Genomic DNA, 188,957 nt, shown 5'->3' with positions numbered 1-188,957 from the left:
GATAATGCGGCAAGGAAGCCACTGACCTATATATCGCCCGTAAATTAACAAATTACGCGGTTTTTAAAGAAATGTATAAGAAATAGGCTCGTTTTTTTCGAAATTTTCCTGTCGTTTCGTATATCAACAGCATGATAAACCTTGAAAATGGGAGTGCCGTATCGATTGACGATGTTTTCAGATACTTTGCTTCGCTTTCGCTTTTTCGAGTGCTTTTTCGTATTTTCTTTCGTCCGCTTTTTCTGCAGGGCGGTACAAAATCGCTTTGTTGCCGATGACGCGCACGAGGACGGAAGAGCAGGCTTCCGACAGGGATACGGCGAGGTCCCGTTTTTCGTCTTTGAATTCGTTGAAGCTGATTTTAACAAGTTCGTGAGCTGCGAGCGCGGAGTCGGTCATCTTTTCGACCGCTTCGGTAACGCCGTTTTGTCCGACGATGACGACGCTTTGCAGGGGCTGTGCATATTTTTCAAGAATTTTTCTCTGCTTGCTTGAAAGTTCAATCATGTTTGAAATACTAGCGGTATTCGCCCGATTGCGCAACTGCATAAACGTGATGTATAAACGCGATGCGGCTCTTATTAATTTTCAGCGAAAATCACCAACTCCGGCGCAGCCTCGCAGCGAAGCTTCAAGCGGCGTCGGGGTATTAAACCCTCCGCACGAATAACAATTTTTTATTTCAGAATAACGATTTGTTTTTGCAATCCGCTTGTAACCTTGTTATAGTTTAATTTATAATAAAGCTGTAGAGGATGGCGGTATGACTTTGAAAAAAACGGCAGCAGTGATTTTCTGTGCATCTCTTCTTGCCGGTGCTGTATCTGCCGAAGAGCTGACGGTGGACAGCGCGGTGCAATACGCGATTGAAAACAATATCTCCGTGAAAAAAGATAAAATCACGCTCGACGCACTCAAGCGCGCAAAAAATCATTCGTGGAACGGCGTGAGTCCGAGCGCGTCCGTCAGCGCCAATATGCTTTTTCCCGCTGCGGGTGATGCGCGTCAATACGATTACAGCCTATCGATTCAAGGCTCTCTCAACTTTGCGCTTTCCCCGTCGCTTTATTCGTCCGTAAAAACCGCCGCTCTCAATTACGAAAACGGACTGCTTACCTACGACGAAGCTCTGCGCTCGATCGAACTCAAAGTTCGCAGCGCGTTTTATCATCTCCTGTACGAGCTTGAATATATCGAACTGCAGAGGCGCAATCTCGAAACCGCCGGCCAGCAGTACGAGCAAAATACGAAAAAATACAAAAGCGGTCAGCTTTCGGAACTCGATATGCTGACGAGCCAAGTAAAATACGAACGGTTGAAGCCGATGCTCGAATCCGCCGAGATAACCTTTGCCAACGATTCGGCATCATTCAAACAGATGCTCGGTCTCGATCAGTCGGCCGAACTCGCGCTTTCCGGTTCTCTCGCCGCTGCTTGTTCTTTCGGCGATATAAGCGTCGAAGTCGATGCGGAAGATACGCCTGTGATCCGCGCCGGAAAAAACAGCGTAAAGATTGCGCAAGCGGCATTGCTCGCGCGGAGATTTGCCGCGTGGGGGCCGACGCTGAGTGCGGGATGGACGTACGGCAAATCGAAGACGAATATCGCGGATGATTTTTCGACGACGAATGCGTTTTCGGTCGGCGTTTCGATTCCGCTCGACGGATACCTTCCGTGGTCGAAGGGTGCCGATTCCGTTGCTTCGGCAGCGGACAGCCTGAAGACGGCGGAGCTTACACTCGAAAACAGCCGTACGACGCTTGCGGTGCAAATCGATAACTACGTCAAGCAGATACGGCAGATACAATCGCAGATCGCATCGCTTCAGGCAAATGTCGGCTTGGCGCAAAAGTCGTACAATATGACGAAAGACGCATACACTCACGGTTCGCGAGATTTGCTTACGCTGCAGACTGCGGCGGATTCGCTTTTGAACGCGCGTACGGATCTTGCACTGCAGGAGTATACGCTTATCACAAAGATGCTTGATCTGGAATACACGCTCGGCGTTCCGTTCGGCTCTTTAGGTCGATGAGGAGAATGATATTATGAAAAAATCGACGGTGATCGTAATCGTTGTGCTTGCTGCGGCTTTGGGTGTCGGCGGCTATGCTTTTTATAGTACGCGGCATACGGCGGCGATGCGCGGCAGGGCGCCGTCTCAAACGGTTTTGACGGTGCGTACGCAGGTTGCGGAAGTCGTAACGCTGCACGACTATATCAATACGAACGGCGACATAGAAGCGGTAAACTCGGTTACCGTGTATCCCGATATCGGCGGAAAAATCGTGAGTACGAACGTAACGCTCGGCTCTCCCGTCCGTCGCGGAGACGTGATCGCCCGGGTAGATCCGTCCGAGCCGGGCAGCAGTTATACGCTGAGTCCCGTGCTCGCTCCGATCAACGGCAGCATTATTAAAACGCCGCTCAAAGTCGGAACGAAGGTTACGACGTCGAGCGCAGTTACGACGATCGGCGATATTGCGAGTTTGCAGATCACCGCGAAGATTCCGGAGCGCTACGTCGCTTCTCTGCGCACGGGATTGAAAGCGGAGATATCGCTTGAAGCCTATCCCGACGCCGTGTTCGCCGCAACCGTGACACACGTGTCGCCGGTGCTCGATGTCAATGCGCGCACGAAAGAGATCGTTTTGACATTCGACGAAAACGATACGCGAATCAACGCCGGCATGTTCGGCAAAGTGAAATTGTATACGCTCGACTACGGAGGAGCCGTCGCCCTGCCGTCGGACGCGGTCGTTACGAAGGGCGACAAGCCGTATCTCTACGTCGTCAAAAGCGACGATACCGTCGAACAGCGGGAAATAACGCTCGGACAATCGGTTGACGGCATCGTGCAGGTTTTGTCGGGCATAGAAGAAGGAGAACGCGTCGTCGTCGAAGGCGGGCAAGTGCTTTCGAACGGTGCGAAAGTGCGCGACATATCGAGCGCGGTTCGAGGTAAAGAATGAGTTTATCGCGGAAAACGCTCGAACATCCCGTTCTCGTACTCATCGTATTTGTGCTGCTCGGTATCATCGGCATATCGAGTTTTAATAATATTGCAATCAGCCTCTTTCCCGATATCGACAGTCCCTATGTCATGGTGTTGACGACTTATTCGAACGCCGGCCCGGAGTCGGTGGAAAAATCGGTGACGAAAGTGCTTGAAAGCAGTCTCATCAGCGTCAACGGACTCAAAGAGCTCACGTCATCGTCATCGGAAGGTTCGAGCATGGTGTTTCTCGAATTCGATTACGGAACCGATTTGGAATCGGCTGTCAACGACGTGCGCGATAAACTCGACCGTGTCAAACGTTCATTGCCCGACGGTGCATCGACTCCGAGTATTTTTAAAATGGATGCGTCCGCCATGCCGATTATGCGCATCGCGATGCGGGGAAACCGTTCGACGGACGATCTTCGGCAGATAGCCGAAGACGACGTTATCGATATCCTCGAACAGACGGACGGCGTCGCCGAAGCGAGCGTTTCGGGCGGACGCTCAAAAATCGTCCGTGTCGAAATCTCGGAAAACAGGCTTGCCGCTTACGGTCTCAACATATCTGCCGTATCGTCCGCGCTCGCAAAGCAAAACTTCGAACTCGGCGGCGGAAAGATTACCGAAGGAAAAATGAATTACGTCGTGCGTACGACAGGCGAATATTCGTCCGTTGCTGAAATAGACGATACCGTTATCACAACGGTGAACGGATACGACGTAAAGCTCAGCGATATCGGAAACGCGTTTATGGGCTACGAAGACGCATCTTCGACGGTCTACATAAACGGGGAGCCGGGCGTTTACGTTTCGGTTACAAAGCAGTCCGGTACGAATTCGGTAACCGTTGCAAACGCGACGTATAAAAAAATCGAGCAAGTGCAGGCGCTCCTTCCGTCCGATATTACGCTTGAAATCATCTCGGACGATACGACTGCGATCCGCGATACGATCAGTACGCTCGTGACTTCCGCGTGGCAAGGCTTGCTGCTCGCGGTTATCATTCTGTTCTTTTTTTTGCAGAATTTTAAAAGCACGCTTATCATATCCATATCGATTCCGCTTTCCCTTGTCATTACGATCATGTGTATGTCCTTTGCAGGGATCACGATCAACATCATGACGTTGACCGGTCTCATCCTCGGCGTCGGTATGATCGTCGATGCGTCCATCGTTATGATAGAAAACATCTATGCGTACCGATCGCGCGGTGCGAAACCGAAAATCTCCGCTGCACTCGGTTCGCAGGAAATGCTCATGTCCGTCGTTTCCGGAAACCTCACGACGATCTGCGTATTCGTTCCGTTTTTGTTTTTTCTCAAAGACCTTGAAATGATGGGACAGATGTTCAAGGGGATAATATTTACCGTTGTCATCGCGCTCGTGTCGAGTTTGTTCGTCGCGATCTTTCTCGTGCCCGTACTGGCCGGCAAATTTTTACCGCTTTCAAACAGAACGGAAAAACCGGTACAAAACCGCGTTTTAAAAGCGATGTACGCTTCGTTTCAAAATATCATAGACGCTCTCACGAAAGTGTACCGCAGGGGATTGAAGAGCGCCCTCGATCACCGGGCGGTGACGATCGTCGTAAGCGTGAGCGTTCTCTTTATGGCGCTCGCCCTCTTCCCGACGCTCAAAATCAATATTATGGGGCGCGGCGGCGGAGACGACAGCGTGACGCTCAACGTGACGATGCCGACGGGAACCTCGCTTGCGGAAACGACGAAAGTCGTGCAAGCGTTTGAGACGATCACAAAGAATGAAATACAGGGCTATACGACGCTGATCATGAGTGTCGGAACGGGCGGCAGAATATCGAGTGCGTCGACGTATACGGGTTCGCTTTCGATACGCCTTCCCGAAACGAGCAAACGGATCGACACATCCGAAACGATTCAGCGGAAGCTTCGCGCGCACTTCGACGAATTTGCGGACGCGCAGCTTTCGTTCGGTGCCGGCTGGCGCGGTCAGATTTCGGGAAGCGATATCGTCATAAAGGTTCGTTCGGACGACCTTGAAACGGCGCTTTCGGTTTCCGACAAAATAAAAGACGTGATGGAAAAAATCGATGCCGTAGGGGAAGTGACGATCGACACGAAAAAAGGTTTGCCGCAAGTCGAAGTCGTCATCGATCGACAGCGGGCATACGCGTTCGGCGTCGACGTTACGACGGTTGCGCGCGAAATCAATTACGCAATGAACGGCGTTACATCGACGGTATACCGTTCGAACGGCAAAGAATACGATGTCGTCGTCATGTACCGGCCGGAAGACCGCGACAAAGTATCCGACCTCGAATCGATTTACGTGAGAGGCACGAACGGCATGGTGAGCGTTGCGAATTTCGCTTCGCTTAAAAAAGGACTCGGACCTGTCAGCATCAATCGGGAAAATCAAAGCCGCGTCATAGAAGTGTCGGCCGATATCATATCCGATGAAAATGCGAACGTCGTCGAAGATGAAATCAAGTCTCGTATCGCCGATACCTTTGTCATTCCCGAAAACGTCACCGTGAGCTACGAAGGTTCGTGGAGCGACGTACAAAAACAGGGACGCGTTTACGGTTTGATCGCGCTTATGGCGCTGCTCCTCGTGTTCGGCGTTATGGCCGCGACTTATGAATCGTTTAAAGCGCCGCTCATCAATATGATGACGATTCCGTTTTTAATAATCGGAGTCGTCTTTATCTACAAGCTTACCGGACAGACGCTGTTGATGACGTCGATGGTCGGCATCATCATGCTTGTCGGTATCGTCGTCAATAACGGCATAATCCTCGTCGACTATACGAACCTCCTCATTGACCGCGGCATGAAGATGAAAGAAGCGTGTTTGGAAGCGGGTGCGAGCAGGCTTCGTCCCGTGCTCATGACGACGTTTACGACGATCCTCGGTACGCTTCCGATGTGTTTCCAATTCGAAGGAACCGCTCAAATGGTACAGCCGATCGGCCTTTCGATCGTCGGCGGTTTGACGTCGAGCACTTTCGTCACGCTCTTTATCATTCCGGTACTTTATTCGCTTGTCATGAAAGAAAAGAAAGCCGTCGATACCGGTGCCGCGCAGGCTGTCGCGGACTTCGTTCAAAGCGGAGAAGCTGTCGATATCGAAACCGATAACGTGCAGGCCGGTATCGTCGCAAATCAATCCGTCGAAGACGATATCGTCGAAGCGCTCGAACAGCTTATACCGGATATCCGCTATACGATCATTCCGACGGTGAACGGTAAAGGCGGCGACAACTATAAGCTCGGAACTACGACGTGGCCCGAACAGAATTTTATGATGATCGCATATATGAAACGAAAAGATGTCGCGACGATATCGTCGGCCGTTCGAATGCTGAAGAAAAAATTTCCGAAAGAGGGGATAAAGCTCTTTCTTATGTGATTGTCCGCACGGACAGCGTATCAAAAGCGTCAGCGCACTTTAAAGAATATGCCGATCAGCGCTACCGTTATGAGCAGCTGCATGATGACGAATTTGATAAGCACCTGCGTCGGCGACCATCCGCGCTTTTTGCGCATTTCATCGTGCAGCGGAAAACGGATGTCGTTGAATATGCGTATGTGAAAAAATCGGAGCAGCGCTACTTTCAATAATCCCATGCCGCCGTTTACGGACATGATCGTCGATGTCGCCAAAATCAAAAACGGATTGCCGCCGACCATAACGCATACGCCGATAAAAAAACCGAGCGCGCGGCTGCCGGCGTCTCCCATGAGCACTTTGCTCGGATACGCGTTGTGCCATAAGTAACCCATGAGGGAACCCGCGAGCGCAAAATTTATAACCGCCCAGTTTGCACCTTTCGGCAAATGCGGTACGAGCAGGTATTCGGCTATATCGACGTGTCCGAGCACAAAGTAAAAAATCGTTCCCATCGTGATGAGTGCGATGAGTACGAGCGTACCCGAAAGTCCGTCTACGCCGTCGGTACAGTTCGTCGTATTGATCGATGCCCACAGCATAACCGTACACACGATGATATATACGGCGACGTTTACCGCAACCGGATGCGTGACGAAGGGCAGCCAAAAATAGACGCACCCGTCGGACGATACGCTTTTGAGACAATAAAAAAGCAAGAGCGCTTCGGCGAGGCTTACGATAAAGTCGAGCAGCGCTTTTCGGTATTCGCCCCAGCTTGCAAGGCTCTTATCGTCAAGAAATCCCGTGAGCATCATAATCCACGTCAGCATAAGCGTGCCGCCCTGCAGAATCGTAAGCGGCGTACACAAAAACGCGATGACGATGAATACCGAAATAAAGACGATGCCCGCGCCCGTCGGCTTTCCTTTCGAAACTTCTGCGCTGAGCGTAAACTCTCTGCCTCTGTCGTGCGGCAAACGCGCGTAAAAACGCGGCAAAAGGCGCATCGAAGCGATAAAGCCCGTATAGAGCGCGAGCGTTATGAGTACCGTGTACGATTGGAGGAGCCGCGCCGGCCCGAAAAATTGCTGCAGGTATGCACCCAAATAGTATATCATCATAACCTCGATTTAATTAATAAATTCTATTTCGAATATTATTAAAACGATTCATCGTCAGCGATCGATTTCAGCACCCGTAAAAACCATCGCGATATCGTGTTCGTCGCAAAAGGCAATCGATTCGGCGTCGGTGTCGGTTCCTCCGGGCTGTACTAGGAGGCGTATGCCGCTCTTTATGAAGCGGTCAAAACCGTCGTCAAAAGGCAGTGCGCTGCCGCTTACCAAAATTTCGGCAGATCGGGCGCCGTTTATTAATTCTGTCCGCATATTGTTCGCTGCCCGATTGAGCGCGGCAAAACACGCGTCCGCCGGTGCGAGCGCCGCACAGCACATGCCGATCGTCGTCATGTTTCCGATGACGGCCGCCGCATCGTGTTTTGCGCCGAGCATGACGAGCTGCCCGAACGCCGCTTCGTCGGCTTGGAGCTGTGTCGGGTGCGCCTTTGTGACGACGTTCCACGAATCGAAGAGCGTAAGCTTGTCTTCTTCGACGATGAGGCCGCCGTTGAGCGAACGGATAGTGTACGATATCGTTGCAGGAGTCGACATCGTAATCAGGCGGATATCTTTCCGCTCGGCAAGCAGCGCCTTTGCTCCCGCCGTAAAGTCCGGAGCGACAACCGCCGCCAAATTCGATTTTAATAATTCATGTGCGGCGTGTTCGTCGACGACCGCGCTGAATCCTGCGACGGCGCTGTCGAAAAACGCTTTTCTGCAGCCGGACATCTTTTGAAACGATTCGGCCGAGTTCGAGCCGAGGGCGGCGCTGATCGGAATGCCGTGCTTTGACGAACAGGTGAATACCGATTCTGCGGCGGGCGTAAAGCGCATTTCCGTTTCGTTTCCGTTGTCGCCGCGTTCGATCACCGTCGGAGGCTTTTTTAACAATGCGGAAAAATTGCTGAGGCTTTCCCACACCGCATCGATGTTGACGTAGAGGCTGTACAAAAGTTCTCCGCCCTGATTTTTCCGCAAGCTGTCGAGCGCACCGCCGTGCAAAAGCGTATAGAGGCATGCCGAACGGTGCGACTGCTCTTTGTTTATGAGCTCTTCGGATTTTTTATACGGCAGCATAAAATAGCGCGGATACGACTTGTCGCCCGTTTGCCGCAAAATCGCGTTTCCCGCCGCGGCGGTGCAGGCCGAAACCATATTGAACGCTTTTGCCGCGAGGTAGAGGCGGAACGCTTCGGAAACGCTTTGCGTCTCTATTTTGACGATTGCTTCTTCATAATCGGCAGAATCGGTGAGTACGAGTACGTTTTTATAATTTTTGCACGCCGCCTGAACGAACGACAAAGCGCGCATATCGATTTTGTCCGCAACGGAATCGGACGCTTTATAATTTTTGTGCGCGTGCGATGCGGGTTCCAAATTGATGCAAACGAGGCGGATCGTGTCCGTTTCGTCGGAATAACCGTATTCGTTTTGCCGGCCGCTTGCGACAAGCGATTGCAGCGTCGCCCCGTAGTCGCCGAAAGTGCGGGGCGAATCGTCGAAAACGGATACCGCCGTATAGGCGATACCGGCGTCCGTGAGCAGCTTTCCGGTTTGTCCCGCCGACAGAATTTCCCAGTCCCGTTTTACAAGGCATCGAGCAAGGGTCATGAGATTGTCGGTATCGTCGGTATACAAAAGCGCCCGATTTTTCATATTCGAAATAATAACATAAAAAGTACCGGTACACAACAACGGTGTCAACAATTGCCTTGTTCAGCGCCGCCAAATCATATATACTGAACACTCGATTTTACAGTGCAATTTCTTTGCACGCTTTTACGGAGGAATCATGTCACTCGATTGCGGAATCGTCGGGCTGCCGAATGTCGGCAAGTCTACGATATTTACGGCGCTGACGGCAGCTCCCGCCGCTGCGGAAAATTTTCCGTTTTGTACGATCGATCCGAACGTCGGCATTGTCGATTTACCGGACGAGCGTCTCGCTTTTCTCGCAAGCGTTTTTCAGCCGAAAAAGATTACGCCTACGTCGGTAAAGATCGTCGATATCGCAGGTCTTATTAAAGGCGCAGCTCAGGGAGAGGGGCTCGGCAATCAGTTTTTGGCGAATATTCGGGAGACGGCGTGCATCGCACACGTCGTTCGCTGTTTTGACGATGCCGATATCATGCACGTCCGCGAAAATGCGAATACCGTCGTGCCGATCGACCCGAAAGGCGATATCGAGACGATCGATATGGAGCTCGCGTTTGCCGACTTGGATACGATAAGAAAGCGGCAGGAAAAAGTGACGAAGGCGAGCCGCGCGCTCGGAAAAGAGGAAGAAAAAAAATACGTGCATTGGACGAGCGCGGTTGCAAAGATCAAGCCGTTGCTTGAAGCGGGAAAATGCGCGCGGCTCGCCCAGCTGACGCCGGAAGAAAAGGCGGCCGTGAGCGATATGTTTTTGCTTACGATGAAGCCGACGTTTTATGTCTGTAACGTTTCCGAAGACGCGATCGCTGCAGGTACGAACGATTACGTTGAAGCGGTAAAAAAAATCGCCGCCGAAGAAAACGCGGAGACCGTCGTCATCTGCGGAAAGTTTGAATCCGATTTGGCGGAAATCAAAGACGAAAACGACCGCAAGGAATTTATGGAAGCCGCCGGCCTCAAAGAATCGGCTCTTGCAAATCTTGCGCGGACGGCGTACAAGCTCATGGGGCTGCGTACTTTTTTTACTGCGGGAAGCGACGACTGTCATGCATGGACGATCCGCGCAGGAGACACCGCTCCGAAAGCGGCGGGCGTCATACATACGGATTTTGAAAAAGGTTTTATTAAAGCAGAAGCGTATTCGATCGACGACTTGCGTACTTACGGCTCGGAAGCGAAGATCAAAGAAGCGGGAAAATACCGTATTGAGGGAAAAGATTACGTCGTGCAGGACGGCGACGTATTGTTTATTAAATTCAATACCGCAGGAAAATAGCAATTGTTAATTAAAATCGAAATTAAATATTAATAATTTCTTGATTTAATAAAAAGCAACTGCAGACTTCGGTTTTTTGCAAAAGTTTTCTTTGGAGAAAATATGGCCGATAATACACTTGAAAAAATCGCGCATGAACTGTTTCACGCCTTCGATATCAGGATCGATGCCGAACGGCTGACCGATGAAACGGCGTCCCGTCTGTACAATGCGCAGGCGTGGTATTTCAGAGAATGTCTCGGCACCGACGAAATCGTTTTGTGCCGGGATACGCGCAAAAAAGGCGAACACTTTTTGCAGCTCGCGATCGACACTTTTTCCGCGATGGGATTTCGCGTGTATACGAACGTGCTGCCCGTTTCGACGTGTCAGTTTTATTACAGCTGTATGCAGCGCCCGAGCTGTGCGGGAATCATGTATACGGCGTCGCACAATCCGAAAAATTATACCGGACAAAAAACGGTCGGGCCGAACGTGAGACCCATCGCCGAAAACGTCGGGCCGAAAGGCGGGCTTGTCGCCGTCCGCGATGCGTTTTTAAAAGGAAAAACCGTTTCCGCAAAAGAGGGCGGCAGCGTTACGGTCATCGACGACGGCGACGCATACGTGCGCGCCTGTTTGGATTTGGCACGGATCGGAAAAGACGAACTTTCCGGTATATCCGTCGTCGCCGATTTTTTATCGGGCAGCGCGGGAAGCGAAGTGATGCGTGCGTTTCGCTATGCGGGTATTTCGTGCGTTGCGCGAAACGTGGTTCCAGACGGCAGTTTTCCGAGCGGTGCGCCGAACCCCATTATTAAAGATAATATCAAAGGTACGCTCGACTACATACACGCGCATCCCTCGTCGGTCGATTTTTGCTTTTTATTCGACGGCGACGGCGACCGCGTCGATACGAGAAGCGGCGACGGTACGGAGATTTCGCCTTCCGTGATTATGACTTTTTTGTCTTCCGTGCTCACGTCGATCGTGCCGCATACGGGAGAAGCGCGGATCGGAATCGACTCGAAAGCATCTCCCGTCGTTCACGCGGAACTGAAAAGCGGCGGCAACAATCCGCTGCTCGTTCCGAACGGGCATTCGCAGATAAAAGATATTTTGCTGCAAAAAAAAGCGATTGCCGCCGTCGAAGAGACCGCACATTATTATCTGAATTTTCCGAACGGGGAAAAAACGGTTCCGATGGAAAGCACGCTGCTCTTCTGTCTTTTGTTTTTGAAACGCTGGAAAAATAATAAGGCGGAATTCGATGTGCTCGTTGCCCGTCAAAACAGCGTGCTTCGCGAACGCGAATGGGGCTATACCTATGCGGATGAAAAAGACCGGGACGATGCGCTTTGTGCGACCGAAAATTTTTTTACGGCAAGAGGATACGTGCCGTTTAAAACGCTTGAAGACGGCTCTCCGCTCGGTACGACATTGTTAAAACGCGATTGGGACGGAGATAAGTGGTGCTGGATCGCACAGCGTGCGAGCCAAAGCGAAAAAGGTGTTGCCCGCTGGATGGTGACGTCTTCCGATGCCGATGAATTGCAGCTTGCCGTTGCGGCGATAAACGAAGCGGCGCAAAAAAAATTGTAGTATACTGTAAAAAAACAAAGAGGTGCTCGTATGTTTACCTTTTCGGTTATGGGAGATTCCATTTCTTCGTTCGAAGGAACATCGCCCGAAAATTATGCGGTCGCGTATCCGATGCCCGATTCCGGCGTTTATCGCAGGGACGATATGTGGTGGGCGCATTTTGAACGGCTGACGGGAAATACGATGATCTGCAACGATTCGTACAGCGGAAGCCGCGTTTCGGAAACCGGCTCGCGCCCCCTTTGGTCCGCCTTCGTTTCCGATTCGCGTATCGCGCGTTTGAAAGGAGACGCGGTGATCGTGTTCGGCGGCACGAACGATTTCGGTCAGCGCGCGGAAGGCGCTGCGCCGCTTGCGGTATTCGAAGCTGCCTATACGCTCCTTATTAAAAAAATACGAAAAGCGCTGCCGCACGCCGTCGCATATTTTTGCGTGCCGCCCGTACGTTTGGATTGGGAGTTGACGGAAAAAAACGACTGCGGCTGGACGCAGCTCGATCTGCAGCACAGCGTTCGTTCTATGGTCGCCTCTGCGCATGCTGCCGATCGGAATATCCGTGCGATCGATTTATCGGAAATCGCGGTAGAGGATATGCTCGCCGACCGGCTGCATCCGAATAAAAAAGGCATGGAAGCGATTGCATCCTGTATCGCCCGGCATATATGACGGATAAAACGCGCGCGCTCGATATCGCGATCCTCTGCAAAGTCGTTGACAATTACGGCGATGTCGGATTTGCATACCGCCTCGCGCGCGCTCTTTCGGCGCTTGACGACAGCGTGCACATTCGATTCGTCATCGATGATCTTGCATCTTTCGCTTTGCTTGCGCCCGGAATCGACTCTCATGCGGCGGTACAGCAGTACGGAAATTGGACGGTTTTCGATTGGAACGCGGCGGATGCGTGTAGCGCTTTTTTTTCAAAAGCGATGCCGAAAATCGTTTTGCAGTGCTTTCAATGCCCTTATCCCGAATGGCTTGAAGCGCTTTTATTCGATAAAAAAAATACCGCCGTCGTTCACGTCGTCAATATCGACTACCTTACGGCGGAAGATTACGCCGAAGAATTTCACTGCCTCAAGTCGCTCACGCGCTCGTCACGTATACAAAAAGTCAATTTTATGCCGGGCTTTACTTCAAAGACGGGAGGGCTCATCCTCGACCGGAAGCCCGCGTGCGTACCGGCAAAAAAAAATCCCGATGAATTTTCGGTTTTGATTTTCGGTTATGTCCGCGATTACGCTCCCGTCGTCCGCGCCCTTTGTGCATTTGAAACGGAAAAGCGAAAATCGGACGAGCGCTTTAAGCTTTGCGCCTGCGCCGCTGCGGGGCAGGGGCAGGATGCGTTTATGAAAGCGTACGCGGATTCGAGTGCGCATTTTGCTGTGGAACGGCTTCCGTTTTTAGTGCAAAACGAATGGGATGATCTGCTCTATGCTATGGACGCGCTTTTTATACGCGGGGAAGATTCGCTTTCGCGCGCGTGCCTTTCGGGCATTCCCTTTGTGTGGCAGGCCTACCCGCAGGAAGACGATTATCAGCGCGTAAAAGTCGAAGCGCTTTTGCAGCGCATAAAAGATTTTTTCCCGCGTGACGATTTTGCGATCGTCGAAAATGCGTGGACGTTGTACAATGCTTCCGGCACGGCTTTTTGCGATACGGAAAAAGCGCTCCTTGCTTTTTTGGAAGCTTCCTGTCGGATAAAAAAATATTTTGCAGCATTCGCATCCGCGCTTATTGCAAACGGCGACTTTGCCCGCCGCCTGCTTGATTATTTGCGGCGTTTTGCGTTATAATCATATACACTTTTCAATTTTGTCAAATCTTATTAATTTATAGAAGGTAGCACTATGGTTACAACATCGGAAATCAAAGTCGGTTCTGCGTTTATGTATGAAAACAATCCGCTTATGGTACAGCGTATGCTCGGTCAAAAATCGGGCCGCGGCGGTATGGTGACAAAGCTGCGCGTAAAAAATATCGTCACGGGACAGACGCAGGATCTCGGCCTCGACGCCGGAGAAAAATTCGATGAAGTCGATCTCGACGAAAAAACGATGAAGCTTTCCTACATCGAAGGCGATACGTACGTGTTTATGGATCAGGAAACCTACGAGCAGCTCGAAATGACAAAAGAAGATTTGGGCGACAACGCGGGTTACCTTTCCCCCGACGACGATATCGACATATCGATCACGTTTTATGAAGGAAAGCCGGTCGGCGTCAAACTTCCCGTCAACGTTACGCGCACGATCACGTACTGCGAGCCGGGCGTAAAAGGCAACACGAGCGGCAAAACGTTTAAGCCCGCGACGCTCGATACGGGCATTGAAGTGAACGTCCCGCTTTTTTGCAACGAAGGCGAACGCATCGTCATCGATACGCGCGACGGCTCTTTTGTCGAGCGCGCGAAAGACTGATTTGTGCGGCGCGTTCTCCGAGTTTTCTGCCGTTCACGGCCGATCCGTTTTGTAGAGACGCGCCTTCTTTTATTTCACTCGTTGTATGATAAAGACAGCGCTTCAAAAAAAATTATTCGAAATGCAGGATATGTCCTACCGGCGATTTCAACAAAAGCTTTTGCCGACGGTTTCGAGCGAAACGATCATCGGTATACGCACGCCGGTATTGCGTTCGTTTGCAAAAGAATTCGCAAAAACCCCCGATGCAAAAAAATTTATTAAAAAGCTTCCGCATGTTTATTACGAAGAAAACAATGTGCACGCGTTTATCATCGAAACGATCGCCGATTTCGATACAGCCGTCGCTGCTCTCGACGCGTTTTTACCGTACGTCGACAACTGGGCGACTTGCGATTCGATGAGTCCGAAAGCGCTCGAAAAAAATATTTCCGCATTGTACAAAAAAATACGGGAATGGATCGCGTCGGGTAAAACCTATACGGTGCGCTTCGGCATCGGTATGCTGATGCGCTTTTTCCTCGACGAACATTTTACGCTTTCATCCGCCTCTCTCGTTTCGAAAATACGTTCCGGCGAATACTATATCAATATGATGATCGCGTGGTATTTTGCGACGGCGCTCGCCAAACAGTACGATGCGGTGCTTCCGTTTATCGAAAAGAAAAAACTCGATACATGGACACACAATAAAACGATTCAAAAAGCGATCGAAAGCTACCGCATTTCCGACGAGTGTAAAAATTATCTGCGCGGTTTAAAACGAAAATCCTAATCACATTCCGATAAATCGGCTGCATAAAGCCGATAGCGGCATAGCATACCGCCGAGTTTTTGCACATACACGGCGGTACATACTTGCCTGTTTATTTCGAATGATCACGCACGAGCTCGCTTATTTTTGCCGCCATGCGGTCAAGCGGCACCTGTTCCTGCACCGCGCCCAATTCCCACGCGACTTTCGGCATACCGTATACGATCGACGACTCTTCGTCCTGGCCGAGCGTCCACGCACCCTGTTTGCGCATTTCGGCAAGCTGCGCCGCGCCGTCTCTACCCATGCCCGTCATGATGACACCGAGCGCACGGTTTTGATACATCTTTGCGACCGATTCGAACAGGTAGTCGGCGGAAGGACGATGTCCGTTGCGGGGCGGATCCTGCGAAAGCTTTATGACCAAACCTGCTCCCTGCCGAGCGACATAGACGTGGTAGTTGCCCGGTGCGATGTAGATATGCGCGGGTACGATGGGCTCTCCGTCTTTCGCTTCGGTAACGTCGAGCGGGCAGATGCGGTCGAGACTATTTGCGAACTCCGCCGTAAAGCCCGCCGGCATGTGCTGGACGACGATGATCGGCAGCGGAAATCGCACGTCGATATCTTTAAAAACATCGCGGAGCGCGTTCGGGCCGCCCGTGGAAATTCCGATCGCAACGACTTCGATGCGGCCTCCTTCGCGGAGCGGCACAACGACGGCGGGCTCTTTGTTTTTTTCGGCAGTTTGGTTCCACAGCGTCGGTGCGATTGCGGGATTTTTTGCGGGAGCGATACCCTTTTTTTCGGCGACAAAGCGCTCGGCTTCGCGCATCTTTATCTGATGTGAAAAATAATCGGAATCATGTGTCTGCTTTCCGTGTGCGCGCGCATAAGCACTGCCGTAAGAAGCGAGCAGTTCGACGAGATGTTCCGAAACCGCCGTCAAATCCGTCGAAATGGAACCGCCGGGCTTTGTGATAAAATCGCTTGCGCCGAGTTCGAGGCATTCCATCGTGACCGCCGCTCCTTCCGTAGCGACGCTCGATAAAATGATAACCGGAATATCCCAGCCGCGCTTTTTGCGCTCTTTTAAAAACTCGACGCCGTTCATCACCGGCATTTCAATATCGAGGACGATCACGTCAGGTTTTACGAGCGGAATCTTGTCCACTGCAAACTGTCCGTTCATCGCCGTCGCCGCGACGTGCAAACCTTCGGTTCCCTCAACGATGCGCGTCACCAAATTGCGCATCAACGCGGAGTCGTCACAAATAAGCACTTCTATGTTATCCATTTTGTCTTCCTGCCGTATGTATTTTGCTGTTTGGCGTTATTCCATTTTTTGATACAAGCACGCCCACTCCGTTTTTAAAAATTCAAACTTCGTTTTCATGCCGAACAGCGATTCCGAATGTCCGATAAACAGATACGAATGCGGCGCCATTGCGTCCCAAAACCGCTGAACGACGGCCGCCTGCGCCGCTTCATCGAAATAGATAAGCACATTGCGGCAAAATATGATATCGAAATCGTGTTTGCCGGAATCGTGACTGAGATTGTGATAATCGAAATTGATCGTGTCCATGATGTCGCGATTGACTTGGTATCCGCCCGACGACTTAGTAAAATACTTCGCAAGGTAATCGGCCGGAACTCCGTCCACACGGCTGTCCGCATAAAAACCGAGCCGTCCCACCATGAGCGATTTGAGGGAAATGTCGGATGCGGTGATTTTAAACGTAAACGACGGCGGCAAAATCGTTTTTAAAATCATCGCGATCGTATACGGCTCTTCACCGGTAGAACAACCCGCGCTCCACACGCGGATCACGTCGGAACGGTGCTGCTTTTTATAGTCGATGAGATGCGGAATGACATAATTGATGAGCGCATCGAAATGCGGCTGCGTTCGAAAAAAATGCGTCAGATTCGTCGTAACCGAATCGAGCATCTCTTTCATTTCTTCTTTGTCTTGCAAAATCATCGCATAATATTTCGCTACCGAATCGATTTTTTTTTGGCGCAGGAGTTCTCTAATGCGGCTGTCTAAAACGGAACGGTTCGTCCCTGAAAATGTAATACCGCTTTCGTCATAGATAACCTTACGGAACATTTCAAATTCCGCATCACTCAATAAATCCGACATATTTATTATTGTACAGTATTTTTCGGTTTATAGCTAGTAATGATTAAAGTCTTTTGTCACTTCGTCGGTGCGGACGGTTGTTGCGTCAATGGCGGACGCGGTACATCCGTTTTTCTGCGGATTTTTTTGATCCGCTTTCCGCGGCAGGCTGCCCGCCGGCGGCAACGGTTAAAATTACATTGGCGATCGATTCTCTCGTTCCGACGGGAAGTTTTTCAAGTGCGTCGATGATGTGTTCATATCTGCGGTACAGTTCGGCTTTGTCTTTCGGCAGCGAATTTTCAACCGACAGAACGTCGCGTTCGTTTTCGATTTTTATAGTATCGCGCATAAGCGATTCTATAGACACGTTGAGCGCCGACGCGATTTTATACGCCGTCCCGACCGACGGTTGGCCGTCTCCTTTATTTTTTCCGTTCGTGATCGTCGAATACGGTACACCCGCGAGTGTCGCAAGCGTTTTTAAATTGATTTCCCGATAGCCGATAATCCGATACACGTTTTTCCAAAACAGGTGCATAGTACAGGTGTACCACAAAAGCTGTTATCGCATGGATTTATTTACCGTAGCGCGTTATAATAACCTTATTCGGTTTTAAAATCCGCAGGAATTGTCTATGACTACGATCGTCGGATCGGCGACGCGCGCCGTCTTTGTCCGCGCAAACATTGTTCCGCTGTTTCCCGAAGCGCTGCCGCCTGCAAGAGGCGCTCCTCTTCAACGACAGGCGATCCGTTTTCCCGTGAGCGACCTCTGCGCTTCCGAATCGGATGCGCTCTATGAACCGTATAATCAGCTGGGCGGCAGCAGAAAAAGTTTCCATCTTTCCGAATACTTTTTTTCTTCGAATGTAAAAAAATTGTTTTTCGACATAAACCTCTTTTACGACGCATCGATCGCGCACATCTGGTACACGGGTATGCGGGCAAGCCGCTTGTCCGAAGCACCGAACGATGCCGTCTCGGATGAAACGTTGCGCGCTGCAGATAAAACGTCCCTTGCCGGCACGGAGGATTTTTTTGTTCCTTACCGCGACTTCGATACCCGCGCGATGTGCCTGTACCGTCCCGATTTCGTAATCGAAACAAAGGCGGCGCATTTTTATATCGTCGAAATTGCCGAAGAACGGACGGCAAACGAACGCATCGTGCGTGCGAAACGGGAATACGTCGAAGCGGCAAACGAGAACGCAGACGGAGCGTCTCTCGAATACGTGCGTATTTCGCCGCGGTATGCCGATATGCGATTTGAAAAATTTATCGCTTCACGCGGCCGGCATACGGGCTTTTCGTAAAAAAATATTCCCTTAACAAGATCGCCTGATTTATGTTATAATATAATAAGCGAGGGAGTCGTTATGACTGCGGTGAACCGGAAATACGAAGATTCGATTTTTGTTAACCTTTTCACCGTAAACACCGATCGACAGGTATTTTCGAAAGCCGTCAAAAATATCTGCGCTTGACTTTTACGTTTTTACATCGGACCGGACGCTCTCCCTGCAACTGCAATTCCGAAACCGGCGGATGCATTTATTGCATATTCCGACTTCCCGCCGCCGGAATTTGAGATAGAGATATGTATAGAACAAGGAAATGTGTAATGCGTAAAATCGGTACGGTACTTATCGGCGTTGCTTCGGCAGCGGCATTGTTGACTATAACCGCTTGCAAAGAGCTTTTTGCGGACATAGAAGAGGATTTTTCGTATTGGGCGGCGGAAGTTGTTACGACGGACTACAGCATCGATAAACAGACCCGGTTGATAGGCGGTGTGTCGTGCGTACCGTCCGCCGACCACGCAACGGTTACGATTAAACTGCGCAATCCCAAAAACTTTAGGCTCGTTACGCCTACGTCATCCGCAAATGCGCAAAACGTTATCAGCTTTCCCGACCTTTCGCCGCAGCCGACATACGGCACGGATTATACCCTGATTCAAACCGCAAACGATAAACTGGAACTCAAATACGATGCGGCTTTTTTGCAAACGCACGAGTGGAGTGACGGCGATATAGGTCCCGAAATTACCCTTGTTTCCACAGACGGCAGAAAGTTCAATAAAAAGTTTCGTCTAAACTTGAAAGTGAACACCGCCCCTGCTTTGGAGTACGCAGGAATCGGAAAAACGGTAACGGCTGATTCGGACGGTAACTATTTTTATGTGCTTTTATTCCGCGCAAAAGATATGGGCACAACGATAGGCGGTCAGAGTGTACATAAAGACATCAATGCAATGAACGTTACGGCGGGCGGCATATCGCTTCCCGCTATTACTTTGAGCGTAACAGGTACGGATTTTGCACCGGGCGGAGATCTTTTAGCGGCAGGCGCGGTACAAAAACTTAAACCTTCCGATCCTAATCTTCCTACGGGGAGCGGGTTTCTCCGCTTAAAAACCGATGTGAAAGTCGGCGGTCCTGAAAAAGTATACGATGTCAGCATAAAAGACGAACAAGGCTTAAGTTCCGAAGTGATACGGGCAAGTACCCAAAAAAACAAGCTGTCCGATGTGGAATTGCTTGACGGCTTAACCCCAATAGCGGGAACAACGGATCTCAATCCGAAAGTATTCGGGGGCATGAGCATAAAAACCTTAACGGCAAAGACCTCTTCCGCCGGCGCCGGCATAACGGGAAGCATCGCAAAGCGCAACAGCGGCGGCACTTGGACACAGATAAGCGGCGGGACGGTAAGCGGCACAACGCCTGTTACGATAAACTTACCGGCACTCGGCACAAGCGAAAACGAAGCGCTCTACAAAATTACCCTGAAAGCGCAGTTAAGCGGCTACGACGACAGCGACTCAAAAGACTTCTTTATTAAATCGGTACGGCAGGAGCTTCCCGTCCTTAAACTGAAGCAGGACTTTAACGACACCGGTAATACCTATTTGCACTGTATCAGTGCAGGTACTAAAGCCTATGTTAGCGAAGACATCATTCCCGATGCGGGATACTATAACAGCTCTTCAAATCCGCTGGTTATTTATGCCGCCGACAGCAGCTCACCTACACCTAAGCTTGTGCTTAGGGCGTCCGCAGGTACAATGGTGAACTATGATGAGAACGATACCGGTATAGACCACTTGTCGGCAGCACCGGCTGAAATACAATTATCCGGTACAGGTACATACAAAATCAAAGTATGGACTGTAAAGGACGGAATAGCAGGCCCCGGCACCACCGTGCATTTTGAGGTAAAAACCGCTGTGGATACCTATACCGAGCTTAAAAACGTTGTCCAAAACGCTCCCGAGCACGGTACGGGGTCAGGGCAGTATGATTATGCCGACCCCATAGATATTAGAATCGACACCGACCTGAACGCTTCCTCCGCCGATACCGAAATAGCGGTAACGGGCGGCAAAGATCTGATGCTGTCAGGTTCGCCATTCGGCACCGTCCGCACCGTCAACGCAGGCGGTCTTGGGCGCATCCTTAAAATAAGTGACAGCGACACGGAGCTTACGCTGAGTAATATAAAGCTTACAGGCGGCCATGCCGCCGACGGAAAAGGCGGGGCGGTTTGCGTCGAAACCGGATGCTCGCTTTGGCTGTACGGTAAGACCGTCATTATCCCGTCAACGGGAGGCGATACAAACACGAGGGGCAAAAACGACGTGTATCTTGCAGACGGCGCCAAAATCAAGCTGGACGACGCTTTGCAGAGTCCTGAGCCTATTGTTGCCCGCATTACGCCCGAACACTACAACGACGGGGATGAGGTGCTTGGCGGCGGCAGTATAGGGTCCGGTACACCGCCAAACTACACTAAGTTCACCGTAACGCAGACAGACGACGGCTTCTTATGGAAAATACAGAGTGACGGAAAGCTGAAAAAGGCACCCGGCGTTATAAACGGCACGGAGGGCGGCGCATGGAAAAAGTTGAAAGACGCGGTTGCCGCCGCTCAAGACGGAGATACCATCAAGATAAGCGGCACAATTACGGCAAAAAACGGCGGCAGCGATAACAGAGGCAAAATAGACATCAACAAAAACCTGACGATAGAAAAGGCCGACGGAGCGGCATCTGCCGGGCTGAACGCAAACCGTGATAATCTCGGCACGAATGCGCACCCCATCTTCCGCGTATCGGGCGGCAAAACGCTTACCCTTAAAAACCTGACGCTTACAGGCGGCAAAGGTATATCCGGAACATTCGGCGGCGCCATTAATGTTACCGGCGGCAGCAGCACGGCGGAACTTGAGGGCTGCACTATCGAAGACTGTCAAGCGGAAAAAGGCGGAGCTATCGGATGCGGCACGGACACCGAAATAAAGCTTACAAACACACGCATTAAAAACTGCACAGCGCACACGGCGGCCAATACCGGCACAGGCGGCGCAATCTATGCAGAAGGTGCAACCGTTACCATGACAGGCTGTACCCTTACGGGCAACAAAGCAGACAAACAAGGCGGTGCAATCTGCGCGGAAAAGACCGGCGCTCCGTCGTCCGCCCCCTCCACCGTAACCATCGAAGGCGGTACCATCGGCGGCATGGGTACAAATGACGCAAACACGGCAACCGGCACCGGAGCAAACGAAGGCCAAGGCGGCGGCATCTATATCAACGAGACCTGCACCTTGACGATGAAAGCTCCCGCGGGCAGCCCGGCGCAGGGCGTACAGCTTATCGGCAACAAAGCAGCCAAAGAAGGCGGCGGTATATACGCAAAAAACGCAACTGTCAACATAACAAGCTGCACCTTTACGGGCAACGAAGCGGCGAATGGCGGTGCGGTTTATGTCATTGCAGGAGATAGAAAACTTACGCTTACAGCTGTAAACATGAACAACAATCACGCTGAATTAAAAGGCGGTGCCGTTTATTTTGTAGGACGGAGCGGCAATCCGAATACGGAATTGACCGTACAAGGCGGCGAGTTTACCGGTAACAAAGCAACAGATACTTCTCCGGGAGAAGGCGGTGCCTTTGCCCTTATCACTGCAAACGCTCTGATGGAAGGTGTAAAAATAAAACAAAACTTTGCACGCCAGGGGGCAGGCATTTGTGTAGGAACAGACGGTTCGGGAACTACCAAACTTACCTTAACGGATTCCGGTACTTATGGCCTTACCGAAATCTCCAATAACGGAACCTTGGGTACTCTTACCGCTGAGAACGGAGGCGGCATCTATTTTATTGACGGTACTTTAGATATAAAGAACGGGGTACATATTAAGCAAAACAAGGCTCAAAACGGCGGCGGTATCTATGTGATAGATGCCTCTTGCAGTATGTTCACAAGTTCGTCTTCTTCCGTTCCCGAAATAAGCGGAAATACGGCTACAGCCTTCGGAGCCGGCATATATCTGCACAAAAGTTCGGATACTACACGTTTGACTATGAGCGGCGGTAAAATAAGCGGGAACCGCGTAGTTGATACAACCGGAAATCTAACAGGAGAGGGCGGCGGTATTTATACTGAATTGGCTGCCGAAATCAGACTTAACAAAGGCACCATAGAAAACAATCAGGCAGAAAAGGGTGGTGCCGTTTATGCCAATCCCCAATGCGATTTTTCGATGAAAAATTCCGCCCGCATTACGCCTTCAAGCGGTTCCGATAAAGACAAGCCGGGACAAAACGATGTGTATTTGGCGGAACATGCATCCGGCAATGAAAAAATAAAACTTGACGGTGCATTGACAGGAACTGCACCCGTCGCACGCATTACAGTAGCGGACAGCCAATACAACTCGAGTACGCAAGTGCTTGACGGTAGCGCAGTCGGCACGAACTATACCAAGTTCGCCGTAACGCCGAAAATCGTAGGCGGCACCCCGCAGCCGTGGACGGTCGGCGGAAACGGCTATCTCAAACAGGGTAGATATACGGAAGTACCGTATGGTCAGTTGGAAGCCTACCTTGCCAATGCTTCGGCAACCGAAGTAAATTATATCGAAGTAACCGGTATATCCGCAGCGGACTTAAAGGGTACATACGCGTCACCCCCGGATCCCGGACCACTCGGAGAACTGCTAAAAAAAGACCTCTCTAAAAAAGTTGCGCTTAAACTGCCATCCGGCCTTTCCGTTAACGATATGAGCGCTTGTTTTTCTCAGTGTACAAACCTTGTTTCTTTTGAAAACTTTCCTTCTAACGTTACGGATATGCGAGCTTGTTTTTACGACTGTGAAAATTTAACTACAGTTCCCGCTATTCCTGCAAGCGTTACGGATATTCAGGAGTGTTTTCGTTACTGTAAAAAATTAACTACAGGTCCCGATATTCCTTCAGGGGTTTTTAATATGACAAGCTGTTTTCAAGGCTGTGAAAAATTAGAAAGAGTAAAACTTAATTGCAATTATAACAGCTTTAATTTTGGCTCCGCTTTTAGATACTGCGACTCCTTGCCGAACGGGGGAATACAGGTGCCTTTGGCCCAGCTTGGAACCTATAAGGCTAATGCGGGCACTATGGGAACAACGGCGGATAAGTTTTCTGCAATACCTTAATTAAACGGATGGTTCACCCCTGTAGGGGTGAACGAGCTATCCCCATAGGGCAGAGGTGTGTGGTATAATGCAGGGGTATGATATGAGTACGGCAAACAGAAAATACAAGGATTCGGTATTTGTCGACCTTTTTGCAGAAGATGAAAAGGCGAAGGAAAACTTTTTGTCGTTGTATAATGCCCTGCACGGAACGAACCTGCAGCTTTCTTGTCCCGTAGAAAATATAAGGCTTGATAATGTTATGTACATGAACATAATCAATGATGTTTCCTGCCTTGTAGACAATAAAATCATCGTATTGGCTGAACACCAATCTACAATAAATGAAAATATGCCCCTGCGTTTTTTAGAATACATCGCAAGGCTGTATGAAAAACTGCAAGCACCGACAGATAGATATTTAAGAAAGCTGTCAAAAATACCTACTCCTGAATTCTATGTCTTTTACAACGGCAAGGAAGATTATCCTAAAACTGCGGTTCTGAAACTTTCCGATGCCTTTATAACAAAACCCGAACAGTTACCGCTGGAACTTGAAGTAAAAGTGCTTAATATCAATACGGACAAGGCAAATAAAATCCTAACAGCCTGTAAACCGCTTGAAGAATACAGCTTGTTTGTAGAGGAAGTGAGAAAGCAAACACAACTCGACAGCGAAAACGGCTTTACCAATGCGGTAAAGATATGCATAGAAAAAGGAATTTTAAAAGAATACTTACAGCGAAAATCGCGGGAGGTAATCAATATGTTAGTAGCGGAATATGACTATGATACGGACATCGCAGTACAGAGAGAAGAAAGTCTAAGGATTGGTATACAACAAGGCTTTTCCGATGGAGCATACCAAAAAGCTCTCGAAACGGCAAAGATATTAAAACAACTCGGTGATTCCGTAAAAAAAATAATGCAAGCAACCGGCCTTACCGAAGAAGAAGTGGAAAGCGTTTAGTCATCGTAAAGCTGAAACCACCGCCGTCCGTAGCGCAGGGTAAGTGCGGGAGTATGCTGCAGCATAATGCAGGGGTGTGCGGAACGATACGGCGCATAATTATTCGTAAACTTATGGAGGTAATATGAAAAAACGATTCGGAATGATTATCGCTGCGGCAGCCGCGGCGATCGCTCTCTTTGCAAGCAGTTGTGCAAGCACGCCTGCTCCCCGACGCAGCGACGGCAAAGCGCATGAGCTCGTCATCCTTCACGTAAACGATACGCACGGCGCCGTTTTGGCAACGAAAGACGGTGTCGGCGGGCTCGTATCCATGGCGACGTTTATCAAGCAGGTACGCGCACAAAACAAAAACGTGCTCGTGCTCCATGCGGGAGACGTAAACACGGGGTCTGCGCTTTCGAATATGTTCAACGCGGAACCGGACATCATGAGTTTCAATAAAATGGGATTCGATGCGATAGTGCTCGGAAACCACGAATTCGACGGAACGCTCGCAAAGCTCGAACGGCAGATAAAAATTGCCGAATTCCCGTGGCTGTCCGCGAACATCAAGCGCGGCGGACACTACCTCGTCAAACCGTATATCATTAAAGATTACGACGGCTTCCGCGTCGCGGTCATCGGATTGACGACGCTGCGCACGCTCGTCATCGCAAGCCCCGACAAGAGTCTCACCTTTATCGATGAAATCGAAGCGGCAAAGCAGATGGTAAAAAGAGTACGCGAAAAAGAAAAAGCCGATATCGTCATCATCGACGGACACCTCGGCGACGTTCCGGAAACGGAAACGCAGAATACGTCGGTAAAGCTCGCCGAACGGGTTTCGGGCATCGATTTGATCGTCGACGGTCACTCGCACTCCTATTTTGAAATGCCGAAAATCATCAACGGCGTACCGATCGTCACCGCAAACGAATACGGGAAATACGTCGGTGACGGAGTTATGACGATCAAAGACGGCAAAGTGACGAATTTTACGTGGAAAGCCGTTCCGATTACGCTCAAAGCCTTCCCGCCCGATCCCGACGTCGAAGCGCTTTTGAAACCCTATGTCGATAAAGCGAACGCGTCGCTGAAAGAAGTCGTCATGAAAACGACGGCTGCTTTCGAATTCGGAAAACGCCTCACGCGCTACCGAGAAATGGCGCTCGGCGATCTCGTGACGGATGCGATGGTCGACTATCTGAAAACGACCGGCGTAACCGTCGACGGTGCGATTACGAACGGCGGCGGCATCCGCGCTCCGCTTCCTGCGGGCAGCGTTACGCGGGAAAACATTCTCACCGTTTTGCCCTTTGAAAACTATGTGTACGTGCTCACGCTGAAAGGCGAAGACGTCGTTAAGCTCTTCGATTTTATCGGAAGCATCAAACAGGGAGCCGGTGCCTTTACGCAGGTTTCAAAAGAGATCCGCTACACGATCACCTATGACGCGGACGGCAACGGCAAAATCGGCGGTGTGACAATCGGCGGAAAACCGATCGACAAAAACCGAACCTATCGCTTTGCGACGAACGATTATATGGCAAAGGGCGGCGACGGCTATACGGTGTTGAAAACTTCGATCGACACCTACAACACGTCGATGCTCATCAGCACGGTCGTCATGGAATACGCGCAGAGGCTCGAGGGCGCGGTCACGCCTTCGACCGACGGACGCATTACGCTTGTAGGCGGAAAACTGCCCGAGTGACATACCGCGGAAAACGGTTGCGCGTTTTTTTATCAAAACATTCTCGATTTCTTGCAAAACCGCGTCCGGTGCTGTAAAATTAAAAAAACTCGTTACGGCATCGGCGTCGTTTTTCGGCATTGAAGCCGTATACTTTTATTACATACATCAGGAGGTTATGATGAAACGCATAACAAAATCGATTTCGGAAATTTTTATCGGCGCGATTTTTTTCGCATTGTGTACGACCGCTTTAGGGGCGGCGGAAAAACCGAAGCAGGCAGCTGCGGCGAAAAATGAAGCGGACGAAGTATTGCTCGCGGAACAGGGGATGCAGGCGTTCAACTGGATGCAGCAATCGGGCGAATACCGCGCGCTCGCATATCAAGCGTTCAATGCGGCAAAAGCGGCGTTCGATGCGGCCGCTCCGGCAAACGGCATGAAAAAAGCGGTCGTCGTCGATCTCGACGAAACGATGATCGATAATTCCGCCGAAGGCGCGAGCCGCCTGCTCGAACACAAGGGATTCGATCCCGCGTCTTGGACGACGTGGTGCAAAGCCGAACAGGCGCGCGCGATTCCCGGAGCCGTCGAATTTGCAAATTACGTTAATTCGCACGGCGGCAAAATGTTTTACGTTTCGAACCGTACGGCCGGTGCGGAATATCAGCCGACGGTTAATAATTTAAAAGCGCTCGGCTTTACCGGCGTCGATGAAACATCGATGCTCTTAAAAGACAAAGAGTCGAAAAAAACGGGACGCTTTGAACAGGTGGAAAAAGCCGGTTACGAAATCGTCGTCTTTATCGGCGACAATCTGGACGATTTCGCCTTTACGGGAGAAACATATCATCAGCTCAACGATGTACGCCGTGCGGCCGTCGACAAATACAAAGCCGACTTCGGCATAAAATACATCGTTTTGCCGAATCCCCTCTACGGAAATTGGGAAGGAGGACTGAACGTCGATTATTATAAAACCGATGCGGCCGGTAAGCTGAAGATCCGCAGAGATAATTTAAAAGTTTGGAAAAAATAATTCTACGGCCGGAAAAAGGGCAGTCTTAAAAGTCGGTTACTTTTTCGGCAGCCTGTCGATACGGGGTGCTGCGGTAAAACGTGCGCAATGTGTGTGCGGCGATACGCCGCCCCGTTTCGAAAAAGACAAAACCGTCTCTGCCGAAACGCACTGCATATCGATATTTATATAATAAACAGGGTACGCTGCTATTACAACTACACATAAACGCTTGCATTTTTTTTGCTTCTTTGCTATAATTTAGAGTAATTAGATACTTTAGAGTATTTTAATTAAAAATATTTTAGTACAGAATATGACAGAATTAACTGTTCGCCGTTTTGGGCAAATACTCTTCGGCCGCAATGTCCCGACGTAAAGATTTCGAAAGGGCGCGCCGATAATGGAGCGAATCGATGTTTTTATCGGCCGGTACCTACTTTGAACAGTCGTTTGAAAATCGTTTATCGGTTATACTTACTATAATTAAGGGAGTTTTATGAAACAACTTGCATGTATCATTTGCTTTTGCTGCACATTAGGCGGTATCTACGCATTCGGTTCCAGAGATATAACCGAAACCGAACTCAGGCCGTTGGAAAGCTGGCAGGAAACGGTAGATATTTCGGCGAAAAAAAAAGGAAAATACAATATCCTCATAACGGCTCGCGATATCGCCGGCAATGTCGGTTATGCGAGCCCTTTTAATATGTACATAGATCCCGCTTCGGATTTACCCGTTACGTCGATCGCTTTTCCCGGTTCGGGCGCGGCCGTAAGCGGCAATGTGGATATCGTCGGAACCTGTTATGACGACGATGAGGTTTCGAGCGTTTCGCTCCGCATCGACGGCGGCGAACAAATATATACGGCTAAGGGTACGGAGTTTTGGTCGTACGCGCTCGATACGGCGTCTTTAGCCGAAGGCGTGCACACCGTCGAAGTGTGGGGTGTCGATGTAAACGGTATTCAGGGAAAAAGCGTAAAGACTTCGTTTAATTTGAACAGACGACAGCCGGTCACGGACGTTACGAATACCGGAGCCGGTACTTTGGTGTCCGGTACCGTGCAGCTGGAAGGAACGGTTGAAGACGGAAACGGTATAGATCGCCTATTTTATTCGCTCGACAACGGGAACAAATTTGAAGAAGTACGCCTTTCACACAATAAAAAACTGAATCGTTCGTTTTTTAAACTCGACGTAAAAACGGGACTGCTCTCCGACGGCCCGAACGTATGCTGGTTTAAAGCGGTCGATAAACAGGGTTCGACGGGAATCTACACTTTTTTATTCTTTGTCGACAATGTTGCACCGACCCTTTCGTTTATCTATCCGGACGATGAAACCGAAACCGTTTCAAGCGTTTTTTCCGTTGCGGGTAAAGTCTCCGACGGTACGGGACTCGAATCGCTTTCGTGGATATGCGGAAAAGAAAGCGGAGACATCCCCGTAACGCCGGGCAACGATTATTGGGTTAAAGAATTCGATTTTACCCGTACAAGTGCAAAATCGGTTATCATCGAATTCGTTGCAAAAGACGTTGCGGGAAACGTCGTGAGAGAGAGAAAGAAGATTGAAATCGATAAAGCGAAAGACAAGCCCGATTTGGAAATCGCAAGTCCGAAAGGGAACGAAAAAATAGACGGCACGCTTTTTATCTCCGGTTTGGGATACGCAAACGCGTCGGAAATCCGTTATAGAATCGACAAGGGTGAAGAAAAAACCGTCGCTGTATCCGAATCGTCGGGCACCTTTGCCGCGACCGAAGACGAACTTTCCGCGGGAAACCATACGCTTATTGCGTACGCCGTACGCGCCGATGGAACGGCGGGAAACGCGCATACCGTTCAATTCTCTTCAATAGGAAAAGCGCCCGTCATCTCGTTTGAATCGGGCGGCACTGTCATTCCTTTGTACGGCGCGCAAAATAAAGTTTCGACTGCCGTCCGCATTAAAGCCGAAGCGGGCTTGCGCGAAGTACTTGTCGGTTTTAACGGCGAAGAAGAAAAAGCGTTCGCCCTTAAAGAAGGTCAAACCGAATTCACCGTGCGGCCGCCCGTAAACGAAAAAATGAGCGCAGGCATATACGAGATATCCGTGAGCGCAACGGATACGGCAGACCGTGTCGTACGGCAAAAACTGCTCATCGGCATTGCAGGTAGCGCCGCTTCAAGCGATTCCGCTGCGTTTGCGTGGGCGGGAAGACGGCTTGGAAACGCTACGGTTCTTGAAGCGGATGAGTTTTTAACCGGCTTGTATTATTCGGCCGAAGGTGCGCAGATCGAAAGCGTCGAATTGTCCGGCTCCGCGGAACTCGCTTGCGAAGTTGAAGGAAACGTTGTAAAAATCGCTGCGGCAAAAGACGGAACATATAACGGCGTCCGCGTGACGATACGCACAAGCGACGGCGAAGAAATGACGAGCGAAAGCGTCGATATACTGGTCGATACGGCTTTCCCCGTCATAACGCTCGAACAATCCGCATCATCGTCGTACGTAAAGGATTCGATCGCATTTTCAGGAAGCGTGAGCGGCACGTCGTTCCCGCTTGAATACAGCCTGACGTCTGCGTCTTCGGACGAAGTTTTAACGGGAACGCTCGAAAGCCGCTTTCAAAAAACACTTGATGTAAAAGGCTTTCCCGACGGAGCGCTCCTCCTCACCGTCGTCGCTTCGGACAGCGTCGGCAAAAAAACTTCGGAACACAGGATTTTCATAAAAGACACCGAAGCGCCGGACGTGCGTATGGTGATGCCCGCAAACGGCGATAAAGTAAACGGTTCGGTAACGGCGGCTTTTAAAATCAGCGAAAAATTCGGCGGCGTAAAAGCCGAATACAAAGCCGAAGATAAGAATTCCGCATGGAAGGAATTTCCGTATGCGTCGCTTTCGAATGTCGTTATCGGCACCGCATCGGAACCGATAAGCAAAAATATGAAGTTCCGCTTTACCGACGCCGCAGGAAACGCAAAGCTTATCGATACGTACGATTTCGATATCGATACTGCTGCAGACGCTCCGATTGTCGAAATACATCTGCCGTTTGAAAATCAGATTATCGTCGAAGACTTCGAGATTTCGGGTATCGTGTACGATGACGACGCTCCGGCAAAAATTCATTACAAGATCGACAATGCGCCGTATACGACGCTCGACGTCACGCATACGTTTTCTATTCCGGTCGCTCTCTCGTCTTTGACCGACAACGAACATACGATCAGCATATACGGTGAAGACATTTACGGCGTAAAAAGCGCGCCGGTCGAACGCAAAATCAGAGTGTCTCTCGAAAAACCTGTCGCGCACATGATTTCGCCCGATATCAACGAAACGGTAAAGGGTCTCATAACGATAGGCGGTACGGCTTCCGACGGAAACGGTATCGGAGAAGTATACATATCGGTGAATAACGGAAACAGTTTTCTGCGTACCGAAGGAGCGGAAAAATGGAGCTATTCGCTCAACACGCAGGTTATCGGCGACGGCACCCACGTCGTGCTCATCAAAACGATCGACAAGTACGGATTGGAATCGGTATCGTCGACTTTGATCAATACCGATAACACTCCGCCTTCATTGGAAATCGAATATCCTTTGGCGGGCTCGACGCTTGAAAAAGATTTGTTTGTATCCGGTCAGGCGTGGGACAATATTTCGCTTGAAGGCGTAACGCTGAAAATAAAGAGCCTTTCGAATACGACGGTTCCGGCATCTCTCGCACAGATAAAATTGAAAACGGAATTGCTTATCGCCGAAAGCATCGATATCGCCTCTTTACCGGAAGGCCGTTACAATTTGGAAATATCGGGCGTCGACAAAGCGGGCAATACGAACGAAGCGGCCGTAAACTTCGACGTCTCTCGAAAGGCGGATAAAAATAAAATAGAGTTACTGTACCCCTTAAACGGCGAAACCCTGTGCGGCGAATTCAACGTGTACGGCCGTGTAGATCCCTCTTCGAACATACAACAAGTATCGCTGTTTATAGACGGAACACAGATAACGACATCCGATGTATCCAAAACGTCTTACGTATCGTTTCAATTGAATTCCGATGTCATAAGCGAAGGTACGCATACGATTGAAATAAAGGGAATTCTTCCCGCAAACCAAACGGTGATTTCAAGCGGGGTTTCCATGCAGTACAACGAAGACGGCCCGTGGATCACGATCGACAACCTTGCGATGGGAGACTTTGCGATCGACCGTCCGTATCTAAAAGGCAGGGCGGGCTACGCCGTTTCGCAAGCGGAAAAAGACGCCGCCTTTGCCAAAGACGCATCGGCGGATGCGAAACACCTTTTTGCGTCGAAGCGCTTAAAGCAAGTTGAAGTGAGTTTCAACAACGGACGAACCTTCGCTCCCGCAAAACTCAAAAACGGTTGGCAGTACCGGATCGAAACGGAAGACTTGGTCGAAGGTAATCATTTTTTGCTTGTGCGTGCCGTCATGGAAAACAAAGAAGTCGCGATATGCAGGACGATTATACAAATAGACAAAACGGCTCCCGACATAACGCTGATTTCGCCCGGCAAAGGCGGACGCTATAACGGAAGCATATCGTTTACCGGTTTAACGCGGGATAATATTGCACTGCAAGAGGCAAGCGCCGCGCTGCGCAAAGGCGACAAAGCGACGTACGGAGTGCCCAAATTCATACAGGGCTTGCATTTCGAACTCGGCTTTTGGGGCGCGACGCTGTGGAACGCCGGTATCGGTTTAAGCTTTTTCGACGACAACGTAAAACTGCAGTTCCATTACGGGCAGTTTACGCAAAGTCAATTCGACTGGTTTTATAAAACGCAAGACCGCTCGCTGCGGCAGATCCGTTACGGCGGACACGTGGGCTCTATAAAACTTTTGGCGAACGTATTCGAACTGCCCTTCGGCTATTATTTCGGACCCGATTGGCAGTGGCTCTATTTGAACGTAGCGGTCGGCGCGCAGTTTTCGCTGTTCAGCGAAACGCAAAGCGGAAAGCCCCAAGTGCTTTCGGCCGGTTTGGTTCAAGTGGAATTTCCGCGCGTAAAGCTGCACAAGCGGCAACGCTTCAGCTCATTCTCGTTCTTTACCGAGGGGCAGCTGTGGTTTATTCCGACCGATGTCGACGGACCGTCGATAAAATCCGTTATGCCGCATATAGCAGGCGGTGTTCGTGTTAATGTATTTTAAGCGGTAAGAGATATATACAAAGGGGGTGTCGTAAAAGTGATTGCTTTTTCGACAGCCTCTTACTAGGAGGAAGGTTATGAAAAATACAATATTAAAAAATAAAAACAGGCGAACGGGGCGCGGATTTTTGTATGCTGCACTGCTGTTTGCGACGTTGATTGTATGCACGGCTTGTCCGCAGTACGTTTCGTTGGGCGGAGGCATAGATATTTTGCCTCCGAGCGGCGAAATCACTTATCCCGATGCGGGTGAAACTCCGATACGCGGAAGCTTTGTGTTAAAAGGCACGGCAAAAGACGACGAAGGCGTACAAGCGGTTTCGATTGTGTTTGAAAACATCGAAACGAAAGCGAAGACGCGTTCCTTTCCGGCCGAACTTTCATCCCCGAGTGCGTACAGTACATCGTGGACTGCAAACATAAACAACGAATCTACGGAAACGGAAGCCGCGCCTCATGAACTCGTAAAAATCTATCCCATACCCGACGGCGAATATACGGCCATCGTTACCGTTACCGACAGCGGCGGCAAAACGTCAAACTTTACGAAAAATTATAAAATCGACAATACGCCGCCGGTGTTTATCGTATCGAGGCCGTCGACGGTTGTAGAGGTAACCGATCCGACGACTCCGCAGGCGGACGGTTACGGAGCGATCTTTTCGGTCGTAGGGCAAGCAGGGGAAAAAAATACCGTTGAAAAGCTGAATGTGTATGTTCCGGGAACGCCGCCGATCGATATGACCAATATGTTTGTCGGCAACAATATAAACGCGCAAGTTGCCGTTTACACTCCTACAGATGCTTTATACGGTTTACAGGCACAGGATAAAACGAAGCCTATCAGAAGCGAATTGTATTTATACGACAATGCCCGCGAATATACAGGCGACAACGCTTCAGGCGAAGGCAATAAAGCCGATTGGTACTATTTGTGGGATGACATATATACCGCTGTTATCGCAAAGGGGTATACGCCCGAAGTGATCAGCGATTATTTTGCCGGTAAAAAAGGGTCGGATAAAGACGATCACGATAAAAAAATAAAAGCATTGCGCGGCGACACGGCTGCTTTGGCTGCGCTTAAAACGGCGATGATAAAAATGAGCGAAAAGCGCAGCACTTTTAAACTGGAACCGAGCAAATCGCCGGGATTTAAAGTTATCGGCATAAAGAATTTGCCCGGAAATTCGTTAAACGTTTCGCAAGCGTCTTCACTGCTGTTTAAGTCGGGAAACGAAACGGCATTTTCGGTAGAGCTTATCCGCAACAAAGACAATACTCCGCTGGTTGAAGGTTCCGGCCTTGCGGCATATAAAGCAAGCAATATCGAAATCGTTTTGTTAAAGTGGAACGGAACCGGTACGCCGGAAGCCAGCTTTAAAAACGGTACAAATCTTGAGGAAAAATCGCTTGTAAAATTTTCCGAGCTGACGGACACAAGCCGTATCACGATGGAAGACGGAAAATTGCGCGTAAAATGTACATTCGATACGTCTTGGGGTGAAGGTAAATATGCCGTAAAGGTGAAGGGTACCGATACTATCGGAGGCGATCCGCACCGCTTTGAAGCGTATGACGATTCCAATACGGCGAGCGGCGGATTTTATATTATAAACTTCCTTGCCGTCGGAACAGGTCCTAGAATACGACCGATCCGTCCGCAAGGGTTTAAAAAGGCAAATGCAAAATTCGTCCTTGCAGCTGATGTTACCGGAATCGATACAACAACCGGTCACGTCTATTGCAATATAGGTGCGAACGTTAACGATAGTGATATAGAACTTAAAAAAGCCTCTGCAGCAGCCAATGATCCGCGATATGAAGTAGAAGTTGAAATAGTTAAAGAATCGGGAAAGTACGTTATAAAATGGAAGGATCCTGCCGGAGTATCTAAACAAAAAGAACTTCCGGTCGGGTTTTCAGACGGAACTCATATAATTCACTTTTTAGGTAAAGCGGGTTCAGGTTCAACCGATACGGATAAAACAGACTTTACCTTTGATACAAAGGCACCGACGGTGGAGATAACAAGTCCCGATTTATCGAGAAGTCAGAGCGGTGATTTTACTATGCGCGGCTCGGTTATCGATACACCCAGCGGTGTAAAGAGCATAAAATATATCGTCGGTAAGCGAGATACCAACGATATAACGGTAAAACCGTCTGAAACCTCTACGGAATGGAAACCGCTTAGTTTGTCGGGAGATACGTGGGCTATCGGCTTTACCGGCACGGATAATATCACTCAAAAAGCCAAAGCTGAAACGCTTGGTAAAAAGGTTGAAGGGCTCGCAGCGGGAGTTGAACTGTATGATATTCCGATCTTCTTTTTAGTTGAGGATAAAGCAGGTGAAAGTACGCAAAAAGGCAATATCGATATTATCCTAAGAATAATAAGAGTAGACCCTAACGGAGATATCCCTGAAGTAACGGTGTTAACACCTGAGAAGGATAAAGTTTTAGGCGGTACGATCACTATTTCGGGTACCGTGAGTGTACCCAATCCTGCGGCGGGACAAGTCGGTTCCGTGTGGATTCAAATCACCGATAAAACAAAAACAGGGCATCCCGATCAACCTGATTTTGACCAGAGTGCCATGTTCGGCACAACCGACTGGTGTCCTTCCGGCGGAAAACAGTTAACCTCATATACGGCGGGAAGTCCGTATTGGTCTCAGGAAATAAATAGCGGTAAAGAATTTAATCCTCCGGGCGATACTCCGCGAACTATTTGGTTCAGATTGCGAGGTAAAAATACCGGTGGAGTCGAAGGGCAGTGGACATCACCCGTTAAAATCAAAATCGATAAAACCGCTCCGACCATTACCGGTATGAAGGTTGCGACGAGCGGTAATATCAATACGTCCGTCCCTTCAGGTCCGCTTAACCCTGAAAACCAAACCTATGTTTCAAATATGTGGATAAAAGGAGATGCGCTTTATCTATGTGCGGAATTGGCGCATAGTGCAGGTATAGAAATGATCTCTATAAGCGGTAACTACACTTCTCCGACTTCTTTGGTGGGCGATAGTCAAATAACCGGCTATAAGATCCATAATCAGCAATGCTTTGTACAAAACGGTAACAATTATAAAATGCAGATCCCGTTAAAAACTACGGCAAGCCCCGGAAGCAATAACGGCTTTACGATCAATATCACGATAAAAGCAAAGAAGTTGGATCCGACTGCAAGTGATCTGACGGCTTCAGATTCATTCTCTTTTAAATACGATAACAGTGCTCCTACAGCTGTGTTCGGTACAAAAATAGCTTCGTCGGGCACCGTACAGGTGAGCGAAACTTCGTTTACCGATCCTGCGTTGATAGGAAAAACAAATATCGACGCTTCAACAACGAAGTTTTTTGCTTCAGGCGAGGATATTGCAATTACCGGCTTCGACAGAAGCATCGGCAAGGTTACGCTTGCCTCCGCTCCGGCGCATCCCACAAAGGGTTATCTTATCTACAGCCCTATTGAATATCTGCGGCCTGATGGCACCGGCAAGGTCGGCGTGTTTGGTGCTGCATACGATGTAGGCGCGGGAGTTGAAAGGGTCAAAGTAAACTATAACAACGCTTCTGCAACCGAAATTACTTTAGAGGTACCGAGCGGCGTGCAAACGGATGTCGGCAGCGGAGATGTCAACTTTGTAACATGGAAAGGAGTGATCGATGTAGGCAGCTTTGCCGACGGTAAAGGAAAAATCGTTATTACTCCGATTGACCGTGCAAATAATGAGCATGCTCCGATTGAAGTACCGGTAAAACTGAAGAAAAATTCATTGAAGATAAGTTCTGTAGAGCTGGGAACGGATATTAACCGAAACGGCACTATTGCTAATGCCGGTGAAACCAAAACGTTGGCTCTGACCTATGATGCCGATAAGCCTAACGGTATCGACAGCGAAAAATACGATTGGCACGGTAAAGCCGATGGGGATGTCTTCAGGTTTAAAAATAATAAGTCGCAGATTAAAGTGGGTATATCCGGCGGGAACGGAACTAAAAAGTATACGTTGAAATGCTTAACAAACGGTCAGGATGTATACGGGTTAACTGCTTTACCCTCAGATGGTATCATTACGCTGAATGCGGCTGATTTTACTAAAATAGGTCAAAGCGACGATCTTAGTACGACTAATCCCAAAAAGCGTAAGCTGCTTTTGACACTCTGGGATTCCGCGTCAGGTTTAACCTGCGGTACCGATACTTGGATGGCAGAACTGGAACTGGAGGTTATCGTCGATACAAAGGACAGAATTGCGCCGACAAACGAGATAGATCCGTTTAAGTGGGTTTCCGAAACTGAAAACAGCTTGTACGGCAACAGCCGCGATAACGGACACATCGAAATAGGAACTGGTTTACCAAGCACGTTTAACCAAGTAAACGGTCTTATGGACAAAGACGATAAAGTTTCCGGCAAGATAAGCATTACGGGAACTGCACATGACGATCAGGTTATTACGGAAATTTGGGCAAAGATAGACGGCTTTACGTTTACCGGCGGAACACCTGGCACAGGTGCGGATGCAGGATATACGAAACTTGCGGCCTTTACGTTAGGTTCATTTTCAGATGTAGGGAACTTTAACGCACATGGCTGGCACTTCAGTGTCGTATCGAGTGACTTCAGTGTGGAAACCGGTCATACCGTTAAATGGCGGCTCGATTGGAATACCGCAAAGATAACAGGCGTTGTCGGAACCGATAAAACGATTACGATCAAGGTGAAAGATACAAACCAGGCTAATGAGGTTGCAAAAAATCGTAGAGTCGATATTGTACCGTATATTACCGCTGTCAGCAGAAATAGTACATACAATACAAACAGAGCGAGAAGCGGTGCCATACCTTTGCTCCACGGGGAAACAGGCAATACGCTTACAGGCTTTAACTTTGCTGATGGAAGCGGAACCTCTTTAAAGATTACGGAACATAAAGACGGAACCGGTTCTTCAGTTGCAATGGACAATCTTACTTTAAGTGGTGATAAGAAGAGTTTTACCTTTACAGTACCCGATACGGCAAAAGACGGATATCTGCATCTTGTTGTAAACGGTGTTGACGCGGTGAATAATACAAATGCGTATACTGCAAGCAATATGGAAGATTCCAGTACATACGGAACCGCAAAACATTCCGACGACAGGCTTGTGCATATCTGGCGTGTAAATAAGGAAGATACGTTTAAGGGCAGCAAAAATGCCATCTATCCGGCAATGAGCAAAGGAACCGGCGGAACGCTGTATGCTTCGTTCAGTAATTATTCAAAGTCGGAAGTGTATTATTCAAATGAATTTACAGGAACTAGTGCTGTTGAAGTGGGAGGAACCGGTACGACGACGTTATTTACCGGATACGATCCGCCGGAAGAAACCGATATAACCGTTAACGGAACGGAAGTAAACGTACTGTATGCTGCAAATTATCATGGAGGAACTCCTTACAAATGGGGTATTGGAGTACCTGGTTCTCCGTGGAATGATACCAATCCTGAAAATGCGGGCGGTATATATCTTTATGATAAAGATGCTGTTAATACGGATGTCGGTAATTATAATAACGCTAAAATGTACCGTTTTGAACTGTTTACCTACGATAATGAGTTGCAGCAGTTTAAAAACATACGGACCGTACGTTCCGAGAATAACATCTATGTTGTCTATTATGACAGATTAACCGGAGCCGTAAAATTCTCATGGGTAGACGACAGCAAAACACCGGATACAAGCCTCAAGGCGCTTCCGTGGTGCGTTATAGACGGAAATACCGATGTAACCGATACGAATGGAACGGTTCCGGATCATCCGGCGGACTCATTTACATTTGTAAGCCCCGACGGTTCAACTTATGCATCTCCGTATGTACTGAGCGCTTCTGCTTTTGAAGACGGACTTTCCGTTTCACATACGGTGTGGGAATCCATTGCCGTTGCGACAACTACACAGGGCTATCCCATAGTAGTGTATATGGATGCTACTACGGGAAGATTGCGCCTTGCAAGAAGTACGTCAAAACAGCCCAAGTCATCAAGCGATTGGAAGATTCAGAGCGTTCTCGCTTCTTCAGATCCGAACGGTAAGCTTGCAAGCAATTACATAAATGCATGTATCGGCACTGACGGCTATCTGCATATCGCGTTCCAAAACACCAAGGGGCAGCTCGTGTACGTAAAATCTAAAGATAGGTCCGATACCGGTTCGACAAAGTATACGTTTGAAAAGTCGGAAGTGTTGGATGATTCCGGTATGTTTATAGATATGACTATGAACGACGCGACTCCGTATATCTCGTATGTGTCCCGTCCCAACTCGTATGATGCTATCCGCATTGCCTATAAAGCATCTATGGACTTCGGTAATATGGGAACGGATGTGGAAGGCTGGGAGACAATGACTGCGCCTCTTAACGAGCGCGCTGCAAACAGCCGTATTTGTATTGAAACGAAAGCAAAGTATTTCGGCACTACAGAAGAAATGCCTGTTGCCGTAGGATTTACCACCGGTTCCGATTACCGTGCGGCGTTCTATGTAGGAAAGTAAAAAAAACGCAGAAAATAAAAAACGGGCTGCTCCGAAATACGGGGCAGCCCGTTTTGACTATGAAATGGCGGTGTTGACGAAGTAAAAGAAGCAACGGCCGGTAAGCGGATGCTTGCCGGCTGTTTTTATATGAAAGGTGCGGTGTTCCGAGTCGTTCGGATAAAAGGGTTTGCAAAAGTGAAAGAGTAAGGGGATAATACAGGTGGGAATATTATGACTGCCGCAATGAAGCAGCGTGCCGGCGACGCACGTGCTTGTGTTGCCGTTGCTCCTGCGAGCGTAACAACATGGAAGGCGGCGGTAGGTTATACGCCGGGCAGCGTATATCGTGTCGTAAAGTACATAGGAAAGTAGGTACTTTTGTAAGGTAAAATCTTTAATCCCCCGTCGGGTTTCCGGCGGGGGATTTTTTATGTGATGGGGGAAACAGCGAAGAGTGCGGCAGGTTGGGTGAGGGGATCGGTATGAAGTGTCGGATGGAACTGCCACAGGGCGGAAAATTAAAACGAAATATGAAATATTGACTTTAGTATGAAATATGTGTATATTTTGAAGTAGGGTCAAGAGTGCTGCCTTTAAGCGGTGCGTCGAGTTTTCTCGCTTGGCTCTCTTTTTTTGTCTGGAGGATTTTCATGTATTTACTATACGTCGATGATTCAGGAGTAACTTCAGACCCAAATGTAAAATATAGTGTTCTAGCTGGCTTTGCAACTTTTGAAAATCAAACATATTGGATTCAAAAAGCTGTAGATGATATTATGCTAAAATATATAGGCAGGGCAGATTTAGAATTACATGCAAGTCCTATAAGAAGCGGAAGAGGTATATGGAGAAGTTTTCCAAAAGAAAATAGAGAATCCATTTTAAGGGAATGCCTTGATTACGTAAAAAATAACTATCCTCGTCAGTTTATTCTTTTTGGTGCAGTAATTGATAACTCAACAGAAAATGTACCTGAGAATCTGTTTACACAAATCACAAGCCGGTTTGATAAATTCTTAAAAAGAAAATACCTAAAGAATGAAGAATCAGCACGTGGTTTAGCCGTTTTTGATAAATCAAAAATGGAAAATCAATATCAGAACTGGTCAAAGATTTATCAAACGCTGGGAAATCAATGGAAAGAAAAGTTAAACAATTTTTCAGAAGTTCCATTGTTTTTAGATTCGGAAATGTCTCGCTCTATACAAATTGCTGATTTAATAGCATTTTCATTATTCAGAAATTTTGAATATAATGATGATACATATTACTCAATAATTAAGGATTGCTTTGATAAAGAAAAAAATCTACAACATGGATTATATCTTTTGGAAAAAAATAGCATATAATTTTCACAAGCAACGGTATCCGGCAGTGCGGAAAAGGTCAGCGGTAAGTTTTATCATCGACCGATTGCATTATAGCTTTTCGATTTCAGATTTGGAAAGTCCCGTCATCAGACAAATTTCTGCCGGTGGATAGTTTCGCTCGAGCATAATTTTTTCCGTTTCAAGTGCTTTCCGGTAAGAGCCGTCTCCGGTGGTTTCCCGTTCATATACGATAAAAAAGGTATCGGATAACGAGCAATTATTTTATTGTATAGGGAAAGTCTCTGTAGCTTTGCGGTTGCGAATGTAAGGTAAAATTTTTAATTCCCCATTATTCGTTAGCTCAGCGTTTCTATCTCCTGTACGGTTAAGCCGGTTACTCGTGCGATATTTTCTCGTGATAGTCCAAAATGCAGGAGATTTTTTGCTGTTTCGAGTGCTTTTTGGCGAGAGCCTTGAGATATCCCTTTGGCAAAGGCTATTTTGCCTGCTTCTTCTCTTTGTACCGCAATATCCGTATCATAGTCATATTCTGCCACTAACATATTGATTACCTCCCGCGATTTTCTTTTACCTCAGGCTCCAGCGGCACTTGTTCAGGTTTTACAATAAAAGCATCGGATAGTTTTCACACTGTAGTTTCAGGGTAGTCGTTTAATCCATTGTAAAAGACATAGAACTCAGGTGTCGGTATTTTTGATAGTGCCCTTAAATACCTGTCGGTTGGTTTTTGCAGTTTTTCATACAGTCTTGCGATGTACTGCAAAAAGCGTAGAGGCATATTCTCGTTTATAGTAGACTGATGTTCAGCAAGTACGATAATCTTATTGTCGACAAGGCAGGAAACATCGTTGATGATGTTCATATACATGACATTATCAAGCTTTATGTTTTCTACCGGGCATGAAAGCTGTAGATTGGTATTATGCAAGGCATTATACAGCGACAAAAAATTCTCTTTTGCCTTTTCATCTTCACTGAAAGTCAACAAATACCGAGTCTTTATATTTTCTGTTTGCCGTACTCATAGCTGTTCTCCCTTGCGTACTGCAGTGTAGCATAGATGATAGGATTTTGGAAGATATCTGTTTGTTGTCGCAGTGTCCCCAAAAGAAAATACCTGAAGAATGAATAATCGGTACGCGGTTTCAGAAATCTCTGTTATTATTTATTAACGATAAGAAAAATTAGATAACATAGTGCTTTTATACGGCGGGTCAAGCCTGCCATCTTCTTACACCGATAAGATCTGGAAAATTTTATGAATTTATTATATACTAGAATTGTAATGAAGTATTTGCTCGACACGCATACAATTCTTTGGTATTTATATAGTAGATTATAATTATAACCAAAAAACAGTTGCAATTATAACATATATAGAGTATTATTAGATATGAGCCAAAAAGAAAAACTTATAAAAAGGCTTTTAAATAAACCGGTTGATTTTACATATGATGAATTAAGGAAATTATTAGGAAAACTGGGCTATAAAGAAAGTCAAAGTGGGAAAACGTCAGGTTCTCGAGTAGCGTTTTTTAATGAAAAAACAGGGCACATTATTCGGCTTCATAAACCGCATCCGAAAAATGTATTAAAACAATACCAAATAGAGCAACTTGTAGAAGAACTGACAACAAGAGGATTAATATGAAAGATATCTTACAGTATAAAGATTTTATAGGTTCCGTTCATTTCAATGCCGCTGATGAAATTTTTTTCGGAAAAATAGAAGGCATTGACGATCTGGTGTCTTTTGAAGGAAATACGGTCAGTGAATTGAAACAAGCCTTTGAAGAAGCTGTAAATGATTACATAATTTTATGTAAAGCGAGCGGTAAAAGAATAGAGAAATCATACAAAGGCAGTTTTAATGTTCGTATTGCGCCGGAGTTGCATAAAAAGGCGAAACTGTTATCGGTAATGCAAGGTATATCATTAAATCAATTCATACAAAAAGCAGTCGAGCAAGAAGTAATACGTGAATCACTGACTAATTAAGGATTTCTCATCCACTGTGATGGACTTCTATTTCACAAAGAGGAGAAATTAATATGAAATGTCCGATTTGCAAGCTCGAAGAGATGTAAGAGGGTTTTACACAAGTTGTACTTACTCGCGGCAATGCGACAGTTATTTTCCGGAATGTTCCGGAAAAAATTTGTGACAACTGCGGAGAATATTATCTTGACGAGCATACAACACAAAATATTTATAATCGGGCAGATAATTGCTTTGCATTCGGACAAGAAGTTGCAATTATGGAATATAAGCAAGCGGTTTTTGCATAGTTTTGTTCTTTCCGGCAGTGAGTTTTGACTATGAATGGCAGTGTTGACGAAGTAAAAGAAGCAAAGGCCGGCAAATATCAGCTTACCGGCTGTTTGTTGAATGCGCGGCGTTCCCTGCCTTTGTTATGGAGGAGAGGGACGCTGTTTTGTTCCGTATTTTTTTCAAGGCGTGGCAAATTAGAGAAAACTGACTATGATGATGGAGGAGAGAGATTATGTTAGAGGAACACGTTAGTGGCGTAGTGATAATAAAGGAATGAGAAAAAATGGTAGGAACATTATTATCAGGAATAGGTATAATTGTAACTATATGTAGTATTATTTTAACATTCTTTACAATTAGTAATAAAAAAATAAGATATTGGCAAGTTGAAGCAGAGTCTATCTTCTCAAATAGGATAAAAGAAATAAAACATTTGAAAATTTTATACAATGATGAAGAAATATCAGATAATGTAATTATTCTTAAAACAATAATTGAAAATAATGGGAAAAAAGATATTGATAAATCAATAATATATGAACCAATGAAAATTTCATTTAATGAATCAATTGAATTAATAGATGCGGAAATAATTGATTCTCCTGGTGGAATAATTCTTTCAAAAGATAAAAATAGTATTATTTTCAGATGGGATCTATTAAAGAAAAAAGAATTTGTTATTATAAAAATTTTATTGAAAGTAAAAAATGAAAAACTGCAAACAATAAAAAGTGATGAATTATTAAAAAAATATACCAATATATCATATAGAATCACAGACATTGATAAAGTAAAAAAAATAAATTATACCAAAGCAATTTTAAAAAAAATTTCTAAAGATCAATTAATTATTTTTTCCATTCTTGCATGCTTTTTTTATTTAATAATTTTTATTGGTTTTTCTTTAGATTCTTATCAAGTCAGATATGAGAGTCCGTTATTAACTGAACAATATTACTCTTTAAAAGGAAAAAGTAAAAATACTATTAAAATTTACGGAGACAATGAAAAGAAAATAGTAACACTGGATGAAATAAACGAGGCTCAAAAAGATACGAAAATAATATTAACAAAGGAACCTATTAATGTAGGTTTCCTTATTTTTATCTCAATAGCGAGCGTTATTGTCTTATTACCATTTATTTTATCAGTTAATGAATATAGAATAGACAAGCGAGTGAATACCTTTTTTTATAAAAGAAATAAGACATAATACAGTTTTCAAGATTGCAAACAAAACAAGCTCTTTTGTAAGTGCGGAATAAACCCGGTTACAGGTTAAAACAATAATAGCAGGAACCCCCTTTAGAACAGTACATAATTCGATAAAACCGGTCAGTATATTCCGAACCGATTATCATTTCCGATAAAAGAAATAATGCTGTTTTAATTTCAGAAGAATAATCCTTTTCAAAACCTTCTGCCTTATCCACGCAGGTGCCGTACGCACGTTTTTTTGCCGCTCATCGTCGGCACGCACCTTCCGCACATCCGCGCCCCTCGCGCTCTGCGGACGCCCGCGCGCAATGCAGCGTTATTTCCGCCCTGCTTCTACCGCTTCGTGCTGCTCTTCCAAAATCGCCATGACGCGGTCGACGATCTTTTGCTTTGCGTCTTCTTCGGTTTCCGGCAAACTCGCGAGCACGTCGCGCCGAAACTGTTTGCAATCGATGACGGGAGACGCCGACAGCGTAATTTTATCGTTTTCAATTAAATCCATCATCATATTGTCGGGGGCTTCCGGATTGATGCGGAGGCAGTTGCCGTTGATCGACACGAGCAGCATGACGTCGAAGAGGCGCAGATAGCTGTCGATTTCGCGCAGTCCGCGCTGCGTTTCGGGTTTGCCCGGCCTGTAGCGCGTGCCGCTCGGAAATACGAGAATCGCCTGTCCTCTTTTTTTGCAATCGTCCATAGCGTGCATCGCCGCCAAATTGATTTTGCGCGCGCGCTTTTTTTCTTCTTCGATTTTCGCTTCCGACTGCGCATTCGCTGCGACTTTGTCGAGACTACGCGTCGGATAGATGACCACTCGCGTAAAGCCTTCCGCCCACGCGCGCACGATCGGGCTTTCTTCGTTGAGCTTCATGCCGGCGACAGCGACGATCCGTTTTGACAGATCCTTTGCCCATATTTCTCCCTCACGGTCGAGCAGATAGCAGATTTCCGGTAAATCGAGGTTCGTATAGTGTTCCATCAAAATGAGACCGCTTTTGCCCTCTTCGGTTATCGCACGGTAAAAAGCTTTGAAATTTTCGATATTGACAATTCCCGAACCCGGCAGCATGATTTCCGACAAGAGTTCATCCATCATTTTCCTCGTCAGAGGATTTGCTTCCTGATATACGTTTTCTTCATCGATCTTTGCAGCTGCGCGCGATGCTTCCGTAAGTTCGGCAAAATATTTTTTACATTTTTCTGCGAGGGGCACTCCCATGAAAGTCTCCTGATACTGAACTTCGGCACGATAAGCCGATACTACCGTTATAGTAAAGTTGAAAGCGCGATGTGTCAACGCTAAAATGAATTACGACACTTCGAACTCTTTTTGTCATACTGTCGAAACGGATGAATGACGGAAGATAATCGTTCAAACGCTGCTCATCGTACGAGAAAATACTCTTATTGCCTACATGACGTTTCATTGCTAAAATAGCGGCATGGGTATTGTTTCAATTGCACCGTATATTTCCGTCATCCATTCGGATATCCGTCATCAGCCGTTATTCGAAGGCTATTGGCCGATCCCGAACGGCGTGACGCTCAATTCGTATTTTGTGCGCGGAGAAAAAAACGCGCTGATCGATCTCACCGCCGATTGGCGTGAAGCCGTCGATCTCTTGGAAAAACAGCTCGGCGAAATCGACGGCGGCACAAAAATCGACTACCTCGTCCTCAATCACCTTGAGCCGGATCACACGGGATTTTTACCCGAGTTCATAAAGCAAAACCCTGACGTCGAAATCGTCGCGACCGCAAAGGGTGCGGCTCTCGTAAAGAATTTTATCAAAGCGGCCGACGGATGTCCCTCTCTTAAGATCCGCGAAGTAAAATCGGGCGACGTGCTCGATCTCGGCGGCGGCAAAGCGCTTGCGTTTTACGAAATACCGAACGTGCACTGGCCTGAAACGATGTGTACGTTCGATGCGGCGTCGGGAACGCTTTTCAGCTGCGACGCTTTCGGCGGCTACGGCACGACCGGAGAGCGCGTGTTCGACGACGAATTCTCCGAAAGCGAACTCGCATCGTTCGAAGAAGAAAGTCTTCGTTACTATGCGACGATCGTTGCGAGCTTCAGCCCCTTTGTCAAAAAAGCGATCGAAAAGCTCCGCGCCGAAAACCTTGCAATCAAAACGATTGCGCCGAGCCACGGCATCATTTGGAGAGCGCATCCCGAACGGATCATCGCCGCCTACGAACGCTTCGCTTCGTACAATACGACGGGAGCGGGTGAAAAAGAAATCTGCGTCATCTGCTCGTCCATGTACGGCAATACGAAAAAAGGCGCGGAAGCCATTGTGCGCGGCATCAAAACGGTCGACGCTTCTATCAAAGTCGATTTTTTGCAAGTTCCCGGAACCGATGATTCGCACGTGCTCGCAGCCGCTCTCCGTTCCCGCGGCATCGTCATAGCCGCTCCGACATACGAATATAAACTCTTTCCCGCTATGGTGCACATCCTCGACCTCTTCAATCGTAAGCACATCACGGGGAAAAAAGCGCTGCGCATCGGAAGCTGGGGCTGGTCGGGAGGCGCAAAAAAGGAGTACGACGAAATTTCGGCGCCGCTCAAGTGGGAACAGTTCGAACAGTACGAATGGCAGGGAGTTCCGACAGGAGCGGATTTACAAGCGCTCGAAAAAAAAGGCGCGGAACTTGCCGCGGCTGTTTTAAATAATTAGCGGCATAGGGGTTGTCTTAAAAGCCGGTCGCTTTTTCGGCAGCCCGTCGGGGTTTAATAAAATTCGACATTTGCTCTAATAAAATATTCAATTTATTGCATTTGGATGAATCCGATGATCGGATATATCGTCAAATTATTCCGCGCGCTCAATTCGAATTCGAAGCCGTCGGAAATCGCAAACGCACTTTGCCTCGGGCTCATACTCGGATTTATGCCGAAAGACAATCTGCTGTGGTATTTGCTTGTCGTACTGTTTTTATTTATGCGGATCAACAAGGGCGCGTACCTTATCGCAATGGCGCTCGGCTCTCTCGCTGCTCCTTTGCTCGACCCGCTTTTCCATAAAACCGGCTACGCAGTTCTTACGCTTGCTCCGCTCGAACCGATTTTTTCATACCTGCTTGACGTTCCGTTCGTCGGTTTTACGAGATTCAACAATACGATCGTGTGCGGTTCTCTCGTCTGCGGCATAGTCTGCTATGTGCCGCTTTTTATTCTTGCAATCCTGCTGATTAAACAGTGGCGCACGGTCATCGCAGGCGCCGTCAAAAACAGCAAAATCGGAAAAGCGATCGGTGCGCTGCCGATTATTTCAAAAATAGCCGCAAAGGCGTCGGAGCTTGTGTAAGTATGAAAACGACAGTCGCTAAAACGCAAAAAACCGTTCCCGCAAAAAAACTTCCCGGATTGTTAAAAAAATCTTATACGCGAAAACAATTCGAAAAGAAAATACTGAAAAAAATATACGTAGCGGCGGATAAAGAATTTATTAATAATTATTTTACCGCCGATGCGGATAAAACGGACAGTGTGCGCATCCCGAAAAATTCGGAAATCGTCAAAGCGGATTTTATCCGCCTTAAAACTATCGCAAAAGAAATACGGCAGCAGAAATTCGGCATCAAGCTTATCCCGCTTGCGGCCCTCGTCGGCGCCATAGTCGCCGTTTGCGTCGTTGTCGGTATGTTTAAAAACATCATCGTAAAGCGCGCGATCGTCGCGGGAATGCAAAGCGCTTTCCAAGCAAAAACCGACATCGGCTACCTCGATTTTCAAATATTCGGCGCAAAGCTTACGATAAAAGATTTGCAGCAGGCAAACAAAAACGATGTGATGAAAAACATCTTTCAAGTCGGGGAAATCACGTTCGATTTCAATTTGACCGAACTGCTGTGCGGCAAATTCGACGCGGAAAACATCACCGTCGCGGACGTGCTCATCGGTACCGAACGGAAAACGTCCGGCTATATTCCGATAAAACAAAAGCGCGAAGAAAAACAAAACGAAAGCCGCATCGCCGACATGCAAAAGGCGCTCCTTGCCGACGTACAAAAAACGCTTTCCGACACTTTTGCCGAATACAATCCTCAAACGATTATTGAAAACGTTGAAAGCAATTTGAAATCTCCGGCGATGGCGGAAAGCACAAAGACCGCGATCGAAGAGACGGTCGCAAAGTGGAAGGATACGCCCCAGTCGATGGAAAAATCGATTCGCGAATTTTCAAGTTCCGTCGATACTCTTATCAAAACCGATTGGGCGGGCGTAAAAGATCCCGTAAAATTAAAAGAAGCGCTCGATGCGATCAACGCCGCCGTCGTGCAGGGAAAAAACATAAAAACGCAGACTGAAAAAATTGCCGCGGACTTCAAAAGCGATACCGAAACGGCCGAGCGGCTTTCGAAAGAAATCGGGGCTGCGATCGCGTCCGACAAAGCGCTCATCGACAAAGAGATCGCCAAATTCAAAACGCTCAAAAACGACGGCATCGGCGGCGTCTTCAACAAAGTGCTCACGGCGTTTATGTACAATTTGTTCGGCACGTATTATCCCTACGTGCAAAAAGGGATCGATACGGCGCTTCAATTTAAAAGCAAAGCTGCTCCGAAGCCTGCAAAAAAGAAAGCGAAAAAAGTTTCACGACGCATGAAGGGTACGGATATCTATTATAAAAACGATACCGTTCCGAAGTTTTTAATCGAAAACGCGTACGGTTCGGGTGCAAACTGGAGCGTGTCGGCAAAAGAAGTTTCAAGCGATCCCGACAAGCGCGGAAAGCCCGCAGAGCTTTCCGCCGCTTTCGCCGTTAAAGGAATCGACAACGCGATAAGCGCCGTTATCGACGGGAGACGCAAAACGGATAATCCGCTTTTGTCCGCAAAGTACAGCGGATCGGGTTTTCCGCTTTCGCTGAAAATCGACGACGCGTATTCGCTTGCCGCACGCTCGTCCGCCCTTTCGTGTACCGTACTCGGCGATGACGACGGAAGCTTTCGCGTGCAGGGTGCCCTCGATATGCGCGGTATGAAAATCGCGACTCCGTCTTTCGAACCCGCTCCCGTATACGAAATCTACCGCAAAGCGACGGAACGGTTTACCGCGCTCAAAGTCGGCTTTACCGCAGGCTATGCGCTCGAATCGGGCATTGTGCTGTCGATCGACACGGACGCGGCCGAACGATTTGCCGAAATTTTCCAAAGCATGCTCGCTTCGGAATTGACGTCGCTCACCGCTTCCGCGCGCGAAAAAGTAAACGAACTGCTTGCCGAAAAGACGGGCGGCGTCTCAGCTGAAATCGCAAAGCTTACGGATATTCAAAACGGCATCAAACTGCAGGAAGCGAACTTCGGCGATATGAACGCCGCGCTCGAAAAAGCGCAGCGGGACATACTCAAACAGCTCGCAGGCCAAGCCGGAAGCGACGCCGTACAAAAAGCCGCCGGCGCACTCAAAGGATTGTTCGGAAGGTAGGACAATACATTTGGGCATCTCGAAAAACTCACCTTTAACGATTTTTTCGAGACACTGATGAGTTGTAACTCGCTGTATTATCGCGAGTTACAACATCGCATTTTCAAAAAAATTGTAATAATCGATGAACATACTATTATTCCTGTAACCGGCAGAACTTGTAAAGAAGGACATGTTATACCATGAAAAAAAAATTACTTTACATAGTTTTGATTTGTATAAGTTTAAATACTTTTGCTTCTCCTAAGAAAAGTTTATATGATAGGATTCTTGAAAAGAATGATTCTTTCTGGATTCCGGAAAAATGCCTTAAAATACTGCATACTGAAAACAAAGAAAGTATAAAGAAATATTTTGCTAATATTGAAGCTTTAACATTTTATCATGAATTAGAAGAGAAAACCATACAATGGGATGAGCAGGACTGTTTTTCTACTTTTTGCATTATAAAAGATTTATATCGTGACCAAGATAATTTATGCGTAACTTGGGGGAAAGAATTAGATTTATTATCATTCTACATGAATAAAATCAACTATGAAAACGGATGTTTTTATATAAATGTTGTAAAAACGTTCAACTGCAAAAAAAATGAAAATAAATCACCTTTTTCAAGTTGGCCGATACAGGAAGATGAATGTACGATAATTTTACGGTTTGCCGGAGATTATCTTGAAGTTTATCTCAATAATTTAACTGACTATTATGATACCTTTTGTAAAGTGGATAATGAAACATTGAATCAATACAATAATCTAATTCAAACGAATACCTGCGACCTCTCCCGCGTTACTTGGCCCCGCCATGCCGACGGCACATGCGACTACGACGGCAGTAAAAAAGCACACACACCAACTAAGCCGGCGGCAATTTCATCTACTCAAACTACCAACGTCGCCTCAAACAAAACTATGACTGTCAAAGAAAACCTCAAACTCCGAAGCGGGGAAGCGGCAACCACTTCCGTCCTCGCCGTGATGTCTACCGGTACAAAGGTAAAAATTCTAACACTTGGAAAACAGGCAACCATCGACGGCATTACAAGCAACTGGGTGCAAGTGGAAGTTCAGGCGGGTGCGAAAGACAGGGACGGGAAAGCTATTGCCGCGGGGACAACGGGCTGGTGCTTTGGGAGGTATTTGGCTGAGCGATAGAAGAGGGTGAAATTATCTTGCTGCCGGAAACTATTTGAAAGCGCGGTATCAATTTCATCATGAGGGGTTAGATCTGAGGGGAGACAAAGGAACAGCAATATACTATTAGACAATCAGCAGAATCAAATAACGGAAGATTGAAATATTTAAGAAATCCATTAACTATAAAGGAGAAAAGGATAAAAATGCACGGATTTAAAATAAAACTTTTTTCATTTTTACTATTATTAATAAGTTTAACGGAGTTGTATGGCTCCGATATTTGGCAAAATTTAAATGGAAAAGAATGGGTTTTGGAAGAGTATTTTTCTGTAATACGTTCACATGATCGAGACACTTTAATTGCAAAACTTCCTTTGATAGAAACTAATTATTATTGGATAGATGAGCATGCTGAAGATTTGGTAGAATATTATTGGAGAGATTTATACTATATTGATTTTGAAATTAAGTTTTTTGAAGATAAAATATATGAAAACTACCAAGAAATTAAAAGAAGCAGATGTATCCACATTGGAGACCTTGCTGAAGGTTTTTTTACTATACAAAATCTTAAATCTTATGACAATATCATATTACTGGACGTGATTTGCGATGATATAGATGACATAAATAGATTTATTATTAAGTTACCGAAAATTGAGAAAAATAAAGATTATATATTTATGTTAAAATTTGACGGGGATTATCTTGATTTTTATATCGATGACGTGTTTATTCATACATTCTGCAGGATAAATGAAGCAACCCTTAAAGAATATGAAAACTTAATAAAAAATAATACTTGCGATCTTTCAAAAGTTACTTGGCCCCGCCACGCCGACGGCACTTCGGATTACGGCGACAAAATCATAATGTCGGAACCGTTAATTCCTACGAAAAAACACGAGCCCCGATAAAGCAACCGCCGGTAAAGACAAGGTGCAAGCGAATATCGGCGGGTCTGAAAAAATAAAAAAAGTTCAGGTAAAATCTAAAAATCAAATAATGGCTGTAAAAATTCCGGCCGTATTACGTGCCGATCCGTCGATGGAAAAAGGAACTCCGATGCTGAAAGCTGCTACCGGCTCGCGTGTACAAATAATAAAAGTCGGCAAAAAGCAAACAATCGATAACATAGAGAGCAATTGGGTAAAAGTAAAGTTTTTAGACGGAGCTAAAAAAGTAACGGGAAAAGATATCAGCCCCGATACCGTCGGTTGGCTATTCGGGGGATATTTAGAGTAGGTGCCGAAAATACCGGTAGATCAAAGAAACTGTCCGAAAGCTGAAGTTTTTTGGACGGTTTCTAAAGCGCTGCCGTACCCGTTTATAGGCAAGCTAAAAGAAAACGTATCGCACGATGTACGTACAGGATAAAATGAAGAATAAAACACTTGTATTATTACTGTGTTTTACAGGACAAAATATCCGCGTTGCAGCGCAAAAGCGTTCCGTCGGATAGTTTGCAATATACGGCTCACAACACCAACGATACGACTTTATTGACAAAGGCGCCGATAGGAATAAAGTCGATGCCTGTCGCCCGCTCGGCTGCGATGAGGGCGAACAAAGCGAAAGTGCCCCATTGCATAAAGCGCGCTTCTTTTTCTTTGCTGAGGTTCATCCCCGAAAAAAATACGTGACTGCCGTCGAGCGGCGGGATGGGCAAAATATTGAAAATAAACAATCCGAGATTGATCGTCGCCGTATACAGGATCACGTAAAAAACGGTTCGATACACGGCGAACAGCGGCAAAGACGAAATGTGAATGCCCGCAAGACTGAACAATTTTACAATAAAAAGAGAGACGATACCGAGCGCAAGATTCGACAGCGGGCCCGCAAGCGCGATGATGACTCTGTCCCGTCTCGGATGCGCCAAATTCCGCGGGTCGAAGGAAACGGGTTTTGCCCAGCCGAAACCCGCGATGACGATAAACAAAAAACCGATCGGGTCGATGTGTTTGATCGGATCGAAGGTGAGCCTTCCGTCCGCTTTTGCCGTCCCGTCTCCGAGCTTGTACGCGGCGAGTGCGTGGCAGTATTCGTGCAGCGTGAGCCCGATGGCGATTCCGGGCAGGGAATACAGGGTATCGATGATGTCAAAATGCATACGAAGCATTGTAGTGCATTTTTACAGCGGTGACAATGCACGCGATGTACGGCGAGACGAAAACACGCGCTTTTTCCGTGTCGTCACCGTGTATCGTCGATATCGCTCATGACATCTTTCCTCTCTTTTGTTATGATGGATTTATGACGATTTTACAAAGCTTTTTACTCGGTGCGCTTCAGGGCGTAACGGAATTTTTACCGGTTTCCTCTTCCGGTCATCTTGCCGTCGCGCAGCATCTGTTTTCGCTCGGCGATGTGCCGCTTTTATTCGATGTATTTTTGCATCTTGCAACACTCGCTGCCGTTGTGCTTTATTTCAGACGCAGCATTTTGAAACTTTTTTGCGCGCTCGGTAGGATGATCGCGCGGCGTCCCGTCGTTCCCGGTATTTCGGGCGAAAGCGGTTTGACGAAAAACGATGAAGCTTCCCGCAAAACGGTTACCGCCGTCATCGTTGCAACGCTTGTGACGGGTATTATCGGCATCGCTGCGGAAAAAATGCTGCCGTCGCTTTCGATACGATTCGTGTGCGCGCTCTTTATAGTTACTGCGCTCATTTTGCTTTTTTCTCAATATGCGAGCAAAAAGAAAGAGGGCGTAAAAGAATCAACCGGCGTTTCGTGGAAACAGGCGCTCATCGTCGGAGCGGCTCAAGGTATCGGAACGCTGCCCGGCATTTCGAGGAGCGGCTCTACGATCGCAGGCGGATTGCTTTCCGGCGTCGGTCGTGCGGATGCGGGTGAGTTTTCGTTTATCGTTTCGATTCCGGCGATCCTCGGTGCTTTTATCCTCGAGCTTAAAGACTTCGATACAATGTCGGAATCGATCGGGGTATTGCCGATTGTAGTCGGCTGCGCAGCCTCTTTCGTCGTCGGCTATGCGTCCCTGTCGATTCTCATGAAAATTATTAAAAAAGGAAAACTCGGATGGTTTGCGTGCTATCTGATTCCGCTCGGCATAGCGGGATTGTTATTTTTTAAATAAGCGGAGGCAATTATGCGTTTATCTAAAATTATTAAAATTGCGGTCATCGTGCCGTTGTTTGTCATTGGCTTGCCGGTCGCAGCCGATTCGGATTCTTCCGTAAAACGGGAATGGAAAGAGTTCGGTAAAAAATCCGCCGACGCGTTCAAATCCTTCGGCAAAGCGATGGGCGAAACCGGCAAAAGAATCGGAGAAGATATACAGAATTCGCTTACTCCGAAATATTACGGTACGTGGGTATACGAGGGGACGAGCGAAACGACGACGATCGAAATCAACGAAGATAAGATGATGACGATTATGCAAAAGGCGGCACTCGATATCCGATATTGGAAGGGAACGTATTCGGCGACGCAGGCGCTCATCGTTTTTACCGTCGAAAAATCGGGGACGGATACGGGGTATTCAAAGAGCGAATCCGACGACGAAAAGACGTGGCGGATTTTATATTCGTTTGATGAAACGAACGGTACGCTTACACTTCGCTGTTCGCATATTCCGACCGACAAAGACGGTCACGATTTTTCCGAGCCGACGATTTTTAAAAAGCAAAAATGAGTGCAAGACGATTTTTCAGAATGATTATTGATTAATAATATAATCGGTGCCGCCGGCTTGCGGGAGTGCGAATATGCAAAAGGTTTTTATCGATGTAAAAGAGCTTGAAAAGCGCATGCATAAAGTTTTCGGCATCACCGAAGACGTGATGATAGAAAACGCGGCAAGCGCGCTTGAAAGTGAAGTACGGAAAGCCCTCTATGATCGAAATGCCGTACGGGCTTACGAAAAACGGCCGGTGTATCGAACGGAACGGCCGAGCACATCAAGTGCTGCACATCGCGGGACAGTATCTTCGAACGATGTGCTTATCGTGTGCGGAAGCGGCAACAACGGTGCCGACGGTTATGCGCTTGCCCGCAGGCTCGCAGGCGATATTCCCGCTGCGGTGTACGCCGCTTGTGACGCGAAAACGGAAAACTGCAAACGGGAGCGGGATGCGGCGCTTGCAGCCGGTATAAAACCGGTAAGCCGACCGGCATTTTTCAAGCTGCTTACATCGGTTGCGATCGTCGTCGACTGTCTATACGGTACCGGTTTTCACGGAACGCTCAGGCTCGACGTTTCCGCTCTTATCGATAAAATCAATAATGCTTCGTGTTTTCGCATTGCGTGCGACATACCGAGCGGCATCGACAAGCGCGGCGCGGTTTCGACCGAATACAAACATAGGCCGCTTGCGTTCAATGCCGACGTAACGGTTTCGATGGGTGCGCTCAAAGCGGCGTATTTCGGAGACGCGGCTAAGGACTTTTGCGGAATTATTAAAAAATACGGTATCGGCGTAAGCGCTCTCGTATTTGAAGAGGATGCCGCAGCCGACCTATACCTTCTCGAAGCGGACGATATGCGTCTTCCCGTGCGGACAAAAAAATCTGTACACAAAGGAAACTTCGGACACGCTGCGATCGCTGCAGGAGAAAAAGCCGGAGCTGCGATTATCGCAGGAAGCGCGGCGCTCGGTTTCGGTGCGGGGCTTGCGACGCTCATCGAAACGGAAGAGAAAGCGACATCTCGATTTAAATTGCCGCCGGATTTGATGATCGCACAATCCTTTCCGAAAAACACGACTGCGATTTTACTCGGAAGCGGATTCGGGCGCGGTCGGGCGGAAGCCTTTCAAAACGTATGCGCAAAGCTCGAAGCGTACAAAGGTGCCGGTATCGTGCTCGACGCCGACGCATTTTATTACGGCGATATTGTAAAACTGCTCGATGTGCTTTCGAAGCGCCGCACGAGGGTTATACTGACACCTCATCCGAAAGAATTTCAATCGCTTTTGAAGTTATGTGCGCTCGGCGATTATACGATCGGACAGCTTGCGGACGACAGGATCGAAATCGTCAAAAAATTTTCCGCGCGCTTTCCGCATATCGTGCTCGTGCTCAAAGGCGCGAATACGGTAATCGCGTCGGAGCGCGGCGTATTTGTAAGCGTCGAAGGAAATCAAAGTCTCGCAAAAGCCGGAAGCGGCGACGTGCTTGCAGGTCTCATCTGCGCGCTGCTCGCCGAGCGATACGGCGCCCAAGATGCGGCCCTTACGGCAGTCCTCGCACACGGCATCGCATCTCAACGCTTTCCATGCTCGTACAATTTGACGCCGTTGAAATTGATCGATGCCGTCGGAAACTTGATGAACGAATCGCAGCCGGTGTGAATGCCGCGCGCAAGGCTCACGGCACGGACAGGGCGAAGCAAACGTCGAAAAGCTGTAAGAACGGCTTACCGTCTCTCATGAAATATCCGCTTTTTGCCGAAATTTATATGATATGTCTGCAAAACAATCGAAGGCTTATGCGGAGCCGGATTTTTGGTCGAAAAAAGCGTTTTCCGAGGGCTACCCCGCGCGGTCGGTATACAAGCTGCAGGAGATCGACGAAAAATTCGATTTTATTCCGAATCCGAAAAACTGCAATGCCCTCGATTTGGGCGCATCACCGGGCAGCTGGACGCTGTTTTTGCTGCGGAAGTTTAACGGGGAAGGGCATATCGTTTCATGCGATTTGAACGAGCTTGCAAAAAACGTCAAGGGCGATAATTTAACCTTTATTCAGGGCGATTTGAATGAAAAAGCGGTCAGAGAAAAGATAGGATCGCTCGGACCCTACGATATCGTCGTGAGCGACGCCGCCCCGCTTACAACGGGCAATCGCATCGTCGATACGGCTCGCTCGGAGCAGTTGGTCGATATGGCACTGTGGTATGCCGAGTCGATGCTGAAAGCCGGCGGCAATATGGCGGTGAAGATTTTTCAAAACGGCAGCCAACAGGCGCTGCTGCAAAAGATGCGCGGCATGTTCGAATCGGCGAAAGGATTTAAACCCTCCGCGTGCCGTTCCGAATCGTTTGAAACTTACCTTGTCGGCATCGGAAAAAAGTGACGAGCTGCCGCGGCACTTGCAACGAGCGTGAAGTTTTCCGCACAAGGGGCAGGCTTGCTGCCGGAAGTGCGGCGGCGAATCGGACGCTCGATTGATATTTGCGGTAATTTGAGGTACAGTATGTTCATATACGGTTTGAAAAAAACGGCGGATGCTATGATAAAAAAGTTACGCGCTGTATTGTATACGCTCATCCCCTCGCAGGGCGGGCGGCTCGTGTTCCGCAGCATTGCGGCATTTTGTTTCGGAGCCGCCGTGTGCGCCGGACTTGCAGCTCTTGCGGGCGGCATACGTACCGAAAACGGCGTCGGCGGACTTGAAACGCCGGGCGTTCCGAAATTTTCCGAAGATGTCCTCTCGATTGCCGATTCCTCTGCTTCGGATGAAGATATCGCTTCCGCTGCCGCGTTGCTTCCTGAAAGCGAAGCGTCGGCAAAGGAGCTTACGTATTTTACTTACCGCGTCAAATCGGGCGATATGATCGGCGTCATTGCCGATACGTTCGGCGTAACGCAGGATACGATCATCAGCGTAAACGCCATCCGTCAATCGCGTCTTTTGCAGGTCGGGCAGTATTTGAAGATTCCGTCGATGCCCGGCATCTTATATACGGTCAAGCAAAACGGGGAAACGCCTGAAACGGTCGCAGCGAAATTCGAAGTGAGCGCGGATAAGTGTGCGCTTGTCAATTCGCTTTCCAAAACGGCGGCGATGGATTCCGGCGTTACGATTTTCGTTCCCGACGCGGAGCTCGATTGGGTTACAAAACAGGAAATCAACGGAGACTTGTTTAGGCGGCCGCTGCACGGACGCTATTGGCTTTCGTCGTATTACGGATGGCGGAAAAGTCCTTTTACCGGCTCGCGTACCTTTCATTCGGGTATCGATATGGCCGCTCCTCACGGTACGTCGGTGTATGCGGCACTTCCGGGTCGCGTCGCGGCCGTCGGCTACAACGAAACTTACGGCAATTATGTCATCATCTCTCATCATTCGGGGTATCGGACGCTTTACGGTCACATGAGTGCGGTAACCGTCGTACGCGGACAAAACGTCGACATGAACACGCGTATCGGCCGTGTCGGCAATACGGGGTTGAGCACGGGACCGCACTTGCACTTTACGGTTTTTAAAGGCGGGAAGACGGTAAATCCGCTCGGCCTGCTGCGATAGGGGCTGTCTCAAAAGTCGGTTACTTTCTCGACCGCCCCTTGCAATTGCGGTGCAATAGCCGTATAGTTAATATATAAATGAGTACGGGAGATATAAGACTTATGTCGATGACGTCTACTTTCAGTATAAAAATGGATTCCGATATAAAAAAACAAAGCGAGTCTCTGTATAATGCTCTCGGTCTCAATTTAACGACGGCGATCAATGTTTTTCTCCGAAAGTCCATACAAGCGGGCGGATTTCCGTTTGACGTGCGCTTGGATATCTGCAACGACGAAACATTGCAGGCGATAAAAGAAGCGGACGTCATACACGATGAAATAAAAAACGGATACAGGGTTCCGTTTGCTTCGTGGCAAGAAGCAAAAAAAAGTCTGGCGGAATGAAATATCGGTTTGAGTATACGACGAAATTTAAAAAAGATTATCGTAAACTTACCGATCAAAAAATTATCCGCGAACTCGATATCGTTATCGATAAACTTTTGAACGGCGAAACGCTCGAAACAAAATATCAAGATTACCCCTTGCTTGGTAATTACAAGGGATGCCGTGACTGTCATATTCGTCCCGATGTGGTTTTAATTTATAAAAAAGAAGAAGATATTTTAGTTTTGACCGCTTTACGGGTCGGCACGCACAGTGAATTATTTTAAAATCAAGTAAAAGAATCTCCAAAAACGCGCTTTGATTTTTAGCGGACTCTGTCGCGCGTTTACGTTTCTTTTGCCGCTTCCGGCACGGCGAGTACGATCGTACATCCCTTTCCCGCTTCGCTTTCGGCACGCACCGTTCCGCCGAGCGCGCTCATAATGCTTTTGACGATCGACAATCCCAATCCCACGCCCCCCCTCCGCTTCTTTCGTGCGCTTCGTTTCGGCGTATGACGGCTCTCATACGCATACTGCGGTACGGGCGCGCACCTTTGGGGTCTCGTGCGTTTTGAGAAAGTGCGATCGTGCAATATATAAAAAATATAAGCGCCGCCGTGCCGGATAATTTTTTACTCGTGACCATAGTTTCATCTATTTTATCTATTCGATAAAAAGATAATCCGAAAAATAGATCGCTTGAATTTTGTTGAGCGAAAGGCGTTCGTTGAGCGCTGCAAGCAGGTCGGCTTTGATTTTTTCTTCACCGCGTGAGAGCAGTTCGTCTTCCGTGTACTTTGAAAAATATTCCGTGATGACGGCTCGCATGATCGTGCTTTTTTGCGAAAGCTCTTCGTAAAAAGCCCTGTCGCCTGCGGGATAGGGAAACCACGGAGTGACGACGACGGGAGTTCCGCCGGCCGCTTTTTTCGGATCGGGCTTTGTCGCCGCGCGCAGCCTTCCGAGTCCGGTAAAGGCGTCGAGCTTTGTGTTGTCGGGCGCGCTCATCGACGAAACGGCAAGCGGGGACGGGTCGGGAGTGCGGATATTTTTTCCGGGCTGCGCTTTTTTCAGCGCAAACGACACGAGCGTTCCGATGACGATTGCCGCCGCCAAAAGAGAAGCGATGACAGCGAGCACGCGATTTAATATCGATTGCATACGTTACTCTACCAGATACGGCGCGATGAGGGCAAGTGATTTTCCTCGCGCGTATACCGTTACGTGTACGCCGTCTTCGAGCCATTGCTCGCTTAGGATGCGGCCGCCTTTGCGTATGTCGGCGAGGAGCGGGCTTTTGTCCTGAGGCAGCACGCATTTGCAGCGTTTTCCGAACACAGCGCCGGTGATTTTATCGCTGAGTTCGTCGAAGCCCGTCTTTTCTTTTGCGCTTACGGACAGAGAATCGGGAAATTGTGCGCGCAGTTCGGCAAGTCTTCCGCCGTCTTTTTCGAGCGCGTCGATTTTATTTAATAATATGAGACGCTCGTTTTCGACCGCTCCTATTTCGCCGAGTACGCGGCACACGGTTTCGTATTGCTTTTCCGCATTCGCATCCGAAGCGTCTATGACGATGAGCAAAAGATCGGCGCGCACCGCTTCTTCGAGCGTCGATTTGAATGCGTTGACGAGCGTGTGCGGAAGATTGGAGATAAAGCCGACGGTGTCGGTAAGCAAAACCTCGCCCCCGTCTTTTATCCGCATGCGTCGTGTCGTCGGGTCGAGCGTCGCAAACAATTTGTTTTCGACGAATACGTCCGCTCCCGTAAGCGCGTTCAAGAGGCTTGATTTTCCGGCGTTCGTGTAGCCGACAAGCGCGCACGACGGAACGGAAACTTTGCTTCTCCGCTTGCGCTGCGTATCGCGCCCTGCGGCGACGCTTTTGAGTTCCCGTTTGACGCGGAAAATTTTTTCCCGTACTTGGCGCTGATCGAGTTCGAGCTGCGTTTCTCCCGAACCTTTCGCGCCGTAATTGCCGCCCCTTTGCCGGGCCAAATCGCCGTACATGTGTGCGAGACGCGGCAGCGAATATTCGAGGCGGGCGAGTTCGACTTGCAAAACCGCTTCATGCGTTTGCGCGCGCGAAGCGAAGATGCGCAAAATCACTTCTTCCCTGTCGAAAGAGGGCAGACCCGAAAGCTTTTCCCAGTTGCGCTGCTTCGTCGGCTCGAGCGTAAAGTCGAAGACGATGCAGTCCGCTTCGCATTCTTTCGCACCCGATGCGATTTCTTCGGCTTTGCCTTTGCCCATGCCGTATGCAGGCTGCACTTCAAGCCGCGAAAGCGTAATCGCCGAAACGGTTTCCATGCCGAGCGTGTCGATAAGGCTTTTGAGTTCTCGAAGATCGTTGCCCGGCTCTCCGACGAGCACGCAGCGGGTTTTTCGCTCCGCTTCTTTTTGCAGTTCTTCCATCGCGCTATTATACGGATAAACGCTGCGTTTTGAAAGTATTTCTATCATAACGCTGTGCTTTCGGCGATGTTTTTACCGTGCGGAACGGACGGGAAATGCCGCTGGATTTTTATCCGTTTTATGCCGATACTGTAAGAGGAGATAGGACGAAGTGACTTCAGGACAAAAAATCGCCGTAAGCATTGTAACGACAGTCGTCATATTTGCCTGTTTTGTCGTTACGGCATTTGCGGGGCTTTTTTCCAAAATCGAAGCGCGGTTTTACGAACCGGCGAAGATAGCCGATATTCGAAAGCAACTCGATTCGGTCGCGGAATACAGCGAAACCTATATTAATACCCTCCTCGAACAATTCAGTACGGGAGAAAATGCGTATCTATCCGATCGATCGATCGCTTCGTATGCGCTGTCCTTTCCATCGGACAGCGATGTACAGCAGCGTACGCGCAGAACCGCTGCTCTTTTTTCCGAAGCGAGCGGACTCGTCGGTATCCGTCTTGTCGACGCGAACGGACGCAGCGTTCACTTCAGCACTTATTCGGCAGATATGCTTAAGCAAACCGACAGCATGCGTATATATAAGAATTACGATGAACTGCGTACGCCGCTCGGTAACGACGAATTCGCTTTTTTTAAAGTTTCGGTGCTCGATTCCGCCGACGGACAGAGGTATCGCATCGTGTTCGACGGAGAAGACAATCGAATATTATTCGCGTTTCCGTTTTACGATCCGTACGACGTATACCGCGGTACGATAATTTTTTATGTCAACGTGCAGGATTTCAACCGTGCGCTTATCGCACGAAATCTTACGACCGTTGCAAGCACGAGCGATCTTATTTCCGACAGTACCGGAGCGATCGGAGGATTTGTGTTCGGTATGCCGACGGTCGGGCGTAACGATATCGAACGCGAGGCGATTGCACGCTGGAGAGACAATTCGCCGGGTCCCGATAAAATCGCTTCGATTCCCGCAAGCGGGAGCACATCGAAAGAATCGTATTGGATTTTGATTTCGAGTAACCGCAGCCGCTTTATCAAAACCGCAGGCGTTTACCGCGATTCGATATTTCTTATGCCGCCTGCCGTGCAGATTCTTTTACTCGTATGTGTTTTTATTACGCTGTTTCTCATGATATTTATGCTGTCCAATCTGCGGCGCGACGATATGGTCGTCATTCGAGACAGAGTCAAACGTTTTCAGCTCGCACTGATCAACGAATATTTCGAAAACAAGGAGAATATAAATTGGGCTGACGTTTCCAAAAAAATCGCAGGGCGCAAAACCGACGTTTCCGAAGCGATTAAACAGAGTCTCGGAAAACGGGCAAAGCGGCATCTCAAAGAGACCGATGCGCTGATCGACAAAAGCTGGGACGAGATCATCGGTGCGCTGAGCGTCAAAACGAATGCGTCTGCAGCGAGCGCTTTGCAGGACTCAAAAGAGATCCGCAGAATGCTCGAAGAGATTTTGCGGAGCGGCACGATACAAGTGCAAAGCGCCGTATTGCCTGCAACGGAAACGATACCGAAAGAAATATCGCTCGCGCAGGAAAGCGCGGAAACGGGCATAACGTTTGAAACGAATACGGAAGCGGTGAACGCGGCGACCGCAGCCGAAGAATCGTTCTTTAAAAATATGACGGCTGCTCAGTTCACGGAAACGGATGCGTCCGGAGCAAATGTGCCGGTTGAAACTGCATCAGCGGAAAAGATGCCGCCGGAAAAAGAAACCGATGCGCCGGCGGAAAAAACGATTTCGGAAAAGGCACCCGATCAAGCGAACCCTGCCGAGCTTTCCGAAAGCGGGCAGCGCGAAATGCATGATGCGGAAAACATCGAAAACGATGCTGCTGAAAAGATCGACGTATTTGGCGAAATACGTATGGCCGAAGAAAACGCAGACGGCTTGTCCGATGCGGATATCGAAATCGTAAACACAGCGACGGAAACGGAAGAAGTCTTTTTTGAGAATATGAGCGCTTCGGAACACATCGAAAACGATGCGGCAAAAAAGGACGCAGCGGTCGAAACGGAAATCGCCGAGTCGGTTGAAAGCGCACCTTTCGCATTGTCTGCGAAAGCCGATGCGGAATCGTCTGCAATGGAAGCCGTCGATATCGATTCATTTATGGAAACGACGAGCAATGTTCCTCCGCCGGAAGACAGCATCTTTGCTGAGCCGCTGCAGTTGGGCGAGCCGAGAACCGACAACGCCGCTCATAAAGAAATCAAACCGATCGATTTCGACGTCGTGTCGGCGCCGAACTTTTTATTTCTCGATGAAGAGCGGAAAGAAAGCAGCTTCGGCAGCTCACCGGAAGATGAAGTCGTACACGGCGATGTTTTACCGCTCGCCGAAAAAAGCAAAAGCGCCGCCGCTGCATCCGATCCGGACGGTGCGGAGGATATTCAGCCTATCGAAAACGACAAAGGTGCCGTTCCGTTTTCGTTTACGTCGTTTGCGGCGAACGAAGCGAACATACAAAACCTCTCGCCCGTTTCCGACGACGTCATCGTCGAAGGAAAAGACGGCGTTTTTTCGATTGCATCCGGTATCGCGTTCGACGATGTCGTACAGGATGAAGCGTTTAAACGCTTAGTCGATTCCGTTATTAAATGATAATGGATAATGGGAACGACCCGATTACCCATTATTATATGTGTTGTCGCGCGCGTCGTTTTTATTTATACTGTCGGCATGAAATATACGGCACCTCTTGTCGTGCGCACCTATGAATGCGATGCGTACGGCCACGTAAATAATGCAGTCTATTTGAACTTCCTCGAATACGGGAGAATGGAATATCTGCATCAAATCGATTTCGATTATAAAAATCTCGTCGCGGACGGCTATTATCTGTATATCACACATATCGATATCTATTATAAAGCGTCGGCCTTTCTCGACGATGAGTTATTCGTCGATGTCGAACCGGTAAAGCTCGGCGTCATTCAGGGAACCTTTCATCAAATCGTGCGCAAAAAAGACGGAACAGTCTGCGTCGAAGCCGATGTTACGTGGGCGAGCGTCAAAGGCGGCAAACCCGCGAAGATTCCCGAAAAATATATGGTCGATGGCTTGTACCCGGACGGAGACGCGCGAAAACAAAAGGCGGCGCACTGATGGAAATCCATTTAAAGAATCTTGTTAAAACCTATGAAGGCGGCACGCACGGATCCGAAATCAATGCGGTGCGCGGCATAAGTCTTTCCATACCGTCGAATACGATTTTCGGCATTATCGGAAAAAGCGGTGCGGGAAAATCGACGCTTGTGCGTTTGATAAGCCTGCTCGAAAAACCGGATTCGGGCGAAGTGTTTTACGACGGAAATCGCGTCGACGATCTTTCGCATCCGGATCTCATTGCCCGGCGCCGGCGGATCGGCATGATATTTCAAAATTTCAATTTATTCAGTTCGCGCACTGCGGGACAAAACGTCGCGTACCCGCTTGAAATATGCGGTACGCCGAAAGCGGAAATCGCTTCTCGGGTGACGGAAATGCTTTCCATCGTCGATTTGGCCGACCGCCGAAACGCTCCGATCAGTACGCTTTCCGGCGGACAAAAGCAGCGCATTGCGATTGCACGTGCGCTTGCGGCAAAACCGGATATCCTTTTTTGCGATGAAGCGACGAGCGCGCTCGATCCGCAGACGACGGAATCGATTTTAAATTTAATAAGAAAAATACAAAATCAAATGAATCTCACCGTCGTAATGATTACGCATCAGATGGAAGTCGTACGCGACGCGTGCAGTTATGTTGCGGTCATCGATAAAGGAAGCGTCGTCGAAGAGGGCACGGTAAACGATATCTTTTTGCATCCGAAGAGCAATGTGACGAAGGATTTTTTGCTGAACTTGACGCCGACGAAAGAAGCGGGTGCCGACGGCGGCATCGTACGCTGGTCGGAGTGCGGCGGCAAATACGTTTTGCGCTTTACCGACACGCTTACCGACGAGCCCGTGCTGAGCCGCATGGCACAAAAATTCAACGTCGAATTCAACATACGTGCGGGCGGTATACAAAAACTTTCGGAGAGCCGCGTCGGCACGCTTATAACCGATATCGCAGGCGATGCCGATGAAGTTGCAAAAGCGATCGCGTATTTGAAAAGCGAAGGCGTTTCGGTCGAAGGAGAATGAGGGATGAATATCGATAAAATAATAATTCTCGTACGCGATGCGGCGGCGCAGACTGCCGTCATGGTCGTCTTTTCGACGTTGTTCAGCCTTTTGCTCGGTCTTCCGCTCGGCATCCTTTTGTGTACGAACGATCCGCAGTCCGGGATCCGGCCGCGTCCGGCGCTGTATCAGATTTTGACGAGGATCGTCAACGCGCTCCGTTCGTTTCCGTTTATCATTTTGATGATCGTGCTCTTTCCGCTCTCCCGCGTTCTCGTCGGAACGAGCATAGGAACAAAGGCGACGATAGTTCCGCTTTCGATCGCGGCCGTTCCCTTCGTTGCGCGCATCATCGAATCGGCGCTCAAAGAAGTGGATCGAGGCGTCGTACAGGCCGCCCGTGCGATGGGCTCGACGACGATGCAGATTATCTTTAAAGTGCTCATCCCCGAAGCGCTGCCTTCTCTTATCGACGGCGTGACGCTGACGATAATCAACGTGATCGGCTATTCGGCGATGGCGGGCGCTATCGGCGGCGGCGGACTCGGAGATTTGGCGATCCGCTACGGCTACCAGCGCTTTCGTTCCGAAATCATGGCGATCGCCGTTGTCGTGATTTTGTTGATGGTCGAATTGATTCAAATGCTCGGTACGGCGCTTTCGCATAAAGTGGCGGCAAAGCGGTAAAACGCTTTCGCAAAAAGCCGCCGTGCGGTAATGTTTTCAAGCGGCGGGAGCGGATGCGCCTGTGGGGACGAATGAGTGCAAAACGGCGACCGTTACTGCGCTGCCCTTCCCATACAGGTTTGCATGAGCGTCGCAAATACGTAGATCTTTTGATAGACGGCAGCTCCGATTTCATAGGGAGGTTTGTCGGAAGCTCGCTCGATTTCTTTCCAGTTTGTGATCACTTCCGGCGATTTTTTCTTTTCGTCTTCGATAAGCCATTTTATCATTTTGCCGATGGCGACGAGATTGCGCGTCGATTTTACGATATACGTTTTTGCCTGTTCGTTCGATTCGCCTACAAGCCGATTGATGATCGCCGCCGCATCGGGTGCGTGCTGCGTACGCGGAAGCAGCGTTTTGATTTTTAGGCCGACTTCTCCGTCTTCGGCAAGTCCGTTATCGAAAGCCGTGATCGCTTCGGATGCGGAAAGCAGATCGTTATATGCGTTCGACATCGGCATCGACACGGGGGTCGATACCCAGGCGCCGCGCACGAGGACGAGGTCGCAGTATTCGCGTATGTCTTTTTTAACAAATTCGATAAGAAAGCCTTTGACGTAATTGAGCGCGTCGCAGTAGAGATAGCCGGCAAGTTTTTTCTTTTCAAGCGTGGAACTGTTTTCAGCGATATAATTTTTCAAATATGAAACGGATGCCGTATTGAAAAGCTTTACGAGCAGTTCGTTTACTTTGCCGCTCGTTGCAGCCGATTCGAGTTTTTTAATCGCAGCCGTCGTTTCGAGTTTGAATTTGGTAATAAACGGTTCGACGATATTCGTCGTGATATCGTTTAAAATAGGCGTGTAGTCGGGATCCTGCGTGATCAGCTGTACCGTCATGTCGAATACGCCCGTCGCCTGTATGTGCTGCATTTTCGATACGATCTTTTTCCATACGCCGATCGGAACGGGTTCGACTCCGCGTATGTCTTTGAGCATTTTTATCATGGGCGCCCAGTCGATGTTTCCCGTTATGTTCCACATGAGCGTCGTAAAATCTTTGATATCGTCGGCGAGGTATTTGCCGTCCGTTTTTTCAAACTGCGGCGGTATGGAAAAATCCCGTTCGACTAGAGACGCGTTAAATTTTTTCAGCGTAAAATAATAATCGTACGAACAAAAATCTTTAAAGCACAGCAGCTCTTTGTACCGCTGTTCGATCATCGTCGTTCGATCGAGCGTGAATTCGTCGATAAACGCTTGGAGCCTCTGCTGCACGTATGCTGTAAACCGATGAAGCGGCATCGTTTTGCTTTTTTCGGCAATTGCTTCCTGCGTCAGTTCTTCTTCGATTTTGCGCTGATTATCGGAAAGAAAATATTCGATAATTGCGACTTTCATCGCATTTTGATTTTTTGTGTTTTGAAATAAAAGCTGCGCGGGCGATACGGCTTTATAGATTTCGTAGAGGAGTTTTGCAAAACCCGGCAGCACTTCGCCGCTTCCCGTTTTATAAAAACGATAGTGCGATTTCGAAAGGCGTTTTGCAATCGCTTTCAACTGCCGTTTTTTTTCGTATTCGGGATCGTCGGAACCTAAAATCGACGCGAGTATTTTTTGAATGAAATTTCCGCCGGATGATTTTGCTTTCGTCATAAAATCTGCATATATCATAGCTTGAACGATGAGTTTTGTAAATGTGCATACGGCATACGCCCGGCCGGAGCGGTGCCGAAGGCAGACGCGGAGAGAGCGAAGCGAACGGAGCGGCCGAGCGTGAGCGGGCCGCGCAGGGCGGGATGGCAAAACAGTGTCGTCCGTAATGAAAGCTGACAAAATAATTGCATGGGGTTATGTTCGGTTGATAGACGCGCCGGTGCACTGCGTTTATACTGTGTAAACAATAATTGCAAAGGTGTGAAATGTATGAGAAGACATTATTTGGATAACATCAGATGGATGACGGTGTGCGCGGTCGTCATCTATCACGTGATTTATATTTACAACGCTGTTATGCCGCCGTACCGTCTTATCGGCGCATTCTCCGAAACGCAGGTGCAGGACGCTTTGTTGTATATTTTGTATCCGTGGTTTATGATTTTGCTTTTTATCGTTGCGGGAATAAGTTCGCGTTGTTACCTTGAAACGCATTCGATCCGCGATTTTGTGCGTACGAGGACGCACAAGCTGCTTGTGCCGTCGACGATAGGCTTGCTCCTTTTCGGCTGGATTCAGGGCCGGCTGAATATGATCCTCGCCGGCGGATTCGACGGGATTCCCGATACGATGCCGCGCGTCGCCGTATTCGCTATTACGGTCGCATCGGGAACGAGCGTTTTATGGTTTATACAAATGCTGTGGCTTTTTTCGATGCTGCTTGCGCTCGTAAGAAAATTCGAAAAAGGTGGCCTGTACGACTTGTGCGGTAAAGCGAATGTTTTCGTGCTCCTTCTTTTGGGTATCCCTCTTTACTTTTCGGGGTTCGTTTTAAACACGCCTGTCGTCCCGGTGTACCGCTTCGGCATTTACGTTGTTTCTTTTTTTCTCGGTTATTTTGTATTTGCGCACGAAACTCTTATCGACCGGCTCGGTAAAATCGACATCGCACTCGGTATTGCGGCATTGCTGTCGGGAGCGCTGTATCTCTATCTGCATTACGGCGATGAGTATGCCGTTATGCCGACCGTCAATTCCGTTTCGGCGGTCATCTATGCGTGGCTCGCTTCGTTTGCATTTTTAGCGCTGATGAAGCGCCGTTATGACCGCGAGTCGGCTTTTACGCGTTTTATGACAAAACGGAGTTTCGGCTTATATGTGTTCCATTATTTTCCGCTGACGCTTACGGCGTGGCTCCTTGCGCGGTACGCAAAGATTCCCGCAGTGCCGACATACGCGATTGCGACTTTTGCTTCTTTTTTCGGTGCTTTTTTGCTGTATGAAGCGACGGTGCGTATTCCCTTTGTCAGGTGGTGCCTGCTCGGCATAAAAAAGAGTACGCGGTAAAAAGGTCGGTTTGTTTTTTGAAGCCGATGATTTTTTGTCTATGGCGCAAACGGTTCGGGGTGCGTTTGTCAAATAAAAAAATTGAATTGACAAATTCCGCATCATAAAATACACTTGCCTTTGCCGTGAAGTAAAAATCTACCGAATAATGCATAAAGGATACTGTATGGTAAAAGATAACAGCAGGCAGTATACGGAAACAGAAAACGGTACAAAGGTAAAATCGCTTGAAAAAGCGCTGACCGTTTTGGAATGCTTCGATTCGCTTACTCCCGAATTGGGAATCGCACAAATTGCGGAAAAACTTCAATTAAATAAAAGTAACGTTCATAATATTATTTCTACCTTTGAAAAAAAAGGTTATCTTGAACGCGATAAAGAAAGCAAACGTTATCGGCTCGGTTTAAAGCTTTTGGAATATACCTATATTATCAATAAAAATTTATCGTATCAAAATACGGCTTACGATATAATCTCGTATGTTGCAAAAGAATTATCGTTTATTACTTATTTTGCCGTTCCGCAAAAAGACCGAATTTTTTATTTGAACAGCGCTTATCCGCCGGGAAAAACGGTTTTGTCTTCATACCGGATAATTATCGGAGAAACGGCGCCCTATTATTGTACGTCGTTAGGCAAAGCGATGCTTGCATTTATGGATAAAAGCGATATAGACCGTATATTAAAACTTCCGCGTAAACGTTTTACTGCGAATACGATTGTCGATGAAAAACTTTTATATGCGGAATTGAAAAAAATATATGAATGCGGTTATTCCATCGATAACGGCGAACATGAAACAGGCATAAAATGCATGGGGGTTCCCATTTTATCCTGCACGGGGAAAGTTGTCGGTGCCATCAGCATTTCGGGTGCTGCGTTGAATTTTGACGAAAACGAAATTCATCGCTATTTGCAGGTTTTAACTACAGCTACGCGTGAACTTAAAAACTTGTTTTAACGCTGACGTTTTTGTCCGGCACAATATCCGAAACGTATATTTTTTTCTTGACAGATTTAAATTCATGATATAGCATGTTACAAGAGAATATCGTTCTCTATTACAGAACGATATTTAGTTGATTGTTGTGGAATTTAGCATTACCAGTGGCGTATGACCCACGATGATAACTTTGTTCGATAAAAACGGTAATTTCGACACGGAATCAAATCGGCAGCCGGTAAAACGGTTGATCGCTAAAGATAATAGCTGTTTATGAAAACGGTCATAAAAAAGAAAGAATTCATAGGTGAGCAGTCTTCTTCGGCCATGTGCCATGCTTCGTCTCTGCTGCCGCTTAATGCCGGAAAAATCCTGGCGGCATGGTTCGGCGGTTCTCACGAAGGCTCTCCCGATACGGGCATATGGTTTGCCGTACGCGAAAAAACGGGATGGAGCGAACCGGTGCTGTTAGCGCAATCCAATGAAGCTCATTGGAATCCTGTTTTGATGAAATCGGCGGACGGCGGCATCATCTTGTTCTTTAAAGTGGGGCAGCGTATTTCCGAATGGCGAACACTTTTTTGTTCTTCATTCGACGAAGGGAAAACCTGGACGGCTCCGGCGGAACTTGTGCCTTTTGATCGCGGCGGAAGAGGGCCCGTACGCAATAAGGTTCTTCGCGTAAAGTCCGGCCGTCTTCTTGCACCTGCTTCCATAGAGACGGGGCTATGGAAAGCTTTTTGCGATATTTCCGACGACGAGGGAAAAACGTGGCGAAAGAGCGCGGAAGTCCGCATCGAAGGACTTGTGTATGAAGGAGACGAAAATCTTAAAATAAATTCGACCGTTGCGGTCAGTGCGCAGTCTTTCCGCGGCAGGGGCGTCATTCAGCCGACATTGTGGGAGTCCGAGCCGGGAAAAGTACATATGCTGCTTCGCAGCAGCGAAGCTCGGATTTTCCGGAGTGATTCTTCGGATAACGGGGACGTGTGGTGTCCTGCCTATCCAACTGTTCTTCCGAATAATAACAGCGGAATCGATTTAGATAAAACGAGTGACGGTACTCTTTTTTTGGTTTATAATCCGGTGGGAGAAAATTGGGGACCGCGTACTCCTATAACGCTTGCCTGTTCCCGCGATAACGGAAATGAATGGCACACTGTTTGCGATTTGGATACGGGAGACGGCGAATTTTCGTATCCGTGTATTGTTGCTGAAGAAAATATGCTCTATATAAGCTATACATGGAAAAGAAAGGCGATACGTTATTTTGAACTCGAATATATCGGTGCCTAGTTAACAAGGGATACAAATGAGCTAAGCTCATTTGAAAATACACATTATTGTAGGGGGAAAGTAAAGATGAAATCAGGTAAAATTTCAACTTTAGCATTGATTATCGTATTGGCTGCGGGAATCATGACCGCTTGTAACGCATCAAAGCCGTATCCTGCGGCAAAAGATATCACCGTTATTATTCCGAAGGGAGCCGGAGGGGGAACCGATATTTCTACCAGAGGCGCTTTGCAATATTTGGGAAAATATATAGATAATGCCAAATTCGTTTGCGTGAACAAACCTGACGGAGGCGGCGTTACGGGAATGATGAATACGGCCCTAGCTAAACCGGACGGTTATACGCTCGGCGCCGTAACCGTAGAATTGGCTATGTTTCCCCATCAGGATAAGTGCAAAGTAACCTATCAGGATTTTGCGCCCATTTTTGCGCAAATCGCAGCCCCTGCCGCTTTAATTGTTCCTTCCGATTCTCCATACAATACTCTGGATGAATTTGTCGCATACTGTAAAGCGAATCCCAGAAAAGTACAGATGGGAAACTCAGGCATGGGAGCGATATGGCATGTTGCGGCAATGAGCTTTGAAAATGAATTCAATGTGGAACTCAAACATGTTCCGTATCCTAACGGTACGGCGGATATTATTGCGGCTCTTGTCGGAGGACATATCGATGCCACTCTTGCCGATCCTTCCGGTGTACTGGGGCAATACAAAGCGGGAAAAATTAAAATCCTCTGTGTTATGGCTGCCGAAAGAAGCAAAATATATCCGGATGTGCCGACCTTCGCCGAGTTGGGACACAATATGACGATTCGCGCTTGGGCGTGCATTGTCGCTCCTAAAGAAACCCCTGCCGAAATTCTGTCCGTACTCAGGAATGCTGCCGCAAAACTTGTCGAAGATCCGGACTATCAAGCGTATATGATTAAACAAGGAATCGATCCGGTAAACATTGTAGGCGAAACCTGCTACGAAATGATGAAAGCGGATCATAAAATGTTCGGTGAAATGCTGCCCAAAATAGAAGGTTTAAATTGAACGTCTGAAATAGCACCGTTCAATTTAACTTCGAGTTTTCTTCCGAAAACTTGCGGATATACGTGTGCGCGCACGCGCACCAATTGCACGGCTCCTAAATCCGAAGATTTACTCGCTGTGCAATTTTTAGGAAGGTATGTAATAATATGTCGAATATGAAACGGTGGAATTACATTATTTCGGTCGTTATGTTTGCCTTTGCTCTCGGCGTAATTTTTCTTTCACGCTCTCTTCATACTCCTTCCAAAACGGGGGATCCCGGTGCAGACGTATGGCCGTTGATGTTGGCCGGCGTTTTGATTTTTTTGGCATGTTTATTGACCGTATTAACCACCGTCAATTCCAAAAAAGAATCGCAAAAAACATTTTCTCTTTTATCGCGGGCAAATATTCAAGTGTATATTTTTATGGGATTGACGGTTCTCTTTTGTGTGCTGATGTACGTTTTCGGAATAATCATTGCCGCCCTTGTGTTTATTCCGGCTGCAATGAGAATGTTGGGAATTAAAAGCCTCAAACAAATGCTTATCGTCGATTTTATCATTGTTCTTTCGATATATATTATTTTTCAGCTGCTGCTTAAAACGCCGCTGCCGGCTCCCATCTTTATGCGTTAAGGAAGGTAGGTTAGCGTATGGACTTGATTTACGAGGCATTGCGCAATATATTTATACCGATTAATATTTTAGGCCTTATTTTCGGAACAGGAGCCGGAATAGTTATCGGCGCATTGCCGGGACTTTCCGTCAATATGGGGATCGCCTTACTCTTCCCGTTGAGTTTTGCCTTCTCCGGTGTCGGCGGCATTTTAATGCTGTTAGGAATTTATTGCGGCGCTATCTACGGCGGATCCGTTTCGGCAATATTGCTCAGAACACCCGGTACGCCGGCATCCGCCGCCACAACATTGGACGGGTACCCGATGGCGGTAAAATACGGTCAGCCCGGCAGAGCTTTGGGCTTGTCCACTATGGGCTCCATGTTCGGTGGAATCTTCAGCGCCGTATGTTTGATTGTATTTTCTCCGCAGCTGGCGAAGGTCGCCTTGCAGTTTTCAAAGCCGGAATATTTCGCGTTGGCGATATTCGGCATAAGTATTATTACAAGCGTTTCCGCCGGATCCATGATTAAGGGGATTATGGGCGGTATTATAGGATTGCTTATAGCTACTATCGGCATAGATGCGATGAGCGGAAAACTGCGTTTTACCTTCGGCTCGACTTATTTGCTGGGCGGTTTATCTTTTGTACCTGTCCTGATAGGACTCTTTGCTTTTTCGCAAGTTCTTTTAAATGTTGAAGAATGTTACGGAAAAGAGCAGGTAAAACAAAATATTAAAATCCGCAGAGTGCTTCCCAAATTTGATGACATAAAAGCAACTTGGAAAGCTTTGCTGCGTTCATCCGCTTTGGGAACCGTTATCGGCTGTATCCCAGGTACCGGCGGCGATATCGCATCTTTTATTGCCTATGACCAGGCAAAACGGTGGAGTAAAGGAAAGGAGAAATTCGGCGACGGCGCTCCCGAAGGCATTGTCGCACCGGAATCGGCAAACAATGCTGTTTCCGGAGGTGCAATGATTCCGATGCTCACGTTGGGAATCCCCGGTGACGGCGCAACCGCTATTATGCTCGGTGCGCTTTTAGTGCAGGGAATGCAGCCCGGTCCCTTGCTGTTTATCCAGCAGCCCATAGAAGTGTATTCGATTTTTATCGGCTTGCTGTTGGCGAATGTAATTATGGGGGCAATGGGATTTTCTTTAATACGCTTGTTTGCAAAAGTGATTAATATTTCAAAGACGATTTTGCTGCCGATTATTTTTTTGCTTACATTCGTAGGGGCATTTGCCTATAATAATTCGATAATCGACGTTTTTGTTATGGTCGGGTTCGGGTTTTTAGGATACTTTCTCAATAAAATGGAATTTTCCATGTCTTCTATCGTAATCGGTATTATTTTGGGAAGCATGGCCGAAGCCAATTTTAGAGGTTCTTTAATTATGAGCGACGGCAATCCGTCGGTATTCCTTACACGCCCCATATGCGCGATATTTTTAGCCGTCGCTTTTATTTCGTTATGTTCTCCGCTTTTCGGCATTTTGATAAAAAAAGTGTTTCATAAAACGAACTAAAATACCGTGCAACACAAAAAAGCTGTTCGGAACTTTCTGCCTGAACGGTTTTCGGTCAGCTTTTTTATTCGCGCGGATGGTTATCTCACATGCCGCGCGTAACTATTGACTTTTTTTTACGCTTTCACTACTATTGTTTTTACGTTTGAAAAACGTGCTCCCTTAGCTCAGCTGGTAGAGCAATGGACTGTTAATCCATGTGTCGCAGGTTCAAAACCTGCAGGGGGCGGAAAGTCGTACCATAGCAGGTACGACTTTTTTATTTAGCAGACGACGGTACATTGCCGATACATCAGGTTTTGAACCGGAGCCGCCGCGCGAAGCGGAAAGCGCACAGGATGTGCGCGGCAGGCGGCGGAGGCGGCCCGGAGCGAGCATGCAGGAAGCATGCGAGTAGAGGGCAAAACCTGCAGGGGGCGAACAGCTGTCGTAATTCGACGGCTGTTTTTGTTTAACAAACAACGAAGTGTCGCCGATATGTCAGGTTTTGAACCGAGAGTTTTACCGCGAGACGATGTTCGGGAGTGGAGCGGTCTTCCGCTTTTTGTACAGATATTTAAACGGGTGAATGTCGAATGCATTCGATGACCAGCCGCCCGTCGTTTCCAAATCGATTACATTGAGGCTCACCGGATGCGATATGGGGAGCACTTCGCCCGAATCGAGCAAAAGCTGTTCCGCCCGCGCAAGCAGTTTTGTCCGCTCTTCTCCCGTATAGAGCGCGGCTTCTCCGAGCAGTTTGTCGTATTCGGCGTTTTTCCACTGTGCGACGTTGAGCGTCGATGCCGAGCGGAATAGTTCGAGGAATGCGAGCGGGTCGGCAAAATCGCCGATCCACGTATACGAAAAGAGGTCGGCGTCCCATGACGGAATGCTTTCGAGGTAGCGATGTATCGGAGAAGTTTGTACCGACACGTCGACGCCGAGCGCTTTCCATGCTCCTGCCAAAATCTCGGCCTGCTTTTTCATATAGTCGGTGTCGGGGATTCCGATCACGAGCGGAAGTCTTTTGCTTTGCGCAATGCCTGCCTTTTTTTTCGCATCGGCCATCAGGGATGCAGCTTCATCCGTGTCGGTATAGGTAAATCCCTCAACCTGCGGATAGCCGTTTATCGGATAGACGAGGGTCGGTGCTTTGACGAAAGCTTGCGAACGGAGTTCATCCCACGGTACGGCTTCGAGGAGGGCGGCTCTCAGATCGGGATTGTTCCATACGCTTTTTTTTCTGCATCTGAAAAACAAATATTCCGTCGCGAACTCCGCGTTGATCTGCGCGCTGTCTTTGTCGAGAAGCTTTTGAACGGTGACGTTTCCCGCTATCCAATCGGCGATTCCCGTGTTGAATAAAAACACGTTTTCATCGGCGTCATCGCTCTGTACGATTGCAATCCGCTCAATGTGCGTATGCTCGGCGTCCCAATAATTATTATTTTTTATTAAAATTATTTCGCCTGCCTCATTCTGCTGCATGGAAAACGCGCCGCTTGAAACGCTTTTGTCTTTTTTGCAGACGACGAACGCGCTGTGGCACAAAACACGCGGCAAATATCCTGCAGGAGACGCGAGCTCAACGACGAGCGTCGTGTCCGAAAGCGCGCGTATGCCGACCGCATCCCGTTTGCCTTTTCCGTTTCGATATGCGGCCGCTCCCTCGATGATGTCGAACATAGACGAATAGGGTGCGCGCGGTTCCGCAAGTAAATCGAGCCATGCATCGCACACGTCTCGTGCCGTAATAAGAGAGCCGTCGCCGAACTTGGCGTTTTTGCGGAGCGTAAAAGTCCAGCGCTTTTTATTTCTCGAAATGCGGTAACGCACTGCAAGCGCGTTCTTCGGTTCGAGCGTTACGGGGTCGTAGGAAAAAAGCCCCTCGTAGAGCGATGAGAGGATCTGCGATTCGGAGCTGTACGAAGCCGTGTGCGGGTTCAAATCGTATTCGTGCACCGGAACGATGATCGTAAAATTGTGCTGCAGCGCGGGATCGATATCTTCCGCTTCGAAAAAAGCGTCGTCGTTACTATCGCTTTCGGAAATGTTCGTGTCGGGGACGTCGTGCGTTTGCGAAAAGAATGGTGTCATACACAGCAGTACGGCAAAAAGAACGATGCGGGATTTTTTTACGAAATCTATTTTATTAAAATCAAAGCGCATCTTCATCGATTCCCAATTTTTCCATTTGCATTTTTTCTTCGATAACGGCTACGTATTCCGCGCGTTTTTGGTTCGTTTTGACGAGCGTATTTTTCATCGTAACGAGTTCCATTTTCATCCCTTTGATTTTATCTTTGTCCGCTGCGGCTACTTGCGATTTAAAATATTCGTCGAGCGCATTCAGCTGTAAAAGAATTTCCCAGTTGTCGGCAAGCTGCCGATTGACAAACCCCAATACCGTCTCTTCCGCCGCTGCCGCGATTTTTCGGAACTCGTCGCCCTGCGTATCGGCGAAAGATTGCAAAAACTGCTGCTTTCGCACGAGGAGCGCAAAAAACGTATTGTATTCGATTTTTTTCGTTGTACGCGCTTCATTCTTTTGATTTACGATGACCAATTCGTATTCTTCCTGCGCCGCTTTTAAATTAAAGGCTTGGCGCAGCGCTCGTTTTAATTTATCGAAAAAGCCGTTGTGCTCCGATATGAGGACGGCATGATTCGAATCGATTTTTGCGATAACCTGTTCGTATTGCGGTGCGAGCGCCGAAAGCGAAAGTACGGTGTCGAGCAGCATGGCTCGCGTGTTCACTTTTTGCTTTACTTCGCGCACCGTTTTTTCCGTGACGCGCAGGCGAGAGAGAGCTTGCTGGCGAAATTGTTCTTTTTCAGGAGAACAGTCTTCTTTAGCGATTTCTTGAATCAATTCGGCGTAATATTGTTTTTTATCGAGCAGCTTCGGGAAGAGCCGCTTGATTTCCGCGAGTTCCGCGCTGTACGAAGAGAGCGTCGTTTTATCGAACGCCGGATTTTCGAGCACTTTTTTGCGGACTTCAAATTTATAGGATTCACGCTTGAAATTTACCAAATCGGTCAAACCCGAATAAATCGCCGAAACGGCCGTGCTGCTTTTGTTAAGCGAATCGCTTATGAGGCTCAAAACCATCTGGGGCGCGTGGACGTGCGCTTCGTTTACGAGCGTCGCGAGTCCCCGCGTGTTTACCTTTGAACTGTTGATTGAAAACGCGCGCCAGTCGATGCAGGTTGCCAAATCGAGCAGACGTTTCGTCTGCGCCAAATCGAGCCGGTCGGTCGAAAATTTATAATACGTGCACACGAATTCGAGCATACTTTCATAGTCGGAAAAGCGCGTACCCATGACGATGGAACGCTCGTTCTCCATATATGTCGATTCGTCCGGCAATACGATTTCCGTGATTTTCTTTTCAAGCTTGTACGGATCCGGTTTGATAAGCGCGCGCTGAACGAGCATGGTATACATATTTTTGACGCAAGTATGGAGCAGTTGAAAATTCGAAAGTACTCCGGGCAGCACTTTTGCATTTAAGTTTTCCGTTTTTTCCGCGATCGCCGTTTCGAGCGCGCCGAAAAAAGTCTGATTATCGCTCATACTTCTATTATCGTAACTTTTTTGCGAAAAATCCACCGAAAATACGAGTGTTTAGCGCGCGGCAAATTTGCGGATATATAAGTATTTCTTGATTTACTCTGCAGCGTGATGTATAATTTTATCGGGATTCGGATAATGCTGTTTGAATGGGATGAACATAAAAACAGAGAAAATAAACGTAAACACGGAATTGCATTTGAAGAGGCTGTCCGTGTTTTCGCCGATCCGAATTTGAAGATAGTGCTTGATTCGGAAGAATCGGAAATTCGGTGGCATGCCGTCGGTTTTGCCGATAAAATGCTGTTTGTGGTTTTTACGGAACGCGAAAAAAATGCTCTGCGTATTATCTCCGCGCGCAAAGCAACCAAGAGAGAAATATATGGCTATAAAAACGATGACCTTTGAAGAAATTAAAAAGCTGCCGCCGCTTATGAAAGAACGTATTAAAGAAATCGACGATTTTAAAAACACCGATTTTTCCGATTGTCCGGAACTTACCGATGCGCAGCTTAAACGCTTAAAATCCGCATACGATATTCATCCCGAATGGTTCGACGATACAAAGACTACCGTACAGATTACCATAGATAACGATATTTTGGCTGCGCTCAAAGCGGAAAGCACGGAATATCAGTCCCGCATCAATGCAATTTTACGCAAAGCCGTTTTGGAATAGATACGATAAGCAATAAGCTGCAATATATATTCGAGATGTGTACATTGCACAATTCTTACCGAGGGGCATCGGAAACGCTTCCATAGAGGATCGCGTCCAAATCGACGGAGAGAAAACCGCTTTTGTCCGTTTTGTAAAAATCGCTTTTTTCCCACGCCGCGTACATCGTCGTACCGGAAACGGCGAATGAGGTGTATGCATAGCCTGCGGGAAGTTTCGGCAATCTGAATGCGACGGGTTTTCCGTCGTTTACGATATGTCTTCCGTAAAGCGCGCCGCTTGCGTACGTCGTACCGTCGCCGAACATGAGGCAGGCATAGGTGTCGGCGATGAGCGCGTTCGCCGAAAGCGGTGAGGCATCGTCGTTTTGCATTTGATTTGTATAACGCCGCGGCGAGTGTCCGCCTGCTGTTCGGCATTCGACGAAAAACGCCGTATCTTCGTCGACGAGCGATGCAAGCTCCTGCAGGCGTTTCGGGGCGAATGCGATGTTGACCGGCGCCGCCTGCGATCGGTATGCGTCGGCGTCAGTTTCGGAGATGAGGAGATCGTTTTTTGCCGATGCAGGCGAAAGCGAAAGGAGCGGGATTTTCGGCTGTACGGACAGATATGAAAAATCGGTTTTTTCTTCTGCCGATTTTTTTACCGAACATACAAAAACGTTTCCGTCCCACACGAAATCGGTTATCTCAGACTCGGCGGGAAGGGCGAGAGCCGTGCACGTGATGAGCGGGTAAAAGACGCTCGACGCCGTATCGAAGAGAACGAGAAAGTGATGCACGCCGCCTGTAGCGTTGTTTGCAAGCGATGCATTGAAAAAGGTGCTTTTATACAGGGAAAAAATCGGCGTATCGTTTTGGAATACGAGATTGCCGGCCGTTCTGTCGGCAAAAACTGCGGCGTCCGTATACAAGCGGAAGGTGCCGCCGGTAAAGACGATCATGCCGAGCCTGTTGACGACGGCGTATGCGCAGGGCGCTTCGTTTCCGTCGCCGATCGCGCTCGATGCCGATGAAATGCGTACGGCTTCCGTCCACGGTTTTTCCGCCTGCATCGGTGCGCGCCTTACGTCGTCGATTGCTTTTATCGCTCCGCCGTCAAAACAATACCACGTGTGAGCTTTTTTCCCCGGAGCGGTGTCCGAAGAAAGGAGCGGGGCTTGTCGATTTTTTCCGCTGCACGAAGCGAGCGAGAGGACGGCGCACAGTACGGCTATGTATCTGCATTTCATTGCTCCCCAGTGTATAGCGGTACGGCCGATATTGCAAGTGCCGGAAAGCCGTCCGCGCGGTACTGCACTGCGGCGATACTTTGGATCGTGTACAAAAAGCTCGTAACGCCGGCTTTTTTAAGAAGTGTTTTTCCCGTTCGGCGATGCGTGCGGTAAAGCGGAATATACTGCGGAATAAAAAGCGCATGCGCTGCTCCTTCTCCGGTATGTATTTGGTGCTCGCCGGCTTCCGTACCGTCCGATTGCGGCACACCGATTTCTCTCGTTTTTTGTTCGAGTTCCGATATCGTAATAAGCGCCGTCTTTTTCATCGAAAGGAGCGACGCGCCGAACGAATGTTCCGCGATCGCAGTGCAGACGGTTTCCGTATCCGCTTTCCACGGATCGTAGGGATGTTCCGTGTCGGCAGATTTTTCGGCAAGGGCATCGCATAATTTTTTCCAATTGAATGTCGCAAGATATGCGCCGTTCGCCGCTTCGTTTGACGAGTAGAGCCGCATACACACAAAAGCTGCAAAGCCGCTTTCCCAGCCGAGTTTTCTTTCATGCGGCCAGATGCAGCCTGCGGGTTTAAAAAATAAGGCGGCCGTTTCGCCGTGACGGCTTATCGGCTGAGCGATTACGGTGAGCGGACGGTCGGCTGCGGCTTCGAGCGTTACGTTTTTCACTCCCGCTTCAAGGCGTATGACGCACTCTGCCTGTGCGCCTCCCGCGTACCGTATTTCCCAATAGGCGAGCGGCGGAAATTCGGCGCACTCGTCCGGCGGCCATGAAGGAAGCGAAAACGTAACCGCTTCCGTTCGGTCGAGCGGATTTTTGCACGACGCTATCCCCGTTCCGAGCAGGATAAGGGCGAATAATATCGATATCTTTTTCATGCAATATAAATCGCCGAAATCTTATCGTTTTACGCGGTTTTTTTATCGATTTCCCGTAAAACCTGTTGCCATATTGAGAAATTTTTTATATCTTTAATATAAGTCAGCATTAACTTTAATTGCGAAAAAAAACGATGCATTAAAGACGATTTAGTAAGGAGTTGCATTAAAATGGCTAAACAGTTGTTATTCAATGAAGATGCCCGCAAAAAATTGCTTGCGGGAGTTGAGCAGATTTCGAAAGCGGTAAAAGTAACGCTCGGACCCTGCGGCCGTATGGTTATGTATGACAAAAAATACGGTTCGCCGGTTATCACGAAAGACGGCGTTACCGTTGCAAAAGAGATCGAACTGCAGGATCCCTATGAAAACATGGGCGCTCAATTTGTGCGCGAAGTCGCATCCAAGACGAACGACGATGCGGGCGACGGCACGACGACGGCGACCGTTCTCGCTTATGCGATGGTCCGCGAAGGCGTAAAAGCCGTTGCAGCCGGCATGACGCCGATCGAAGTAAAGCGCGGCATGGACAAAGCCGTCAAGCTCGTCGTCGACGAAGTCAATAAAAATGCAAAACAGGTAAAAGGCGAGGAAGACATCACGCACGTCGCGACGATTTCCGCAAACAACGACACCGAAATCGGTAAAATGCTTGCCGACGCGATCGCAAAAGTCGGAAAAGACGGCGTCATCACCGTCGAAGAATCGAAAAACATGGATACGACGGTCGACACCGTAGAAGGTATGGAATTCGACCGCGGCTATATTTCGTCGTATTTCGTTACCGACCGCGAACGCATGGAAGCCTCTTACGACGACGCGTATATTTTAATCCACGACAAAAAAATCTCCACGATGAAAGATTTGCTTCCGATTCTCGAAAAAGTCGCGAACGAAGGAAAGGCACTTATCATCATCGCTGAAGACGTCGACGGAGAGGCGCTCACGACGCTTGTACTCAATACGATCCGCGGCACGATCAAATGCTGCGCGGTAAAAGCGCCCGGCTTCGGCGACAGACGAAAGGATATGTTGCAGGACATCGCGATTTTGACCGGCGGACAAGTGATTACCGAAGAAGTCGGCCTTAAACTCGAAAGCGCCGAAATCAATATGCTCGGCAAAGCGAAAACCGTCAAAATCGACAAAGACAATACGACGATCGTCGGCGGTGCGGGCAAAAAGAGCGCCATCAACGAACGCATCGAAGAGATCAAAATGCAGATCGAAAAGACGACGTCGAGCTACGATAAAGAACAGCTGCAAAAACGCCTCGCAAAACTTTCCGGCGGAGTTGCGGTCATCAACGTCGGCGCAACGACGGAAACGGAAATGAAAGAAAAGAAATTCCGCGTCGAAGACACGATCGCGGCGACCCGCGCAGCTCTCGAAAGCGGCGTCGTTGCAGGCGGCGGACTTGCGCTGCTCGAAGCATCGAAAGTTCTCGAAGCGATTCCTTCCGAAATCAGCGAAGACGAAAAAGTCGGCTTTAAGATCGTAAAGCGCTCGTGTGAAGAACCGATCCGCCAAATCGCGGACAACGCGGGCATCGACGGTGCGGTTGTCGCGGAAAAAGCGAAAGCCGAAAAGAAAGGCGTCGGTTACGATGCGGCGAAAGACGAATGGAAAAATCTCGTCGAAGCGGGTATCATCGATCCTGCAAAGGTTACGTGTTCCGCGCTCACGAACGCGGCGTCGATTGCGGGTACGCTTTTGACGACCGAATGCGCGATCACCGATATCCCCGAGCCGAAAGCGCCGCCGGCAGCACCGTCTCCGGATATGGGCGGCATGTATTGATAAGCGGATGAACCTGTGCGCGCACGCGCACAGGTTGCTTTGTAAACTCGGCAATCCGAAAGCGCCGCGAACGATGCGGTGCTTTCAAGCTTTGTTTTTTTTATATCTTTTGTTGCAGCGGTTCGGGAAATTTTCCCCTCCGCCACTTTTCGATAAGCACTTCGCTCAGCCGATGACCCAATTCTTTAAACGGCGGGGCAATCGTTCGTATCGGTTCCAAACCGGGCAGCGTAAAGTACGCATCGTCGGCATCGTACGCGAGTACGATTTTCGGTTGGATCTTTTCCTGCAGACATAGCATACCGAAAAAATAATTTGCGGAATAATCGCTGATAAAAAATCCCGCTTTATTTCCGTATTCGTGAATAGCGCGTATCACTTTATCGTAAACGTTTATCTTCGATAACTGAACATAGGTCACCTCCGGCATAAACGATCCCGCATAGGTTTTTTGTATGCCGTCATAGAATCCTTTGAAGCGCTTGTTTTCCTGTGGATAGCAACCGAGTACAAAATAGCGTCGACAGTTGTATTTGTTTAAGATGCATGCCGCTTCATAGGAATGTTTGTAGTTATCCGTTTGCACTGCCGGCATGACAGGGAGCGAATCGATGATGATGTCGCCGACAAGCGGCAGCCCTTCGCGTAGCACATAGTAAAACGGCAGAGCAGCGTTTGTAAAAGACAGCGCGATGATGCCGTCTGCATTGAGCGACAAGAGATATTCGCCGAACAGAAGCGATGACGTATTTTCAAATGTATTCATTTTAAATACGACGTCGATACCGTATCTGCTGCAGTTTTGTTTGGTTCCTTCGAGAAAGGATGCGTAAAAATGATAGTCTTGTTTATTTGACAGGACAAGTATTTTTTTCCCCTGCAGCGAACTTGGAGCCGACACGGTATTTTGAATTAAAATGCCGGTACGCGGCTTTGATGTGACGACTCCCTCTCTTTTCAACTGCGTTATCGCTTTTTGTGCGATCTGCAAACTTACGGAAAAAGTATCGGCTATCTCTCTGACGCTGAGATATCGCCCGCCGCTTTGATAATTCGTTTCGATATCGCGCCGTACCGCACGGTACAGCTGTTCATAGACGCGTTTCGGCATCGCTTTTATCGTACTCCTCGTATTTATTATATTCTAAAATCTGTTATGTTACAATATAAAAAGTATCGGTTTTATTAGAATATTTTCTTTACCGAACGAGAGAATACGGAGTAGGATATATGTGTTCACATTAGGAGGTTGTATGAAACGTATTGTATCGATATTGTGTATGTCGGTTCTTTTGTCGGCAGCCGTATGTGCACTGGGCGGAAACGATACCGGAGAAAAGATAAACCTTGTATGGTATCAATGGTTCGACGCGGAAACGCAGAAAAACGAATTGACGCCGATTGTACAGGAATTTGAAAAAGTAAATCCGAACGTACACATCGAGCTTGCGGCTATTTCGAGCGAAACCTATTGGGATAGGCTTGCACTCGATATCGCGAGCGGAGTCGAAGGCGATATCGTCACGCTCGATACCGGTGCCGGTTTATACGGCTATTATTCGCAGCGTGAAGGCGGAGCGTTTTTGCCGCTCGATTCGTACATAAAAGGAAAAGTGCTCGCCGACGGGACGGATCTCGAAAAAGACGTATACCTTATCAATTCCGTAAAGATAGACGGAAAAGTGGTCGGTTTGCCGTATATTATGTTCAGCGCTCCGATGACGGCGTACAGCAAGTCGAAGCTTGCGGCGGCCGGCATAAAACCGGAAGCGCTCGCGTCATGGGATTCGTATTACGATGCGGCAAAAAAATTGACAATCGATGCGAATAAGGACGGTACACCCGACGTGTACGGTTGGGGGCATCCGACCTTTGTCGAAACGCTTAGTCGGTGGTGGCACATGCATTGGCTGTGGACTGCCGGCGGCGGTATTTTCCCGAAAGAAGCCGGCCCGTATACCCCCGATCGATTGATTTTCAATTCTCCTGAAAACAGTAAAGCGGTTGAATTTATGAAAAAAATGTATCGGGATACGGCGCCGCAAGGGACGAAAACCGTTACCGATATTCACGCGATGTTTTGCAACGGTTCCGTTGCGACATGCCAAGCTGCCGTATGGACGATCGCAAATTTCAAGTCGATGATGAGCGACAGCCGTTTTGCCGATGATTTGGGTTTTGTACCGTTTCCTGCATACGGAGCGGGTAAACCGCCGGTACTTGTGTCGTGGGGTAATCCCGTCGCGATTTCAACGAAGTGTAAACATCCTGCCGAAGCGTTTGAATTTATCGCGTTTTTGCACGGTAAATATGCGCAGAAACTTGCGATGCGCCGTGCCGCGCCGACGAATAAACTTGTGTACGACGACTATGCGAAAATTCAGCCGAAGCAAGCGGAATTCATACGGCAGTGCCAAAAATTCGAAATGCGTAACGTTCCCGATATCAAGCAGTGGAATCAATTCGATCATATCATTCAAGAAGCGATTTCGAGCGCCCTGCTCGGCACTCGCTCGGTAAAAGATGCGCTTGATTGGGGGCAGAGTGAAATGGCGAAAGCACTGAAAAATTAACCGTTTACGAAAAGTCCGTTTCGGTTGATTTTAGAGATTACCGACGATTCCGTCCGCAGTGTTGCGGACACAGTGCCGTCCGCGCTGCCGTTGCCGACAAAGCACGGACGCATTTTGATTTTTTCGAGGTACTATGACGCATAATTCAATACGTATACAAAAGGAAACAAGTACGATTATACAATTTGTTTTGCCCGCACTTATCGTGCTTTCTGTATTCGTATTTATTCCGATTTTGCAGACGATCGCGATGTCGTTTCAGCAATGGTCGCTCGATGCGAGCGCAAAGAACCATCCCTTTATCGGATTAAAAAATTATTTCGATATCGTCGGGTTGTCGCAGTTTAAAACAATGGGAGCGGCGACGGCGGGATATACTGTTCTTTGTGTTTTCGGAAAAATGATTATCGGTTTGCTCGTCGCGTTGTTGCTTAACAAAGATTTTCGCGGCAGGCCGATTGTGCGAGGACTTATGCTTATCCCGTGGGCGATGCCGTCCGTCGTCGTATGCAATATCTTTCTCATAGCGCTCGATCCGAATTACGGTATTTTGAGTGCGCTCATTTCGAAACTGCCGTTTGTACACGAACAATTTCAAGTGTTCAACGGCAAAGGCAGCGCTTTTGCCGCAGTAACGCTCATCGGGATTTGGAAGAATTTTCCCTTTATCGCGCTCATGCTTTTGGCCGCCCTTGGCGGTATTCCGCACGATTATTACGATGCCGCAGCGATAGACGGAGCGGGAATCTTTAAACGGTTTCGCTATATTACGTGGCCGCAGATAAAGCCGATTTGGAATACGCTTCTCATACTGCAGATTTTGTGGACGATAAAGGAATTCGAACTCGTTTACTTGATTACAAAGGGCGGCCCCGATAATGCGACAGGCGTTATCGGTATCGATATCTATCTCAACGCGTTTAGATTCTATAAAGTCGGTATGGCGTGTGCGGAAGGCGTACTGCTGCTTGTGTTTTGCCTTATCTTTTCGCTCATTTATTTTCACAATCAAAGCAAAGAGGATGCGCTATGAAAAATCCGAAAGCGATAGTATTCGATAGTATAAAATATCTGTCGGTTATCATCGTATGTATCGCGGTATTGCTTCCATTCGTCATCATGATTTCGTATTCGTTGCGGACAACGCAGGATATTTTTTCAATGGATCACGGACTGCTGCCGAAGCATCCGACCTTTGAAGCGTACAGAAATGCATTGACGACATACAATTTCAGCGGCTCGGGTTTCGGTACGTGGTCGTGGAACAGTTTTTGGGTGTGCCTTTCGGCGACTTTTATCGCAATCGGTTTTTCTGCAATGCTCGGTTATGCCATCTCGCGTTTTCATTTTAGATTAAAAAAACCGCTGTGGTTTTTGATTGCGCTGACGCAGACGATACCGTGGATCATCATCCTCATACCGTATTATATGCGTATCGCACAATTGAAATTGATCAATAACCTTTCCGTACTGATGATCACGTACGCGGCCGTATTTTTGCCGACGAGCGCGTGGCTGTTTGTCGGTTTTTTCAATAATATTCCGATCGATTTGGAAGAGGCGGCAAAGATCGACGGGTGCACGCATTGGGGTGTATTTTTGCGGATTATACTTCCGCTTTCGCTTCCGTCCGTTTCGGCGATCTCGCTCGTCGCGTTTGTGACGGGATGGGGCGATTACCTGTTTGCATCGACGATGCTCAAGCGTGCGGCGCTATGGACACTGCCGATGGGGCTGACGAGTTTTCGCGGAGAATTTTTTATTCAATGGGCGGAGATCATGGCCATGAGCACTATCGTCACGGTACCGATCGTCGCCCTGTTTATTTATTTGCAGCGCTATCTCGTCGATTTGATGGCGGGAGGAGTAAAAGGATAATTATGCTGGAACGGAATTTATCAAACCTTGCCGTACTCGATTCGGCAGAGAGCCGCTCGATCAGCGCGGAAAATCCGACCGGAGAAAAAGGAAAGGGCGGTACGGCTTCAAGCGTGCTTGGAAAAGGCAGAAAAGGGAAAGCGTATTTGGATTTGGAAGCGGGAAAAGAAACGACGCTCGCCGACATTTACGGATCCGGTATTATCCGCCATATATGGATTACGGTACAGGATTGTTCCCCTGCAGGGGAATTCGTGCTCCGCGATCTCGTGCTTCGCATGTATTGGGATGGAAGCGATGAACCCGCCGTCGAATCGCCGCTCGGGGATTTTTTTTGTTGCGGCTTTTCAGCAAAATGCGTTGTAAACTCATTGCCCATCGTCGTTGCACCGTATGGAGGATTCAATTGCTTTTTTCCGATGCCGTTTCGTAAGCGTGCGCGCATCACGATCGAAAATCAGCACGGCGGCTTGATCCATGCGTTTTTCTATACGGTGAATTATACGCTGGAAAGCGTTCCCGAAAACGCTGCGTATTTTTACGCGCAGTGGCGCCGTACAAAATATTCCGTCATCGGCGAAGATTATATCATCGTCGACAATATAAAAGGCGACGGACATTACGTCGGAACGTATCTTGCGTGGACGGCACTGGAACGCTATTGGTGGGGCGAAGGTGAAATTAAAATGTATATAGACGGCGATACGGAATACCCTACGATATGTGGTACGGGCGTCGAAGATTACGTGGGCGGAGCATGGGGTTTTTATGAAAAGGATCGATACGGATCGATGAGCAGAAAAGAGACGACATACTGTACACCGTTTATGGGATATCCGTATCACAGTACGGTGAGCGCTACCGTACCGATATACGGATTCGATGCCGTTCCCGCACACGGATTGTACAGGTGGCATATCATGGATCCGATACGGTTCAAAAAGGATTTGAAAGTGACCGTTCAGCAAATCGGACATAACGGCGAGCACTTATTCGAACGCGCGGACGATATCGCGTCGGTTGCCTATTGGTATCAGATCGGAAAAGCACAGCCGTTTCCTTGTCTGCTTTCCCGTGCAGACCGAGTTCCCCGCTGAACATTTTTATCTGACGCATTTGCATAAGCACCCGCTTTTTTGTATAGTAGCTGTATGGCATCAAAACCCGCTCCGTCCGCCCGACGCGGTGCGAAATCGAAAAACGGCAAACTCAATAAAGCGATTCCCGTGCTTTTTATAATCGCCTCGTTCGTCATCGCTTTTCTCTTCGTCGCACGCATTTTTATCGGACAGGAGTCGGAGCGCCTTCCGCGCGCGCGGATCGTAACGCCCGTTGCTCCGGGAGAAGCCGAAAATCAATCGTCGGGAGATGCGCTTTCAGCCGATAACGAAGCGATGACGTCATTCGTGCCGCTTTCGCTCAACGAAACGCTGATAAGCACGCTGTCCATCGATTTAAATAACGATATGAAAGAGGATCAAGTCGTCGCCGTCCGCAAAGAGGGCGTGCCGTACCTTGTGCTCATCGTCGGTATCTACAATGCCGAACGGAACGCGTACGTCCGCACAACGGAAATCACGACGGATATTTCCCGTACGCGCACCTTTTCCTATACCGGCATCGACATGCTCGGCGAACATCAAAACGCCCTTGTTTATCAAGGCGTCAAAGACGACGGCACGAGCGTTTTGGCGATCTACATGATGCGCAAAGAACGCAATAAAAGCGAACTCGTGCAGATCGGCGATTTCGAATCGGACGGCACGATTTTTATTCAGCAGGATGACCGTTCCATATCGTACGAACTTTCGCAGTCGCGCGGCGCGAGTTTTCCGGTGTGGGTGTACAGTTCCGCAAAAGATTCCGGCGGCGGCGAAAATGCGAATTTGAGCCAAATTCAAACCGAATACCGATGGAACGAAAGAGAGCAAAGATATACCGAAACGCGGCAAGTGCGCGTCACGGGAAGCAGGATTGCCGCCCGTGAACTTGCGCGCATCCAAGACGGAACCGTCGAAACCTTTGCCGATTTTCTCGACGGCTTGTGGTACAAGATGTCGTCTTCACAGGACGGCATACGCTATCTCTTTTTCGATCATGCGCAAAAAGAAGTGATTTTTCTCTACGAAAATACCGAAGAAGTGTACGCGTGGGAAGACAGCAATCTGCGCAGAAGCGGCATTTACATTACGACGACGAATAAATCGATTACGAATATGCAGCGCCGCTGCGACATTTCGCTTGCGGGCATCGATGAAGTGCGTATTCACATCATCGACGACGTGCGCATGATTATTAAAGAAAATAATTTATGGGACGGCAGCTATCGGAAGATGACGGCGCTCGCGTCCTTTGCGCCTGAAACCCGGCAGAAAAATGAATACGAAACAATCTTCGAAAAATGGCCGGAGTGGAAGACCGACAACGGTCTCGTTATCAAATTCGGAAAAACGACATATACCGTTTCGGGCGACAACGCATACGACGAGGGCATCTATGTAGCCGGTGCCGTTGCAGGAAAGCACGTCGTACAATTTCGATCGTCTCTGAATTCTCCGCTGCTTTCAAGCGCGTATGAAATGCGTTTTAAAAGCGTAACGATTCCCGCTTCTTCCCGCCGTGCCGCCGAAGTTCAAACCGACTACCATACGCTCTCTCTCGATCCCGTTCGCATCGCACCCGACGCGTGCTACCCGGCCGAAGGACGTACGTTTACGTTGACGCGCGAAGCGGGCTGACGCTCCGGCGGTACCGCGCGGCAGGCGCAGATTTCGCCTTGACATTAAAGCACTGAATTTATATTATCAAATTTATGACTGTAGATGAACTTCGATCCAAATATATCGCGTTTTTTAAAAGCAAAGGACATGCGGAAATAAGCGGTCAGTCGCTCATTCCCGACAACGATCCGACCGTTTTGTTTACGACCGCCGGCATGCAGCCGCTCGTTCCCTATCTTTCAGGGCAAAATCACCCCGAAGGAACGCGGCTCACCGATTATCAAAAATGCGTGCGCACCGGAGACATCGATTCGGTCGGAGACCCGTCGCACTTGACGTTTTTTGAAATGCTCGGCAACTGGTCGCTCGGCGATTATTTTAAAAAAGAATCGATCGCTTTCAGCTGGGAATTTTTGACGGGTAAAGAATGGCTTGCGATTCCGCCGGAAAAAATTTCCGTGACGGTGTTTGCGGGCGAAGACGCGGTGCTGCGCGACGACGAAGCGGCTTCCATTTGGGAAAGCTGCGGCATTCCGCGCGAGAGGATCTTTTATCTGCCGAGGAGCGACAACTGGTGGGGGCCTGCGGGTTTGACCGGTCCCTGCGGTCCCGATACGGAAATTTTTTACGATACGGGGAAAGAAGCCTGCGCTTCTCACTGCCGGCCGGGTTGTCCGTGCGGAAAATACGTCGAAATCTGGAACAACGTATTTATGCAGTACAATAAAACCGCAAACGGTACGTTCGAACCCCTTTCGCGAAAATGCGTCGACACCGGCATGGGAGCCGAGCGCACGGTCGCGATGCTCGGCGGTATGAAGTCCGTTTACGAAATCGATGTTTTTGTTCCGATTATCCGCTGTATCGAATCGCTTTCGGGAAAAAAGTACGGCGAAAATGAAGACGTCGACATATCGATCCGCATCATTTCCGATCACGTGCGTACGGCGACTTTTATTTTGGGCGACCAAAAAGCCGTGACGCCGAGCAATGTCGGCGCGGGCTATATCCTCCGCAGAGTGATCCGCCGTGCGGTGCGCCACGGGCGGAAGATCGGCATCGAAGGCGCCTTTCTCGCAAAGCCTGCGGACGTCGTCATCGGCGAATACGTTAAAGCTTACCCCGAATTCGAAGGCAAAAAAGATTTTATTTTCGAACAGCTCGGCGCGGAAGAGGATAAATTCCTTGCGACGCTGAAAAAAGGCGAAGCGGAGTTCGAAAAGCTTTTGCCGAATTTATTAAAAAATCCGCAAAAAACGATTCCCGGCCGCGTCGCTTTCAGGCTCTACGATACGTTCGGTTTTCCGATCGAACTGACCGAAGAGCTCGGCCGCGAACACGGTATGACGGTCGATATCGACTCGTTCAAAGAAGAGGAAAAAAAGCATCAGGAAGAATCGCGTACGCTGAGCGCCGGCGCTTTTAAAAGCGGTCTCGGCGATCATTCGGAGATTTCGACGAAATATCATACGGCGACGCACTTGCTGCACGAAGCGCTCAAGCGGGTGCTCGGGCCGGAAGTCGCGCAAAAGGGTTCGAATATTACGCCCGAACGCCTCCGCTTCGATTTTTCTTTTTCGCGTGCATTGACGAAAGAAGAAGTGCAAAAAGTCGAAGATTTGGTCAACGAACAGATCGTGCGTGACCTTCCCGTTTCGGTGGAAGAGATGAGCCTCGACGACGCCAAAGACACCGGAGCGCGTGCGCTTTTCGGCGACAAATACGGCGAACGCGTTACCGTGTATTCCATCGGCGATTTCAGCAAAGAAGTGTGCGCAGGTCCGCACGTCGAGCATACGGCGCAGATCGGGCAGTTTAAGATAACGAAAGAGCAGTCATCCTCCGCAGGCGTGCGCCGCATCCGTGCGGTCATCTCGGGCGGATTGCCGCTCGGAGCGTAGTTTTCGGTTGAGCCGTTGCTTAGAACGCGTAAAACGTATGTACGGGAAAGCGGTTTTGACGAATGTTTAACGAAACGCACGTGTAACACATCGCTGTAAATTTTGTTATTATTGGAAAGGATTAGATACAATGAAAGTAAACCGTTTTACCCTCATCTGTTGTATGTTGATGGTTTCGGCGGCGTCCGTTTTTGCGCAGTCGGATTTGCAAGTCCTCGCGGTGATAAAGCTCAATAAGAGCGAATCGATTACCGTCAAGCAGCTTAAAACGCGCGTCGGCGTGTACGAAAAGCAGGCGGGCAGGATGCTGACCGTCGACGAGCGCAAGCAAACGCTCGACGCCCTCATCTCCGAAAAGCTCATCAATCAGGCGGCGCAAAAAGCGGGTATTTCCATTCCCGACAGCACGGTAAATCAAAACTTTCTCCAGTCGATGTCGCAGATGATCGGCAGAAACGATACGCTCACCGAGCAGGAACTCAACGCCGTCGTGCGCCAGCAGACAAAGATGTCACTCGACGAGTTTATGAAGCAGCAGGCGGGTATGTCTATCGCCGAGTATAAGGATTATTTAAAAGCGCAGATTACGGCGCAGCAGTATATCCAGCAGCAGCGTGAAGCCGAACTTCGCAACGTCAAACCGACGGACGAAGATATCCGTTCGTTTTATGAAATGAATAAAGCGAATTTCGTGTGGAGCGATATGCTCCGCCTCTTCCTCGTCATTGTGCCGAAAGGAGCGTCGCCGGACGACGCAAAAGCGAAAGCGACGGAAATGTGGAATACGCTCAAAAGCGCAAAGGATCCGTCCTCGGCACGCACGCAGATCGGCGTCCGCTCTCAGGCTGAAAAATCCGGTTTCCAAGCGGGCGAAATGCTTATCAATAAAACCGAAACGAGCGCTGTGCAGCTCGGTATATCCTATCGCGTGCTGCTCGAACTCTTTTCCCGTACGCCCGGATATATTTCCGACGTTCAGGACAACGAAACGAATTATCAATTTTATTCCATCATAGAAAAATACGACGCGAAACTGCTCGGTTTGAGCGATATCGTCCGCCCGGGAACGACGATTACCGTTTACAATTACATCATGCAGTATCTCGGTCAGCAGCAGCAGATGGCGTATTTGCAAAAGGCCGCAAACGAGATTTCCAAATCGCTTGACGTGAGCGAAAACGTCGACCGCAAAAAAACCGGCGCCGAACTGGATAAGCTTTTAAGCTGGTAAGGAAATCCCGTGTCGCGCAGAAAGGGTAGGGTGCTTGCATTTCAAACGCTGTACTCTTACGAAGTGGGCGGTATCCCGCTTGAAGACCTGCTCTCATTTTCGTGGGCGTCGGAAAGCGGCGTTCCAGCCGAAGACGCAAACAAAGAAGAATATGCATTCGCGCGGCTTTTGGCTGCCGGCACGGTCGAACATCTTTCCGAAATAGACGAAAATATAAAAAAGCACCTCGCCGCGAATTGGGATTTCGACCGCGTAAACAAAGTATCGCTGTCCATTTTGCGCATGAGCGTGTATTCGCTCTTATATCAAAAAGACATCGCCGCTTCCGTCGTCATAGACGAAGCCATACAGATTGCAAAGGAATTCGGAGCGGACGATTCGTTTCGCTTTATCAACGCGGTGCTCGATAAAATCGGCAAAGCCGCTTCCGTGCCGTCTCCCGCCGAAGCGTCCGCCGAGTAAGGGACGGGACGAGGGACGTCATGAAAAAAAAGTTCGTGTGTTTTGGCGTACGCGATTTTTGTCTCCGGCGGAATTCCGCTCATCTTCCGAACGCGTTTTGTTTTTTTTTATTAATTGTTAATTTTTATTTCGTCGTATGTGCCGCATCGTGCAGGATGAGCGCATCTCGTTCTTCATTTACCGGTATGCTCGATGACATCGACGCGCTCAGCGAACAGGGGCAGGACAAGGACGCGCTTTCGGAATTGAAAAAAGCCGAAAAATACGTATACGATTCGTGGTCGCGCATCGGCATCTACCGCCGTTATTTTGAAATGGGAGAGACGGCTCTTGCGGAAAAGACGCTCGTGCGCGGATTGAAGCGCAATCCGAAAAATCCCGAAATGTCTGCGGTGTACGCGCAGTTTTTGATGCGCTCCGGAAGGGGAGCGGAAGCGGTAAAGGCCGCCGAATGCCTTCGCGGTACGCGTTTCGGCTCGGTGTATTCCGAAGCGTACTTGCGCGAGCTTGCATTCGAAAAAGGAGCAAACGCTTCCGAGTATTTCGACAAGCGATTTTTTTCCGTCTTTTGCGACGCATACGCCGGTTCGAACGATGCGTATTGGCTCCGAGATGCGGCGCTTATCTGCTTAAAAGACGGCGATTACGATACGGCGTATTCGATAAAACCTACCGACTGTTTTGAACCGGAAGACGCGTTTTTTTGGAGCCTCGTCATGTTCGATTCGCGCCGTTTCGGAGAAGCGGCTGCCTATGCCGAAAAAGCGCGTTCGCTCTATCCGACCTCTTCGATCCGTTCCCGTCACAGAGTGTCGCCCGTCGAAATAGCTGCCGTCCTCTCCGATTCGCATATCGCGCTTTCGGAGCCCGAAGAAGCCGAGCGGGCGAGGCGCAGCGTCATTGCCGAAATGGAGCGGAATACCGGCGGCATGAACATTGCGGATGAAAATGTGAGTTCTCTTTTACCTTCTCTCTTTGTCGACAGCGCGCTGTACGCCGAAGCGAACGGCAACGATGACGAAGCAAGCCGCCTTTTAACCGATACGGTAAACGCATGGCCCGATTATGCGCCGGCCCTCATCGCGTATGCGGATTTTGCACGGCGGACGAGTATGCCTCCGTCGGAAGATTTGCAGGAACTCACGCTTAGGGACAACGGACTTGCGACGCTCAAGATGGAAGCGTACGACAGGCGCGCAAAGATTCCGGTGAGCGACGCCGAATACCGTATCGACCGGAGCCTCGAGAGAATTAATAATCCCGTATTGTATATTGCGCGCTTGCATTTAAAATACGAAACCGATTTTTCTCTGACACCGGATGAAAAAATATCCGACGTATGGAACGAACTCGAACGCAGCAGTGTCGGCGCAAACGTCTATCCCGATGTCATTTTCGAATTTGCGCTGAACCGCCTTTTAGCCTACCGGCGTTACGACGACGCTTTCCGTCTCTTTCGAAAGAGCATCGCCGCAAAATACGGTTTTGACGCATCGCGCGATTTTTGGGAATCGTGCGCTTCGAGCGTGCGCGACATGACGATCCGCGAAGCCGAATATGCGGCGTGGTTTGCAGCTTACGGCCGGCTTGCCGATACGGCGATACGACTCTACGAATACTGCGTGTATGAAAGCGGCGGCGGCACGGACGGCAAAACGATTTCGTCCCTCGTCTCCACGCCGTCGTGCATGAACCTCGCGATGATATACGAGAGCCTCGCCTCGAACGTACAGGCGCTCGATCTCTATGCGGCCTCTTCCGTCCGTGCTGCGGATGCGATGCAGCGGGCTGAAATCCAATACCGCATGGCGCTCATCTACAGCGCACAGGGCAAAACGAGGGAAGCGCTCCGCTCGGCAGGTTACGCGCTCGCTCTTGTTCCGACTCATGCACGCGCAAAATTGTTAAGAGACCGCCTTACGGAACAAAACCGATAAGCGTTTCGATCGCATCAAAACCCTTGCTCGCGCGGGCAGTTCAGTTCAGCTTTAAATGCAGGATGATCGTTCTTCCGCCGTCATCGCACACTTTCATCGCGATGCGGGTATACAGCTTCAGTTTGCGTTTGAGCATTTTCCGCGCGGCGGTATAAAAGGTACGCTGCTCAACGAGCTCCATGCCGCATTTTTGTGCAAAAGCCTGACCGTCGTTTACGTAAAAATACATTTGCGCCGACGTGTTGCCCGTTTTTTGTACATACTTATTCGCGTATTTTATACCGATTTCATTCGTCGCATCGAAAATCAATTCTCCTTTCGGAAAGCGCTTTTTTACGTCCGATAAAAACCGCACGATTTTTTCTTCGCGGAAATATTGAAAGACACCCGAGACGATGAGCAAAGACGGAAGCGAGGTATCGATGTGTTCAGTCCATTCCAATGTAAAAATATCGGCTGAGATAAGCCTTTCGTTTTCTTTTGCACCCAAAATAGTTTTTCGCCGTTCGATCACTTCGGGTAAATCGATTTCGTAAAAAACCGCGCCGTCTGCATGCAGCCGAAAGGCAGCCGTTTCGAGTCCCGCACCGAGATTGACGATATTGCATCTTTCGTATTGCGCAAGAAAATTTTTAATCATCTCGTCGAAATTATAATAGCGCGAAACCGAAGCAAGCATCGTGTATTCGGAAGATGATTTCCAAATCCGCTCAAGCGCATCCGCCGGAATTTTTTCTTCCAGCGACAAAGCCGTTTCGTCATAAAAATATTCGGGAAAGCGTTTGGACGCATAAATCCGCGCCGCCATCGGAATAAGCATGGTATCGGCTACGCCGTTAAATTCATTCATAGGTTTTTTATTACACCTCCATAAAATATTATACAAGTTAAAGCTCGGTTTAAGTCAAGGGGGAAATTGTTGACAGGAGAAATTTATTGATAAAGGAAAGCTTAATGTAACCGGCCGCTGCTTTTTTACCGAGCCTGATATCTTTTTTCTCCGATTATGCTTTGTACAAATTGTACCGCATCGTCCGCGGCTTTCCGCATCGCGTTTCCGTAAAAAATGTGCTTTTCACCGTCGAGCTTTTTGAAAGTTTCGTTCTTCGACTTTAAAAGCGGCCGATGCCGCGTTTGTCTGCGCCGCGGCGAAGGTTCCGATACATAAAACAGCTGCCGCTAAAGCAATGCGGCTCCAAAAGGCAATAGCGGCCATCATTTTTGAAAATTCATTCATCGCTTTTCTCCGAAGTTTCGAATCGTTTTACGCATCAATGAATGACGAAAATAAAAAAACCGGCTTTCGCCGGCTTTACAATGAACGCAGCTTGTAATTTATTTGTCTTCGATAACCGCGATGATATCGCTCATTTTGAGGATGAGGTGGTCTTCGTTGTTAATCTTTATCTGCGTGCCGGCGTATTTGTCGTACATGATGCGTTCGCCGACTTTTACGGTGATTTTGTCTTCTTCGGTACCTGGTCCGACGGCGACGACTTTTGCCGTCTGCGTTTTTTCCTGCGCCGCTTCGGGGATAATGATGCCCGATGCCGTTTTCGATTCCGCTTTTTCGTTTTTGACGAGAACCCTGTCCGCTAAAGGTTTGATTTTCATGCTATGCTCCTATGGTAAAAGCTGCCGTCAGCTGCGCGCCGAAAAGCGCAAACCGCAGTTTCCGCAACGCAAAAACCGCAGTCGATAAAAAGCATCCGCTTTTTATGACGGCTTTCGTTTGTGTAAACGGTATATAAAGCCTTACAATCTTTATATATTTATAATATACTTATTTTGTGCCCGCGTCGTCAACAGGGAACGGGCGCTTAATTGTGAAAAGAGGCTTTTCCGGCGGATTATGAAACAATCGGATGAAACGGAACTTGCGGAAAAAAAGCGGATCGTGCGGAAGGCGATGCGGAAGGCGATTTTTGAATTTACCGCGGAAAAAAATCGTGCGGGTGCGGCGTCGAAAAAGATCGAGCGCCTCCTGCTCGGCTCCGAACTCTATGCGGCCTCAGATGCCGTTTTTATATTCGCATCGGATCCGAGCGAAGTCGAAACGAGGGGTATCATCGCATCCGCATTGAAAGACAAAAAGCGAGCCGCGCTCCCGCGCTGCATCGATACTGACGGTACGATGGAATTTTATTATCTCGATGCGGCTCTTCCGTTTGAAGCGCAGACGGAAATCGGCGCCTACGGTCTCACGGAGCCGAAAACCGTTCTCGAAAAAGTCGATACGAAAGACTTTCCGCACGCCTCGCTTTTTCTCGTACCCGCTCTCGCTTTTTCGCGCGACGGCAGACGGCTCGGCAAAGGAAAGGGCTTTTACGATCGATATATCGCGCGGATTGTTTACGCGTCTCCGGTTTTGGCGGGTATTTGTTTTTCGTGTCAGATCATAAGCGATGTCCCCTCCGGCGTCCGCGACGCGGGTGTTTCGCATATCGTGTGCGAGGACGGCATCTTCCCGTGTTCGCGGTATGTGCAGCGATACGAATATTGATAAAAAAAACGAAATATGCTACTTTACAAAGAGATGCGTAAACATATTCTTTTAATCGTTTTATCCGCTTTTTTTCTGAGCGCGTGTAAATCGGTTCCCGCAAAATTGCAGGATGGTACGACTGCGCCGTCCGTATCGTACGAGGCAGGGGGATTTGTATCCGCACAAAGTGATAAAAACGCCGGTCTCTATCCCGATGCCGTTTTGACGGGACGAGAGGGACGTGTGGATATCTCATACGAAATCCTTGAAGAAGGAAATTACGGCGCGGAATTCGGTACTGCGGTAATCGAAAACCAAAAAGACTTGGACAAGCTGTATGCGCGTTTGCACGACCGCTCGGACAGGCCGGCGCCGAAAATCGATTTTGAGCGGAAAAAGGTCATCGCTGTGCGCTCAGGGCCTTTTACTACCGGCGGCTACGGCATCAAACTTTATTCCGCGATAGATACAAAAGACGGCGTGGAAACGGTATTTTTAATAACCGCCCCCGAGCCGACTCAAATAGTAACGCAAGCTTTTACAACTCCCTACCTTATAATCAGTATAGATGTTCCCTCTTCAAAGCCCGTTTTCGTCAAGCTGCAAAGGTATAAACCGGAGTTTGATTTATAGGAGGTTATGGTGAAAACGCTATGGAAAACCGCGTGCACGGCGGTATGTTTGTGTGCATTGATTATTTCGATGACGGGTTGCGCGCAATCATCCGACAGCGGCGACGAACCTTTTTTCCCTGATGAAACGCCTGCGGAATTTTCTACCATACGGATACAGGTGACCGATTCTATCGGCGGCACTGTTGTAAGCGGCACGACGCTAAAAGTGTATAAAAGCGGAACAACGGAACAAATCGGAAGCGGTTACACGGTAACGGACGGTAAGGTTATGCTTTACGATATTGCGACGGATCAGCGGTACGATTTCGAACTTATCGGCGAAAAAGAAAAATGGGCCGGCTCCAGACTTGAAAACTGGAAGCCGCTTTCGATAGCAAAACAAAACCTGTCTTTAATTCAGCCTGTACACGGAACGATAACCCGCGGCATTACACCTCCTAAAATAACGTCGGCACAGTCCGGAAACGGAAGTTTTACCGATATAGACGAAAGTACCGTTATTTCAACTTCCGATAAAGTGCGCATTGTATTTGAATCCGCTGTCGGCGCTGTAGAAGAAACGGCTTCCGGAGCTTTCGGTGCAAAGCTCGGCATAGGCAAAGCGCCGAATCAAATGAGCGGAATAAGCGGTTCGTGTGCCGTAAGTAAAAGCGGCAGCGAATTTACATCGACGTATACGTTCAATCTCGAAGAAGTGCCGGACGGCAAAGACACGTTGATTGTCGTAGGCTACGATATTGCGAACAATCGTATCGAAAAACATATACCGGTTACTTTCAGCGCTTCTGCGGCATCCGCTTCCGATTTATCGACTTGCAAATTCGAAGATATTGCCGTGATCGCCAAGCGGCTGCCGTATTCGGAAAATCTATACTCCCTCAAGCCTGTCGGTGGGCGGCGTTCGTCTTACAGGATGCTGGTAAGGTTCGAATTTACGAAATTCGGTTCTCATAAAAAAATATTAGGCTTTGACCTGTATCGTCGGGAAAAAGGAAGGCCGCAGGATTTTCTCTTCGTGAGCCGAACTTTATACGATGATTTAAAGACAGAAACTTACAGCGGACAGGGCTTTCATGTCGGTATCGACGGCGATTCGCTTTTGGAAGAAAACAAAGAATACGAATATAAAATCAGAGCATTTAACGCGAAAAGCGAAAAGTATTCTCCCGTTATAACGACAAAGCTTTTGGAATCGTTTACGTATGAATTGACTTCTCCTGCAAATAATGTCCTCGTTACATCTGCAAATGCGGCAAACTTCACATATAAGTGTAAAATAAGCAATACGAATATGTTCGGCTCGGCACAAAGCGATTATATGCGTTTGGGCTTGTTGATAAACGATTTTCGAGGTATTCCCCGATTCGGCGCCAAATTGCTTTATGTTTTCGACTACGGAGGTCGTCCGGAAATTTTAATCGAAGTATGCAATCCGACGACCGGCATACTGGTCGGACGCAAAAAAGTTTCCGATTTGATTACTGCCGGTATATTGAGACGATACGGTGTACGTTCACTTGACGACCTTGTTAAAGTGGATAAAAGGACGGGGATTATTGAGTTTACCGAAACATTCGTTCGGGTTCCGTTTTTTAATGTTATTCCCATGGGAAGCGGGAAGGGTTTGAATTTACCCATGAGCTACGAAAAAGGAACGAGCTATCAGTGGGATATACAGGATTGGGGAAATGATGATGTTTCGCTTGACGACGATACCGCTTTGTATTTTGTAAAAGAATATACATATACGGGTGACGACGGTAATGAAGGATTTTGTCCTGCCATATCGTACGGAAACAACGACTCAAACGGTGCAAATGCGGTAAACGGCCGCTTTACGTTTACGATTGCAGACTAAAGGAGAAAAGGATGAAAAAGATACTGGCGATTTTAGCTGCGGCATTCGGCGCTCTGTTTTTTGCCTGTGCTCCCGTTGTAAACGGTTCGGCTGGTTTTACGGCCGGCACGATGCCGTATAAACCGAACAAAAACGATATTGTCGAAGGTTTTGTCATCGCAAAAACCGCCGACGGTTTTGATAAAACGCTTTTTACGGATAAGGGTATCGACGTATGCGGCGAGCTTTCTCTAACCGGTACGGGCTTTACCTATTGGTATTTGCATAAAAATACCGGCAATGAGGCATTGCTGAAATCCGTCTTTTCGATAAAAGGCGTGCTCAGCGCGGACAACGACTATAAAGTTGCGTCTCCCAAAATTGTCGAATCCAAAGACATTGCTTTATCTCCGTCTTCAACCGAACCCGTTGCGAGTACGCAAGGACTCGGTGACGGCAATGTTTTGCAGGATCCGGTTTCGGATGCGGAAAGCTATGCCTTGGACATAACAAAGGCACTGCAAGCATACAAAGCCGTAGGCTACGGCGACAAAGATGTCGTTGCAGGCATTATCGATACAGGCATAAATATGCTGCACGAAGATTTTAATGCAGGTTCCGAATCGATAGTGTTGTATGCAAAGTCTGCTCAAACTTCTGTCGACGGTTCATATATCGGAAACGGAAATCCTTTTACCGAAGTGCCGCTCGGCTCGAATTGGGATACTGACGGGCACGGCACTCACTGTTCGGGCATTATATGCGCACTCGGCGACAACGACAAAGGTATTGCAGGCGTCGCGTGGAAAAAGACAAAACTTATTTCGTATCAATCGCTGGGTTGTAAAGGCGGCGGGAAGGCATGGGCAGTGTACGGTGCTTTGGCGGATTTGACGAACACCGTCGAAATTTTACGCAAAGATCCGGCAACAAGAACGGCAGAGGAAAAAGCAAAACTCCCTTCGTATATGGATTCGAATTTTCAAATTACGCAAAAAACGGTTCCGGTAAATATGTCGTTCGGAAACTCGATCGGTTCGGAATACGCTTTCAGTATTTTAACGAACGCGCTTATGCATAACGTGTTGCCCGTAATCGCTATGGGAAACGAAGGGCGCTATACGGCAGCTTATCCTGCGGCATTTCCCGGTGTACTCGCAGTCGGTGCGACAAACGGTAAAGACAAAAAAGCCCGTTTCAGCAACAACGGCGCGTGGATAAGCGTCGCCGCTCCCGGAGAAAGCATTATTTCATGCGGCAATTCGACTGCATCGTCTTATGTTTCTCTAAGCGGAACTTCCATGGCGGCTCCCTTTGTAACCGGTCTTATAAGCTATTTGCTTTCTTTTGACAACGCGCACTCTTTAACGCCGTATCAGTTAAAGACCTTAATCGAAAAAACAGCCGATAAAATAGACGGCGCGGCTTCTTTTGACGAAAGGTTCGGACACGGACGGGTAAACGTTTTTGCGGCTGTCGATTCGGTTAAAAAAAATACCGTTCCTGCCGAAAACGATGTGTACGGTGAAGGTACGGTAAAGCTCGAAGTTACCGGGCTCGGTTCTCCGGTAAACGAAAGCGTGTGTATCATCGATAAGGCTGCACATACGCCGCTTGTATATGTGCCGCTGAAGAATAGTTTCGGTAAAATCGATTTTAAAGGTTTTGTAAAGGGAAGAGCGTATACGCTGTTTGTTTCCGACGGGACAAAAGTAAAACAACAGGATTTTACCGGCGGAACTTCGGATCAAACTATTACGATAGATTGGTGACGGTTTGTAACGGATACCGCGTGAGGAATATCGCATGAAACGGAAATTACGGATCGCGCTTGTAGCGCACGATAACCGAAAAGCCGATATCGTCGACTGGGCGTTAAACAATGCGGAAATGCTTTCACAGCACAGGCTTTTCGGTACGGGGACGACGGGCACGCTCGTGCGGGAATCCTTTATGAAGCGCGGCATCGCCAGCGATATCACGTGCATGCATTCGGGGCCGATGGGCGGGGATGCTGAAATCGCGGCGCTCGTCGTTCGAAAGGAAATCGATTTTGCGGTTTTTTTTATAGACGATTTGAATCCGCAGCCGCACGAAGCCGATATTCAAATGCTTTTGCGCCAGTGCAGGATCCACAATATACCGATCGCGTGCAACCGCTACAGCGCCGATTTAATGATCACGAGTTCGCTGTGGGACGATGCCGGCTATGTGCCGAAAGATCCGATTTACGCGCCGTTTGACAGAAAAGCGTTCGAAGAAAGCCTTAAAGTAAAAGAGTGACGTGCGGATCGGGGCTGCCTTAAAAAGTCGGTTGCTTTTTCGACAGTCCCGCCCCGTTATGTTTTACTCCGGCAAGCGAAGCACGCCGTCAACGATTCACTCTGCCCGACGCATCTCCGCCCATAAGTTTTTCCGCTTCTTCCGCCGAAATGTGATTGAAATCGCCTTCGATCGTCTGTTTTAAACAGCTCGCGGCAACGGCGAAATCTACCGTCTTTTGCGGATCCGATCCCATCAAATTACCGTAGATGAGTCCCGCGCAGAAACTGTCGCCGCCGCCGATTCTGTCTACGATGCGGATGAGATATTCTTTGCTGTAATAATAATTTTTGCCGTCGTAGAGGATGGCTGCCCATTTGTTGTCCGATGCGCCGAGCGACGTGCGGAGCGTGATCGCAACCTGACGCAAGTGAAATCGGTCTGCAAGCTGTTTTGCGACGTCTTCATAGCCTTTTTTATCGAGCTTGCCGCCGGTTATGTCCGTGTTTTTCGCGGCGATGCCGAATACCTTTTCCGCGTCTTCTTCGTTTGCAATGCACACGTCGATATATTCCATGAGTTCGGCCATGACTTTGCCCGCTTTTTCGGAACTCCACAATTTTTTGCGAAAATTCAAATCGCAGCTCACCGTTATGTTTTTCGCTTTCGCTTTTTTGCACGCTTCGAGACAGATTGCCGCGACATTGTCTCCGAGCGCAGGCGTTATACCGGTAAAATGAAACCATGTTACATCGGCGAATATCGCCTCCCAATCGAAGTCCTCGGACGATGCCGTTTGAAAAGAAGAACCCGCCCTGTCGTAGATGACGAGGGAACCGCGCTGACTTGCGCCCTTTTCCGCGTAATAGATACCGAGCCGCTTTCCGCCTCGCGCGATCGATTTTGTGTCGACGCCGAATTTGCGCAGTTCGTTGAGCGCCGCGTCTCCCATCTCGTGCGCGGGAAGCTTTGTGACGAACGAAACCGGTATGCCGAAATTTGCCAAAGAAACTGCAACGTTCGCTTCCGCCCCTCCGTATACGACGTCGAATTTATCCGCCTGCACGAAGCGTTTGTAGCCTTCCGGCGCGAGGCGCAGCATGATTTCTCCGAACGTGATTACCTGGGCCATAAAATCTTCCAAAATTGATACGGGTGTTGCAGGTATTTGACTGACACTAAAGTAAAATTCATTCAAACAAACCTTTTAATGCTTCATTTTTTAGTGCTACTGCCATTTTGTACTTCTGTTTCTACTATACTGTAATGTACGGAATTTGTACACACAAATTATCAGATAAAAGAATTATTGTGTTTTTTATTCCTAAATCAGTTCCATTATATCTAAATAACAAGAAAGCTAAACAAAAATTTATAATAACGACACCAATAAAAGTCGGTAAGATTTTATTTTTCATCTTTCTTACCCCCAGGGTCTATATAGCGTACCGGGTTATTGGCCCCATAGGCATAAATTTTTTTGCGGAGAATAATAATTTTTCGTAACGCAACAGCTCATTTCCGCTCCGAAGACTTATCCATAGCAGAAAGCGTTATTTTCCGATATGCATCTTTTTTGTCATTCGGGTGAGGTTCAAGACCGATTATCGTGATGTCGGATTTGTTCGGATCATATACCCAGAAAATTCTTCCGGCGGCAGGTTTGTTATTTTCAAGATACGATTCCCAAAAGTCTTTCATTTCAGGAATTCCCATTCGCATATTAAACATCAGATAATATCCTCATAGGCAGATAAGTCGATCGGCTCGGAAACAAGTCCTTTGTTGAAATTTTCCATGCTTGAATCCATCATTTTGAGGGTATTTTCGGAAACTTGGAACGGCTTTGTGAGTTCACGAGGTTCAAGGAGAATTCTGCCGTCTCCGAATTCTTCAATCAAAATATAACTCTGCTTGTAAAAAAAAGCAAGCCTCAACACTTGTGCTATATTCCTTGCAAAAACTACAGAAGTTTTGTGAAAAATAAATTATTTATATGTTTTATAGCACCATTTCACAATATTGTTCTATAAGTTTAGCTTCGTGCTCTAAAAATAAATTGATATCTTTAGACTCTAAAAGAATAAGAGTTGCATTTTGAAAAGCATTACATTTTGCGTAAAGAATGTTATTTTCCTTTTTTTGCCGTATCACTTTTGAAAATAACATTGTATAAGACATATAAATGCCAACAAACAGAAAAAATAATGAATACAAAAAACTTATCCTTACATGAGATTTTTTTCTCTTGAAATCAAAATCAACACAAATCCCATTATAGACATAAAAAAGCAAAAGAATACAATAACACTACTCCGGTAGTCGGTTCTTTACAAATTTACAGTTGAATTTATTATCAGTAGAATAACAGTTAGTTTTCTATTTTTTTGGAGATGATCGGACTTGAACCGACTACCTCTTGCATGCCATGCAAGCGCTCTAGCCAGGTGAGCTACACCCCCGTATTCGTTTACTATAACAAAATTTCGGCCGCACTGTCAAGAATGCGGCGCACAGTGAATACAACCGAACCTGATCAATGCTTGACACGGTAAGCGTACGCACATTCCGGCACGATCACAGGCATTTTACGGGACTGCCGAAAACTCGCGTATCAACCTGTGCGCCGCTCGAAACTTCGCGCTGTCGCGCTCGTTGCGAAGCACGCGCACTAATGCGGCATTTTCGAAAGTTGATACTTCCTGCAATGCCGCATTTTAAGGAACGCTTTTTAGACAGCCCCGTTCCATTCTTACATTCAACCGTATTATTTATTCAGCCGTTTTTCCAAATCGTCGAGACATTCGCTCAGCTCTTTCGGCAAATGCTTTCCGAATTTGGGATAGTGGTTTTCGCGGATGTCTTTGATTTCCTTTTTCCAGCCGTCAACATCGACAGACGTAAGCGAGGCCATATTTTTCTTATACTCGTCGCTCAATCCCGTCGTATCGATTGCGCCTTCTTTCGGCATATAGCCGATCGCGGTATCGATATAGTTGTCTTTGCCGTCACAGCGGTCGAATACCCACGCGAGGACGCGGCTGTTTTCACCGTAGCCCGGCCACATAAAGTTACCGTCGCCGTCTTTGCGGAACCAGTTTACGTAGAAAATTTTCGGCAGTTTATCTTCGGTCGATTTGTGACCGATGTCGATCCAATGTCCGAAATAATCGCCCATATTGTATCCGCAGAACGGAAGCATCGCAAAGGGGTCTCGGCGCACTTGTCCGACCTGATCGGAGATGACGGCGGCCGTTACTTCCGAGCCGACGATAGAACCGAGGAAAACGCCGTGGTTCCAGTTTCTCGCCTGGTGTACGAGAGGAATCGTTGAAGGTCTGCGTCCGCCGAACAGGAACGCGCTGATGGGCACGCCGTTCGGATCTTCCCAATTCGACGCGATACACGGGCACTGATGTGCGGGCGCGGTAAAGCGTGCGTTCGGGTGCGCGACGCACTGTTCTTTGTCTTTCGGCGTTTTGTCGTTTTCCGGGCAGGGGCGTTTGTTGCCGTGCCAGTCGACGATCTCTTTACCTTCCGGTTTGTAACCGATGCCTTCCCACCAAACGTCTCCGTCTTCGGTCAGGCCGCAGTTCGTAAAGATCGTATTCTTTTCCGCCGCGCGCATCGCGTTGTAGTTCGATTCGTCCGACGTTCCCGGCGCGACGCCGAAGAATCCGTTTTCGGGGTTGATCGCGTACAAGCGGCCGTCTTTGCCGAATTTCATCCACGCGATATCGTCTCCGACCGTTTCGACTTTCCAGCCGGGCAGCGTCGGGCGCAGCATCGCGAGATTCGTTTTGCCGCAAGCGGACGGGAACGCGCCGGTAATGTATTTTACTTCGCCCTTCGGGTTCGTCAATTTCAAGATGAGCATGTGCTCTGCAAGCCAGCCTTCATCGCGCGCAAGCACCGTCGCGATGCGAAGCGCAAAGCACTTTTTACCGAGCAAAGCGTTTCCGCCGTAACCCGAACCGTACGACCAAATCGTGCGTTCTTCGGGGAACTGCGAAATGTATTTGTGCTCCATGTCGGCGCAGGGCCAAATGCCGTTGTCCTTTTCGCCGTTGTTGAGCGGTTTTCCGACCGAATGCATACACGGGATCCATTCTCCGTCCGTGCCGATATTGTCGAGGACTTTCGTGCCGACTCTCGTCATAATGTCCATATTGCACACGACGTATGCGCTGTCGGTGATTTCGATACCGTTTTTACCGATCGCCGAACCGACCGGCCCCATGCTGAACGGAATGACGTACATGGTACGGCCGTGCATACAGCCCTTGTACAGCGCTTTCATCGTCTTTTTGAGTTCTTCGGGATCTATCCAGTGATTCGTCGGACCCGCATCATCTTCTTTTTTCGACGCGATAAAAGTACGCGCTTCGACGCGTGCGACGTCGGATGGAAGCGAGCGGAAAAGATAGCTGTGCGGTTTTTTCTTGAGTGCCGTCGCGAGCCCCGCATCGACGAGCTCTTTCATAAGCCTGTCGTACTCTTCTTTCGAACCGTCGCAGATATAGACGCTGTCCGGTTCGCACCATTTAACCCATTCTTCAACCCACGCTTTGATTTTAGCGTTTTTCAAATCTTTTATTTCCATAAAGAACTCCTATACATACCTGTATTACGGCTGCGGTGATTTCATAGCGGTTTTGTAAACAATATAGCGCATTTCCCGGCTTTTGACAATGAGCAATCCGAATGTCGAGCGCCGCTCTCGGCAATTTCGCCGCACCCATGAAAATCGATTTTTTACTATTCGCTCAGCACCGCTTTTGCCAGCTGATCGGCACAGCTCGTCTTTTTAAATCCGCACGTATTGCCGGCAAGTTTCGCCGCAATCTCTTCGGCGGTCATGCCGTCGCAGAGTTTTGCAACGGCTTTTAAATTGCCGCTGCAGCCGCCGGTAAATACGATATCCGTGATACGTCCGTCGTCCCCTTTTGTAAAGCGGATAGTGCGGGCGCATGTCCCCTGTGTTTTAAACGTTATTTCTTTCATAGTATCATGTCGAATGCTACCGAGCGGCGTTTTTAATTTGTTCCCGTGCCGTGCTCACGTCTTCGACATTGAAGCGAATCGCGTACTTGTCGATAAAGCCGCTGTACAGCGACTCTCCGCAGATGAGCGAAATGACCGCGTGCTCTTTGCGTATGGCGGCCGCTCTGCCGCGGGGATTTGCCGCAATGAGCGAACGGTACGAATCGTACACGTCGATCACGGAAAGTTCTATGTCGCGCCGGTCGATCGCTCTGTCGGGTTTAGACGGCACGACCAGTTCGCGCGCAGCCCCCGGATTGTCGGGATCGGGATAGCGCAGCATATTCGCACTGAAAATATACGGCCACAGGTTTCGCTCCCCGTACTCCGCTTGCGCAAGGGCGGCGTAGAGATTGTCGTCGGCAGCAATCCGCAACGATACTGTCCGTATTTCCGGCGCCGCTTCCGTGACAACGGTTTTCGGTTCGGCGACGACGGTTTTTGGCATCTCACGCACGGACTTTGCCGCCGCTTTCGGAGTACGGTGCGTAAGCACGTATGCGAGTGCACCGATCATCAAAGCGGTAAGAACTACCGCAACGCCGGCAAAAAACCAGCAGCGGCTGATATAGCGCTGGCTTCCCTCTTCATAATCGTCACCGTCGTAATCGGTATCGTATACGTTATCTTCGGTTTCCGGCAATTCGCCGGCATGCCGATTTTGAATCACGTGCTGCTGCACGATCTGCTGTTCGATAATTTGCTGCTGTATGACCGCATGGCGCACCGTCTGATTTTCGACCGCCGCTTTGCCGTCGATTTCCCCGCTCCGCTTCCGCTGCGTTTCCGCATCGTAAACGGGCGAAACGGAACAGTGCGACATATCCGCCGTTTGCACATAGTGGTCGGGTGCCGCATACGGCGCAGACTGGGGTGCATAGGGATCGGGCGCCGCATGATGCGTAAACTGCGGCGCATAGCGAATATTTTCCGAAGCGGCGGAAGGCGGCGCTTCGGATGAAAAATCGAAACGGGGCTCATCCGTCTGACCTTGATCGATATCGGGATCGTCAATTTCGTCAAAAGCATCGCGCAGCGCTTCGGTCGCGGGATCGATCGGCGTTTCATCCGGCTCAGGCTTCGCTTCTTCTTCGACGGGCGCTTCTTCGATCACTTCTGGCTGCAAGTGTTCGTACGGTTTATTGACGCGCTTGGCAAGCGCCGACACCGGAACGAATTTTATTTTATAGTACCCGGGCGTAAAAATCGTTTCACCGGTAACCCTATCCGTGCGCTCCTTTTCGTCGACGAGCATCCGATCGAAAGTACCGAAGCCGAGCAGTTTAAACGAGCCGTTGTCAAGGATATCGCGCCGCACTGTATCGAAAAACGAATTTATCACTTGCTTGATTTTATTGTCGTCGAGCGATTTGTCCGAGAGGCGTCGATTCACACGTTCGGCAAGCACGGAAAGCGTTACCGATTCCGTCGAGGACGCTTGCATCGATTTTTCGCGAGGCGTATTTTTATTCGGCATTGAGCGTATCCTTTAAAATTTTTGCCGGCTTAAAACGTACGGTGCGCTTTTCCGGATAACGCATTTTTTGTTTCGTAAACGGATTACGCGAGATCTTTCCCTTATTGAGGTGGGTGTCGAAAACGCCGAATCCGGGCTGCGTATACTTGCCGCCGTTTTCCAAAACCGTGTATATCTCTTCGAGCATCGCCGAAACGATTTCGCCGCATGTTCTCTTATCGAGTTCGACCGCTGCGCTGATCGCTTTTATCAAATCCGAACGTATCATAATAATTATTATAGCATAAAACGAGAAAAAAGCCAGAGCCATATCGCGGTACGCGCGGCACCGCGCACAGGCGCATTATTCGGCGAGCGGCTTCATCGACGTCATATACGCGCGGAGGCGGCTTCCGACTTTTTCGATCGGGTGATTGCGGATCTCTGCGTTGACGGCGACGAGTTCCGTGTTGTTCACCGAATTGCAGGCATCGTTCAGCCCCTTGCCGATCACGTCGATGCCGACGGAAGGCATGAATTCCTTTTCGAGGAAAGGAACGGCAGCGTTCGCAAAGAGGGCACAGCCGTATTCTGCGGTGTCTGAGATGACGCGGTTCATTTCGTAGAGCTTTTTTCGGTCGATGAGGTTTGCGATGAGCGGCACTTCGTGCAAAGATTCGTAATACGCGCTTTCCGGCATGATGCCCGCTTCGACCATCGTTTCGAACGCGAGTTCGCAGCCGCACTTTACCATAGCGACGAGCAAAACGCCCTTATCGAAATACTCCTGTTCGGAAATCGCATCACCCGATTCTTCGGTCGTCTCAAACGGCAGGCGCCCTGTTGCCTCTCTCCACGCAAGCAGATCGCGGTCGCCGTTGTCCCAATCCTTCATCATCGTCCTGCTGTACGCACCGCTGATGATATCGTCCATGTGTTTGCGGTAAAGCGGCGTCAACAATGTTTTCAGCCGCTTCGAAAGTTCGTTCGCTTTGATCTTTGCAGGATTCGACAGGCGATCCATCATATTCGTAATGCCGCCCCACTTGAGCGCTTCCGAAATATAATTCCATCCGTGCTGCAGAAATTTCACCGCATAGCCGGGCGCGATGCCGTTCGCCGTCATTTTATTCCAACACACGATAGTGCCCGCTTGCAGCATACCGCACAAAATCGTCTGTTCGCCCATCAAATCGGATTTCACTTCGGCGACGAAAGACGATTCGAGAACGCCGGCTTTGCTGCCGCCCATAGCGACGGCGAGCGCTTTCGCTTCCGCCCAGCCGCGGCCTGCGGGGTCGTTTTCGGGATGCACGGCAATGAGATCGGGCACGCCGAAACCGCGCTGGAATTCGTGCCACACTTCCGTGCCCGGCCCCTTCGGCGCACACATGATAACGGTATCCTCTTTCGGAATCTGCATGCCTTCTTCGACGATATTGAATCCGTGCGAATACCAAATCGTAACGCCTTTACGTGCATATTTTAAAACTTCGGTGATAACCGGCGTGTGCTGTTTGTCGGGCGTCAGGTTTCCGATCACGTCGGCGGGGGGAATCATTTCGGCATAAGTGCCGACTTTAAAACCGTTTTCGACCGCATTTTTCCAGCTCTGCCGCTTTCCCGACACGGCGCTTTCACGGAGTGCATACGCGACGTCGAGACCGCTCGCGCGCAGGCACAAACCCTGATTCAAACCCTGAGCGCCGCAGCCGACGATGACGATCTTTTTGCCTTTGAGCGCTTTTACTCCGTCATCGAATTCGTCTTTCGCCATGGAACGGCAATGACCGAGCTGCAAGCGCGCTTCACGCCACGGAATCGAATTAAAATAATTTTTTCGTTCACCCATACAATCACCTCTGCGATACATCGCTGTTACATACTTTTCAAGGAGCGTCTTTTGCCGCCCACTCAAACGGGTACAGTATAGAAGAATAGGCGCCGTGCGTAAAGCTGCAAAAATTCGATTTTCGGCCGACAAACGGCGTATCGCTATGCCGCGTCTTTTTCTTTCGGCGTCTGCTTTATTTTTTCGATCAAGGCGGCGTCGCGCTTTTCGCAGATTTTGCACAGCGTCTCACGTCCCGCATCGATCGCTTCCTGTACGCTCCCCGCGGTAAGCTCTTCCGTTCTGCTCAACGCCGCGCAGTCTTCGTGCGTATGAAAGCGTTTGCCGTGCGGCGTCCAATACACTTGCTGCGTACCCGCCGCCTGCGCGTAGGATTCCGCCGACACGGGATCGAAGTCGTAACTTGCAAGACCTCCGATGATGAGCAGGATCGCCGCCGCTGCTATGCCGACCGCTTTCGTGCGTTTGTCCGTATCTTTATTCAAAAGCAAAAGGACGATAAACGGAACAAAAGCCGCCGCACACGCGATGACGCCCATATTGTTCCACAGCCAAAACTTCAGCGCATTCGCTTCCGACGCAGGTGCGATGCGGTTCGCCTTTTTCCAAAATTGAGCTCCCGCGACGACGAAAATAAAATCGATGACGAGCAAAACGATTCCCGCGACAAGCGGAGAAAGATTTGCAAAAAACGGGATGACGATCTTTTCCGTCATCGCGCACAACGCGAGCACTTCAAATGCGATCGCAAAAATCCACAGTACGACTGCGGCGAGTCGAAGCGGCAGCGCGCTTCCCGATTGTCCGCCTGCATTCGGTGCCGCCCGCACCGTTTTTCCCGTCGAAGCCGATACAATCCTGTGTTTTACCGCCATATATACTCCCGTAAATTATTTATTTTAATAATCCCTTGAGCAAATTGCCTGCGAGCTTCGCAGTATCGGACGTTCCGGATTTTTTTGCCGTTCCTTGCGTTTTCGCACCCGATGTGCTCAAAAGACTTCCAAGTACATTGCCGACGTTTACGTTTTTCATAACGCCGCCGATCAGCGTCGAAAGCGCGGCGCTCGACGTATCGGTTCCGGCGCTTTTTCCGAGCAAGCTCATCAAAAGAGGAGCTGCCGCCGCAAGAATGCTCGATACGGTACCGGCATCGGTGCCCGCCGTCTTTGCGATAGACTTCGTCGTAGAAGCTGCGCTCGATCCGAGTAAATGCTTGATGATCTTTGCGCCGTCGTCCAAATCGACGTTTTTCATAAAGGTGCCGAGATTCGCCGTACTTACGCCCGCGTGCTCGGCGAGCGCGGACGCAAAGCTCTTTGCCGATGCTTTATCGGCCGCTTGTTTGCCCGCTCCTTTTAAGAGTGCGGGCACGGCTTCGGCGAGAACCGTGCTGACCGTGCCGGTGTCGGCATCGCACGCTTTGCCGATATTCGAAACGCTCGATGAGCCCAACAATGTCGTCAGTATCGATGATGCGTCCATATTTTCCTCCGTGAATAAATTTCCGTGTGCATACGCTGCAATGTACGCGAAAACGGCAGCGCATCGGGCAATACCCGACCGGCTCTTTCGCACAAATGCGTATCGTCGAAAATTATACCGCGCCGATTATCCCCCCGACAGCGCACGCAGGCGCCCGAAGAGAATGCACAACAAAATAACTGCCGGCTGCAAAAGCAGGCGAAAAGCGTGCGGATATGCCGATGCGGCGCGGTAATTCGGCGCTTATATCTTAAACTTTCCGACTTCAACCGCCAAATTGTCGATGCTTTGTTTATTTTTTCGCGTCAGCGTGTTTACTTCCTGAACGGCTTTATTGATTTCCACTGCCCCCGACGCCATTTCATTCATACTGTCGGTGATGATGCGCGTCAAATCGTCAAGTTTGCGCATTTCCCGTGCAACGCCTTCGCCGCCTTTGAGCATCTCTTCGGAACCCGTTTGTACTTCCATCGTTACCGCGTTGATGTTTTTAATTGCGCTGAGCACTTCTTTACTGCCGTTTTCCTGTTCTTTCATGGCTTCCGTGAGGCGGGCACTCATTTCTTTTACCTGTTCGGCCAAATTAAAGATCGCATTGAATTTTTCTTCGACGGTTTTGGAAGATGTCGAAAGCGTTTCGATTTCTCCCGAGAGCGTTTTCAATGTTGACGTTATCGCTTTTCCCTGCGTCGCTGAATCTTCGGCAAGTTTACGGATTTCGTCGGCGACGACGGCAAAGCCTTTTCCCGCTTCGCCCGCGTGTGCCGCTTCAATCGCAGCGTTCATGGCGAGTAAGTTCGTTTGGCTTGCGATATGCTGAATGACGCTCGACGCTTCCATGAGCGAACCCGATTCTTCGGTGATTTTTTGCGTTACGTCGTTCGATGTTACGAGCGTTCCCTTGCCTTCGCTGGTTGCGGATGCAAGATTTTTTATGGCTTCGTCGGTTCTGTCAAGGGTTTTTCCGATCGCCGCGATGTTTGCCACCATTTCTTCTACCGACGCGGAAGACTGCGTGACGCTTGCCGCCTGTGCTTCGATGTTGTTGTTGAGCTGTCTGATCGTACGGATAATCTCTTCGATTGTCGCTGCGGTTTCGGTAACGCTTGTGCTTTGCGTCAGCGCCTGCTGTTTAACGCCGTCGATGTTCGCGCTGATTTCGTGAACGGCGCTTGCGGTTTCGGTCATATTCGACGCGAGGTCGTTTCCGATATCGGTCATCGTGTTGCTGTTTGTATCGACGGTTCGTATCGACGCGCCGATTTTTTCGATCGTTTCGTTAAAGTATTCGCATACGTCCGTCACTTCATCGTTACCGCTGATCGGCAAGCGCACGGTCAAATCTCCTTCACCCTGTGCGATATCTTTCAAAGCGTTTGCCGCGAGCCGAACGGGTTTAACCATTTGCGTAGCGATAAAATAAATAATACCGAATACCGTAATTAAAATGAATATGCCGATGATAAGCATCGAACGGCTCAACGCATTTACTTCCCCCATAAATTCTTCATACGGAGCGTTGATAATGACCGTCCAGTCGGCGGTACGAAGCTTTGCAGCTGCCGCGACTTTTGAAACGCCTTTGTATGTATACGAACCTATGAGGGGTTCCGTCGAAGCTACGGCTTTGGATTCAAATGCTCCGATGGAAACCATTGTAGGATCCGTTTTTGCCTCTTCGGAAGCGTTGGACATTCTCGTTACAAGTTCGGCATCCTGGTCGGCGATGGAAGTTCCCGTCGAACCGATAATATAGCAGTTCCCCGTTTGCCCGATGACGATATCTTTAATATTATCCCGCAGTTGGAGACCGGAAATGTCGGCGGACAAAACCGCGCAGATGTCTTCATTTTCGTTATAGATCGGAACGGCGAGCGTAACGACAAGCGTATGATTTGCCCGTTCGATATACGGTTCGGAAATAAAATTTTTCCCCGAAAGCGCGGTTTGGAACCATACTCTGTCGGCAACTTGGACGGTGCCGCCGTCATAGTAAAACGTTCCCTGAGGATTGGTTATATCGAGTTCGACGATGGAAGCGTTTTGTGCCGCTTCTTTTTTTAATAAGGCGACTCGTTCCGCATATGAGTAAGAAGATTTGTACAGCGAAGGCATACGCGCTATGCCTTCGAGAAATTGGAAAAGTGCGTTTATTCTGCCGTCGATGATTTCAGCCGTATCGGTAGCTTTGTCGATGAGATGCGCTTCGACTTTTTCGATGACTGCTTTACGTGCGGTACGAATCGCGAGCACACTCTCGATAAGTATCGCTGCGGCGATTAGGCCGCCGAAAATAATAATTAATTTTTTACGGATTGAAAACAGTTTTTTTCCGGTCGCATCGTTTATTTGTGTTTTATGGGCTGTGGCGTTATTTTCCATAATTCAGCAAGGCTCCTTTTGTGTATCTGTTGGAATACCCCTTCACTCTATTCTTATAGTATATGTGTTTTATCGAATTACGTCCACTGTGCAAACGTATCGTGCAAACGTATTGTGCACGGAAATCAGGTTTTATGGAGCACGGGTAATAAATCATACGGATTCATAAGAGTGCGGTGCGTCTGCAACCGCAGCGCGACAGTACCCGTCACGCTCGCGTTCGACTGCGTCGTGCCGCACGTTCTCCGTCTCAGCCTGTAATCTTCGTTCCGACAAAATTTTTGCCGTCGAGGATATTTTTTATGTTTGCGATGTTTTTCCCCGACGCGCAGATCACCGTCAGGGAAAGAGAAGCGGCTTTTTTGCTTGCAATCGGATCGAAGGGTACGTTTTTTCCGGGTATCCACGTATCGCCGACGATTTTGCGGAAATCTTTCCAGCAGATCGTATCGATCGGCTTTGCATCGGGATTGGAGCGCGGATCGTCCGTGTACACTTTTTCTATATTTGAAAGATTGACGACCGTGTCCGCGCCGAATTTTTCAGCGAGCAATACGGCGTCGTTATCCGTCGAAAAACCCGGCTTCCATCCCGACGCGACGAGAATTTTTCCGGTGAATGAAATATCCGCCGTCGGATCGGAGACGACGCCGTCACGGCAGAGGTCACCGCAGCAGGCTTTTAAAAGCTCCGCATTGAGCCGCGTCGCCATGATGCCGATCCAATCTGCCGCATCGTCCTGCGTTTTTCCGCCCGATTTTCCGAGTACGTCTCGATAGGCGGTTTGATAAATGCGTGCGGGAGCACCTCCTCCCGAAACGAAGATGAGGCGGCGTCCTTGTTCCGCGTCGAGCCACGCACGTGCCGTTGCGATAAAGTTGTTTAGGAATTCGACATCCGGTTTGTCGGGAGCGATGATCGATCCGCCGACGGAAAGAATTTTCGTTATCATAGCGCTATTATAAAACCAATCGATTGCAAACGCAAGCTGTGTGATTTTAATATACGCCGAGGATCGCGGGATCTGCCCAAAACGAACTGTATTGGACGGTACCCTGCGAGGATTCTTCCCAGACGGATTGAAGTGCGTAACCGCGCGGATGCTGTACGGTTTTCGTGTTGCCCGCGGCGGGTTTCAAATCGTTGATGCCGCGAGTAAACGTGATGTGCTGCGAATCGAGATTGCCGAAATAATAATTTCGCGCGTCTCCCGTTTCACTCCAACCTTCGTACGAAAGTCCGGCTCCGAGGGAGGGATCGGCGGGAATCCATCCGATGCCGTGCAGGTAGAATTCGCACCACCAGTGATTGCGCGTATGCAGATCGCGGTCGACGAGTACGCCGCAGTCTGCAAGCGCGGGAATGCCTGTAGCTCGAAGCAGCGCGGTGTAGAGCAGGGCGAAACAATAGGCGTCGCCTCGCTTGTTTTTTATGAGATTGAGGGGCGATTCGGGTTTTGAGGCGGCATCGCGCAATTTGTAATTGTCGAGCATATAAGAATAGATGAGCTTCGCTTTGAGATAGGGGTTCGTCTCTTTTCCGACAATCGCTGCGGCAAGGTTCGTAACGGCTCTGTCATCCGACGGAATAAATTTATCCGCGCGCGTTGCCGCCGCATAGAGCGCTTTGTTCATATCCGTATACGGCCGTATGTATTTCGGCTGGACGGCGCTTTTGACTTCGTATACCGAAATGACGAAATTTTGTGAAAAGCGCCGTTTTGCCGGAGACGGGCCTTTAGTCGCCTGCAGCTGATGGACGATCGTATTTTGATAATCGGCGATTGCGGGCTCGGGTTCGCATTCGGTGAGTTCCGCAAAGGGTTGGGCTGCGGTGAGTACCGGCCGCGGAAAGTAAAACCTGATCGTCGCCGGCTGTTTTGTTTCGACGTTGTTTATATCGGCTGCGAGCTGCGCGATATACGTGCGCTGCATGCCGTACGCTTTCGAACCTGCGCGCGAATCGATAAGAATTTTTTGCGGAGCGGAACGGCCGGCCGGCGTTTCGATATACAGTGTTCCCGAAGCTGCTCCGTCGGGAACGCGCACGCGGATTTCGGTGTCGCTCCAAAATTCGTAATCGAAATCGCTTTTGCTCGCGGGGATATGTAATGTGCCGGCCGTTCCGGTTTCGTATGAAAGCGCGCTGCGGTTCAGCGGCGTTTCCCGTTCCGTCGTAAAATACACGTCCGCCGTATCGTGCGTATTGCCGAAATTTTTTCCGAATATGACGATGAGGTCGCCGACTGCGGGAGAAGCGTTTGAAACCGATGCAATAAACGGAACGGCGGTTTGCGCTTTCGGGCGGACGGCGACGGGGATCTCCCGCTCGTTTGTAAAAAAAGACGGCTCGGATCGGCTCGTTTTCGTTCCGATAAAGACGAGTCCGTCACCGACGTTCGCGGGTAACACGACTTTGATCTCCGTGTCGGTCCACGAGATATACGAGCTTGCAGTGAGTTTGCTGCCTGCGAATTCGACATAGCCTTCATTTTTGATGCTGCCGAAATGTTTTCCTTTAATGACGACGAGATCGCCCGGAGCGCCGATGGGAGGGTCGAGCTTTTCGATGACGGGTTTTCGCCTCATCCGCATTGTGATTATTAAAACGATGCAGCATACGAACGCGATAAGTGCCGCGGCGCACATCGTCCGAAACAGCGGCGACTTTCTGAATGAATAGCTGAATTGTCCGGATGAAATCACTTGAGCGAACTCACAAGCTGTCCGTTTGCAAAATCTATGTCGGCAGTCGGCGGAACGAAACCGATTTCAGGTATGCCGATTTTAATTGCCAGCGTGTTGCCGTTCGCAAAGTCGGGGCGGAAAAGATCGACGTCTTCGAGCTGCCGCTCTACCGACCGCGATACATCGAAACGGGTGCCGTCGAATGCGCCGAAAGATGCATCGAAAGCCGTGTGGTATTCCGCATTTGTACCGTATGTTTCATCCGCCCGAGACGGCACGAATGCGTGCGGCTGTTCGATATTGCCGTTGATGACGACGTTATTTTTTGCAAGCTCGACGCTTGTGCTTCGTGAAATCGGATTGATCGCGGCGGTCTGCACCGCACCCGGCGAGCGGAGAATGCGTACGGGTATGATAAGCGCAAAAACCGCGGCCGCCGCCGCTGCGGAAAGGGCGTATCGGAAATTGTGAGCGGGAAAGCGGTACACGCGTTTTGTCGTTTTACTGTAGCTCAGCCGCGCTTGGAGACGTTCCCAGCTTTTGCCGAGAGAAGCTTCATCCAATGTCATAGCGGCCGCATCCGTTCCCAGCGCGGCGCTTGCGGCACGAAGAGATGCAAGCTTGGCCGCGCACTTCGGGCACGATTTGATGTGCGCTTCGTACAACGCGACGTATGTTTCGGGAAGTTCGTTATCGAGATACACCGAATGGATATCGTTACTGGGGCAGGTAGACATCGTCTTCTCCTAATAATTTCGACAGCTGTTCGCGTGCGCGAAACACACGGACCTTTACGTTTCCTTCCGTAATGCCGAGCGTTTTTCCGATTTCTTTATAATTCAAATCTCCGTATTCGCGCAAGATCAAAACTTCGCGGAGCTTTTCCGGAAGCTGTGCGAGGGCTTCACGCGCTTTTTTTGCGGCTTCCGCTTTCAGCACGTCGGTTTCGCCCGACGGCGCCGTCCGATGATCTTCGTACAGCGCTTTTTGATACGCTTTCCGTTCACGGCCTTTCCGCTTGATGTAGTTGAGCGATGCGTTTTTTACGACGCGGATGAGCCAATACTTCGCATCGTTGAGCGACGGAAAGACAAGCTCTTTTTCGTTCGCTTTGATGAGCGAATCGTGTGCCAAATCTTCCGCCGCTTCTTCGTCGGAGACAACCCTGTACGAAATGCGGAACAAAAGCTGCATCGTCGCGTCGTATATCGTTTTAAAATCTGCAGGATTGCCCGCATTGAGCGGATGAGACGATCCCGATTGATTTTCCTCTACCGTAGTAAACACGATAACTCCAAAAAGTTACGGCTGTTTCGCCGTCCGCTTCCACACCGGCCCCTCCGGCGTATCGGTGATGACGATGCCGCGGGATGCCAGATCGCCTCTGATTTTATCGGCTTTTGCGAAATCCTTCGCTTTTTTTGCCGCCGTCCGTTCCGCAACGAGGGCATCGATTTCGGCCGCTTCCGCGTCTCCTTCGTGCGTTTTGATAACCGCGGCGGACTCGAGCTTTGCCGCTTCCGCTTCGATTTTGAGCGCGAGCACGCCGTCCATCGTTTTGATGAGCGAAAGCGCTTCTTCCGCTTTCAGTTCCGTGTCTTTTACCGCAAGGTGCAGCGCACTCATCGCCTGAGGAGTTGCAAGATCGTTTTCGAGCGCGGCTTTAAAAGAATCGATATAACCTTGTGCTTTTTTTCCGAGCGAAGAAGAGGCTTTTCCGTGAGATGCTTCGATAATCTGCGCGGCGCGTTTTACGAGCGCTTTCCGCGCGTTTTTTGCGCTTTCCATCGCATCCCAGCTGAAAAACACTTGGCTTCGGTACTGAGCGCCGAGCAAAAAATAGCGGTAGTCGAGCGCGTCGTAGCCCTTATCGGCGAGCGTTTGAAGACGCAGAAAATTCCCTGCGGACTTCGACATTTTGTCTCCGTCTCCGGACGCGTCGCTTTTGACGACGAGGAATTCGTTGTGCAGCCAATAGTTAACCCATTTTTTGCCGGTTGCGCCTTCCGACTGGGCGATTTCATTCGTGTGGTGGATCGGGATATGGTCGATACCGCCGGTGTGAATGTCGAAATGATCGCCGAGGTATTTCATGCTCATCGCCGAGCACTCGATGTGCCAGCCGGGATAGCCTTTTCCCCAGGGGCTTTCCCACGACAGCGCCTGATTTTCAAATTTCGATTTTGTAAACCACAATACAAAATCATAGGGATTGCGTTTGTTTTCATCGACGCCGACTCTCGCTCCGGCTTTTTGATCGTCGAGGCGGAGGTTTGCGAGCTTCCCGTAATCGGCATACGTGGACACGTCGTAATAGAGGTTTCCGCCGGACATATAGGTATGACCGTTCGCTTCGATACGCTTTATCAATTCGATCATATCGGAAACGTGATCGGTCGCTTTGCACACGACGTCGGGACGGCGGATATTGAGCGCATCCAAATCTTTAAAAAACGCATCCGTATAAAACTGCGCGACTTCGAGCACCGATTGATGGCGTTCTTTCGCAGTCTTGACGATTTTATCTTCACCCGAATCGTCATCGCCCGTAAGGTGCCCGATATCGGTGATGTTCATGACATGCTTTTTATCGTAGCCGAGGTAGGAAAGCGTGCGGTCGAGTATGTCGAGAAATACGTATGCGCGCAGGTTTCCGATGTGTGCATAATTATACACCGTCGGACCGCAGCCGTAAAAACCGACGAAGCCCGGCGTAATCGGCACGAAATCCTGCATTTCCCGTCCCATCGTATTGAATACCCGTAATCCCATAAGCAATCCCTATCGAAAAGTATAGACGTTTTCAGTATACTGTAGCGTGATGACAAGCATACGCGAAACGGCTGAAAAATTCAATACGGACGATTTTAAAGGCCGCATTCTCTTTTCCGAAACGATGGCAAATCACACGACTTTCCGCATCGGAGGGCCGGCGCCTCTTTTTATAGAACCCTTCGATGTTTCGTCTCTCCGCTTTACGCTTTCGGTTCTAAAGGCCGATGCCGTGCCGTATTTCGTACTCGGCGGCGGAAGCAATATCGTCGTATCGGACAAAGGCTTTGAAGGTGTCGTCGTTTCTATGAGCGCACTCTGCGATATCGAAGCCGCAGACGAATGTGTCGCGTGCGGAGCGGGCGCTTCTGTTTCGTCCGTCGTTTCGTTTTGTACGGAGCATGCTCTCTCGGGGATCGAAACGTTTGCGGGGCTTCCCGGAAGCATGGGCGGCGCGGTATATATGAACGCAAGATGTTTCGACGTATCCGTAAGCGATATCCTCTCCGAAGTCCGCTATATCGATTGCGAAACGCTCGAAGAAAAAACCTACCGCTTTTCCGCCTCCGATTGGGATTATAAAATATCGCCCTTTCAAAATACGCCTCGAATCGTTACGCGCGCGGTTTTTAAAACGAAAAAGCTTTCCGAAGACAAAAAAAACGAAATAGCCGAGCGCTGCAGAGCTTACGCCGCAGAGCGAAGCGCAAAGGGGCATTTTAAATTTCCGAGCGCGGGAAGCGTGTTCAAAAACAACCGCGCATTCGGAAAGCCGTCGGGAAAAATCATCGACGAAGCGGGATTGAAGGGGATGCGCTCCGGCGGCGCGCAGATTGCTCCGTGGCACGGAAACTTTATCGTCAACACCGGAGGCGCGACGGCGAAAGACGTGCACGATCTCGTAGATCGCATCGTCGAAACCGTGCGGCAAAAGACGGGATTTACGCTCGAATGTGAAATATTATTTTGCGGAATACGGTAAAGATAAGTTGAATTTATGCCGATTTTAAAGATTGACAAACAAGGCAGTGGAATTTATACTTATAAAACAGAGGGCGAATCGAATTGCTGCAATTATCATTTGTAAATTTTAGAAAAGGATCTTACCTCGTCGTTGAAGGGAAGGCAGAAAGCGATCGCTTCTTTATCATTCAAAGCGGCAATGTCCGCTGTTTTAAAGCGACCGATGCGCCCGGCGGCCCGATCAAACTTCTCGGACCGGGAGACTTCGTCGGCGTTATCCCGTGTATGTCGGGGCATTCCCAAATCGAAACCGTTATCGCCATCACCGACGTCACCGGTATTTCCGTCCGCCGCGATCAATACCCCGAACTCATCATGCGCAATACGCCCGTCGCCATGAAGATTATCCGCACCTTTGCAAACGGTATGCGCTCCATGAACGAAACGCTGACAAAGTTGACGCTCAACAACGTCGTCGCCGATACGCCCGAACACATATTCGACGTCGCCGATTATTACGACAAAGCGGGTTTTTCGGATATCGCGGTATACGCCTATTATCAATATCTCAAAGCCTGTCCGCGCGGTCTCAATGCGGGGCGCGCAAAAGAGCGTTTTATCGTACTCAAAGAGCGCACGCATGCGGTGTATTTCGAATCGACGCCCGACCTTATGCGCGTCTATCCGAAAAGCACGATGATATTTTCCGAAAGCCAAAACGGCCCGGACATGTTTATCATCCAGGAAGGACAGGTGAAGATTTCGAAAGTCGTCGACGGCAACGAAGTAACCCTTGCGATGCTGAAAAAAGGCGATATGTTCGGCGAAATGGCGCTGCTCGAAAACAAGCCGCGATCGGCGAGCGCGATCGCGCACGAACCGTGCAAACTCATGGCGGTAAACCGGCAAAACTTCGATTTGATGGTCGCAACCCAGCCCCAGCTCATCTCGCGCTTGACGACGATGCTCGCCGACCGCTTGTGGTCGATGTACCGCCAAATCGACAATGCGAACCTGCACGATCCGCTGCACAAGCTTATCGATATCCTCGCGCTGCAAGTTGAAAAAACGAAAATCAATCTTTCTCAGCAAAACGTCCAGTATCAAACGGATTTGACGCCCTATGATTTGGCGAATATGTGCGGACTCCCGAAAGAGCAGCAAGCCGAAAGTCTCATCCGATTGCAGTCCGATTCTCATGTCCGCTTTATCAACGGGAAAATCCTCGTGCCCGACTGCCGCGAACTCGTCAAACAGGCGGCATTTTACCGCAAGCAAAACAACAACGCGTAACAGGGCGCGTGATGCGGAGTTTTCTATGAAAAAAACGATCGCAGCTGCGTTGTTCTTTTTCACCGCGCTTTTTGTTCTTGTCGCGCAAAACGCACTTCCCCTCGGCTACGGCGGCATTCGGCTCGGCATGACGCTCGACGAAGTAAAAGAACGCTTGAAAAAAAACGGCGAATTCGGCTATCACGGAGAGCGGGACGTGTCGCTGCTTCCCGGTGAAAACCGCGTGCTCATAGAAACCGACGCAAAAGCGAGAGGCGTTTCATCGTTTCTCGACCGGTGCTATTTTCAATTTTACAAGGGCCGCCTCTATATTATGATCATCAATGTCGATCGGGAACGCATGGATCACTACAGTATTTTCAGCGCTCTGTGCAAAAAATACGGAAACCCGACCTCTCTGTCGCCCGAAAAATCGGAGTGGAAATCGGATACCGTGACGATGAGCCTCGAGCGGCCGCTTGCGATCAAATACGTCGACACGAAAGTCTTCGACGAATTGAACGCCGCATCCCTCGTTCCGCTTTCCGCCGCCGAAATGACGCGCGAACTGTTTTTGGACTCGCTGTGACGAACGATATGCAAAGCCCTTTGCACGGTACGAAGGAAAGGGAAGAATTATCGATGAAAAAATTAATAATCTGTAAAATTATCGAAAAAACGGCCGTCCTAAAAAGCGGCGCACTTACCTTGATTTTTGTGCTGACAACGCTCTTTTTTATATCATGTACGAAAAAATTACCTGCGCAAACTCTCACGCTTAAAAGAGCAGACGGCAGCACGGTAAGCGTCCGCGCGGAAATGGCGCGTACCCCTGCCCAGCAGAGCCGGGGTCTTATGAATCGTAAGAACATCCCCGATGGCACGGGAATGCTTTTCGTGTTCGACAAAGACGAGCGGCTTAGATTTTGGATGAAAGATACGCCGCATCCGCTTTCGATCGCGTACATCGATTCGCGCGGTCGCATCCGCGACATATACGACATGACGCCGTTCAGCCTCGCACCCGTCGAGAGTTCCGTGAGTGTGCGTTATGCACTCGAAGTACCCCAAGGCTGGTTCGATCGCGTCAATATAAAAGTCGGCGACACGCTCGCCCTTGATTTCGACACGCGCGCGCAGTAGTTCGGCAGCACAGGACGCGAAATGTAAACATCTGCGGCACGCCGGCGGCACACCGTGCGCGAAATGCAGGCGCCGGCAAGTACGCGGACGCTTTGTCGGCCTCGCGCACTTGCACTGATGCGTGCGGCTTTTCGAAGCGCGCACATCCGCAGCTTAAGTTGCATCTCCTATAATTCTTTTACGTATGCCGCCATAGTGCGTCCCGCGAGCGTTCCCGAGCTGAGCGAAATGCCGAATGCGGAACCTTCATTATCGTAATACGGTGCGGTAAACGCGCTTCCCGCGTCGATACCCGCGGCATAGAGTCCGGGAATCGGCTTATTGTTCGCGTCGAGCGCACGGAGACTGTCGTCAACTTTTACACCTCCAAGCGTACACCACGCGCTCGTTTCATATTCGAAAACGTAAAACGGTCCCTTCGATACGGGCGTGAGGAATACCGGATTTTTATAAAAATCTTCGTCCTTGCCCGTCGCGCACAATGCATTGTAGCGGGCTACCGTTTTTGCGAGAGCGGTGAGAGCGAAATGAGAGGCCGCTTCTTCTATCGTATCCGCTTTATACGCCCAACCCTGTTCGATCGCTTCGGCAAGCTGAGAGGGTGCTTCCGTCAATATTTTGATATGGGCTGCCGATGCCGGCGCTTCCGCCGACAGATTGCGTTCGCCCGCAATCCAGCTTTGCGGTTTTCCGAGCGTTTCGAAAATTCCCTTCGTGCATACGGATTTGTAATATGCGTCGTCCATTACTGCGTAATATTTTCCTTCCCTGAGTGCCGACTGCGCGCCGCTTAAAGGTTTATTTGCCATGACGTCTTCGCTGAAAAAACGGTTGCCGTCGGAATTGACGATGAGACCGCCGTAAATGCCGAAACGTAAATTTTGATTACATTTTATCGTCCATTGTCCCGCCTTTTTATTTGCGGCGGAAAATTCATTGGCGACGATACCCCAGTTGCGGTCTTCAACTCCGCCCGCATCCAATATCATCGCAATACCGTCACCGGTCGAAAGCGTATTGCCCAGTGGATTTACCGTTATGTTGCCGAATTTTTTCCGAATAAATTCTTCGCTGCCCAAATATCCGCCGGTCGCGACAAGAACGGCTTTCGCGTTGACGATGACTTTCGTGCCGTCCGATTTTTCCGCTTCGATACCGATCACGTGCCCGTCTTTTACGATGAGCTTTTTCCCTGCCGTTTCAAATAAAAAGTTTCCGCCCTTCGATTCGATTTTTTCCCGGAGAAAGCGCATTCTGTCGGCACCTTTCTGTTTGATACCGTGCCGGGCGCGGAAACCGATTCCGTACGCATCTCTGCGGAGGTAAATATCCAAACCGAGATCCTGCATCATATCGATCGTTTCCCCCGATACGGCAAGGCATTTATGCAGCAGCGACGAATTGATCGTGCTGTTTGCGAAATCGTTCATGTGCGTATACAACTTTTCAAGCGTAAGATTTTCGCCTTCCGTTTTTTGAATGCGAGTACCGACAGCGATGGGCCCGCCCGCGACCGCTCCGTTGCTCACCGCGACGCTTGCGCCTTTTTCCAAAACGATGACGTTTGCACCCGCTTCGGACGCGGTGATTCCGGCAGTGAGACCGGCCGCTCCCGCTCCGACGATCACGATATCGGCGGAATACGTTTCGGATTTTGCAGCTGACGCATTGCGCGCACTTTTTTTCAGCGCGTCGGGATTCGCGCCGGCTTGCGTTACACAGTCGGCAAGTGCTGCGAGCAGTGCCTTCGATGAAATCGTCGCACCCGCGACGGCATCGACGGTAAGCGTTTGCTCATCGATAACTTTTTTCGCAATTTTTTCAATCGCGACATCTCCCAAGCCGGCCGTTTCCGCGCTTTCAAGGACGTTGATTTCTTTGATGCGCGAATCGGTAAATAAAACGCGGATTTTGATATCCCCGTTTCTGCCGGCGGCGGTCGCGGTATAATCGCCCGCTTTGAACGCGATCTTCGGTTTTCCGCATGAAAAAAATACCGCTGTGATCGCAGCGATACCCAGTACCGTAAATCTTCGTACGATACGCCCGATAAAATCCGTGTGCATAAAAACTCCTGTTTACGTATTTCCGTTTTCCGCTTTTTCCAATTTCAATAATTCCGACGCCGCGATTTTATCGTCGGGGGCGATTTCGAGCGCCGCCGCAAAATACCGTTTCGCTTTTTCGCCATCGTTTTCTTTCAGCGCGACGAATCCCAAATTCGATATGATTTTCGTGTTTTCGGGATCGAGCGAGAGAGCGCGCGAAAGATAGCGTTTTGCTCCCGCAAGATCGTTTTGTTCCATGCGGCAGATCGCAAGTTCGTTGTACGTATCGCAGTTCGTCTCTCCTCCGGGGCACGCAAGCGATTCCAAAAACGCCTGTTCCGCGTTTTCGTAACGTCCGAGTCTGCGAAGTCCCCAGCCGAGCATAAACCACGCATTCCACACTTTTTGATTCGTTTTGATAAATCGTTTGATTTCTTCGAGTCCTTTTTCTTCCTGTCCCGACGAAATCAAATCGTAGGCTGCTTTGAAGTGGGTGTCGTCCATGTTTTGATTGCGGATATTATCGACGATCTCCTGTGCGCGCTCTTTTTTATATATACCGTTTTCGCCGAGAGAAGCATCCGGCACGTCACAGGTGAGCGCGATGTAGGTTTCAAAGCAGTCTTTCGCTTCTCGGTATGCGTACTGTTTGAGGTAAAAAAATCCCGCGTTGAAAAACGCATCGGGGATCGCGGGTTCGGCATCCATCGCCGCTTTGTAATAGCCGAGTGCATCGTTGTCGTACGCATCGGCATCTTCGTTCAATCCCGAACGGCGATATGAATTTGCGCGTTCGTCGAAAAAGAGCGCCGTATTGAGCACGGTCGTCATATCGTCGGGATCGAGTCCGCGCAGCGCGGAAAACATTTCTTCTGCGATATCGTAGTCTTCGTTTTTCGCTTTTAAGATCGCCCCTTCGGAAAGCTCCCTTTTGATGTTCGGACGCGCTTTTTGCAGCAGTGCGCGGTAATAGTCCGTGTGTTCGTTGTGTTTGTCGTAAGCGAGCACGGTGAGGATACCTGCGAGGATCTGCTCCTGCGTCAATTCTTCGGCATTGAAGGTGCCGGGCGCGTCTCCGGCTTTTTTTTGCACCGGCAGCGGAATCTCCGGATCGATTCTCATTGCATTTCGGGACAACGAAAAGCCTTCGGGAAGTTTGATGTAATAGATCGTGTCGAGCGGATTTGACGGATTCATATTATGTTCCTGCTATCGTATGGGGAATATTTTGTATAGACGTGCCGCGGGAAGCTGCCGCATTGAGACGCGCTTTCATAACGGCGGCCGCCTGTTCGACCGTCTGCGTCGGCGCATTTTGCATTTGAGAAGAGGCATCGAGGAGATTCTTTTTCGTCATCGTAAGGTAATCGTTGATGTGCAGTTTGTACGCGGTGGGTACGGCTTTTTCATCGAACTTGATGCTCGCGGTAACGATGTCCTGACGGCCTTCGGCAAAATCGGCACCGACGATCGAGCCGCGTATGTCCAGCGTTTCCGCCGGATCGTCGAAAACGATGCGCAGCACGGTTTCTTTTCCGCTTACGAATTTCGGCACTCCGAGCAAAACGACCTTTGCGCCTGAAAACGACAGATCGCGCAAAATGCACTTACGCGGCACATTTTGCACGTAGATGATCGTATCTTCTTTTTCGATACCGAGCCGGTACCGGGCTTCGCTTGTCATGACGATGCGCTCTTCTCTGCGCTTTATAAAATTGATATTCGCTTCGATGAGCGTACCGATCTTTACGATAAAATCGTCGGGCGGTCGCTGCGTATACGTGAGCGTTACGACGGCGAGGTCTTTCGAATCCGTGTACTGAGCTGTGTTCGTCACTTTTCCCGCGATAAAAAAACTCATCGTTTCCGTACCTTTGTCGATAAAAAAACAAAAACGCAGGCTGACCGGAGGAGCGTTTTTTTGTGTGATCGCCGTGAATGCGCCTCCCGTCTTTCCGAGAATTATCTTTGCCGCTAAAAGCGACGTTGAATTGATAATGCACGGCCATTGATTGCCGCCGCATTTGATGTATATTTCACGGGGAGCGACGCGGAGCGTGTGCAGAATTTCACGCGAAAAAATCACTTCTTTATCGCAGTAGGAATCGTAATAATTCGTTATCTGCTGGTTGGTAGCGATCGCCATATTTTAAATGATAATCGATTGGTATGCGTTCGTCAACGATACGGGCTGTCGTGCAATACGGGATATCGCTGCCGGAGAAGCGCCTCCGGTCGGCAAACAAAAACGCCCGCCGCGGAGGGCAGGCACGTGTGCCGTGCGTTCCGGCTGCAAAATGCGGGGAACGCACGGAATCGGCGCAGGATACGGCAAACTTCTCGTATCAATATGCCGATTTCGATTCGTGACGCGGGTGCGTCTTTTTCATCAGCTTGCGCTGAAGCGCTTTGTTTTTGCGATTTAAAATCGTAGAGGGCTTTTCATAAAATTCGCGTTTTTTGTATTCGCGAATGATGCCTTCTTTTTCTACCATTCTTTTAAAACGTTTGATCGCTTTTTCAAGGTTTTCGGAATCATCGACTGCAATAGTCGCCATCTCATTCGCCCCCTTCTGACCGGTATACCGAGTAAGGTCTGTACTATAGCATACAATGCCCTTATTTTGCAAGACCGGTATCGATCTTTTTTAAATTCTGTTTTGCTATTCCGTAAAGCGCTGCGGCGGCGTGACGATCCAAATCGCTTCCGCGTTTTCTTTCGTTTTATTTTCGAGCATGTGCGACGAGCCTGCGGGAAACGAAGCGCTGTCTCCCGCTTTCAGTTCGTATGTTTCTTCTTCGTATTTGAGCGTGATGACGCCTTTGACGACGACCCCCAGTTCCCAGCCGATATGACCGTACGAACCGCGGTGCGTGCGGGAATGCGGCTTCATTTTTATTGCGTACGCTTCAAACCGATTTTCTTTTTCCGATCTGTCCGATACTGCAAGTTCTTCGTATATGACGTCGTCTTCCGAAATCGTCCGCCGTTCGTCGCTGCGCGTGATTTTGACCGGACGCTTGCGCCGATATTCTTCGAATAAAAATTCGAGATTGATGTCGAGCGCGTCCGCGAGCGCAAGCAGCGTATCGATCGCGGGAGAAACTTTATTGCGCTCGATCTGCGACACGAGGCTTTCGCTCACTCCCGCTTTTTCGGCGACGACTTTGAGCGTCATACCTTTGTGTTCGCGCACCATACGCAGCTTTTCGCCGAAATGATAAGGCACTCGTTTGCTCTCTTTTTTACCGGCTGAATTATTTTGTGTCATCGCTTCCTCTCCTCGTGCGGTTTTCGCCGCCTCTCATTCGTAATCCGCCGAGCTGCAGAGAGCACTATTCGATTTATACGTTTTGCTCGGTGACAAATTGGATAAAGTAATCTTCGAGCGTTTTGTGCGGCCCCTGCAGCTTCATCCGCGCCCGTTCGCGCGCATCGTCCCTGCGGATCGTATACAATGAATAAAAATCGCGGTAATCGAGCCCCGCATCCGTTTTAATATGCGTACCGAGATAATCCGCCACTTCGTCGCGCCCGATAGCCGCAATGCCTTTTGTGCGCAAAATCGTGCGCAGCTGCGAAATCTGCTCGTACGAAATGCCGAACAGAAATTCTTCCATCGCTTGAGAGACGCCGGGATCGCTTAATTTATTTTTAATAAAACCGAGCCACTGGCCGTCCATCTGCATCGAAATGAGCAGGAGTTCGCTCGTGCCCATCATTGTGCCGAAAGCGGGAGCGAGTTTTCTGCGCGCCGTCCACACTTCGTTGAGGATGGGCGCGATAACTTGGATTCGGTCATCCGTGCGGTATTCCCACAGCATGAGCAGCGAATAGCCCCATTGACGGCGGATTTCGCGCGACAACGTTTTGTCTGCGATCAAATTCAAATATACGTCTTCGGCTAACAGCGAAAACATCATCGTAACCGCTTCGGTCATGAGCTCTTCTGAAAGAGACGCGGGCGCTTTGATCCGCGTGCTCTGTTTTGAAAGCGAAGAAAATGTGTGCATTTTTGCAACGAGAAAGCCTTTGCCGAGGCTCGCTTTCGACGGCAAAAGCAGCGTACGATCTCCGGCTTCCCGATTGTCGATGAGCATTTCCACGAGCGTTTTCGGCGTACGCATGCCGCCCGGCAAATCGTGCTGTTCAAGCAGCGACGGAAACAGTGCGATTGCGCGCGCGAGGTGTTCGAGGTCTTTCATCCGGTCTTTGATTATCAATACGCGCTCGGCATCCGCTTCGCTCATGTATACGAGCAGATCGTCGATGAGTTTTTTTTGCTTTTCCGTGAGGATGACGATGCCTTTGTCATCCTTGCTGCGCGCGATGTTGTCGGTATCGTAGATGTGTTTGATATCGATGGGAGAAGTAGTCATTTCCGTATCGATCGTCCTTTATTAATAATACTATGAATTTTAACAAACGAAACGTCGTTCGTCAATGTTTCGTTTAAACTTCGAATGGGGAAAATACCGATCCGCCCTGAGGTATGGCGGCCGGTATTTTTTATTCCGCCGACTGCGTTCCTTCTTTTGCTTCAGCCGAAGATTCGGCAGCCTGTGATCCTTGCGCATCGACGGTCTGCGATTTTTGTAGATCCGTACCCTGCGTTTCCCGTATGGCTGCCGCTTCGTTTGCCGTATTCGCGCTTTTCCCTTTTGTTCCGGCATCCGTCTGCACTTCGCTCGATTTTGTTTCCGGCAATTTGTTTTTCGGAATCCGCTGCATGCCGATTTCGGCCAATTTATTGTACGCGCCCGGCAGCACACCCGGCGTCGTCGATGCGTACATATCGAGGATTTCTTTAAATGACGCGTACGCCGCTGTGTATTTTTTCTGCTTCAGATAAAGATGACCGAGTTCATAGCGCGCTTCCACATAGACCGACGAATCGATGCCGTAACGCGCGATCACCGTCTTGTAGTAGATTTCCGCATTTTTGTACTGCGCGCTTCCGTATGCGTTTTGCCCCAGCTGGATGAGCTGCGTCGAAGTCAAATCTTCAGGGATATCTTTTACCGTGCGGCAGGCGGCAAATAAAAGCGCACCGCACACCGCCGAAGTCACCATAACAGCCGTAATTTTCTTCATAACGCCTCCAGTGTACAATGAGAAGTATAAAAAAAGCAAGAGCTCAGCGATTGCGAGCAGTGCGGAGCAATCGCTGAGCGTCTCCTATGAGCGAAAAACGGCAAAGCCGTTTTTCGCCTCCCGACTTCCTATAAGATTCCGAGCAGTGCGGGACTTGCAACGAGCGCGAAGCGCGAAGTTCCCTGCGCAGGAATTGCCGAGCGTCTCCTATGAGCGAAAAACGGCAAAGCCGTTTTTCGCCTCCCGACTTCCTATAAGATTCCGAGCAGTGGCCGTTCGCGGTACATCCGTGCACCGCTCACTACCGTATTTTTGCTTCGCAAAAATACGCAGCCGTTTTGCCAAGATGCGACACGGCCTCCATGCCGTGTGAAGTATGCCGCGCTTTGTGTCCTCATAAGGAATTGCAGTCGGCTTTTATGACTCTTCCGACCCGATACTGTATAAAAGCCGTTCGGGACTTTGCGGAATAAAGGTTAGCGATTTAATTGAATATTTTTAAGATTCATATTCGATCAAATAATAAAAAAAAGATTGACAGCGTAAAAAAGTGGACGTATACTATAAGCATTGAACCGGTTCAATGCCGGTAAGAAAAAGGCAAAAGATGGCGAAAATAACCATAAAGGATGTCGCAGCGGCGGCAGGTGTGTCGGTAGGAACGGCTTCGATGGCAATAAATGACTCCCCGCGCATTTCAACGCAAACGAAACAATCGGTACTCAAAACCGTAGCGAAACTTAATTATCACCGCAATCCCTATGCCCGCTCGTTCAGCCTTTCGTCTTCAAATACAATCGGTTTTTTAGTTCCCGATCTGCTGAATTCTTTTTTTGGAGAAATGGCGGGACATTTACAAAATGAAATAGAACAGCGCGGAAAGGCATTGATGTTCGGTTTAACAAACGAATCGAGCAGGCAGGAAGCGAAATTGATTAGGCAATTCATCGATCGGGGGATTGACGGGCTCATCATCGTACCGGTTATAGAGGCCTGTCCCGATTTGAATCATATACATGAATTGGTTAAAAATAAATTTCCTTTTGTATTCATTTCGAGTTCCTATAAAGGAATCCCTGCAAATTGCGTAATGACGGATCTTTGTAAAGGATCGTATGATTTGACGTTGCAGCTATTGGATTCGGGACATCGCTCTATCATACTTATTTCGGGAAATCCGAATGTCGTTCCTTTTGCGGAACGGATCAAGGGATTTGTTCAAGCATATAAGGATCGAAACATACCGTTTTCAAACGATCAAGTCATCACCACTTTGTCTATGAGTTTTCAAGGCGGGTATGACGCCATTCGTACCGTATATTTTTCTCGAAAGATCGATGCCATTCTCGCTATCAACGATGTAATGGCGATGGGGATCATCAGCAGTTTGCATGCGTGCGGAGTACGGGTACCGCAAGACGTATCGGTTGCGGGATACGATGATATCTCCATTTCGGGTTTGCAGGAAACGCCGTTATCGACAGTACATCAGCCTTTAGACAAAATGAGTAAGATTACCGTTGAAACATTGTTTAGACTTATAAACGGGGAACAAACAGTTATGAAACCGGTATATCTTAAGCCGCAAGTTGTACTTCGAAAGTCTATTGCGGAAATGTAAGATAATTTTAGTCGTATAATTGAACCGATTCAATTATACGATTGTCAAATAAAAACTTATTGGGAGAAGAAAATGAAAAGTGCAGCGGAGTATAAAAAAGATTTATCCGAGTTTTTGCGGGATAAGCTCATCCCGTTTTGGCTCGAACGATCTGTAGATACGCAGTACGGCGGTTATCTGACCAGTTTCGATGAAAACGGAGAATTGTTCGGAGACCTTGAGAAAAATATCGTAACGCAAAGCCGTATGGTATGGGGGTTTTCACATCTTATTCCTTTTGCCCGTGAAGAAGATAAAGCGAGTATGAAAGAAGCGGCTGCGCAAGGCGTACGATTTTTAATCGAACGTTTTTGGGATCCGGGATTCGGCGGCTTTTATTGGTTGTTGCACCGTGACGCCACGATAAAAGATCCTGCAAAACTGACGTACGGGCAGGGTTTTGCCATCTATGCATTGGCAGAGTATTATATGATGAGCAAAGACCGAAAAGCGCTCGATTATGCTGTAAAGGGCTTTAACTGCCTGCAAAAATATGCGGTAGATACCTTCCGCGGCGGTTATTATGAAAATATTGAACGGGATTGGAAGCTTTCTCCTGTCGGTAATTATGCCGGAGATCGAAAATCTCTTGATATTCACATGCACTTGCTTGAAACGTATACGATACTGTATGCGGCTTCAAAAGAATACATTCATGGGCGAAAATTGCGGGAAGTGTACGACTTGATTGTCCGCTATATGGTCAATACGGAAAAAGGATACGGATACAATCAATTCGATTTCGAATTTAATAAATTGCCGGCGATCAATATACAGCGCACGTGGAATGCGGAACGGGAAACGGGCGAAAAGCTTGAAGCACCGACGGATACGACCAGTTACGGACATAACGTGGAGTTGAGCTGGCTTTCTGATTTTGCACTGCGGACGCTTCATGAACGAACTCCTGACGACAATGAACTTATTCGAAAGCTTCTCGACCATACGCTCAATCACGGGTACGACAATGAATTCGGCGGCGTGTATCGAGACGGCATCGCAGATAAAAAAGTATTGATATTCGATAAAGAGTGGTGGCAAAACTTTGAATCGATGACGGGATTTCTTAACGGCTACGTTTTATTCGGAGATGAAAAATACTTCAGAGCATTTGCGGAAACATGGGAATTTATCGATAACTATTTTTTGAATAAGAAATTCGGAGAAAGCAGACAATTGTTGAGCCGTTCCGGTGCTCCGTTGATTTCAAATCTCGGAAATTCATGGAAAGGTATCTATCATACCGGGCGTGCGCTTGCAGAATGCATTACGCGTTTGGATTATTGTATGCAAAGATGAGGTAACAATGAGCGACTATATCGTAAAAATGGAAAACATCTGTAAAACTTTTCCCGGTGTAAAAGCTTTGGATAATGTATCGCTGTATTTAAAAAAAGGCAGGGTTATGGCGCTGCTCGGTGAAAACGGAGCGGGAAAATCAACACTCATGAAAGTCCTGGGCGGTATTCATAAGTATGACAGCGGCACTATAACGTTGTTCGGAGAACAGGTTAAGGATCTGACTCCGAATTCGGCTAAGGAAAAAGGAATTGCAATCATTCATCAGGAGCTTAATTTATGTCATCATCTGACGGTAGCGGAAAATATTTTTTTAGGAAGAGAAACATTTAAAAGAAAATTTATTATCGATAATGCCGCCATGAACAAAGCGGCGAAGACTATTTTGACAAAGCTCGGCTGCGATATCGATGTAAATACGTTGGTCGGTGAATTGCCGATATCAAAACAGCAAATGGTTGAAATTGCCAAAGCGCTGTCGCTCAACGCAAAAGTACTCATCATGGACGAACCGACGAGCGCGTTGACCGACAGAGAGATAAAAGAACTGTTTGCTATCATCAATCAACTTAAAAAAGAAGGATGTGCGATTGCATATATTTCGCATCGACTCGAAGAATTAAAATATATTACCGATGACATAACGATAATGCGCGACGGTAAACTTATAACGGCCGGCCCGTTTGCCGATTTCGATATAGAAACGATCATTACGAATATGGTCGGACGGACAATAAAGGAAAAATATCCCAGGATTAATGCTCCCGTCGGAAACACGATTTTACGCGTAGAAAATTTATGCTCCAATACTATGCTGCATGAAGTCTCATTCGATGTAAAAGAAGGAGAGATCGTCGGTATTGCGGGGCTCATGGGTGCCGGTAGAACCGAAATGGCTCGAACGCTGTTCGGAATGGATCCTCCTACGGGATGAAAAATATACCTTGACGGACAAGAGATAAATATACGAAAACCGATGGATGCGATCAAGCGCGGTATTGTTCTTGTGCCGGAAGACAGGAAGAAGTACGGGCTTTGTACAAAACTGCCGGTGCGCGAAAATATCGCTTTACCGAATTTGGATCTGCTGAGCAATAGGATTGAAAAAGTTAATAAGAAAAAAGAAAGCGCGATGGTAGCCGATTGTATCAATAATCTGCATATAAAAGTGGCAACTCCCGAAGTTGCGGCAAAAACGCTTTCAGGGGGAAATCAACAAAAAGTTGTTGTCGCAAAATGGATGGGAAGGCCTTTCCGCGTTGTTGTATTTGACGAACCGACGCGCGGTATCGATGTTGCGGCAAAAGTCGAAATCTATAATTTGATGAACGAATTGAAGAAAAACGGTATCGGTATCGTATTTATTTCTTCTGAAATGCCTGAAATCATCGGTTTTGCAGATCGTATATTGGTTATGTGTGAAGGAAGAATAACGGGAGAACTGTCCGGTACGAATATAACGCAAGAAAAAATTCTGACTTTGGCAACGAATTTTAAAAATAAACTCGCTGTATGAGGAGAGCGATATGAATTTTACTGTAAAGAATAAATTAAACATGTCTCGAGGAACAGGACAGGTATTGACCGTTACTGCGGGTCTGGTTTTTTTGTGTATAGTGTTCGGTATTATAAATCCCAATTTCTTTTCCGGCCGAAATATCAGTAATCTTTTGCGGCAGATAGCCCCTATTTTAATTATAGGTATCGGGCAATCATACGTTTTAATTACCGGCAATATAGATCTTTCGATAGGCTCTGTTGTGGGAATGTCCACTATGATAAGCGCGACGCTTATGACGAAGGGGATGAATCCATGGATAGCGGTTTTAATAACGTTTGTATGTTGTATGACTATAGGCATCATAAACGGATACCTCGTCGAAAAATTTAAAATACCGCCTTTTATTGCGACGCTCGGGACGATGACTGTAGCGCGCGGTATAGCGCAAATAGTTAACAATAACTATAACACAAACAGCATCGGCGAAGGTGCGCAAAATTTCCGAGATTTTTTCTATTACGGAAAAATATTGGGTTTATTCAATACGATTTGGATTGCCGTCGTTATATGGATTTGTTTTAATTTTATTTTGAGTAAAACGAAAACAGGCCGCTATATCTATGCGGTAGGGAGCAATCCCGAAGCGGCGAAACTGAGCGGTGTTAATTTGTTAAGTACGGTTACGAAAGCTTTTTTAGTATCCGCCTTTTGCGCGTGTATCGTCGGATTGGTTCAATGTGCTTCAGCCGGTATGGGGGCGATGGATGCGGGATCCATGTATGAAATGTATGCCGTAGCCGCTTCCGTGATCGGCGGCGTTTCAACGCTCGGCGGGCAGGGAATATTGATGGGAACCGTTATCGGAGCTTCCATCTGGGCTGTTTTGCAAAACGGATTGCAATTTGCAGGAGCTCCGGTTGCGATTCGAAATATCGTGATCGGCTGTATTGTTGTTATCTCCGTTTTACTTGATATTGTAGTGCGCAATCGTTCCGGCGCAAAAAGGACGAAAAAATAAACGAACTGTTTGTGTCATACGGACAGTAAAAAAAGCGGAAACGCAAAAGGAGTATCTTATGAAAAAACTCGTAGTAGTCGCTGTTACTTTATTGGTAACCTGTGCAACAATGTTTGCTAACGGTTCCCAAGATTCGGGAAAGAAAAAAATCTTCCTGATAACGATGGATCAGATGGATCAGCATTGGGTGCAAGTCAACAAGGGTGCTCAGGACGCTGCAAAGGAAGCGGGTACCGTTCAATACAAATGGCTTGCCCCCGATACTAAGGACGACGCAAAGCAAATCGAATGCATTAATAATGCTCTTTCCGAAGGTGCTAATTGTATTCTTCTTGCTGCGAACGGTCCCGATGCGGTTACGTCTGCGTTAAAGGAAGCGACGGCTGCCGGCGTTAAGATAGTGTATGTGGACTCTGCCGCCGATTTTCCCGGGGAACAGTTACTTGCGACCGATAATCGTGCGGGAGGATTGCAAGTGGGACAAATGCTCATCAAAGAATTGAAATCAAAAAACATTACAAAGGGCAAGATCGGTATTATCGGCGTAAACGCGGCTACGGAATCTTGCAATCAACGGGAATTCGGATTCCGCGATGCATTTAAAGGCTCAAACTTTACCTTGCTCGAAACGCAATATTGCCAGGGTGACGCTTCCGTTGCAAAGGATATGGCGGCAAACTTTATTACTGAAGGCTGCGTCGCCGTGTACGGTGCAAACGAAGGATCAACCGTCGGTGTCGGAAATGCCGTAAAAGAAGCGAAGGATAAAAACGTTATAGGCTGCGGTTCGGATGCGTCGGATATGAATAAGTCGTTAGTAAAGAGCGGAGCTCTTTTGTGCATTATGGCGCAAAATCCGTATAAGATGGGATACGAGGGGGTAAAAAGCGCTGTTAAAGTATTAGCAGGAGAAAAAGTAAGCCCGGCATACGTTGATACGGGAGTTTCCATCATTACAAAATCCGACTTGTAAAAATAACGAGCCGGAACAGTTGAGAAATCCTGCCCGCAAGTGTGTATACCGAATACAACCTGTTCCGGCTTTTCTTTTCCGCTATATGTGACTCGGCGGGCAGTATCATTTTTTTTTCTTACACTGCTCAAGCTATCCTGTGTTATTTCTTTTTCCGTATTGACTAAATGCCGGCACGCGGGTACGATTTTATATCGTTTAAATTCGGTGATACGCGAAACGGATGGAATTGAACCGATGAGAAACGGTTTTCTACGATAATTATTAAAGAAAAGCGGAGCGCCGCACATCGACTGCGTGTTTCCGCAGGGGGCGATTATGAAACGATTGATCGGCGTGTTTGCAGTGCTGTGTGTTTTGGCCGGCTGCAAGGGAACGAATAAGTCGAAGACGATTAAAATCGGCATCGTACAGCTTGTCGAACATCCGGCGCTCGATGACGCATATAAAGGATTCGTTGACGCTCTTTCCGAAGCGGGTTATACCGACGGAACGAATATTTCAATCGATTACGAAAACGCGCAGGGCGAACAGGCGAACTGCGTTACGATCGCACAAAAGCTCGTAAACGACAGAAGCGATTTGATCCTTGCGATTGCAACGCCTGCGGCGCAGGCCGTCGCGAATCTTACAAAAGACATTCCGATTCTCGTCACCGCCGTCACCGATCCCGAAAGCGCGAAACTTGTCAAATCGAACGATGCGCCGGGTACAAATGTTTCGGGTACGTCCGACTTGACGCCGTGCGCCGCGCAGATCGATTTATTAACGCGTCTCGTGCCGAACGCGAAAACCGTCGGCATGCTGTATTGTTCGAGCGAACAGAACAGCGTCTTTCAAATCGGTCTTGCAAAAGCGCAGTGCGATAAACTCGGACTTGCATATATCGACGCGACGGTATCGAGCACGAACGAAGTGCAGCAGGTGACGCAGAGCCTCGTCGGTAAAGTGGACGCGATCTACGTGCCGACGGACAATATGGTTTCATCGAGTATCGTGACGGTTGCGCAGGTTGCGAACGAAAACAGGATCCCGACGATCGTCGGGGAAGAAGGCATGGTAGAGCGGGGTGCGCTTGCGACTTACGGCATCGATTATTATGCGCTCGGAAAACAGACGGCTTCTATGGCACTCGATATTATTAAAAACGGGAAAAAGCCTGAGGATATGCCGATTCAATATCTCGAACACTGTACGCTCGGTATCAACCGCGATACGGCTGCGAAGATCGGCATGACTATTCCCGACGATTTGAAATAACGGGTGTGTTTGAGAAATTCGCTTTTCGGATACGATCGATAATCGGCAGGGCAGCCGCCGGCGGAGTTTAAGCAAAGATGGGATTGTTGTTTGCAGTGCACGGCGCTCTCGCCGTGGGTATTTTATGGAGCGTGATGACGCTCGGCGTATACATTACGTTTCGAATTCTCGACATAGCCGATCTCACCGTCGACGGAAGTTTTGCGACTGGAGGAGCGGTTTCCGGTGTGCTCATCGCGCACGGCGTACATCCGCTTCTTTCGCTTTTGGCGGCTTTTGCGGCGGGTATGCTTGCAGGCCTTGCGACCGGTCTTTTGCACACGAAAATAAAAATACACGTGCTGCTCGCAAGCATTCTCACGATGATTGCTTTGTATTCCGTCAATATCCGCATTATGGGAAAGGCGAACACGCCGCTGCTCGGCGTCAATACGGTGTTGACTTTTTTTACCGATAAGTGCGGTTTTACCGCAGCGAACGCTTCGCTTGCCGTCGGTGCCGTTTTTGTCGCGTGTATCGTCGTTCTCATGTATTGGTTTTTCGGAACGGAAATCGGCAGCGCTATGCGCGCGACGGGAAACAACGAGCGGATGGTGAGAGCGCTCGGCGTCAACACGGACACGATGAAAATGCTCGGTCTCATGCTCGCAAACGGTTTCGTTGCGCTGTCGGGCGGGCTTGTCGCGCAGAGTCAGGGATACGCGGACGTCGGTATGGGAACGGGCGTCATCGTTATAGGTCTTGCGTCGATCATCATCGGGGAAGTCGTATTCGGAAAGCGCTTTGCGTTTTGGTATACGCTGCTTTCGGTCGTCTTCGGTTCGATCATTTATCGAATTGTCATCGCGATCGTGCTGCAGCTCGGATTGAAATCGACCGATTTGAAATTGTTTACGGCGATCATCGTCGCATCTTCTCTTTCCGTTCCCGTCGTCAAAGGAAGCGTCGCGCACCGCCGCCGTTCGGCCATTCCCGGTACGAATGCTTCGGATGCGGAAGTTCCGCGCGATACGGACGTAACCGACACGGCAGGGAAATAAGCGATGTTAAAATTATTCAACGTATCGAAAACATTTAATCCCGGAACGATCACCGAAAAGATCGCACTCAAAAATATCAACCTCGAAATCGACGACGGGGATTTTATCACGGTTATCGGCGGTAACGGCGCGGGGAAATCGACGCTGCTCAACCTTATCGCGGGCATTCACTTTACCGACACGGGTTCTCTTTTTCTCGACGGCATGGATTTGACCGGTATGCCCGAATATGCGCGCGCGAAATACTTAGGCCGTGTGTTTCAGGATCCGATGATGGGGACGGCGGCGAATATGCAGATCGAAGAAAACCTCGCGCTTGCGATGAGGAGAGGCAAACGGAGAACGCTTTCGTGGGGCGTGCAGCCTGCCGAACGCACGCTCTACCGCGAAAAGCTTGAACTGCTCGGCTTGGGACTTGAAAAACGCATGACGAGCAAAGTCGGTCTTCTTTCCGGCGGACAGCGTCAAGCGCTTACGCTGCTCATGGCGACGCTGCAAAAGCCGAAACTGCTTTTGCTCGACGAACACACGGCCGCCCTCGATCCGAAAACCGCAAAAAAAGTGCTCGATTTGACGGAAACCTTTGTCGCCGACGAAAGACTGACGACCTTTATGGTGACTCACAATATGAAAGACGCGATACGTTGCGGCAACCGCCTCATCATGATGAGCGAAGGGCGTATCATTTACGACGTGTGGGGCGATGAAAAGAAAAACCTGCGCGTCGAAGATTTGTTAAAACGTTTCGATGCCGCAGGCGGAGAAGCGAACGATCGCCTTTTGCTTTCGTAAAGGGGCGGGCGAAACGGTGGGCAGGGGACGCCGGTAAAAAATACTCCGATAAATCAATTGAAAATTATATAATTATGTATTATAATTGGTAAATTAATGAGCTGTAAATAAAGCTGTACGATTGAGAGGTTTTGCATGAGCGATACAAATTCCATCAAATTGATCGAAAAATTTCCGTTTTCTATGAAAGCGCTGTTTATGGGGGCGTATATTTTACCGACGCTTGCGTTCGGTCCTTTTCTCGTCTTTATCCATGCGCTTTCTATGGCGGATCTTCTGCGCATAATCTTTACACCTATCTGTTTGGTAGGCTTAGTCGTCTTCAACGCCGTTATACCGATCTGTGTCTATGTGTATTATGAAAGTACCATTTGCAAATACGACGGTTCGCAAGCGTCGGTGCAGATCACAAATCGTCGCGCAAAACATTTTGAAGATCTCTCCATAATCGGCGCGAATATCAACGGTTTTGCTTTGTTTACGTTTATGCTTATAGCATGCCGTTTGCACGGTATCGAGTATCAAGTGCTTGTATTTCTGTTGGCGGCGCAAGGCAGTGTATGGCTGTTCGCACTGATTTCGTATATTCCGTTCCTTGAACATTTTGAAAAACATATTCACAATCTTCCGATGAAAAGCGAATATATAACGCTTTCGGTGTTTATGCGAAACGCGGATATCACCGGTTTCAGTTTTTTAGGCGTCCTCTTCTATGTACTCGCGCCGATGTTTTGTACGGCGAACGCAACGATGGACGCGCTTCCGTTGTTTTTAACGCGCGTTTTGCCCGTGCTTATCATAGGAAGCGCCGCCGCTATTTTCGATTCGTATCTTTTTATAAGCAATATGCAAAAGCGTATTGTAGCGATAACGAAATTTTCGGCGTATCTTTCCAAAAACGATTATACGCAAAAAAGTCTCGTCGTAACGAGCCGTGACGATTTTGGCGTCCTTATGACGGATTTAAATCAATTTTACAATATCATGCGCCGCCTGCTTCGCGCCATTATAAGTGCGGTTGCGGTTTCTACCGACTCGGCGGGAAATCTTGCCGACGGTGTGAGCGAAACGTCTTCGAGTATTACGCAGATCGTTGCGAATATCGAATCGGTCAAAAGCAGAATCGTCAATCAGGCGGCGGGCGTCGAAGAAGCGCAGGCGACCGTCAAGAGCATGGTCGAATACATTAACGATCTCGACAAAAACATCGATCGCGAAAAAGTAAGCATCGATTCGTCTTCGACGGCGGTTGAAGAAATGGTCGCAAATATTCGTTCGGTGACGAATACGCTGAAAGCGAGCGGAGCCGCCGCCCAAAAGCTCAGTAACGCATCGGATAACGGGCGGGCTGCAATAGAACAGGCGGTCGATCGAGCGCACGACATTCTCGAACGTTCCGAAGGTTTGCTTGAAGCGAGCAACATCATTCAGAGCATAGCCGATCAGACGAACCTGCTCGCGATGAATGCCGCGATCGAAGCGGCACACGCGGGAGAAGCGGGCAAAGGCTTTTCGGTCGTTTCCGATGAAATCAGAAAGCTTGCCGAACAGTCGAACGAGCAAGGTAAGACGATCAGCGAACAGCTGCAGGAACTGCAGGGGTCGATTCAGCAAGTGTCGAACGGTACGATGCAGGTAAAAAATCAATTCGATACGATCTTTTCGCTTGCCGACGACGTTACGGAACAAAACCGTACCGTTATGTCCGCGATGCAGGAACAGTCTGCCGGCAGTTCTCAAGTGCTTGAAGCGATGAGCGAAATCAAATCGACGATCGAGCTTGTTGCAAAGGGCTCTGCAGAGCTGACGAACGGCGGCAGACAGATCGCCGAAGAGATGACCTCCCTTGCCGGCTTAACGGAAGAGATCAACGGCGCGATGAGCGAGATGTCAAACGGAGCGCAGTCGATCATCCACTCCGTACAGAGCGTCGATACCGCAACGGCGGCGAACCGAGAAAACATACAAAAGCTTTCCGACGAAATCAATACCTTTACGGTCAATCGCTAATCGAAATCAAGGCTGTCTCGAAAGTCGGTTACTTTTTCGACAGCCCGATGCGATTCTACAAACTCGCTAAAGCGAATCGAAATTCTGCCGCTCAAGCGTATGGCGGCGGGGTTATCCTTTGTGAGCTTTAATAATATTCCGACCTTTTCATGCATCCGATAAAAGACTGATATTTTATATTTAATAATTGCACTTTTTCGGATTTTACTGTATTCTTATAATATGAATAAAGCGGAGAAAGACGATATTCGAAAATACGTTAAATTTCCCATCGGAGCGAAGCTCGTTCTCATCATTTCGGTGTTGACGATTTTATCGCTCGGGATTATTACACTTTTGGTTACGTGGTTCGGAAGTCAGGATGTGCGAATCCGCGCCGAAGAAAACAACCGCACGGTAAACGCGCAGGCTGCCGGTTTGGCGGAAAAGGATTTGTCCTCGCTGCGCGCGAACGCGTTTTTGCTTTTGGATATTTTGAATAGAACGGAAAGCGGGAGTTCGTTTGCAAAGCAGGCGGCCGATTTTTACTTTGAGCGCAATCCTTCGGTCGCCGCCGTTTTGGTAACCGATTCGAACCGACCCGACGGTTTGGAGCGCAAACTTTTAAGTTCGGCATTTTTTCTGTCGAACGAATTGGATCCTTCTCTTATCGATATTTTTTTATCCCGTGAACGGGATAAAATCCGTGAAACCGAACGCGGCATTATGAACGTGCTGAACGCTTCTCCCGTGTTCGAAAGCCCTCTGCTGGTGCTGTGCTATCCCTATACGGAGCGGGGCTTAAATCAGGGGTTGGCCGTCTTCTTTTCCGCCGAAAAAATATCCGACAGTTTCGGAGCCGGAACGCTGCAAACGACGTATTTGGTCAACGACGACGGCGACATCCTCATTCACCCCGACTTTAGCTTGGTAAAAAACGGCGCCAACGTGAGCAATTTTTCGCTGTTTACACAAATGCGTGAAAACGGCGACACGAACCGCCAGCTCCTCGTTACCGACGATACCGGCAAAAAATATTTCGGTACGTACCGCCGCCTTGCCTTTGGCGAACTTGCCGTTTTAACGACCGCAGACGCCGACGTTCTTTTGGAACCGGTTGCCGATACGACGCGGCGCAATATTTATTTAAGTGTTATCGTATTGTTCCTTTCGATTGTGTTTATATGGTTTTTTTCCAAGTCGATAAGCCGGCCCGTTAAAACCCTTGCGCGCGCCGCCGGGCAAATAGAGCAGGGTGAATACGAACTCGATTTGAAGCCGAAAACGAGAGACGAAATCGGTCTTTTGACGTCGAGCTTCGTAAAGATGGGCAAGGGGCTTGCCGAGCGTGAACGGCTCAAAGATTCTTTCGGCCGTTTTATCAATAAAGAAATCGCCGAGCTTGCCGCGCGCGGCGAGCTTGCGCTCGGAGGGGAAACGAAGGACGTAACGGTTTTCTTTTCCGACATCCGCTCGTTTACTTCGATTTCCGAAAAACTTACACCGGCGGAAGTCGTCGAGTTTTTGAACGAATATATGACGGCGATGGTCGAATGCGTCAACGCGACCCACGGCGTCGTCGACAAATTTATCGGAGACGCGGTTATGAGCGTGTGGGGCGCTCCGACTTCGGCAGGAAGTCCGAAAGAAGATGCGCTCAACTGCATCCGCGCGGCGCTTCGTATGAGGGCTGCGCTTATAATCTTTAACCGCGGACGCGGCGGCGATAAAAAGCCTATTATCCGCATAGGATGCGGCATCAATTCGGGGCCCGTCGTTGCAGGTCAAATCGGTTCGGTAAAACGAATGGAATATACCGTCATCGGGGATGCCGTAAACCTTGCATCGCGTACGGAAGCTTTGAACAAGCCGATGGGTACGGATATCCTTATTACCGAGTACACGTATAATTTGGTGCGCGATCACGTTGTCGTTGAAGAAATGCCTGCGGTTACCGTCAAAGGCAAAGAAAAGCCGCTGAGAATGTTTGCCGTTATCAATATGCCCGCCGAAAACGGCATCCCCGGCGCGGGCGCGAAGGGTCCTAAATCTCTTGCACAAATACGGGATGTACTCGGAATCCCGGTTCCCGATTTTGCGAAGGTAAACCTCGATGAAGACGAAAAAAAGTACAAAATACAATCCTGACTCTCCGAGCGCAGCAAGCGTATTGCAGGATATCGCCGTCGTTGTGTTTTCTCTCGCTGCGGTTGCCTTTACGTCGCATCTGTTTTACCGCGATGTGAACAAAACGCTTGAGCGCAGCGATAAGGCACCGGTCGCAACCGTTTCGTATAAATACAAAAGCGTGCAGCGAAAATTCCTCGACCGTTCCGTGTGGGACAGACCCGTGCAGTATTCGCCCGTGTATAACGGCGACATTATCCGTACCGCGCCTTCATCCGAAGCGACGATTAACTTTCCCGATCAAAACGTCATAAGCGTCGGCGCGAACACGATGATTCAAATCTTTAAGCAAACGCAAAAAGACGAAACGGCCGTACAGGTTGACGAAGGAAAAATTTCGGTGCAAACGGCGGGTTCGGCGATGGCCGTGCGTTCGGACAACGCATCGGTCAATGTGGAAAAAGATTCGGTTTTGCACATGCAAAAGCTTGAGACCGACCGGGAAGCCGATTCTTCTGGCGGCGTATTGCGTTTGAGCGTCGAAAAAGGACGGGCTGCGCTCAGCAAAACGGGCGGCAGTTCCGCCGAAGCGGATTCTGCGGCGCAAGGTGAAATATTAACCGAAGGGACGGTTGTGAATGCCGCTTCCGATGCGGTTTTTGCTCCGAACGTCGAAGAAAACCGCTTCGTTTCGGTTATAAGTCCCGCTCCCGAAATGAAAATACTGAACAAAAATACAGACGGCAAAGCGGCTGCGGTTCCGTTTAAATGGTACAGCTCTTTTGCCGATAACAGCGAATTGATTTTTGAAAGGTCACGCAGCCGCGATTTTACGCAAAATGTGCGCCGCGTGTCGGTTACCGGCTTAAAAGAGCTGACGGTCAATGAGGGTTCCGGTACCGTTTATTGGAGACTGTACGCCGCCGAAAAGGGCCCGGAAGATGCTTCTTCCGATTCGGGAAAATTTACCGTGTTGGCCGCGCCCCCGCCTGCGCTTCTTGAACCCGCGCCCGACAAGCGTTATGTGTATAAAGAAGCGCTTCCGGCCGTGCGCTTTTTGTGGAAGGGTAACGAAGCCTGTTCGTCCTATGTGCTCGAAGCGGCTTCCGATCCAGGCATGAAAAATCCCGCCGTTACAAAACAGGTGAACGGCGAATCGATTTCGTTTGTGCTTCCCGGCGACGGAACATGGTACTGGCGTTTAACGCCGATTTATGCGGCGGAAGACGAAGCGAGCCGCAAGCCGACTCCCGCATCGGTTTTTTACATCGAAAAACAAAAAACCTTTGCACCCATAGAACAGCTTGCGCCCGGAAAAATCGCCGATACGGCCGAAGGTAAAAGCGTAACCTTTTCGTGGAAGAACGTAAGCGAAGTAAAAAAATACCTCGTGCGCGTTGCAAAAACCGAAGCGATGGACAATCCCGTTTTGGAGCGTTCTTCCGACATCAATTATTACGAACTGAAAAACGCCGCAAAAGCGCTCCCGAACGGCAGCTATTATTGGACGGTCGAAGGGCTCGATAAAAACGGCGAGCGCTTGACTTCGAGCGCGGCCGCCTCTTTTAAAACGCGCGACAGCGAAGTTATCCTTCGTTCGCTTTTTCCGCCGGAAAATTACGTGTTGGCGGATACGCTGTGCCTCGATACGCGCTTTACGTGGAAAACGAATTTGGAAGGTGAACAGCGCTTTCAAGTGTCTTCTTCGCCCGATTTTTCGTCTCCCGTCCTCGACGTAAAAGCGCAAGGCTCCGGCATCGAAGGCCTTATGTTCGAACGGGGCGACTGCTATTGGCGCGTGGCGGTAAAAAGCGAAGACGAAACTTTTTATACGCCGGCAAAAAAGCTGAACGTTGTTCCCGCACTTCCCCGTCCGGAACTTATCGGCATAGGTGATTCGGTCGTTGTCCGCCCCGATGCCAAAACGACCTTCGCGTGGACGGCCGTTCCGCTCGCCGATTATTATCAGGTAAAAATCACCGAGCCGGGCTTGGATTCGGTACCGCTCTATGAAAATCTGTACATTACCGCCATCGAAGTAAAAATGGCTTTGCAGTCGATACGAGAAGGACGGTATGTTATACACGTGCAGGGCTTTGCCGCCTCGACTTTAACGTCGAGCAGACGTTACAGCTATGCCGCCGACAAAACCTTCGACTTAAAGCATCTTCGCCCCGTCGAACTCGTGTCCCCGCCGCGCGGCGCAAAAATATCCGGCGTCGATGCGGCGCTCAAGCCGGGCAGTTTGCAATGGAGTTCGGTCGAAAAACCCGTAAAAAGCCGCCTCGTGCTTGAAAAGATCGGCAAAGCAGGCAGTTTAATTTCAGCTTCGAACCCCGATTATACGGTAAACCTTCCGCCGCTTGAAGCCGGAACCTACCGCTGGCGGGTTATCGCGACAACCGAAGACGGCTTGGACATTTCGTCGGTACGGGACGGGATATTTACCGTGCTGCCCATACCGCCGCTTGAAAAACTTGCCGTTTTTTCTCCGGCGGAAAACCAAACCTTCGGCGCAAACTTTTTTAAAACGAACCGCAGTATCGTGTTCCGCTGGAAAAAGAACGCAGAGGCTACGCATTACTCAATCAAACTGTACAATGCTAAAAATCAAAAAATTTTCGAATGCAACATAGAGGCAAACGAAGCTTCCGCGGGAAGTAAGGCGGACGAATGTACCTTTACATTTACCGATCTTGCCAAATTATCGCGCGGAACATTTTATGTCGACATACGCGCCCAACGGCGTTTAAAGAACGGCTTATTGTTCCAAGACGGGAACGCTTCCGTACGGAACTTTGTTATAGATTTGCCGCAAACGAAAAAGATCGAAACCGACGATACGGGAGTTCTGTATGGGCGATAGACGATTTTTTGCAGCTTTGTGTGCGCTCGTCTTTTTTGTGTGTCTGCCGTTCGTACAGGCACAGACGCCTGACGGCGTGCCTGCGCAAGAGCAAGCGGACAAAAATCCCGCTACGGAAGGAATGGCCGACGAAAAGACCGAGGAAATGACGCACTATTTTATCGAGGAAAGCGAACGCGGTTCGGTTTTGTACCAACGACTTTCGTGGCAGACGGTTGAAGATATTTTGGGCTACGAGTTCGAACTCGAAAAAGAGGATGATAACGGCAACTGGCGCAGAATCGATAAAAAACTGGTTAAAGACAACTTTACCGATGTGTCGCTGCCGCCGGGAAGTTACCGCTATAAAATAACCGTTATCAACCTGCTCGAACAGGCGGAAGCGTCCAGTGCCTACCGCAATTTTGAAATTTTGATTGCGCACCAGCCGGAAGTCGACTCCGTGTCGCCGCAGATCATCTATTTGGATGAATTTTTCGACGGCATCTTTGCCGCATCCGGTGCCTACTTTTTGCGGCACACCGTATTTTCTCTGAGCAAACAAGGGGGCGCTCCGATCACGCTTGTGCCGGCCGAGCTTTCCAAAGACGGAAAAAAAGTCCGATTTGAATTAAACTTAAATAAGTTCAATCCCGGTATCTATACTTTTACCGTGCGCGATATAAGCGGCTTAACCGACAAAAGTAAAACGGTAACCTTCAAATTCCAAAAGCCCGTGGATGCCTATGTGTCGGCAGGCTATGCATTTACCGGCTTTGCGGGAGAAAGCGTCTTTCAAACGTTCTATAACAGGAACATCGCCCCCTTGGGCGGCATATTCCGCTTTTCGCTTCTGCCGATAAAAAGAACTTACGGCCACTTCGGTTTTAACTTGACCTACTCGGCCGCAATGATGAACGCAAAACGCGATTATTACACGCTGAGCGGCACGCTCATGACTGCACAGCTGAATGCGGTGTACATATACCCGCTTATAAAACACCGTTTAAACCTCGACGTACACGCGGGTTTCGGCACCGCCTTTTTGGTAAACAGCCGCTTTGTGTTTGACGGTTCGGGCGATGTAAAAAGTCCCGCGTACTGGTATTGGGGGCCGGGCATCAGCGCGGGAACCTCGCTTCAGCTTTTAAATGTATTCAAAAAGATGTATGTCGAAGCCGGCGTCGAACACTTTATCGTGTTCAGAAAAGGCATGCCGAAGTATATTGTTCAACCCGAAGTTTCGGTCGGCTGGATGTTTTAAAGAAATGACGTGATATTTGTATTTTTCTGTACGGCAGGTATCGCGCATGCGTCCGGTCGTTTTGTCACGCGGCCGGAAGGTCGCTTTCATACATTTTTATTTGCTTTGAAAATCCGATATTCGGTCTTTCGGATAAAAATCAATTTTCGTGTGAGAGTCTCACACGGTGATAACGGCGGCGCCGGTTTTTTCGTCTTTCGGAAGCCGTGCCGAATCGCCGAGCGAGCGGACTGCGACAAAGTCGCCCGAAAAAAGGGGACGGCCGGATGAGGGAACTGCAAGCGTTAATCCGAGAGGACTGCACGCGTAGTGTCCCGAAGCGCGGCCGGGAAGAGTGATGGCATCGCTTACGATGCGGATCGGAAATTCGGCTCTCACCGACTTTGAAGCTTCGCTGACGGCGGCGTTTGACGTTTTTCCGCTCCCGTTTTCGAAAGCGTTTCGGGCAAAGAGAAAACTTACGACGGCTCTCGTTTTCGGAAGCTTTGCGTCTTTCGAAAGCTTCAAAAGCGAAGGGGGTGCGTCCTCCGTCGAAAAAGCGAAGTTGCACCACTTCGACGTGCTTCCCGTGTGCGCGCGGTATCCGTTCATCGGGCATGCGCCCGCGTGCGGACAGGGCGAAACGATCGTCATATTTTTTTTAAGCAGCGTATCGCGCATCAAGCTGATAATGCGTGCGGCGGACGGCACTCCCGGTTCGATGACGAGCAGACCGCATTTTTTTGCCGCATAGGAGAGGAGCGATGAGGCGTACTGTTTTGCGCGTATTTCGTCGCTCCGCGCATCGGTTTCGCGCAGTTCGTTCAGCATGTCGGCACAGACGATAAGAGAGGCTTTTTGCCGTAGCGGCTCTCCGAGCGCACCTTTTACGCGCACGATATTCCAATGAGGGGCGGCGTTTTTATCGGAAGGAGGGACGCGGGCTGCGATCGAAAGGTAGAGGTTTTCTCCGAGCGCAAGGGATGCCTGCGATATGTCCATGCAGTACCACGTAAGTTTTTTGTTCCGCAGTTCGGGGCAGGAAAGCCACAGCGAGATGACGGCGGTGAGCGGGCCGCTTCCGACATCGAGGCAGGCGTCCCCGTCCGAAAGCGCAAACGCGTCTTTTTCAAAGTTTGCAAAAAGGCGCGTAAAGCGGACTATGTTCCACCACGAAAAATAGCGAACGTATGCGGAAAGCGTTTCGGGCGCGTTCATATAGCCTCTTCTCCGTTCGCCCCGTTCGTCGGTGAGCGCGTGCGAAAGCGCGTTTATGTGTTTCGGAAGAGAGGCGAGCTGCCTGCCGTTTGCGGGAAATACGCTTTGCAATATCTTGTCGAATTCGTCGATGACATTTCGTGCGTCGGGCGGAATCGCATCGGCTGAAAACATGCTGCGCCGTTTCAAAATTGCCGCGGTATTTTTTTTAATAAATTTTTCGTACCGCGTTGCGCCTTCAGTTCGGTTCATGCTTTCGGTATTTCCTCATCGTAAGGTAAATGTCGGTCAAATCGGTGCGCAAGTCGTGGATCGCATGCAGCGTATCCGCGTCGTCTTCGAGGCGATTCGCGTCTTCGATGATTTGACTTCGCGCGCCTTCGATCGTAAATTTTTTGATATTGATAAGGTATTTCAGCCGGAGGATGATATCGATTTCGCGCTGCGAATACACTCGGTGTCCCGCCATATTTTTTTGCGGGGCGAATCCGGGTATCACGCTTTCCCAATAGCGAAGCACGTGGGCTTTTACGCCCGTGATCTCTTCTACGTCGCCGATCGAATACGATGCCACTTGCCTCTCCGTCAGTTTGTATTCGTGCGGTCTTCCCATTTTTGCCGGCTCGCTTTCAGTTCGAGCTGCACGGGAATTTTATTAAATCCCAAATCTTCGCGGATTCTGTTTTTGAGATAGGCGATATACGTCTGCGGTACCGATTCGGGCTTTGTCGCAAAGATCAAAAACGACACGGGATTGACGCCGGTCTGCGTCATATAGCGTACTTTAAAATGCGCGGTTTTCGCGGCGGGCGGCGGGTATTGAAAAAGCCAATCTTTGAGCGCCGCGTTCAGTACCGACGTTTCGACTTTTCGCGTAAGCTGAGCGTAGAGTTCAAGCACCGTATTCAGCAAATCCTTGATGCCCTTGCCTTCGAGGGCGGAAAGCGCGACGATCGGCGCGTATTCCATGTGACCGAACATAATGCGGATATTTTCCGCCGCTTTGCGGAACGCCGTGCGTCCCTTTTCCTGCGTGTCCCATTTATTGAGCGCGAAGACGATGCCGCGTCCGCGTTCGTGCGCAAGCGCGCACAATTTTTTTACCTGCTCGTCCAATCCGTCCTGCGCGTCGATCATCAATATGACGACGTCGCATTCGTCGAGCGTTTTGATCGCGCGGTTTACGGAATAGTATTCGACGTTTTCTTTTACCTTCGTCTTTCTTCGGATGCCGGCGGTATCAAGCACTTGAAAGTCGGCTCCTCCGTACGAAAAGGCTCCTTCGACGACGTCCCGCGTCGTGCCGGCGTAATCGCTGACGATCGACGCGTCGGAATGCGTCAAGCGGTTTGCGAGCGTCGATTTTCCGGTGTTCGGCTTTCCCATGATCGCGATCCGTATGACTGGTGTTTTGTCGGTTTCGACGACGGATGAAAAATCGAGGCGCGAAACGATCGCATCCGAAAGTTCGGATATGTGATCGCCGTGTTCGGCCGAAATGAAAATCAAATCGCCGAAGCCGAATCTTGCGTACTCGTAAGCCTGTTCGCTGTTGCGTCCGCCTTCCGTTTTATTGACGACGGCGATGACTTTGTCCCGATACGGACGCATTTCTCCGATGAGTTCTTCGTCTTCGGCGGTGAGTTCTCCGGCATCGAAGACGAGTAAAATCAAATCGGCTTTCCGTATCGCATCGAGCGAACGGTTTACGACGAGTTCGTCGAGGGCGGCTTCCTGCGTACCCGTTTTTCGTTCGAGCTTATAACCGCCCGTGTCGATGAGGCGAACGGGTTTTCCCGCTATGAGCGCCGTACCTTCGACGGGATCGCGAGTAACGCCCGGAGTCGGATCGGTGATCGCGATATTTTTTTTCATAAAGCGGTTGAAGAGCGTAGACTTGCCGACGTTCGGACGTCCTGCAATGACGACGACGGGGCAGTTTGCAAACAGCTTGTCGCGCTTTTCATCCGTTGCTTTTTGCGCGAGCGATTCCGAGCGCTTTTTTTCGAGCGGTTTTGAAAAATCAGGTTTGCGTTTTTTCTGCATAATCGATAATCCCGTTCGCCGTAATTATTAATTAATATAAATTATTGAGATGCTTTGCCGAAATCGCATTCAATTCGTCGATCGTAAAGCGCGACAAAAGCTCTTTGATGCCGGAAATTGATTTTGCGCTCATACTCAAACTGCGAAGTCCCATACCCGAAAGCACGAGAACGCTGTCGTTTTTTCCCGCCATCTCTCCGCACACGGAAACGGGTATGCCCGCTTTTCCGGCGGCATCGACCGTCATCGCGATAAGGCGCAGAACGGCCAAATTGAATTCGTCGTAGAGTCCCGACACGGCGGGATTTTCCCTGTCGATGCCGAGCGTGTACTGCGTTAAATCGTTCGTACCGATCGAAAAAAAATCGCTGTGCTTTGCAAGCGAATCGGAAAGCAGGGCGGCGGCGGCCGTTTCCACCATGATGCCGATCGGGACCTTATCGTTGAACGGAATATTTTCGGCGCGCAGTTCGCTCTGCACCGTTTTCGCGATCGATTTGCACTGCTTCACCTGATCGACGGTCGTGATGAGCGGCAGCATGATGCGCAGGTTTCCGTAGATGCTTGCACGGTATAAAGCGCGCAGCTGTGTTTTTAAAAGCTGCGGATAGGCGAGAGAAAGGCGCACGGCGCGCAGTCCCATGAGCGGATTTTTTTCTTCCGCAGCCGGAATGTCCGCCGAATGAATGAGCTTGTCGCCGCCCGCGTCGAGTGTGCGGATCGTTACGGGCTTTCCGTTCATAGCGCCGAGCGCGTGCTTATACGCGTTGAACTGCACTTCTTCGTCGAAGGGACGGTACGCGTAGTTTGCCGTTTCTCGCATACAGCTCATGTATAAAAATTCCGTACGGAAAAGACCGATGCCGTCCGCGCCCTCTTTTACCGCGAAGTCCGCTTCTTCCGGTGTACCGATGTTCGCGTACAATTGAAATTTCGTGCCGTCCTTCGTTTCGGCGGATTTTGTTAAAAATATTTTAAGCTTTTCTTCGTGCGCTTTTTCCTCTTCGATTTTTTTTCGATATTCGGAGAGAGTTGCGTCGTCGGGGCCGGCGATGACTTCCGCCGTTTTGCCGTTTACGACGACGGTTTCCCCCGTTTGAATTTGATGTGTGATATTGTTGATGCCGACGACGGCGGGAATGCCGTAGTTCCGCGCCAATATGACGACATGGCTCGAAAGACCGCCTTCGGTGAGCGCGAGCGCCGAGATCTTCCGTTTTGCAAGGGCGATCGTATTCGTCGGTGAAAGAGATGACGCGACGATGACCGCTCCTTCAGGTACATCGTTTGCATCGAATTCGCGGACGCACAGCATATCGTCGAGCACGAGGGCGAATACGTCGGTGATGTCTCTTGCCCGTTCGGCCAAATAGTCGTCGCCCGCGTTGCGCAGTTTTTCGGCATATTCGGACGCTTTTACATCGACGACGTGTTCGATATTTACGTTCGATTTTTCATAAGAATCTTTGAGTTCGGCGGCGAAAATCGGATCGCCGAGCATGAGCGTATAGGCTTCGAGCAAATCGCGCTGCGTTTTGTTCGCCGTGTTTTTCGGCAAGTGTTCAAGTTCGGCATCGAGCCTTTCGGTGACGGCGCGTACCGACGATAAAAAACGCTTCCAGCCTGCATCCTTTTCTTCTTCTCGGACGGTTTTTTGAGGAACGGTTTTTATTGTCTTTTCGGGAATGACGAACGCTTTTCCGAGTCCGATTCCGTCAGCTGCCGGAATGCCGAGAAATATTTTCATTTGTATTTTATTATAACGGCGGCTCGGAGGAGTGTCAAACAGAATAGCGGTGCTTTTGTGATTATTTTGGAGATAGCCGGGATCGAACCGGTGACCTATAGATTGCGAACCTATCGCTCTACCAACTGAGCTATATCCCCGTATTTCACCATTATACTATAAATCGGCGATTTGTTTCAAGAGGGCGGGCAGTGCATAAATATCGGCCATGCGGAGCACACGTCCGGGGTGCAAAGGAGGTGCGGAAACGGCGCTCAGTTCGGGAGATGCTCCCGTCCCCAGAGGCGTGCCGTTGTGAGTGCCGACGAGGACGGCGACTCCTCCGAGCGCCGCATACCCGTCGACGTATTTGAATTGGTCGTCGAAAAAGAGAGTGCCGTCCGTCGTGCCGCCGCATTTTTTGAGAGCGGCGCGGTAAGCGGTTTCATAGGGTTTGCCTCTGAAATTACAATCACGTATGTCGCAAATCGATTCGAACTCGTCGGCGACGTTTAATTTTTTGAGGACGCGCTCGGCGTGTTCGAGCGGCGAATTCGTTAAAATCGATTTCGGTATGCCGATCGATGCGAGAAGCGGGCGCAGGTTTGCATCGGCTTCCAGTTCGTTCGCTTCGCTTTCGGGATGCATATACGCCAGATAGCCTTCGACATCGGTGAGACCTTCGCTTTGCAGCCATTCGAGTGTCGTGGAAAAATTCGGCAGATTGCGAAGGCGCTTTGCGCGCGCTTCTTCGCGGCTTATGTTAAAAAAATCCGAAACGAACGAAAGCGTGCGATCCGAAAATCCTGCTGTGATGCCTGCAGTCGGAGCATACAGCGTACTGTCGAGGTCGAATATAAGGCGTGTGATTTTCATGCTGTCGCTGCTCCTGTGTATTGACGGGTAGAAAATGTTCAAAGCAAGCCTTTAATAATTGCAATTTTTAGAAGTTCCCGTTATTTTAAAAAGCGTTCGGCGGCTTTTTTTACTTCCTGTACGTACTGCATATCGGCGATGAGCAGTCCGTCTTTCGATTCGATGACGGCGCAATTTTTTATGCCGAGCAGTGCGACCGCTTTTCCGTTTTCGGTGTGAATGAGATTGCCGGAGGCATCTTTGAAAAAAGCGATACCGTTCGCCGCGTTTCCCAGTTCGTCTTTTTCGGAAAGTTCCCACACCATGTTCCACGAGCCGACGTCGCTCCAACCCGCATCGAGCGGAATGACGACGGCGTTTTTCGTGTGTTCCATGACGGTGTAATCGATCGAATTGCCTTCTATCGCTTCGAAATCGCTTTTATTGAGCTTTACGGCCGTATCCGTCCGTTCGGCATTTTTATACGCATCTTTTACGTGCGACAGCATTTCAGGCGCGAACGCTTTTATCTCCGCGAGGTAGAGTTCGGCGGGAATTGCAAACATGCCGCTGTTCCAAAAATAATTTCCTTCCGCAACGTATCGCCGGGCGGTCGCTTCGTCCGGCTTTTCTTTGAAGGCTTTGACCGGACGTGCATCTTCGAGCGTACCCGCTTCGGTTTCGATATAGCCGTATCCCGTTTCCGCCCTTGTAGGCACGATGCCGAAGAGCGCGTATTTGTTTTTCAATGCGGCTTTATGCGCTTTTGCGACCGCCTTTTGAAATACGGGTACGTTTAAAATCGTTGCGTCGGAGGGGAGAACGAGCATAAGCCCGTCGCCTTCGTGCTCTGTACAGTACAGAGCTGCCGCCGCGATCGCCGGTGCGGTATTGCGCCCGACCGGTTCGAGCATGACGGGACGCTGCAGTTTGCCGATGTCCGAAAGCTGCGAGCGGACAAGTGCGGTATGGTGTTCGTTGCAGATTACGAGCGGAGACGACATAAAATCGAGACCGTCGAGCCGCATGACCGTCTGCTGGATCATCGTCCGCTTTGCGTCCGTGAGAGGAAGAAATTGTTTGGGTACGTCAGGTGTCGAAAGCGGCCACAGGCGCGAGCCCGAACCGCCCGAAAGGATTACGGGCAACATGGGACTACTGTATCACGCTTGGCGCCGAAAGGCAAGCGGCAGCGTAACGCCGGAAAGCCTGACCCGAGCGAAGCGAGGGATACGCCCGAATGAGCATTTTTCGAATATTGCACTGTGCACGGAAATTTGTTATATTCTTGTCAATTGAAAAGTTGGATGCGTAATACATACGCACATGTACAAGAGGAATATATATGGCTCACTGTGTTGTTCCCGAAGCGGAAGCGATTCTCGATAAAGAATATCCCGTGCTCGACAAGGGTTTTATCCGCCTTGTCGATTATTTCGGCGGAGACGCGCGGATTGTTCAGGCGGCGCGCGTTTCGTACGGAGAAGGAACGAAGACGGTTTCGCAGGACGGCGCGCTCATCGATTATCTTTTGCGCCACGAACACACTTCTCCCTTCGAACAGGTGGTGATGACCTTTCACCTTAAAATGCCGATCTTCGTCGCGCGTCAATGGGTGCGCCACCGCACGGGCAGGATGAACGAAGTGTCCGGCCGTTATTCGATCATGAAAGACGAGTTCTACGTTCCCTCCGATGAGAACATCGCACCGCAGAGCAAGGACAACAAACAGGGTAGGGCGGCCGAACCCTTTTCAAAAGACGAAGCCGAAAATATCCGAGCGGCGCTCGAAGAAGGACAAAAGGCTTCCTACGAAACGTATACGAAACTCCTCGATGCGTCTCTTGCGCGGGAAATCGCGCGTATCGATTTGCCGCTTGCGCTCTATACCGAATTCTATTGGCAAATGGATCTGCACAATCTCTTTCGATTTTTAAAACTCAGGCTCGACGGACACGCGCAGTATGAAATCCGAGAATATGCGAAAGTTATCCTTGCGCTGTGCCGCACGGTCGCCCCTCTTGCGACGGGATCCTTTATCAATCACATAAACGAAGGCGTGCGCTTTTCGGGCGAAGAGATGGAAGCGCTGCGAAAAATACTTTCCGGAGAACAAAATCCGCTCGAAGGAAAAAAGCGCGAACGTTTCGAAGAAAAACTGCGGACGGGAGTGCAGCTGTAGCGTGCCGGCAAAAGCGGTTTTTATTCGTGTGAAGTGTTCAATGTCGCGTCATGCGCTGCGTTGCGGCATGCTTACTTTTTTACGACGACGATGTTCCGTTCCGCGTCTTTCATAAACGGCACGCGCACTTCGAGAGCCGTATAATCGGCGATGACCGAACGTATCGCGTCCATTTCGTTTTCGATATTCGTTTTTTTCGCTTTATATGCGGCAAGATACCCGCCTTTTTTTATAAGCGATAAAAGCGTTTTTGCAAAGCGAGCGTCGAGGGGTTTCAGCGCGCGGAACACCGCTATGTCAAAACTTTCATGCGGAATTTTTTCGGCTTCCGATTTTTGCACGGCAACGTTTTGCAAACCGAGCATTACGGCGCAGTTTTCGAGAAAGGCGCATCGCCTGTCCATGCGTTCGACGAGCGTAAAGCGAAATTGCGGAAAGACGACGGCAAGCGGAATGCCCGGCAGTCCTCCTCCCGAACCGATATCGCCGATGAGGATATCGCCGCTGCTGGTGACGCCGACGTTTCGTATGTCTGCCGCAAGCGAGTTGATAATATCGTGTGCGGCGAGACTGTCGAATACGTGACGAATGGCAAGCTCTTCGAAGCCGCTCGTGTTGACGAGATTGTACGCGGAATTAAATAGCTGCAATTCTTTTATGTACGTGCCGAGCTTTTGCGCAAAAAGCGGAATCGAAGACTGTGCAAAGCCGAGCTCGGAAAGCCCCTCGTTCAGTATGTCGCTCATTGTTGTTTCGCGCTTCCGATGTCGATGAGTAAATCCGCACGGCAATTCGGATCGGATGTGCGCATCGAAACGAGGTTGCCGGTTTTTGCCGCACTTAAATTGCCGAGCGATGCAAGCCGATACATGAACGAATGCACATTCGTATAATCCTGTACGACGGAGCATTCCACTTTGTACTGCGTCGAAAATCCCGCTGTTCCGGCCGGCCGAAAGAGTAAGTAAAACGTTTCCATCCGCTTTTGTCCGTTTGCCGTATACGTTCTGTCGCCCGTCAGCAAAAACGTGCCGTCTTCCCCGACGTCGCTGAAATACACGGCACGGCACGAAGAGAGGACATCGTAGCCGTTTACGATAAAACGCAGAATACCGGGACGCGCGGAAGAGGCGAGGGGCTGCTCTTCGTTCGATTTTACCGCTTCGGCATTTTGTTTTTTTACGTTGTCAAGCTCCGAAAGGATTTTTTCGAGCATCGCATTCGATGAAGACGGCAGCGCCGCACCTGAAGATATTCCGCCTGACGATAGACCGCCCGTTGTTATGCCGCCCGGCAGGAGCGCGCCGTTTCCCGACGAGCCGAGCAGCGAATAAAAATTGTTAAGGAGACCTTTGTTTGCAAGCGCCGTTAAGTCTGCAGCTGTAACGGCGGATGATTTTTTCGAGCCGTTTGTATCCGCCGGATCGGTACTTTGCACTTTGCCGCTCGGTATCTGTTGCATTGTTTGCGGCGGCGTTTCGTTTGCGGCGGGAGCGGAGCCGGTGTTCGTCTGCTGCTGTGCGGCGGTATTTCGGCCGGGCGTATAATGAGGAGCGCTCATCGAAGGAACGCTCAGCGTCGGCATCGAAGGAGGGGTCGGCATAACAGGCGCCGTTACGGGAGCATTCTGTTTTGCGCCTCCGGACGATGTTCCGTTTTGCGCCGAAAGCGGCATCACGGTCGATACGATTACAAAAGCGAAAGCCGCCCGTATGATTTTACATATTTTCAATTGCCGCCTCCACGAATTCGAGCCGCTTTTGCAGCTGTTCGATCGCGCGCTCAATGCGTTTTTTTTCTTTTTCGAGTTTCGTCTTTTTATCGTCGGCATCGTCCGAGCTTTTACGCCGCATAAGGGCGCGCACGCTGTCGGGGCTTCCTCCGTGCAAAAGCTGCTTTTCCGCGGCGCTTCTGTCGTCTGGATTTTTGAGCGACGCGACGAATTTCATATTGTCGTAGCCGAGTGCGGGATTGACATTTTCCATGCCTAGCTTTCGGATATCGCGTGCGGAATTGCGCGGGAGGCAGAGCACGCGGTCGATGTAATCTTCATAGCGGATATTCGCTTTTTCACAGAGATCGTACGCTTTTGCGAGGAGCCGTCCGAACTCTTGCATGAGCTCGCCGTTTTTTTCAAGGTAATTTTTGCGGATCTCTTCGGTGAGTTTTTCGAGCTCGGGTGAGCTTTGAATGTTCAGCGCGTAGTAACCCTTTTTTTCGGCGATGATCAACAATTCGTTGAACTTCGCCCAAAACGCCTGCGTGTGCACCCTCGCGTTCGGCAGCGCCGTGTCGCCCATAGTCGCAAGCGCTTCTTCGGTGAGCAGGTGATGCGCATATTCGTGGACGGCGGTATAGATCATTTCGTTGTCGGTTTTAAAATTTTTATTGTGCAAAATAATTTCATGCGTATCGGGTTTGTATAAACCGTTGACGCGCCGGCTCTCTTTTCCCGATTGAATGACCGTAAAGTCGAGCTTCGTGTCTTGAATGTCGAGGAGGAGCTCTTTGATTTTTGCGTTGTCCATAGGTCAAGTATAGCGAAATCGTACGGAGTTTGCGAGCGCATATACGGTACTCGCTTATGCTCGTTTACCCGTTTTTTTCCGCAAAGTGCAAAGGAAGTGCGTATGCGGCGCATCCGTATTTCGTATCGCGCCACGAAAGAAAATCTTCGATGAGAGCAGCCGATTTTTTTGAAACGCTCGTAAGCCGCCGCGCTCCGGCAGCACTTTCGCCGTCGCCGATGACGAGCGGGTCGATATAGCGCATCTTTACGTCGAGCGATACGCAAAAGTGATCGGGCAATGCGTCATCCGTATGTTCGATGCGCGTCATCGTTCGGAACGTTCGCCAGCGTTTAACAAATTCTCTCTGCGGAGAAAAGGCGGATGAGCTGGGGCAAGCAACGGCATCACGAAAATCTTTTCGTGCCGTGCCGGAAGCGGTACGTACGTTCCGTGAAGCGTCGCGTATGGCATCTCGATTGTCACCAACCGCATCTCCGCCGTACAAATCCCCGCACACCTCAGCTTCGCCGTGTACAGTATCGTTCGCCGCATTTCCGCTTTGCACGCTTTCACTGAACGAATCGAATCGGGCGACGATTTCGCGCTCGGTTTTTTCATAGCAGTCTTTTTCGGCGATCAACCCGATCGCGATCGCGCGGTCGACGATATCCGAAAGCAGCTTGAGCGCAAGTTTGTTTTCGTTGAGCTGCAGAATGTGCCCCGTACGGCAAGTTTTTTCACAGTAGGTTTCCGCAATTTTTTGCGTTCGAAAGCCGAGCTCACGTTCTCCGTCTTCGTTGATACAGATATCGATGTCTCCGTACGCTTCTGCGATTTCGGAAAGCGTCCAGCTTCCTTCGAGCGCGGCTCCTGAGGGAAACATGTATTCGAGTCTGTCAGCCGAAAGACGCGGGAGCTTGTTGTCCGCAAGCGGATAGACGTGATAGTCGGCGACGGCATCGATCGAAATACCGTCGGATTTGAGCATGGCGCAAAGGGCATCGTCGTTTCGGATCATCGATTCGTTTTCGTTTTCCGTCGATTCCTGCGTAAGCGCGTCTCCGTTTCTGAAATCCGCAACGTGACTGAAAACGGGCGTCGAAACGTCGTGCAAAAGACCTGCGAGCGTTTCAGCCTGGTCGTGCGTAAAGTGCCACAATATGAGCGCGACGCCGATGCTGTGATCGAGCCGCGAATAAAAAAATCGATTTCGATAGAGCGGCGTCCAATCCGTACCGCACAAAAGTCCGATCCCCGAAAGCCGCTGCAAAATCGGAAGGTCGACATACTTATTAATAAATTCGGGAAAATCCGCAGAGAGGATACGGTGATATGAGGCGATCGGGAGGCTTGCGCTTTTCGGAAACGCGGACAACATAAGGGGCCACGGCATATCGTCGAATCGATTTTTTCGCATGGCGTCATTATAGCATAATTTTGCGCTTGATTAAATCGACCGATTGAATTAGGATTTTCCCGCGGCGGTTATTTTTAAAACGCCGTTTTTAAAATCATGAATATCTGTCTTTTTACCGCCGACGAAATCGATAATCCGCTTCCGCTTCGCGACGAACGCGCGCGGCATATCGTAAAGATTCTTCACAAAAAAACGGGCGACACATTCAGCGCAGGCGTCATCGGAGGAATGGCGGGCAAAGCTTTGATTACGAATATAAGCTCAGGAGAGGAAGGAGGCGCCATACGGTTTTCGTTTACGCCCGAAACGGACGGAAAAGAGCTTTCACCCCTTACGCTCATCGTCGGCTTTCCGCGCCCTATCCAGCTTAAGCGTCTTTTGCGCGACGTCGCGGGTCTCGGCGCTTCGCACATTTTTTTGACGGGAACGGAGCTCGGTGAAAAATCCTATATGCAGTCGTCGCTCGTCGAGCGGGGAGCGGCGTATAAAATGCTCCTCGACGGAAGTGCTCAGGCGGGAAGCACGCACGTGCCTTGCCTCTCTCTGCACGAAACGCTTGCCGAGTGTATTGCCGCCGCGGATAAAGAGCGTGCGATTAAAATTGCGCTCGATAACGTAAACGCGCCTCTTTCGCTTACGGCCTTTCTTTCGGAAAAAAAGAGCGAAAAACTTTTTCCGTGCCCCGTTATCGCGGCAATCGGAAGCGAGCGGGGTTGGACGGATGCCGAGCGCGCGCGCTTCGAAAACTGCGGTTATACGCGCTGTTCGATGGGAGAGCGGATTTTGCGCACGGAAACCGCGGCGACGGCCGCAGCTTCGATCATTTTGGCGGAAATGGGAATATTGGGCTAATTTAAGACAAACAATTTTGCCGAAAACGCGCCGCCCTTTCCGGCAAAGATATCAATACGGAATTCCGTCGGCTGCAGGTGCGGACATGTGCTTCGATGAAAAGACGAGAGCTACGAGCGTGACGATGTACGGGAATACTTTGAAGATGACCGTCGGCACGACGTTGAGCGCGGGGATCGCCTGCGACACGTTTGCAAGCGTCGTAAAAAATCCGAAAAAGAACGTCGCGCCTAAAATACCGAGCGGCTTCCACTGCCCGAAGATGAGCGCCGCAATCGACAAAAAGCCGAGACCTGCGACGCTGCCGTTGAACTCGCCGCTGTACGTGACGAGCATAACGCCGCCGCCGAGCCCCGAAAGCGCGCCGCTTGCGAGCACTCCGAACCAGCGCATCCTGTGCACGTTGACGCCTGCGCTTTCTACCGCCGACGGATGTTCGCCGCAGGCGCGCAGGCGCAAACCGAAGGACGTGCTGTATAAAAGCCAAAACGAAAAGCCCCAAAGGGCAAGCACGAGCCACGTCGACCAGTACGAGCGCGAAAAAAACAGCGCGCCGATTACGGGAATCTTTGAAAGAAACGGAATGTCGTCGCGCACGATGCCCATGACGATAGGAATATTGCCGCTTCCGGTGACGAGGCGCGCGACGTACACGGTGAGAGCGGCCGCGAGCATATTGATCGCCGTTCCGGAAATCGTCTGATCGGCTTTCAGATTGATCGATGCGAACGCGTGAAGCGACGCGACGAGCATACCGCACAGCATTCCCGCCGCCAGACCGAGTACGGTATACGCGCCGTGCGGCAATACGTTTTCGGTGAGTTTGATGACGAATGCGCTTCCGAAATAGCCTGAAAGCATGAGTCCTTCAAGCCCCAAGTTCGTAACGCCGGAACGTTCGCTGTAGAGACCGCCCAAACTCGTGACGAGCATGGGAATCGTATATGCGATGACGTACGGAAAAATCTGCGAAAAAAGTTCCCACATATCAGCGGCCTCCCTGCGCCGTACGCTGCGCGCTATCGGCATTGTTGCTATTTGTTTTTCGCTTTCCGCGCATGGCACGGAAAACACCGTTCCACAGCCGTTCGAACAAAATACTCGTCGCGGTAAAGTAAATGATGACGGATATGATCGTGTCGGCGATTTCAGGCGGAACGGACGTCATCGCGTTCATAAATCCTTTGCCCGACTGCAGTATGCCGAAAAATATCGACGCGAGCAAAACACCGACGGGCGTCGAAGCGCCGAGTAAGGCGACCGCTATGCCGTCGAAGCCTTGAGAAGGCATGACGCCGATTTGCATATTGAGCGAATAGCCCGTGTAGTAAGAAAGACCGGCCAGTCCTGCAAGCGCACCTGAAATCATCATGGACAAAACGATGCTCGAATTGACGCTGATACCCGCATATTCCGCGCAGCTTTTATTTGCGCCGACGGCTTTTAAACTGAAACCGAGCGTCGTTTTACTCAAGCAAAACTGCACGACGACGAGGGCGATGATAGCGATAAAAACGCTTAAATTGATATAGGTCGAACCGGCAAAGAGATTAGTAAGCCACGGAGTACGGAGCGATTGCGTTACGGCGATTGCGGAACTTTCCGTTTCGAGCGACGGCCCTTTGAGATACGCGGGAATATAATAATACACGCTCCAATAAGCGATCCAATTCATCATAATCGTCGATACGACTTCATGCACGTTGAATTTCGCTTTAAAAAAACCGGGGATCGCCGCCCACAGCGCGCCGCCGAGCACTGCGCACAGGATCAATGCAATGAGATAGAGCGGACGCGGCAAAAAGAGATAATGCGCGGCTATTGTCGCGACTATACCGCCTGCGAGCATTTGCCCGGAACAGCCGATATTGAACAAGCCCGTTTTATACGCGAACGCAAATGCGAGGCCGGTAAAAAACAGCGTCGTCGAAACGGCGATCATGTTTCCGACGCGCTCCGAATTCATAAGGCTGCCGCGGAACATATAGAGATAAGCTTCAAGCGGATTTTCTCCGATAACCGCCATGAGAATACCGCCCGCAACAAGACCGAGCACGACGGCGCTCAACGCAATTAAAAACGGCCCGCTTTTCCACTCTTCGTTTTTTTCACCCTTCCGTTTTTTTGCTTTTCCGCGTTTTTCGATATGCGTTGCCCCGTGCTTCATCGCTGCGCTCCTCCGTGTTTGACGCCCGCCATCATAAGACCGACCGCGTGTTCGTTCGTCTCTTGTGTTTTTACGATATCGATAAGTTCGCCGCCGCTTATAACGGCGATTTTATCGGACAGATTGAACACTTCGTCGAGTTCGAGGGAAACGAGCAGCACGGCGTTTCCCTTGTCGCGCTGAGCGACGATCTGTTTGTGAATGTATTCGATCGCACCGACATCGAGTCCGCGCGTCGGCTGAACGGCGATGAGCAGTTTCGGCTTTACCGAAAGCTCGCGGCCGATGATGAGCTTTTGCTGGTTTCCGCCGGAAAGTTTTCCCGCAGGCGATTTTATTCCTTCGCCCGAGCGGACATCGAAATTATTAACGACGTCTTCGGCGTATGAATTGATATATTTGTCGTCGAGGATGCCCCGCTTGCTGAAAGGCCAGCGGTAAAAATCTTTGACGGCGATATTTTCCGCGATCGATTCGGTCGGGATAATACCGCGCTTTTGCCGGTCTTCCGGAATATGCGCGATGCCGCTTTCGTTGCGCTCGCGGATTGTAAAAGCGCTTGCGTCTTCCCCGTCGATAAAAATCGAACCGTCTGCGATCGGCGTCAAACCCGTGATCGCTTCGACGAGTTCGCTCTGCCCGTTCCCGTCGACGCCGGCAAGCCCGACGATTTCGCCTTCGTGTACCGAAAGCGAAAAGTTTTTGACGCCTGCGACGTTTTTCGCATTCATGACGGAAAGATTTTTAATTTCAAGGATCGCGCGTCCCGGATGCGACGGCGCTTTATCGACTTTAAAATTTACCGGACGGCCGACCATCTTAGCCGCCATGTCCTGCATACTCGTCGATGCAACATCGACGACACCGATCATTTTGCCGCGCCGGATAATCGTACAGCGATCGGCGACCGTCTTTATTTCGTTGAGCTTATGCGTGATGAGGATAATCGATTTGCCTTCTTTGGCGAGATTTTTCATAATCCGCATGAGATCGTCGATCTCCTGCGGCGTAAGCACTGCCGTCGGTTCGTCGAAGATCAATATCTTCGCATCGCGGTACAGCATTTTGAGTATTTCGACGCGCTGCTGCATACCGACGGAAATGTCTTCGATCTTCATATCGGGGTCGATGTTGAGTCCGTATTTTTCGCTCAGCGCTTTAATTTTTTTCGACGCTTCTCTGCGGTGCAGCACGAAAGCGCCTTCGTTTCCGAGGATGATATTTTCGGTGACGGTAAAATTGCGCACAAGCTGAAAATGCTGATGCACCATGCTGATGCCGAGTCGCGTCGCATCGTTCGGATTTTTGACGGCGGCTTCTTTGCCGTGTACTTTTATCGTACCGCCGTCGGCATGATAGAGCCCGAACAAAATACTCATGAGCGTCGATTTGCCCGCGCCGTTTTCGCCGAGTATCGCGTGGATTTCACCGTCTTTTACCTGCAGCGTGATATCGTCGTTCGCAACGATGCCGGGAAATTCCTTTCTGATGTGAAGCATTTCGATTACGTAATTATCGCCGTCCATTCACGCCTCCGGTTTTACACTTGAGATCGCATTAAATAACAGTATAGCACAGATTGCGAAATTGCGGTATAGGATTTTTTACCGGCGGTGTGTGATATGCGGCAGATAAAAATCGAGGCAGCTCTCCGGCTTTTACACCGAATGCCGCCTCAATATTTTCTACATACTTGACAATTCAACTGCTGCGTTATGACGGCATCATGGTAGAATTCTCTTTCGGCCGATAGTGAGATTGTGAAAGCATCCGCGTCCCCGAAACCTCGCACATGTGCCTATTAATTACATTAAATTTCAACCGAATTTCCGCTTGCATTATACTTTTTCATCGTCCACCTCTTTTCGGTTTTTGCCTTGGTAAAGGCGGCTTTCAGATCCGCCGGGGCAGTTGCCGAGGTAAAGTCTTTAGAATTGTCTTCGGTAACGTCGGTTTGTTCAGTATAAAGCGTACAAAGTCCGCCTTCATGTACAGGTAAGTCGTTCAAAATCTTTGTAAGTGCGGCTGCGTCAAGCTTGTTGCCGTAGCAGTCCAAATAGCCCAAAACGGTACAGCCCTGTATGTTAAGAGAAGTAAGCTGATTTTTTGCACAGGTCAGCATTGACAAAGCGGTAAAACCCTCCACGTTAAGGGTGTCAAGCTTGTTGCCGTAGCAGCCCAACCATCTTAAAGCGGTACAGCCTTGTACATTGAGTTCGGCAAGTTGATTTTCCTCGCAGCGCAGCTCTTTCAAAGCAGTACAGCCTTGTACGTTAAGAGAGGGAAGCTTATTGCTATCGCAGGACAGATTATACAAAACGGTACAGCCTTGCACATCGAGAGAGGCAAGTTCATTTTTATCGCAAGACAGACTTCGCAATGCGGTTAAGCCGCCTCGCACGTTAAGTCCGGTAAGCTTATTGTTGCTGCAGGACAGCGCAGTGATTTTTCCCGTAAGCTTTACCGTCGTGCCGTTTGCGTTCAGGTCGGTTTCGGTACCGCTTTTAAGTTCCGTTTCGGTACAGCCTTCTACCGTAACGGGAGTACCGTCGTCGGTTGTGACCGTAACTTTAATGCCAAGCTTATCGGAACTGAGGGTAAGTTCGGCCGTCCATGGCCTTACGCCTTCGTCCGTACTGTCGCTGTTGTTGTCACTCGGACCTTTGCATGCGGTCATACCGAACAGCGCCAGTACCAAAGCGAGCGTAAAAAATGTTTTTATCGTATGTTTCATTGTAACACCTCCGTATTGATGATTCTTCTTTCCACTAAACAATTTTTTATCTCGGCCACGGATGTCGAGGATAAACCGTATCACTCTTACCGCAGTTTTGTAAGAGAACGCATTGCTTCACCACGGAAAACAATTTTGCCTAAAACCGGTAACAACTTATGAGGATTCATAAGCGCACGCAATATAATACCGTTCAAGGGCGGCTTCGATTGCGATTCACGCTTATGTATGCAAATTATGTTCAGCGCAAAGCGTTTCGCGTCGGCGTTCTCGCAAAGAATCGCTGCACTCCTTCAATCGTATCAAATAAAATGCTGTACCGAATGGTGCTCTATCATGTGCGTTTTCACACCGACGATATAGCTTCCGAACATCGCGCTCAAAACGTCGAAAGCTGCGGCAAACGAACAGAGGATCGGAGCGACGGGGCGCAATAGGAGATAACCCGTTTCAAAGCCGCGTCCGTAAAGCGTGCACAGCACCGTAAGCGCGATAAAGGGGCCGCCGGAGGGAAGTCCGCCGAGCAAAAACGATAAGCCGATCGACATGCAGTAAATCCACAGGATATTGCTTACGGGAATCGTCATGTATGCGTAGGATCTCCAGATGACGACAAAGCCAACCGTCACGATGAGCGCCGCCCCGCCGCGCGCAAAAATCGAAAAGAGCGGATACGCGATGCCGTTGATTCTGCGCCTGATGCCGAGGCTTTCTTTACCCGCTCTCATATTGATCGGCAACACGAAGTTCGTATCGCCGCTGAAAAACGCGGTAATGATCGAACACAGACTCGCATAGAGCACGCGGTACGGGTGCGGATCGTGACAAATATAATGCAAGAGCACGGGGTAGATGCCGCCCGCGACGAGTATGAGTATGCCGAACAGGAGGAGGATGAGCGGAACGAAAGTGCCGCCTGTGACGACCGTGCGGAATTGTATCGCCCAGCTGCACATGACGGCTATCATGCCGATCGAAAGGACTTCGGTAAAGAGCGTTACGATATTGTAGCAGAGCTTTGAAAGCGCGTCGGTAATCGTCACGATCGGACGAAATGCCGCCTGATCGCCGGTACACGCGCCGCCTGAAAAACACGCGAACAAAAATGCGGGAAACAAAAACGTACCGTTTATGAGCGTTTCAAATGCGGACGACGGAAAGAGCGCACGTATCAAATCGTTTATGTTGAGAGAAGCGGCTTCGGCGGCTTTATCCGCAGTGATGGGAATGCGCGGCAGACGGATCGCCAAAATCGCGACGAGGCCGATAAAAGTCAAAAGCAATGCCGAAGCGACAGTTACGGCTGCCGTCCACATACCGGTTTTTAAAATCATCTTCGATTCGCGCAGTTTGTTGACTGCCGTCATCGCGGTAAAAAAAACGAGCGGTACGACGATATATCTGCCGAAGCGGACGATCACTTCCGTAATAAAAGCGAGTGCGGAAGACGCGGCCTCCGAAGTCGACGGCACGGCAAACGAAAGCGCGACGCCGAGCAGCGCTCCGATCAAATACTTGAGCCAAAGTTTCATAGTGCCAGTATAGCACAGCGTCCGCACTTCGTACAATCGCACGCACGCCGTACGTTTCGTTCCGGCCTATGCCCGCGTGGAGCGCCGCGAAGCGTTCCCGCCGCGAGCGGGAGCGACGGCGGGAATGAGGGTTACCGAAGCGCGGAAGGCGGGATGGCAAAACGGCGTCATCCGAAATATCGGTTGGAACGACATCAAGCGGACTCATGCGAACGACGACTTTTTATTTGCGCAACAGTATGTTATAGTATCGTGTATGGAAAAGACAATTTTGATTGCGGGAAAAGATTTGCCCTACGGCGGAGACTTTGCCGACGGCATGGCGCTCGCAGGATACAATGTCGTCGTAACGGGCAACCCCGAAAGCGACGGAGCGGCCGTCACGGCAGGCGATATCGTCATCGCGTCGTGGAACAGGCCTTCGTCCGTTTCCGCCCGTTCCCTCGTGCTCCAGGCGGAAAACGCATTTACGGTCATCGATGAAACGGTGCTCTATTTCGACGCTGCCGTATACGCGCAGCAGTTTACGGCGCTTTCGCCCGAAGAATGCACGCGCGCAATCGACACGATGATTTCGGGCTATCACTACTTAACGATGGAAATCCTCAGCCGCATCGAACAGCGCAAAGAAAGCGGTAAGCTCATCTATATCGTGCGTCATCATCCGAGCATGGCGGATGTTATTCGCTCTTCGGCGATTCGGAGCAGTACCGCCTCCGCCGCAGGTCCCTTTGTCAGCAGCGCCGAAGCCGCATTTACCGCCTTTGCCGAAAATATCGCAGCTTATGCCGGAGACAAACAAAACGTTTCCGTCGTGCTCGTCTCATGCGATGTCCAAAACGATGCGGCTGAAAAAGACGGCTCTCTCGCATCTTGGCTCGCCGATTACCTTGCCGCCCTCGACGGCGCCAAAAGCAGGCGCAGTGCAAAACAGTCGCTTTCTTGGATAAAAGCCGGATCGAAGGCGCCGGGTTCTCTGGGACAAAATCTCCTTTCGCGCTTTCGATAGCACCCGTGTATTCGCTTCGCCGGTTATAGCAGTTCGGGTGCGTAGGAGATAACCTTGCATAAGCGCGCATTAGGTTTTTCGTCCGCACTGCGACGTCGTTTCCGTAAAACGAAAACCGGCCGAGTCGTTTATTTATCAAAATATGAAAGTATGCGGCCTTTTACAAAACGCTTCGATACGCTATACTGACCGTATGTTTATCACTTGTCTTGACCTTGAGGGCGTGCTCGTCCCCGAAATATGGATCGCGTTCAGCGAAGCGACCGGCATTCCCGAACTGCGGCGCACGACGCGCGACGAACCGAACTACGATACGCTGATGCGTTACCGGATCGATATTCTCGACAAACACAATCTCGGTTTGAACGAAATCCGCGAAACGATTAAAAAAATCGACCCGATGCCCGGTGCAAAAGATTTTCTCGACGAACTGCGTTCGTTTACGCAAGTGCTCATCTTGAGCGATACTTTCGAACAGTTTGCCGCTCCGCTTATGGAAAAGCTCGGTCGTCCGACGATTTTCTGCAATACGCTGGAACACGACGCAAGCGGAAAGATCACCGGTTACAAAATGCGCTGCCCCGAAAGCAAACTCGCAACGGTAAAAGCGCTGCAGTCTGTCGGTTTCGAAACGATCGCGGCGGGAGATTCGTTTAACGACCTCGCGATGATCAAAGCTTCCAAAGCGGGATTTTTATTCAAATCGACGGAGCAGATTATTAAGGATAATCCTTCTCTGCCGGCATACACCGAATACTCGGAGCTCCTCGCAGGCATTAAAAACGCGATGGGGCGCTGACGGTTTTAAACCGTGATTACGCGGCGCAATTTTTTATTAAAGCGCTCCGTGTCGTCTTTCAGCATCGTTAAAAAGTCATCTCTGTCTATCGTGCCGAGCACCGCGTCCATCTCTTCGCGGTTCCGGTACGTCATTTTTCGGTAGTAATCGGTATAATCCTTTTCACGCGACGACACCGACAATGTGTACATATCGTCGGAAACGGCGGCGACGCTTTCGACGAGGTTGCGGTACTGCTCCGCGCTGCATCGCTCAAAGGGAACGCCGTAGATGCATTTCAAAAGATAGAGCGCATAGCGCGTTTTGTCGGCGAGGTAGGAAGCCGCACACGCATCGTAAAAGGCGTGCACTTTTTCCCAACTCGCGATTTCCCCGCGCTTTACTTTTTCACGCAGTTCATCGATTTTTTCGATCGGGATAATCTGTCCGCCCGCGTTGAGCCATTCGGCGTACAGCGGATGCCGCGCGATTTCCGCAAGGACGGCAGGCGAAACGGATGCGATGCCGTTTTCATCGCAGTATTCGATTATCGTTTTCGCGGCAAAATATTTAATAATTTTCCGGTATTGGTGATACGCATACGCCGGCCGAAATACCGTCGCGCCGTATCTTTTCTGGCACTGCGCGTCGGAAAGGGTAAAATCGGCGTCAGGATTTTTTTCAAAAAACGCTTTCGCTTCCGCGAGCCGCTCTTTGTCCGTATCGTCTTCGCGTGTACCGTTTGCAGTATTTCCACCTGCGGCGTCTTCGAATCCGTCGGTTGCATCCGCACTCGTCCGAATTCCGAAGCCGCGTGTTTTCCCGCGCATTCGTACATCCTCCGTTTCGTGTATACCTGATTCCGTTTGTCCGCGATGGGGCATCCGTTCTTTCGCCGTCAAACGGACGATGCGATCGAGCGCCGTCATAATCTCCTGCATCGTATCGGGAGCAAAGGGATCTGTTTCGATGTGCTGCACCGGCACGACCCGCTTATCGCGTTTTTTGAATTTGTAACGGTTTCGAACGAGGGCAAACATATCGTACATAAACCACCACGCCGGAAAAATGCGTATGCTCCGATCGCCGTTTTCCCCGAGCGCAATGAGCGAAAACGGATACGGGATATCGAGCTCGTATTGGTATGAGCCTTTTGCGATGAGGACGAACGACGCGAATCGGCTGTTGTGTTTAAAATCACTCGAAAGAGAAGGCCAAAATCCGCGCGAAGCGATGAGCTCGCCGTCGGGACTGCGCGAATTGTGATTGCTGCCGATCGTCGCGCCCGATGCGATATTCGACTGCCCCATGATAGTCGATGCGATGAGGAAAGACGAATTGTGATGCTGTTCGTGAAACGGAAATATCAAATTGTTAAGAATCTCACAGCACGACACGGTCGAATTGTCTCCGAGTACCGAATTCAAAAGCCGTGCGCCGTATTTAAGCTGGCAGTTTTTTCCGATGACGAAGCGCACCGCAACCGCCTGATAAAAGACGCGGCTGCCGGCTCCCATAATGCCGTTTACCATTTCGACGCCTTCGCCGATCTGCGACGGCTCCGCCTCCGAAGAGAGCACTGTGATGTTTTTCAATTTGAACGCGCCTTTGATGTACACGCATTCTCCGATTTCCGCATCTTTTAAAAGCGTCGTATTTTTTATGACGGCGTTGTTTTTAACAATCCCGTACGTCGCCCCTTCACAGCAAGCACCTTTTTCCGTAAGCTCGACAAATCGCTTCATAAGGGCGCCGTCTTCGCGATAGCGCGACCACAGATATGCGTCGGCGGGAATCATGCTTTTAAACGGAAGCACTTCCCGCCCGCCGTTTTCGTTTGCGACTCCGATCCATATACGGTTTTCTTCCGGCTCGCCTTTTTTTAAAATCCCTTCGCCGAATTTCGAATGCGTCGTACAGCTCATCTCCTGTATATTGAACAGCATGACGTTTTTTCCGAGCCGGTAGTTTTCAAAGTACGCGACGTTTCGGATCACGTTGTCGTCACCCGTCACGGCATTTATCAATTTGGAAGCGTAGATACCTTCTTCGAGTTCGAGGTCGTGATATTTCAGCGCGGCGTGCCTGAGCTTCCCCAAAACGATAAAACCGGAAAATGACGAATCGCGTATGAGGGAGGCGTCGAAGCATTCCGCATCGACGTAAAAGTTTTGCCACGAAGGATCGTCGGACGTGTTTTGATTTTTTTCGAGCGCTTCGATTTCCGCTTGCGTAAGGTGCCGCTTCCCCGCCGTAAGCTCGGACGGGACGGAAACGGAGAGTGAACATTTATTCGTATGCGTTACCTGTACCATAACGCTTTATTGTATATATGGACATACGACTTTGTCAAATCGTATAGGGGAAGGACTGTCTTAAAAGGCGCTTACTTTTTCGACAGACTCATCTCGGTCTTATAAGGTAGCTGCGGTCAGCTTTAATACCCCTCTTGTTACGGCGCAGAACGCCGGAGTGGTAAATCGCATGAATAAAGGGAAACGCATAACCGGCCGGAAACGGCGGCGGTTATCGTACGGCGCTTTCGCTTCCGACGAGGCACATCCATTCGGCTTCCGCCGCCAAAACGTCGCCGACATAGGCTTTACCCGACTGCTTTACCATGTGCGGTGAAACGCGCAGATTCGCGATTTCCATACGCACCGTATCGCCGGGACGCACTTGATTTCGAAACTTCACTTTATCGACCGTAGCGAGAAAAAACAAACTGTCTTCCTGAAATTTCTTTTGAAAGCTGAGCGCCGCTCCTCCCGCCTGTGCCATCGTTTCAACGAGGATAACGCCGGGCACGACGGGATACTGCGGAAAATGTCCCTTAAAAAAGAAATCGTCGTCGGTAAATTTTCGCGTGCTTACGCTGCCTTTTTCATCGCACGAAAGTATTTCATCGACGAATAAAAACGGCTTTCGATGCGGCAAAAGAGAAGCGATATCGTTCGTAACCATACAGTCCCCCGTTCGGAAAATATTAAATTCTTTTCAGTACGATAACGCCGTTATGTCCGCCGAAGCCGAATGTCGAACTCATGGCGCAGTCGACTTTGCATTCGATACCTTTGTTCGGCGTATAATTCAAATCGCAGCCGCCTTCGACATCCTGTTCGTCGAGATTGATCGTCGGGGGAATAAAGCCTTCTTCGATCGCTTTGACTGCAAACATCGCTTCGATTGCACCGGTAGCTCCGAGGCAGTGTCCTGTCATGCTCTTCGTCGACGATATGTGCAGCTTTTTCGCGTTTTCTTCGCCGAACGCGATCTTCAACATCTGCGTTTCGCAGGGGTCGTTCTTTTTCGTCGCTGTTCCGTGCGCGTTGTAATACTGCACTTCTTCAGGTTTTACGCCCGCGTCTTTAAGCGCTTCCGTCATAGCCGCCGCTCCCCAAACGCCGTCGGGGTTCGGAGCGGTCAAGTGATAACCGTCGCTCGTTCCGCCGTAGCCTGCGAGTTCGGCGTATATCTTTGCGCCGCGTTTTTTCGCATGTTCGTATTCTTCGAGCACGAATACCGCGCTGCCTTCACCCATGACAAAACCTTCGCGCCTTTTGTCGAAGGGACGGCTTGCTGCTGCGGGATTGTCGGCAAAAGAAGTCGAAAGCGCGTGGAGCACTTCAAAACCCGCGATGCCGAATCCGTTGATCGTACTCTCGGCTCCGCCGGCGAGGCAGATATCGCGCCGGCCGCCTCTGATAAAATCGAGTGCATCTCCGAGTGCGTCCGAACCGCTCGCGCATGCAGTCGTCACCGTGTGTGCCGGCCCGTGAATGCCGAGAGCCATGGAAATGTTACCGCATGCTTCATTCGGAATCAGTTCGGGAATCGTCATAGGCGGCAGACGGTGCTGCGGACTCTGCGAATATTTGATGCAGCAGTCTTCGTTCACTTCAAAACCGCCGATACCGACGCCCATAAAGATCGCAGCGTCTTTGATAACATCGCTGTTCGCTTCAATAGATGCATCATCGAGCGCCATTTTTGCCGCGGCGACCGCATACTGCGAAAAGCGCGCCATCTTGCGCGCCGCTTCGGGATTCATATACTTGGTCGCGTCGAAGTTTTTTACTTCGCCCGCATACCGCGCTTTAAATGTACTCGCATCGAAATGCGTGATGAGCGCAACTCCGCTTTTACCCGCTTTTGCCGCAGCCCACGTTTCCGCAACCGAATTTCCGATCGGGGTAATCGCCCCGATACCCGTTATCACAACCCGCCTCTTTTCCATAACCGCCAACTCCTGTTCATTCCGTTATAAAATTACTAATCAATAACATAAAAGCGTCTCCAAAAATCCGGCATGGTTTTCGGAGGCGTCCATAGCCTCACGCGCCCATGCCGCCGTCTACGCCGAGCACTTGGGCCGTAACGTATGCCGACAGATCGCTTGCCAAAAACAGCACCGCGTTTGCGACGTCTTCGGTTTGCCCTGCACGTTTGAGCGGAATCTGAGCGACCCACGCTTCGCGCGCTTTTTCGTTCACCGCCTTTGTCATGTCCGTTTCGATATAGCCGGGCGCTACGGCGTTTACGCGTACGCCGCGGGAACCGACTTCTTTTGCAAGGCTTTTCGTATAGCCGATAAGACCAGCTTTACTCGCGCTGTAGTTGACCTGACCAGCACCGCCGTGTATGCCGACGATGCTCGACATATTGATTATCGAACCTGATTTTTTGTGAATCATATCGTTTGAAACGATCTGCGTTGCAACGAACACCGCAGTGAGATTGACATCGAGAACTTTTTGCCAATCTTCGATTTTCATGCGGAACGAAAGACCGTCCTTTGTGATGCCCGCGTTATTGACGAGCACGTCGAATCCCCCGGAAGCCGAAAGCGCTTCTTTAACGACTTCCGAAAGGCGGGCGGCATCTCCCGCATCGGCGACAAGTTCGTGAAAAGCCGTACCGTGCGATGAGGCGAACCGTTCCAGCTCCGATTTCGCTTCCGACGGATGCGAGCAGAGCCCCCATACTTCAGCGCCTTCGCGCAAAAAAGTTTCTACAATCTTTCGACCGATACCGCGGCTCGATCCCGTGACGAGCGCCTTTTTATCTGCAAGCAGCATCACTCGACTCCGCCTATCGATTCGGCCGAATTGACAGGCGTGCTCGGCCGCTTTTCGCCGAAAGGAGAATCGCGCCAAAGCCCGCTCAGCACTTTGCCGACACCCGGCTCAAGCACGCGCCATCCGTTTGCGGAATCCGCATCCATGACGTCGGCGAGCACTTTTTCTTCCAGAGTCCACCGTACCGGGTTTGTCAAGTGCAGCACCGCATTTTTTTTCGCATCGCTTCCTTTGAGAACTTTTTCTCCGGTTACGTTGCTGAACAAATCGATTTTAGGATCGGCGAACGTTACGTCCGCGATCGCTTTTTCAAATTCGTCGGCGGCTTTTTGCATGAGCGGACAATGGAAGGGACCGGCGACCGAAAGCCTGATCGCACGCCGAGCACCCGCTTCGGTACACGCTTTTTCGGCTGCGGCAAGACCGTCGGCCGTACCGCTGATAACCGTCTGTTTGGCGCTGTTTAGATTTGCAGCGTACACGTCTTTAAGACCTGAACAGATTTCCTGCACCTTTTCCGGCGGCAAACCGATAATCGCGCTCATGCCCGGAGCATGACCTGCATTTGCGGAAGCGATTTCTTCGCACACGCGCTGCATTATATCGCCGCGCTTTTGCACGACACGGATGAGGTCTTCAAACGAAAGCACACCCGAAATGCCGAGCGCCGGAAATTCGCCGAGGCTGAATCCCATAGCAGCGGACGGCACGATACCCTTCGATTTCAACGCTTCGGAAACCATGAGAGACGCGGACGTGATCGCGAGTTGACTGTTGTCGCTGCGGCTCAATTCCGCCTGATCCGTTTCCCACAAAAGCTTTGCCATATCCCTCCCGGTAATCGATGAAACGGAATCGAGCAGCGTACGCGCTTCGGGAAAAGATTCGCACACGTCTTTCATCATGCCGGGTTCCTGTGCGCCCTGACCCGGAAACAAAAAAGCATATTTTTTCATTGGTACCTCGTCAAAATCAAAATGACAAAACACGATATTTTGTCATACTCAATACAATTATATAATAGTGAAATTACGGGTTTTGTCAAGGTAAAAACGACAGATAAAAACGAATAAGGTATGCTCCGTCATTCAAATCAAAATCGTTATTAAATTTCGTGCACCCTAAAATCCCGCAGGCAGCGGAGCGCACACCGTAAGCATTTTCCCGCTTAGCGGATGCGGAAACGAAATCGAATACGCATGCAGAAAAAGCCGTTCGGCCTTTTCCCCGCCGTAGCGTTCGTCGCCTAAAATCGGCATGCCGCGAGAGGCGAGGTGGATACGGATCTGATGCGTGCGCCCCGTAATCGGCTTCGCTTCAACCCTTAACAATTTTTTCCCGTCCCTCGTGCATTCGCCGAGCAGTGCAAAATCGGTGTGCGCAAAGCGCCCGTCTTTTGCTTCGCCCCACATGCCGCTTCCGCCGATTTTGCCGATTTTGCTTTCGACGCTGAAGTACGCTTCGGGCGATGCGAAAGGTTTTGCGGCGAGGGCGCGGTACGTCTTTTTCACGCCGCCGTTTTCGAAGAGTTCATGCATACGCGCGTTGACCGATCGCTGTTTTGTAAAAAGCAGCACGCCGCTCGTCGTCCTGTCGAGGCGGTGCATGATACCCGCATACGGCCTGTTTCGAAGCGACGGATCTTTTTTCCACAACCAAGCGATGACCGCATCGTGCATATTGCCGCGCTTTCCCGCAACCGTCGGCTCCGTAAGAAAGCGATCGGGTTTATCGACGATTATCAAACAATCGTCTTCGTATAAAATCGATTTTTCCGAAAGCTCGAAAAATATGTCGTCGTTTTGTTTTTCGTAAAAAAATTTTTCTCTGTCGATTTTTACTGCGATGCGGCATCCCTTTTTTACCGTGTACGCAGGTATTCGCCGCTGGGTGCCGTCGCCGAATACCGCGCCTGCGACGATGAGGCGGCGTATTTTCGAATTGCTTACGGGATTTTCGCCGCTCAAATATTGTATCAGTTTTTTTCTCAAAAGCTCGTCGAGACGGGAAGTTTCATCGGCAATAAAAAAAATCGTTTCCACCGAGCAGCCGCTTTTATGCGGATCCTTCGCGCTACAAAAGCGTAATGCCTAAGTCGGCGCAGTCTTTAATCATTTTTTTCGGCCAAATACTCACCTGTGTTTCGCCGATGTGCGCTTTTCTGAGCAAAAACATGCACAACCGCGACTGTCCGATGCCGCCGCCGAGCGTTTGCAGCAGTTCGCCTTTTAATAATTTTTTGTGAAATTCGAATTTTTCGCGATCGATACAGCCCCGCTCTTTGAGCTGCGCTTTCAACGATTCGGGAGAAACGCGGATGCCCATTGATGAAAGTTCGAGCGGCGCTTTGAGGACGCTGTTCCACACGATGATGTCGCCGTTTAAGCCGCGGTGTCCGTCGCCCGTTTCGGTAATCCAATCGTCGTAATCGGGCGCGCGTCCGTCGTGAACGGAACCGCTCGCCATTTTTCCGCCGATGCCGGTTATAAACACCGCGCCGTATTTCTTTGCAGCCCTCGCTTCCCGTTCGTGCGGACAGAGAGCCGGATATTCGCGTTCCAAATCATCGGCATACAGCAGCGTAATATTTTCCGGAAGAGACGGCGTAATCGCAGCGTAGTGATCGTAAATATAAAACTCTGCGCGCTTGAGGCAGCGGTAGATTTTTTTTACGATTTCGTGCAGATAAAACACCGTCCGATTTTCAGGCATAATCGCCATTTCCCAATCCCATTGATCGACGTACAGCGAATGAATCGCATCGAGCGTTTCGTCGGGACGGATCGCATTCATATCGGTGTAAATGCCGAAGCTCGGCTGCATACCGAGTTCCGTCACTTTGAGCCGCTTCCACTTGGCGAGCGACTGTACGATTTCCATGCGCTTGTTTCCCATATCTTTTACCGGAAACGATACCGGCTCTTCGACACCGTTCAAATCGTCGTTTATGCCGAGTCCGCTCTGCACGAAAAGAGGAGCGGTGACGCGCGTCAAATTCAATTCGGTTGAAAGCGCCGTTTGAAAAAAATTTTTTATCAAAACGATAGCGTGTTCCGTTTCTTTCGAATTCAGTATCTGCTTGTAATGCTGCGGCAATTCATTCATAAAAACATCCGTGATCGATAATCGGAGACTTCCAAAAAACGGTCGAGTTCCCGGAAGCCTGCGATTGTTAAATTTGATTATGCACCGTGATAATCGATGAGCGTCGTAACACGTATGGGCTCAAGCGCTTCTCTGTAATGCAGGTCGGAAAGTCCTATGACGCCGAAAAAATCGGAAACGATGCCGCCGCCCTGTTCGATAAGGCTGCGGGAAGCTTGGAGTGTTCCGCCCGTCGCGATCAGATCGTCGACGATGAGATAGCGTTTCCCTTTTTCAATGTCGGATTTATGCGCTTCGATTTCCGCTTGTCCGTATTCGAGCGAATACGCACACGTATATTTATCGCCCGGAAGCTTTCCTTTTTTGCGTACGAGCACGAGCGGGATCCCCATGCGAAGCGCAAACGGAGCGGCAAATAAAAAGCCGCGCGATTCGACGCCAGCAACCGCATCTAAATTTTTATCGCCGTATATGTTTACCATGCTGTCGATGCAAAATGAAAACGCCTGCGGGTTGACGAAGATGCCGGTGATATCGTAGAAAAGAATACCCGGCTTCGGGAAGTCGGGAACACGACGGATCGCTCCGTCGAGCACGTCAAGATCGCTCATAGTTATCAATTTTAATGAACGGACTTCACCTCGTCAATACGAAGGTTTAAACAAATCTTTTTTTCGTATTCCGCCGTCAAAGAGCCACGACTTCTTTACGCTGCGCTGCAAATGAAACCGCGATATCCGTACCGGCAGTCGTTTTTGTATTCATCGCTAAAAGTTCGGGCACGGTATATTTAACTTTTTCAATAAGCGCATCGAGTGAACCGGATTCAAGACAGAGTCCGGGTACATCGTCACTCGTCGCAGTCCATACGGCAGCTTCAGGATCCCAAATCGTTTTTATCCTATATTCCATATCAATATCGTATCATGATTGGCGCCTGAGTACAAGGTTCAAAAATTACTTAATTTCGAAGTTTGCAGCGGCAGCCCCCTTCGGATCAATCGGCGCATCCTCAACCGTTCGGTACCGTACTCGTTTTGACGACGTACGTTCCCATATTTATTCGGCGTGTACGCACATCTTCGAGGTAAGCTTCGAGCGAAGCGGCATCGTTTTCCGCGACGGCTTTTTTTATAAGCGTAAGCTGCTTTTCAAAGGCTGCGATATGCGAAAGAAGTTCGTCTTTATTTGCGAGAAAAAGTTCCGTCCACAAGGGCGCGTTGATCATCGCGATGCGCGTCAAGTCTTCAAAGCTTCCGCCGCCGAATTCGGTAATCGTTTCGTCTTCGGCGCTTTTGACCATGGCGGATGCGATGACGTGGCACAGCTGACTCGTAAAAGCGATTTTTCGATCATGATTTTTGCAATCCGTTTCGACGATGCGCGCAAAGCCCATCGCGGCGATGAGGCTTTTTATGAGTGCGATGTTTTCGGCTTTATTCGAAGGCTGCAGCATCAAAATATAATTTCGCCCTTTAAAATATGCACCGTTCGAGTTGACATATCCTTCCTTTTCACCGCCGGCCATCGGGTGCCCGAAGATACAATCGACGTCGTTCCTCGAAAAATCTGCAAGTCCGTCGGCTAAAAACGTTTTGACGCCGCTTATGTCGGTAACGATCGATGCGCTTTTAAAATCGTTTCGGTGCGCTTTAATAAATTCGAGCGTCGCGTGCGGATAAAGGCAAATATATACGATATCGCACTGAGAGAGCATGGCGCCCGCATCGCTCGGAGCAAAGCCCTCGTCGATAACGCCGTCGCGGACGGCAGCGTCGAGCGTTGCGCCAAGCGCATCGCATGCAAAAATTTTTCCTCGAGCTTCCGGCATGTCGAGCACGTTGGCGCGGATGGCTTTTGCAACGGAGCCGCCCATGATGCCGAGCCCGACGATGCCGTACAGAGCATCCCGAAGATTACTCATCGCATTCATAATTTCCCCCATAAATTGTGCGCATTATGCACGGTGTCGTTACACGCTTCGTCTTTCGATTTCCGCAACGCGGGCGAGCGTTTTCATCAGCGAAGCGAATTCGTCGGGACGCAGGCTTTGCTCGCCGTCGCACAGAGCGCGGCTCGGATCGTTATGCACTTCGATAATAAGGCCGTCTGAGCCTGCCGCGACGGCGGCTTTTGCAAGAGTCGGTACCATCCAGCTCATGCCGCACGCGTGGCTCGGGTCGATGATAACCGGAAGGTGACTCACTTTGTGCAGATACGGAACGGCGCTCACGTCGAGGCAGTTACGCGTATAGGAATCGAAGGTACGCACGCCGCGTTCACAAAGGATGACGTTTTCGTTGCCGCTTGCCATAATGTATTCGGCGGACATGAGCAGTTCTTTAACCGTTGCCGCCATGCCGCGTTTTAATAAAATCGGTTTTCCGGCTTTGCCCATCTCTTTTAATAAATCGAAGTTTTGCATATTGCGCGCGCCGATTTGAATCACGTCGACGTCGGCAAAATACTGCAGCTGGCGTACGTCCATCAATTCGGTAACGATCGGAAGTCCTGTCTCTTTTTTTGCCGATTTTAAAAATTCAAGACCTTGTGCACCGAGCCCTTGAAACGCATACGGAGATGTGCGCGGTTTAAATGCGCCGCCGCGAAGCAATTTTGCACCTGCTTTTTTCACTGCTTTCGCAATCGCGACAACCTGCTCTTCGCTTTCGACGGAACACGGACCCGCAATCACGGGAACCGTATTGCCCCCGAAACTTACCGCATTTCCTCCCGTACCGACGGTGATGACCGTATTGTCGGGATGAAAGGCACGGTTCGCCATTTTGTACGGAGCCGTAACACGCTTTACGTCTTCGACAATCGGATTCGCGATAACGCTTTCCGTATCGAGTTTTGTCGTATCACCGAGCAAGCCGAGGATCGTCGCTTCCTCTCCGCACGAAACGTGAACGCCGTAGCCTCTTTCTTTCCAGTGCCGGATAAAATCCTGCATCTCGGCATCCGTCGCATTTTTTTTCAAAATAACAATCATCGCATACCCCTTTTAATAATTTAAAATCAACAACCCCGACACAAGCGTCGGGGTATTAAACCCTCCGCACGAATAAAAAAGGGAACTCCGAAGAGTTCCCTCTGTTTACCTACTTTCAGTAAAACACATACGCAGCCTTAGGCCGGCGGGACTCTTCCGCATACAGAGAAAAAGCGATAGCGATAATAAGAGTATGCTGCAGGCAAGCCGCCCGCAGAAAGTGAGCGCATATCGTTTTTTACGGAAAAGCCGTGTTTCATGGTTTTACTCTAGCGAAAAACAATCGCGTTTGTCAAGGGTGTTGCCGAACTACCGCATATCATTTTCCGAAGTCCGTGTCCACAAACATCTGTCTACTTCAGCGCTTCGGCAACCGATTCTCCGACCAGTTTGCCGCTCGTCATAGCCCAGCCGACGCCGGATGAAGGCGGAAAACGCTCGCCGAACACGCCGCCTACGAATTCGCCTGCGGCATATAAGCCTTCAATCGCCGTACCGTCTTTTTTGAGTACCTGCAATTTTTCATTGATTTGGACCCCGCCGAGCGTCGTGCTGTAACGCAGGCACTGTTCGACAAGATAATACGGTCCTTTATCGCTCAATGCGATCGTCGCTTTTCTGCCGAAGTTGGGGTCTTCGCCTTTCGCCGCGTACGACTTATATGCTTCAAATGTTTTTTCAAGACCTGCGGCATCCATACCGACCCTTTCGGCAACTTCTTTCAGCGAATCACCGTGCGCGAACACCGTTATGCCCGTACCGTTTTCTTTGAGCCACTGCTCTTTATCCGCTTCGGAAAAATATTTTCGTTCGATGGCACTCGACGTATACACATCGAAAGCGGCTTTGTCCATAAGCATGAATACTCTGCCCGCCTTCGCCATGGCATCCACCAATTTGGCATCGGTACCCGTTTCGTTGACAATTCTTTTACCCGCCATATTCACCAGGATAGTACCTGTCGTACGGTAAGCCGTCAAACACTGCGGCTTGGTATGCTGGGATGAATTGCCTTTTCTGATGCCGTGACCTGCAACTGCGACATATTCCATATTGATAAGCTTGGCGCCGAGAGGTTCCACCATCGTCAAGCCGTCTCCCGTATTGGCAACGGATCCGCTGTTCGGGAGTTTTTTCAATTCTTTTGAAATATAGCGATTGTCATAACAATAGCCGCCCGTCGCCAAAATGACGGCGTCGGCATTGATTTTATAATCGGCATCTTCGCCGTGTGCCCATGCACCCGTCACCTTGCCGTTATCCGTAATCAATTTATAAGCCGGAGTATTGAGTTTCACTTCCACGCCCTGTGCACGCAATACGTCGTAAAGATTTTTTATTAATCCTGCTCCCGACCTTGAAATATGCATACGTGCGCGTCCTACGCGGTATTCGGCGCTTGCCCTTCCCGTGTCATCAGCATAATCGACACCGCTGTCATCGAGCCAGTCAACTGCTTCTCCGGAATATGTCGCAAGCAGCGTAACGGGAATATCGTCATTTTTATTATTGCCCACTTTCAATAAATCTTCTTTTGCCGCTTCGGGAGAATCTTTTTCTTTTTGTGTACGCGTACCTTGTGCAAAGGTGGAACTGCTCGACATAGCCGTCGCTCCGCCCACATACGCCATCTTTTCAACGACCAATACTTTTAGGCCTTTTTGCGCCGCGCGAAGAGCTGCCGTCATGCCTGCCCCTCCCGCTCCGACGACCAAAACCTGCGTATTCAATTCTTTTGTCGCAACCGTCCGAGCCTCCGTCTTTTGCACTTTTTTCAGCGCCGCCGTATCGGCTCCCGACGACGCCAATGCCGTCTCGACCGCCGCAAGGATGGCTTTACTCGAAATCGTACAGCCCGCGATCGTATCCACCGCCAAGCTTTGCGCTTTGACGATTTTTCCGGGCAGCTGTTCCACCGCATTGCTTCCGATCCCTTCCGTTTCATTTTGTTCGGTAATGACAATTTTTTTGATGGAGCGTTCGTCCACCGTAACGTTGAGTTTGATAAGGCCGTGAAACCCTTGCGCTTGACCGGAATACGTTCCCGGTTTGAACGAAGCTTTTTTTTCAGGCACCTTTCCCGATTTGCATGCGAATAAACTTACCGCCGTCAAAAGCGCCGTAAGCACCTTTACCGATTTTTTCATAATTTCCTCCTACTATAAAAAAACAGAGTGTCAGGATAACAACGTTGCAACCTTCATATCAACGGTTCGATTTTTTCACTTTGCTTTTTATTAATTACGTTTAGATACACTAACACGGTTCGTTCCTGACGTCAATCTCGTACATCTTACGCTCTCAGCTCATTGTCTGCGTTCTCATCTGCTTGTTCGCAAAACAAATCGTGCTCTCGTTTTCGAAGCCGTCGCCCGAAATGACGGTATCGTAACCCTTTTCAAGTCTGCGGATAAAAGTGTCCGCATTTGCAAGGCGGGCAGCAGCGATAATCTGCGCATCGCTTGCTTCCAAATTACCGTAAGCGATACTGTCCCGTATCAACGTAAAGCGGGGCTTGGCTGTCGAAAAAGTAACCGACTTTTGAGACAGCCTCTCGGATGCCGTATGCTAAACGCATCGCTGGGCGCCGCTTGCGTAACTTTTCCGTACGCCCCTCTGACTGCCCGCCGTCGTACCGGCCGGTATATCCGCCGCTTCGGTATGTACTCACTGTGCATAAAAGTAGACAGTTTGTACATATCATCTACTTTAATAGTATAAAAAAGTATACAGTGTCTTATTTTGTTTTCATTGGGTAACCTTTTTTGTTTCGATATAAACATATAATTAATTATATTACAAGGAATTATATGATTTGTCGAAAAACGTGAAAAATAAATTATTTGGCATAATATTTGCATATAAATAATCGAGAGTTCAACTTTCGGAGGGATATATCGGAGCGTGACAAATACCGGCGGTTGAGAAGAGGCGGCCGCTCGGCTATATGAACGCGTTTTTACGATGGAGCACACGTATGAAAAAACAAAGCGATACCGTTTACGCTCTGTACCTCAATGAAGTCAAAACGTACCGTTTGCTGACGGCGGAAGAAGAAAAAGCGCTATTGGAGCGCATTGCCGAAGGCGACGAAGCTGCACGAAAGCGCTTTATCAATTCGAACCTGCGCCTCGTCATCAGCATCGCAGGGCGCTTTGCGGATTCGTATACGCCCTTTATGGATTTGATACAGGAAGGCAATATCGGTTTGATGACCGCTCTTTCGAAATTCAAAACATCGTTTCATACTCGATTTTCGACGTATGCTTACCCGTGGATTTTGCAATACATGCAGCGCTACGTACACACAAAATCGACGGAAGTCTATATCCCCGATAACAAAATCGAATTGTTTCGGAAAATCAACGAAGCGCGTATGGAGCTTTTTGCGAAAAACGGTTTTGCGCCGTCAGATGCGGATATCGCACGCGTGTTGAGCATCGAAGAAAAAACGGTGCGCGACATCGCGGTCATGCCGTGGAACGTCGTAAGCCTCGATGCTCCGTGCAGCGAATACGACGATACCGCGTTCGGCGACAGCATACCCGATATGAGTGCAGGGCCGGAAGAAACGGCGATCGGCAGGATTTTAAAACAGGAAGTCCGCTCGTTTATCGATACGCTCCCGAAAGGCGAGAGTCGTGTCATGTGTTGCCGTTACGATTTCGACAGCATGGAACAGCGGACATTATTTGAAACGAGCAAGCTGCTCGGCGTATCTTCGGAAACCGTACGCAAAGCTGAAATACGTGCAGTGCGTTTTATAAAAGAAAACGCACCCATTTTCGGCGAAGCGAAAGAGGAGACGCTGACGGCATAACCATACCGCATAGAGAACATCGGAGACAGAGAGAGTGACATACCGCTGCAGAGTGATACGGGCGCTTTGCAGCGGTTTTTTATCAATTTAATGTTGTCTATTAGGTTCAATTTCGAGTTTTCTAAAACTCGCAGGACTGTCGAAAAAGTAAGTAACTTTTAAGACAGACCCTTTTCCGTCTGTTTTACGAATCGATTGAATATCAAATTTTGAAAACAAATAAAAATGTACGGAGGCGACTTTCAGGCCGCGTGACAAAACGACCGGAAGCAAGCGCGATGCGGCGCTCAAGCGGGAAACCTGCGTGCGATTTTGTGCGTTCAGCTTGCGGAAGCGGTGTTTAAAAGCACAACCGCGGCATTTATACGGCGAGTTTGCAACGCAAACTCGTCAGTAAGCGCAGCGAACGGCGTAGCCAGCGGACGAAGTTCTCGCCGAAAGTATAGCTTTATTGGCTGATACTTTCAAAACCCCGCTTTTCTACTGATAATTTTCACTAAGCGGAAAACCGTAAGCGTCGTGTCCGGGGTATACGAGCGTGTTCGGCGGAATCTCTTTTTTGATTAAGGCAAGACTTGCATACATTGTGCGCTCATCTCCGCCCGGCAAATCGGTACGACCGCAGCTGCGGTAAAATACCGTGTCGCCCGAGATGAGCTCATTTCGTTCTGCGCTGTAGAGGCAAACCGAGCCGGGCGTATGTCCCGGCGTATGCACTATCTTCCACTTTGAAAGAAAAGCGCTCACGCCGCCGTCTTCGCACGGGATGATTTCTTCGAGCGTCTCGCATCCGGAAAACGTTATGTCGCAAAGAGGCATATCGCGAAGCGTACGGGCTATCGCTTCAATGCCCATCAAGCGAAGCGATTCGATTTGAGCCGAAGTACCTCCGAGCAGGCACGCATCGTCTTTGTGAACGGCGATCGGACAGGCGGGGTAGGCACGCTTTAAAATCGGAAGCCCCAAAATGTGATCGAAGTGTCCGTGCGTTAAGATAATTGCGCGCGGCTCTTTTTTGTGCTCTTTAAGCCATGCGGTGATTTTCGTTTCATCACCAGAGAGGGCGCAGGCGGCGGGATCGACGATGTATACGGTATCGCCTGCAAGCGGCACGATATATGTGTTTACGCCGAGCGGTCCGGTTCGCAAAATTGTTAATGCTTCCATAATGCCCCCGTTTTGTTTTCGCCGTTCCTTTATAAAAAAGCCGTCCCGAAAAGAGACGGCTTTACCGATGTTTAGACGAGATAGTCGCCCGACGGCGGCGTTTCGTCGTTTTCGCCCTTATATGCGGGAGAAGCGAAGGGTTCTTTGTCCTGTGCGGCTTTTTCCGCAGCTGCGTAGGCCTTTGCGTCTTCTGTCGTTTGCGTCGTGTCCGGCACATCGGAGGAGTACGCATTTTCGCCGTTGGCTGTGTCGTCTTTTTGACGGGAAAAGCTCACTGCAAGTTTTCGACCACGGTAATCGTAACCGTTGAGCGCGGCGATCGCTTTTTCCGTATCGTCTTTGAACAGCTGCACGAACGAATAATTTGCGAGCACGCGGATATCGCCGATTCTGTCGCGGTCGAGGCCGGCGACGCTTACGAGCAGACCTACGAGGTCGCGCGGATATACACGTCTGTTTCGCCCGATGCTGATAAATATCGTTGCGGCAAGCGATTCGTCGATCTGTACGCGCGGATGCGGAGTATGCGCTTCATCACGAAGTTCGTCGGCAAGCGATTCTCCGTTTTCTCGTCGATCGTCGTATGAAGATCTGCCGTAGGGGGCGTCTTTGAAATTTCGCGTGCCTCGCACACCGTGCAGCGAAGCGCCGTTTCGTCTCGTGTTTGAAGTTCCGTGAAATTTCCCCTGCATCTCTTTTGTCAGATACGCGGCGACGTACATACGTTTCGAAAACGGAATCGTCCGTTTGAATATTTTTTTCAAGTCGTTGAGCAGATCCGGATTTTCTTCGGTCATCACTTTGTTCAGCGCGTTTTTCAAAAAAGACACTACGCGCTCTTTGTCGATTTCAATCTCCCGTTGGAATGCCATATCGTTACCTCTTCAAATCAAAATAAAAATTACTGAATCTTTGCTGCAAAACCCGAGCCTATTTTTTGAAAACCGTTGCGCTCAAACAGAGCGACGAGGCTGTCGGGTATAATCGTGTTTGCAGTGACTACATAACGCTTGCCCCGCTTTTGAAGGTCTGCGAGGCAAAGTGAAAAAAGTTCGCTTCCGATGCCCAATCCGCGATACGGTTCGGACACGAAAAAACTTGTTAAGACGGCCGTCGTTTCAATGCGGGACGAAACGCTCGCCGCCGTAATGCATCCAGCAAAATCGCCGTTTAATGCGCGGCAGACAAAACCGCTTTGATGTACGGATTCTCCGAATGCGAAAAGCTGCCGCCATAATTCGGAAACGGCATTTGCAATTTCATCGGAGTCGATATCGTTAGATAAAATACCGTAAAAATCGCGTACGGATGCCGAATGAAAGATACAATCCCTGTCCCGTGCGGAATCGTATTCCTGAAACGTGAAGTCGTCTCGAATCAAATCGTCGTTTTCTTCGACAATATGATCGAGCTTTTCCAAACCCCATATTTCGCGTAAACCGTTGTACCATCCGCCGATATATTCGTGCAGCTTTTTGTTTTTAAAGCGGTACCATTTTTTTTCGGCTTCAGGAAATCGTTTTAAAACAATCTTGAAATTTCTGAACACCCCCCTTCCCGAATGCAAAACATCCTGCAGCTCGGCACGGACAAGCGGCGCATATACGGAAGCGGCGAAAGCTTCCCGCAATTTAAAACCCGCCGCGGAATCCCATTCGGGCAATGCATAATACCGTACTTCATCCAACCTAACCGATGCCGCGTCAACAAGCGTACCCGTTTCAGCGTCGACGACGAAACGCCGCTCCTGATTTTCGATCGCATCCGCGATTGCGTCTGCAAGCGTTCCGGTCAAATCGAAAGTCATATCGATTTATTTCGCGCCCTAATCGCCTTTGACAATTTCCGCCCGCGTTTTGACGACACGGCTGATAAGACCGTACTGCGCCGCTTCGTCCGCGTCGAGCCAGTGGTCGCGATCGGTATCTTTTGCGACCTGTTCTTCGTTCGTACCCGTTTCTTCGGCGATGATGCGGTTGAGTTTCGCATGCGTTTTTGCAAGCTCTTTCGCGTGGATTTCGATGTCCGTCGCGACGCCTTTCATGCCGCTCATCGGCTGGTGAATGAGATAGTGGCTGTTCGGAAGCCCCGCGCGCCTGTCTTTCGGAACAGCAAGCAGCACGAGGGCGGCTGCGCTTGCAACCAACCCCATGCCGATGAGGACTACCGGAGATTTGATAAAGCGAATCATATCGAAGATTGCAAAACCCGCATCGACATCCCCTCCGGGCGAATCGATATACATATAAATCGTTTTTTCATCGTCTGCCGCTTCAAGTACGAGCAGCTGCCGCACGACTTTATCCGCCAAATCTTTATTGATTTCGCCCGACAGGATAATCTGCCGCGTCTTTAAGAATTTTTCCGTAAGCGGATCGGGCATTTCCGGCATTTTTTTCTTTTCATCGTCTTCATCATCGTCGCATCGAGGCGACATCGTCACATACTTATACACGATTGCTCCTAACAATTCCAACTTTCCGTCAGCGCATCAGCTGAAGGTCGAGTTTTGAAAATAAATAAAATCGTGCGGAGGCGAGGTTCCGGCACACAGGTGAGTTTGCAGAGCAAACTCGGTAGTGAGGCAAAGCCGAACGAAGTTCTCGCCGAAAGCATATTTTATTATTATATACTTTCAAAACTCGATATTCAATTCGCTATAATAAGTTTAATTTCGAGTTTTTTAAACTCGAAATTTTCCATCCGTTTCGCTCACCGACTGAATGGCGAGTTTGGAAATCAAATCAAATTATGCTTACGGCGAGGTTCCGGCTGCGTGCCGTTTCGAGCGTTATGCCTGCGAAAGCCTGCCCTAAAAGCTCGACCGCGGCTAAGCGGACGGGTTCTTGCCGTAAGCACAGCTTTATCGGTTAACATTTTCCAAACTCGCCATTCAATCTAATAATATACTGAAATAATGCGTTGTGAGCAAGGCGGGATTTTCGTCGTGTTCGTACGCCCGACACTGTGATAGCGGAATATGGAAACTTGCGCTATAATCAATATATCCCGATGTAAAGCAGAGGTGGAATGTGGCGTACGAAACGCTTTTTGAACAGATAAAAACGGTACCGCAGGAACACCTTGCGGATATCGAAAATTATGTCGAATATATTTTGTACCGTTACAAAAAGAATACCGAACAAGCGCAAGGACGCGATTTATCGCAATATTTCGGCAGTGTAAACATACGGCGCGACGGTCTTGCAATGCAAAAGGAAATGCGGAATGAATGGGATTGATTGTCTGGCGGACACCAATGCGCTTATTTATCTTCTTTCGGGAGATTCTTGTATGAAACCTTATCGAAGACGGAGGTAAAATGCCGGAAGAACAAACGGAAGCGTCATTGGCTTTTTCTCGGACACGCGCCGACCACGCGACGGAAATCCTCGAAGACTATACCGAAGTCATCGCAAAGATAATAAAAGAAAGGGGCGAATGCCGCGTTATGGATCTTGCGCGGTATTTCGGCGTGAGCCATGTATCCGTTATCCAAGTTTTGCAGCGATTGAAAGCCAACGGTTTTATAGAAAACGAAGCGCGCAAACCGATAATCCTTACCGAAGCAGGCTATGCGCTTGCGCGAAAATGTACGAAGCGTCACGGCATTGTCCGAAGCTTTTTATTGAAAATCGGTGTGAGTGAAAAAACCGCGATGATCGACTCCGAGGGCTTGGAACATCACATCAGCTCCGAAACGCTCGAGTGCATGAAAAACTTTATAGCCGAGCGGTAAATTCCCGCATCGTTTTTTTTCTATACTTTTTGATTTTTTCTCTTGACAAATATCGGTAGTATGCACTACATTTATGGCGGATGGTATGTAGTTTTTACTACGTATCGTCCGCCGGATATATATTCGGCAAAAGGAAAAACCGGCTTTTGTATGTAGTATATACTACATCATTGACCGGAGATTTTGTTCAAGCGGTGATTGAATGATCGCCGCTTTTTATAGGAGGTACGATAAAAAGCCCCGTCTGAAGTATCGCCGTCGCTTTTTATCTCGAGTTTGCTTGG

At 49.3% G+C, this 188,957-nt stretch carries 163 protein-coding genes, 3 tRNA genes and 3 pseudogenes; 89 read left to right on the top strand and 80 right to left on the bottom strand.

The genetic code is table 11. The features are described from left to right. Nucleotides 1-177 precede the first annotated feature (177 nt). Nucleotides 178-507 (bottom strand): YhbY family RNA-binding protein, encoded by a 330-nt coding sequence (locus tag HMPREF0860_RS07070; protein WP_021330374.1) that lies wholly within the window; start codon nucleotides 505-507, stop codon nucleotides 178-180. A gap of 256 nt (nucleotides 508-763) precedes the next feature. Here HMPREF0860_RS07070 and HMPREF0860_RS07065 point away from each other — a divergent pair, with 256 nt between their 5' ends. From HMPREF0860_RS07065 to HMPREF0860_RS07055, 3 genes are read left to right on the top strand one after another with little or no spacing between them, the layout of a single operon-like run. Continuing rightward, on the top strand, nucleotides 764-2,035 hold the full coding sequence (locus HMPREF0860_RS07065; RefSeq protein ID WP_021330378.1) for a TolC family protein: 1,272 nt from the start codon (nucleotides 764-766) through the stop codon (nucleotides 2,033-2,035). Between the two features lie 13 nt (nucleotides 2,036-2,048). Continuing rightward, entirely contained in the window at nucleotides 2,049-2,972 is a 924-nt protein-coding gene (locus HMPREF0860_RS07060; protein ID WP_021330372.1) for an efflux RND transporter periplasmic adaptor subunit, read from the top strand. Next, nucleotides 2,969-6,391 carry a PG0541 family transporter-associated protein gene (locus HMPREF0860_RS07055; RefSeq protein ID WP_021330368.1) on the top strand — a complete coding sequence of 1,141 codons (3,423 nt, stop codon included), beginning with the start codon at nucleotides 2,969-2,971 and terminating at the stop codon, nucleotides 6,389-6,391. The genes HMPREF0860_RS07060 and HMPREF0860_RS07055 overlap by 4 nt, the downstream gene beginning before the upstream one ends. A 29-nt stretch (nucleotides 6,392-6,420) precedes the next feature. Here HMPREF0860_RS07055 and HMPREF0860_RS07050 read toward each other — a convergent pair whose 3' ends face one another. Both HMPREF0860_RS07050 and HMPREF0860_RS07045 read right to left on the bottom strand, forming a co-directional pair. Then, on the bottom strand, nucleotides 6,421-7,491 hold the full coding sequence (locus HMPREF0860_RS07050; RefSeq protein WP_021330379.1) for an MraY family glycosyltransferase: 1,071 nt from the start codon (nucleotides 7,489-7,491) through the stop codon (nucleotides 6,421-6,423). A 57-nt stretch (nucleotides 7,492-7,548) separates the two neighbouring features. Beyond that, a complete protein-coding gene (locus HMPREF0860_RS07045) occupies nucleotides 7,549-9,147 on the bottom strand; it encodes a hypothetical protein (protein ID WP_156002093.1) in 1,599 nt (532 codons plus the stop codon). A 136-nt stretch (nucleotides 9,148-9,283) separates the two neighbouring features. Here HMPREF0860_RS07045 and ychF point away from each other — a divergent pair, with 136 nt between their 5' ends. The 6 genes from ychF (at nucleotide 9,284) to HMPREF0860_RS07015 (ending at nucleotide 15,199) form a co-directional block, all read left to right on the top strand. Further along, the gene (gene ychF, locus HMPREF0860_RS07040; RefSeq protein ID WP_021330388.1) at nucleotides 9,284-10,423 is read left to right on the top strand and encodes a redox-regulated ATPase YchF; all 1,140 of its coding nucleotides are present in this window, start codon (nucleotides 9,284-9,286) and stop codon (nucleotides 10,421-10,423) included. Between the two features lie 102 nt (nucleotides 10,424-10,525). Further along, nucleotides 10,526-12,004, top strand: coding sequence for a phosphohexomutase domain-containing protein (locus tag HMPREF0860_RS07035; RefSeq protein ID WP_021330390.1), 1,479 nt, complete (start codon nucleotides 10,526-10,528; stop codon nucleotides 12,002-12,004). Nucleotides 12,005-12,034: 30 nt separating this feature from the next. After that, nucleotides 12,035-12,670, top strand: a complete 636-nt coding sequence (locus tag HMPREF0860_RS07030; RefSeq protein WP_021330380.1) for an SGNH/GDSL hydrolase family protein — start codon at nucleotides 12,035-12,037, stop codon at nucleotides 12,668-12,670. Then, complete coding sequence (gene earP / locus HMPREF0860_RS07025) at nucleotides 12,667-13,800, top strand: elongation factor P maturation arginine rhamnosyltransferase EarP (RefSeq protein ID WP_021330387.1); 1,134 nt, start codon at nucleotides 12,667-12,669, stop codon at nucleotides 13,798-13,800. The genes HMPREF0860_RS07030 and earP overlap by 4 nt, the downstream gene beginning before the upstream one ends. 54 nt (nucleotides 13,801-13,854) lie before the next feature. Continuing rightward, nucleotides 13,855-14,424 carry an elongation factor P gene (gene efp, locus HMPREF0860_RS07020; protein WP_021330369.1) on the top strand — a complete coding sequence of 190 codons (570 nt, stop codon included), beginning with the start codon at nucleotides 13,855-13,857 and terminating at the stop codon, nucleotides 14,422-14,424. 85 nt (nucleotides 14,425-14,509) lie between these two features. Further along, nucleotides 14,510-15,199, top strand: coding sequence for a DNA alkylation repair protein (locus HMPREF0860_RS07015; RefSeq protein WP_021330371.1), 690 nt, complete (start codon nucleotides 14,510-14,512; stop codon nucleotides 15,197-15,199). Nucleotides 15,200-15,290: 91 nt separating this feature from the next. On the opposite strand, the gene HMPREF0860_RS07010 is transcribed toward HMPREF0860_RS07015, so the two are convergent. From HMPREF0860_RS07010 to HMPREF0860_RS07000, 3 genes are all read right to left on the bottom strand, one after another. Then, nucleotides 15,291-16,475 carry a protein-glutamate methylesterase/protein-glutamine glutaminase gene (locus tag HMPREF0860_RS07010; RefSeq protein ID WP_021330384.1) on the bottom strand — a complete coding sequence of 395 codons (1,185 nt, stop codon included), beginning with the start codon at nucleotides 16,473-16,475 and terminating at the stop codon, nucleotides 15,291-15,293. Nucleotides 16,476-16,511: 36 nt separating this feature from the next. Continuing rightward, the gene (locus HMPREF0860_RS07005; protein WP_021330375.1) at nucleotides 16,512-17,327 is read right to left on the bottom strand and encodes a CheR family methyltransferase; all 816 of its coding nucleotides are present in this window, start codon (nucleotides 17,325-17,327) and stop codon (nucleotides 16,512-16,514) included. An 85-nt stretch (nucleotides 17,328-17,412) separates the two neighbouring features. Next, on the bottom strand, nucleotides 17,413-17,847 hold the full coding sequence (locus HMPREF0860_RS07000) for a helix-turn-helix domain-containing protein (RefSeq protein WP_021330385.1): 435 nt from the start codon (nucleotides 17,845-17,847) through the stop codon (nucleotides 17,413-17,415). A 97-nt stretch (nucleotides 17,848-17,944) separates the two neighbouring features. Between HMPREF0860_RS07000 and HMPREF0860_RS06995 the strand changes: the two genes are divergently transcribed. From HMPREF0860_RS06995 to HMPREF0860_RS06970, 6 genes are all read left to right on the top strand, one after another. After that, entirely contained in the window at nucleotides 17,945-18,622 is a 678-nt protein-coding gene (locus HMPREF0860_RS06995) for a hypothetical protein (protein ID WP_021330376.1), read from the top strand. A 308-nt stretch (nucleotides 18,623-18,930) separates the two neighbouring features. Further along, nucleotides 18,931-23,793 (top strand): leucine-rich repeat domain-containing protein, encoded by a 4,863-nt coding sequence (locus HMPREF0860_RS06990; RefSeq protein ID WP_021330383.1) that lies wholly within the window; start codon nucleotides 18,931-18,933, stop codon nucleotides 23,791-23,793. Between the two features lie 82 nt (nucleotides 23,794-23,875). After that, entirely contained in the window at nucleotides 23,876-24,742 is an 867-nt protein-coding gene (locus HMPREF0860_RS06985) for an Rpn family recombination-promoting nuclease/putative transposase (protein WP_021330386.1), read from the top strand. Between the two features lie 124 nt (nucleotides 24,743-24,866). Beyond that, complete coding sequence (locus HMPREF0860_RS06980; protein ID WP_021330391.1) at nucleotides 24,867-26,438, top strand: bifunctional metallophosphatase/5'-nucleotidase; 1,572 nt, start codon at nucleotides 24,867-24,869, stop codon at nucleotides 26,436-26,438. Between the two features lie 160 nt (nucleotides 26,439-26,598). Continuing rightward, the gene (locus HMPREF0860_RS06975; protein WP_021330381.1) at nucleotides 26,599-27,456 is read left to right on the top strand and encodes a 5'-nucleotidase, lipoprotein e(P4) family; all 858 of its coding nucleotides are present in this window, start codon (nucleotides 26,599-26,601) and stop codon (nucleotides 27,454-27,456) included. A 478-nt stretch (nucleotides 27,457-27,934) separates the two neighbouring features. Then, on the top strand, nucleotides 27,935-32,608 hold the full coding sequence (locus tag HMPREF0860_RS06970) for an Ig-like domain-containing protein (protein ID WP_021330373.1): 4,674 nt from the start codon (nucleotides 27,935-27,937) through the stop codon (nucleotides 32,606-32,608). Nucleotides 32,609-32,842: 234 nt separating this feature from the next. Here the strand turns inward: HMPREF0860_RS06970 and HMPREF0860_RS14120 are convergent, their stop codons facing one another. Next, nucleotides 32,843-33,028 (bottom strand): hypothetical protein, encoded by a 186-nt coding sequence (locus HMPREF0860_RS14120; protein WP_231364344.1) that lies wholly within the window; start codon nucleotides 33,026-33,028, stop codon nucleotides 32,843-32,845. Between the two features lie 319 nt (nucleotides 33,029-33,347). Here HMPREF0860_RS14120 and HMPREF0860_RS06965 point away from each other — a divergent pair, with 319 nt between their 5' ends. From HMPREF0860_RS06965 to HMPREF0860_RS06960, 3 genes are all read left to right on the top strand, one after another. Further along, a complete protein-coding gene (locus HMPREF0860_RS06965; protein WP_231364337.1) occupies nucleotides 33,348-39,155 on the top strand; it encodes a hypothetical protein in 5,808 nt (1,935 codons plus the stop codon). A 213-nt stretch (nucleotides 39,156-39,368) separates the two neighbouring features. After that, the gene (locus HMPREF0860_RS13800; protein ID WP_021329408.1) at nucleotides 39,369-39,509 is read left to right on the top strand and encodes a hypothetical protein; all 141 of its coding nucleotides are present in this window, start codon (nucleotides 39,369-39,371) and stop codon (nucleotides 39,507-39,509) included. 278 nt (nucleotides 39,510-39,787) lie between these two features. Further along, the gene (locus HMPREF0860_RS06960) at nucleotides 39,788-40,486 is read left to right on the top strand and encodes a DUF3800 domain-containing protein (protein WP_021329451.1); all 699 of its coding nucleotides are present in this window, start codon (nucleotides 39,788-39,790) and stop codon (nucleotides 40,484-40,486) included. A gap of 317 nt (nucleotides 40,487-40,803) precedes the next feature. Here HMPREF0860_RS06960 and HMPREF0860_RS06955 read toward each other — a convergent pair. After that, a pseudogene (locus tag HMPREF0860_RS06955) lies at nucleotides 40,804-41,493 on the bottom strand (Rpn family recombination-promoting nuclease/putative transposase). Nucleotides 41,494-41,861: 368 nt separating this feature from the next. Between HMPREF0860_RS06955 and HMPREF0860_RS13585 the strand changes: the two are divergent. The 4 genes and pseudogenes from HMPREF0860_RS13585 (at nucleotide 41,862) to HMPREF0860_RS06945 (ending at nucleotide 43,952) form a co-directional block, all read left to right on the top strand. Next, a complete protein-coding gene (locus HMPREF0860_RS13585) occupies nucleotides 41,862-42,119 on the top strand; it encodes a type II toxin-antitoxin system HicA family toxin (RefSeq protein WP_021329496.1) in 258 nt (85 codons plus the stop codon). After that, nucleotides 42,116-42,466, top strand: coding sequence for a type II toxin-antitoxin system HicB family antitoxin (locus HMPREF0860_RS06950; protein WP_021329492.1), 351 nt, complete (start codon nucleotides 42,116-42,118; stop codon nucleotides 42,464-42,466). Before HMPREF0860_RS13585 ends, HMPREF0860_RS06950 begins: the two co-directional genes overlap by 4 nt. A 107-nt stretch (nucleotides 42,467-42,573) precedes the next feature. Next, a pseudogene (locus tag HMPREF0860_RS14240) lies at nucleotides 42,574-42,756 on the top strand (YgiT-type zinc finger protein); the annotation flags it as partial. 266 nt (nucleotides 42,757-43,022) lie between these two features. Beyond that, nucleotides 43,023-43,952: a hypothetical protein gene (locus HMPREF0860_RS06945; protein WP_021329486.1), complete on the top strand. Its 930-nt coding sequence runs from the start codon at nucleotides 43,023-43,025 to the stop codon at nucleotides 43,950-43,952. Nucleotides 43,953-44,273: 321 nt separating this feature from the next. Here the strand turns inward: HMPREF0860_RS06945 and HMPREF0860_RS06940 are convergent, their stop codons facing one another. Then, complete coding sequence (locus HMPREF0860_RS06940) at nucleotides 44,274-45,176, bottom strand: lysophospholipid acyltransferase family protein (RefSeq protein WP_021329508.1); 903 nt, start codon at nucleotides 45,174-45,176, stop codon at nucleotides 44,274-44,276. Between the two features lie 223 nt (nucleotides 45,177-45,399). Here HMPREF0860_RS06940 and HMPREF0860_RS06935 point away from each other — a divergent pair, with 223 nt between their 5' ends. The 6 genes from HMPREF0860_RS06935 to HMPREF0860_RS06910 all read left to right on the top strand — a co-directional run bounded on the left by HMPREF0860_RS06935 (nucleotide 45,400) and on the right by HMPREF0860_RS06910 (nucleotide 51,775). After that, the gene (locus tag HMPREF0860_RS06935) at nucleotides 45,400-46,641 is read left to right on the top strand and encodes an FprA family A-type flavoprotein (protein ID WP_021329452.1); all 1,242 of its coding nucleotides are present in this window, start codon (nucleotides 45,400-45,402) and stop codon (nucleotides 46,639-46,641) included. 114 nt (nucleotides 46,642-46,755) lie between these two features. Continuing rightward, complete coding sequence (locus HMPREF0860_RS06930; RefSeq protein ID WP_021329383.1) at nucleotides 46,756-47,271, top strand: TIGR03546 family protein; 516 nt, start codon at nucleotides 46,756-46,758, stop codon at nucleotides 47,269-47,271. A 2-nt stretch (nucleotides 47,272-47,273) separates the two neighbouring features. Then, nucleotides 47,274-49,394, top strand: coding sequence for a TIGR03545 family protein (locus tag HMPREF0860_RS06925; protein ID WP_021329529.1), 2,121 nt, complete (start codon nucleotides 47,274-47,276; stop codon nucleotides 49,392-49,394). A 182-nt stretch (nucleotides 49,395-49,576) separates the two neighbouring features. Beyond that, nucleotides 49,577-50,548 (top strand): SH3 domain-containing protein, encoded by a 972-nt coding sequence (locus tag HMPREF0860_RS06920; RefSeq protein ID WP_021495605.1) that lies wholly within the window; start codon nucleotides 49,577-49,579, stop codon nucleotides 50,546-50,548. Between the two features lie 185 nt (nucleotides 50,549-50,733). Then, nucleotides 50,734-51,447, top strand: a complete 714-nt coding sequence (locus HMPREF0860_RS06915; RefSeq protein WP_021329531.1) for a hypothetical protein — start codon at nucleotides 50,734-50,736, stop codon at nucleotides 51,445-51,447. A 22-nt stretch (nucleotides 51,448-51,469) separates the two neighbouring features. After that, nucleotides 51,470-51,775 (top strand): hypothetical protein, encoded by a 306-nt coding sequence (locus HMPREF0860_RS06910; protein WP_021329540.1) that lies wholly within the window; start codon nucleotides 51,470-51,472, stop codon nucleotides 51,773-51,775. Nucleotides 51,776-52,007: 232 nt separating this feature from the next. Here the strand turns inward: HMPREF0860_RS06910 and HMPREF0860_RS06905 are convergent, their stop codons facing one another. Continuing rightward, a complete protein-coding gene (locus tag HMPREF0860_RS06905; RefSeq protein ID WP_038080399.1) occupies nucleotides 52,008-52,643 on the bottom strand; it encodes a site-2 protease family protein in 636 nt (211 codons plus the stop codon). A 143-nt stretch (nucleotides 52,644-52,786) separates the two neighbouring features. On the opposite strand from HMPREF0860_RS06905, the gene HMPREF0860_RS06900 reads away from it, so the two are divergent. The 7 genes from HMPREF0860_RS06900 to HMPREF0860_RS06870 all read left to right on the top strand — a co-directional run bounded on the left by HMPREF0860_RS06900 (nucleotide 52,787) and on the right by HMPREF0860_RS06870 (nucleotide 58,396). Then, entirely contained in the window at nucleotides 52,787-53,629 is an 843-nt protein-coding gene (locus HMPREF0860_RS06900; protein WP_038080454.1) for an undecaprenyl-diphosphate phosphatase, read from the top strand. 12 nt (nucleotides 53,630-53,641) lie between these two features. Beyond that, nucleotides 53,642-54,187 (top strand): hypothetical protein, encoded by a 546-nt coding sequence (locus tag HMPREF0860_RS06895; protein WP_021329397.1) that lies wholly within the window; start codon nucleotides 53,642-53,644, stop codon nucleotides 54,185-54,187. A 73-nt stretch (nucleotides 54,188-54,260) separates the two neighbouring features. Next, nucleotides 54,261-55,844: an NAD(P)H-hydrate dehydratase gene (locus HMPREF0860_RS06890; protein ID WP_021329453.1), complete on the top strand. Its 1,584-nt coding sequence runs from the start codon at nucleotides 54,261-54,263 to the stop codon at nucleotides 55,842-55,844. A gap of 112 nt (nucleotides 55,845-55,956) precedes the next feature. After that, nucleotides 55,957-56,568 (top strand): SAM-dependent methyltransferase, encoded by a 612-nt coding sequence (locus HMPREF0860_RS06885; protein ID WP_021329422.1) that lies wholly within the window; start codon nucleotides 55,957-55,959, stop codon nucleotides 56,566-56,568. A 156-nt stretch (nucleotides 56,569-56,724) separates the two neighbouring features. Next, nucleotides 56,725-57,741 (top strand): M23 family metallopeptidase, encoded by a 1,017-nt coding sequence (locus tag HMPREF0860_RS06880; RefSeq protein ID WP_231364271.1) that lies wholly within the window; start codon nucleotides 56,725-56,727, stop codon nucleotides 57,739-57,741. Between the two features lie 77 nt (nucleotides 57,742-57,818). Continuing rightward, nucleotides 57,819-58,127 carry a type II toxin-antitoxin system RelB/DinJ family antitoxin gene (locus HMPREF0860_RS06875; RefSeq protein ID WP_331270932.1) on the top strand — a complete coding sequence of 103 codons (309 nt, stop codon included), beginning with the start codon at nucleotides 57,819-57,821 and terminating at the stop codon, nucleotides 58,125-58,127. Then, the gene (locus tag HMPREF0860_RS06870) at nucleotides 58,124-58,396 is read left to right on the top strand and encodes a type II toxin-antitoxin system YafQ family toxin (protein ID WP_021329539.1); all 273 of its coding nucleotides are present in this window, start codon (nucleotides 58,124-58,126) and stop codon (nucleotides 58,394-58,396) included. Before HMPREF0860_RS06875 ends, HMPREF0860_RS06870 begins: the two co-directional genes overlap by 4 nt. A gap of 59 nt (nucleotides 58,397-58,455) precedes the next feature. Here HMPREF0860_RS06870 and HMPREF0860_RS14115 read toward each other — a convergent pair whose 3' ends face one another. The 3 genes from HMPREF0860_RS14115 to hflX form a co-directional block, all read right to left on the bottom strand. Then, nucleotides 58,456-58,584 carry an ATP-binding protein gene (locus HMPREF0860_RS14115; protein ID WP_021329457.1) on the bottom strand — a complete coding sequence of 43 codons (129 nt, stop codon included), beginning with the start codon at nucleotides 58,582-58,584 and terminating at the stop codon, nucleotides 58,456-58,458. Nucleotides 58,585-58,774: 190 nt separating this feature from the next. Beyond that, nucleotides 58,775-59,272 (bottom strand): flagellar basal body-associated FliL family protein, encoded by a 498-nt coding sequence (locus HMPREF0860_RS06860; RefSeq protein ID WP_021329484.1) that lies wholly within the window; start codon nucleotides 59,270-59,272, stop codon nucleotides 58,775-58,777. Between the two features lie 3 nt (nucleotides 59,273-59,275). Then, entirely contained in the window at nucleotides 59,276-60,523 is a 1,248-nt protein-coding gene (gene hflX / locus HMPREF0860_RS06855; RefSeq protein WP_038080448.1) for a GTPase HflX, read from the bottom strand. 151 nt (nucleotides 60,524-60,674) lie between these two features. Here hflX and HMPREF0860_RS06850 point away from each other — a divergent pair, with 151 nt between their 5' ends. The 4 genes from HMPREF0860_RS06850 (at nucleotide 60,675) to HMPREF0860_RS06835 (ending at nucleotide 65,338) form a co-directional block, all read left to right on the top strand. Further along, the gene (locus HMPREF0860_RS06850) at nucleotides 60,675-63,146 is read left to right on the top strand and encodes a hypothetical protein (protein WP_021329393.1); all 2,472 of its coding nucleotides are present in this window, start codon (nucleotides 60,675-60,677) and stop codon (nucleotides 63,144-63,146) included. A 78-nt stretch (nucleotides 63,147-63,224) separates the two neighbouring features. After that, a complete protein-coding gene (locus HMPREF0860_RS06845; protein WP_038080446.1) occupies nucleotides 63,225-63,650 on the top strand; it encodes an acyl-CoA thioesterase in 426 nt (141 codons plus the stop codon). Next, nucleotides 63,650-64,672, top strand: a complete 1,023-nt coding sequence (locus tag HMPREF0860_RS06840; RefSeq protein WP_021495609.1) for a methionine ABC transporter ATP-binding protein — start codon at nucleotides 63,650-63,652, stop codon at nucleotides 64,670-64,672. The genes HMPREF0860_RS06845 and HMPREF0860_RS06840 overlap by 1 nt, the downstream gene beginning before the upstream one ends. A gap of 3 nt (nucleotides 64,673-64,675) precedes the next feature. Further along, entirely contained in the window at nucleotides 64,676-65,338 is a 663-nt protein-coding gene (locus HMPREF0860_RS06835; protein ID WP_021329480.1) for a methionine ABC transporter permease, read from the top strand. Between the two features lie 92 nt (nucleotides 65,339-65,430). Here the strand turns inward: HMPREF0860_RS06835 and HMPREF0860_RS06830 are convergent, their stop codons facing one another. Further along, nucleotides 65,431-66,975, bottom strand: coding sequence for a DUF5312 family protein (locus HMPREF0860_RS06830; protein WP_156005602.1), 1,545 nt, complete (start codon nucleotides 66,973-66,975; stop codon nucleotides 65,431-65,433). Nucleotides 66,976-67,016: 41 nt separating this feature from the next. On the opposite strand from HMPREF0860_RS06830, the gene HMPREF0860_RS14235 reads away from it, so the two are divergent. The 8 genes from HMPREF0860_RS14235 (at nucleotide 67,017) to HMPREF0860_RS06795 (ending at nucleotide 73,962) form a co-directional block, all read left to right on the top strand. Further along, on the top strand, nucleotides 67,017-67,142 hold the full coding sequence (locus tag HMPREF0860_RS14235) for a hypothetical protein (protein WP_269207993.1): 126 nt from the start codon (nucleotides 67,017-67,019) through the stop codon (nucleotides 67,140-67,142). A 103-nt stretch (nucleotides 67,143-67,245) separates the two neighbouring features. Continuing rightward, the gene (locus HMPREF0860_RS06825; RefSeq protein ID WP_038080397.1) at nucleotides 67,246-68,322 is read left to right on the top strand and encodes an acyltransferase family protein; all 1,077 of its coding nucleotides are present in this window, start codon (nucleotides 67,246-67,248) and stop codon (nucleotides 68,320-68,322) included. A gap of 166 nt (nucleotides 68,323-68,488) precedes the next feature. Next, nucleotides 68,489-69,283, top strand: a complete 795-nt coding sequence (locus HMPREF0860_RS06820; protein WP_021329509.1) for an IclR family transcriptional regulator — start codon at nucleotides 68,489-68,491, stop codon at nucleotides 69,281-69,283. A gap of 255 nt (nucleotides 69,284-69,538) precedes the next feature. Next, on the top strand, nucleotides 69,539-70,561 hold the full coding sequence (locus HMPREF0860_RS06815) for a sialidase family protein (protein WP_021329505.1): 1,023 nt from the start codon (nucleotides 69,539-69,541) through the stop codon (nucleotides 70,559-70,561). Between the two features lie 66 nt (nucleotides 70,562-70,627). Next, nucleotides 70,628-71,602, top strand: coding sequence for a Bug family tripartite tricarboxylate transporter substrate binding protein (locus HMPREF0860_RS06810; RefSeq protein WP_021329440.1), 975 nt, complete (start codon nucleotides 70,628-70,630; stop codon nucleotides 71,600-71,602). A 155-nt stretch (nucleotides 71,603-71,757) separates the two neighbouring features. Next, entirely contained in the window at nucleotides 71,758-72,219 is a 462-nt protein-coding gene (locus HMPREF0860_RS06805) for a tripartite tricarboxylate transporter TctB family protein (RefSeq protein ID WP_162147001.1), read from the top strand. Nucleotides 72,220-72,236: 17 nt separating this feature from the next. Continuing rightward, complete coding sequence (locus HMPREF0860_RS06800) at nucleotides 72,237-73,733, top strand: tripartite tricarboxylate transporter permease (protein ID WP_021329512.1); 1,497 nt, start codon at nucleotides 72,237-72,239, stop codon at nucleotides 73,731-73,733. A 156-nt stretch (nucleotides 73,734-73,889) separates the two neighbouring features. Continuing rightward, nucleotides 73,890-73,962 (top strand) — tRNA-Asn (locus HMPREF0860_RS06795). Nucleotides 73,963-74,234: 272 nt separating this feature from the next. Here HMPREF0860_RS06795 and HMPREF0860_RS06790 read toward each other — a convergent pair. Next, nucleotides 74,235-75,890, bottom strand: coding sequence for a peptide ABC transporter substrate-binding protein (locus HMPREF0860_RS06790; protein ID WP_231364267.1), 1,656 nt, complete (start codon nucleotides 75,888-75,890; stop codon nucleotides 74,235-74,237). Next, nucleotides 75,874-77,292 (bottom strand): TP0584 family protein, encoded by a 1,419-nt coding sequence (locus tag HMPREF0860_RS06785; protein ID WP_156001993.1) that lies wholly within the window; start codon nucleotides 77,290-77,292, stop codon nucleotides 75,874-75,876. The genes HMPREF0860_RS06790 and HMPREF0860_RS06785 overlap by 17 nt, the downstream gene beginning before the upstream one ends. Nucleotides 77,293-77,400: 108 nt before the next feature. Here HMPREF0860_RS06785 and HMPREF0860_RS06780 point away from each other — a divergent pair, with 108 nt between their 5' ends. Next, nucleotides 77,401-77,697, top strand: a complete 297-nt coding sequence (locus HMPREF0860_RS06780; RefSeq protein WP_021495611.1) for a BrnT family toxin — start codon at nucleotides 77,401-77,403, stop codon at nucleotides 77,695-77,697. Then, complete coding sequence (locus tag HMPREF0860_RS06775) at nucleotides 77,672-77,968, top strand: BrnA antitoxin family protein (RefSeq protein WP_021329478.1); 297 nt, start codon at nucleotides 77,672-77,674, stop codon at nucleotides 77,966-77,968. The genes HMPREF0860_RS06780 and HMPREF0860_RS06775 overlap by 26 nt, the downstream gene beginning before the upstream one ends. 55 nt (nucleotides 77,969-78,023) lie before the next feature. Here HMPREF0860_RS06775 and HMPREF0860_RS06770 read toward each other — a convergent pair whose 3' ends face one another. Together HMPREF0860_RS06770 and HMPREF0860_RS06765 are read right to left on the bottom strand one after the other, a co-directional pair. Next, on the bottom strand, nucleotides 78,024-79,199 hold the full coding sequence (locus HMPREF0860_RS06770; protein ID WP_021329500.1) for a DUF8086 family protein: 1,176 nt from the start codon (nucleotides 79,197-79,199) through the stop codon (nucleotides 78,024-78,026). After that, nucleotides 79,196-80,077, bottom strand: a complete 882-nt coding sequence (locus HMPREF0860_RS06765) for a hypothetical protein (protein WP_021329441.1) — start codon at nucleotides 80,075-80,077, stop codon at nucleotides 79,196-79,198. The genes HMPREF0860_RS06770 and HMPREF0860_RS06765 overlap by 4 nt, the downstream gene beginning before the upstream one ends. Nucleotides 80,078-80,248: 171 nt before the next feature. On the opposite strand from HMPREF0860_RS06765, the gene groL reads away from it, so the two are divergent. Beyond that, nucleotides 80,249-81,877, top strand: coding sequence for a chaperonin GroEL (groL, locus tag HMPREF0860_RS06760; RefSeq protein ID WP_021329427.1), 1,629 nt, complete (start codon nucleotides 80,249-80,251; stop codon nucleotides 81,875-81,877). A 100-nt stretch (nucleotides 81,878-81,977) separates the two neighbouring features. Here the strand turns inward: groL and HMPREF0860_RS06755 are convergent, their stop codons facing one another. Next, the gene (locus tag HMPREF0860_RS06755) at nucleotides 81,978-82,988 is read right to left on the bottom strand and encodes a GntR family transcriptional regulator (protein WP_021329461.1); all 1,011 of its coding nucleotides are present in this window, start codon (nucleotides 82,986-82,988) and stop codon (nucleotides 81,978-81,980) included. Nucleotides 82,989-83,130: 142 nt separating this feature from the next. Between HMPREF0860_RS06755 and HMPREF0860_RS06750 the strand changes: the two genes are divergently transcribed. The 9 genes from HMPREF0860_RS06750 to HMPREF0860_RS06710 all read left to right on the top strand — a co-directional run bounded on the left by HMPREF0860_RS06750 (nucleotide 83,131) and on the right by HMPREF0860_RS06710 (nucleotide 94,579). Next, on the top strand, nucleotides 83,131-84,450 hold the full coding sequence (locus HMPREF0860_RS06750) for an ABC transporter substrate-binding protein (protein WP_021329454.1): 1,320 nt from the start codon (nucleotides 83,131-83,133) through the stop codon (nucleotides 84,448-84,450). 133 nt (nucleotides 84,451-84,583) lie between these two features. Then, nucleotides 84,584-85,483: a carbohydrate ABC transporter permease gene (locus tag HMPREF0860_RS06745; RefSeq protein ID WP_021329528.1), complete on the top strand. Its 900-nt coding sequence runs from the start codon at nucleotides 84,584-84,586 to the stop codon at nucleotides 85,481-85,483. Next, nucleotides 85,480-86,328 (top strand): carbohydrate ABC transporter permease, encoded by an 849-nt coding sequence (locus tag HMPREF0860_RS06740; protein WP_021329386.1) that lies wholly within the window; start codon nucleotides 85,480-85,482, stop codon nucleotides 86,326-86,328. Before HMPREF0860_RS06745 ends, HMPREF0860_RS06740 begins: the two co-directional genes overlap by 4 nt. 2 nt (nucleotides 86,329-86,330) lie before the next feature. Then, nucleotides 86,331-87,425 (top strand): glycoside hydrolase family 172 protein, encoded by a 1,095-nt coding sequence (locus tag HMPREF0860_RS06735; RefSeq protein WP_021329502.1) that lies wholly within the window; start codon nucleotides 86,331-86,333, stop codon nucleotides 87,423-87,425. Between the two features lie 54 nt (nucleotides 87,426-87,479). Beyond that, complete coding sequence (locus tag HMPREF0860_RS06730; protein WP_021329513.1) at nucleotides 87,480-89,066, top strand: pallilysin-related adhesin; 1,587 nt, start codon at nucleotides 87,480-87,482, stop codon at nucleotides 89,064-89,066. Between the two features lie 74 nt (nucleotides 89,067-89,140). Beyond that, nucleotides 89,141-90,949, top strand: coding sequence for an alanine--tRNA ligase (locus HMPREF0860_RS06725; RefSeq protein ID WP_021329424.1), 1,809 nt, complete (start codon nucleotides 89,141-89,143; stop codon nucleotides 90,947-90,949). Nucleotides 90,950-91,079: 130 nt separating this feature from the next. Then, complete coding sequence (locus HMPREF0860_RS06720) at nucleotides 91,080-92,180, top strand: MOSP complex formation periplasmic protein, TDE1658 family (protein ID WP_021329431.1); 1,101 nt, start codon at nucleotides 91,080-91,082, stop codon at nucleotides 92,178-92,180. Nucleotides 92,181-92,189: 9 nt separating this feature from the next. Next, on the top strand, nucleotides 92,190-92,642 hold the full coding sequence (gene nusB / locus HMPREF0860_RS06715; RefSeq protein WP_021329411.1) for a transcription antitermination factor NusB: 453 nt from the start codon (nucleotides 92,190-92,192) through the stop codon (nucleotides 92,640-92,642). A gap of 20 nt (nucleotides 92,643-92,662) precedes the next feature. Beyond that, a complete protein-coding gene (locus HMPREF0860_RS06710) occupies nucleotides 92,663-94,579 on the top strand; it encodes a tetratricopeptide repeat protein (protein WP_021329501.1) in 1,917 nt (638 codons plus the stop codon). A 40-nt stretch (nucleotides 94,580-94,619) separates the two neighbouring features. Here the strand turns inward: HMPREF0860_RS06710 and HMPREF0860_RS06705 are convergent, their stop codons facing one another. From HMPREF0860_RS06705 to HMPREF0860_RS06700, 4 genes and pseudogenes are all read right to left on the bottom strand, one after another. Beyond that, on the bottom strand, nucleotides 94,620-95,429 hold the full coding sequence (locus tag HMPREF0860_RS06705) for a class I SAM-dependent methyltransferase (RefSeq protein ID WP_021329398.1): 810 nt from the start codon (nucleotides 95,427-95,429) through the stop codon (nucleotides 94,620-94,622). A gap of 125 nt (nucleotides 95,430-95,554) precedes the next feature. Next, nucleotides 95,555-95,668 (bottom strand): annotated as a pseudogene (locus HMPREF0860_RS14110) (alpha/beta hydrolase); the annotation flags it as partial. Further along, nucleotides 95,655-95,816 (bottom strand): hypothetical protein, encoded by a 162-nt coding sequence (locus HMPREF0860_RS13790; RefSeq protein WP_021329499.1) that lies wholly within the window; start codon nucleotides 95,814-95,816, stop codon nucleotides 95,655-95,657. The gene HMPREF0860_RS13790 and the pseudogene HMPREF0860_RS14110, both read right to left, overlap by 14 nt. A 98-nt stretch (nucleotides 95,817-95,914) precedes the next feature. After that, a complete protein-coding gene (locus HMPREF0860_RS06700) occupies nucleotides 95,915-96,193 on the bottom strand; it encodes a co-chaperone GroES (RefSeq protein ID WP_021329442.1) in 279 nt (92 codons plus the stop codon). Between the two features lie 11 nt (nucleotides 96,194-96,204). Between HMPREF0860_RS06700 and HMPREF0860_RS14230 the strand changes: the two genes are divergently transcribed. From HMPREF0860_RS14230 to HMPREF0860_RS06675, 6 genes are all read left to right on the top strand, one after another. Beyond that, nucleotides 96,205-96,330, top strand: a complete 126-nt coding sequence (locus tag HMPREF0860_RS14230) for a hypothetical protein (RefSeq protein ID WP_269207991.1) — start codon at nucleotides 96,205-96,207, stop codon at nucleotides 96,328-96,330. A gap of 101 nt (nucleotides 96,331-96,431) precedes the next feature. Beyond that, the gene (locus HMPREF0860_RS06695) at nucleotides 96,432-97,082 is read left to right on the top strand and encodes a 5-formyltetrahydrofolate cyclo-ligase (protein WP_021329481.1); all 651 of its coding nucleotides are present in this window, start codon (nucleotides 96,432-96,434) and stop codon (nucleotides 97,080-97,082) included. A gap of 33 nt (nucleotides 97,083-97,115) precedes the next feature. Next, nucleotides 97,116-97,697 (top strand): dentilisin complex subunit PrcB, encoded by a 582-nt coding sequence (gene prcB / locus HMPREF0860_RS13260; protein WP_021329407.1) that lies wholly within the window; start codon nucleotides 97,116-97,118, stop codon nucleotides 97,695-97,697. A gap of 6 nt (nucleotides 97,698-97,703) precedes the next feature. Next, nucleotides 97,704-99,557, top strand: a complete 1,854-nt coding sequence (gene prcA, locus HMPREF0860_RS06685; protein ID WP_051169911.1) for a dentilisin complex subunit PrcA — start codon at nucleotides 97,704-97,706, stop codon at nucleotides 99,555-99,557. A gap of 11 nt (nucleotides 99,558-99,568) precedes the next feature. Beyond that, complete coding sequence (gene prtP, locus HMPREF0860_RS06680) at nucleotides 99,569-101,308, top strand: dentilisin complex serine proteinase subunit PrtP (protein ID WP_021329438.1); 1,740 nt, start codon at nucleotides 99,569-99,571, stop codon at nucleotides 101,306-101,308. Nucleotides 101,309-101,342: 34 nt separating this feature from the next. Further along, entirely contained in the window at nucleotides 101,343-101,819 is a 477-nt protein-coding gene (locus tag HMPREF0860_RS06675) for a methylglyoxal synthase (RefSeq protein ID WP_021329523.1), read from the top strand. Between the two features lie 88 nt (nucleotides 101,820-101,907). Here HMPREF0860_RS06675 and HMPREF0860_RS06670 read toward each other — a convergent pair whose 3' ends face one another. The 17 genes from HMPREF0860_RS06670 to cysS form a co-directional block, all read right to left on the bottom strand. Next, a complete protein-coding gene (locus HMPREF0860_RS06670) occupies nucleotides 101,908-102,930 on the bottom strand; it encodes a sugar kinase (protein WP_038080394.1) in 1,023 nt (340 codons plus the stop codon). 383 nt (nucleotides 102,931-103,313) lie between these two features. Then, a complete protein-coding gene (locus HMPREF0860_RS06665) occupies nucleotides 103,314-103,514 on the bottom strand; it encodes a hypothetical protein (protein ID WP_231364260.1) in 201 nt (66 codons plus the stop codon). Between the two features lie 14 nt (nucleotides 103,515-103,528). Then, nucleotides 103,529-103,735 (bottom strand): hypothetical protein, encoded by a 207-nt coding sequence (locus tag HMPREF0860_RS06660; RefSeq protein WP_156001990.1) that lies wholly within the window; start codon nucleotides 103,733-103,735, stop codon nucleotides 103,529-103,531. Between the two features lie 451 nt (nucleotides 103,736-104,186). Then, nucleotides 104,187-104,260 (bottom strand) — tRNA-Ala (locus HMPREF0860_RS06650). A gap of 305 nt (nucleotides 104,261-104,565) precedes the next feature. After that, nucleotides 104,566-106,401 carry a phosphoenolpyruvate carboxykinase (GTP) gene (locus HMPREF0860_RS06645; RefSeq protein WP_021329488.1) on the bottom strand — a complete coding sequence of 612 codons (1,836 nt, stop codon included), beginning with the start codon at nucleotides 106,399-106,401 and terminating at the stop codon, nucleotides 104,566-104,568. A 155-nt stretch (nucleotides 106,402-106,556) separates the two neighbouring features. After that, entirely contained in the window at nucleotides 106,557-106,802 is a 246-nt protein-coding gene (locus HMPREF0860_RS06640) for a TIGR03905 family TSCPD domain-containing protein (RefSeq protein ID WP_021329536.1), read from the bottom strand. A gap of 16 nt (nucleotides 106,803-106,818) precedes the next feature. Further along, the gene (locus HMPREF0860_RS06635; protein WP_021329517.1) at nucleotides 106,819-108,318 is read right to left on the bottom strand and encodes an HU family DNA-binding protein; all 1,500 of its coding nucleotides are present in this window, start codon (nucleotides 108,316-108,318) and stop codon (nucleotides 106,819-106,821) included. Beyond that, on the bottom strand, nucleotides 108,308-108,586 hold the full coding sequence (locus HMPREF0860_RS06630; RefSeq protein WP_162147000.1) for an HU family DNA-binding protein: 279 nt from the start codon (nucleotides 108,584-108,586) through the stop codon (nucleotides 108,308-108,310). Before HMPREF0860_RS06630 ends, HMPREF0860_RS06635 begins: the two co-directional genes overlap by 11 nt. Before the next feature lie 75 nt (nucleotides 108,587-108,661). Beyond that, nucleotides 108,662-110,149: a ketol-acid reductoisomerase gene (gene ilvC / locus HMPREF0860_RS06625; RefSeq protein ID WP_021329493.1), complete on the bottom strand. Its 1,488-nt coding sequence runs from the start codon at nucleotides 110,147-110,149 to the stop codon at nucleotides 108,662-108,664. 143 nt (nucleotides 110,150-110,292) lie between these two features. Continuing rightward, nucleotides 110,293-111,024 (bottom strand): hypothetical protein, encoded by a 732-nt coding sequence (locus HMPREF0860_RS13255; RefSeq protein WP_021329467.1) that lies wholly within the window; start codon nucleotides 111,022-111,024, stop codon nucleotides 110,293-110,295. Nucleotides 111,025-111,043: 19 nt separating this feature from the next. Next, nucleotides 111,044-111,634, bottom strand: a complete 591-nt coding sequence (locus tag HMPREF0860_RS06615) for a DUF937 domain-containing protein (protein ID WP_021329428.1) — start codon at nucleotides 111,632-111,634, stop codon at nucleotides 111,044-111,046. 243 nt (nucleotides 111,635-111,877) lie between these two features. After that, complete coding sequence (locus HMPREF0860_RS06605; RefSeq protein ID WP_021329403.1) at nucleotides 111,878-114,016, bottom strand: methyl-accepting chemotaxis protein; 2,139 nt, start codon at nucleotides 114,014-114,016, stop codon at nucleotides 111,878-111,880. A 250-nt stretch (nucleotides 114,017-114,266) separates the two neighbouring features. Further along, nucleotides 114,267-114,965: a UMP kinase gene (pyrH, locus tag HMPREF0860_RS06600; protein ID WP_375164337.1), complete on the bottom strand. Its 699-nt coding sequence runs from the start codon at nucleotides 114,963-114,965 to the stop codon at nucleotides 114,267-114,269. Between the two features lie 49 nt (nucleotides 114,966-115,014). Continuing rightward, entirely contained in the window at nucleotides 115,015-116,721 is a 1,707-nt protein-coding gene (locus HMPREF0860_RS06595; protein ID WP_021329515.1) for a transglutaminase domain-containing protein, read from the bottom strand. After that, nucleotides 116,718-117,440 carry a zf-HC2 domain-containing protein gene (locus tag HMPREF0860_RS06590; protein WP_021329510.1) on the bottom strand — a complete coding sequence of 241 codons (723 nt, stop codon included), beginning with the start codon at nucleotides 117,438-117,440 and terminating at the stop codon, nucleotides 116,718-116,720. The genes HMPREF0860_RS06595 and HMPREF0860_RS06590 overlap by 4 nt, the downstream gene beginning before the upstream one ends. Beyond that, on the bottom strand, nucleotides 117,421-117,990 hold the full coding sequence (locus HMPREF0860_RS06585) for an RNA polymerase sigma factor (protein ID WP_021329506.1): 570 nt from the start codon (nucleotides 117,988-117,990) through the stop codon (nucleotides 117,421-117,423). The genes HMPREF0860_RS06590 and HMPREF0860_RS06585 overlap by 20 nt, the downstream gene beginning before the upstream one ends. Before the next feature lie 15 nt (nucleotides 117,991-118,005). Further along, nucleotides 118,006-119,475, bottom strand: a complete 1,470-nt coding sequence (gene cysS / locus HMPREF0860_RS06580; protein ID WP_021329543.1) for a cysteine--tRNA ligase — start codon at nucleotides 119,473-119,475, stop codon at nucleotides 118,006-118,008. A gap of 49 nt (nucleotides 119,476-119,524) precedes the next feature. Here cysS and murB point away from each other — a divergent pair, with 49 nt between their 5' ends. From murB to HMPREF0860_RS06560, 4 genes are all read left to right on the top strand, one after another. Then, on the top strand, nucleotides 119,525-120,457 hold the full coding sequence (gene murB, locus HMPREF0860_RS06575; RefSeq protein ID WP_021329456.1) for a UDP-N-acetylmuramate dehydrogenase: 933 nt from the start codon (nucleotides 119,525-119,527) through the stop codon (nucleotides 120,455-120,457). 83 nt (nucleotides 120,458-120,540) lie between these two features. Then, on the top strand, nucleotides 120,541-121,731 hold the full coding sequence (locus HMPREF0860_RS06570; RefSeq protein WP_021329401.1) for a Crp/Fnr family transcriptional regulator: 1,191 nt from the start codon (nucleotides 120,541-120,543) through the stop codon (nucleotides 121,729-121,731). A 25-nt stretch (nucleotides 121,732-121,756) separates the two neighbouring features. After that, a complete protein-coding gene (locus tag HMPREF0860_RS06565) occupies nucleotides 121,757-122,299 on the top strand; it encodes a hypothetical protein (RefSeq protein WP_021329459.1) in 543 nt (180 codons plus the stop codon). Nucleotides 122,300-122,352: 53 nt separating this feature from the next. Further along, nucleotides 122,353-122,853 carry a DUF192 domain-containing protein gene (locus HMPREF0860_RS06560; protein WP_038080420.1) on the top strand — a complete coding sequence of 167 codons (501 nt, stop codon included), beginning with the start codon at nucleotides 122,353-122,355 and terminating at the stop codon, nucleotides 122,851-122,853. A 167-nt stretch (nucleotides 122,854-123,020) separates the two neighbouring features. On the opposite strand, the gene HMPREF0860_RS06555 is transcribed toward HMPREF0860_RS06560, so the two are convergent. From HMPREF0860_RS06555 to HMPREF0860_RS06520, 7 genes are all read right to left on the bottom strand, one after another. Continuing rightward, nucleotides 123,021-124,919, bottom strand: a complete 1,899-nt coding sequence (locus HMPREF0860_RS06555; RefSeq protein WP_021329521.1) for an FAD-dependent oxidoreductase — start codon at nucleotides 124,917-124,919, stop codon at nucleotides 123,021-123,023. A 12-nt stretch (nucleotides 124,920-124,931) separates the two neighbouring features. Continuing rightward, entirely contained in the window at nucleotides 124,932-126,098 is a 1,167-nt protein-coding gene (locus tag HMPREF0860_RS06550) for a tetratricopeptide repeat protein (protein WP_021329437.1), read from the bottom strand. Nucleotide 126,099: 1 nt separating this feature from the next. Continuing rightward, nucleotides 126,100-127,047, bottom strand: coding sequence for a PilZ domain-containing protein (locus HMPREF0860_RS06545; RefSeq protein WP_021329542.1), 948 nt, complete (start codon nucleotides 127,045-127,047; stop codon nucleotides 126,100-126,102). Nucleotides 127,048-127,246: 199 nt separating this feature from the next. Further along, nucleotides 127,247-127,459: a 30S ribosomal protein S21 gene (gene rpsU / locus HMPREF0860_RS06535; protein ID WP_016520808.1), complete on the bottom strand. Its 213-nt coding sequence runs from the start codon at nucleotides 127,457-127,459 to the stop codon at nucleotides 127,247-127,249. A 105-nt stretch (nucleotides 127,460-127,564) separates the two neighbouring features. Then, nucleotides 127,565-128,173, bottom strand: coding sequence for a helix-turn-helix domain-containing protein (locus tag HMPREF0860_RS06530; protein WP_021329538.1), 609 nt, complete (start codon nucleotides 128,171-128,173; stop codon nucleotides 127,565-127,567). A 73-nt stretch (nucleotides 128,174-128,246) separates the two neighbouring features. After that, on the bottom strand, nucleotides 128,247-129,281 hold the full coding sequence (locus HMPREF0860_RS06525; RefSeq protein ID WP_021329495.1) for a hypothetical protein: 1,035 nt from the start codon (nucleotides 129,279-129,281) through the stop codon (nucleotides 128,247-128,249). A gap of 130 nt (nucleotides 129,282-129,411) precedes the next feature. Next, nucleotides 129,412-129,996, bottom strand: a complete 585-nt coding sequence (locus HMPREF0860_RS06520) for an outer membrane protein assembly factor BamD (RefSeq protein ID WP_021329446.1) — start codon at nucleotides 129,994-129,996, stop codon at nucleotides 129,412-129,414. Nucleotides 129,997-130,579: 583 nt separating this feature from the next. Here HMPREF0860_RS06520 and HMPREF0860_RS06515 point away from each other — a divergent pair. The 13 genes from HMPREF0860_RS06515 (at nucleotide 130,580) to HMPREF0860_RS06460 (ending at nucleotide 147,764) form a co-directional block, all read left to right on the top strand. Further along, on the top strand, nucleotides 130,580-131,617 hold the full coding sequence (locus tag HMPREF0860_RS06515; protein WP_021329416.1) for a LacI family DNA-binding transcriptional regulator: 1,038 nt from the start codon (nucleotides 130,580-130,582) through the stop codon (nucleotides 131,615-131,617). A gap of 72 nt (nucleotides 131,618-131,689) precedes the next feature. Next, nucleotides 131,690-132,955: an AGE family epimerase/isomerase gene (locus HMPREF0860_RS06510; protein ID WP_021329519.1), complete on the top strand. Its 1,266-nt coding sequence runs from the start codon at nucleotides 131,690-131,692 to the stop codon at nucleotides 132,953-132,955. Between the two features lie 7 nt (nucleotides 132,956-132,962). Then, nucleotides 132,963-133,889, top strand: a complete 927-nt coding sequence (locus HMPREF0860_RS14260) for a sugar ABC transporter ATP-binding protein (protein ID WP_021495608.1) — start codon at nucleotides 132,963-132,965, stop codon at nucleotides 133,887-133,889. A gap of 3 nt (nucleotides 133,890-133,892) precedes the next feature. Further along, on the top strand, nucleotides 133,893-134,471 hold the full coding sequence (locus HMPREF0860_RS14255; protein WP_342341901.1) for an ATP-binding cassette domain-containing protein: 579 nt from the start codon (nucleotides 133,893-133,895) through the stop codon (nucleotides 134,469-134,471). A gap of 10 nt (nucleotides 134,472-134,481) precedes the next feature. Further along, the gene (locus tag HMPREF0860_RS06500; RefSeq protein WP_021329423.1) at nucleotides 134,482-135,474 is read left to right on the top strand and encodes an ABC transporter permease; all 993 of its coding nucleotides are present in this window, start codon (nucleotides 134,482-134,484) and stop codon (nucleotides 135,472-135,474) included. Between the two features lie 58 nt (nucleotides 135,475-135,532). Further along, nucleotides 135,533-136,447: an ABC transporter substrate-binding protein gene (locus HMPREF0860_RS06495; protein WP_021495614.1), complete on the top strand. Its 915-nt coding sequence runs from the start codon at nucleotides 135,533-135,535 to the stop codon at nucleotides 136,445-136,447. A 318-nt stretch (nucleotides 136,448-136,765) separates the two neighbouring features. Continuing rightward, on the top strand, nucleotides 136,766-137,707 hold the full coding sequence (locus HMPREF0860_RS06490) for an ABC transporter substrate-binding protein (RefSeq protein WP_021329435.1): 942 nt from the start codon (nucleotides 136,766-136,768) through the stop codon (nucleotides 137,705-137,707). 77 nt (nucleotides 137,708-137,784) lie between these two features. After that, nucleotides 137,785-138,747 carry an ABC transporter permease gene (locus HMPREF0860_RS06485; protein WP_021329537.1) on the top strand — a complete coding sequence of 321 codons (963 nt, stop codon included), beginning with the start codon at nucleotides 137,785-137,787 and terminating at the stop codon, nucleotides 138,745-138,747. A 3-nt stretch (nucleotides 138,748-138,750) separates the two neighbouring features. Then, nucleotides 138,751-139,539 (top strand): ABC transporter ATP-binding protein, encoded by a 789-nt coding sequence (locus tag HMPREF0860_RS06480; RefSeq protein WP_021329525.1) that lies wholly within the window; start codon nucleotides 138,751-138,753, stop codon nucleotides 139,537-139,539. Between the two features lie 135 nt (nucleotides 139,540-139,674). Next, nucleotides 139,675-141,549, top strand: coding sequence for a methyl-accepting chemotaxis protein (locus HMPREF0860_RS06475; protein ID WP_021329473.1), 1,875 nt, complete (start codon nucleotides 139,675-139,677; stop codon nucleotides 141,547-141,549). 222 nt (nucleotides 141,550-141,771) lie between these two features. Continuing rightward, entirely contained in the window at nucleotides 141,772-143,676 is a 1,905-nt protein-coding gene (locus HMPREF0860_RS06470) for an adenylate/guanylate cyclase domain-containing protein (RefSeq protein WP_021329395.1), read from the top strand. Continuing rightward, the gene (locus HMPREF0860_RS06465; protein ID WP_021329474.1) at nucleotides 143,642-146,521 is read left to right on the top strand and encodes a FecR domain-containing protein; all 2,880 of its coding nucleotides are present in this window, start codon (nucleotides 143,642-143,644) and stop codon (nucleotides 146,519-146,521) included. Before HMPREF0860_RS06470 ends, HMPREF0860_RS06465 begins: the two co-directional genes overlap by 35 nt. After that, nucleotides 146,511-147,764, top strand: a complete 1,254-nt coding sequence (locus HMPREF0860_RS06460) for a fibronectin type III domain-containing protein (protein ID WP_021329387.1) — start codon at nucleotides 146,511-146,513, stop codon at nucleotides 147,762-147,764. Before HMPREF0860_RS06465 ends, HMPREF0860_RS06460 begins: the two co-directional genes overlap by 11 nt. Nucleotides 147,765-147,923: 159 nt before the next feature. Here the strand turns inward: HMPREF0860_RS06460 and HMPREF0860_RS06455 are convergent, their stop codons facing one another. The 7 genes from HMPREF0860_RS06455 to HMPREF0860_RS06425 all read right to left on the bottom strand — a co-directional run bounded on the left by HMPREF0860_RS06455 (nucleotide 147,924) and on the right by HMPREF0860_RS06425 (nucleotide 154,739). Then, on the bottom strand, nucleotides 147,924-149,213 hold the full coding sequence (locus tag HMPREF0860_RS06455; protein ID WP_021329400.1) for a small ribosomal subunit Rsm22 family protein: 1,290 nt from the start codon (nucleotides 149,211-149,213) through the stop codon (nucleotides 147,924-147,926). After that, complete coding sequence (locus HMPREF0860_RS06450) at nucleotides 149,200-149,574, bottom strand: MerR family transcriptional regulator (RefSeq protein WP_051169909.1); 375 nt, start codon at nucleotides 149,572-149,574, stop codon at nucleotides 149,200-149,202. The genes HMPREF0860_RS06455 and HMPREF0860_RS06450 overlap by 14 nt, the downstream gene beginning before the upstream one ends. Further along, nucleotides 149,547-151,007 (bottom strand): ribosome biogenesis GTPase Der, encoded by a 1,461-nt coding sequence (gene der, locus HMPREF0860_RS06445; protein ID WP_021329450.1) that lies wholly within the window; start codon nucleotides 151,005-151,007, stop codon nucleotides 149,547-149,549. Before der ends, HMPREF0860_RS06450 begins: the two co-directional genes overlap by 28 nt. A 31-nt stretch (nucleotides 151,008-151,038) precedes the next feature. After that, nucleotides 151,039-152,754 carry a phosphoenolpyruvate--protein phosphotransferase gene (gene ptsP / locus HMPREF0860_RS06440; RefSeq protein ID WP_021329516.1) on the bottom strand — a complete coding sequence of 572 codons (1,716 nt, stop codon included), beginning with the start codon at nucleotides 152,752-152,754 and terminating at the stop codon, nucleotides 151,039-151,041. Between the two features lie 67 nt (nucleotides 152,755-152,821). Beyond that, nucleotides 152,822-152,894: transfer RNA gene (locus HMPREF0860_RS06435), tRNA-Ala, on the bottom strand. Nucleotides 152,895-152,910: 16 nt separating this feature from the next. Then, nucleotides 152,911-153,609, bottom strand: a complete 699-nt coding sequence (locus HMPREF0860_RS06430) for an HAD family hydrolase (RefSeq protein WP_021495621.1) — start codon at nucleotides 153,607-153,609, stop codon at nucleotides 152,911-152,913. Between the two features lie 80 nt (nucleotides 153,610-153,689). Then, on the bottom strand, nucleotides 153,690-154,739 hold the full coding sequence (locus tag HMPREF0860_RS06425) for a mannose-1-phosphate guanylyltransferase/mannose-6-phosphate isomerase (RefSeq protein WP_021329388.1): 1,050 nt from the start codon (nucleotides 154,737-154,739) through the stop codon (nucleotides 153,690-153,692). A 194-nt stretch (nucleotides 154,740-154,933) separates the two neighbouring features. Between HMPREF0860_RS06425 and thyX the strand changes: the two genes are divergently transcribed. After that, nucleotides 154,934-155,770 carry an FAD-dependent thymidylate synthase gene (gene thyX / locus HMPREF0860_RS06420; protein ID WP_021329382.1) on the top strand — a complete coding sequence of 279 codons (837 nt, stop codon included), beginning with the start codon at nucleotides 154,934-154,936 and terminating at the stop codon, nucleotides 155,768-155,770. A gap of 71 nt (nucleotides 155,771-155,841) precedes the next feature. Here thyX and rsmG read toward each other — a convergent pair whose 3' ends face one another. From rsmG to HMPREF0860_RS06400, 4 genes are all read right to left on the bottom strand, one after another. Further along, nucleotides 155,842-156,516 (bottom strand): 16S rRNA (guanine(527)-N(7))-methyltransferase RsmG, encoded by a 675-nt coding sequence (rsmG, locus tag HMPREF0860_RS06415; RefSeq protein ID WP_021329391.1) that lies wholly within the window; start codon nucleotides 156,514-156,516, stop codon nucleotides 155,842-155,844. Next, the gene (locus HMPREF0860_RS06410) at nucleotides 156,513-157,502 is read right to left on the bottom strand and encodes a hypothetical protein (RefSeq protein WP_021329526.1); all 990 of its coding nucleotides are present in this window, start codon (nucleotides 157,500-157,502) and stop codon (nucleotides 156,513-156,515) included. Before HMPREF0860_RS06410 ends, rsmG begins: the two co-directional genes overlap by 4 nt. Continuing rightward, complete coding sequence (locus HMPREF0860_RS06405) at nucleotides 157,489-158,298, bottom strand: hypothetical protein (RefSeq protein ID WP_021495616.1); 810 nt, start codon at nucleotides 158,296-158,298, stop codon at nucleotides 157,489-157,491. The genes HMPREF0860_RS06410 and HMPREF0860_RS06405 overlap by 14 nt, the downstream gene beginning before the upstream one ends. 64 nt (nucleotides 158,299-158,362) lie before the next feature. Further along, nucleotides 158,363-159,697, bottom strand: a complete 1,335-nt coding sequence (locus HMPREF0860_RS06400; protein ID WP_021329497.1) for a hypothetical protein — start codon at nucleotides 159,695-159,697, stop codon at nucleotides 158,363-158,365. Nucleotides 159,698-159,793: 96 nt separating this feature from the next. On the opposite strand from HMPREF0860_RS06400, the gene HMPREF0860_RS06395 reads away from it, so the two are divergent. Next, nucleotides 159,794-160,549: an RsmE family RNA methyltransferase gene (locus HMPREF0860_RS06395; RefSeq protein WP_021329420.1), complete on the top strand. Its 756-nt coding sequence runs from the start codon at nucleotides 159,794-159,796 to the stop codon at nucleotides 160,547-160,549. Nucleotides 160,550-160,600: 51 nt separating this feature from the next. Here HMPREF0860_RS06395 and HMPREF0860_RS06390 read toward each other — a convergent pair whose 3' ends face one another. The 5 genes from HMPREF0860_RS06390 to HMPREF0860_RS06370 all read right to left on the bottom strand — a co-directional run bounded on the left by HMPREF0860_RS06390 (nucleotide 160,601) and on the right by HMPREF0860_RS06370 (nucleotide 166,982). Then, nucleotides 160,601-161,536: an ABC transporter permease gene (locus tag HMPREF0860_RS06390; protein WP_021329475.1), complete on the bottom strand. Its 936-nt coding sequence runs from the start codon at nucleotides 161,534-161,536 to the stop codon at nucleotides 160,601-160,603. A gap of 1 nt (nucleotide 161,537) precedes the next feature. Then, a complete protein-coding gene (locus HMPREF0860_RS06385; RefSeq protein ID WP_021329425.1) occupies nucleotides 161,538-162,716 on the bottom strand; it encodes an ABC transporter permease in 1,179 nt (392 codons plus the stop codon). Beyond that, a complete protein-coding gene (locus HMPREF0860_RS06380) occupies nucleotides 162,713-164,242 on the bottom strand; it encodes an ABC transporter ATP-binding protein (RefSeq protein ID WP_021329498.1) in 1,530 nt (509 codons plus the stop codon). The genes HMPREF0860_RS06385 and HMPREF0860_RS06380 overlap by 4 nt, the downstream gene beginning before the upstream one ends. Before the next feature lie 284 nt (nucleotides 164,243-164,526). Next, on the bottom strand, nucleotides 164,527-165,450 hold the full coding sequence (locus HMPREF0860_RS06375) for a leucine-rich repeat domain-containing protein (protein WP_021329409.1): 924 nt from the start codon (nucleotides 165,448-165,450) through the stop codon (nucleotides 164,527-164,529). Between the two features lie 302 nt (nucleotides 165,451-165,752). After that, entirely contained in the window at nucleotides 165,753-166,982 is a 1,230-nt protein-coding gene (locus tag HMPREF0860_RS06370) for a dicarboxylate/amino acid:cation symporter (RefSeq protein ID WP_038080383.1), read from the bottom strand. A 256-nt stretch (nucleotides 166,983-167,238) separates the two neighbouring features. Here HMPREF0860_RS06370 and HMPREF0860_RS06365 point away from each other — a divergent pair, with 256 nt between their 5' ends. Both HMPREF0860_RS06365 and thrH read left to right on the top strand, forming a co-directional pair. Continuing rightward, entirely contained in the window at nucleotides 167,239-167,991 is a 753-nt protein-coding gene (locus HMPREF0860_RS06365; protein ID WP_156001987.1) for a hypothetical protein, read from the top strand. A gap of 193 nt (nucleotides 167,992-168,184) precedes the next feature. Then, nucleotides 168,185-168,790 carry a bifunctional phosphoserine phosphatase/homoserine phosphotransferase ThrH gene (gene thrH / locus HMPREF0860_RS06360; protein ID WP_038080410.1) on the top strand — a complete coding sequence of 202 codons (606 nt, stop codon included), beginning with the start codon at nucleotides 168,185-168,187 and terminating at the stop codon, nucleotides 168,788-168,790. 5 nt (nucleotides 168,791-168,795) lie between these two features. Here thrH and HMPREF0860_RS06355 read toward each other — a convergent pair whose 3' ends face one another. From HMPREF0860_RS06355 to HMPREF0860_RS06295, 13 genes are all read right to left on the bottom strand, one after another. Next, nucleotides 168,796-171,084, bottom strand: coding sequence for a DUF4954 family protein (locus tag HMPREF0860_RS06355; RefSeq protein ID WP_021329535.1), 2,289 nt, complete (start codon nucleotides 171,082-171,084; stop codon nucleotides 168,796-168,798). A gap of 211 nt (nucleotides 171,085-171,295) precedes the next feature. Then, nucleotides 171,296-171,733, bottom strand: coding sequence for a 3-hydroxyacyl-ACP dehydratase FabZ (fabZ, locus tag HMPREF0860_RS06350; RefSeq protein ID WP_021329455.1), 438 nt, complete (start codon nucleotides 171,731-171,733; stop codon nucleotides 171,296-171,298). A 22-nt stretch (nucleotides 171,734-171,755) separates the two neighbouring features. Further along, nucleotides 171,756-173,006 carry a beta-ketoacyl-ACP synthase II gene (gene fabF / locus HMPREF0860_RS06345; RefSeq protein WP_021329396.1) on the bottom strand — a complete coding sequence of 417 codons (1,251 nt, stop codon included), beginning with the start codon at nucleotides 173,004-173,006 and terminating at the stop codon, nucleotides 171,756-171,758. Nucleotides 173,007-173,103: 97 nt separating this feature from the next. Further along, nucleotides 173,104-173,847 (bottom strand): 3-oxoacyl-[acyl-carrier-protein] reductase, encoded by a 744-nt coding sequence (fabG, locus tag HMPREF0860_RS06340; RefSeq protein ID WP_021329462.1) that lies wholly within the window; start codon nucleotides 173,845-173,847, stop codon nucleotides 173,104-173,106. Further along, nucleotides 173,847-174,803 (bottom strand): ACP S-malonyltransferase, encoded by a 957-nt coding sequence (locus HMPREF0860_RS06335; protein ID WP_021329412.1) that lies wholly within the window; start codon nucleotides 174,801-174,803, stop codon nucleotides 173,847-173,849. The genes fabG and HMPREF0860_RS06335 overlap by 1 nt, the downstream gene beginning before the upstream one ends. Before the next feature lie 165 nt (nucleotides 174,804-174,968). Next, a complete protein-coding gene (locus tag HMPREF0860_RS06330) occupies nucleotides 174,969-175,889 on the bottom strand; it encodes an RluA family pseudouridine synthase (RefSeq protein WP_021329464.1) in 921 nt (306 codons plus the stop codon). 31 nt (nucleotides 175,890-175,920) lie between these two features. Then, nucleotides 175,921-176,952, bottom strand: coding sequence for an aspartate--ammonia ligase (asnA, locus tag HMPREF0860_RS06325; protein ID WP_021329399.1), 1,032 nt, complete (start codon nucleotides 176,950-176,952; stop codon nucleotides 175,921-175,923). A 77-nt stretch (nucleotides 176,953-177,029) separates the two neighbouring features. Further along, nucleotides 177,030-177,563 carry an adenine phosphoribosyltransferase gene (locus HMPREF0860_RS06320; protein WP_021329490.1) on the bottom strand — a complete coding sequence of 178 codons (534 nt, stop codon included), beginning with the start codon at nucleotides 177,561-177,563 and terminating at the stop codon, nucleotides 177,030-177,032. A gap of 76 nt (nucleotides 177,564-177,639) precedes the next feature. Next, nucleotides 177,640-177,864 carry a DUF1902 domain-containing protein gene (locus tag HMPREF0860_RS06315; RefSeq protein ID WP_021329482.1) on the bottom strand — a complete coding sequence of 75 codons (225 nt, stop codon included), beginning with the start codon at nucleotides 177,862-177,864 and terminating at the stop codon, nucleotides 177,640-177,642. 100 nt (nucleotides 177,865-177,964) lie between these two features. Continuing rightward, nucleotides 177,965-178,885 carry a prephenate dehydrogenase gene (locus tag HMPREF0860_RS06310; protein ID WP_021329430.1) on the bottom strand — a complete coding sequence of 307 codons (921 nt, stop codon included), beginning with the start codon at nucleotides 178,883-178,885 and terminating at the stop codon, nucleotides 177,965-177,967. A gap of 39 nt (nucleotides 178,886-178,924) precedes the next feature. Beyond that, a complete protein-coding gene (gene aroF, locus HMPREF0860_RS06305) occupies nucleotides 178,925-179,947 on the bottom strand; it encodes a 3-deoxy-7-phosphoheptulonate synthase (protein ID WP_021329389.1) in 1,023 nt (340 codons plus the stop codon). Nucleotides 179,948-180,300: 353 nt separating this feature from the next. Then, complete coding sequence (locus HMPREF0860_RS06300; RefSeq protein WP_021329530.1) at nucleotides 180,301-182,094, bottom strand: FAD-dependent oxidoreductase; 1,794 nt, start codon at nucleotides 182,092-182,094, stop codon at nucleotides 180,301-180,303. Between the two features lie 154 nt (nucleotides 182,095-182,248). Next, a complete protein-coding gene (locus HMPREF0860_RS06295) occupies nucleotides 182,249-182,419 on the bottom strand; it encodes a hypothetical protein (protein ID WP_156001985.1) in 171 nt (56 codons plus the stop codon). A gap of 505 nt (nucleotides 182,420-182,924) precedes the next feature. Between HMPREF0860_RS06295 and HMPREF0860_RS06290 the strand changes: the two genes are divergently transcribed. Continuing rightward, entirely contained in the window at nucleotides 182,925-183,767 is an 843-nt protein-coding gene (locus tag HMPREF0860_RS06290) for a sigma-70 family RNA polymerase sigma factor (RefSeq protein WP_038080380.1), read from the top strand. Nucleotides 183,768-184,247: 480 nt separating this feature from the next. On the opposite strand, the gene HMPREF0860_RS06285 is transcribed toward HMPREF0860_RS06290, so the two are convergent. The 4 genes from HMPREF0860_RS06285 to HMPREF0860_RS06270 all read right to left on the bottom strand — a co-directional run bounded on the left by HMPREF0860_RS06285 (nucleotide 184,248) and on the right by HMPREF0860_RS06270 (nucleotide 187,371). Further along, a complete protein-coding gene (locus tag HMPREF0860_RS06285; RefSeq protein WP_021329487.1) occupies nucleotides 184,248-184,934 on the bottom strand; it encodes an MBL fold metallo-hydrolase in 687 nt (228 codons plus the stop codon). A 71-nt stretch (nucleotides 184,935-185,005) separates the two neighbouring features. Beyond that, nucleotides 185,006-185,806, bottom strand: a complete 801-nt coding sequence (locus HMPREF0860_RS06280) for a DbpA RNA binding domain-containing protein (RefSeq protein ID WP_021329394.1) — start codon at nucleotides 185,804-185,806, stop codon at nucleotides 185,006-185,008. A gap of 29 nt (nucleotides 185,807-185,835) precedes the next feature. After that, nucleotides 185,836-186,741, bottom strand: a complete 906-nt coding sequence (locus HMPREF0860_RS13250; protein WP_021329465.1) for a GNAT family N-acetyltransferase — start codon at nucleotides 186,739-186,741, stop codon at nucleotides 185,836-185,838. Between the two features lie 18 nt (nucleotides 186,742-186,759). After that, nucleotides 186,760-187,371, bottom strand: a complete 612-nt coding sequence (locus HMPREF0860_RS06270; protein WP_038080378.1) for an ATP-dependent Clp protease proteolytic subunit — start codon at nucleotides 187,369-187,371, stop codon at nucleotides 186,760-186,762. Nucleotides 187,372-187,966: 595 nt separating this feature from the next. Here HMPREF0860_RS06270 and HMPREF0860_RS06265 point away from each other — a divergent pair. After that, nucleotides 187,967-188,176 carry a hypothetical protein gene (locus HMPREF0860_RS06265; RefSeq protein WP_021329491.1) on the top strand — a complete coding sequence of 70 codons (210 nt, stop codon included), beginning with the start codon at nucleotides 187,967-187,969 and terminating at the stop codon, nucleotides 188,174-188,176. A gap of 80 nt (nucleotides 188,177-188,256) precedes the next feature. After that, on the top strand, nucleotides 188,257-188,673 hold the full coding sequence (gene mntR / locus HMPREF0860_RS06260; RefSeq protein ID WP_021329485.1) for a manganese-binding transcriptional regulator MntR: 417 nt from the start codon (nucleotides 188,257-188,259) through the stop codon (nucleotides 188,671-188,673). Nucleotides 188,674-188,957 lie beyond the last annotated feature (284 nt).

This window comes from Treponema socranskii subsp. socranskii VPI DR56BR1116 = ATCC 35536 (assembly GCF_000468115.1).
In the GTDB taxonomy this organism is placed as follows: domain Bacteria; phylum Spirochaetota; class Spirochaetia; order Treponematales; family Treponemataceae; genus Treponema_D; species Treponema_D socranskii.
This window is presented reverse-complemented; position numbering and strand designations above follow the sequence as displayed.

Bases quoted from the DNA above. Each gene is read 5' to 3' on its own strand.
- HMPREF0860_RS06800 (WP_021329512.1), top strand. From the start codon at position 72,237: ATGGACTTGATTTACGAGGCATTGCGCAATATATTTATACCGATTAAT.
- HMPREF0860_RS06615 (WP_021329428.1), bottom strand. From the start codon at position 111,634: ATGGACGCATCATCGATACTGACGACATTGTTGGGCTCATCGAGCGTT.
- HMPREF0860_RS07015 (WP_021330371.1), top strand. From the start codon at position 14,510: ATGATAAAGACAGCGCTTCAAAAAAAATTATTCGAAATGCAGGATATG.
- HMPREF0860_RS06645 (WP_021329488.1), bottom strand. From the start codon at position 106,401: ATGGAAATAAAAGATTTGAAAAACGCTAAAATCAAAGCGTGGGTTGAA.
- HMPREF0860_RS06815 (WP_021329505.1), top strand. From the start codon at position 69,539: ATGAAAACGGTCATAAAAAAGAAAGAATTCATAGGTGAGCAGTCTTCT.
- HMPREF0860_RS07055 (WP_021330368.1), top strand. From the start codon at position 2,969: ATGAGTTTATCGCGGAAAACGCTCGAACATCCCGTTCTCGTACTCATC.
- HMPREF0860_RS07060 (WP_021330372.1), top strand. From the start codon at position 2,049: ATGAAAAAATCGACGGTGATCGTAATCGTTGTGCTTGCTGCGGCTTTG.
- HMPREF0860_RS06835 (WP_021329480.1), top strand. From the start codon at position 64,676: ATGAATATCGATAAAATAATAATTCTCGTACGCGATGCGGCGGCGCAG.
- HMPREF0860_RS06890 (WP_021329453.1), top strand. From the start codon at position 54,261: ATGCAAAAGGTTTTTATCGATGTAAAAGAGCTTGAAAAGCGCATGCAT.
- prtP (WP_021329438.1), top strand. From the start codon at position 99,569: ATGAAAAAGATACTGGCGATTTTAGCTGCGGCATTCGGCGCTCTGTTT.
- HMPREF0860_RS06460 (WP_021329387.1), top strand. From the start codon at position 146,511: ATGGGCGATAGACGATTTTTTGCAGCTTTGTGTGCGCTCGTCTTTTTT.
- HMPREF0860_RS06365 (WP_156001987.1), top strand. From the start codon at position 167,239: ATGGAAAAGACAATTTTGATTGCGGGAAAAGATTTGCCCTACGGCGGA.
- HMPREF0860_RS06290 (WP_038080380.1), top strand. From the start codon at position 182,925: ATGAAAAAACAAAGCGATACCGTTTACGCTCTGTACCTCAATGAAGTC.
- HMPREF0860_RS06735 (WP_021329502.1), top strand. From the start codon at position 86,331: ATGCTGGAACGGAATTTATCAAACCTTGCCGTACTCGATTCGGCAGAG.
- murB (WP_021329456.1), top strand. From the start codon at position 119,525: ATGACAAGCATACGCGAAACGGCTGAAAAATTCAATACGGACGATTTT.
- HMPREF0860_RS06605 (WP_021329403.1), bottom strand. From the start codon at position 114,016: ATGGAAAATAACGCCACAGCCCATAAAACACAAATAAACGATGCGACC.
- HMPREF0860_RS06965 (WP_231364337.1), top strand. From the start codon at position 33,348: ATGACCAATATGTTTGTCGGCAACAATATAAACGCGCAAGTTGCCGTT.
- HMPREF0860_RS06675 (WP_021329523.1), top strand. From the start codon at position 101,343: ATGAAACGGAAATTACGGATCGCGCTTGTAGCGCACGATAACCGAAAA.
- ptsP (WP_021329516.1), bottom strand. From the start codon at position 152,754: ATGAAAATATTTCTCGGCATTCCGGCAGCTGACGGAATCGGACTCGGA.
- HMPREF0860_RS06810 (WP_021329440.1), top strand. From the start codon at position 70,628: ATGAAATCAGGTAAAATTTCAACTTTAGCATTGATTATCGTATTGGCT.
- HMPREF0860_RS06945 (WP_021329486.1), top strand. From the start codon at position 43,023: ATGGTAGGAACATTATTATCAGGAATAGGTATAATTGTAACTATATGT.
- HMPREF0860_RS06640 (WP_021329536.1), bottom strand. From the start codon at position 106,802: ATGAAAGAAATAACGTTTAAAACACAGGGGACATGCGCCCGCACTATC.
- HMPREF0860_RS06550 (WP_021329437.1), bottom strand. From the start codon at position 126,098: ATGAATCCGTCAAATCCGCTCGACACGATCTATTACATCAAACTTCCC.
- HMPREF0860_RS07035 (WP_021330390.1), top strand. From the start codon at position 10,526: ATGGCCGATAATACACTTGAAAAAATCGCGCATGAACTGTTTCACGCC.
- HMPREF0860_RS06375 (WP_021329409.1), bottom strand. From the start codon at position 165,450: ATGAAACATACGATAAAAACATTTTTTACGCTCGCTTTGGTACTGGCG.
- HMPREF0860_RS14260 (WP_021495608.1), top strand. From the start codon at position 132,963: ATGAGCGACTATATCGTAAAAATGGAAAACATCTGTAAAACTTTTCCC.
- HMPREF0860_RS06515 (WP_021329416.1), top strand. From the start codon at position 130,580: ATGCCGGTAAGAAAAAGGCAAAAGATGGCGAAAATAACCATAAAGGAT.
- HMPREF0860_RS06320 (WP_021329490.1), bottom strand. From the start codon at position 177,563: ATGAGCGATCTTGACGTGCTCGACGGAGCGATCCGTCGTGTTCCCGAC.
- HMPREF0860_RS07000 (WP_021330385.1), bottom strand. From the start codon at position 17,847: ATGCACCTGTTTTGGAAAAACGTGTATCGGATTATCGGCTATCGGGAA.
- HMPREF0860_RS06905 (WP_038080399.1), bottom strand. From the start codon at position 52,643: ATGCATTTTGACATCATCGATACCCTGTATTCCCTGCCCGGAATCGCC.
- rsmG (WP_021329391.1), bottom strand. From the start codon at position 156,516: ATGAGCGACATACTGAACGAGGGGCTTTCCGAGCTCGGCTTTGCACAG.
- HMPREF0860_RS06395 (WP_021329420.1), top strand. From the start codon at position 159,794: ATGAATATCTGTCTTTTTACCGCCGACGAAATCGATAATCCGCTTCCG.
- HMPREF0860_RS07050 (WP_021330379.1), bottom strand. From the start codon at position 7,491: ATGATATACTATTTGGGTGCATACCTGCAGCAATTTTTCGGGCCGGCG.
- HMPREF0860_RS06805 (WP_162147001.1), top strand. From the start codon at position 71,758: ATGAAACGGTGGAATTACATTATTTCGGTCGTTATGTTTGCCTTTGCT.
- HMPREF0860_RS06880 (WP_231364271.1), top strand. From the start codon at position 56,725: ATGATAAAAAAGTTACGCGCTGTATTGTATACGCTCATCCCCTCGCAG.
- HMPREF0860_RS06465 (WP_021329474.1), top strand. From the start codon at position 143,642: ATGAAGACGAAAAAAAGTACAAAATACAATCCTGACTCTCCGAGCGCA.
- HMPREF0860_RS06470 (WP_021329395.1), top strand. From the start codon at position 141,772: ATGAATAAAGCGGAGAAAGACGATATTCGAAAATACGTTAAATTTCCC.
- HMPREF0860_RS06520 (WP_021329446.1), bottom strand. From the start codon at position 129,996: ATGAAGAAAATTACGGCTGTTATGGTGACTTCGGCGGTGTGCGGTGCG.
- HMPREF0860_RS06770 (WP_021329500.1), bottom strand. From the start codon at position 79,199: ATGAAATGCAGATACATAGCCGTACTGTGCGCCGTCCTCTCGCTCGCT.
- HMPREF0860_RS06830 (WP_156005602.1), bottom strand. From the start codon at position 66,975: ATGACGAAAGCAAAATCATCCGGCGGAAATTTCATTCAAAAAATACTC.
- HMPREF0860_RS06425 (WP_021329388.1), bottom strand. From the start codon at position 154,739: ATGTTGCCCGTAATCCTTTCGGGCGGTTCGGGCTCGCGCCTGTGGCCG.
- HMPREF0860_RS06960 (WP_021329451.1), top strand. From the start codon at position 39,788: ATGTATTTACTATACGTCGATGATTCAGGAGTAACTTCAGACCCAAAT.
- hflX (WP_038080448.1), bottom strand. From the start codon at position 60,523: ATGGAAGAACTGCAAAAAGAAGCGGAGCGAAAAACCCGCTGCGTGCTC.
- HMPREF0860_RS06780 (WP_021495611.1), top strand. From the start codon at position 77,401: ATGTATAATTTTATCGGGATTCGGATAATGCTGTTTGAATGGGATGAA.
- HMPREF0860_RS06670 (WP_038080394.1), bottom strand. From the start codon at position 102,930: ATGGCCCAGGTAATCACGTTCGGAGAAATCATGCTGCGCCTCGCGCCG.
- HMPREF0860_RS06915 (WP_021329531.1), top strand. From the start codon at position 50,734: ATGCACGGATTTAAAATAAAACTTTTTTCATTTTTACTATTATTAATA.
- HMPREF0860_RS06870 (WP_021329539.1), top strand. From the start codon at position 58,124: ATGAAATATCGGTTTGAGTATACGACGAAATTTAAAAAAGATTATCGT.
- HMPREF0860_RS06495 (WP_021495614.1), top strand. From the start codon at position 135,533: ATGAAAAAACTCGTAGTAGTCGCTGTTACTTTATTGGTAACCTGTGCA.
- ilvC (WP_021329493.1), bottom strand. From the start codon at position 110,149: ATGGGTGAACGAAAAAATTATTTTAATTCGATTCCGTGGCGTGAAGCG.
- HMPREF0860_RS06985 (WP_021330386.1), top strand. From the start codon at position 23,876: ATGAGTACGGCAAACAGAAAATACAAGGATTCGGTATTTGTCGACCTT.
- HMPREF0860_RS14230 (WP_269207991.1), top strand. From the start codon at position 96,205: ATGGTAAAAGCTGCCGTCAGCTGCGCGCCGAAAAGCGCAAACCGCAGT.
- HMPREF0860_RS06840 (WP_021495609.1), top strand. From the start codon at position 63,650: ATGGAAATCCATTTAAAGAATCTTGTTAAAACCTATGAAGGCGGCACG.
- HMPREF0860_RS06920 (WP_021495605.1), top strand. From the start codon at position 49,577: ATGAAAAAAAAATTACTTTACATAGTTTTGATTTGTATAAGTTTAAAT.
- HMPREF0860_RS06280 (WP_021329394.1), bottom strand. From the start codon at position 185,806: ATGGCATTCCAACGGGAGATTGAAATCGACAAAGAGCGCGTAGTGTCT.
- HMPREF0860_RS06745 (WP_021329528.1), top strand. From the start codon at position 84,584: ATGACGCATAATTCAATACGTATACAAAAGGAAACAAGTACGATTATA.
- HMPREF0860_RS06390 (WP_021329475.1), bottom strand. From the start codon at position 161,536: ATGTGGGAACTTTTTTCGCAGATTTTTCCGTACGTCATCGCATATACG.
- HMPREF0860_RS06875 (WP_331270932.1), top strand. From the start codon at position 57,819: ATGAGTACGGGAGATATAAGACTTATGTCGATGACGTCTACTTTCAGT.
- ychF (WP_021330388.1), top strand. From the start codon at position 9,284: ATGTCACTCGATTGCGGAATCGTCGGGCTGCCGAATGTCGGCAAGTCT.
- HMPREF0860_RS06300 (WP_021329530.1), bottom strand. From the start codon at position 182,094: ATGAAAAAATCGGTAAAGGTGCTTACGGCGCTTTTGACGGCGGTAAGT.
- HMPREF0860_RS07070 (WP_021330374.1), bottom strand. From the start codon at position 507: ATGATTGAACTTTCAAGCAAGCAGAGAAAAATTCTTGAAAAATATGCA.
- HMPREF0860_RS06335 (WP_021329412.1), bottom strand. From the start codon at position 174,803: ATGAAAAAATATGCTTTTTTGTTTCCGGGTCAGGGCGCACAGGAACCC.
- HMPREF0860_RS06510 (WP_021329519.1), top strand. From the start codon at position 131,690: ATGAAAAGTGCAGCGGAGTATAAAAAAGATTTATCCGAGTTTTTGCGG.
- asnA (WP_021329399.1), bottom strand. From the start codon at position 176,952: ATGAATGAATTGCCGCAGCATTACAAGCAGATACTGAATTCGAAAGAA.
- HMPREF0860_RS06310 (WP_021329430.1), bottom strand. From the start codon at position 178,885: ATGAATGCGATGAGTAATCTTCGGGATGCTCTGTACGGCATCGTCGGG.
- HMPREF0860_RS06900 (WP_038080454.1), top strand. From the start codon at position 52,787: ATGACGATTTTACAAAGCTTTTTACTCGGTGCGCTTCAGGGCGTAACG.
- HMPREF0860_RS06285 (WP_021329487.1), bottom strand. From the start codon at position 184,934: ATGGAAGCATTAACAATTTTGCGAACCGGACCGCTCGGCGTAAACACA.
- HMPREF0860_RS06720 (WP_021329431.1), top strand. From the start codon at position 91,080: ATGAAAGTAAACCGTTTTACCCTCATCTGTTGTATGTTGATGGTTTCG.
- HMPREF0860_RS06765 (WP_021329441.1), bottom strand. From the start codon at position 80,077: ATGAAAAAGATATCGATATTATTCGCCCTTATCCTGCTCGGAACGGGG.
- HMPREF0860_RS06970 (WP_021330373.1), top strand. From the start codon at position 27,935: ATGAAACAACTTGCATGTATCATTTGCTTTTGCTGCACATTAGGCGGT.
- mntR (WP_021329485.1), top strand. From the start codon at position 188,257: ATGCCGGAAGAACAAACGGAAGCGTCATTGGCTTTTTCTCGGACACGC.
- HMPREF0860_RS13790 (WP_021329499.1), bottom strand. From the start codon at position 95,816: ATGAATGAATTTTCAAAAATGATGGCCGCTATTGCCTTTTGGAGCCGC.
- HMPREF0860_RS06930 (WP_021329383.1), top strand. From the start codon at position 46,756: ATGATCGGATATATCGTCAAATTATTCCGCGCGCTCAATTCGAATTCG.
- HMPREF0860_RS14235 (WP_269207993.1), top strand. From the start codon at position 67,017: ATGTGCATACGGCATACGCCCGGCCGGAGCGGTGCCGAAGGCAGACGC.
- HMPREF0860_RS06950 (WP_021329492.1), top strand. From the start codon at position 42,116: ATGAAAGATATCTTACAGTATAAAGATTTTATAGGTTCCGTTCATTTC.
- der (WP_021329450.1), bottom strand. From the start codon at position 151,007: ATGCAGAAAAAACGCAAACCTGATTTTTCAAAACCGCTCGAAAAAAAG.
- HMPREF0860_RS06940 (WP_021329508.1), bottom strand. From the start codon at position 45,176: ATGGGAGTGCCCCTCGCAGAAAAATGTAAAAAATATTTTGCCGAACTT.
- HMPREF0860_RS06885 (WP_021329422.1), top strand. From the start codon at position 55,957: ATGTCTGCAAAACAATCGAAGGCTTATGCGGAGCCGGATTTTTGGTCG.
- HMPREF0860_RS06555 (WP_021329521.1), bottom strand. From the start codon at position 124,919: ATGCACACGGATTTTATCGGGCGTATCGTACGAAGATTTACGGTACTG.
- HMPREF0860_RS06630 (WP_162147000.1), bottom strand. From the start codon at position 108,586: ATGATACGTTCGGATTTGATAAAAGCGATCAGCGCAGCGGTCGAACTC.
- prcB (WP_021329407.1), top strand. From the start codon at position 97,116: ATGCGTAAACATATTCTTTTAATCGTTTTATCCGCTTTTTTTCTGAGC.
- HMPREF0860_RS06450 (WP_051169909.1), bottom strand. From the start codon at position 149,574: ATGGGAAGACCGCACGAATACAAACTGACGGAGAGGCAAGTGGCATCG.
- HMPREF0860_RS13250 (WP_021329465.1), bottom strand. From the start codon at position 186,741: ATGACTTTCGATTTGACCGGAACGCTTGCAGACGCAATCGCGGATGCG.
- HMPREF0860_RS06730 (WP_021329513.1), top strand. From the start codon at position 87,480: ATGGCATCAAAACCCGCTCCGTCCGCCCGACGCGGTGCGAAATCGAAA.
- HMPREF0860_RS06370 (WP_038080383.1), bottom strand. From the start codon at position 166,982: ATGAAACTTTGGCTCAAGTATTTGATCGGAGCGCTGCTCGGCGTCGCG.
- HMPREF0860_RS06530 (WP_021329538.1), bottom strand. From the start codon at position 128,173: ATGACACAAAATAATTCAGCCGGTAAAAAAGAGAGCAAACGAGTGCCT.
- HMPREF0860_RS06975 (WP_021330381.1), top strand. From the start codon at position 26,599: ATGAAACGCATAACAAAATCGATTTCGGAAATTTTTATCGGCGCGATT.
- HMPREF0860_RS06820 (WP_021329509.1), top strand. From the start codon at position 68,489: ATGGTAAAAGATAACAGCAGGCAGTATACGGAAACAGAAAACGGTACA.
- HMPREF0860_RS06710 (WP_021329501.1), top strand. From the start codon at position 92,663: ATGAAAAAAAAGTTCGTGTGTTTTGGCGTACGCGATTTTTGTCTCCGG.
- HMPREF0860_RS06405 (WP_021495616.1), bottom strand. From the start codon at position 158,298: ATGGACAACGCAAAAATCAAAGAGCTCCTCCTCGACATTCAAGACACG.
- HMPREF0860_RS06695 (WP_021329481.1), top strand. From the start codon at position 96,432: ATGAAACAATCGGATGAAACGGAACTTGCGGAAAAAAAGCGGATCGTG.
- HMPREF0860_RS06995 (WP_021330376.1), top strand. From the start codon at position 17,945: ATGACTACGATCGTCGGATCGGCGACGCGCGCCGTCTTTGTCCGCGCA.
- HMPREF0860_RS06790 (WP_231364267.1), bottom strand. From the start codon at position 75,890: ATGAAGATGCGCTTTGATTTTAATAAAATAGATTTCGTAAAAAAATCC.
- HMPREF0860_RS06825 (WP_038080397.1), top strand. From the start codon at position 67,246: ATGAGAAGACATTATTTGGATAACATCAGATGGATGACGGTGTGCGCG.
- HMPREF0860_RS06525 (WP_021329495.1), bottom strand. From the start codon at position 129,281: ATGACTACTTCTCCCATCGATATCAAACACATCTACGATACCGACAAC.
- HMPREF0860_RS06490 (WP_021329435.1), top strand. From the start codon at position 136,766: ATGAAACGATTGATCGGCGTGTTTGCAGTGCTGTGTGTTTTGGCCGGC.
- HMPREF0860_RS07045 (WP_156002093.1), bottom strand. From the start codon at position 9,147: ATGAAAAATCGGGCGCTTTTGTATACCGACGATACCGACAATCTCATG.
- cysS (WP_021329543.1), bottom strand. From the start codon at position 119,475: ATGGGATTACGGGTATTCAATACGATGGGACGGGAAATGCAGGATTTC.
- HMPREF0860_RS06545 (WP_021329542.1), bottom strand. From the start codon at position 127,047: ATGGCGATCGCTACCAACCAGCAGATAACGAATTATTACGATTCCTAC.
- rpsU (WP_016520808.1), bottom strand. From the start codon at position 127,459: ATGGCGACTATTGCAGTCGATGATTCCGAAAACCTTGAAAAAGCGATC.
- HMPREF0860_RS06845 (WP_038080446.1), top strand. From the start codon at position 63,225: ATGAAATATACGGCACCTCTTGTCGTGCGCACCTATGAATGCGATGCG.
- HMPREF0860_RS06860 (WP_021329484.1), bottom strand. From the start codon at position 59,272: ATGCAATCGATATTAAATCGCGTGCTCGCTGTCATCGCTTCTCTTTTG.
- HMPREF0860_RS06895 (WP_021329397.1), top strand. From the start codon at position 53,642: ATGCGTTTATCTAAAATTATTAAAATTGCGGTCATCGTGCCGTTGTTT.
- HMPREF0860_RS06935 (WP_021329452.1), top strand. From the start codon at position 45,400: ATGGGTATTGTTTCAATTGCACCGTATATTTCCGTCATCCATTCGGAT.
- prcA (WP_051169911.1), top strand. From the start codon at position 97,704: ATGGTGAAAACGCTATGGAAAACCGCGTGCACGGCGGTATGTTTGTGT.
- groL (WP_021329427.1), top strand. From the start codon at position 80,249: ATGGCTAAACAGTTGTTATTCAATGAAGATGCCCGCAAAAAATTGCTT.
- HMPREF0860_RS06705 (WP_021329398.1), bottom strand. From the start codon at position 95,429: ATGAATGAATTTAACGGCGTAGCCGATACCATGCTTATTCCGATGGCG.
- HMPREF0860_RS06380 (WP_021329498.1), bottom strand. From the start codon at position 164,242: ATGGACGGCGATAATTACGTAATCGAAATGCTTCACATCAGAAAGGAA.
- HMPREF0860_RS06755 (WP_021329461.1), bottom strand. From the start codon at position 82,988: ATGCCGAAACGCGTCTATGAACAGCTGTACCGTGCGGTACGGCGCGAT.
- HMPREF0860_RS06635 (WP_021329517.1), bottom strand. From the start codon at position 108,318: ATGCCGAATAAAAATACGCCTCGCGAAAAATCGATGCAAGCGTCCTCG.
- earP (WP_021330387.1), top strand. From the start codon at position 12,667: ATGACGGATAAAACGCGCGCGCTCGATATCGCGATCCTCTGCAAAGTC.
- fabF (WP_021329396.1), bottom strand. From the start codon at position 173,006: ATGGAAAAGAGGCGGGTTGTGATAACGGGTATCGGGGCGATTACCCCG.
- HMPREF0860_RS06485 (WP_021329537.1), top strand. From the start codon at position 137,785: ATGGGATTGTTGTTTGCAGTGCACGGCGCTCTCGCCGTGGGTATTTTA.
- HMPREF0860_RS06430 (WP_021495621.1), bottom strand. From the start codon at position 153,609: ATGAAAATCACACGCCTTATATTCGACCTCGACAGTACGCTGTATGCT.
- HMPREF0860_RS06925 (WP_021329529.1), top strand. From the start codon at position 47,274: ATGAAAACGACAGTCGCTAAAACGCAAAAAACCGTTCCCGCAAAAAAA.
- HMPREF0860_RS06590 (WP_021329510.1), bottom strand. From the start codon at position 117,440: ATGTCTACCTGCCCCAGTAACGATATCCATTCGGTGTATCTCGATAAC.
- HMPREF0860_RS06665 (WP_231364260.1), bottom strand. From the start codon at position 103,514: ATGGGAATTCCTGAAATGAAAGACTTTTGGGAATCGTATCTTGAAAAT.
- fabZ (WP_021329455.1), bottom strand. From the start codon at position 171,733: ATGGTTACGAACGATATCGCTTCTCTTTTGCCGCATCGAAAGCCGTTT.
- HMPREF0860_RS07030 (WP_021330380.1), top strand. From the start codon at position 12,035: ATGTTTACCTTTTCGGTTATGGGAGATTCCATTTCTTCGTTCGAAGGA.
- aroF (WP_021329389.1), bottom strand. From the start codon at position 179,947: ATGATTGTTATTTTGAAAAAAAATGCGACGGATGCCGAGATGCAGGAT.
- HMPREF0860_RS06385 (WP_021329425.1), bottom strand. From the start codon at position 162,716: ATGAAGCACGGGGCAACGCATATCGAAAAACGCGGAAAAGCAAAAAAA.
- HMPREF0860_RS06270 (WP_038080378.1), bottom strand. From the start codon at position 187,371: ATGTCGCCTCGATGCGACGATGATGAAGACGATGAAAAGAAAAAAATG.
- HMPREF0860_RS06785 (WP_156001993.1), bottom strand. From the start codon at position 77,292: ATGAGCGATAATCAGACTTTTTTCGGCGCGCTCGAAACGGCGATCGCG.
- efp (WP_021330369.1), top strand. From the start codon at position 13,855: ATGGTTACAACATCGGAAATCAAAGTCGGTTCTGCGTTTATGTATGAA.
- HMPREF0860_RS06740 (WP_021329386.1), top strand. From the start codon at position 85,480: ATGAAAAATCCGAAAGCGATAGTATTCGATAGTATAAAATATCTGTCG.
- HMPREF0860_RS06455 (WP_021329400.1), bottom strand. From the start codon at position 149,213: ATGAACCGAACTGAAGGCGCAACGCGGTACGAAAAATTTATTAAAAAA.
- HMPREF0860_RS06480 (WP_021329525.1), top strand. From the start codon at position 138,751: ATGTTAAAATTATTCAACGTATCGAAAACATTTAATCCCGGAACGATC.
- HMPREF0860_RS06750 (WP_021329454.1), top strand. From the start codon at position 83,131: ATGAAACGTATTGTATCGATATTGTGTATGTCGGTTCTTTTGTCGGCA.
- HMPREF0860_RS06700 (WP_021329442.1), bottom strand. From the start codon at position 96,193: ATGAAAATCAAACCTTTAGCGGACAGGGTTCTCGTCAAAAACGAAAAA.
- HMPREF0860_RS13255 (WP_021329467.1), bottom strand. From the start codon at position 111,024: ATGGCGGTAAAACACAGGATTGTATCGGCTTCGACGGGAAAAACGGTG.
- HMPREF0860_RS14120 (WP_231364344.1), bottom strand. From the start codon at position 33,028: ATGTTTGCAGTCCACGATGTACTGTACGCACTCGGGGATGAAAGTTCG.
- HMPREF0860_RS06565 (WP_021329459.1), top strand. From the start codon at position 121,757: ATGAAAAAAACGATCGCAGCTGCGTTGTTCTTTTTCACCGCGCTTTTT.
- HMPREF0860_RS07065 (WP_021330378.1), top strand. From the start codon at position 764: ATGACTTTGAAAAAAACGGCAGCAGTGATTTTCTGTGCATCTCTTCTT.
- HMPREF0860_RS06400 (WP_021329497.1), bottom strand. From the start codon at position 159,697: ATGCGAAAAAATCGATTCGACGATATGCCGTGGCCCCTTATGTTGTCC.
- HMPREF0860_RS06355 (WP_021329535.1), bottom strand. From the start codon at position 171,084: ATGGTACAGGTAACGCATACGAATAAATGTTCACTCTCCGTTTCCGTC.
- HMPREF0860_RS06475 (WP_021329473.1), top strand. From the start codon at position 139,675: ATGAGCGATACAAATTCCATCAAATTGATCGAAAAATTTCCGTTTTCT.
- HMPREF0860_RS07010 (WP_021330384.1), bottom strand. From the start codon at position 16,475: ATGGATAACATAGAAGTGCTTATTTGTGACGACTCCGCGTTGATGCGC.
- thrH (WP_038080410.1), top strand. From the start codon at position 168,185: ATGTTTATCACTTGTCTTGACCTTGAGGGCGTGCTCGTCCCCGAAATA.
- HMPREF0860_RS06560 (WP_038080420.1), top strand. From the start codon at position 122,353: ATGAAAAAATTAATAATCTGTAAAATTATCGAAAAAACGGCCGTCCTA.
- HMPREF0860_RS06990 (WP_021330383.1), top strand. From the start codon at position 18,931: ATGCGTAAAATCGGTACGGTACTTATCGGCGTTGCTTCGGCAGCGGCA.
- HMPREF0860_RS06500 (WP_021329423.1), top strand. From the start codon at position 134,482: ATGAATTTTACTGTAAAGAATAAATTAAACATGTCTCGAGGAACAGGA.
- HMPREF0860_RS13585 (WP_021329496.1), top strand. From the start codon at position 41,862: ATGAGCCAAAAAGAAAAACTTATAAAAAGGCTTTTAAATAAACCGGTT.
- HMPREF0860_RS06315 (WP_021329482.1), bottom strand. From the start codon at position 177,864: ATGGAATATAGGATAAAAACGATTTGGGATCCTGAAGCTGCCGTATGG.
- thyX (WP_021329382.1), top strand. From the start codon at position 154,934: ATGGCTCACTGTGTTGTTCCCGAAGCGGAAGCGATTCTCGATAAAGAA.
- HMPREF0860_RS06980 (WP_021330391.1), top strand. From the start codon at position 24,867: ATGAAAAAACGATTCGGAATGATTATCGCTGCGGCAGCCGCGGCGATC.
- HMPREF0860_RS13800 (WP_021329408.1), top strand. From the start codon at position 39,369: ATGACTGCCGCAATGAAGCAGCGTGCCGGCGACGCACGTGCTTGTGTT.
- fabG (WP_021329462.1), bottom strand. From the start codon at position 173,847: ATGCTGCTTGCAGATAAAAAGGCGCTCGTCACGGGATCGAGCCGCGGT.
- HMPREF0860_RS06775 (WP_021329478.1), top strand. From the start codon at position 77,672: ATGGCTATAAAAACGATGACCTTTGAAGAAATTAAAAAGCTGCCGCCG.
- HMPREF0860_RS07005 (WP_021330375.1), bottom strand. From the start codon at position 17,327: ATGTCGGATTTATTGAGTGATGCGGAATTTGAAATGTTCCGTAAGGTT.
- HMPREF0860_RS06725 (WP_021329424.1), top strand. From the start codon at position 89,141: ATGACTGTAGATGAACTTCGATCCAAATATATCGCGTTTTTTAAAAGC.